Origin of the sequence: Blastococcus capsensis (assembly GCF_030165005.1) — a bacterium.
GTDB lineage: Bacteria > Actinomycetota > Actinomycetes > Mycobacteriales > Geodermatophilaceae > Blastococcus > Blastococcus capsensis.
In genome coordinates, this window is the sequence record NZ_JASNNW010000006.1 from 55,857 (window position 1) to 282,448 (window position 226,592).

220 protein-coding genes, 4 tRNA genes and 1 pseudogene (2 of these 225 cut by a window edge) are annotated in these 226,592 nt (G+C 72.5%); 53 read left to right on the forward strand and 172 right to left on the reverse strand.

Going from position 1 to position 226,592, the window contains the following annotated elements:
- The 3 genes from QOZ86_RS06320 to QOZ86_RS06330 all read right to left on the reverse strand — a co-directional run.
- On the reverse strand, window positions 1-126 hold the 5' portion of the coding sequence (locus QOZ86_RS06320) for a Trm112 family protein (protein ID WP_284491119.1). Its footprint begins 87 nt before the window's first position; only the first 126 of its 213 coding nucleotides appear in the window; its start codon is at window positions 124-126; its stop codon lies off the left edge, out of view.
- Window positions 123-1,499, reverse strand: coding sequence for a phosphomannomutase/phosphoglucomutase (locus QOZ86_RS06325; RefSeq protein WP_284491120.1), 1,377 nt, complete (start codon window positions 1,497-1,499; stop codon window positions 123-125). The genes QOZ86_RS06320 and QOZ86_RS06325 overlap by 4 nt, the downstream gene beginning before the upstream one ends.
- 78 nt (window positions 1,500-1,577) lie before the next feature.
- The gene (locus QOZ86_RS06330) at window positions 1,578-1,928 is read right to left on the reverse strand and encodes a DUF3499 domain-containing protein (RefSeq protein WP_284491121.1); all 351 of its coding nucleotides are present in this window, start codon (window positions 1,926-1,928) and stop codon (window positions 1,578-1,580) included.
- A gap of 219 nt (window positions 1,929-2,147) precedes the next feature.
- Between QOZ86_RS06330 and QOZ86_RS06335 the strand changes: the two genes are divergently transcribed.
- Together QOZ86_RS06335 and QOZ86_RS06340 are read left to right on the forward strand one after the other, a co-directional pair.
- A complete protein-coding gene (locus QOZ86_RS06335; RefSeq protein ID WP_284491122.1) occupies window positions 2,148-2,615 on the forward strand; it encodes a metallopeptidase family protein in 468 nt (155 codons plus the stop codon).
- 27 nt (window positions 2,616-2,642) lie between these two features.
- On the forward strand, window positions 2,643-3,560 hold the full coding sequence (locus tag QOZ86_RS06340) for a hypothetical protein (RefSeq protein ID WP_284491123.1): 918 nt from the start codon (window positions 2,643-2,645) through the stop codon (window positions 3,558-3,560).
- Between the two features lie 32 nt (window positions 3,561-3,592).
- Here the strand turns inward: QOZ86_RS06340 and QOZ86_RS06345 are convergent, their stop codons facing one another.
- The 4 genes from QOZ86_RS06345 to QOZ86_RS06360 form a co-directional block, all read right to left on the reverse strand.
- On the reverse strand, window positions 3,593-4,438 hold the full coding sequence (locus QOZ86_RS06345) for an SDR family oxidoreductase (RefSeq protein ID WP_284491124.1): 846 nt from the start codon (window positions 4,436-4,438) through the stop codon (window positions 3,593-3,595).
- On the reverse strand, window positions 4,435-5,430 hold the full coding sequence (gene rfbB, locus QOZ86_RS06350) for a dTDP-glucose 4,6-dehydratase (RefSeq protein ID WP_284491125.1): 996 nt from the start codon (window positions 5,428-5,430) through the stop codon (window positions 4,435-4,437). The genes QOZ86_RS06345 and rfbB overlap by 4 nt, the downstream gene beginning before the upstream one ends.
- Window positions 5,431-5,608: 178 nt before the next feature.
- On the reverse strand, window positions 5,609-6,064 hold the full coding sequence (locus tag QOZ86_RS06355; RefSeq protein ID WP_284491126.1) for a hypothetical protein: 456 nt from the start codon (window positions 6,062-6,064) through the stop codon (window positions 5,609-5,611).
- 54 nt (window positions 6,065-6,118) lie between these two features.
- Window positions 6,119-6,409, reverse strand: a complete 291-nt coding sequence (locus tag QOZ86_RS06360; protein ID WP_284491334.1) for a WhiB family transcriptional regulator — start codon at window positions 6,407-6,409, stop codon at window positions 6,119-6,121.
- A gap of 325 nt (window positions 6,410-6,734) precedes the next feature.
- Here QOZ86_RS06360 and cofD point away from each other — a divergent pair, with 325 nt between their 5' ends.
- The 3 genes from cofD to QOZ86_RS06375 are packed head-to-tail and all read left to right on the forward strand — an operon-like array spanning window position 6,735 to window position 9,383.
- Window positions 6,735-7,682 carry a 2-phospho-L-lactate transferase gene (gene cofD / locus QOZ86_RS06365; protein ID WP_284491127.1) on the forward strand — a complete coding sequence of 316 codons (948 nt, stop codon included), beginning with the start codon at window positions 6,735-6,737 and terminating at the stop codon, window positions 7,680-7,682.
- Entirely contained in the window at window positions 7,675-8,733 is a 1,059-nt protein-coding gene (locus tag QOZ86_RS06370; protein WP_284491128.1) for a coenzyme F420-0:L-glutamate ligase, read from the forward strand. Before cofD ends, QOZ86_RS06370 begins: the two co-directional genes overlap by 8 nt.
- Window positions 8,734-8,777: 44 nt before the next feature.
- Window positions 8,778-9,383: a dTDP-4-dehydrorhamnose 3,5-epimerase family protein gene (locus QOZ86_RS06375; RefSeq protein ID WP_284491129.1), complete on the forward strand. Its 606-nt coding sequence runs from the start codon at window positions 8,778-8,780 to the stop codon at window positions 9,381-9,383.
- Window positions 9,384-9,387: 4 nt separating this feature from the next.
- On the opposite strand, the gene QOZ86_RS06380 is transcribed toward QOZ86_RS06375, so the two are convergent.
- The 6 genes and pseudogenes from QOZ86_RS06380 to QOZ86_RS06405 form a co-directional block, all read right to left on the reverse strand.
- Entirely contained in the window at window positions 9,388-10,275 is an 888-nt protein-coding gene (locus tag QOZ86_RS06380; RefSeq protein ID WP_284491130.1) for a DNA-3-methyladenine glycosylase family protein, read from the reverse strand.
- A gap of 76 nt (window positions 10,276-10,351) precedes the next feature.
- A complete protein-coding gene (locus QOZ86_RS06385; protein WP_284491131.1) occupies window positions 10,352-11,122 on the reverse strand; it encodes an SDR family NAD(P)-dependent oxidoreductase in 771 nt (256 codons plus the stop codon).
- 9 nt (window positions 11,123-11,131) lie between these two features.
- Window positions 11,132-12,432, reverse strand: a pseudogene (locus QOZ86_RS06390) (acyltransferase family protein).
- A gap of 84 nt (window positions 12,433-12,516) precedes the next feature.
- Window positions 12,517-13,617, reverse strand: a complete 1,101-nt coding sequence (locus tag QOZ86_RS06395; RefSeq protein WP_284491132.1) for a mannose-1-phosphate guanylyltransferase — start codon at window positions 13,615-13,617, stop codon at window positions 12,517-12,519.
- 1 nt (window position 13,618) lies between these two features.
- Window positions 13,619-14,554 (reverse strand): glycosyltransferase family 2 protein, encoded by a 936-nt coding sequence (locus QOZ86_RS06400; protein ID WP_284491133.1) that lies wholly within the window; start codon window positions 14,552-14,554, stop codon window positions 13,619-13,621.
- 61 nt (window positions 14,555-14,615) lie between these two features.
- Window positions 14,616-15,731 carry a glycosyltransferase family 4 protein gene (locus tag QOZ86_RS06405; protein ID WP_284491134.1) on the reverse strand — a complete coding sequence of 372 codons (1,116 nt, stop codon included), beginning with the start codon at window positions 15,729-15,731 and terminating at the stop codon, window positions 14,616-14,618.
- A gap of 301 nt (window positions 15,732-16,032) precedes the next feature.
- On the opposite strand from QOZ86_RS06405, the gene QOZ86_RS06410 reads away from it, so the two are divergent.
- A complete protein-coding gene (locus tag QOZ86_RS06410) occupies window positions 16,033-17,655 on the forward strand; it encodes a DUF2142 domain-containing protein (protein WP_284491135.1) in 1,623 nt (540 codons plus the stop codon).
- Here the strand turns inward: QOZ86_RS06410 and QOZ86_RS06415 are convergent.
- Both QOZ86_RS06415 and QOZ86_RS06420 read right to left on the reverse strand, forming a co-directional pair.
- Window positions 17,583-17,990 (reverse strand): DUF2304 domain-containing protein, encoded by a 408-nt coding sequence (locus QOZ86_RS06415; RefSeq protein WP_284491136.1) that lies wholly within the window; start codon window positions 17,988-17,990, stop codon window positions 17,583-17,585. The two genes, QOZ86_RS06410 and QOZ86_RS06415, sit on opposite strands and share 73 nt — an antisense overlap.
- Window positions 17,987-18,727: a glycosyltransferase family 2 protein gene (locus QOZ86_RS06420; protein WP_284491137.1), complete on the reverse strand. Its 741-nt coding sequence runs from the start codon at window positions 18,725-18,727 to the stop codon at window positions 17,987-17,989. The genes QOZ86_RS06415 and QOZ86_RS06420 overlap by 4 nt, the downstream gene beginning before the upstream one ends.
- 103 nt (window positions 18,728-18,830) lie before the next feature.
- Between QOZ86_RS06420 and rfbA the strand changes: the two genes are divergently transcribed.
- The gene (rfbA, locus tag QOZ86_RS06425) at window positions 18,831-19,709 is read left to right on the forward strand and encodes a glucose-1-phosphate thymidylyltransferase RfbA (RefSeq protein ID WP_284491138.1); all 879 of its coding nucleotides are present in this window, start codon (window positions 18,831-18,833) and stop codon (window positions 19,707-19,709) included.
- 3 nt (window positions 19,710-19,712) lie between these two features.
- Here rfbA and QOZ86_RS06430 read toward each other — a convergent pair whose 3' ends face one another.
- The 4 genes from QOZ86_RS06430 to QOZ86_RS06445 form a co-directional block, all read right to left on the reverse strand.
- Window positions 19,713-20,843, reverse strand: coding sequence for a glycosyltransferase family 4 protein (locus QOZ86_RS06430; RefSeq protein WP_284491139.1), 1,131 nt, complete (start codon window positions 20,841-20,843; stop codon window positions 19,713-19,715).
- A gap of 1 nt (window position 20,844) precedes the next feature.
- Complete coding sequence (locus QOZ86_RS06435; RefSeq protein ID WP_284491140.1) at window positions 20,845-21,759, reverse strand: lysylphosphatidylglycerol synthase domain-containing protein; 915 nt, start codon at window positions 21,757-21,759, stop codon at window positions 20,845-20,847.
- A gap of 65 nt (window positions 21,760-21,824) precedes the next feature.
- Window positions 21,825-22,370 carry a class I SAM-dependent methyltransferase gene (locus tag QOZ86_RS06440; RefSeq protein WP_284491141.1) on the reverse strand — a complete coding sequence of 182 codons (546 nt, stop codon included), beginning with the start codon at window positions 22,368-22,370 and terminating at the stop codon, window positions 21,825-21,827.
- Window positions 22,370-23,611 carry a glycosyltransferase family 4 protein gene (locus tag QOZ86_RS06445; protein ID WP_284491142.1) on the reverse strand — a complete coding sequence of 414 codons (1,242 nt, stop codon included), beginning with the start codon at window positions 23,609-23,611 and terminating at the stop codon, window positions 22,370-22,372. Before QOZ86_RS06445 ends, QOZ86_RS06440 begins: the two co-directional genes overlap by 1 nt.
- A 16-nt stretch (window positions 23,612-23,627) precedes the next feature.
- Here QOZ86_RS06445 and QOZ86_RS06450 point away from each other — a divergent pair, with 16 nt between their 5' ends.
- A complete protein-coding gene (locus QOZ86_RS06450) occupies window positions 23,628-24,554 on the forward strand; it encodes an NAD-dependent epimerase/dehydratase family protein (RefSeq protein ID WP_284491143.1) in 927 nt (308 codons plus the stop codon).
- 26 nt (window positions 24,555-24,580) lie between these two features.
- Here QOZ86_RS06450 and QOZ86_RS06455 read toward each other — a convergent pair whose 3' ends face one another.
- Window positions 24,581-25,528: a glycosyltransferase family 2 protein gene (locus QOZ86_RS06455; protein ID WP_284491144.1), complete on the reverse strand. Its 948-nt coding sequence runs from the start codon at window positions 25,526-25,528 to the stop codon at window positions 24,581-24,583.
- Between the two features lie 465 nt (window positions 25,529-25,993).
- Between QOZ86_RS06455 and QOZ86_RS06460 the strand changes: the two genes are divergently transcribed.
- Both QOZ86_RS06460 and QOZ86_RS06465 read left to right on the forward strand, forming a co-directional pair.
- Window positions 25,994-28,798 carry a YfhO family protein gene (locus QOZ86_RS06460; protein ID WP_284491145.1) on the forward strand — a complete coding sequence of 935 codons (2,805 nt, stop codon included), beginning with the start codon at window positions 25,994-25,996 and terminating at the stop codon, window positions 28,796-28,798.
- On the forward strand, window positions 28,795-29,730 hold the full coding sequence (locus QOZ86_RS06465; RefSeq protein ID WP_284491146.1) for a glycosyltransferase family 2 protein: 936 nt from the start codon (window positions 28,795-28,797) through the stop codon (window positions 29,728-29,730). Before QOZ86_RS06460 ends, QOZ86_RS06465 begins: the two co-directional genes overlap by 4 nt.
- Window positions 29,731-29,736: 6 nt before the next feature.
- Here the strand turns inward: QOZ86_RS06465 and QOZ86_RS06470 are convergent, their stop codons facing one another.
- The 5 genes from QOZ86_RS06470 to QOZ86_RS06490 form a co-directional block, all read right to left on the reverse strand.
- On the reverse strand, window positions 29,737-31,341 hold the full coding sequence (locus tag QOZ86_RS06470) for a glycosyltransferase family 2 protein (protein WP_284491147.1): 1,605 nt from the start codon (window positions 31,339-31,341) through the stop codon (window positions 29,737-29,739).
- A complete protein-coding gene (locus tag QOZ86_RS06475; protein WP_284491148.1) occupies window positions 31,338-32,576 on the reverse strand; it encodes a class I SAM-dependent methyltransferase in 1,239 nt (412 codons plus the stop codon). Before QOZ86_RS06475 ends, QOZ86_RS06470 begins: the two co-directional genes overlap by 4 nt.
- 3 nt (window positions 32,577-32,579) lie before the next feature.
- Window positions 32,580-35,081: a glycosyltransferase gene (locus QOZ86_RS06480; RefSeq protein WP_284491149.1), complete on the reverse strand. Its 2,502-nt coding sequence runs from the start codon at window positions 35,079-35,081 to the stop codon at window positions 32,580-32,582.
- A gap of 121 nt (window positions 35,082-35,202) precedes the next feature.
- On the reverse strand, window positions 35,203-36,426 hold the full coding sequence (locus QOZ86_RS06485; RefSeq protein ID WP_284491150.1) for an ABC transporter ATP-binding protein: 1,224 nt from the start codon (window positions 36,424-36,426) through the stop codon (window positions 35,203-35,205).
- Window positions 36,427-36,438: 12 nt separating this feature from the next.
- Window positions 36,439-37,266 carry an ABC transporter permease gene (locus QOZ86_RS06490; protein WP_348637953.1) on the reverse strand — a complete coding sequence of 276 codons (828 nt, stop codon included), beginning with the start codon at window positions 37,264-37,266 and terminating at the stop codon, window positions 36,439-36,441.
- A 97-nt stretch (window positions 37,267-37,363) separates the two neighbouring features.
- Between QOZ86_RS06490 and QOZ86_RS06495 the strand changes: the two genes are divergently transcribed.
- The gene (locus QOZ86_RS06495) at window positions 37,364-38,479 is read left to right on the forward strand and encodes a glycosyltransferase family 4 protein (protein ID WP_284491151.1); all 1,116 of its coding nucleotides are present in this window, start codon (window positions 37,364-37,366) and stop codon (window positions 38,477-38,479) included.
- A gap of 62 nt (window positions 38,480-38,541) precedes the next feature.
- Here QOZ86_RS06495 and QOZ86_RS06500 read toward each other — a convergent pair whose 3' ends face one another.
- Both QOZ86_RS06500 and QOZ86_RS06505 read right to left on the reverse strand, forming a co-directional pair.
- Window positions 38,542-41,094 (reverse strand): SpoIID/LytB domain-containing protein, encoded by a 2,553-nt coding sequence (locus QOZ86_RS06500; protein WP_284491152.1) that lies wholly within the window; start codon window positions 41,092-41,094, stop codon window positions 38,542-38,544.
- Window positions 41,094-43,895: a peptidoglycan recognition protein family protein gene (locus QOZ86_RS06505; protein WP_284491153.1), complete on the reverse strand. Its 2,802-nt coding sequence runs from the start codon at window positions 43,893-43,895 to the stop codon at window positions 41,094-41,096. Before QOZ86_RS06505 ends, QOZ86_RS06500 begins: the two co-directional genes overlap by 1 nt.
- 396 nt (window positions 43,896-44,291) lie before the next feature.
- Here QOZ86_RS06505 and QOZ86_RS06510 point away from each other — a divergent pair, with 396 nt between their 5' ends.
- Window positions 44,292-45,845, forward strand: coding sequence for an LCP family protein (locus QOZ86_RS06510; RefSeq protein WP_284491154.1), 1,554 nt, complete (start codon window positions 44,292-44,294; stop codon window positions 45,843-45,845).
- Window positions 45,845-46,642 carry a TIGR03089 family protein gene (locus QOZ86_RS06515; RefSeq protein WP_284491155.1) on the forward strand — a complete coding sequence of 266 codons (798 nt, stop codon included), beginning with the start codon at window positions 45,845-45,847 and terminating at the stop codon, window positions 46,640-46,642. The genes QOZ86_RS06510 and QOZ86_RS06515 overlap by 1 nt, the downstream gene beginning before the upstream one ends.
- A 66-nt stretch (window positions 46,643-46,708) precedes the next feature.
- Here QOZ86_RS06515 and QOZ86_RS06520 read toward each other — a convergent pair whose 3' ends face one another.
- From QOZ86_RS06520 to QOZ86_RS06535, 4 genes are all read right to left on the reverse strand, one after another.
- Entirely contained in the window at window positions 46,709-47,110 is a 402-nt protein-coding gene (locus QOZ86_RS06520; protein ID WP_284491156.1) for a GtrA family protein, read from the reverse strand.
- Window positions 47,111-47,274: 164 nt separating this feature from the next.
- Window positions 47,275-48,429 (reverse strand): acyl-CoA dehydrogenase family protein, encoded by a 1,155-nt coding sequence (locus tag QOZ86_RS06525; RefSeq protein WP_284491157.1) that lies wholly within the window; start codon window positions 48,427-48,429, stop codon window positions 47,275-47,277.
- A gap of 23 nt (window positions 48,430-48,452) precedes the next feature.
- Window positions 48,453-48,968 (reverse strand): 5-(carboxyamino)imidazole ribonucleotide mutase, encoded by a 516-nt coding sequence (gene purE, locus QOZ86_RS06530; protein ID WP_284491158.1) that lies wholly within the window; start codon window positions 48,966-48,968, stop codon window positions 48,453-48,455.
- 10 nt (window positions 48,969-48,978) lie between these two features.
- A complete protein-coding gene (locus tag QOZ86_RS06535; protein ID WP_284491159.1) occupies window positions 48,979-50,184 on the reverse strand; it encodes a 5-(carboxyamino)imidazole ribonucleotide synthase in 1,206 nt (401 codons plus the stop codon).
- Between the two features lie 74 nt (window positions 50,185-50,258).
- Between QOZ86_RS06535 and QOZ86_RS06540 the strand changes: the two genes are divergently transcribed.
- On the forward strand, window positions 50,259-50,765 hold the full coding sequence (locus QOZ86_RS06540; RefSeq protein ID WP_284491160.1) for a GtrA family protein: 507 nt from the start codon (window positions 50,259-50,261) through the stop codon (window positions 50,763-50,765).
- A 37-nt stretch (window positions 50,766-50,802) separates the two neighbouring features.
- Here the strand turns inward: QOZ86_RS06540 and QOZ86_RS06545 are convergent, their stop codons facing one another.
- The 4 genes from QOZ86_RS06545 to QOZ86_RS06560 all read right to left on the reverse strand — a co-directional run bounded on the left by QOZ86_RS06545 (window position 50,803) and on the right by QOZ86_RS06560 (window position 56,446).
- Window positions 50,803-53,763, reverse strand: coding sequence for an AAA family ATPase (locus QOZ86_RS06545; RefSeq protein ID WP_284491161.1), 2,961 nt, complete (start codon window positions 53,761-53,763; stop codon window positions 50,803-50,805).
- On the reverse strand, window positions 53,760-54,908 hold the full coding sequence (locus QOZ86_RS06550) for an exonuclease SbcCD subunit D (protein ID WP_284491162.1): 1,149 nt from the start codon (window positions 54,906-54,908) through the stop codon (window positions 53,760-53,762). Before QOZ86_RS06550 ends, QOZ86_RS06545 begins: the two co-directional genes overlap by 4 nt.
- 79 nt (window positions 54,909-54,987) lie before the next feature.
- Window positions 54,988-55,563: a PH domain-containing protein gene (locus QOZ86_RS06555; protein WP_284491163.1), complete on the reverse strand. Its 576-nt coding sequence runs from the start codon at window positions 55,561-55,563 to the stop codon at window positions 54,988-54,990.
- 31 nt (window positions 55,564-55,594) lie between these two features.
- The gene (locus tag QOZ86_RS06560; RefSeq protein ID WP_284491164.1) at window positions 55,595-56,446 is read right to left on the reverse strand and encodes a biotin--[acetyl-CoA-carboxylase] ligase; all 852 of its coding nucleotides are present in this window, start codon (window positions 56,444-56,446) and stop codon (window positions 55,595-55,597) included.
- A 150-nt stretch (window positions 56,447-56,596) separates the two neighbouring features.
- On the opposite strand from QOZ86_RS06560, the gene QOZ86_RS06565 reads away from it, so the two are divergent.
- From QOZ86_RS06565 to QOZ86_RS06580, 4 genes are all read left to right on the forward strand, one after another.
- Window positions 56,597-58,225 (forward strand): acyl-CoA carboxylase subunit beta, encoded by a 1,629-nt coding sequence (locus QOZ86_RS06565; RefSeq protein WP_284491165.1) that lies wholly within the window; start codon window positions 56,597-56,599, stop codon window positions 58,223-58,225.
- A complete protein-coding gene (locus QOZ86_RS06570; RefSeq protein WP_284491166.1) occupies window positions 58,222-58,542 on the forward strand; it encodes an acyl-CoA carboxylase subunit epsilon in 321 nt (106 codons plus the stop codon). Before QOZ86_RS06565 ends, QOZ86_RS06570 begins: the two co-directional genes overlap by 4 nt.
- A complete protein-coding gene (locus tag QOZ86_RS06575; protein WP_284491167.1) occupies window positions 58,539-59,147 on the forward strand; it encodes a Maf family protein in 609 nt (202 codons plus the stop codon). The genes QOZ86_RS06570 and QOZ86_RS06575 overlap by 4 nt, the downstream gene beginning before the upstream one ends.
- Window positions 59,148-59,229: 82 nt before the next feature.
- A complete protein-coding gene (locus QOZ86_RS06580; RefSeq protein WP_284491168.1) occupies window positions 59,230-60,990 on the forward strand; it encodes an acetyl/propionyl/methylcrotonyl-CoA carboxylase subunit alpha in 1,761 nt (586 codons plus the stop codon).
- Window positions 60,991-61,073: 83 nt separating this feature from the next.
- Here QOZ86_RS06580 and QOZ86_RS06585 read toward each other — a convergent pair whose 3' ends face one another.
- From QOZ86_RS06585 to QOZ86_RS06595, 3 genes are all read right to left on the reverse strand, one after another.
- The gene (locus tag QOZ86_RS06585; protein ID WP_284491169.1) at window positions 61,074-63,455 is read right to left on the reverse strand and encodes a reprolysin-like metallopeptidase; all 2,382 of its coding nucleotides are present in this window, start codon (window positions 63,453-63,455) and stop codon (window positions 61,074-61,076) included.
- Complete coding sequence (locus QOZ86_RS06590) at window positions 63,442-65,286, reverse strand: reprolysin-like metallopeptidase (RefSeq protein WP_284491170.1); 1,845 nt, start codon at window positions 65,284-65,286, stop codon at window positions 63,442-63,444. The genes QOZ86_RS06585 and QOZ86_RS06590 overlap by 14 nt, the downstream gene beginning before the upstream one ends.
- Before the next feature lie 95 nt (window positions 65,287-65,381).
- Window positions 65,382-66,785, reverse strand: coding sequence for an NAD(P)H-quinone dehydrogenase (locus QOZ86_RS06595; protein ID WP_284491171.1), 1,404 nt, complete (start codon window positions 66,783-66,785; stop codon window positions 65,382-65,384).
- 113 nt (window positions 66,786-66,898) lie between these two features.
- Here QOZ86_RS06595 and QOZ86_RS06600 point away from each other — a divergent pair, with 113 nt between their 5' ends.
- Window positions 66,899-67,369, forward strand: coding sequence for a gamma-glutamylcyclotransferase family protein (locus QOZ86_RS06600; protein WP_284491172.1), 471 nt, complete (start codon window positions 66,899-66,901; stop codon window positions 67,367-67,369).
- Window positions 67,370-67,380: 11 nt separating this feature from the next.
- On the opposite strand, the gene QOZ86_RS06605 is transcribed toward QOZ86_RS06600, so the two are convergent.
- The 7 genes from QOZ86_RS06605 to QOZ86_RS06635 all read right to left on the reverse strand — a co-directional run bounded on the left by QOZ86_RS06605 (window position 67,381) and on the right by QOZ86_RS06635 (window position 77,147).
- Window positions 67,381-68,343, reverse strand: a complete 963-nt coding sequence (locus QOZ86_RS06605; protein WP_284491173.1) for a type IV toxin-antitoxin system AbiEi family antitoxin — start codon at window positions 68,341-68,343, stop codon at window positions 67,381-67,383.
- A 146-nt stretch (window positions 68,344-68,489) separates the two neighbouring features.
- Window positions 68,490-69,482 (reverse strand): methylmalonyl Co-A mutase-associated GTPase MeaB, encoded by a 993-nt coding sequence (gene meaB / locus QOZ86_RS06610; RefSeq protein WP_284491174.1) that lies wholly within the window; start codon window positions 69,480-69,482, stop codon window positions 68,490-68,492.
- Window positions 69,483-69,562: 80 nt separating this feature from the next.
- The gene (gene scpA, locus QOZ86_RS06615) at window positions 69,563-71,770 is read right to left on the reverse strand and encodes a methylmalonyl-CoA mutase (RefSeq protein ID WP_284491175.1); all 2,208 of its coding nucleotides are present in this window, start codon (window positions 71,768-71,770) and stop codon (window positions 69,563-69,565) included.
- The gene (locus tag QOZ86_RS06620) at window positions 71,767-73,788 is read right to left on the reverse strand and encodes a methylmalonyl-CoA mutase subunit beta (RefSeq protein ID WP_284491176.1); all 2,022 of its coding nucleotides are present in this window, start codon (window positions 73,786-73,788) and stop codon (window positions 71,767-71,769) included. Before QOZ86_RS06620 ends, scpA begins: the two co-directional genes overlap by 4 nt.
- Window positions 73,742-75,094 (reverse strand): amidohydrolase, encoded by a 1,353-nt coding sequence (locus tag QOZ86_RS06625; protein WP_284491177.1) that lies wholly within the window; start codon window positions 75,092-75,094, stop codon window positions 73,742-73,744. Before QOZ86_RS06625 ends, QOZ86_RS06620 begins: the two co-directional genes overlap by 47 nt.
- Window positions 75,091-76,296, reverse strand: coding sequence for a glutamate--cysteine ligase (locus tag QOZ86_RS06630; RefSeq protein WP_284491178.1), 1,206 nt, complete (start codon window positions 76,294-76,296; stop codon window positions 75,091-75,093). Before QOZ86_RS06630 ends, QOZ86_RS06625 begins: the two co-directional genes overlap by 4 nt.
- A 290-nt stretch (window positions 76,297-76,586) precedes the next feature.
- Window positions 76,587-77,147, reverse strand: coding sequence for a GNAT family N-acetyltransferase (locus QOZ86_RS06635; protein WP_284491179.1), 561 nt, complete (start codon window positions 77,145-77,147; stop codon window positions 76,587-76,589).
- A gap of 70 nt (window positions 77,148-77,217) precedes the next feature.
- Here QOZ86_RS06635 and QOZ86_RS06640 point away from each other — a divergent pair, with 70 nt between their 5' ends.
- The 3 genes from QOZ86_RS06640 to QOZ86_RS06650 are packed head-to-tail and all read left to right on the forward strand — an operon-like array spanning window position 77,218 to window position 80,470.
- A complete protein-coding gene (locus tag QOZ86_RS06640) occupies window positions 77,218-78,027 on the forward strand; it encodes a purine-nucleoside phosphorylase (RefSeq protein WP_284491180.1) in 810 nt (269 codons plus the stop codon).
- Complete coding sequence (locus QOZ86_RS06645) at window positions 78,024-78,842, forward strand: NAD-dependent epimerase/dehydratase family protein (protein WP_284491181.1); 819 nt, start codon at window positions 78,024-78,026, stop codon at window positions 78,840-78,842. Before QOZ86_RS06640 ends, QOZ86_RS06645 begins: the two co-directional genes overlap by 4 nt.
- The gene (locus QOZ86_RS06650) at window positions 78,839-80,470 is read left to right on the forward strand and encodes a phospho-sugar mutase (protein WP_284491182.1); all 1,632 of its coding nucleotides are present in this window, start codon (window positions 78,839-78,841) and stop codon (window positions 80,468-80,470) included. Before QOZ86_RS06645 ends, QOZ86_RS06650 begins: the two co-directional genes overlap by 4 nt.
- 36 nt (window positions 80,471-80,506) lie before the next feature.
- Here QOZ86_RS06650 and QOZ86_RS06655 read toward each other — a convergent pair whose 3' ends face one another.
- From QOZ86_RS06655 to upp, 3 genes are all read right to left on the reverse strand, one after another.
- The gene (locus QOZ86_RS06655) at window positions 80,507-80,917 is read right to left on the reverse strand and encodes a DUF805 domain-containing protein (RefSeq protein ID WP_284491183.1); all 411 of its coding nucleotides are present in this window, start codon (window positions 80,915-80,917) and stop codon (window positions 80,507-80,509) included.
- A gap of 183 nt (window positions 80,918-81,100) precedes the next feature.
- Entirely contained in the window at window positions 81,101-81,991 is an 891-nt protein-coding gene (locus tag QOZ86_RS06660) for a Gfo/Idh/MocA family protein (RefSeq protein ID WP_284491184.1), read from the reverse strand.
- Between the two features lie 2 nt (window positions 81,992-81,993).
- On the reverse strand, window positions 81,994-82,617 hold the full coding sequence (upp, locus tag QOZ86_RS06665) for a uracil phosphoribosyltransferase (RefSeq protein WP_284491185.1): 624 nt from the start codon (window positions 82,615-82,617) through the stop codon (window positions 81,994-81,996).
- Between the two features lie 313 nt (window positions 82,618-82,930).
- On the opposite strand from upp, the gene deoC reads away from it, so the two are divergent.
- The 4 genes from deoC to QOZ86_RS06685 all read left to right on the forward strand — a co-directional run bounded on the left by deoC (window position 82,931) and on the right by QOZ86_RS06685 (window position 87,772).
- Complete coding sequence (deoC, locus tag QOZ86_RS06670) at window positions 82,931-83,944, forward strand: deoxyribose-phosphate aldolase (protein ID WP_284491186.1); 1,014 nt, start codon at window positions 82,931-82,933, stop codon at window positions 83,942-83,944.
- Window positions 83,945-83,950: 6 nt separating this feature from the next.
- Entirely contained in the window at window positions 83,951-85,429 is a 1,479-nt protein-coding gene (locus QOZ86_RS06675) for an aldehyde dehydrogenase family protein (RefSeq protein WP_284491187.1), read from the forward strand.
- Window positions 85,426-86,295 carry an aldehyde dehydrogenase family protein gene (locus tag QOZ86_RS06680; protein ID WP_284491188.1) on the forward strand — a complete coding sequence of 290 codons (870 nt, stop codon included), beginning with the start codon at window positions 85,426-85,428 and terminating at the stop codon, window positions 86,293-86,295. Before QOZ86_RS06675 ends, QOZ86_RS06680 begins: the two co-directional genes overlap by 4 nt.
- Before the next feature lie 127 nt (window positions 86,296-86,422).
- Entirely contained in the window at window positions 86,423-87,772 is a 1,350-nt protein-coding gene (locus QOZ86_RS06685; RefSeq protein WP_284491189.1) for a hypothetical protein, read from the forward strand.
- A 124-nt stretch (window positions 87,773-87,896) separates the two neighbouring features.
- Here QOZ86_RS06685 and QOZ86_RS06690 read toward each other — a convergent pair whose 3' ends face one another.
- The 13 genes from QOZ86_RS06690 to QOZ86_RS06745 form a co-directional block, all read right to left on the reverse strand.
- Window positions 87,897-89,444 (reverse strand): DEAD/DEAH box helicase, encoded by a 1,548-nt coding sequence (locus tag QOZ86_RS06690; RefSeq protein ID WP_284491190.1) that lies wholly within the window; start codon window positions 89,442-89,444, stop codon window positions 87,897-87,899.
- A gap of 242 nt (window positions 89,445-89,686) precedes the next feature.
- The gene (locus QOZ86_RS06695; protein ID WP_284491191.1) at window positions 89,687-90,760 is read right to left on the reverse strand and encodes an adenosine deaminase; all 1,074 of its coding nucleotides are present in this window, start codon (window positions 90,758-90,760) and stop codon (window positions 89,687-89,689) included.
- A gap of 166 nt (window positions 90,761-90,926) precedes the next feature.
- The gene (locus QOZ86_RS21140) at window positions 90,927-91,340 is read right to left on the reverse strand and encodes a DUF6941 family protein (RefSeq protein WP_431521199.1); all 414 of its coding nucleotides are present in this window, start codon (window positions 91,338-91,340) and stop codon (window positions 90,927-90,929) included.
- Window positions 91,337-91,750 (reverse strand): hypothetical protein, encoded by a 414-nt coding sequence (locus tag QOZ86_RS06700; protein WP_284491192.1) that lies wholly within the window; start codon window positions 91,748-91,750, stop codon window positions 91,337-91,339. Before QOZ86_RS06700 ends, QOZ86_RS21140 begins: the two co-directional genes overlap by 4 nt.
- Window positions 91,747-92,145, reverse strand: coding sequence for a hypothetical protein (locus QOZ86_RS06705; RefSeq protein WP_284491193.1), 399 nt, complete (start codon window positions 92,143-92,145; stop codon window positions 91,747-91,749). The genes QOZ86_RS06700 and QOZ86_RS06705 overlap by 4 nt, the downstream gene beginning before the upstream one ends.
- 75 nt (window positions 92,146-92,220) lie before the next feature.
- The gene (locus QOZ86_RS06710; protein ID WP_284491194.1) at window positions 92,221-93,030 is read right to left on the reverse strand and encodes an ABC transporter permease; all 810 of its coding nucleotides are present in this window, start codon (window positions 93,028-93,030) and stop codon (window positions 92,221-92,223) included.
- Window positions 93,027-93,929 (reverse strand): ABC transporter ATP-binding protein, encoded by a 903-nt coding sequence (locus QOZ86_RS06715; RefSeq protein ID WP_284491195.1) that lies wholly within the window; start codon window positions 93,927-93,929, stop codon window positions 93,027-93,029. Before QOZ86_RS06715 ends, QOZ86_RS06710 begins: the two co-directional genes overlap by 4 nt.
- Before the next feature lie 131 nt (window positions 93,930-94,060).
- The gene (locus QOZ86_RS06720) at window positions 94,061-95,332 is read right to left on the reverse strand and encodes a thymidine phosphorylase (RefSeq protein WP_284491196.1); all 1,272 of its coding nucleotides are present in this window, start codon (window positions 95,330-95,332) and stop codon (window positions 94,061-94,063) included.
- Window positions 95,332-95,772, reverse strand: coding sequence for a cytidine deaminase (locus QOZ86_RS06725; protein ID WP_284491197.1), 441 nt, complete (start codon window positions 95,770-95,772; stop codon window positions 95,332-95,334). Before QOZ86_RS06725 ends, QOZ86_RS06720 begins: the two co-directional genes overlap by 1 nt.
- A complete protein-coding gene (locus QOZ86_RS06730; RefSeq protein ID WP_284491198.1) occupies window positions 95,772-97,061 on the reverse strand; it encodes an ABC transporter permease in 1,290 nt (429 codons plus the stop codon). The genes QOZ86_RS06725 and QOZ86_RS06730 overlap by 1 nt, the downstream gene beginning before the upstream one ends.
- On the reverse strand, window positions 97,058-98,284 hold the full coding sequence (locus QOZ86_RS06735; RefSeq protein WP_284491199.1) for an ABC transporter permease: 1,227 nt from the start codon (window positions 98,282-98,284) through the stop codon (window positions 97,058-97,060). Before QOZ86_RS06735 ends, QOZ86_RS06730 begins: the two co-directional genes overlap by 4 nt.
- Window positions 98,281-99,864 (reverse strand): ABC transporter ATP-binding protein, encoded by a 1,584-nt coding sequence (locus tag QOZ86_RS06740; protein ID WP_284491200.1) that lies wholly within the window; start codon window positions 99,862-99,864, stop codon window positions 98,281-98,283. Before QOZ86_RS06740 ends, QOZ86_RS06735 begins: the two co-directional genes overlap by 4 nt.
- Window positions 99,865-100,138: 274 nt before the next feature.
- Window positions 100,139-101,188, reverse strand: a complete 1,050-nt coding sequence (locus QOZ86_RS06745) for a BMP family lipoprotein (protein WP_284491201.1) — start codon at window positions 101,186-101,188, stop codon at window positions 100,139-100,141.
- 261 nt (window positions 101,189-101,449) lie between these two features.
- Here QOZ86_RS06745 and QOZ86_RS06750 point away from each other — a divergent pair, with 261 nt between their 5' ends.
- On the forward strand, window positions 101,450-102,763 hold the full coding sequence (locus QOZ86_RS06750; protein ID WP_284491202.1) for a D-alanyl-D-alanine carboxypeptidase family protein: 1,314 nt from the start codon (window positions 101,450-101,452) through the stop codon (window positions 102,761-102,763).
- Here QOZ86_RS06750 and QOZ86_RS06755 read toward each other — a convergent pair.
- From QOZ86_RS06755 to hisC, 4 genes are all read right to left on the reverse strand, one after another.
- Window positions 102,657-103,646, reverse strand: a complete 990-nt coding sequence (locus QOZ86_RS06755) for a YihY/virulence factor BrkB family protein (protein ID WP_284491203.1) — start codon at window positions 103,644-103,646, stop codon at window positions 102,657-102,659. The genes QOZ86_RS06750 and QOZ86_RS06755 overlap by 107 nt on opposite strands.
- A gap of 99 nt (window positions 103,647-103,745) precedes the next feature.
- Window positions 103,746-104,312 carry a 2'-5' RNA ligase family protein gene (locus QOZ86_RS06760; RefSeq protein WP_284491204.1) on the reverse strand — a complete coding sequence of 189 codons (567 nt, stop codon included), beginning with the start codon at window positions 104,310-104,312 and terminating at the stop codon, window positions 103,746-103,748.
- The gene (trpS, locus tag QOZ86_RS06765) at window positions 104,309-105,331 is read right to left on the reverse strand and encodes a tryptophan--tRNA ligase (protein ID WP_284491205.1); all 1,023 of its coding nucleotides are present in this window, start codon (window positions 105,329-105,331) and stop codon (window positions 104,309-104,311) included. The genes QOZ86_RS06760 and trpS overlap by 4 nt, the downstream gene beginning before the upstream one ends.
- 83 nt (window positions 105,332-105,414) lie before the next feature.
- Window positions 105,415-106,524: a histidinol-phosphate transaminase gene (hisC, locus tag QOZ86_RS06770; RefSeq protein ID WP_284491206.1), complete on the reverse strand. Its 1,110-nt coding sequence runs from the start codon at window positions 106,522-106,524 to the stop codon at window positions 105,415-105,417.
- 41 nt (window positions 106,525-106,565) lie between these two features.
- Between hisC and galE the strand changes: the two genes are divergently transcribed.
- Window positions 106,566-107,513, forward strand: coding sequence for a UDP-glucose 4-epimerase GalE (galE, locus tag QOZ86_RS06775; protein WP_284491207.1), 948 nt, complete (start codon window positions 106,566-106,568; stop codon window positions 107,511-107,513).
- Window positions 107,514-107,577: 64 nt separating this feature from the next.
- Here galE and QOZ86_RS06780 read toward each other — a convergent pair whose 3' ends face one another.
- The gene (locus tag QOZ86_RS06780) at window positions 107,578-108,906 is read right to left on the reverse strand and encodes a hemolysin family protein (RefSeq protein ID WP_284491208.1); all 1,329 of its coding nucleotides are present in this window, start codon (window positions 108,904-108,906) and stop codon (window positions 107,578-107,580) included.
- A 197-nt stretch (window positions 108,907-109,103) separates the two neighbouring features.
- On the opposite strand from QOZ86_RS06780, the gene QOZ86_RS06785 reads away from it, so the two are divergent.
- Window positions 109,104-110,048, forward strand: coding sequence for a CAP domain-containing protein (locus QOZ86_RS06785; RefSeq protein WP_284491209.1), 945 nt, complete (start codon window positions 109,104-109,106; stop codon window positions 110,046-110,048).
- 158 nt (window positions 110,049-110,206) lie between these two features.
- Here the strand turns inward: QOZ86_RS06785 and QOZ86_RS06790 are convergent, their stop codons facing one another.
- The 4 genes from QOZ86_RS06790 to QOZ86_RS06805 form a co-directional block, all read right to left on the reverse strand.
- The gene (locus tag QOZ86_RS06790; RefSeq protein WP_284491210.1) at window positions 110,207-111,421 is read right to left on the reverse strand and encodes an NADP-dependent isocitrate dehydrogenase; all 1,215 of its coding nucleotides are present in this window, start codon (window positions 111,419-111,421) and stop codon (window positions 110,207-110,209) included.
- A 113-nt stretch (window positions 111,422-111,534) separates the two neighbouring features.
- Window positions 111,535-112,488, reverse strand: coding sequence for a malate dehydrogenase (mdh, locus tag QOZ86_RS06795; protein WP_284491211.1), 954 nt, complete (start codon window positions 112,486-112,488; stop codon window positions 111,535-111,537).
- A gap of 48 nt (window positions 112,489-112,536) precedes the next feature.
- On the reverse strand, window positions 112,537-112,836 hold the full coding sequence (locus QOZ86_RS06800; protein ID WP_284491212.1) for a DUF3017 domain-containing protein: 300 nt from the start codon (window positions 112,834-112,836) through the stop codon (window positions 112,537-112,539).
- Between the two features lie 2 nt (window positions 112,837-112,838).
- Window positions 112,839-113,708 carry a bifunctional methylenetetrahydrofolate dehydrogenase/methenyltetrahydrofolate cyclohydrolase gene (locus tag QOZ86_RS06805; protein WP_284491213.1) on the reverse strand — a complete coding sequence of 290 codons (870 nt, stop codon included), beginning with the start codon at window positions 113,706-113,708 and terminating at the stop codon, window positions 112,839-112,841.
- A gap of 122 nt (window positions 113,709-113,830) precedes the next feature.
- Between QOZ86_RS06805 and QOZ86_RS06810 the strand changes: the two genes are divergently transcribed.
- Window positions 113,831-114,118, forward strand: coding sequence for a hypothetical protein (locus tag QOZ86_RS06810; protein WP_284491214.1), 288 nt, complete (start codon window positions 113,831-113,833; stop codon window positions 114,116-114,118).
- A gap of 121 nt (window positions 114,119-114,239) precedes the next feature.
- Here the strand turns inward: QOZ86_RS06810 and QOZ86_RS06815 are convergent, their stop codons facing one another.
- The 7 genes from QOZ86_RS06815 to sucC form a co-directional block, all read right to left on the reverse strand.
- The gene (locus QOZ86_RS06815; RefSeq protein ID WP_284491215.1) at window positions 114,240-114,968 is read right to left on the reverse strand and encodes a pentapeptide repeat-containing protein; all 729 of its coding nucleotides are present in this window, start codon (window positions 114,966-114,968) and stop codon (window positions 114,240-114,242) included.
- Window positions 114,965-116,515, reverse strand: coding sequence for a bifunctional phosphoribosylaminoimidazolecarboxamide formyltransferase/IMP cyclohydrolase (purH, locus tag QOZ86_RS06820; RefSeq protein ID WP_284491216.1), 1,551 nt, complete (start codon window positions 116,513-116,515; stop codon window positions 114,965-114,967). The genes QOZ86_RS06815 and purH overlap by 4 nt, the downstream gene beginning before the upstream one ends.
- Entirely contained in the window at window positions 116,515-117,150 is a 636-nt protein-coding gene (gene purN, locus QOZ86_RS06825) for a phosphoribosylglycinamide formyltransferase (protein ID WP_284491217.1), read from the reverse strand. Before purN ends, purH begins: the two co-directional genes overlap by 1 nt.
- A gap of 92 nt (window positions 117,151-117,242) precedes the next feature.
- On the reverse strand, window positions 117,243-118,439 hold the full coding sequence (locus QOZ86_RS06830; RefSeq protein WP_284491218.1) for a cell division protein PerM: 1,197 nt from the start codon (window positions 118,437-118,439) through the stop codon (window positions 117,243-117,245).
- 83 nt (window positions 118,440-118,522) lie between these two features.
- Window positions 118,523-119,788 carry a hypothetical protein gene (locus tag QOZ86_RS06835; protein ID WP_284491219.1) on the reverse strand — a complete coding sequence of 422 codons (1,266 nt, stop codon included), beginning with the start codon at window positions 119,786-119,788 and terminating at the stop codon, window positions 118,523-118,525.
- 268 nt (window positions 119,789-120,056) lie between these two features.
- The gene (sucD, locus tag QOZ86_RS06840) at window positions 120,057-120,935 is read right to left on the reverse strand and encodes a succinate--CoA ligase subunit alpha (RefSeq protein WP_284491220.1); all 879 of its coding nucleotides are present in this window, start codon (window positions 120,933-120,935) and stop codon (window positions 120,057-120,059) included.
- 92 nt (window positions 120,936-121,027) lie between these two features.
- Window positions 121,028-122,188, reverse strand: a complete 1,161-nt coding sequence (gene sucC, locus QOZ86_RS06845) for an ADP-forming succinate--CoA ligase subunit beta (RefSeq protein WP_284491221.1) — start codon at window positions 122,186-122,188, stop codon at window positions 121,028-121,030.
- Window positions 122,189-122,336: 148 nt separating this feature from the next.
- Between sucC and QOZ86_RS06850 the strand changes: the two genes are divergently transcribed.
- Complete coding sequence (locus QOZ86_RS06850; RefSeq protein WP_284491222.1) at window positions 122,337-124,190, forward strand: CocE/NonD family hydrolase; 1,854 nt, start codon at window positions 122,337-122,339, stop codon at window positions 124,188-124,190.
- Window positions 124,191-124,263: 73 nt separating this feature from the next.
- On the opposite strand, the gene icmB is transcribed toward QOZ86_RS06850, so the two are convergent.
- Together icmB and QOZ86_RS06860 are read right to left on the reverse strand one after the other, a co-directional pair.
- Window positions 124,264-124,674: a coenzyme B12-dependent isobutyryl CoA mutase small subunit gene (icmB, locus tag QOZ86_RS06855; protein WP_284491223.1), complete on the reverse strand. Its 411-nt coding sequence runs from the start codon at window positions 124,672-124,674 to the stop codon at window positions 124,264-124,266.
- Between the two features lie 10 nt (window positions 124,675-124,684).
- On the reverse strand, window positions 124,685-125,743 hold the full coding sequence (locus QOZ86_RS06860) for a hypothetical protein (protein ID WP_284491224.1): 1,059 nt from the start codon (window positions 125,741-125,743) through the stop codon (window positions 124,685-124,687).
- Between the two features lie 186 nt (window positions 125,744-125,929).
- On the opposite strand from QOZ86_RS06860, the gene QOZ86_RS06865 reads away from it, so the two are divergent.
- On the forward strand, window positions 125,930-126,820 hold the full coding sequence (locus tag QOZ86_RS06865) for an esterase/lipase family protein (RefSeq protein WP_284491225.1): 891 nt from the start codon (window positions 125,930-125,932) through the stop codon (window positions 126,818-126,820).
- 241 nt (window positions 126,821-127,061) lie between these two features.
- Entirely contained in the window at window positions 127,062-127,862 is an 801-nt protein-coding gene (locus QOZ86_RS06870; RefSeq protein ID WP_284491226.1) for a M23 family metallopeptidase, read from the forward strand.
- A gap of 253 nt (window positions 127,863-128,115) precedes the next feature.
- On the opposite strand, the gene pcrA is transcribed toward QOZ86_RS06870, so the two are convergent.
- Window positions 128,116-130,413 (reverse strand): DNA helicase PcrA, encoded by a 2,298-nt coding sequence (gene pcrA, locus QOZ86_RS06875; RefSeq protein ID WP_284491227.1) that lies wholly within the window; start codon window positions 130,411-130,413, stop codon window positions 128,116-128,118.
- Window positions 130,414-130,830: 417 nt separating this feature from the next.
- Here pcrA and QOZ86_RS06880 point away from each other — a divergent pair, with 417 nt between their 5' ends.
- The gene (locus QOZ86_RS06880) at window positions 130,831-131,124 is read left to right on the forward strand and encodes a chorismate mutase (RefSeq protein ID WP_284491228.1); all 294 of its coding nucleotides are present in this window, start codon (window positions 130,831-130,833) and stop codon (window positions 131,122-131,124) included.
- A gap of 60 nt (window positions 131,125-131,184) precedes the next feature.
- Here the strand turns inward: QOZ86_RS06880 and QOZ86_RS06885 are convergent, their stop codons facing one another.
- Window positions 131,185-131,478 (reverse strand): hypothetical protein, encoded by a 294-nt coding sequence (locus QOZ86_RS06885; protein WP_284491229.1) that lies wholly within the window; start codon window positions 131,476-131,478, stop codon window positions 131,185-131,187.
- Between the two features lie 99 nt (window positions 131,479-131,577).
- On the opposite strand from QOZ86_RS06885, the gene QOZ86_RS06890 reads away from it, so the two are divergent.
- Window positions 131,578-132,318, forward strand: a complete 741-nt coding sequence (locus QOZ86_RS06890; RefSeq protein ID WP_284491230.1) for a PIG-L deacetylase family protein — start codon at window positions 131,578-131,580, stop codon at window positions 132,316-132,318.
- Window positions 132,319-132,403: 85 nt separating this feature from the next.
- On the opposite strand, the gene QOZ86_RS06895 is transcribed toward QOZ86_RS06890, so the two are convergent.
- Window positions 132,404-132,817: a response regulator transcription factor gene (locus QOZ86_RS06895; protein WP_284491231.1), complete on the reverse strand. Its 414-nt coding sequence runs from the start codon at window positions 132,815-132,817 to the stop codon at window positions 132,404-132,406.
- Between the two features lie 33 nt (window positions 132,818-132,850).
- Between QOZ86_RS06895 and QOZ86_RS06900 the strand changes: the two genes are divergently transcribed.
- Both QOZ86_RS06900 and QOZ86_RS06905 read left to right on the forward strand, forming a co-directional pair.
- Complete coding sequence (locus tag QOZ86_RS06900) at window positions 132,851-133,780, forward strand: PspC domain-containing protein (RefSeq protein WP_284491232.1); 930 nt, start codon at window positions 132,851-132,853, stop codon at window positions 133,778-133,780.
- A complete protein-coding gene (locus QOZ86_RS06905) occupies window positions 133,773-134,069 on the forward strand; it encodes a hypothetical protein (RefSeq protein ID WP_284491233.1) in 297 nt (98 codons plus the stop codon). The genes QOZ86_RS06900 and QOZ86_RS06905 overlap by 8 nt, the downstream gene beginning before the upstream one ends.
- A gap of 54 nt (window positions 134,070-134,123) precedes the next feature.
- Here QOZ86_RS06905 and QOZ86_RS06910 read toward each other — a convergent pair whose 3' ends face one another.
- On the reverse strand, window positions 134,124-135,212 hold the full coding sequence (locus tag QOZ86_RS06910; protein WP_284491234.1) for a sodium:calcium antiporter: 1,089 nt from the start codon (window positions 135,210-135,212) through the stop codon (window positions 134,124-134,126).
- A gap of 174 nt (window positions 135,213-135,386) precedes the next feature.
- Here QOZ86_RS06910 and QOZ86_RS06915 point away from each other — a divergent pair, with 174 nt between their 5' ends.
- Window positions 135,387-136,535, forward strand: a complete 1,149-nt coding sequence (locus tag QOZ86_RS06915; protein WP_284491235.1) for an META domain-containing protein — start codon at window positions 135,387-135,389, stop codon at window positions 136,533-136,535.
- 53 nt (window positions 136,536-136,588) lie between these two features.
- On the opposite strand, the gene guaA is transcribed toward QOZ86_RS06915, so the two are convergent.
- The 3 genes from guaA to guaB are packed head-to-tail and all read right to left on the reverse strand — an operon-like array spanning window position 136,589 to window position 140,806.
- Complete coding sequence (guaA, locus tag QOZ86_RS06920) at window positions 136,589-138,151, reverse strand: glutamine-hydrolyzing GMP synthase (RefSeq protein ID WP_284491236.1); 1,563 nt, start codon at window positions 138,149-138,151, stop codon at window positions 136,589-136,591.
- On the reverse strand, window positions 138,151-139,287 hold the full coding sequence (locus QOZ86_RS06925; protein ID WP_284491237.1) for a GuaB3 family IMP dehydrogenase-related protein: 1,137 nt from the start codon (window positions 139,285-139,287) through the stop codon (window positions 138,151-138,153). Before QOZ86_RS06925 ends, guaA begins: the two co-directional genes overlap by 1 nt.
- A 4-nt stretch (window positions 139,288-139,291) precedes the next feature.
- Window positions 139,292-140,806, reverse strand: coding sequence for an IMP dehydrogenase (gene guaB, locus QOZ86_RS06930; protein ID WP_284491238.1), 1,515 nt, complete (start codon window positions 140,804-140,806; stop codon window positions 139,292-139,294).
- Window positions 140,807-140,942: 136 nt separating this feature from the next.
- On the opposite strand from guaB, the gene QOZ86_RS06935 reads away from it, so the two are divergent.
- Window positions 140,943-141,341 (forward strand): DUF5319 family protein, encoded by a 399-nt coding sequence (locus QOZ86_RS06935; protein WP_284491239.1) that lies wholly within the window; start codon window positions 140,943-140,945, stop codon window positions 141,339-141,341.
- A gap of 326 nt (window positions 141,342-141,667) precedes the next feature.
- On the opposite strand, the gene QOZ86_RS06940 is transcribed toward QOZ86_RS06935, so the two are convergent.
- Window positions 141,668-142,375, reverse strand: a complete 708-nt coding sequence (locus QOZ86_RS06940; RefSeq protein ID WP_284491240.1) for a response regulator transcription factor — start codon at window positions 142,373-142,375, stop codon at window positions 141,668-141,670.
- A gap of 357 nt (window positions 142,376-142,732) precedes the next feature.
- Between QOZ86_RS06940 and QOZ86_RS06945 the strand changes: the two genes are divergently transcribed.
- Window positions 142,733-143,032, forward strand: coding sequence for a WhiB family transcriptional regulator (locus QOZ86_RS06945; protein WP_014377936.1), 300 nt, complete (start codon window positions 142,733-142,735; stop codon window positions 143,030-143,032).
- Window positions 143,033-143,251: 219 nt separating this feature from the next.
- On the opposite strand, the gene groL is transcribed toward QOZ86_RS06945, so the two are convergent.
- Window positions 143,252-144,898, reverse strand: a complete 1,647-nt coding sequence (gene groL / locus QOZ86_RS06950; RefSeq protein WP_284491241.1) for a chaperonin GroEL — start codon at window positions 144,896-144,898, stop codon at window positions 143,252-143,254.
- 154 nt (window positions 144,899-145,052) lie between these two features.
- Window positions 145,053-145,361 carry a co-chaperone GroES gene (gene groES / locus QOZ86_RS06955; RefSeq protein ID WP_092194970.1) on the reverse strand — a complete coding sequence of 103 codons (309 nt, stop codon included), beginning with the start codon at window positions 145,359-145,361 and terminating at the stop codon, window positions 145,053-145,055.
- A 199-nt stretch (window positions 145,362-145,560) separates the two neighbouring features.
- Between groES and QOZ86_RS06960 the strand changes: the two genes are divergently transcribed.
- Window positions 145,561-146,817 carry a class I SAM-dependent methyltransferase gene (locus QOZ86_RS06960; protein WP_284491242.1) on the forward strand — a complete coding sequence of 419 codons (1,257 nt, stop codon included), beginning with the start codon at window positions 145,561-145,563 and terminating at the stop codon, window positions 146,815-146,817.
- Here QOZ86_RS06960 and tsaD read toward each other — a convergent pair.
- The 3 genes from tsaD to tsaB all read right to left on the reverse strand — a co-directional run bounded on the left by tsaD (window position 146,794) and on the right by tsaB (window position 149,095).
- Window positions 146,794-147,867, reverse strand: a complete 1,074-nt coding sequence (gene tsaD / locus QOZ86_RS06965) for a tRNA (adenosine(37)-N6)-threonylcarbamoyltransferase complex transferase subunit TsaD (RefSeq protein ID WP_284491243.1) — start codon at window positions 147,865-147,867, stop codon at window positions 146,794-146,796. The genes QOZ86_RS06960 and tsaD overlap by 24 nt on opposite strands.
- A gap of 146 nt (window positions 147,868-148,013) precedes the next feature.
- Complete coding sequence (rimI, locus tag QOZ86_RS06970) at window positions 148,014-148,463, reverse strand: ribosomal protein S18-alanine N-acetyltransferase (protein WP_284491244.1); 450 nt, start codon at window positions 148,461-148,463, stop codon at window positions 148,014-148,016.
- Window positions 148,460-149,095: a tRNA (adenosine(37)-N6)-threonylcarbamoyltransferase complex dimerization subunit type 1 TsaB gene (gene tsaB / locus QOZ86_RS06975; protein WP_284491245.1), complete on the reverse strand. Its 636-nt coding sequence runs from the start codon at window positions 149,093-149,095 to the stop codon at window positions 148,460-148,462. Before tsaB ends, rimI begins: the two co-directional genes overlap by 4 nt.
- A gap of 77 nt (window positions 149,096-149,172) precedes the next feature.
- On the opposite strand from tsaB, the gene QOZ86_RS06980 reads away from it, so the two are divergent.
- Entirely contained in the window at window positions 149,173-149,394 is a 222-nt protein-coding gene (locus QOZ86_RS06980; RefSeq protein WP_284491246.1) for an antitoxin, read from the forward strand.
- Window positions 149,395-149,400: 6 nt separating this feature from the next.
- Window positions 149,401-149,817, forward strand: coding sequence for a TA system VapC family ribonuclease toxin (locus QOZ86_RS06985; RefSeq protein ID WP_284491247.1), 417 nt, complete (start codon window positions 149,401-149,403; stop codon window positions 149,815-149,817).
- 26 nt (window positions 149,818-149,843) lie between these two features.
- Here QOZ86_RS06985 and tsaE read toward each other — a convergent pair whose 3' ends face one another.
- The 6 genes from tsaE to QOZ86_RS07015 all read right to left on the reverse strand — a co-directional run bounded on the left by tsaE (window position 149,844) and on the right by QOZ86_RS07015 (window position 155,202).
- Entirely contained in the window at window positions 149,844-150,293 is a 450-nt protein-coding gene (gene tsaE / locus QOZ86_RS06990; protein ID WP_284491248.1) for a tRNA (adenosine(37)-N6)-threonylcarbamoyltransferase complex ATPase subunit type 1 TsaE, read from the reverse strand.
- A complete protein-coding gene (locus QOZ86_RS06995; protein ID WP_284491249.1) occupies window positions 150,290-150,937 on the reverse strand; it encodes a uracil-DNA glycosylase in 648 nt (215 codons plus the stop codon). Before QOZ86_RS06995 ends, tsaE begins: the two co-directional genes overlap by 4 nt.
- A 9-nt stretch (window positions 150,938-150,946) precedes the next feature.
- Complete coding sequence (locus tag QOZ86_RS07000; RefSeq protein ID WP_284491250.1) at window positions 150,947-152,140, reverse strand: alpha/beta fold hydrolase; 1,194 nt, start codon at window positions 152,138-152,140, stop codon at window positions 150,947-150,949.
- Window positions 152,140-153,276 carry an alanine racemase gene (gene alr / locus QOZ86_RS07005; RefSeq protein WP_284491251.1) on the reverse strand — a complete coding sequence of 379 codons (1,137 nt, stop codon included), beginning with the start codon at window positions 153,274-153,276 and terminating at the stop codon, window positions 152,140-152,142. The genes QOZ86_RS07000 and alr overlap by 1 nt, the downstream gene beginning before the upstream one ends.
- The gene (locus QOZ86_RS07010; protein ID WP_284491252.1) at window positions 153,273-154,739 is read right to left on the reverse strand and encodes an NAD(P)H-hydrate dehydratase; all 1,467 of its coding nucleotides are present in this window, start codon (window positions 154,737-154,739) and stop codon (window positions 153,273-153,275) included. Before QOZ86_RS07010 ends, alr begins: the two co-directional genes overlap by 4 nt.
- Window positions 154,740-154,815: 76 nt before the next feature.
- Window positions 154,816-155,202, reverse strand: coding sequence for a holo-ACP synthase (locus tag QOZ86_RS07015; protein ID WP_284491253.1), 387 nt, complete (start codon window positions 155,200-155,202; stop codon window positions 154,816-154,818).
- 146 nt (window positions 155,203-155,348) lie between these two features.
- On the opposite strand from QOZ86_RS07015, the gene QOZ86_RS07020 reads away from it, so the two are divergent.
- Entirely contained in the window at window positions 155,349-157,178 is a 1,830-nt protein-coding gene (locus tag QOZ86_RS07020; RefSeq protein WP_284491254.1) for a GAF domain-containing SpoIIE family protein phosphatase, read from the forward strand.
- 184 nt (window positions 157,179-157,362) lie between these two features.
- Here QOZ86_RS07020 and glmS read toward each other — a convergent pair whose 3' ends face one another.
- From glmS to QOZ86_RS07050, 6 genes are all read right to left on the reverse strand, one after another.
- Window positions 157,363-159,240 (reverse strand): glutamine--fructose-6-phosphate transaminase (isomerizing), encoded by a 1,878-nt coding sequence (gene glmS / locus QOZ86_RS07025; protein ID WP_284491255.1) that lies wholly within the window; start codon window positions 159,238-159,240, stop codon window positions 157,363-157,365.
- Between the two features lie 140 nt (window positions 159,241-159,380).
- Window positions 159,381-160,724: a phosphoglucosamine mutase gene (glmM, locus tag QOZ86_RS07030; protein WP_284491256.1), complete on the reverse strand. Its 1,344-nt coding sequence runs from the start codon at window positions 160,722-160,724 to the stop codon at window positions 159,381-159,383.
- An 11-nt stretch (window positions 160,725-160,735) separates the two neighbouring features.
- Complete coding sequence (gene rpsI, locus QOZ86_RS07035) at window positions 160,736-161,155, reverse strand: 30S ribosomal protein S9 (protein WP_348637950.1); 420 nt, start codon at window positions 161,153-161,155, stop codon at window positions 160,736-160,738.
- A 73-nt stretch (window positions 161,156-161,228) separates the two neighbouring features.
- On the reverse strand, window positions 161,229-161,672 hold the full coding sequence (gene rplM, locus QOZ86_RS07040) for a 50S ribosomal protein L13 (RefSeq protein ID WP_014377954.1): 444 nt from the start codon (window positions 161,670-161,672) through the stop codon (window positions 161,229-161,231).
- A gap of 183 nt (window positions 161,673-161,855) precedes the next feature.
- Entirely contained in the window at window positions 161,856-162,350 is a 495-nt protein-coding gene (locus QOZ86_RS07045; protein WP_284491257.1) for a beta-class carbonic anhydrase, read from the reverse strand.
- Between the two features lie 20 nt (window positions 162,351-162,370).
- Complete coding sequence (locus QOZ86_RS07050) at window positions 162,371-163,348, reverse strand: PfkB family carbohydrate kinase (RefSeq protein ID WP_284491258.1); 978 nt, start codon at window positions 163,346-163,348, stop codon at window positions 162,371-162,373.
- Between the two features lie 51 nt (window positions 163,349-163,399).
- Between QOZ86_RS07050 and moeA the strand changes: the two genes are divergently transcribed.
- From moeA to QOZ86_RS07065, 3 genes are all read left to right on the forward strand, one after another.
- A complete protein-coding gene (moeA, locus tag QOZ86_RS07055; protein ID WP_284491259.1) occupies window positions 163,400-164,611 on the forward strand; it encodes a molybdopterin molybdotransferase MoeA in 1,212 nt (403 codons plus the stop codon).
- Between the two features lie 157 nt (window positions 164,612-164,768).
- On the forward strand, window positions 164,769-165,242 hold the full coding sequence (gene moaC / locus QOZ86_RS07060) for a cyclic pyranopterin monophosphate synthase MoaC (RefSeq protein WP_284491260.1): 474 nt from the start codon (window positions 164,769-164,771) through the stop codon (window positions 165,240-165,242).
- Entirely contained in the window at window positions 165,239-165,736 is a 498-nt protein-coding gene (locus QOZ86_RS07065; protein WP_284491261.1) for a MogA/MoaB family molybdenum cofactor biosynthesis protein, read from the forward strand. The genes moaC and QOZ86_RS07065 overlap by 4 nt, the downstream gene beginning before the upstream one ends.
- Before the next feature lie 322 nt (window positions 165,737-166,058).
- Here the strand turns inward: QOZ86_RS07065 and fdhD are convergent, their stop codons facing one another.
- Window positions 166,059-166,892 carry a formate dehydrogenase accessory sulfurtransferase FdhD gene (gene fdhD / locus QOZ86_RS07070; protein ID WP_284491262.1) on the reverse strand — a complete coding sequence of 278 codons (834 nt, stop codon included), beginning with the start codon at window positions 166,890-166,892 and terminating at the stop codon, window positions 166,059-166,061.
- A 41-nt stretch (window positions 166,893-166,933) separates the two neighbouring features.
- On the opposite strand from fdhD, the gene mobA reads away from it, so the two are divergent.
- Both mobA and QOZ86_RS07080 read left to right on the forward strand, forming a co-directional pair.
- Complete coding sequence (gene mobA, locus QOZ86_RS07075; protein ID WP_284491263.1) at window positions 166,934-167,524, forward strand: molybdenum cofactor guanylyltransferase; 591 nt, start codon at window positions 166,934-166,936, stop codon at window positions 167,522-167,524.
- Between the two features lie 9 nt (window positions 167,525-167,533).
- Entirely contained in the window at window positions 167,534-168,199 is a 666-nt protein-coding gene (locus QOZ86_RS07080; protein ID WP_284491264.1) for an SDR family oxidoreductase, read from the forward strand.
- A 45-nt stretch (window positions 168,200-168,244) separates the two neighbouring features.
- On the opposite strand, the gene truA is transcribed toward QOZ86_RS07080, so the two are convergent.
- The 37 genes from truA to rpsL all read right to left on the reverse strand — a co-directional run bounded on the left by truA (window position 168,245) and on the right by rpsL (window position 191,442).
- Entirely contained in the window at window positions 168,245-169,090 is an 846-nt protein-coding gene (gene truA, locus QOZ86_RS07085; protein ID WP_284491265.1) for a tRNA pseudouridine(38-40) synthase TruA, read from the reverse strand.
- Window positions 169,091-169,130: 40 nt separating this feature from the next.
- The gene (locus QOZ86_RS07090; RefSeq protein ID WP_284491266.1) at window positions 169,131-169,520 is read right to left on the reverse strand and encodes a hypothetical protein; all 390 of its coding nucleotides are present in this window, start codon (window positions 169,518-169,520) and stop codon (window positions 169,131-169,133) included.
- Complete coding sequence (gene rplQ, locus QOZ86_RS07095) at window positions 169,517-170,158, reverse strand: 50S ribosomal protein L17 (RefSeq protein ID WP_284491267.1); 642 nt, start codon at window positions 170,156-170,158, stop codon at window positions 169,517-169,519. Before rplQ ends, QOZ86_RS07090 begins: the two co-directional genes overlap by 4 nt.
- A 155-nt stretch (window positions 170,159-170,313) precedes the next feature.
- A complete protein-coding gene (locus QOZ86_RS07100; protein ID WP_284491268.1) occupies window positions 170,314-171,390 on the reverse strand; it encodes a DNA-directed RNA polymerase subunit alpha in 1,077 nt (358 codons plus the stop codon).
- A 106-nt stretch (window positions 171,391-171,496) separates the two neighbouring features.
- Entirely contained in the window at window positions 171,497-172,123 is a 627-nt protein-coding gene (gene rpsD, locus QOZ86_RS07105) for a 30S ribosomal protein S4 (RefSeq protein WP_284491269.1), read from the reverse strand.
- Window positions 172,124-172,158: 35 nt separating this feature from the next.
- Window positions 172,159-172,566, reverse strand: a complete 408-nt coding sequence (gene rpsK, locus QOZ86_RS07110; protein WP_026857037.1) for a 30S ribosomal protein S11 — start codon at window positions 172,564-172,566, stop codon at window positions 172,159-172,161.
- Window positions 172,567-172,683: 117 nt separating this feature from the next.
- Complete coding sequence (gene rpsM, locus QOZ86_RS07115) at window positions 172,684-173,058, reverse strand: 30S ribosomal protein S13 (RefSeq protein ID WP_284491270.1); 375 nt, start codon at window positions 173,056-173,058, stop codon at window positions 172,684-172,686.
- A gap of 14 nt (window positions 173,059-173,072) precedes the next feature.
- Window positions 173,073-173,186, reverse strand: coding sequence for a 50S ribosomal protein L36 (gene rpmJ, locus QOZ86_RS07120; protein ID WP_104527728.1), 114 nt, complete (start codon window positions 173,184-173,186; stop codon window positions 173,073-173,075).
- 65 nt (window positions 173,187-173,251) lie between these two features.
- On the reverse strand, window positions 173,252-173,473 hold the full coding sequence (gene infA / locus QOZ86_RS07125; RefSeq protein ID WP_012950459.1) for a translation initiation factor IF-1: 222 nt from the start codon (window positions 173,471-173,473) through the stop codon (window positions 173,252-173,254).
- 245 nt (window positions 173,474-173,718) lie between these two features.
- Window positions 173,719-174,576 (reverse strand): type I methionyl aminopeptidase, encoded by an 858-nt coding sequence (gene map, locus QOZ86_RS07130; RefSeq protein ID WP_284491271.1) that lies wholly within the window; start codon window positions 174,574-174,576, stop codon window positions 173,719-173,721.
- Between the two features lie 38 nt (window positions 174,577-174,614).
- Entirely contained in the window at window positions 174,615-175,229 is a 615-nt protein-coding gene (locus QOZ86_RS07135; RefSeq protein ID WP_284491272.1) for an adenylate kinase, read from the reverse strand.
- Window positions 175,229-176,539 carry a preprotein translocase subunit SecY gene (secY, locus tag QOZ86_RS07140; protein ID WP_284491273.1) on the reverse strand — a complete coding sequence of 437 codons (1,311 nt, stop codon included), beginning with the start codon at window positions 176,537-176,539 and terminating at the stop codon, window positions 175,229-175,231. Before secY ends, QOZ86_RS07135 begins: the two co-directional genes overlap by 1 nt.
- 162 nt (window positions 176,540-176,701) lie before the next feature.
- Entirely contained in the window at window positions 176,702-177,145 is a 444-nt protein-coding gene (gene rplO / locus QOZ86_RS07145) for a 50S ribosomal protein L15 (protein ID WP_284491274.1), read from the reverse strand.
- A 13-nt stretch (window positions 177,146-177,158) separates the two neighbouring features.
- Window positions 177,159-177,338 (reverse strand): 50S ribosomal protein L30, encoded by a 180-nt coding sequence (gene rpmD, locus QOZ86_RS07150; RefSeq protein ID WP_284491275.1) that lies wholly within the window; start codon window positions 177,336-177,338, stop codon window positions 177,159-177,161.
- 1 nt (window position 177,339) lies between these two features.
- Window positions 177,340-177,954, reverse strand: coding sequence for a 30S ribosomal protein S5 (gene rpsE, locus QOZ86_RS07155; RefSeq protein ID WP_284491276.1), 615 nt, complete (start codon window positions 177,952-177,954; stop codon window positions 177,340-177,342).
- 49 nt (window positions 177,955-178,003) lie between these two features.
- Window positions 178,004-178,426, reverse strand: coding sequence for a 50S ribosomal protein L18 (gene rplR, locus QOZ86_RS07160; protein ID WP_284491277.1), 423 nt, complete (start codon window positions 178,424-178,426; stop codon window positions 178,004-178,006).
- Entirely contained in the window at window positions 178,426-178,965 is a 540-nt protein-coding gene (rplF, locus tag QOZ86_RS07165; RefSeq protein WP_284491278.1) for a 50S ribosomal protein L6, read from the reverse strand. The genes rplR and rplF overlap by 1 nt, the downstream gene beginning before the upstream one ends.
- Window positions 178,966-178,980: 15 nt before the next feature.
- Window positions 178,981-179,385: a 30S ribosomal protein S8 gene (gene rpsH / locus QOZ86_RS07170; protein ID WP_431521200.1), complete on the reverse strand. Its 405-nt coding sequence runs from the start codon at window positions 179,383-179,385 to the stop codon at window positions 178,981-178,983.
- A gap of 216 nt (window positions 179,386-179,601) precedes the next feature.
- Entirely contained in the window at window positions 179,602-179,787 is a 186-nt protein-coding gene (locus QOZ86_RS07175) for a type Z 30S ribosomal protein S14 (protein WP_014377980.1), read from the reverse strand.
- A gap of 17 nt (window positions 179,788-179,804) precedes the next feature.
- On the reverse strand, window positions 179,805-180,389 hold the full coding sequence (rplE, locus tag QOZ86_RS07180) for a 50S ribosomal protein L5 (RefSeq protein WP_431521201.1): 585 nt from the start codon (window positions 180,387-180,389) through the stop codon (window positions 179,805-179,807).
- Window positions 180,390-180,394: 5 nt separating this feature from the next.
- Window positions 180,395-180,745: a 50S ribosomal protein L24 gene (gene rplX, locus QOZ86_RS07185; protein WP_431521202.1), complete on the reverse strand. Its 351-nt coding sequence runs from the start codon at window positions 180,743-180,745 to the stop codon at window positions 180,395-180,397.
- A gap of 2 nt (window positions 180,746-180,747) precedes the next feature.
- A complete protein-coding gene (rplN, locus tag QOZ86_RS07190) occupies window positions 180,748-181,116 on the reverse strand; it encodes a 50S ribosomal protein L14 (protein ID WP_091929103.1) in 369 nt (122 codons plus the stop codon).
- A 210-nt stretch (window positions 181,117-181,326) separates the two neighbouring features.
- A complete protein-coding gene (gene rpsQ, locus QOZ86_RS07195; protein ID WP_284491280.1) occupies window positions 181,327-181,620 on the reverse strand; it encodes a 30S ribosomal protein S17 in 294 nt (97 codons plus the stop codon).
- Entirely contained in the window at window positions 181,617-181,850 is a 234-nt protein-coding gene (rpmC, locus tag QOZ86_RS07200) for a 50S ribosomal protein L29 (protein WP_014377985.1), read from the reverse strand. Before rpmC ends, rpsQ begins: the two co-directional genes overlap by 4 nt.
- Complete coding sequence (gene rplP, locus QOZ86_RS07205) at window positions 181,850-182,266, reverse strand: 50S ribosomal protein L16 (RefSeq protein ID WP_040338546.1); 417 nt, start codon at window positions 182,264-182,266, stop codon at window positions 181,850-181,852. Before rplP ends, rpmC begins: the two co-directional genes overlap by 1 nt.
- A gap of 2 nt (window positions 182,267-182,268) precedes the next feature.
- Window positions 182,269-183,213, reverse strand: a complete 945-nt coding sequence (rpsC, locus tag QOZ86_RS07210; RefSeq protein ID WP_348637951.1) for a 30S ribosomal protein S3 — start codon at window positions 183,211-183,213, stop codon at window positions 182,269-182,271.
- The gene (rplV, locus tag QOZ86_RS07215) at window positions 183,213-183,677 is read right to left on the reverse strand and encodes a 50S ribosomal protein L22 (protein ID WP_431521203.1); all 465 of its coding nucleotides are present in this window, start codon (window positions 183,675-183,677) and stop codon (window positions 183,213-183,215) included. Before rplV ends, rpsC begins: the two co-directional genes overlap by 1 nt.
- Before the next feature lie 20 nt (window positions 183,678-183,697).
- Window positions 183,698-183,979, reverse strand: coding sequence for a 30S ribosomal protein S19 (gene rpsS / locus QOZ86_RS07220; protein WP_029340037.1), 282 nt, complete (start codon window positions 183,977-183,979; stop codon window positions 183,698-183,700).
- A gap of 23 nt (window positions 183,980-184,002) precedes the next feature.
- Complete coding sequence (rplB, locus tag QOZ86_RS07225; protein ID WP_284491281.1) at window positions 184,003-184,836, reverse strand: 50S ribosomal protein L2; 834 nt, start codon at window positions 184,834-184,836, stop codon at window positions 184,003-184,005.
- 73 nt (window positions 184,837-184,909) lie between these two features.
- Complete coding sequence (rplW, locus tag QOZ86_RS07230; protein ID WP_284491282.1) at window positions 184,910-185,212, reverse strand: 50S ribosomal protein L23; 303 nt, start codon at window positions 185,210-185,212, stop codon at window positions 184,910-184,912.
- Entirely contained in the window at window positions 185,209-186,000 is a 792-nt protein-coding gene (rplD, locus tag QOZ86_RS07235) for a 50S ribosomal protein L4 (protein WP_284491283.1), read from the reverse strand. The genes rplW and rplD overlap by 4 nt, the downstream gene beginning before the upstream one ends.
- Window positions 185,997-186,662: a 50S ribosomal protein L3 gene (gene rplC / locus QOZ86_RS07240; RefSeq protein ID WP_284491284.1), complete on the reverse strand. Its 666-nt coding sequence runs from the start codon at window positions 186,660-186,662 to the stop codon at window positions 185,997-185,999. The genes rplD and rplC overlap by 4 nt, the downstream gene beginning before the upstream one ends.
- 15 nt (window positions 186,663-186,677) lie before the next feature.
- The gene (gene rpsJ / locus QOZ86_RS07245) at window positions 186,678-186,983 is read right to left on the reverse strand and encodes a 30S ribosomal protein S10 (protein WP_014377994.1); all 306 of its coding nucleotides are present in this window, start codon (window positions 186,981-186,983) and stop codon (window positions 186,678-186,680) included.
- Window positions 186,984-187,118: 135 nt separating this feature from the next.
- Window positions 187,119-188,312, reverse strand: coding sequence for an elongation factor Tu (gene tuf / locus QOZ86_RS07250; RefSeq protein WP_089336459.1), 1,194 nt, complete (start codon window positions 188,310-188,312; stop codon window positions 187,119-187,121).
- Between the two features lie 100 nt (window positions 188,313-188,412).
- Window positions 188,413-190,512, reverse strand: coding sequence for an elongation factor G (gene fusA / locus QOZ86_RS07255; protein WP_284491285.1), 2,100 nt, complete (start codon window positions 190,510-190,512; stop codon window positions 188,413-188,415).
- An 85-nt stretch (window positions 190,513-190,597) separates the two neighbouring features.
- Window positions 190,598-191,068 (reverse strand): 30S ribosomal protein S7, encoded by a 471-nt coding sequence (gene rpsG / locus QOZ86_RS07260; protein WP_284491286.1) that lies wholly within the window; start codon window positions 191,066-191,068, stop codon window positions 190,598-190,600.
- Window positions 191,068-191,442 carry a 30S ribosomal protein S12 gene (rpsL, locus tag QOZ86_RS07265; protein WP_012950487.1) on the reverse strand — a complete coding sequence of 125 codons (375 nt, stop codon included), beginning with the start codon at window positions 191,440-191,442 and terminating at the stop codon, window positions 191,068-191,070. Before rpsL ends, rpsG begins: the two co-directional genes overlap by 1 nt.
- 536 nt (window positions 191,443-191,978) lie before the next feature.
- On the opposite strand from rpsL, the gene QOZ86_RS07270 reads away from it, so the two are divergent.
- Entirely contained in the window at window positions 191,979-193,019 is a 1,041-nt protein-coding gene (locus QOZ86_RS07270) for an LLM class F420-dependent oxidoreductase (protein WP_284491287.1), read from the forward strand.
- Between the two features lie 206 nt (window positions 193,020-193,225).
- Here the strand turns inward: QOZ86_RS07270 and QOZ86_RS07275 are convergent, their stop codons facing one another.
- From QOZ86_RS07275 to QOZ86_RS07370, 20 genes are all read right to left on the reverse strand, one after another.
- On the reverse strand, window positions 193,226-197,131 hold the full coding sequence (locus QOZ86_RS07275) for a DNA-directed RNA polymerase subunit beta' (RefSeq protein ID WP_284491288.1): 3,906 nt from the start codon (window positions 197,129-197,131) through the stop codon (window positions 193,226-193,228).
- 117 nt (window positions 197,132-197,248) lie between these two features.
- The gene (gene rpoB, locus QOZ86_RS07280) at window positions 197,249-200,758 is read right to left on the reverse strand and encodes a DNA-directed RNA polymerase subunit beta (RefSeq protein ID WP_284491289.1); all 3,510 of its coding nucleotides are present in this window, start codon (window positions 200,756-200,758) and stop codon (window positions 197,249-197,251) included.
- Window positions 200,759-201,226: 468 nt separating this feature from the next.
- Window positions 201,227-201,766, reverse strand: coding sequence for a hypothetical protein (locus tag QOZ86_RS07285; RefSeq protein ID WP_284491290.1), 540 nt, complete (start codon window positions 201,764-201,766; stop codon window positions 201,227-201,229).
- 343 nt (window positions 201,767-202,109) lie between these two features.
- Entirely contained in the window at window positions 202,110-202,739 is a 630-nt protein-coding gene (locus QOZ86_RS07290) for a hypothetical protein (protein WP_284491291.1), read from the reverse strand.
- A 52-nt stretch (window positions 202,740-202,791) separates the two neighbouring features.
- Window positions 202,792-204,066 (reverse strand): MlaD family protein, encoded by a 1,275-nt coding sequence (locus QOZ86_RS07295; protein ID WP_284491292.1) that lies wholly within the window; start codon window positions 204,064-204,066, stop codon window positions 202,792-202,794.
- On the reverse strand, window positions 204,063-205,340 hold the full coding sequence (locus tag QOZ86_RS07300) for an MCE family protein (RefSeq protein ID WP_284491293.1): 1,278 nt from the start codon (window positions 205,338-205,340) through the stop codon (window positions 204,063-204,065). The genes QOZ86_RS07295 and QOZ86_RS07300 overlap by 4 nt, the downstream gene beginning before the upstream one ends.
- Entirely contained in the window at window positions 205,337-206,584 is a 1,248-nt protein-coding gene (locus QOZ86_RS07305) for an MCE family protein (RefSeq protein WP_284491294.1), read from the reverse strand. Before QOZ86_RS07305 ends, QOZ86_RS07300 begins: the two co-directional genes overlap by 4 nt.
- Window positions 206,581-207,609 carry an MCE family protein gene (locus QOZ86_RS07310; protein ID WP_284491295.1) on the reverse strand — a complete coding sequence of 343 codons (1,029 nt, stop codon included), beginning with the start codon at window positions 207,607-207,609 and terminating at the stop codon, window positions 206,581-206,583. The genes QOZ86_RS07305 and QOZ86_RS07310 overlap by 4 nt, the downstream gene beginning before the upstream one ends.
- Window positions 207,609-208,673, reverse strand: a complete 1,065-nt coding sequence (locus QOZ86_RS07315) for an MCE family protein (protein ID WP_284491296.1) — start codon at window positions 208,671-208,673, stop codon at window positions 207,609-207,611. Before QOZ86_RS07315 ends, QOZ86_RS07310 begins: the two co-directional genes overlap by 1 nt.
- Window positions 208,670-210,034, reverse strand: coding sequence for an MCE family protein (locus QOZ86_RS07320; RefSeq protein ID WP_284491297.1), 1,365 nt, complete (start codon window positions 210,032-210,034; stop codon window positions 208,670-208,672). The genes QOZ86_RS07315 and QOZ86_RS07320 overlap by 4 nt, the downstream gene beginning before the upstream one ends.
- 7 nt (window positions 210,035-210,041) lie before the next feature.
- Window positions 210,042-210,911, reverse strand: a complete 870-nt coding sequence (locus QOZ86_RS07325) for an MlaE family ABC transporter permease (protein ID WP_284491298.1) — start codon at window positions 210,909-210,911, stop codon at window positions 210,042-210,044.
- The gene (locus QOZ86_RS07330; RefSeq protein ID WP_284491299.1) at window positions 210,911-211,726 is read right to left on the reverse strand and encodes an MlaE family ABC transporter permease; all 816 of its coding nucleotides are present in this window, start codon (window positions 211,724-211,726) and stop codon (window positions 210,911-210,913) included. Before QOZ86_RS07330 ends, QOZ86_RS07325 begins: the two co-directional genes overlap by 1 nt.
- Window positions 211,723-212,859: an ABC transporter ATP-binding protein gene (locus tag QOZ86_RS07335; RefSeq protein ID WP_284491300.1), complete on the reverse strand. Its 1,137-nt coding sequence runs from the start codon at window positions 212,857-212,859 to the stop codon at window positions 211,723-211,725. The genes QOZ86_RS07330 and QOZ86_RS07335 overlap by 4 nt, the downstream gene beginning before the upstream one ends.
- A gap of 294 nt (window positions 212,860-213,153) precedes the next feature.
- Entirely contained in the window at window positions 213,154-213,546 is a 393-nt protein-coding gene (gene rplL, locus QOZ86_RS07340) for a 50S ribosomal protein L7/L12 (protein WP_284491301.1), read from the reverse strand.
- Window positions 213,547-213,563: 17 nt separating this feature from the next.
- A complete protein-coding gene (gene rplJ, locus QOZ86_RS07345) occupies window positions 213,564-214,193 on the reverse strand; it encodes a 50S ribosomal protein L10 (protein WP_284491302.1) in 630 nt (209 codons plus the stop codon).
- A gap of 364 nt (window positions 214,194-214,557) precedes the next feature.
- Window positions 214,558-215,277 carry a 50S ribosomal protein L1 gene (rplA, locus tag QOZ86_RS07350; RefSeq protein ID WP_284491303.1) on the reverse strand — a complete coding sequence of 240 codons (720 nt, stop codon included), beginning with the start codon at window positions 215,275-215,277 and terminating at the stop codon, window positions 214,558-214,560.
- A 140-nt stretch (window positions 215,278-215,417) separates the two neighbouring features.
- Complete coding sequence (gene rplK / locus QOZ86_RS07355) at window positions 215,418-215,846, reverse strand: 50S ribosomal protein L11 (RefSeq protein ID WP_284491304.1); 429 nt, start codon at window positions 215,844-215,846, stop codon at window positions 215,418-215,420.
- 101 nt (window positions 215,847-215,947) lie between these two features.
- Window positions 215,948-216,856, reverse strand: coding sequence for a transcription termination/antitermination protein NusG (gene nusG / locus QOZ86_RS07360; protein ID WP_284491305.1), 909 nt, complete (start codon window positions 216,854-216,856; stop codon window positions 215,948-215,950).
- 47 nt (window positions 216,857-216,903) lie between these two features.
- Window positions 216,904-217,443, reverse strand: coding sequence for a preprotein translocase subunit SecE (secE, locus tag QOZ86_RS07365; RefSeq protein WP_284491306.1), 540 nt, complete (start codon window positions 217,441-217,443; stop codon window positions 216,904-216,906).
- Between the two features lie 69 nt (window positions 217,444-217,512).
- A tRNA-Trp gene (locus QOZ86_RS07370) sits at window positions 217,513-217,588 on the reverse strand.
- 263 nt (window positions 217,589-217,851) lie between these two features.
- Here QOZ86_RS07370 and QOZ86_RS07375 point away from each other — a divergent pair.
- Window positions 217,852-219,123, forward strand: coding sequence for a pyridoxal phosphate-dependent aminotransferase (locus QOZ86_RS07375; protein ID WP_284491307.1), 1,272 nt, complete (start codon window positions 217,852-217,854; stop codon window positions 219,121-219,123).
- Here the strand turns inward: QOZ86_RS07375 and QOZ86_RS07380 are convergent.
- The 8 genes from QOZ86_RS07380 to QOZ86_RS07415 form a co-directional block, all read right to left on the reverse strand.
- Complete coding sequence (locus QOZ86_RS07380) at window positions 219,086-219,571, reverse strand: gluzincin family metallopeptidase (protein ID WP_284491308.1); 486 nt, start codon at window positions 219,569-219,571, stop codon at window positions 219,086-219,088. The two genes, QOZ86_RS07375 and QOZ86_RS07380, sit on opposite strands and share 38 nt — an antisense overlap.
- The gene (locus QOZ86_RS07385) at window positions 219,546-219,923 is read right to left on the reverse strand and encodes a hypothetical protein (protein ID WP_284491309.1); all 378 of its coding nucleotides are present in this window, start codon (window positions 219,921-219,923) and stop codon (window positions 219,546-219,548) included. Before QOZ86_RS07385 ends, QOZ86_RS07380 begins: the two co-directional genes overlap by 26 nt.
- Entirely contained in the window at window positions 219,920-220,342 is a 423-nt protein-coding gene (locus QOZ86_RS07390; protein ID WP_284491310.1) for a MaoC family dehydratase, read from the reverse strand. The genes QOZ86_RS07385 and QOZ86_RS07390 overlap by 4 nt, the downstream gene beginning before the upstream one ends.
- The gene (locus tag QOZ86_RS07395) at window positions 220,339-220,797 is read right to left on the reverse strand and encodes an FAS1-like dehydratase domain-containing protein (RefSeq protein ID WP_284491311.1); all 459 of its coding nucleotides are present in this window, start codon (window positions 220,795-220,797) and stop codon (window positions 220,339-220,341) included. Before QOZ86_RS07395 ends, QOZ86_RS07390 begins: the two co-directional genes overlap by 4 nt.
- 31 nt (window positions 220,798-220,828) lie before the next feature.
- Window positions 220,829-220,993 carry a 50S ribosomal protein L33 gene (gene rpmG, locus QOZ86_RS07400; protein WP_284491312.1) on the reverse strand — a complete coding sequence of 55 codons (165 nt, stop codon included), beginning with the start codon at window positions 220,991-220,993 and terminating at the stop codon, window positions 220,829-220,831.
- 106 nt (window positions 220,994-221,099) lie between these two features.
- Window positions 221,100-221,173 (reverse strand) — tRNA-Met (locus QOZ86_RS07405).
- A 56-nt stretch (window positions 221,174-221,229) separates the two neighbouring features.
- A tRNA-Thr gene (locus tag QOZ86_RS07410) sits at window positions 221,230-221,302 on the reverse strand.
- 194 nt (window positions 221,303-221,496) lie between these two features.
- Window positions 221,497-223,998 carry a putative bifunctional diguanylate cyclase/phosphodiesterase gene (locus QOZ86_RS07415; RefSeq protein ID WP_284491313.1) on the reverse strand — a complete coding sequence of 834 codons (2,502 nt, stop codon included), beginning with the start codon at window positions 223,996-223,998 and terminating at the stop codon, window positions 221,497-221,499.
- Between the two features lie 720 nt (window positions 223,999-224,718).
- On the opposite strand from QOZ86_RS07415, the gene QOZ86_RS07420 reads away from it, so the two are divergent.
- Window positions 224,719-225,150 carry a pilus assembly protein TadG-related protein gene (locus tag QOZ86_RS07420; RefSeq protein WP_284491314.1) on the forward strand — a complete coding sequence of 144 codons (432 nt, stop codon included), beginning with the start codon at window positions 224,719-224,721 and terminating at the stop codon, window positions 225,148-225,150.
- 57 nt (window positions 225,151-225,207) lie between these two features.
- On the opposite strand, the gene QOZ86_RS07425 is transcribed toward QOZ86_RS07420, so the two are convergent.
- Window positions 225,208-225,289 (reverse strand) — tRNA-Tyr (locus tag QOZ86_RS07425).
- 104 nt (window positions 225,290-225,393) lie between these two features.
- Here QOZ86_RS07425 and QOZ86_RS07430 point away from each other — a divergent pair.
- Window positions 225,394-225,885, forward strand: coding sequence for a YajQ family cyclic di-GMP-binding protein (locus QOZ86_RS07430; protein WP_284491315.1), 492 nt, complete (start codon window positions 225,394-225,396; stop codon window positions 225,883-225,885).
- 30 nt (window positions 225,886-225,915) lie between these two features.
- Here QOZ86_RS07430 and QOZ86_RS07435 read toward each other — a convergent pair whose 3' ends face one another.
- Window positions 225,916-226,592, reverse strand: partial view of a tyrosine-type recombinase/integrase gene (locus QOZ86_RS07435; RefSeq protein WP_284491316.1) — the 3' portion only. The gene runs 487 nt beyond the window's last position; only the last 677 of its 1,164 coding nucleotides appear in the window; its start codon lies off the right edge, out of view — the gene reads right to left on this strand; it ends in the stop codon at window positions 225,916-225,918.

A 226,592-nucleotide genomic window follows, 5' to 3' on the forward strand; every position in this document is an offset into this window, starting at 1 on the left:
CAGCTCGCCGGCCGCCTCGTCCACCGTGAGCGGGGTGTGGTGGGTGTCCGGGCAGGCGAGGATGGACAGCAGGTCCGGGTCCAGCCCCAGTGGACCGCCGGCGGACGTGCCCTGGGTTCCGGTCATCTCTGCTCCTGTTCCGTGCGCACCGTCGTCAGTACCCGGTCGCGCAGCTCGATCATCCGCGCCTCGTCCGGCGCCTCCACGTTCAGCCGCAGCAGCGGCTCGGTGTTGCTGGCGCGCAGGTTGAACCACGCGCCGTCGGGGAGCTCGACCGTGAGCCCGTCGAGCTCGTCCACCGTCGCGCCTTCCTCCTCGAAGATCTCGCGCACCCCGGCCACCCGGCCAGGCGCGTCGGCCACCGTGGAGTTGATCTCACCCGACGCCGCGTACCGCGAGTACGCCGCGGTCAGCTCGGACAGCGGCCGACCCTGCTCACCGAGCGCGGCGAGGACGTGCATGGCTGCGAGCATGCCCGTGTCGGCCCGCCAGAAATCGCGGAAGTAGTAGTGCGCCGAGTGCTCGCCGCCGAACACCGCGTCGGTACGGGCCATCTCTGCCTTGATGAAGGAGTGGCCCACCCGCGTGCGCACCGGCTGCCCGCCGTGCTCGCGGACGATCTCCGGGACGGCGCGGGAGGTGATCAGGTTGTGGATGATCGTCGTCCCGCGGCCCTTGGCCAGCTCCCGGACCGCGACCAGCCCGGTGATCGCCGACGGGCTGACGGGCTCGCCGCGCTCGTCCACCACGAAGACCCGGTCGGCGTCGCCGTCGAACGCCAGACCGATGTCGGCACCGTGGGCCACGACCGCCCGCTGCAGGTCGACCAGGTTGGCCGGATCCAGCGGGTTCGCCTCGTGGTTCGGGAAGGAGCCGTCCAGCTCGAAGTACAGCGGCACGATCTCCAGCGGCAGCCCGGCGAGGACCACGGGCACGGTGTGCCCGCCCATGCCGTTGCCGGCGTCGACCACCACCTTCAGCGGGCGGATCGTCGTCAGGTCGACCAGCGAGCGCAGGTGCGCGGCGTACCCGGCCAGCACGTCCCGTGCGCTGACGGTGCCCACGCGGTCCGGGACCCGCTCGTAGGAGTCGCGCTCGGCCCACTCCCGGATGGTGACCAGGCCGGAGTCCTGCCCGATCGGGGCGGCCCCGGCACGGCACAGCTTGATGCCGTTGTACCGGGCCGGGTTGTGGCTCGCGGTGAACATCGCGCCCGGGACGCCGAGCGAGCCGGCCGCGAAGTAGAGCAGGTCGGTGGAGCCGAGGCCGGCCTCCACCACGTCGACGCCACGGGCGATGACACCCTCGGCGAAGGCGCGGGAGAGCGGGACGGAGGACTCCCGCATGTCGTGGGCGGTCACCACGGTGGTCCTCCCGCCGTCGGCGAGGACGAACTCCGCGAACGCCGCACCGATGGCCCGTGCGACGTCCTCGTCCCACTGGTCGGGGACGACACCGCGGACGTCGTAGGCCTTGATCAGCGAGGACAGGTCGCGCATGCGGACGACCCTATAAGGACCCGTCCTCCTCACGCCTCGCACGCTCGGCGAGCCTCTGGACGCGGCCGGGCAGTGCAGCTAGGGGAGGTCGGGCAGCACCCGGAGGTGGCCGCGGCGGATCCCGCTGCCGTCGTCGGCCGGGGCCCGCGGCGGCTCGGGGCGGGCCGCCTCGCGGACGGCGTCGGCCAGGGCCAGCAGGTCGTCGCCGGTCGGCCCGGCGTCGTCCAGGTCGATCTCGTGGCGGACGACCTCCCAGCCGCGCGGCACGGTCAGCCGCTCGGCGTGGAACTCGCACAGGTCGTAGCTGTGCGGCTCCGAGGACGTCGCCAACGGGCCGACAACGGCCGTCGACTCCGCGTACACGTAGGTCAAAGTCGCCGCTGCCGGTTGCGCGCAGCCGCTGCGCGAACAGCGACGTGACTGCCTCACCACCGGATCCTCACGCAAGGCACAGTAATCCGGCCCGGCGGTACGCGACAGCAGGCACACCGGAAATCCCACCCCGACGCACCATCCTGCACGATGACCCCGTGGGCATCGTCACCGGTCGACCGGACATGCGGACCGTCGCGGCGTGGCGCCGGACATGACCCGGCGAGCCGCTCGGGAGCCCGGCGTGTCGTACCTCGCCGTACTCTTCGACGGGTCATGAGCACCTTTTCCCGCCGCCGCACCCGCTCCCGCCGCGACCGCCACGGCCGCGGCCTGCGGGGACCCCTCGTGCCCGTGCAGGTGCCTCTCTCGCGCAGCCGTGCCGAACAGTTCGACGACCTGGTCCTGGACGCCGTCGAGGACCTGGAGAGTCGCTGGGAGCGGGAGCTGGCCGGCGTCGAGTTCGCCGTCGAGGACGTGCCGTGGGTGGAGCACACGGACGAGGAGGAGGCGGAACTGGACTCCGACGTCCTCGACGACGCGGGCGTCCCGCTGGCCCGTCTGATGCCGGCCCGGCGGGAGCAGGGCCAGGACGTACCGCCCCGGATCATCGTCTACCGCCGGCCGCTGGAGTTGCGCGCTCACGACCGGGAGGACCTCGCCGACCTGGTGCGCGACGTGGTCGTCGACCAGGTGGCCACCCTGCTGGGGCGCGACCCGGAGGAGATCGACCCGACGGGGTGACCCGGCCCGGCTGGGATGCTGGGCGGGATGGACGTCCCCCCTGCCGCCGCCTGGCTCGTTCTCGGCGTGGTGCTCGGCGTCCTGGCGGCGGGCGCCGTGGTGATCGGGGTGGTGGCTCTCCTCCGCCGGCCCGGCCGCACCGGCCACCGGCCACCGGCCACGCCCATCCGAGCCGCGCCCGCCCCGGTGGACGACCTGGCCGACTTCCTCGAGCACCCGCCGGGTTCCCGGCCCGGGGAGCCGGAACCCACCGGGTGGGCGACGCTGGCCCTGCCGCCACCCCCGCCGCCACCGCCGGCCCCGGCGTCCGGACGTGGCCCCGGACGGGTACTGCTGCCGCTGGCTGCGATGTGCTTCGCTGCCCTGACCGTGGTCGGGACCACCGCCGCCGTCGTAGCCGGCACCCGCACCACTGACCGCGTGCCGCCCCGCATCGCCGAGGCCCCCGACGAGGTCCCGACCCGGGGCGACGGGGAGGGCTCGACCGTGGTCGGGGACCTGGTGATCGACGGGTTGGTGCTCGAGCCACGGGCGGTGGGGATCACCGCCACCTATCCAGAGGTGCGGCTCCGGTCCGAGGGCGGCAGGGCCGGCCTGGAGCTTCGCCTGCCCACGTACAACTGCCTGACGGCCACACCCCCGCCCGACCCGGTGGCCGCGGGGTGTGCGGCCGCGTTGGTCGAGCACGCCACGCTGGGGCAGTCGGACCTCCGGGTGGAGCGGCGCGGCGACCGGCTCACGGTGCGTGGGCAGGTGGCCACCGTCACCCGCCTGGCCGGCTCACCACCCGAGCCGACGGGGCGGGTCTACGAGCTGGAGCTGACCGTCGCCCCCCGCGGAGAGCCAACGGGAGACGGCACGCGGCAGGCCGTCGGCGAGCTGCGGATCGGCACGGGCACCGCGCCGGTCGTGACCGGCCGCAGCACGCTCCGCCCGGCGGACTGATCCGTACCTGCGTCTGTGGGGGCGCCGCCGGGTCAGCTGTGATCGCCGAGATACGCCGCGAGGGCCTTCCGCCAGTCGCGCGGCCCGAATCCGGCCGCCCGGATGCGGGTCAGGTCGAGGACGCTGTTGAGCGGCCGGGGTGCGATACCGGTCTTCCCGGCGAAGTACTCGGCCGTGCTCACCGAGGTCACGTCGGCGGCGGCACGGCCACGGGCGGTGAAGACCAGCTCGGCGACGTCGGCCCAGGAGCCGGCCTCGCCGTCGCCGGTGAGGTTGTAGGTGCCGTAGGGCGCCCCGGTCTCCACGAGATGCCGGATGCCGGCGGCGAGGTCTGCGGTAAGGGTGAGCCGGCCGATCTGGTCGTCGACCACCGAGGGGCTGATCCCACGGTCGGCCAGGGACGCCATGGTGCGCACGAAGTTGCCGCCCTCGCCCACCACCCAGGTGGTGCGCACCAGCCAGTGCCGCTCGATCGCGGTGGCACGGGCGTCGCCGTCGGCCTTGCTGCGCCCGTAGACGCTCAACGGCGACGGCGGCACGTTCTCCGGGATCGCGCCGTCGTGCCGCCCGTCGAAGACGTACTCGCTGGAGATGTGCACGAGGGCCGCGCCGTGAGCGTCCGCCGCGGCGGCCAGGTGGCCGACAGCGTCGACATTGGCGGCGCGGACGGCCGCCAGGTTGGCCGGGTCCTCGGCCGCGTCCACGGCGGTCCAGGCGGCGGCGTTGAGGACGACGTCCACCCCGGACCAGTCGTACGCGCGGACGGCGGCGGCGTCGGTGACGTCGAGCGCGGCCCGGTCGAGGGCGACCGCGCCGGGGAACTCCTTCTGCAGGGCCCGGCCGAGCTGCCCGCCCGCGCCGAGGATGACGGCGTTCACTGCCCGCAGGCGGCGTAGGCGGCCTCGACCTCTTCCTTCTGCGGCCGCCACCAGCCCTCGTTCTCGCGGTACCAGTCGATGGTGGCGGCCAGGCCGTCGCGGAAGTCGGTGTACTTCGGCGTCCAGCCGAGCTCGGTGCGCAGCTTGGTGGCGTCGATGGCGTAGCGCAGGTCGTGCCCGGCCCGGTCTGTGACCGGGTCGAAGGCATCCGCCGGCCGGCCGGTGAGCTCGAGGATCAGCTCGAGCACCTCGCGGTTGTTCTTCTCGCCGTCCGCGCCGATCAGGTAGGTCTCGCCGGAGCGGCCGCGGTCGAGGATGGCGTACACGGCGGAGTTGTGGTCGTCGACGTGGATCCAGTCGCGCACGTTCTCCCCCTTGCCGTAGAGCTTGGGGCGCAGCCCGGAGAGCACGTTGGTGATCTGCCGCGGGATGAACTTCTCGACGTGCTGGTAGGGCCCGTAGTTGTTCGAGCAGTTGGAGATGGTGGCGTGGATGCCGAAGGAGCGCACCCACGCGCGCACCAGCAGGTCCGAGCCCGCCTTGGTCGAGGAGTAGGGGCTGGACGGGTTGTACGGCGTCTCGGGGGTGAACTTCGCCGGGTCGTCGAGCTCCAGGTCGCCGTACACCTCGTCGGTGGAGATGTGGTGGTAGCGGACGCCGTGCGCGCGCACCGCCTCCAGCAGCGTGAACGTGCCGACGATGTTGGTTGTGAGGAACGGCGACGGGTCCCGCAACGAGTTGTCGTTGTGGCTCTCCGCGGCGAAGTGGACGACGACGTCGCAGCCACTGACCAGCCGGTCGACCAGCTCGGCGTCGGCCACCGAGCCGTGCACGAATTCGATGCGGTCGCGCACCGGCGCCAGCGACGCCTCGTTGCCCGCGTACGTCAGCGCGTCGAGCACGGTGATCTGGTGCTCGGGGTGTTTCCGAACCGTGTAGTGCACGAAGTTGGCGCCGATGAAGCCCGCGCCCCCGGTGACGAGCATGCGCATCGTCTGCTGACCTCTCCGTCGTCGCATCCCCCCGAGGCGACGCCCCGAGCGGCACCCGCCGTCCCGCGGATGTCCTGTGTGGCTCGACGGTAACCGAACGCGATCGACCATTCGACGCGACCGCCGCCGCCGGGAGGCACCGGGAGCCCCCGGCGCAGACTCCCGGGCCAGGGACCGGTCAGCGCGGCCACCCACGCGCCGGCGCGGTGAGCGCGAGGAGGTCGGGCAGCCGCAGCGACCGGAGACCGCGCAGGGAGTTCAGCGGGTCGAGCATCCCGGTGGCCAGCTGCCCGGCGGCCGCGTCGTCCTGCGCGAGGAGCCGGGCGGTGGGCCGGCCACCCGGGAGGGGTCGGGAGTGCTGGCCGAGGAGTGCGACGACGACCGGTCCCCGGCGGCGCAGCGCCAGGAAGGCCGCCGCCCGCGGCGGGCCGCCGGGCTCCCCGTCCACCACGACGGCAGCGGGACGGGTGAGCGAGCGGCGTGCCGCGTCGTCGTCCAGGACGGCGGTGAGCCACCGGGCGCGCGCGGTGACCGGCGCACCGAGGGCGGCAGCCAGCGGATCGGCCGCCCGCACCTCGCGGACCACCCGGGCGCGGCCGAGGACGACACGGACGGCGGCGGCACGAGCGGGCACAGCCCCGAACAGAATCAGCTGCTGGATCGACCCCCGGCAGGCGGGGGTCGGTCGTCAGATGGCGCGACGGCGCAGCCGGCGGCGCTCACGCTCGGACAGGCCGCCCCAGATCCCGAAGCGCTCGTCGTTGGCCAGCGCGTACTCCAGGCACTCGGCCTTGACCTCGCACCCGGTGCAGATCTTCTTCGCCTCGCGGGTCGAGCCGCCCTTCTCGGGGAAGAACGCCTCGGGGTCGGTCTCCGCGCACAGCGCCCGCTCCTGCCACGACTGGGTCTCGGCCTCGGGGCCGAAGCCCAGGAAGCCGACGAACGGCTGACCCGTGCCCTGGCCCACGGCCTGCCCCATGCCGTGGCCGGTGACGGCCCCCAGACGGTCCGCGGACCGCTCGGACCCGTTCACGTAATCGCTCAACCACGACACCTCGGCCATGACGGTGCGTCCCCTCTCGCTCTCGTCCCGGTGCTCGGCCGGCAGGAGGTTCCCGGGCCGTTCAGCACTCGTTGACACCGCGGGAATTACACGCGTGTCGTTGCCCGCCCGTCAACTTTGCCCGGTGTAAGCGACACGCCACACCAGCCCCATGCGCACCAGGGCCTTCGTCACATCTCGTGGCCGCCCTCGACACGCCCGGCGAACAGTCGACAACTGCTCATCGGGCACCATTCGTTTCGTGCAGATCGTCGTGCTCGCAGGTGGGACCGGAGGGGCTCGATTCCTGCGCGGGGTGCGCGCGGCGTCCCCCGAGGCGGAGATCACGGCCGTGGTCAACACCGGTGACGACGTGACGCTGCACGGGCTGCGGATCTGCCCGGACCTCGACACGGTCGTCTACACCCTCGGCGGCGGCATCGACGAGGAGCGCGGCTGGGGCCGGGCCGGGGAGAGCTGGACGGTCAAGGACGAGCTGGCCGCCTACGGCGCCGACCCCTCGTGGTTCGGCCTGGGCGACCGCGACCTGGCCACGCACCTGGTCCGCACCCGGATGCTCGACGCCGGCTACCCCCTCTCCGCCGTCACCGCCGCGCTGGCCGACCGGTGGCAGCCGGGGATCACCGTGCTGCCGATGAGCGACGAGCGTGTCGAGACCCACGTGGTCGTCACCGATCCCGAGGACGGCCGCCGGCGCGCCATCCACTTCCAGGAGTGGTGGGTGCGGCACCGCGCCGGGCTCGACCCCTCGGCCTTCGTGCAGGTCGGCGTGGAGCAGGCCCGCCCCGCTCCCGGCGTTACCGAGGCGTTCGCGGCGGCCGACGCCGTCCTGCTGGCACCGTCGAACCCGGTGGTGTCCATCGGGACGATCCTGGGCGTGCCCGGGCTGCGGGACGCGCTGCTCGCCTCCCCCGCCCGGATCGTGGGCGTCTCCCCCATCGTCGGCGGCGCGGTCGTGCGCGGCATGGCCGACCGGTGCCTGCCCGTGCTCGGCATCGAGGTCAGCGCCGAGGGCGTCGGCCGGCACTACGGCCCCCGCGCCGAGGGCGGGCTGCTCGACGCCTGGCTGGTGGCCGAGGACGACGCGGCGGACGTCCCGGGGGTGGACGTGCAACGGGTGCCGCTGCTCATGTCCTCCCCCGAGGCCACCACCGCGATGGCCCGCACCGCGCTCGACGCCTGTGCCTGAGCTCCCGGCCGGGATCAGCGTCCTGCCCGTCACCGGGCTGCCCGAGTTCGGTCCCGGTGACGACCTGGCCGCGGCCGTGGCGTCCACCGCGTCCTGGCTGGCCGACGGCGACGTCGTCGTCGTCACCTCGAAGGTGGTCTCCAAGGTCGAGGGCCGCCTGGTGCGGATCGAGCCCGGCACCGACCGGGAGGTCGCCCGCCAGCGGGCGATCGACGGCGAGACGGTGCGCACGGTGGCCCGCCGGGGCCCGCTGAAGATCGTGCAGACCCCGCAGGGTTGGGTGGTGGCCGCGGCCGGCATCGACGCCTCCAACGTCGCCTCCGACTCCCTCGTCCTCCTCCCCGAGGACGGCGACGCCTCCGCCCGCCGGCTGCGCGCCCGGCTGCGGGAGCTGGCCGGCGTGGACGTCGCCGTGGTCGTCAGCGACACGTTCGGGCGCACCTGGCGGGAGGGCCTCACCGACGTCGCGGTCGGCTCCGCGGGGATCACGGCCTTGGACGACCACCGCGGCGCGGTGGACGCGCACGGCAACCGGCTGGAGACCACCCGGGTGGCGGTGGTCGACGAGCTGGCGTCGGCGGCCGACCTGGTCAAGGGCAAGCTGGCCGGCGTCCCGGTGGCGGTCGTGCGCGGCCTGCCGCTGCAGCGCCCCGACGGCGACGCCGACGAGGGCACCCGTCCGCTGGTGCGCCTGCCCGCCGACGACCTCTTCCCCTACGGGACCCGCGACCTCGTGGGCTCCCGGGCGCCCGCCGCCGACCTCGCCCCCCGCGCGGGCGGCGCGGCGGCCGCCGCGGCGGCGTTCCGGGTGGCCAGCGCCGCCCTGCCGGAGTTCCCGGTGGTGCTCCGCCACGGCGGCGAGGACGACGACGTCGTCGACGTGCACCTCCCCGACGCGGTGACCACCACGAGCGCCCTCAACCTCGGGGCCCTGGTCGGCGTCGCCCTGGTCCAGCTGCACGCCGAGGGCTGGGCCACCCGCTGGGAGCCGGTGGCCACCGCCGGTGGCACCTCACTCGTCGGGCGGCTCTGGGTGGGCACGTCCCACTGAGCCTCGTCGGGCACCCGGAAGAGCCTTCTCGGTAGGTTCCAGGCATGGAGATCCGCGAACTCGCCGTCCCGGACAGCTACGCGCTCGACCTCGTGCCGCACGGTGACTCGCGGGGGCGTTTCACCGAGTGGTACCGCGCCGACGTGCTCGCCGGAGCCACCGGTTTCGGCCTCACCCTCGCCCAGGCCAACCACAGCGTCTCCGCCCGCGGCGTGCTGCGGGGCGTCCACTTCGCGCTCGTACCGCCGGGTCAGGCCAAGTACGTGTACTGCCCGGCCGGCAAGGTGCTCGACGTGGTCGTCGACATCCGCGTCGGTTCTCCCACCTTCGGGGTGCACGACTCCGTCCTGCTCGACAGCGAGCAGCCGCGGGCCGTCTACCTCGCCGAGGGCCTCGGCCACGCGTTCGTGTCCCTCGCCGACCACAGTTCGGTCACCTACCTGGTGTCCTCCGGCTACTCGCCCGGCCGCGAGTTCGGGATCAACCCGATGGACCCCGACCTCGGGCTGCCGTGGCCGAGCGACATGGACTTCGAGTTCTCGGCGAAGGACCAGGCGGCACCGACTCTCGCCGAGGCCCGCGAGCAGGGACTGCTGCCCACGATGGAGCAGTGCGCCGCGCGGTACGCGCAGCTGCGCGCCGGCGGATGAGCGGTCAGATCGCGCGGTAGTCGGTCGGGGCGAACCGCGGCCCTCGCCGGGGGCGGCGCGACCCGCCGGCCAGGATCAGCCGGACCACCCGCTGGCGGTGGCCCCGCCATGGCTCGAGCAGTGCCAGCATGCCGGCGTCGTCGGTGGTCCGGCGGCCGGTCAGCGCGAAGCCGACGATGTTCTTGAGGTGGTAGTCCCCCACGCTGACCGCGTCGGGATCTCCGTAGACCCGCTGCACCACCTCGGCCGCCGTCCAGACCCCGATGCCGGGGATGGAGCACAGCCGGCGCTGCAGCGTCGCCGAGTCGATGCCCTCGTCGGGCTCCAGTCGGTGCGCCACGGTCGCCGCCGCGCGCAGGGCGCGGCGACGGGCGCCGTCCAGACCGCACCGGTGCCACTCCCAGTCGGTCACCTCCAGGACGCGCTGCGCCGACGGCACCACCCGCATGCCTTCGGGCGCGGGGCCGGGGGCGGGCTCGCCCGCCAGCCGCAGCAGCTGCCGCCACACGCGGTATGCCTCGGCGACGGTCACCTTCTGCTCCAGGACGGCGGGCACGAGCGCGTCCCAGGTGCGGCCGGTGCCGCCCAGCCGCAGCCAGCGGCTGCTGCGGTGCAGTTCCGCGATCACCGGATGATCGCCGGGGTCGAAGCCGTCGGGACGGTCGTCCGCCCCGAGAGCTCGGGGGACGGCGGCCCCGGCCCACTCGGCCCCCGGGCCCCAGGCGGAGATCTGCACGCGGCCCCCCGACACGGTGATCCGCACCGTGGCCGGGCCGTCAGGGGTGCTGGTCGTCCGCCAGACGCCGTCGGGGGCGGTCTGCATCGCGGGGTCGCCGGCGCCGCGCCAGTGCGGGGCGAGCGACCGGCCCAGGTCCAGCGGCCAGTCGGGCACCCAGGCCGTCGCGTAGTCGGCGACGGCCAGGGTGCCCGGTGTGGTGGTGCTGTTCAGGAGGTGCTCCGGGAAGAGATCAGCGGGGGGCCATGCGCAGCGCGCCGTCCATCCGGATGACCTCGCCGTTGAGGTAGCCGTGCTCGACGATGGCGAGGGCCAGCTGGGCGAAATCGTCGGGACGTCCGAGCCGTTTGGGGAAGGGTATGCCCAGCGACAGCGCCTCCCGCGCTTCCTCGGGGAGCGAGCCCAGCAGCGGCGTGTCCACCAGGCCCGGGGCGATGGTGCAGACGCGGACCCCGACGGTGGAGAGGTCGCGGGCCGCCGGCAGCGTCATGCCGACGATGCCGCCCTTGGACGCCGAGTAGGCGACCTGGCCGATCTGCCCGTCGTAGGCGGCGATCGAGGCGGTGTTGACCACCACGCCACGCTCGCCGTCCTCCTCGGGCTCGGTCGCCGCCATCGCCGCGGCCGCGAGGCGCAGCACGTTGAAGGTGCCGACCAGGTTGACGGTGACGGTGCGGGTGAAGGCGCCCAGGTCGTGCGGCTCCCCGTTCCGGCCGACCGTGCGCTGCGCCCAGCCGATGCCGGCGCAGTTGATCGCGATCCGCAGCGGGCGGTCCTTGGCGGTGGCCTCGGCGACCGCGGCCTGCACCGAGGCGTCGTCGGTCACGTCGGTGCGGACGAAGGTGGTGTGCCCGCCGAGCTCGGCGGCCAGCGCCTGCCCGCGGTCCTCCTGCAGATCGAGGATGGTCACGGCCGCGCCCCGAGCGGCCAGCGCGCGGGTGGTGGCCTCCCCGAGCCCGGAGGCCCCTCCGGTGACAACGGCGGCGACGTCGAAGCTCTTCACCGCCGCAGGTTAACGGCTGGGGAGCAGGCTGCCGTGGTCGACCGCCGGACGGGGGCGCCGGTCCACGAGGGTGATCTCGAGGTCTTCCCGCACCGCCGGCCGCGGCGCGGGAACCGGCACCCCGTCCCGGACGACGCGGCGGTCGACGGACCGGCCGCAGCGTCGCGAGAAGCGCTGGCAGGGCCCCTCGACGAACTCGTGGAAGAGAACCGCCAGCAGCACGCTCAGCGCACCGCCGACCAGCACGGTCACGGCGACACCGGCCACGCTCGGACCGACGACGGCCGACACCGAGACCACGACTGGCTCGTGCACGAGGTACAGCGAGAACGAGATGCGACCGGCCCACTGCAGGAACCGGCCGGAGAAGACACCGCTGACGCCGGGACAGCCCAGGACGACGAAGCAGAGCAGAGCGCCGCCCAGGGACACCATCGGTGGGGCGATCACCAGCCATGTCGCAGGAGACACGGCGAGGCCACGGAACACCCACTCCGCGAGCAGCAGGCCCGCGGCGACCACGGTCAGGAAGGACCAGACCAACGTGGGGTGAGCCGATCGTCGGACGCGCTGGCCCAGACGGTGCAACTCGGCACGGGACACGGCGAGCGCCGTGCCGACCAGGAAGATCGGGAGCCAGCGAGCCGGCGGGGAGTCGCTGAACTGGCCGACGAGGACCAGCGCCAGTGCGCCGGGAACCGTGACGATCAGGCGCGGCGGTACCCGACGTGCGACGAGCACGACGATCGGCAGCAGGATCGAGAACAGCACCTCGAAGCGCAGTGACCACAGGACGCTGTTGATCCATCCGGTGCCGTCCACGAGCAGGGCGTCGTGCGCCAGGTCCCACCCGGTCACCGGCACGTCGTGCATCCCGAACCACCAACTCGTGTCCGGGCCGGGTGTCCGAGGAACGGCTGCGACGATCAGGCCGGAGAGAACGACGGCCACGGCCACCGGCGGATACAACCGGAGGCGCGTCGCACGAAATAGCCGGCCCAGCTGCCCTTCCGCCGGCCGGACAGGTACGGCAGGACCAGCACCATCCCGCTGAGGACGAAGAACACGACCACGGCCTCCGAACCGGCCCACGCCAGGTGGAGGGGCGAGAAGGTCAGCAGCCAGGTCTTCGAGGTGAAGGTCGGGTCGTTGTACTGGTTGGCCAGAGCCGGCCACGTCAGCATGCCGTGGTGCACCACGACGACGACGGCGGCGATGCCCCGGAGTCCGTCGAGAGCGGCCAGCCGCGGCGGGACGCCGGCGGCGACGTCCTCCCCGGATCGTCGGCTGGCACCCAACCCGTTGGTCATGGGGCCATGCTGCGGCGGCCGCCGGCCGCGGACGAGGATCGTCGGGTCGACACGTGCCCAGCCGACGCGCCCGCCCCACGCGGCTCAGGAGTAGCGGGATCCGTGGATCTCCTCGGTCGCGGCGAGCAACTGCTTGACGCGCTCCGCGTCGCGGACCGGGCAGACCATGGTCACGTCGCGGGTGTGCACGACGACGCTGTCACGGACCCCTACCAGGGCCACCAGGTGCTCGGGGTCGTCGCTGAAGACGATGTTGCCCGATCCGTCGACCACGACCGCGAGGCCGCGGACGGTGTTGCCCGAGCCGTCGCGCTCGAGGGTGTGGGCGAGGGCGGGCCAGGAGCCCACGTCGAGCCAGTCGACGTCGAGGTCGGCCACCAGCACCCGACCGGGCTCGGCGGCGGCCGGCTCCAGGACGGCGTAGTCGACGCTGATCTTCGGCAAGGTCGGGAACACCTCGGCGAGGATCCGGTCACGGTCCGGTCCGGCCGGGGCGGCGACGACGCGGCCCAGGCCCACGGCGGACTCGGGGAGGTGATCGGCGAGGGCGTCGAGGACCGTCCGCGCCCGCCAGACGAACATGCCGGAGTTCCAGAGGTACTCACCGGACGCCACGTACGCCTCGGCGGTGGCGCGGTCGGGCTTCTCGCGGAAGGAGGCGGCCTCGGCGACGCCGGCCACCTCGGTGGGGGCGCCGCGCTGGACGTAGCCGAAGCCGGTGGCCGGCGAGGTGGGCGTGATGCCGAGGGTCACCAGCGAGCGGGGCCGCGCGGCGAGGGCGTCGTAGGCGGTCCCGAGGACGGCGGCGAACCGTTCCACGGGCCGGATCACGTGGTCGGCGCTGACGACGGCCAGCTCCGCGTCGGGGTCGACGTCGGCCACCAGCGCCGCGGTGAGCCCGACGGCGTTGGCGGTGTCCCGCGCAACCGGTTCCAGGATCAGGCGGTCGGCTCCCAGCTCCGGCAGGGCGGCGCGGACCTGCTCGCCGTACCGAGCAGCGGTGCAGACCCAGATCCGCTCGGTCGGCAGCACCGCCCGGAGCCGGGTGAAGGCCTCCGCCAGCAGGCTGTGCGCTCCAGCGGCGCCGTCGTCCACCACGTCGAGGAGCTGCTTGGGGCGGCCGGCACGGGAGACCGGCCACAGCCGCGTTCCGGAGCCGCCGGCCATGATCACCGCGTGACGCATGTCAGCCCTTCGGATCGTCGGGGTGCGCACCCGTGCCGAGCACGTCCGTCCGGGCCCGGGGCGCGGCACCCGCGGCGACGCGGGCGCTGACGTAGGCGCCCAGCATCCGGGCGCCCAGTCCCGCGCGCAGCGCCGCCCGCAGCGGGGCGTTCCGGCGGCCGGGGTACTGCCGCGACAGGTAGCGCAACGCACTCGTGTGGTGGGCCCGCTGCATCCGATGGGCGTCCCTGCGGGTGGCGTGACCACCCTCGTGGACGATGACGGCCGACGGGGCGTACACCTGCAACCAGCCGGCCCGCCCGAGGCGCGCGGCGAGGTCGACGTCCTCGAAGTACATGAAGTACCCGGGATCGAAGCCGCCGACGGACCAGAACGCCTCCAGGTCGACCAGGAAGCAGGAGCCGGACAGCCATCCGGCCGGCCGCTCCCGTGCGACCTCCCGCTCCCGCCGGTACCGGCCGGTCCAGGGGTTGCCCGGCCATGCCCAGCCGAGCAGGGCATGACCGACGCCGGTGGACAGCTGCGGCAGGTCACGGGCCGACGGGTAGAGCCGTCCCTCCGGCGTACGGATCGCCGGTCCCACGGTCGCCGCCCGGGGCCAGCGGGCCGCCACACGCAGCAGTTCGTCGACCGAGCCGGGATCGAACCGCACGTCGGGGTTGGCCACCAGCGCGTAGCCGGACGTCAGACCGGCCAGCCCCGCGTTCGCCGCCGCGCCGTAGCCGATGTTCCCGCCGGTGCGCAGCAGCCGGACGTGCCGGTACCGGGCGACGGCTCGTTCCGGCACCCCGTCGGTCGACCCGTTGTCGGCGAGGACGATCTCGACCGGCCGCGTCGTCGCCGCGGCGAGCGATTCGATGAAGCCGAACAGTGCGTTCCCGGGCGAGTAGGTCACCGCCACGACCCTGAGCGGCGCATCGGTACCGGCACTCTGCACGCCGCCGACCCTACGTCCCGCGCCGACCGACCTCCCCCCGCGGCAGGCGGGAGCGCCGGGTTCAGGACGAGAGCGCGTGGGCGTAGGTGCGCAGGTGCTGCTCGGCGCAGGCAGCCCAGGTGAACCGGGCGGCCCGGCGCAGTGCAGCGGCCGACAGCTCGGCCCGGCGCGCCGGCCGGTCGAGCAGGCCGCCCACTGTGCCGGCGATCCCCTCGACGGTGGGCTGCGTGTACTCGACCGCATCCCCGCCGATCTCCGGCAAGGCGAGCGACGTGGTCGTCACCACCGGCGCGCCGCAGGCCATCGCCTCCAGGACCGGCAGTCCGAAACCTTCGGCCGTGCTCGGGTAGGCCACCAGCTCCGCACCGCCCAGGAAGCCGGCGAGCTGGTCCAGTGGCAGGTAGCCGGGGAGCCGCACCTCCAGGTGGTCGGGCACCGCCGCGACGGCACGGTCGACCGTCGTGTCCCAGCCCCGGGCACCGGCGATGACCAGCGCAGGCGGGTCGGCCCGGTCCGACACCGCCCGGCACCACCCGGCAACGAGGGCCGGCACGTTCTTCCGCGGCTCGATCGTCCCGAGGAATGCCAGATAGCTGCCGGCCCGCAGGCCGAGCTCCTCCCGTGCCCGCCGGACGTCGGCCTCGGCGGGCAGGTGGAAGGTGGCGGGGTCCACGCCGTGATGGGCGACGTCGACCTGACCGGGCACGGCCCCTGCGACCCGGACCAGCTCCTCGAGCGTCGCCCGGGAGGGCACGATGCAACGCGCTGCGGCACGCAGGGACACCTTGGTCCACGACCGGAAGAACGTCCGCTTGACCGGCTGGTGGAGGTCGGGATGGGTGAAGAAGGTCGCGTCGTGCAAGGTGGTCACCACAGGGAGCGCGGTCCTCAGCGGCATCGTGTAGTGCGGCGAATGGATGAGGCGCGCACCGACACGGTCGGCGAGCCCGGCCAGACCGACCTGCTCCCAGGCAAGCCGCGCCGGACGCCGGGCGGCGGCGGCCGGAGCGGCGACCACCTGCGCCGAGGGCAGCAGCGTGCCGTAGTGGGCGACGTCGCTGTTCTGGCAGGCCACCGCCAGGTCGGCTCCCAGCTCGTGCAGGGCGGCCAGCAGTTGGTCGACGTAGCGACCGACCCCGCCGCGGTTGGCGGGGACGGCGGTGGCGTCGACCAGCACCCTGGCTCCTGCGCTCGCCCTCACGGGGCCACGACCGTCATGCGGCAACGATACGGAGCACCGGTCGGGGCCACTCGTCGCCGGACCGCCTGCGGCCGCGGCCCTGGGCGTCGTCCCGGCGCCGATCGGTCAAGGCTCCCGCCCCGCCACGGCGCCGCCGACGCCCCTGCCTGTCACCTCGACCCGCACCCCGCACGCTCTAGTCTGATGCGCGAGCATCGGCGCGACCCGGCCCGTCGCGCAGCGTCCCGAGCCTGATCGCCGTGTTCCCCGACCGCCCCCTCCCTTCGAGGAGTCCACCGTGCCTGCCCGCTCCCCGGCCACTCCCGAGTTCCGCCGATGGCTGGTGGCCTGGCTGTTCTTCACCGCTGTGGGGAGCCTCTGGGCGCTCGCGACACCCGTGATGGGAGTTCCCGACGAACCCGCGCACACGCTGTACGCGGCCGGGGCCGTGCGCGGCGAGGTGTGGGAGGAGACGTCGGGGCCCCAGACGCAGGTGACCGTGCCGGCCGGCTGGGCCAACGTCGACGAGGTACCGGCGTGCTACGCCTTCCAGCCGAACGTGACGCCGGCGTGCTCACCGGCGCTGACCGGCGCACCGGGATCGGCGGAGGTCTCGACCACCGCGGGGAGATATCCACCGGCGTACTACTTCTACGCCGGGCTGCCGACCCTGGTGACCGACGGCGCCCAGGCGGTCTACCTCATGCGCGGCCTCACGGCCGCCCTCGTGGGGGCCCTGCTGGCCTCGGGGTTCTGCAGCGTGCTGAGCCTGCCGCGCCGGCTGCTCCCGGTGCTCGGGTTCACCCTCGCCACGACCCCGATGCTGTTCTTCTTCGCCGGCGCGGTGAACCCTCAGGCCCCGGAGATCGCAGCGGCCATCTGCCTCTGGGCGTCCGGAGGTGTGCTGCTCCGCCGGCTCGCGGAGCATCCCGGCGAGGACCTGACCTGGGCCAACCCCCATCTGCGCCGCGTCATCGCGGCTGTCGCGACGCTCACGGTGATCCGCCCGCTGTCCCTGCTGTGGCTGGCCCTCATCGTGGGAACGCTGCTGGTCGTCTTCTCCCCCCGTACGACGGTGCCCCGCCTGCTGCGGTCGCGGGCGATCCTGACGGCTCTTCCCGTGCTCGTGCTCACCACCGGCTCCACGCTGGCCTGGATCCTGCTGCGGGACGCCCTGGGACAGCAGGACGTCACCACGTTCGCCGATCTCTCGGCACCGCAGGCGCTGGCCCGGTCGGTGGCCAAGCTCGACGACGAGTTCGCGCAGATGGTCGGGCACTTCGGCTGGCTCGACAGCCCGGCGCCGGGCTGGGCCGTCGTCGTCTGGACACTGGCGCTGGGGGCGCTGGCCGCGCTCGCGCTGCCGTTCCTGGGGCGGCTGCAGCGAATGGCGCTGGTCGCGGTCGCGGTGGCCGTCCTGGTGCTGCCCGTCGTGCTGGAGGTGACGAGCTACCGGGAGAGCGCCTTCGCGTGGCAGGGGCGCTACACCCTTCCCATCGCCGTCGGCGTGCCCATCCTGCTCGGCCTGATCCCGGGCGCGCACCACGGCAACCGGGAGGTGCGGGCAGCCCCGCCGGCCGGGACGGGGCACGCGACCGCCGTCATCGCCGGGGTGGTGAGCGTGCACGTCGTCTCGTTCGTCGGTGCGCTCAACCGCAACGTGCACGGCATCGACGGCTTTTGGGGGATCACCCCGGCGAGCTGGCAGCCGCCGTCGACGGCGTGGGTGCTCATCCCTGTCTTCGTGGCGGTCATCGGGGCGGGCGGCTGGTACGTCTGGCGGCTGGCGACGGCGGGTCCGGCCGTGTCCGCGGGGATCGGGTCCGGGCCGGACGGGGAGCGCCGCTCTCAGATGTCCCGGTCCACCGCGGCGGGGTCGACCGCCACCGGCGCGGCCGTGCCGGCGAAGCCGGTCTCCTGATCGTGCAACCGGCGGGCGGCGTCGGACATCGCCAGCGCCCTGGACAGCAGGACGACCTTGGCTTCGTGCTCACGGAACCGCACGCTCACACTGCCGACCAGGTAGATGATCACGAGGGCCAGGCCGTAGAGGATCAGGTCCGCGCCGCGGGCGATCCCGACGAAGTCGGCGATCACCTGCAGGATGTCGGGCTGCACCACGGCCACGACTCCCCCGACGAGGGTCAGGACAGCGACGATCTTGCGCCGCGCCTGGCCACGCAGGGAGTTCCGCGAGCGCAGCGCGAGGAGCACTGCGACGATGATCGCCGGGATCAGCAGCCACTGGATGATCACCTGCGACTCCACTGGCTGATGCGGTGGGCCGCGACCTCCGCGAGGATGTTGACGCTGTTGAGCAGCGGCTGGCCCTTCGACTGCGAGTACTCCGTGTACAGGATCGTCACCGGGAACTCGGTGACCCGGTAGTCGGAGCCGGTCAGGGCGCGCTCCAGCTGAGAGGCGTAGGCCATGCCCGAGTAGGTCAGTCGGATCTCCCTCGCCACGGACCGCTTGATGATCCGCAGTCCGTTGTGCGCGTCGGTGAGGCGAGTCTCCCCGCGCCGGTTCATCAGCGAGGTGGCGGCCTTCAGCAACCAGCGCCGCAGCCAGGGGATCTGGGTGTCCCCGCCCTCCAGGAACCGGGAGCCGATGACGACGTCGTAGCCCTGGCGGATGACCTCGACCATGCCCATCAGGTCCTTGACCTGGTGCTGGCCGTCTGCGTCGAAGCACCCGATGAACTCGGCGCCGGTGAAGGTCAGCGCCGCCTCGAGCCCGGTCTGCAGGGCGCCCCCGGCGCCGAGGTTGGCGGGATGGCTCACCCGGAAGGCCCCTGCGGCGTCGATCTCGGCCGCCGACGCATCCGTGCTGGCGTCGTCCACGGCGATCACGGCGAACCCCGCGTCGCGCAGCTCGCGGATGACCGACCCGACGACGGTCGCCTCGTTGAACACCCGCACGATGACGACGACATCGGCCAGCGCCGGGTCGCTGTCCAGGCCGGTCCCCGCACGTGCCGAGCGCATGTTCATCGCCGGCGATCCTAGCCGCCGGCCGGGCGCGCTCTGGCGCTCGTGGGACAGCTGCGCACCCCGGTGACCGTGGCACCATTGGGTCCGTCGGTAGCCTCCCGGTATGCGCGGCATCATCCTTGCGGGCGGAAGTGGCACCCGGCTCTATCCGATCACCAAGGCGATCAGCAAGCAGCTGATGCCGATCTACGACAAACCGATGATCTACTACCCGCTCTCCTTGCTGATGAATGCGGGTATCCGGGAGATCCTGATCATCACCACTCCCGAGGACCAGGCCGGTTTCCAGCGGCTCCTCGATGACGGTTCGGACCTGGGCATCGAGATCAGCTACGCCGTCCAGCCACGACCGGAGGGGCTCGCGCAGGCATTCGTCATCGGCGCGGAGTTCATCGGCGACCAGCCCGTCGCGCTGGTGCTCGGCGACAACATCTTCTACGGCACCGGCCTCGGCGAGAGCTTGCGGACGAACACCCGGCCGAGCGGTGGCCGCGTCTTCGCCTACCACGTGGCCAACCCGAGCGACTACGGCGTCGTGGAGTTCGACGACGCGGGCCGGGTGATCTCCATCGAGGAGAAGCCGGCGCAGCCGAAGAGTTCCTACGCCGTGCCGGGCCTCTACTTCTACGACAACCAGGTCGTCGACATCGCCGCCAAGATCCAGCCGAGTGCGCGCGGGGAGCTGGAGATCACGGCGGTCAACGACGAGTACCTCCGTCGGGGCCAGCTCACGGTCACGGTGCTCGAGCGCGGAACTGCCTGGCTGGACACCGGGACCCACGTCTCGATGATGCAGGCGGCGGAGTTCGTGCAGGTGGTCGAGGAGAGGCAGGGCTGGAAGATCGGCTGCATCGAGGAGATCGCCTGGCGCCGCGGGTTCATCACCGACGCCCAGCTGCGAGAGCTCGCCCAGCCGTTGCAGAAGAGCGGGTACGGCGCCTACCTCCTCGGCCTGCTCGACGAGGTCACCCCCGTGCCGTGAGCGTCACCGCAACGAGCTGTACAGCTCCCACAACCGCCGAGCGGTGTCGGCCCAGCTGAAGTCGGCCGCGCGGCGCCGTCCTGCCGCCGACGCCTCGGCGCGGAGGGTCGGGGAGCCCAGCACCTCGCTCAGCGCGTCGGCCAGTGCGGCACTGTCGCCGACCGGAACGGTCACCGTGGCACCACCGCCCACTTCCACGAGCGCCGGCGCGTCCGAGCTGACCACCGGAACCCCGGCGGCCATCGCCTCCAGCACCGGCAGTCCGAAGCCCTCCGCGCGGCTGGGTGCGGCGAGGACTGCCGCCCGACCGAGGACCACCGCGAGGTCCTCGTCGGGTAGCCGGCCCAGGAGCCGGACACGCGAAGCGATGCCCAACTCCTCGGCGACGGCTCCGACGTCGACCGATCCCCATCCTGCCTGGCCCACCACGAGGAGGGGCACGTCTGGTGCGCTCTCCGCCGCCAGTGCCTGCAGCAGCACGTCGAGCCCCTTGCGCGGCTCGACCGTCGCGAGCGTCACCACGTAGTCCCCGTCGGGCAGGCCGAGGGCAGCGGCGCGCCGCTCGGCGTCCGCGGGGGGCACGAGGCCCGCGCTGACCCCCTCGCCGACGACCACCGGCGGACGCCGCAGCGGCACGTACCGTGCCAGCTCCCCGGCAACCGTCCGGGTGGGGACGACCACGGCATCCGCGGTGCGGGCAGCCCGCTCGATCATCGCCCGGTGCCAGCGGACGCCCCTCGGGGTCAGCGTCTCGGGATGGGTCCACGGCACGGCGTCGTGGACGGTGACCACGAGAGGCCGTCCCCGGCGGGGCGGGAACAGCGGCGTCGGCGCATGCACCACGTCCGCACGACGGGGAGCCGGCCCCACTCCCCGCTCCCATGCCGCCACCATGGGGCGACGGGGCAGCGGCAACCGACGCGGTCCCGGTACGCCGCGGAGGGCCGCCGCGCTCACGTCGGCGTGCCACGCGGACCACGTTCCGACCTCCCCGGTGGGTGGCGCCTCCTGGACCAGTGCCCGCGCGACCTCGGCGGCGTAACGACCGGTACCACCGGGCACCGGTGCCAGGCACTGCTCGAGCAGCACCGCCACCCGGAGGGCGCTTCCCGAGCCGGTCGTCACCCCGCGCATCTCAGGACTGCCCACGGCGGTGCATGGCGTCCGGAGCGGTCCGGGTGGCCCGCGCCGCGAGGCCGACCACTGCCGCGAGCACGATGTCGGCCAGGATCAGCAGCACGCGGGACAGCACGGCCACGACGAGAACCGCGCCCGCCGGCAGGACCGCCGCGAAACCGAGCACGAGCGCAGCTTCCCGCACTCCCGCCCCCGCCGGCGCGACGACGACCAGAAAACCTGCGACCCAGGCGAGCGCGAAGACGCCGATGGCCAGCAACCGGACATGTTCTGCCGCGCCCCCGTTCTCCGCCGCGGCGACGTGCCGCACGAGGACGGCGAGATGCAGTCCCAGCAACAGCCACGAGAGCACCAGGAGGGCGCACGACCTGAGGAGCACGGCCCAGGACAGGCGGACGGCGGCCCCGGGCCGCCGGAGCAACCGGAAGGCCGCCGCACTCCACCAGGCGACAGCACGCGGATGGAGCAGCAGCAGCAGGGCGGGGGCCAGCAGGAACACCCACACGTAGGCCGCCAGCAGCCCGGGGAGAGCGAACGGCAGGGTGATCACTGCCAGGACCAGAGCCGACACGATGCTGAGCGCGATGGTGAGGAAGGTCGCCACCGCCGCCTGTCGCGCCGGGATCCTCATGTCCCGCGCGAGGCTCACCTGCGCCACGAGCGACCAGACGCCGCCGGGGAGGTACTTGCCGAGTTGCGCCAGGAAGAAGGCGCGCAGCCCCTCGAGTGCCCGGGTGGGATGCCCCTGATCGATCAGCAGCCCTCGCCAGACCAACCCGGGCAGCGCGGCACCGACGATGCCGAGGAGCAGGCTGACGGCGACGGAGAGCGGCGGGATCGCGGCCAGCGAAGAGGCCACCACCGTGCGCTGCTGCCAGAGCAGCACACCGATGGCCACGACCACCGCGACCACGAAAGCTGAACGGAGGATCGTTCGTCCGCGGGATCGCTCCCTCGCGGCCCCCTCTGCGACGTCACTCACCTGGTGGCGACTACCAGCAGTGCCTTGGGCCACCGTCGAATGCCCTTGCGTGTGACCTCGACGGAGGAGAACGCCGAGCAGAGCTGCCGGAGGGAATGCTCCGTGAATCGCCAGAAGTCGATCGGCTCGTCGTGGTACGGGTAGAGGTGCGGCACGGCGACCACCAGCCGCCCCCCGGGACGCAGGGCGCGACGCATGCTCTCCACTGCGGCACCCACGTCGAAGACGTGCTCGAGGACGTACATGCAGAGGATGAGGTCGAACTCCTGGTCGATGTCCATGTCCGTGACGTCGATGACCCGGTGCCCGAAGGCCGGGTTGACGTCCGACTGCACGAACTCGTCCGATCCCCCGAACAGGCGGCGCAGCGAGTAGGCCTCGTGCCCCATGTCCTGCCGGCCGCTCCCGATCTCGAGGACTTTCATGCCGGTGCTGGAACGGGCGATGCCTTCCACCACCGCATCCGACCACGGCCGCGTCCCGACCAGCCGATGGGCGACCAGCCGCCCCACGCGATCGGTCAGCTGCGACTTCTTGCTCATCAGTTGCTCCCCCTGGCTCCGGAGGACGGCGCTGCCGCGGCCGCCCGGAGCAATTCGATGTACCGCCTACCGATCGCATCAACGGAGTACGCCTCCGCTCGGGCGGCCGCCGCCCGCCCGATACGTCCGGACAGGCCGTCCTCGGTGATCACGCGCTCGAGGGCCGTTGCCAGCGCGGAGACGCTTCCCGGCTCGACGAGGATCCCGGCGGGTTCCCGACCGGCCACCGCCTCGGACAGGCCGGGGAGGTCGCTGGCGACGACGGCGGTTCCCGCGGCCATCGCTTCCAGCATCGCCACCGGCAGACCGTCCTGATCACCGGAACGCGCCCGGACGGAAGGGAAGACCGCCACCTGCGCGTGGGCGAGCATGCGCCCCAGCTCCGCCGCGGACTGCTGCCCGTGGAAGACGACCCGGTCACCGAAGGATCCCGCGGTCTCCTCCAGCTCCCCGCGGAGCGGTCCGTCCCCGACGAGGTCCAGTGACCACGGGACCGATGCGGGGAGGCGGCGCAGAGCCGCGAGGAGGACGTCCGCGCCCTTCTTCTCGACGAGCCGGCCCACGAAGACCAGCCGCCCTGGTGCTCGCTCCGCCGCGGCAGGCCGCCCGGCCACGCGAGTGAAGTCCACCCCCATGGGCAGGACGCTCACGCGCGACGGGGCGACGCCGAGCCCGACGACCAGGTCGCGCATCTCCTCGTTCATGACCGTGACCGCCGATGCCCGTCGCAGCACGCGCCGCTTGAGGGCGCGCGCCGGCCGGGAGGTCAGGGCGTAGAGGTCGCCGCCGAGCGTGGTCACCAGCCATGGCACGCGCCGAGCCGCCAGCAGCGCCATGAGCCCCTGTGGGATGATCCAGTGCACATGGATGACGTCGGGCGCGGCCGTGCGGACAGCGCGCCGGACGGCCAGTGCCCCCGCCGCGAAGAAGAACGGCACCTGCAGCCACCGGCTGGGCCGAGCTCGCAGGTTCTCCAGGATCGCCCCGTCCGCCAGGTCCTCCCAACGGCGGAGGAAGAAGCGGAACCGGTGCACGTCGTAGCCGTCCTGACGATCGCGCGGACGGCCGCCGGGTACGAGCGGGGCTACCACGAGAGTGTCGAAGGCGGTGGCCTCCACGCGGGCCAGTGAAGCGACGAACTCCGGGGTGCCGTCACCGGGCCGCGCCGGGAGGGTCGACGCGAGGACGAGCAGCCGCGGCCGGCCGGTCGCGGGCTCCGCAGTACCAGGAACCGTGTTCACCGGAAGGGATACTGCCATGCCGAACGATGAGGTCGACGCGACCGGCGAGTCGGCGGTGGCGATCCTGGGGGCCGGCGGCTTCATCGGGCGAGCGGTCGTCGCCGCGCTCGAGGCACGAGGTCTCCGAACCGTACGCAGAGGCAGCGTGGATCCCGCGGTCCGTCACGGCCGCCTCGATCCGGAGGTCGCGCGCGCGACCACCGTCGTGGTCGTCAGCGGGCGCAGCAACCCGGCGCTCGCGGAGAACGATGCGACGACGGTGAGCCAGGAGATCGCCGAGAGCCGGGAGCTCTTCCACCTGCTGGGCGAGGCACGTCGCGCACTCCCGGGCCGGCAGCGGATCCTGCTGGCGAGCTCCGGAGGAGCGGTGTACGACACGCGCGAGCAGCCGCCGTACGTGGAGCAGTCCCCCACCGCACGGTCCGGGGCCTATGCCGCCCTGAAGCTCGACGTCGAGGAGTCCTTCCTGGCGGGGGCCTCACCCACCTCGGAGCGGACCGTGCTGCGCCTGTCGAACGTGTACGGGCCGGGTCAGCGCCTCGGTACCGGCCAGGGAGTGGTCGGCCACTGGCTGCAGGCACTGCTGACCGGGCAGACCGTACGACTGTTCGGCGATCCCGCGACCGTCCGGGACTACGTCTACGTGGAGGACGTCGGCTCGGCCTTTCTGGCGGCCCACCGTTCGACGACCCCCCTGCCCCCGGTGCTCAACGTGGGGTCCGGGCGACCGACGACGCTCCAGGAACTGCTCGACCGGGTGCTGTCCGCCGCGGGCCGACCGGAGCATCCGGTGGCACTGACCGGGGACCGGCCGTTCGACCGTCGGCACACCTGGCTGGACGTCACGGCAGCACGGCGGTTGCTCGGCTGGGCTCCGGCCACCACCCTCGAGGCGGGGCTCGCGCGGACCTGGCAGGCCGTCGCCACGGCGTCGCTCCGCTGACTCCGCCCGACAGAGCCGCCGGAAGCCTACGTCTCGCCGCGCGACCTCACGATGAGGTCCGCCAGGAGGGCCAGCGTGAAGATGAGCAGGCCGCTGATGAACAGCAGCACGGCGTTCGTGGTGATGCCGAAGTTGTAGCGGATGACGTCGATGACGCCCTTCACGAACGACAGGCCGAGCAGCGTGAGCGCGATCGGCATCAGCACCTTGATCGGGTTGAAGTACATCACCATCCGCAGCACCTGCAGGATGTAGCGGTAGGCGTCCTTGGTGAAGTGGAACTTCGACGTCCCGGACCGCTTCGCGTACTGGATGGGCAGGTAGTCCACCGGATGCTGGTTGGACAGGAACGACATCGTGATCGTCGTGACGCAACTGAATCCCGGCGGCAGCAGCCGTAGGTAGGGCAGGGAAACATCCCGCCGGAAGGCGCGCAGTCCCGAGTTGAGGTCCGGGATCTTGGTGGCCGCCAGTTTCTCGGCCACCTTCCGGATCACCCACTTGGCCGGCACGCGCAGGATCTTGTGCGTCCCCTCCTCGCTGGTCCGGGCGCCCACGACCTGGTCCGCGCCGGCGTTCTCGTGCAGGTACCGGACGAACTCGGGGATCCGCTCGTTCGGATAGGTCATGTCGGCGTCGGTCCACACGACGATGCGGCCGAAGGCCTCGCGCGTCCCGATCCGACGGGCGGTGCCCGACCCACCGTTGGTCCTGAACGGCATGAGACGCATGTGCGGGAAGGTCGGCAGCGCCGCCTCCAGGACCGCCAGCGTCCCGTCGGTGGACTTGTCGTCGATGACGAGCAGCTCGTAGGTGTAGCCGCTGGCGTCCATGGCCGTGGTGATGCGCTTGATCTCGTCGAGGACGTGGTCCTCCTCGTTGTAGCAAGGCAGGACGATCGTGACCTCGAGGGCGTTCTCGCCCGTCGGCTGGGTCGGCGAAGTGACGGAAAGATGCTTGGCTGCCGCAGTCACGTGCTCAGACGCTACCGCTCCGGCGAGCGGCCCGGCGCGGGATCGCACCACGTGCCCCACTCGCGACAGGAAGCTCCTCGGTCACGTCCTCCGCCGCTCCCGCCCGCCGTCGTTCGAGTCGACGGGGGTCCTCGTCGATCCTGCGGACGGGGTGTCCGGCGGGCACGACCGTCCTCGACGAACGCACGCCTCCCGAGCGAGCACGGCAACCCGCGGGACGAGGCGCAGCACCTGCCCCTCACCCCTCCGGGCCCCCGCCCGACGGGCGTGGAACCTCCGGACGTCGCGCGTGACGATCCGACGATCCTGACGACATGCGGCAGCCCGAGCGGCTCCCGACCGACGACACCCCCGGGCTCGGCGCCGCGACCACGGAGAAACCGTCGATTACCGTGACACCGCTACCGGCGAGCGCACCGGTCACCTTCCCCGCAGTCCACGACAGCCGGCGCCCCCGAGGAGAGCATGAGCAGCGCGCCACCGACCCGCGACATCGCCGCCGTCGACGCACACGGGCACCCCAGGGGTCCCGGACTGCTCGCCGCCCGCGGCCTGACCGCGGTCATGGTGCTCACCGCCGTCGTCTTCGTGGCCGTGACCCTGGGCACCTCTCTGATCGGCCGCACATCCTTCTACGGCGGCGGCCTGCTGCTCAACAACGCCCCGTGGAGCGCCGACCACTTCGAGCCCGTGCTCCCGGAGAACATCTACGTCGGGGACACGGTCGACGTCGTCATCCCCAGCCGGGCCGAGATGGTCGAGCGGGTCCGCGCGGGTGACCTTCCGGGCTGGTCATCGCTCCAGGGCGGCGGCAGCGAACTCGGCAGCGTGCCGAACTTCGGACTCCTGGCCCCGACGGCAGTGGCCTGGTGGGTGCTGCCGACCGATCTGGCCCCCGGCTGGGAGCGGCTCACCGTCCTCGTCGTCGCCGCAGCGGGAACGGCCATGTTCCTCCGCCGCGTGGGGCTCGGACGCCATGCATCCTGGCTGGCCGGCATGGTCTACGCCTCGTCGGGATTCATGGTCGCGTGGACCAACTGGCCGCACGCAGCCGTCGCGGCCATGTTGCCCTGGCTGTTCTGGGCAGTGGAACGATCACTGCAGCTGCGCACTCTGCGCAGCGTCGTCCCCGTCGCCCTGGCCGTCGCCGCCCTTCTTCTCGGCGGCTTCCCCGCCGTCACCGGGTGGGGCTTCTACGTGGCGGGCGGCTACGCCGTGCTCCGTGTCCTTCTCCACCGCCGTTCCGAGACCTCGTGGGGCCCGGCACTCGCCCAGCTGGGCCGGCTCTCCCTCGGTCTCGTCCTCGGCATCGGGTTGGCGGCCTTCCAGCTCGTGGTGTTCCTCGGGCAGTTCCTGGACCTGGACACCTCCTATCGAGAGGGTGGGTTCACACATCTGCTGCCGGCTCGCATGGCGCTGACGATCCTCTTCCCCCATACCTGGGGCATCAACGGGGGCCCGTACTTCAGCGAGACCAACCCGATCGAGTCCAACGCCTACTTCGGGGCCGCCGCGGCGGTGCTCTGCGTCCTCGCGGTGACTGCCCGTCTCGGTCCCCACGTCGTGCGGGGTGTGCGCGGCTACTTCGCCTCGGTCGCCGCCGTCTCCTTCCTGCTCGTCTACGTCCAGGTCCCACCGTTCACCGACGTGATCGGCCGACTGCCGGTCTTCTCGAACAATCCGATCGGCCGCCTCGTCGCGATCATGCTCCTCGCCGGTGCGGTGCTCGCCGGATTCGGGGCCGAAGCACTGCTGCGACCACACCCCCTGAATCAGGAACGACGACGCCGGTTGGTCATCACCACCTCGGTCAGCGGATTCGGGCTCGTCGTCCTCCTCCTGGCGATCTGGATCCGTCGGGAGACCGGCCCGTGGCGGGACGTGCCACCGCTCGCCGCCGTCCCGATCGAATCCTGGCTCGTCGTCGCCATGGTCTGCGTCGCTGCCGTGACCGCCCTCGTGCTCGTCGGGCAATGGTGGCCGAGGCTGGCCGCGGCCGGATTCGTCATCGTCCCCGCGCTCGTGGCCGCACAGGGCCTCGTCGCCGCTGCGCCGGCGTGGGCGCAGGTGGAGGCGGATCGCTTCTACCCCGTCACCGACATGCACGGCGACGTGCTGGACCGGGTCGGCCACGACCGGGTGCTCACGTCAGGAGTGACGATGGGTGGAGGAGCGACCGCCTACTACGGGATACGGATCGTCAACGGCCACGTCTTCTTCCCCGAGCCGTTCTCCGATCTCATCGACCGCATCGATCCCACGGGTCGGCTGAGCCCGACCTACTGGGGGCCGCGCTCGGGGCTCAACCTGCCGCTCTGGCAGTCACCGGGCCTGGACCGCATGGCGGTCAGGTACGTGGTCGCGGATGCCGACACCCCGATACCCGGCCGGGACGACCCGATACGGAGCGGTGAGGTCGCCGCGCCGCTCCTCCGCCAGCCCGTCGAGATACCGCTGCCGCCGGGAGGGATCCGGGGGGTCACCCTCGAATTCCCCGACGGTGCGGCGCCGGCATCGACCGGATACCTGATCGCAGAGGTGCTGAACGACGAGGGGGACTCCCTCGCCCGATCGGAGCGACTGGTCCTGCTCCCACGCCCGTCCCCCGCGATATCCGTCCCGATCGCCGGCGAGGACCTCGGCGGTCGTGGGCCGCTCTCCTTGCGCCTCACGTGGCAGGGCCTCGACGCGGCGCCTGCGATGGACGCCGCCGGCGTACCGGCCGTCACGGTCATCCGGCCGGAGGACGACGGCCTCCGGCTCGTGTCCGACGCCGACGGAGCCGTCTGGGAGCGGACCACGGGGCTGCCCCGGATCCGCTGGGCCAGCGCGATGGAGGTCATCGCGGACGCCGATGCCCGCGCGGACGCAGTCGCCTGGGAGACGATCGCTCCTGACACGGTCGTGCTCTCCTCGACCGGCGAAGAAGTGGCCGGCCGGCCGGCGCAGCTGGACGTGGTCGAGGACTCGGGGGACACCGTCGCGGTCACGGTCGACGCACAGGGCGCTGGATACCTCGTGCTGGCCGACTCCATCCAGAACGACTGGTCCGTGACCGTCGACGGCCGGGAGGCGACGATAGTGGCCGCCGACCACGCGTTCGGGGCGGTGCACGTGGCCGCCGGGAGGCACGAGGTCGTGTTCACCTACACGCCCCGCGGTCAGTCCATCGGCTTCGGTGTCAGCATCGCGTCACTGGTGGCGCTTCTCGCCCTCGCTCTACCGACCGGCCACCTCGGGCGGGGATCGCGGCGCGGAGACGCCGCGTGACCGACGGCCCCCGGGAGGCGACCTGCCGGGTGACGGTGTTGGTGGTCACGTGGCAGGGGCGCGACCTCCTGCCCCCCTGCCTGGACTCCCTCGCCCGGCAGACCGTTCCGCACCGGGTCGTCGTCGTGGACAACGCCTCGACCGACGGCACCGCCGAGCTCCTGGCCGACCGGTACCCGCACGTCCGAGTCGTGCGGAACCCCGAGAACCGCGGCTTCGCCGGTGGTGTCGCAGCCGGCCTGGCGGTGGTCGACACGCCGCTGGTCGCGCTGCTCAACAATGACGCCGTGGCCGAGCCCGACTGGCTCGCCCACCTGGTCGCCTCGCTCGACACCCATCCGGAGGCCGCCGCGGTGACGTCGCGGCTGCTCCTGGCCGACGTGCGGCCGCCGACCCTCAACAACGCGGGAGTGGTGCTGCTCGACGACGGCTACGGCGCCGACCGCGGACTCGGGGCGCCGGCCGACCAGTTCCCGGAACCGGACGAGGTGTTCGGCTTCAGCGGGGGCGCGGCGTTGCTGCGCCTGGATGCCGTCCGCGGCGTCGGAGGCTTTCCTGAACCGTTCTTCCTGTACTACGAGGACACCGACACGTCTTGGCGACTGCGGCAGGCGGGTTGGTCGGTCCGCTACGAGCCCAGCGCCGTCGTGCACCACCGGCACTCCGCAACCGCCGACCAGACGTCGGCCGACTTCGCCTACTGGAACGAGCGCAACCGGTTGCTCATGCACGTCCGGTGCGCCCCTGCCACGGCCGCGATGGCGGTGTGGGCACGATTCCTGCTCACCACGATCTCGCTGCTGGGACGTCGACTGACCGGTGCGCCCCGCCCCGCCGCCCACCAGCAGCGCCTCCGGCTGCGGCTGCGAACGCTCGGGGGCGCGGTGCGCCTGCTGCCGTGGGCGCTGCGCAGCCGCCGGCGGACCGGCTGACCGGCCTCAACCCTCGGCGGGAAGGCCCGGGGTGTCGTGTCGCCAGAACCGGTCCCGGCTGAGCTCCGCGGCCCAGCGAGCGCGCAGGCTGAGCACCTCTCCGGACGTGACCTCTCGGGTGCGCGAGCGGGACTCGAAGTGGTGCAGCACCGCATGCGGGGTGACCAGGACCCGATAGCCCTGCTGGGCGATCTTGATGCTGAAGTCCACGTCGTTGAAGTTGACGGGCAGCATCCGGCTCAGGCCACCCACGGCGTCGAAGACCGCGCGGGGGAACAGCGCGCAGGCCCCGGTCACGCCGGACACCTCGCGGTCCACCAGGTAGTCGCCCACCGGCCCCGGGGCGTCGGCCGGTTCGCCCTCGCCGACGTGCACGACGTGCCCTCGCCCGAAGCGCATGCCGACGTGTTGCATCGCGCCGTCCTCGTAGAGGAGCTTCGCCCCCACCAGCCCGACGTCCGCAGCGAGCAGCCCCACCATGGTCTCGAGCCAGTCCGGGGTGAGCACCTCGGTGTCGTCGTTCAACGAGAGCAGCAGGTCACCACGAGCATGGTGAACACCGACGTTGATCTTCGCGGAGTAGTCGAAGACGCCGCGGTACTCCACCATCCGCACGCGGGTCGGTGCCAGGTCGACCAGTTGCCGGCGGACCTCGGCCGGAGTCACCGTGTCGGCCACGACGACGATCTCGTAGTGCGGATAGGTCGACCGGTCCACCACCGAGCGGACCGCCTCCACCACGAGACAGCGCTCGCGTCCCTGCACCACGGAGCGGGAGCCGCGCGTCGGCACGATGATGCTCACGAACGGTGCCTTCCGGAGCACGCGTCGGATCCGGTAGACCCCGACCGGGTGCACCTGCTCCACCGTTCCCTCGATCCCCACCCGGGCCAGGTGCTCCGTGAGGGCGCGCCGGGCCGCTGCGAAGACGGCGCTGTTGTCGCTGCGCTGCGAGACCGAGCGTTCGTGGATCCGCCAGTGGTAGAGCACCTCCGGGATGTGCACCACCTCCCGGGCCCGCTCGGTGGCCCGGAGTGCGAGGTCGTAGTCCTGGCTGCCGTCGAAGCCGTCCCGGAAGCCGCCCACCTCGGTGAGGAGGCTGCGCCGGTAGGTCACCAGATGCCCCAGGTACATCTGTCCCCGGAGTCGCTCGGGAGAGAAGTCCGGCTTCCGGAAGACGTTGTGCAGGTGCCCGTCGTCGTGCAACTGGTCCTCGTCGCTGTAGAAGACGTCGGCGACCGGGTGGGCCGCTGCGGCTCGGCCGACCACCTCCAGCGCGTCCGGGACCAGCAGGTCGTCGTGGTCCAGAAGTGCGACGAACGTCCCGCGGGCCACGGCCAGGCCGCGTGCGCTCGCCGCGACGATGCCCGAGTTGGTCGCCAGCACCTCGGTCCGCACCCGCGCGTCCCGCGCTGCATGCTCGGCCAGCGCCGCGGTGAGCTCCGCGTCCCCCGAGCCGTCGTCGACGAGCACGAGTTCCCACGACGGCTCCGTCTGGACCAGCACCGACTCCACCATGGCGCGCAGGTGCTCCGGCTGCGTCCGGTAGACCGGCACGAGGACGGTGAACAGCGGCGGGTCGCCCGACCCGGAGGCGCAGGCCTTCGTCATCGGGGCCGGCGAACCCTGCGGGCGAGGACGACGGGAGTCAGCAGTGCGCGGCCGGCCTTCCAGGTACTGCTCTGCCGGATCAGCTCCAGCTCTCTCTGGTGGGCGCGGACGGTCTCGTCGAGCTCGGCGCGCAAGCGCTGTTCCTGCAGACGGCTGTGGTGCAGGTCGGCGTGGACGGCGACGAGGTCCTCGCGCACCTTCGCCACCTCCACCTGCTCGGCGGCTTGCGCCTCGGCCTGCACCTGGGCCCGCGCCTCGGCCAGCGCCTCGGCCTGCGCCTGGGTCCGCGCGTTCTCGGCGAGGATCCGGGCCTGGGCGAGCTGGGCCCGCAGCCCGATCAGCTCATCGACCAGCGCCAGCCTCGCCAGGGAGTCGCGCTCGTCGCCTCCCTCGCGCACGCGGGACACCGCGTCGATCAGCCGGTCGCGGTCGGCGGCGACGTCCTCCCGCTCCTGAACGGCCCGGTCCCTCAGCCGGGTGAGCTCGTCGACCTGTTGCCGCAGCACCGTGCGCTCGGTGTCGGTGCCGCTCCGCAGGGCATCCAGTTCACGTTGCGCAGCCAGCAGAGCCTCGCGCTTGGCGAGCACTTCCCGCCACAGTGGCGCGAGGACCGACTCGTAACCGCCGGCCACCTGGGGAGCAGTCAGCGGCTGCCGCTGGAAGAGGACCGCCCACGGCGAGAGGAACGATGCGTCGACGTCCGTCCGGCGGAAGAACCCGTGGCGGGCGAAGTCCTGCGCCCACGAGGCGGCGGACCGGACGTTGACGTGGGTGGGCTGGGCGAAGTCGTCGGGGGTCGAGGAGAACAGCACGGTGTCCGTCGCGGCACAGATGTTGGCGATCGCCTGTGCGGCGTCCACCGGCGACATGTGCTCGAGCACCTCGATGCAGCAGACGAGGTCGTAGCGCTGGGACAGGGGCTGGGCCAGGTCGTGGACCTCCAGCCGCTCCCGGAGACCCTCGGGGGCTCCGGCCACCGCGAACTCGGAGATGTCCCCGCCCCGTGCGTCCACGCCCCGCTCGGCCAGCGCGCGGACGAGCAGGCCGATCCCACATCCGGCGTCGTAGACGCTGGACGGCGCGAGGGTGGCCACCACCGCATCGGCCACTCCCCCGAAGAACGTCCGCCAATGCGGCTGCTCATAGGTGTAGGGCGGCCCCGAATGCCCGTCGTAGTAGGACGCCGCGTAGTCCGAGGAGAGAGTTCGCGGCGAGTCAGGCGTGCACTCCCTCACCGATCACCGCCGGCGGCGGAGCTGGCCGCGCGCCACCCGGACGGCTCGGGCACCGACCTTCTGCGCCAGCAACCGCGGCCCGCCCTCCTTCAGGTAGTTGCGGATCAGGGCCAGGTCGCCGTGCACCCCCTTCCACGGCGGTGGCACCACGCGCACGCCGGAGGTGAGCTCCAGCCGCCCGGAGGCGTCCAGGAGGTCGTCGGCGCGGCGGGGGTCGCGGCAGAACGAGATCAGCGGCTCCAGCACGCGGGACCACTGGTACTCGGGAACGATGCCGGACAGATTGGCCCGGTAGCGAGCACTGAGCGCCTCGTCGGTCAACAGGCTCACGAGGACGTCGGCCAACCGGTCGACGTCGCCCGGCGGCACCGTCTGCCCGAGGTCGCGCTGCTCGATGAGAGCGGCGAGCGAGTCCCCCTGGGTGCACACCACCGGCAGGGAGGTCCACATGTAGTCGAGGATGCGGGTGCGGAAGGAGAACGCGGTCTCCACGTGGTCGAGATGGGTGCTCACCCCGATGTCGCTCTCCAGCAGGAAGTTCTGCCGCTGTTCGTACGGCACCCACTCGTGGTTGAAGATCACCACGCTGCCGAGCAGCCCCAGTTCCTCCGCCAGTCCCTGGGCCTGGACCGCCATCCGCATCTCCGGCACGGCCGGGTTCGGGTGCTTCACGCCCATGAAGAGCAGCCGGGCCTGTGGCACGCGCTCCTTGACCAGGGCCATGGCGCGGATGAGCGTGAGCGGATCGAACCAGTTGTAGATCCCCCCACCCCACAGGACGACCTTGGCGTCCTCCTCGATCCCCGGGATGACGCCCTTCACCGCGCGCCCCGTGGACACCGGGGGCTCGTTCTCCACGCCGAAGGGCACGATGGAGATCAACGACTCGAGCGTCTCGTCGCGGTCGTAGACCGCGGGGTTGACCCGGCCGATCGCGGCCATCTGCCCCAGCCAGAAGTCCCGCTGCTTGTCGGAGGCACAGAGGAAGAAGTCACCCCGGGCGATCTGCTCGTTGAGCACGGCGGTGGCCGATTGGACGACCTCGCGGCGGCGCTCCTCGCCCAGGTCCTTCGCCTGCTCCAACTGCTCGAGGTGGAAGGGGTCGTACATGTCGACGACGATCGGCTTGGTGCTGGACCGGAGCACCGGGTACTCGTGCATCAGGTAGCCCTGGAAGACGATGACGTCCGCCCAGCGCTCCAGCTCCGCCATGACCTGCTGACCGGGTATGTGGCGGGTCTCGAACTCCGACCGGACGAGGTCGCAACCGGCCGTGGTGGCGAGCACCACGTCATGCTCGCCGGACAGAGCCTTCGCGATGTGGAACGCACGGATCGCCGGCCCGGCCATCCGGCTGGCCAGCGTGTCGCCGGTCAGCACGAGCACGCGGCGGCGATTCCGGAACGGGACGTCGACGGCGAAGGCATCGCTGATCGTCTGGAAGTCGCCGACGAACTCCGGATTCGGGATGTTGGGCACCAGCGGCTGACCGAACAACCGCACGATCTCACCGTCGCTGCGCTGACGCCGCGCCTGGATCTCCTCCCGGCTGCGGCGCAGGGAGGCCAGCTCCCGGACGAAGCCGTCCACGGCGTACGCCGAGGCCAGCAGGGTCCGCGACACCTCCTCCGTCGCCGACTCGTCCGTCGCCGGCGGGGTGACTGCCAGGTCGAGGGACGAGCTGTCGGCGCCGCCGAGAACGACTCCGCGCCGTACCGCGAGCGCCAGAGCCGGAGCGAGGAAGCGCGCCAGGTTGTCGTCGTCGTAGTTCTTGTAGATCGTGAAGAGCGCGTTGCGCTCCAGCAGGAACTGCTCCCGCCAGGCGCCGAGCTTGGACATCGAGGCATGGTGCTTGTGCAGCACGCGGGCACGCGGGGCGTAACGCACCCGGTATCCGGCCAGCCAGAGCCGCCAGCCGAGATCGACGTCCTCGAAGAACATGAAGTAGCGCTCGTCGAAGCCACCGATCTCCTCGAAGGCCGAGCGCCGGACGACGAGCGCCGATCCGGTGCCGAAGAGGACGTCGCGTGCTTCGTCGTAGCTGCCGTCGTCCGGGGCGCCGACGTGGATCTTGAACGCCTGGCCGTACCAGGACAGCGCACTTCCGACGAAGTCCACCTTCTCGCCCGACCAGTCCACGACCTTCGCCGCCACGGCGCCCACCCCGCGGTCGGCCAAGGCCGCCGTGGCCTCCCGGAGGAACTGCCGATCCGGGCGGGCGTCGTTGTTCACGAAGGCGAGGTGCTCACCCTGGCTCTGTCGGGCACCGAGGTTGCAGCCACCGGCGAACCCGAGGTTCTGCTTGGACTCGACCAGCTCCACCCAGGGAGCGGCGGCGCGGATGCGCGCGACGTCGTCGCCACCGCTGGCGTTGTCGACGACGACGACGTCGAGCGCCTCCACTGGCCAGTCCAGGCCGCGAATACCCTCGAGGCATGCGATCGTGTCGTCCGCTCCGCGGTAGTTGACGACGACGATCGTCACGGTCGGTGCGTCGATGCTCATGTTCTCCTCTTGCCGGTCGGGAACTGTGCGCCGCGGAGGGCGGCCCGTCGGGGGGCGGCCCGTCGGGGCGGCCGGACCCGGAGCAGCGGCACGGACACCGCGGACCGGACCGGTCGTGCGATCACGTGACGGGAGCCCGGTCCACTGCCACGTCCCATGACCCGCCGAGGGAGACGACCCCGTAGCGGTCGCGGGGATGCCCCGCCGTGACGTCGAACCGGAACATGCGGTCCCGGTGGTCGAAGGCGTGGGTACCGGTGGAATCCAGGACCGCGGCAGTGACCTGGTAGGTACCGGGGGTGAGCATCAGCGTGGGCACGTGGACGTCGACGTGACCCGATCCGTGCACGGTGCCGGTCGACAGACCGACGTCCTGGCTGTTGGGACCGGTCACGTGCACCCCCTCCAGGCTGTAGATGGCCATCCCGAACACCGGCTCCGCGACCGGTTCGGGTGCCGTCCAGCGCAACCGGAAGGTGACATCCGCCCCGGTGGAGACCTGGCTGGTCACGCGACCGTCGCACAGCAGCTCGGCGCCGTCCAAGGTGATCTCCTGCGAACCCCAGCGCGAGCCACCCGAGGACGTCGAATCCCCGGGAGCCTGCGTGCGGTCCTCGTGGGAGGCGCCGACGTATTCGTCGACGAGGTCGGAGGGGCGACCGACGCCCTGCAGCTTGCCGTGGTCCAGCCACGCCACCTCGTCGCACATCGAGCGCATCGTGCCCAGGGCGTGGCTGACGATGATCACCGTCCGGCCCTGCGCCCGGAAGTCGGCGAACTTCTCCATGCACTTGCGCTGGAAGGACTCGTCCCCCACGGCGAGCACCTCGTCGACCATGAGGATCTCGGGGTCGACGTTGATCGCCACGGAGAAGCCGAGACGGACGTACATGCCGGAGGAGTAGTTCTTGACCGGTGTGTCGATGAAGGTCTCGAGCCCGGCGAAGTCGACGATCTCGTCGAACTGCCGGTCGATCTGCTTCCTGGACATGCCGAGGATGGAGCCGTTCAGGTACACGTTGTCCCGGCCCGAGAGCTCGGGATGGAAGCCTGCCCCCAGCTCCAGGAGAGCCGAGACCCGGCCGTGCACGCCGATGCTGCCCCGGTCGGGCACGAGGATGCCGGCCAGGCACTTGAGCAGCGTGCTCTTCCCCGAGCCGTTGTGACCGATCAGGCCGAACGTCTTGCCCGCCGGGATCTGCAGATCGATGTCCTGGAGCGCCCAGAACTCCTCGAACTTGGCCCGTCGACCACGCATGAAGGCGGCCTTCAGCGACTGGTTGCGCTCGTGGTAGAGCCGGAACCTCTTGGAGACCCCGGAGGTCTCCACGGCGATGTCACCCATGCCTGATCACGTTCACAGTTCTTCGGCGAGACGGCCGGAGAAGCGGTTGAAGACTGCCAGGCCGAGCCAGAGCGAGGCGATCGCGCACCCCACCACGACGGCGATCGTGGTCAGGCTCGGGACCGCCTGCTCGTAGAGCAGGTCCCGGAAGGCTTCCACGTAGTGCACCAACGGGTTGGCGAAGTACAGGGAATCGATGTGGAACCGCGCCACGAGCGAATCCGGTGAGACGTCCTGCACCAGAGTGATCGGGTAGATCACCGGGGTCGCGTAGAAGAGCACCTGCAGCCCGATGGCGACGAAATGGGCCGAGTCACGGAAGTAGACGTTGGCGACGGCGAAGACGAGCCCGAGCCCGGTCGCGAACACCGCCAACAGCACCATCAGGACGAGCGTCGGCACGATCCACAGCAGGGGATTCACCCCGAAGACCACCAGGGCGAGCAGGAGCACCGCCATCTCGATGGTGAAGGTCACGAAGAGGGCCGCGGATGCGGCGAGGACCAGGTGCTGGCGCGGGAACGCGGTCTTCTTGATGAGGTTGGCGTTGCCCGTGAGCGCCCCCATCCCGCCGTTCACCACGCCGCTGAAGTAGTTCCACGGCAGCAGCGCGCACAGCAGGAACAGCGTGTAGTTCTGCAGCCCGTCCACCCCGACCGTGGGCGTGATCCGCAGGATCGCGCCGAAGACGACGGTGAAGATGAGCGTCGCGGCCAGCGGATTGAGCAGGGACCAGAACCAGCCGAGTGCTGTCCCCTTGTACTTGCCCCGCAGCTCTCGCAGAACCAGGTTGCCCAGGAGCTCGCGGTTGCCGAAGGCAGCAACGAACTGAGAAATCAGATCCTCCCGGGCCCGAACATCCCGTCACCCGGACGGGCGACGTACAGATGGTACTAGGCGGGGGGGCCGACCCGTCGCATCGCGTAGCTTCGGCGGCGTGAGAATCGGCCTGGACGCCACGCCTCTCCTCGGGCGCCGGACCGGTATCGGTCGCTATGTCCTGCAGCTGGCCGCGGAATTATCCGCCCGCACGCCAGGCGACGAACTGATCGCCACCGCTTTCACGCTCCGCGGATCCGGCGACCTGGCGGACGCCGTGCCGCCCGGTGTGCCGGCTCGGTCGCGACCCGTGCCGGCGCGCATGCTGCGCGAGCTCTGGCGACGGGCCGAGTGGCCGCCGGTCGAGCTGCTGTGCGGCCGGATCGATCTGTTCCACGGCACGAACTTCGTCCTCCCACCGAGCCGGGCAGCCGGCGTCGTGACCGTGCACGATCTGGCCTATCTCAGGTACCGCGACACGGTCTCGGCCGACTCCGCGCGTCTGCGCGAACTGGTGCCCCGAAGCCTGGCTCGGGCGCGGATGGTGTGCGTTCCCAGCCCGTCGGTGGCCGAGGACCTCCAGGAGGAGTACCGGCTTTCGCCCGATCGGGTGCAGGTCACGCCGCTCGGCGTCGACCCGGCCTGGTCGGCAGCGGTCCCCCTCGCAGGGCACCGCCGTCAGGAACTGGGCCTCGATCGCCCGTATCTCCTCTTCGTGGGCACCCTCGAGCCGAGGAAGAACCTCGATTTCCTGCTGCGGGCGTTCACGATCGCCGCTGCCGAGGACCCGGACGGGCCGGTGCTCGCGCTCGCCGGGCCGGTGGGATGGGGCCCGGACGTCCGGATCCCGGAGGCGCTCACCGGTCGCGTGCTGCGGCTGGGCTACCTCGACGACGCCGACCTCCGGTCCGTCGTGGCCGGAGCGGAGGCCATGGTGTTCCCGTCGCGCTACGAGGGCTTCGGTCTGCCGCCCCTGGAGGCGTTCGCGGCCGGCGTGCCGGTCGTGGCCAGCGACATCCCCACGACCCGGGAGATCGTCGGCACCGACCCCGACCTCGCCCGGCTCGTCCCTCTCTCCGACGTGACTGCGCTGGCCGAGGCGCTCGCACAGCGCTGGACCGGGACGGAGGAGCCGGAACGGCGCCGCAGACGCCAGGCGGTGACGGCGGGCTACACCTGGACCGCGACAGCCGAACTGACCCGCCGCGCGTACGAGCGGGCCCGTGCCGGCTGAACGGGCCATGAGGCCTCCGCGGTTCCGGGGCGTCCTGCCGATCGGCTCGACGCCCCGCCCGATCAGCTCACCGTGACCGTCCGGCAACCCAACCGGGGATTGCCGGAGCCCGCTCCCTGGTTGATCGCGTACACGCACACCTGGTGGGCACCGGGAGACAGCGTTCCCGACCAGGTGAAGCCGTGCGAACCGCCAGCGGCCGGGTACGCCTGCCCGACGTCCGGTCGCCGACCGTCGGCCACGAGCTCGGCGATTCCGCGCCCGTCCACGTAGACGTGTGCGAGCAGCGGGGCCGACGGCACGTCCGGGTCGAACGTCCAACCCCAGGCGGTCAGCGTCGATCCCGACACCGTCACCGCGTCCAATGCCCCCACGGGATTGCTCTTCGACTGGTCGTCGACCGAGACCGAGCGGCAGCCCAGCAGCGAGTTCGCCGTCCCCGCGCCCTCGTTGATCGCGTAGGCGCACACCCGGTGCGAGCCGGCCGACAGGGTGCCCGACCAGGTGAATCCACGTGCGCTGCCCGCCTCCGGGTACACCCGGCCGACGTCGGGTCGCGACCCGTTCGCCACGACCCCGCCGACCCCGCGACCGTCCACGTACACGTGCACCTTCAGTGCAGTCGCCAGCACGTCCGGGTCGAAGGCCCAACCACCGGCAGTCACGGTGGCTCCCGAGGCCGTCACCGCGTCGAGCCTGCCGACCGGATCGGGCTGGGCGATGGTGACCGTGCGACAGCCCAGAGCAGGATTGCCCGTCCCGGCGGCCTGATTGAGGGCGTAGGCGCAGATCCGGTGCGAGCCGGGCGACAGGGTGCCCGACCAGCTGAATCCGTGCGCGCCGCCCGCCTCCGGGTAGGCGCTGCCGACGTCCGGTCGTGACCGGTCCGCCACCAGTCCGGCCGTGGCCCGACCGTCCACGTAGACGTGCACGTCGACCGGCGCCGTCGGCGCGTCCGGATCGAAGGACCAGCCGCGGACGGTCACGGTCGACCACCGCACGCTCGCCGAATCCAGGTTCCCCTTGGGGTTGTGGACGGCTGGGTCCTCGATGTCGACCACGCGACAGGCGAGCGTCGTGTTGCCACCGGGCCCCACGTTGATGGCGTAGACGCACAACTCGTGGCGACCGGGCTCGAGGGTCAGCCGGGCCGAGAAGCCGTGCGCGGGGCCCGCATCCGGGAAGGCGGCCCCGACGTCGGGCCGGCTCTCCCCGGCATGCAGGACCGCCGCGCCCACCCCGTCGACGTAGACGTGCGCCTGCAGAACGGTCGTCGGCTGGTTCGGGTCGTACGTCCAGCCGGCCACGGCCACCGTCTGCTGATCGACGGTGACCGAGTCGACGTACCCGACCGGGGCGTTGCCGTCCCGGGGTTGCCACCAGGTGGACTTGAGGTTCAATCGGGCGCCGACCTTGACGGTCGCCGAGCTGCCGACCAGCTCCATGGAGGTGATCCGGCCCCCCCACTCCCCCAGGCCCTCCCGGGAGAGAACGCGGATGCCCCGCAGGGTCCCGACGGCCGGGTAGCGCTCCTGCAGGTAGGCCGCCGACAGCGTGGTGCTCCACCGGTGGTTGGTGTTGCGGCCGTCGACACCGTCGTACGGGTCGGCGAACCGGCCCAGGTAGGGCTGGCTCCCGGCGGAGGACGCTCCTCCGTTCGAGGCGCTGAACTGGGTGAACGCCGGACTGCCGTTGTAGTAGAGGGCGGTGCCGGCGGTGGCCGCCACCGCGGCGTTCGTGCGCTCGTACTCCAGCACCTGCCACGTCGCCTCCGGGCCGGACCGGTAACTGCGCCCGCCGTAGACCTGGCAGGCCGTCGTGTCGCAGATGTCCCAGGCCGCGGCGCTGGGCGTCTGCGCGTCCCAGTGCGAGTAGCTCCGGGCGGCGATGGCCTGGGCCTCGAGCGCCGCGGGCTCGAACCAGGACGGGGACTCCCTCGGGACGACGCCCTTGAGGTACTCCTCCATCGACACGTGGTTCACCGCCGTGCTGGAGTCGGCGGCGGTCCGGACCACCTTGACGAGACCGCGGTAGTTCCGTGCCGTCCCGTTCGGCGCGAAGACGGTGACACCGTCGGCCGTGCGGAACGCGATGGGCCCGTCGTAGGCTCCCGAGCCGCCCAGCGAATACCCGGTCCACGTGGAGCCGGTGAGCACCTGCAGGGTCTGCTTGCTCCCGCTGGTGAGGACGCGGTAATCGGCGGCCGCGACGGTCTTCGACAGGCCGCTGGCCTCATCGGTGACGGTCAGATCCAGCGCACCGGTCGGCTCGATCCGGACCGCCGAGGACGCGGTGGCGGTCAGCCGCACCCTGAGCACCGGGTTGCCGATCGCGGTCGGCGTCGTCCCCGGGTAGTAGAACCGCACGATGTCGGCGTGCGGCAGGCCGGACAGCGCCGCACCCTGCGCACCCCACTGGGACATCCCGTGGCCGTGGCCGTAACCGCGGCCGTCGATGGTCCACGACCCGCTGCTGGGCACCGGGTAGTACTCCCCGGCCGCCTGCGCCGGGGACGACCAGGCCAGGGCGACCGAGGCGCCGAGCACCAGGGCCAGCGCGGTGAGCACGGCGGCGCACCGCGCCCGCCGTGAGGAGGGATGGATCGCCGGGATCATCAGACGGTCACCTTCCGGCAGCCGAGGGTCGTGTTGTCCGTGCCGGTCCCGACGTTGATGGCATAGGCGCAGACCGTGTGACTGCCGGGCTCAAGGGCGACGGACAAGCGGTAACCGTGGTAAGCGCCCACGTCCTTGTTGGCCAGCGCCACGTCGAGACGCTCCTCGTCGGCCCGCACGGCCTGGCCGACCCCGTCCACGTAGACGTGCGCGTCGATCGACGAGGTCGGTACGTCGGGATCGTAGGTCCAGCCGTGCACCGTGAGGACGCCGTCGGTCACGGTGGCGTCGTCCAGCGTGCCCTCCGGGTTGTAGGCGGACTCCGCCACGGTGAACGTCGTGCAGCCCAGCAGCGGGTTGCCGGTGCCCTGGTCGACGTTGATCCCGTAGGCGCAGACAGAGTTCGTGCCGGCCGGTGCCGTGATCCTGGTCAGGAAGCCGTGGCTGTCCCCTGCGCCGGGGTGCGACGCCGCCGCGTCGGCGTGCGGTTCCGCCGCCAGCAGACCCTTGAGACCCTCGCCGTTCAGGTACAGGTGGACGCCGATCGGGTATGGCACCCGGTCGAAGTCCAGCGCCCAACCCCGGACGTCCACGTAGCGGCGGTCGACGACCGCGCCGTCGACGCCGCCGACGGGGTTCCAGGCCGACGCGGCGACCGTCACGTCACGGCACCCCAGCAGCCTGTTGCTCCCCGTAGCGACGTTGATGCCGTAGGCGCAGATGCGGTGCCGGCCCGCGTCGACCGCCAGAGCGGTCCGGTAACCGGAGGCGGTACCGACGCCGAACGGTGCGTACCCGGCGGCGCTGGCGGCGGCCACGGAAGTGCCCGCCGCCACGGTGCTCGCACCGCGGCCGTCGACGTAGACGTGCACCTCCGTCGCGTTCGTCCGGGCATCCGGGTCCACGGACCAGCCGTCCAGCGTCACCATGCGGCCGGCGACCGTCGCACCCGACAGCGTCCCCACCGGACTGTGCGAGGCGGTGCCCACGGTCACCGTCCGGCAGCCCAGCTGCGGGTTCTCGGAGCCGGCACCGACGTTGATCGCGTAGGCACAGACCTGGTTGCTGCCGGAACCGAGCTGGAGGACGGCGCTGAAGCCGCGCGCCGGGCTCGCCCCTGGGAAGGCCCCGGCCACGTCGGGCCTTGCTGCGCCGGCCGTGACGGCTCCCGCACCCCTTCCGTTGACGTAGAGGTGGACGGCGAGCGCGGTCGTGGGCTGGTTGTCGTCCAGCGCCCAGCCGCGGACCAGGACCTCGCTGCCGAACACCGTCGCCGAGTCGAGCGATCCTCTGGGGGCCGCCTGCGCGCCGCGGACGGCGATGGTGCGGCAGCCCAGATTCTGATGCGTGCCGATCCCCTGGTTGATACCGAATGCGCACACCTGGCGGTTTCCTGCAGGGACCGGTACCACGAGCCGGAAGCCGTGCAGCGACCCGGCGACCGGGAAGGCAGCACCGACGTCGGGGCGCCACTCACCGGCGGTCAGGCCCCGTACCGGCCGGCCGTCGACGTGCACGTGGACCACCAGCGCGGTCTCGGGGACGTTGGGGTCGAACGCCCATCCGGAGAGCGATACGGCCTCGCTGCCCACCGCCACGCTGTCGAGGTGACCTCGCGGATTGCTGTAGGCGGGAAGCTTGGCCGCCACGAGGTTCCGGACCGTGTCCATCTTGGCGTACCCGTAGAGGCCCGGGCAGCTGGTCTTGCTCACGTCACGGTGCCCGAAGATCGTCGGCAGACTGACCGAGGTGCCGGCTGTGTACCGTGTGCTGCCCGCCGAGGTCAGGGTGGTGGTACCGCCCGGATCGATCCGGTAGAGGGAGAACTTCCACGCGATGGTCTCGGCGACCGCGTCGAGCATGGCCGAGGTTGGCTCGACCTTGTCGTAGTTGCCGAGCATGGAGACGCCGAACGTGTAGGTGTTGAAGCCTCCGGCGTGCGCGCCGATGACGGTGCTGGCCAGTCCGCCGTGCCGGCCCTCCCAGATGCGGCCGTACCGGTCGACCAGGACGTTGTATCCGATGTCGCCCCAGCCCCGGGTCACCGTGTGGTAGCTGTAGATGCCGCGGAGGATGCGCGGTACGTCCTCCTGCGCATAGTCGTTGCTGCCGGCCGTGTGGTGCACCGTGGCGGCTTTCACCGTGGCGGGGTACTCGGGGTCCCAGGTGCGGATGGTCTCGTCCGCCCCCCACTGTGCCCGCGAGTACACCGGCGGCATCGTCCCGGCGGCCTGCGCGGTGTCGGTGATGTCCGGGCTGACCTGGACCGCGTCGGCCGCGCTGGTCCCCGGATCGACCAGGGTGAGCTCGACGTCCGTGGGCTGCGCGCCGGATCGGGTGACGAGTTCGGCCTCGACCGCCGTGCTCGGGCCGGTCCACAACGGCTCCGTGCCGCCCCGCACGGTCGTCCCCGAGTCGGTGCCCGCGTCCTGGCCGCCGACCTCGGGCTCCACCTCGGTCCACTCGCCCCACGTGCCGGAGTCGTCCTTGGCCCGGATCTGCACCACCGTGTCGGTGACCGCGGGATCGTGCGCCCAGGTGACACCGACGAGGGAGAACCGGGTGCCGCTCTCGGACACGGCCAAGGTCGGCGCGGTGTCCGGGACGCCGCTCACCGTCTCGGTCGTGCCCGCCTGCACCTCCGCCGAGGGAGCCGGGTCCGTCACGGAGCCCATGGCAACCACGTCTGAGGACGTCGCGACCGGCTCGGCGCTCGGGGCCGGTGCTGCGTAGACCGGCAGCACGAGGACGGTCCCCGTCATGGCGAAGAAGGCGATGGAGCCGGCGATGAGACGGCGCACGAACAGTTCCTCCGATGTGCTTGGCGTCGATCGACAGTGGCGGCTCGGCCACGGCCGTCCCCCACGTCATCGGTAGGGACGGCGCCAGGCTTGAGGCGGGGCGGCAAACTCGCGCGAATCCGACCGAGTCACACCTGGGTCGAGTCCACTGACGCTGCGGGGAAGCTCCGCGACCGGCGGTTGTCGGTCAGGCCGTGCCGCCACGGGTGGCGGGTACGCGTGGGACGGAAGTCGCGAGGGTGACCAGCCAGGAGCTGAGCGACGACGGGTGTGACAGAAACACGCCATCGTTCCCCCGCGGCCCTCCGAACGGGACGTATCGTTCCGGCACGATCAGGCCGTCGGACGAGGTCGCGACACCTGGTGCCGAGGCCGGCCCCGACGTGAGGAACACACGTGACCAGCTCAGACGAGCGCCCCGCCGGCGCGCCCAGCCCGCTGCCGGCGCGACTGGATCCCCGAGCCGGCCGCTCCCCCCGCCACGACTCGGGGACGAAGGGGCACGCGCCCAGGTCGGGTGGTATCCCCCCCGGGAGCGGCACCCCGTTCTGGCGGCTCGCGGTCGCCACCCGAGCCGTTGCCGCCGTGCTGTCCGTCACCCTTCTCGGGGTCGGCGGCTGGGGCTGGTACCTCGGCAGGGTCGCCGACGCCAGTGTCAGCCGCACGAACGCCATCCCGACCAGCGGCAACGAGGGGACCGGCCGCGCGGGCGAGGCCATGAACCTGCTCCTGGTCGGCAACGACAGCCGAGCCAGCGCCACGGAGGAACAGCTGGACGCGCTGAACACCGAGGCGAGCAAGGGCGTCAACACCGACACGATGATCCTGGCGCACGTGCCGGCGGACGGTTCCGGCGCGTCGTTCGTCTCCTTCCCCCGCGACTCGTACGTGAAGATCCCCGGCTACGGGTGGGACAAGCTGAACGCGGCCTACGCCTACGGCTACACCCAGGAGGCTCCCGAGGGCGCGACCGAGAAGCAGAAGCAGGCAGCCGGCGCACAGCTGCTCATCCGGACGATCAGCCAGCTCACCGGCTTGCAGATCGATCACTACGCCGAGGTCGATCTCCTGGGCTTCTTCAACCTGTCCAGTGTCGTGGGCGGCGTCGAGGTCAACCTGTGCGAACCCGCCCAGGACGAGTTCTCCGGGGTCGACCTGGAGGCGGGCGTGCAGACGATCAGCGGCGAACAGGCGCTCGCCTTCGTCCGCCAACGGCACGGCCTGCCACGTGGCGACTTCGACCGGATCGTCCGCCAGCAGACCTTCATCGGCGGGATGATCCGCAAGATGCTCTCCGACAACGTCCTGTTCGACCTGGGCAAGCAGCGGGAGCTCGTCGGTGCGGCCGCCGACTCGCTGACCGTCGACCAGTCCCTGGACCTCTTCGAGCTGGCCGGGCAGATGCAGTCCGTCACCGCCGGCAACGTCCAGTTCCAGACCGTGCCCAATGTCGGGACGGACCAGGAGGACGGCAAGTCGATCGTCCGACTGGAGGACGAGGACTCGCTGCACGACTTCTTCGCCCAGCTCTCCGCCGAGCCCGAGGAGGTGGCCGCACCCTCGCCCGAGGCCCCGGCCACCGTCGACCCGTCCACCGTGGAGGTCGACGTCTACAACGGCTCCGGGATCTCCGGGCTGGCCGGGAAGGCGGCCGACGCGCTCACGGCGAGCGGCTTCTCCGTGGGAACGACCGGCAACGCCTCCTCGATGGACCACGAGCAGACCGAGGTCCGTCATGCCGCCGGGGACGAGGCCCTCGCCCGGACCGTGGCCGCCGCCATCCCTGGCGCGGTCATCAAGGAGAGCGACGACGCCGCCACCGGTACCGTCCATCTGGTGCTGGGCAGCGACTTCAACGGCGTCGGTGAGGCGGTGACCGCGGCCCCGGCCGCGCCCGCGGTGGAGACCGAGGACGCCCGCACGGCGGCGGACACCACCTGCATCAACTGATGGCCACGCCCACGACCCCGGCCGATCTCCTGGCGCAGGCGCTGCGCCGCTCGCCTGCCGCTCCCCTGGTGACGTACTACGACGACGCCGGTGGAGAGCGCGTGGAGCTCTCCACGACCACGCTGGCCAACTGGGTCGCCAAGACGGCGAACCTCCTCCAGGAGGAGTTCGACGTCGGACCCGGCAGCCGCGTGGCGCTGGCCCTGCCCGTGCACTGGCAGACCGCCGCGGTCCTGCTCGCGGTGTGGAGCTGCGGAGCGACGGTGCTCGACACGGCCACCGAGGACGACGGCCGGCTCGACGACGCCGACGTGGTACTGGCCGCCCAGGACCGCCTCCCACCGCTCGAGGAGCGGGGCGTCGAGGAGCTGCTGGGGCTGTCGCTGCACCCCTTGGGCATGGGCATGACCGGCTACGCGGGCGCCGCCCGCGACTTCGCCCTCGAGGTGCGGGCACACGGCGACACCTTCGTACCCTGGACCCCGCCCAGGGCCGACGGCCCCGGGCTGGTGGCCGGCGGGCTGGAGCTCTCCCTGGGTGGGCTGGTCGAGGCCGCTGGCGCGCTGGCGGGACGTCTGGGCATCATCGGCGGCGACCGGCTGCTGATCGACGTTCGCGTGGCCGCTGAGGCCGGGCCGGTCGCATGGTTGCTGGCTCCGCTGGCGGCCGGGGCGTCGATGGTCCTGGTCAGCTCGGCCGATGTGTCCGGGCTGGCCCGCCGGGCGGCGAGCGAACACGTGACGGCCACGTTCGGGGAACGTGTCGCCGGGATCCGCGAGCTCGGTGACAACGCCTGACGGAACCGCCGTCGCGGGACAGGCCGCGCACTGGTCGGCACGATCCGAGAGCTCCCGGCGAGGCGGTCAGCCCCGGAACACCCAGTGCTTGTAGGCGAGGAAGTTGACGACCCACAGCAGCCCGACGGCGATGACCTTGGCGACGACCGCGGGCACGGAAAGAGCCACGAGTCCCGTGACGATCGCGAGGTTGGCGAGGTAGTTCAGGACCACGAGGATCCCGTACCGGCGGAGCTGTGAACCCGCCCCGGTACGGATCTCGAAGGTGAAGTACTTGTTGGCCAGGAAGTTGGCCGCGAAGGCGAGCCAGAACCCTGCGGTCGTGGCCAGCCACAGCGGCTGGTCCGCCACGTCGTACAGCAGCCACAGCGTTCCGGCGTCGACGCCGAGACTCGACAGACCGACCGCGAAGTAGCGGATGAAGGTACCGCTGAACCGCGACCGGAGCACGACCCAAGCGGCAGTCACAACGCGCCCACGATAGTGCACCCGGGGCAGGCTGCCGACGACATCGGCGCACCGGCCCGACCACCCCGCCGGGAAGGCAGCCACGCCGACCTGCCGCACCGGGGGCTCGGCGCGAGCGCAGCGGCACCACCGGCTTCACCGCTGCAGTGACGCTGGTCGGGCGGCTACCGCAGCAGCGAGCGGGCGATCACCATGCGCTGGACCTGGTTGGTGCCCTCGTAGATCTGGGTGATCTTGGCGTCGCGCATCATCCGCTCCACGGGGAAGTCCTGCGTGTAGCCGGCGCCGCCGAAGAGCTGGACGGCGTCGGTGGTCACCTGCATCGCGACGTCGGAGGCGAAGGCCTTCGCCGAGGCGGAGACGCGGGTGACGTCGGGCCGGCCCTGCTCCCCCGCCGCCGCGGCGACGTAGACCAGGTGCCGGGCGGCCTCGATCTTCATCTCCATGTCGGCGAGCATGAACTGCACGCCCTGGAACGAGCCGATGCTCGTCCCGAACTGGCGGCGCTCCTTGACGTAGGCCACCGCGGCGTCCAGCGCGCCCTGGGCGACGCCGACAGCCTGGGCGCCGATGGTCGGGCGGGTGAAGTCGAGGGTGCGGAGCGCCGTCTTGAAGCCGGTCCCGGGGGCACCGACGATCCGGTCGGCCGGGATGGTGCAGTCGGTGAAGTAGAGCTCGCAGGTGGGCGAGCCCTTGACGCCCATCTTCCGTTCCTTGGGGCCGACGGCGAAGCCCGGGTCGTCGCGGTGGACGGCGAAGGCCGAGATGCCGTTCGCGCCCTTCCCGGGGTCGGTGACGGCCATGACCGTGTACCACTCGGAGATGCCGGCGTTGGTGATCCAGGCCTTGGTGCCGTTCAGCACCCAGCTGTCGCCCTCCAGGCGGGCGCGGGTCTTCATCGCCGCGGCGTCGGAACCGGCCTCCCGCTCGGAGAGCCCGTAGCTGATCATCGCGTCACCGGCGGCGATCGACGGCAGCACCTTCTGCTTCACGTCTTCCGACCCCGACAGGATGATCGGCATCGAGCCCAGCTTGTTCACCGCCGGGATCAGCGAGGCGCTGACGTCGACCCGCGCGACCTCCTCGATGACGATGCAGGTCGCGATCGCGTCGGCGCCCTCGCCGCCGTAGGCCTCGGGGATGTGGGTGGCGTGGAACCCCGCGGCGGTCAGCGCCTTCTGCGCCTCGGCCGGGTAGCGCGACTCGGCGTCCACCTCCGCGGCGTGGGGCGCGATCTCCCGCTCGGCGATGTCCCGCACCGCCGCCCGGATCGCCTCGTGCTCCTCGGCCAACGCGTACAGCCCGCTGTTCGTACCCACGTCCGCGATCGTAGGACGTCCGGTTACCCGTCGGTAGCCAGGCGCTCCTGCAGGGTGAGGTCCCGGGCGACGACGCTCTCGGCAAGGTCAGCCTGGAACCGTTCGACCCGGACGCGCAGCTCCGCGTCACCCGCCGCCAGGATCCGCACCGCCAGCAGGCCGGCGTTGCGGCCGCCGCCGATGCTCACCGTCGCCACCGGCACGCCCGCCGGCATCTGCACGATCGAGAGCAGGCTGTCCAGCCCGTCGAGCCGTTCGAGCGACCGGGGGACGCCGATGACCGGCAGCGGGGTCGCCGCGGCGACCATGCCGGGCAGGTGCGCCGCTCCCCCGGCTCCGGCGATGATCACCCGCAGCCCGCGCGCCGCGGCGCTCTCGGCGTAGTCGAGCATCCGGCGCGGGGTGCGGTGGGCGGAGACGACGTGGGCCTCGTAGCCGATGCCGAACTCCGTGAGCGCCTGAGCGGCCGGCTCCATCGTCGGCCAGTCGGAGTCGCTGCCCATGACGATGCCGACGACCGGCGGCTCGGGGCGGGTCATGCCGTCCTCCTCAGTGCTCGGAGTCGAAGCTGAACGCCGGGTCGACGACACCGTCGGCGAGGTAGCGGGCGGCCGCGACCGCCCGAGCGCGCACCTCGCCGAGGTCGGTCCCCAGCGCCGTGACGTGACCGAGCTTGCGGCCGCGCCGCTGGGTCTTGCCGTACCAGTGCAGCTTCACGTCCGGCCAGTGCGCCATCAGGTGGTGGACCCGCTCGTCGAGGGCCGGGCCCGACCAGCCAGGCTCCGCCGCTGCCCCGCCGAGCACGTTGGCCATCACGACCACCGGGGCGGTCATCGCCGTCGAGCCCAGCGGATAGTCGAGGACGGCCCGCAGGTGCTGCTCGAACTGGCTGGTGCGCGCACCCTCGATGGTCCAGTGCCCGGAGTTGTGCGGTCGCATCGCCAGCTCGTTGACCAGCACGCCGCGCTCCGTCTCGAACAGTTCGACGGCGAGCATGCCGACCACGCCGAGCCGGTCAGCGATCCGGACCGCGAGCTCCTGGGCCGCGGTGGCCAGCTCGTCGGCCAGCCCCGGAGCCGGGGCGAGGACCTCGGCGCAGATCCCGTCGCGCTGCACCGTCTCCACGACCGGCCACACCGCGACCTGGCCGAACGGCGACCGCGCGACCTGCGCCGAGAGCTCCCGCACCATCGCGACGCGCTCCTCGGCCAGCAGCGCCCCGTGCTGCTCGACCAGCGCGCCGGCCTCCTCGACGTCCCGGACGACGAAGACGCCCTTCCCGTCGTACCCGCCGCGAGGGGTCTTGAGCACGACCGGCCAGCCGTGGACGCCGGCGAACTCGGCCACGGCAGCAGCGGATCGCACCTCCGCCCACGCCGGCTGCGGCTCACCGGCATCGGCCAGCGCGCGCCGGAGCACCAGTTTGTCCTGGGCGTGCACCAGCGCGTGCGGACCGGGGGCGACCCGGTGGCCGGCGTCGACCAGCGCGCGCAGGTGCTCGGGAGGCACGTGCTCGTGGTCGAAGGTCACCACCGTGGCGCCCTGCGCCAGCCGCCGCAGGTCGGCCAGTTCCCGGTGGTCGCCGAACTCCACCTCGGCACCGACGAGCGCGGCCGACTCCTGCGGGCCGGTGGCCAGGATGCGCAGCGACTGCCCCAGCGCGATGGCGGCCTGGTGCGTCATGCGGGCGAGCTGGCCGCCACCGACCATGGCGACCACGGGCAGGCCGGTGTGCGCGTGCAGGGAGGCAGACATGGTGCCCCGAAGGCTAGCCCGAAGGCTCCGGGCAGCGGACCGGCACCGCAAGGACTGCTCCGTACACTGCGGGCGTGGGCTTTCCCGCGCGGATGCGCCGGCTGCTGAGCACGCGTCCGGGCCGCCTGGTGCGCGAGCTGGGCGCGTTCGGCGTCGTGGGCGGGGTGTGCTTCCTCGTCGACATCGCGCTGTTCCAGCTGCTGTACGCCCACGTCGGCGTGGGCGCGGTGACCTCGAAGCTGCTGTCGACCCTGGTGTCGATGACCTTCGCATTCCTGGGGCATCGATTCTGGTCGTTCGCCGGCCGGGCCCGCACGGGTCTGCGGCGCGAGTACTCGCTGTTCGCCGTGGTGAACGGCAGCACCCTGCTCCTGGGGCTGGCGATCGTAGCCTTCGTCCGCTATCCGCTGGGCCAGGAGGGCGCGCTGGTGCTCCAACTGGCGAACGTGGGCTCGATCGCCGTGGGCACGGTGATCCGCTTCCTCGCCTACCGCCGCTGGGTCTTCCCCGCTCCGGCGGCCGATGCGGCCGACACGCCGGTCCGGGATGCGGAGTCGTCCCGGCCGATGCAGCCGAGCTGAGCCGCCCGGGCGCGTCGTCCGGCCGCGCGACGCACCATCAGCCGGCCAGGCGAGAGCCGTTCCGGCCGGCGACCACCTCGAGCCGGGTGGGGATGCGGGTACGCAGCTCCTCCAAGTGGCTGATCACCCCGACGGTGCGGCCGCCCCTGCGCAGCTCGTCGAGCACGCTCATCACCGCGTCCAGCGCCTGGGCGTCGAGCGTGCCGAAGCCCTCGTCCACGAAGAGCGTGTCGATGCGCACCCCACCGGTCTCCGCGGTGACCACGTCGGCGAGCCCCAGGGCCAGGGCCAGGGACGCCATGAAGCTCTCCCCGCCCGACAGCGTCTTCGTCGGCCGCCGGATCCCGGTGTACTCGTCGAAGACGTCCAGACCCAGACCGCCACGGGCGCCGTGCCGTCCCTGCGCGTCGCTGTGCAGGAAGGTGTAGCGACCGCCGGACATGTCCAGCAGCCGGCGGCTGGCGACCTCGGCCACCTGTTCCAGGCGCGCGGCGAGGACGAACGACTGCAGGCGCATCTTCCGGGTGTTGGCCCCCCGGCCGTGCGCAAGGTCGGCGAGCGCGGTGACCTGGTCGGCCCAATCCCGCAGCTGGGCGAGCTCGAGCTCGGCGGCGGTGACCCGGCCGACGAGGTCGGCCAGGGACGCCGTGCAGCGCCGGGCCTGCTCCAGCTCGGTCACCGCCTCCTCGCGCCGGCGGGTTCCCCCGGCGCAGCGGTCCTCCAGCGATTCCAGGTCGGGCCGGTGCGGCAGGTCGGCGAGCTCCGGGTCGGCCAGCCGGTCGCGCAGCACCGCCAGCCGCTGGTCGTGCTGGTCCAGCTCGCGGTCCAGGTGGGTCAGCCGGCCGGGCTCGAGCAGCGCACCGGCGGCGGCGAGCACGTCGTCGAACCCGGCGGCCGCGGCCCGTTCCTCGGCGACCCGGCGGGCGGAACCAGCGAGCCCGCGGGCGCGCAGCTCCTCCGCCTGGGCCGTGACGACCGCCTCGCAGGCGTCGGCGGCCGAGGCCAGCCTGGCCACCCGGGCACCGAGGCCGGCGTCCTCGCCGCGGGCAGCGGCCAACCGCTCGACGAGCTCGGCCAGCCCGGCGGCCAGCGCCTCCCGCTCCGCTGTGCGGGCACCCAGCTCCTCGCGGTCCGCACCGAGCCGGGCGGCGGCCGCGTCCCGCTCCCCGGCCAGGCGCTGCAGCCGCGCCTCGGCGGCCGCCAGCCCCCCGGCCAGCTCCACCCGGGCGTGGACCCCGGCCGCCAGCTGCGCGGCCCGTTCCGCCTGCTCGGCGACGGACAGGTCGCCGGCGCGGGCTCGCAGCGCGGCCTGCTCGCGTTCCGCGGTGTCGCGGTCGGTGGTGGCCGCGGAGAGCGCCGCCTCACCGGCCTCGGCGATCGCCCGTGCGGCGTCCTCGTCGGCGGCAGTGACGCGCTCCGTCTCGTGCCGGGCCGGCCGGGGGTGCTCGGTGGCGCCGCACACGGGGCAGTCGGCCCCGTCCGCGAGCCCGGCCGCGAGCTCGGCGGCCATGCCGTCGAGCCGCCGGCCGCGCAGGTCCAGCCAGCGCTCGCGGGCGTCGGCCCACGCCTCCCGCCGGGTCCGGACCTCCTCGCGCAGGCCGGCCAGCTCCTGCTCCCGCGTGTCGGCCGCGCGACCCGCCGCGAGCGCCGCCTCCGCCGTCTCCAGCGACGCGGTGAGGGCGGGCAGCTCGGCAGCGGCCACCCGTGCCCGGGTGACGCGCTGCTCCTCCTCGGCGAACCGGGCGGGGAAGCCGGCCACCGCCTGCTCCCCTCCGGCACACCGCTCCACCAGCTCGGCGACGGCGCGGTCCAGTCCGGCCACCGTGCGCTCCAGCGCTGCGGCGCGGTCGACCTCCGGCAGGAGCGCCCGCGCCTCGGCGGCACGGTCGCGCAGCTCCCGCGCGACCGTCGGCGTCGCCTCCCGCCCGTCGGAGACCGACACCCAGGCGGCGGCCGCGTGCGTCAGCGCATCGGCGGCCCGCTCGGCGACGAGGGCGGCGGCGCCGGCGGCCTGCAGCACGTCGCGCAGTGGTTCGGCCCGGCGCCCGGCGTCGCGCTCGGTGCGCAGCGGGGTCAGGTCGGGCCCCCGCGCCTCGAGCGCCGCGAACTCACCGGCGGCCTGGTCCCGGCGCGCGTGCCGCTCCAGCAGTGTCCGTGCGGCGGCCAGCTCGGCGTCGATCACGGCCATGTCCGCGGCAGCGGCATCGGCCCGGATGGCCGCTCCGGCGAGCCGCTCGTTCGCCGTGGCCCGGACCTTGTCCACCCACGGCAGGACCCGCGACCCCGGACCGGCCCCGACCAGCTCCGGGACGAGCTCCTCCGGCACGTCGACGTCGGCGATTTGCGCCACCCGCGCCAGCAACGTGCTCAGCTCCGCCCGGTGGCCGGCCATCCGCTCGCGGGCAGCCGTGCGCTCCTCGGCCAGCCATTCCTCGGCGCGCGCGTACCGGTCGACGTCGAACAGGGTGCGCAGCAGCTCGGCCCGGTGCTCGGGCTCCGCGCGCAGGAAACGGGCGAAGTCGCCCTGCGGGAGCAGCACCACCTGGCAGAACTGGTGGACGTCGAGCCCCAGCCTGCTGCGCAGGTGCTCGGACCCCTCGTCGATTCGGGTGCTCACCGGCTCCCAGCCGCCGTCGGTGAGCCGCGAGACCACGAGCTTGGCCTGCTCGGTGGCCCAGCCCTCGCCGCGCTTCTTCGGGCGCTGCTGCTCGGGCCGGCGGACCACGCGCAGCCGCTCGTCGCCCAGGGTGAGCTCGCAGCTGACCTCGGTGCGGGTGACGGCGTCGGCGTGGTCGCTGCGCAGCCGCTTCTCCTCACCGCGCGCGCCGGGCACCCGGCCGTAGAGGGCGAACACCACGGCGTCGAGCAGGGTCGTCTTGCCGGCGCCCGTCGGGCCCCACAGCAGGAACAGGCCGTCCCGGCCCACCTCGTCGAGATCGACGTCCACCGTGCCGGCGAAGGGCCCGAACGCGGTGACCGAGAGCGAGTGCAGCCTCATCGCGCCGCATCCGCGCGGTCGGCGGCACCCAGGGCACGGGCGAGCAGCTCCCGCTCGGCGGCGCTGGCCGGCACGCCGCGGACGTGGCTGACGAACTCGCCGGCGACGTCCAGGGCACTGCGGCCCCGCATCCGCTCCTGGTAGCTGCCTCCCTCGGTCGGGGCGCCGGCACCGGTCCAGTCGAGGTGCACGCAGAACGGGAACCGGCTCTGCAGCCGCCGCATGGGATCGGCCGGCCGGGCCGGGTCGGTCAGCCGGGCGGAGACGAAGTGCTCCTCGGCGGCGGTGTGCGCCGGGTCGGCCAGCAGCTCGTCCAGCGTGCCGGTGAGCACGGTGAGCGGCCGCGGGGTCGGCAGCGGCACCGCGCGCACCTCGGCCAGCCCGGTGGCGTCGAGATCGACCAGCCAGGCCTGCTTCTGCTGCCCCGCCTCGCCGAAGGAGTAGGCGAGCGGGGACCCGCTGTAACGGAGGCGCGGCGACAGGGTCTGCGGCCGGTGCAGGTGCCCGAGGGCGACGTAGTCGACGCCGTCGAACACCTCGGCGGGTACCAGGTCCACCCCGCCGACGCAGATGTCGCGCTCGCTCTCGCTGGCCATCCCACCGCCGACGAAGGCGTGCGCGAGCACCACCGACCGGGCACCGGGGCGCAGGAGGAGATCGGCCCGCACCCGGTCCATCGCCTCCCGCAGCACCGCCTCGTGGCCGCGGGCACCCGGCACGCCCAGCTCGTGGCGGGCCACTTCCGGCTCGAGGTACGGGATGCCGTAGACGGCGACCTCGCCGTGCTCGTCGGCGAGCAGCACCGGCTCGTCCAACCGTGGGGTGGCCGCGTGGACGTGCAGACCGGCCGCGCTGAGCAGGCCGGAGAAGGTGCCCAGCCGTCGCGCGGAGTCGTGGTTGCCGGGGGTGAGGACCACCCGGGCGCCGGTGGCCAGCAACCGGCCGATCACCCGGTCCAGCACCCCGGTGGCATCGGCGGAGGGCACCGCCCGGTCGTAGACGTCCCCGGCCACGACGACGACGTCGGCCTGCTCCTCGGCGACCACCGCGGCCAGCCCACCGAGCACGGCCTCCTGCTCGGCGAGCAGGTCGGTGCCGTGCAGGGTGCGGCCGATGTGCCAGTCCGAGGTGTGCAGCAGCCGCATGCCGCAGAAGGTAGGGAGAGGGTCTGACAGAACCGCTCAGGCGCGCCGGGACGGGCCCGCCACAGCCGGTGGGAGCCGGTCAGAGGACCGCTGTGGAGTGCCAGCCGTCGGCCGGCGGCCAGCCGTCGTCGCCCCGGAGGTATCCGGCGTTCTCCTGCGCCCGCCGGTCGGCGTCCTCCTCGACCATGTACGCGAGCAGTTGCTGCACGTCGTCGCTGCCGGGGATGTGCCGCAGCACGGTGGCGCCGCCGTCGCCGGCCGTCTCGATGCTCAGCGTGCCGGACCTGATGACCCGCTCCCACAGCGTCTGGGTGTAGGAGACGTCGGTGATCCGGGACAGCGGGAGGTCGCGGCCACGCCGGGCGAGGATCCCCTCGCGGAACAGCAGCCGATGGGTGGTCACCACGTAGTGCGTCGTCCGCCAGCGCAGCAGCGGGACGACGACCAGGAAGAGCAGGACCAGCGCCGCCAGCACGACGATGCCCAGCCGGAACATCCCCTGCTGCGGCCCCGGAGGGATCAGCGCGGCACCGAAGGAGACCGCGCCGACGACGAGCAGGAAGAACACGACCGGCCAGAAGACCGTCAGCCAGTGCGGGTGCAGGTGGCGCACGACCTCTTCGTCGTCGGTGAGCAGCTTGTCTGGGTACGGCACCCGGCCAGGATGACGCAGGGGTCGCCCGGGGTCATGCCTCCGCGGCCCGTGTCCGGACGTGTCGGACGTCGCCGCTGGCCAGTTCCACGGTGCCGTCGGCGGTGTCGACGACCAACCGGCCGTCCCAGTCGATGGCCCGTGCGGTCCCGACCAGCACGGAGCCGTCGGGCAGGGCCACCTCCACGGTGCTGCCGATCGTCGACGACCACGCCAGGTAGTCCCGCGCGAGGCCGGAGAGCACCGGATCGCCGAGAACCTCCACCCAACCGCGGTAGCGACGCTCGACCGCGCGCAGGAACGCCAGCAGCAGCGGACCACGGTCGACCGTCCCTCCGGTGACGACCGACAGCGACGTCCCGGTGGCGGGCAGCTCGGCCGCCGACGTCGAGACGTTGAGACCCACCCCGACGACGACGCCCGGGTGGGCGGGCGACGTCACCGCCTCGGCGAGGATGCCCGCCAGCTTGCGCCCGTCAGCGGCCAGCAGGTCGTTGGGCCACTTCACCGAGGACAGCACCCCGCTGACCTCGCGGACGGACTCGGCCAGCGCGACTCCGGTCAGCAACGACAGCCACCCTCGCCGGGCCGCCGGCACGTCGGGTCGCAGCAGGAAGGAGACGGTGATCCCGGCCCGCGGCGGCGAGGTCCAGACCCGGTCGAGCCGGCCGCGTCCGCTGACCTGGTGCTCGGCCACCAGGACCGTCCCCTCCGGAGCGCCCTCCCCGGCGGTCGCGGCGAGGGCGGCGTTGGTCGACCCGATCTCCTCCACCACCTCGACGGACCGCCACAGCGAGCTGTCGCGGGTGAGCGCCGACTCCAGGGCGGCGGCATCCAGCCCCGGCCGTGTGAGATCCGACCATCGGGATGAGGGCGTGTCGGGCACTCCCTTACGCTACGGCCCGTGATCGAGCTCGCGAGGTCGCAGATGGGCACAGCAGTGCCAGCGAGGAGAACACGTGACCGAGCTCGCGAGGTCACAGATGGGCACAGCAGTGCCACGAACGTGGCCGACGAGCGCCAGCGAGGAGAACACGTGAGTGCCGCCGAACTCGAGAGCGCCGGGGAGCACGTCCCCGACGACATCGACATCCACACGACCGCCGGGAAGCTCGCCGACTTCGAGCGGCGCGTACAGGAGGCCCAGCACGCCGGCTCCGAGCGGGCGGTCGAGAAGCAGCACGCCGCGGGGAAGATGACCGCGCGCGAGCGGATCGAGGCGCTGCTGGACCCGGGCTCGTTCACCGAGTTCGACGAGTTCGCCCGGCACCGGTCGACGAACTTCGGCATGGCCGACAAGCGTCCGTTCGGCGACGGCGTCGTCACCGGGTACGGCACGGTCGACGGCCGGCCGGTGGCGATCTTCTCGCAGGACGTCACGGTGTTCGGCGGCAGCCTCGGTGAGGTCTACGGCGAGAAGATCGTGAAGGTCCAGGACTTCGCGATCACGAACGGCTGCCCGGTCATCGGGATCAACGAGGGTGGTGGCGCCCGGATCCAGGAAGGCGTGGTCTCCCTCGGCCTCTACGGCGAGATCTTCCAGCGGAACGTGCACGCCTCCGGCGTCATCCCGCAGATCTCCCTGGTCATGGGTCCGGCCGCCGGTGGGCACGTCTACTCCCCTGCGCTCACCGACTTCATCGTCATGGTCGACAAGACCAGCCAGATGTTCATCACCGGCCCCGACGTCGTGAAGACCGTCACCGGCGAGGACGTCACGCTCGAGGAGCTCGGCGGCGCCCGTACCCACAACACGAAGTCCGGCGTCGCGCACTACCTGGCCGAGGACGAGAACGACGCCCTCGACTACGTGAAGGCGCTGCTGTCCTACCTGCCGAGCAACAACCTCGACCCGCTGCCGGCCGTCGAGGTGGCGCCGGTCGACACCGTGCTGCCCGACGCGCTGACCGACGAGGACCTCGAGCTCGACACCTTCATCCCCGACTCGGCCAACACCCCCTACGACATGCACACCGTCCTGGAGCACGTCCTCGACGACGGCGAGTTCCTCGAGGTGCAGCCGCTGTTCGCGCCGAACATCCTCATCGGGTTCGGCCGCGTCGAGGGCCGGCCGGTCGGGATCGTGGCCAACCAGCCGACCCAGTTCGCGGGCACGCTCGACATCGACGCCAGCGAGAAGGCCGCGCGGTTCGTGCGCACCTGCGACGCCTTCAACATCCCGGTGCTCACCTTCGTCGACGTCCCCGGCTTCCTGCCGGGGACCTCGCAGGAGTGGGAGGGCATCATCCGCCGCGGGGCCAAGCTGATCTACGCCTACGCCGAGGCCACGGTCCCCAAGGTCACCGTCATCACCCGCAAGGCCTACGGCGGCGCCTACGACGTCATGGGCTCCAAGCACCTGGGCGCCGACGTGAACCTCGCCTGGCCGACCGCGCAGATCGCCGTGGTCGGGGCGCAGGGTGCGGTGGGGATCCTGTACCGCAAGGAACTGGCCGCGGCCGAGGACCCCGACGCCCGCCGTGCCGAGCTCATCGCCGAGTACGAGGACACCCTCGCCAACCCCTACATCGCCGCCGACCGCGGCTACGTCGACGCGGTCATCCCGCCGTCGCACACGCGGGTGCAGGTGACCAAGGCCCTGCGGGTGCTGGCCAACAAGCGGCAGACCCTGCCGCCCAGGAAGCACGGGAACATCCCGCTATGACATTGCCGTCCTCCGGACGGCACCGCGACCAGGTGCCGTCCCCGACCGACGCGGAGCCCATCCGTCGCGCCTGCGCGGACCCCTCCGGGGCCCACTCGGCGCGACCGGACAACGCCCTCCCGCTGTTGCGCGTCGTGCGCGGGGAGCCGTCCGCCGAGGAGCTGGCCGCGCTCACCGTCGTCGTCGCCGCGATGTCGCAGCGCCGCACCCGGCGCCGCCCCACCCCGGTCGGGGCGTGGGCCTCCTACGCCGGCGGTCACCGTCGTCCCGCGCAGGCGGGCCACGGCGGCTGGCGAGCAGCGGGACGGTTCGCGTGAGCGTCGACCGCAGGCTGGTGCTGGCGTCGGCCTCCCCGGCACGGCTGTCGCTGCTCCGCCAGGCGGGGCTCGCGCCGGACGTCGTGGTGAGCGAGGTCGACGAGTCGGCGCACTCCGCCCCGCGGGTCGCCGAGACGGTGGCCCTGCTGGCCGCGGCCAAGGCGGCCGCCGTCGCCAAGCGGGAGACCGACGCCCTGGTGATCGGCGCGGACTCGCTCCTGGAGTTCGGTGGCAAGCCGCAGGGCAAGCCGGCCGACGCCGCCGAGGCGCGGGACCGGTGGCGCCGCATGGCCGGCCGCTCCGGCGTCCTGCACACCGGGCAGGCGCTCTTCGACGTCCGCGACGGCGCGGTCGTCAGCCGGGACGTCGCGGTGGCCTCGACCGTCGTCTACTTCGCCGACCCGACACCGCCGGAGGTCGAGGCCTACCTGGCCACCGGCGAGCCGCTGGCCGTGGCCGGCGCGTTCACGCTCGACGGGCTCGGTGCGCCGTTCGTGCGCCGGGTCGAGGGCGACCCGGCGGCGGTGGTCGGCCTGTCGCTGACCGTCCTGCGCACGCAGCTGGCCAAGCGTGGCCTGGCCATCACCGACCTCTGGCAGCGCTGAGCGCTTCCCGGGGCCCGACCCACCGCGCCCCGCGCGGCACTGACAAGAGTTCGACCGGTTCCACAGAAGAGGGAGAGCACCGGTGCAGAAGGTCCTGATCGCCAACCGTGGCGAGATCGCCGTTCGTGTGGCTCGCGCGTGCAAGGACGCGGGTCTGACCAGCGTGGCAGTCTACGCCGAGCCGGACCGCGACGCGCTGCACGTGCGCGTCGCCGACGAGGCCTTCGCGCTGGGCGGCACGACGCCGGGCGACTCCTACCTGGTGATCGACAAGATCCTCGACGCGGCGAAGCAGTCCGGCGCCGACGCGGTCCACCCCGGCTACGGCTTCCTGTCGGAGAACGCCGGCTTCGCCCAGGCGGTCATCGACGCCGGGCTGACCTGGATCGGCCCGTCGCCCCAGGCGATCATCGACCTGGGTGACAAGGTGGCCGCCCGGCACATCGCCACCCGTGCGGGCGCTCCCCTCGTCCCGGGCACCAAGGACCCGGTCGGCGGCGCCGACGAGGTCGTCGCCTTCGCGGAGGAGCACGGTCTCCCCGTCGCGATCAAGGCGGCGTTCGGCGGCGGCGGACGCGGGCTCAAGGTGGCCCGCACCATCGAGGAGATCCCCGAGCTGTTCGACTCGGCGGTCCGTGAAGCGGTCTCCGCCTTCGGCCGCGGCGAGTGCTTCGTCGAGCGGTTCCTCGACAAGCCCCGGCACGTCGAGGCCCAGGTCCTGGCCGACACGCACGGCAACGTGATCGTCGTGGGCACCCGCGACTGCTCGCTGCAGCGCCGCAACCAGAAGCTGGTCGAGGAGGCGCCCGCGCCGTTCCTGACCGACGAGCAGCGGGAGCGCATCCACTCCTCCGCCAAGGCCATCTGCGCGGAGGCCGGCTACCACGGTGCCGGCACCGTCGAGTACCTCGTGGGCGTCGACGGCTCGATCTCCTTCCTCGAGGTGAACACCCGCCTGCAGGTGGAGCACCCGGTCTCGGAGGAGACCTCGGGCATCGACCTGGTGCGCCAGCAGTTCCGCATCGCCCAGGGTCTTCCCCTGGAGATCACCGAGGACCCGGCCCCCCGCGGGCACAGCATCGAGTTCCGGATCAACGCCGAGGACGCCGGCCGCAACTTCATGCCGGCCCCCGGCCCGGTGGACCGGCTGGAGGTCCCGCAGGGACCCGGCGTGCGCTGGGACTCCGGCGTGGAGACCGGCGGCGAGGTCGCCGGCGCGTTCGACTCGATGCTGGCCAAGCTGATCGTCACCGGCGCCACCCGCGAAGAGGCGCTGCAGCGGGCCCGCCGCGCCCTGGACGAGCTGGTGGTCGAGGGCATGCCCACCGTCATCCCGTTCCACCGCGCCGTCGTCCGCGACGAGGCCTTCACGACCGAGCCGTTCACCGTGCACACCCGCTGGATCGAGACCGAGTGGGACAACCAGGTCCCGCCCTACGACGCCGCCCCGGCCGGCCAGGAGGAGGACGCCCCCCGGCAGACGGTCGTCGTCGAGGTCGGTGGCCGCCGGCTCGAGGTGTCCCTGCCGGCCGGCCTCGCGGCCGGAGGTGGCGGCGCGGCGCCCGGTGCGGCCGCCAAGCCGCGCAAGCGCGGCGGCGGCGGTGGCGGCGCTGCCGCGTCCGGGGACTCCCTCACCTCGCCGATGCAGGGCACGATCGTCAAGGTCGCCGTCGAGGACGGCGCCACGGTCGAGGCCGGCGACCTGGTCGTCGTCCTCGAGGCGATGAAGATGGAGCAGCCGATCACCGCACACAAGGCGGGCACGATCTCCGGCCTGGCGGCCGAGGTGGGCGCCACCGTGACCAGCGGTGCGGTCCTCTGCACGATCGCCGACGCCGGGTAGTCCGCACCCGGATACGCGAAGAAGCCCGTGACCGGTGCTCGGTCACGGGCTTCTTCGCGTGCCGTGTCACGCTCGACGGGAGGTCAGACGCCGACGTCCCGGCAGCCGAAGGACGTGTTCGCCGAGGGCACCTCCCGGTCGATGGCGTACACGCACACCCGGTGCATGCCGGGCGCCAGCGAACCCGACCAGCTGAAGCCGTGCGCGGGGCCGGCGTGCGGGAAGGCCCTCCCCACGTCCGGCCGGTCGCCATCGGCACGCAGCCCGACCGCGGCGCCGTCGACGTACACGTGCACCGCGCCCGCCGCCGTCGGCGAGTCCGGATCGAACGCCCAACCCGACAACGACACCGTCGTCCCCGACGCCGACAGCGAGTCCCAGCTCCCCGTCGGCCGGGTCACTCCGACCGCCACCTGACGGCAGCCGAAGGCCGTGTTCGCCGAGGGCACCTCCCGGTCGATGGCGTACACGCACACCCGGTGCATGCCGGGCGCCAGCGAACCCGACCAGCTGAAGCCGTGCGCGGGGCCGGCGTGCGGGAAGGCCCTTCCCACGTCCGGCCGGTCGCCATCGGCACGCAGCCCGACCGCGGCGCCGTCGACGTACACGTGCACCGCGCCCGCCGCCGTCGGCGAGTCCGGATCGAACGCCCAACCCGACAACGACGCCGTCGTCCCCGAGGCCGACAGCGAGTCCCAGCTCCCCGTCGGCCGGGTCACTCCGACCTCCACGTCGCGGCAGCCGAAGGCCGTGTTCGCCGAGGGCACTTCCCGGTCGATCGCGTACACGCACACCCGGTGCATGCCGGGCGCCAGCGAACCCGACCAGCTGAAGCCGTGCGCGGGGCCGGCGTGCGGGAAGGCCCTCCCGACGTCCGGCCGGTGACCGTCGGCGCGCAGCGCCACCCCGGCACCGTTCACGTAGACGTGCACCACCGACGACGGATCCGGGGTGTTGGGGTCGAAGGCCCAGCCCCGCACCGACAGGGTGGTCCCCGACGCGGAGACGGCGTCCAGCGAGCCGATCGGCTTCGTGGCCAGGGTGGGCACGGTGGGGTCGGCCGCGGTCGCCACCCGAACGGTCGCCTCCGTGGCCGAGGCGGCCACGACGGTCACGGTCAGGTCGGTACCGGAGATCGGCACGGCCCGGGCGAACGGCAGGGAGACCTGCAGATCCGTCTTCCACCCGGACATGCTCGACGGCGTGGCATCCAGCAGGAGCGACGTGGCGCCGTACTTCGTGATGTCCTCCTTCGTCCCGACACGGCGCAGAACGACACCGCTCTGCAGCCCTATGCGGTTGGCGTCCGTCCCCAACCACGCGTCCTGGAGATCGGGCGTGCGGTACTCGAGCCAGTAGACAGCCCCGTTGGAAGCGGTGAGCCGGACGGCACGGGTTCCGGTACGTCCCGAGATCGGGGACAAGGTGTACCGCGTGCTGGACGAGGACGCCGAGATGGACTTCATCTGCTCGGCCGGCAGTACCCCGAGCCGGGCAGCATGCGGGGCGCTGAGCGAACCCACCTGCTCCCAGGAGACACCCATGACGTCGTACCAGTCGTTGTAGGGGGTGATCGCGCAGGTGCCACCCTCGACCGTCCCGTCGCACTGATCGCTCGAGGAGTGCCCGAGGCCGAAGTTGTGCCCGAGCTCGTGGGCGACGAGGGAGGTGCTGGTGGCACGCGCGTAGAGCCGCCCGCCGGCACCGGGGCCGGTACCGACCGAGGCGATCCCGTGGGGGCAGCCAGCAGCGTCGGCGGACCCGTTGCTCACGTAGAGAAGGAGATGCTTCCCGGCACCGGCGGTGAAGTTGACCGCCTTGACCGCCTCGTCCCAGAGGCCGAACCAATCCGAGCACTTCGCGGTCGTGGTGATCCAGTCGTGCGATGCGGAGACACCGAGGGCGATGGCCCCCTGGCTCTCGTTCGCCCAGAACTGCGCCACCGGACCGTTCACCGCATCGACGACCTGCGCCAGGGTCGTACCGTCGGTCGTCCCACCTCCGGCGACCACCATGACCACGGTCACCTGGTTGGTCAGCGTCGTCGCGGCCTCTGCGGTCGTCGGTTCCTCAGCGGGCGCCGGCTCCACCACCTCGGCGGCGAGGACCTCGCGAGCGGGCTCGATGGCTCCCTCGGCCGCCGCGACATCGGTCACCTCCCCGCCGACCGTCACCTCGACGGTGGTGCCGGCCGGGATGTCCTGGACGTCGTCGGTCGGGATCCTGACCGCTTCGCCGGTGTCCGGCTCGATCCAGGTCAGTGGCTGAGCGAAGAGTTCCTCCCCGGCCGCCTGGTGGTCCTCGGGCTCTGCCCAGACCTGCACCAGCTCCCCGACGACCGTCTCGGTCGCGGGGGCTTCCTCCGCCTGTGCTGAGGGCACACCGGCGAGAACCGGCAGGAGCAGTCCGGCGGAGAGCAGCAGCGGGAGCGCTCGGCGACGAGGGCGTTGGCTAACGGGGGACACGGATCAACTCCTGGGTGCGCGTGGTCGCACTCCTCATCGGCATCCCGGAGCCCTGGCCGCACCCTCGCACCTCCATCGGGTGAACGGCCGGGGCTCGACGACGGCGGCGGGCCATCCCCCGGCGCACAGCCGGCACCAGCAGGATGGTCGTGCCGGCGAGCGCCGCCGCCGCCAGCAACGCCGGTGGACCATTGCCCTCGGGGGCCCCGCCGCCGCTGTCGGCGGCCGGCTCGAGCGAGGGCTGCGAGAAGTCGGACGCCACGGCCGTAGGCACCGACGGCGCCGTCGGGCCCTGGACGACCGCAGGGATCCCGCCGGCCGACGCCGCACTCACCGTCGCCCGGTCGCCGGGGAGCGTCGCTGCCCGGACGTCCCCGCCCGCGCTGGGCACGGACACTTCCTGTGGGCGGGAGGCGGACGGCAGGACGTGCACGATGGCCTCGGCGGCGGAGATGCTCTCCACGGTGACGGTGAAGTCCCCGCCGGAGAGCGGGACTGCCACGCCGACCGGGAGGGCGGCCTGCAGGTCGGCGTCCCAGCCGGCGGCCGGGCCGGGGGTGCCGTCCAGCAGCAGCGAGGTGTCGGGGAACTGACCGGCCCGGCGCAGCAGCACCCCGGCGTCCAGGCGGTAGACGTTGTCGCGGGTGGCCAGCCAGGCGTCCCGTCCGCTGGCCGAGCGGAGTTCGAGCCAGTAGGCCACGCCCTCGGCGTCGACCAGCCGCAGTGCCCGGAGCCCACCGGTCCCGGCCAGCGGAGCGAGGGTGACCGAGGTGGGGCCGTCCCCGACGGAAACGGTCCGCTGCGCATCGCCGGGCAGCACCTGCAGCGCCGAGGCCTGCGCGGCGTTGAGCGAGCCGAGCTGCGCCCAGGACGCCCCCATGACGTCGTAGTAGTCGCGGTAGCCCGAGACCCGGCAGGAACCGGACTCCACGGCGCCGTCGCACTGCTCCGCCGAGGAGTGGCCCAGCCCGAAGTTGTGCCCGAGCTCGTGGGCGATGACCGAGGCCAGGGTGTCCCGGACGTACAGCCGCCCGCCGGACCCCGGGGCGGTGCCTACTTGCGCGAGCGCGTAGGAGCACGCCGGCTGGGTGGCGGTCTGGCCGCTCAACCGCAGCAGCAGGTGCTCCCCCGGCCCGGGGACGAAGCCGACCGCCGCCGCCACCTCGTTCCACAACGCCTCGGGGTCGTCGCAGCCGGCGGAGGTGCTCAGCCAGTCGCGGGAGCCGGTGACCCCGACGCTGATCGCGCCGCCGGTCTGCTCGGACCAGAACCGGGCGACCGGGCCGTCCACCGTGGCGACGACGTCGCGCAGCCGGGTGCTGTCGGGGGTGGTGCCCGCCGGGGCCACCAGGACGACGGTGACCTCGTTGGTCAGCCCGTCGCGCGGTGAGGGAGCGGTCTCCGGTGCCGTCGACGGCGGGACCGCGAGCACGTCGGTCTCCAGCACCTCCCGCGCCGGGTCGTAGCCGTCGTCGCTGGCCTCGTCCTCGACCGTCCCGCCGACGGTCAGCTCGACCGTGGCGCCACTCGGCACGGTGGCGACCTGGTCCGCGGGCACGCGCACGGAGCCGTCGTCGGTCTCCAGCCAGCTCAGCTGCGTCCCGGGGTCGTGGCCGTCGTCGTGACCGTGGTCGGCACCGGCGGGGCCGGGCTCGCCCTCGGCCCAGACGCGCACGAGCTCGCCGACGACGGTGGTGCCCTCATCGGCGACGGCGATCGACGGCACCGTGACCGTTCCGAGGAACGTCGCGCTCAGCGCACCCGCCAGCGCGGCGGCGCGCAGCGTCCGGCGGGTGCCACGGGGACGGCGAGAGGCATCATCAGCAGACATCGACTCCTGAATCGGCGGCCGCTCCGCCCATCGGCACCGTCGCGCCGATGTTGAGCCGAACTCCCGTCACATCCGCCGCATGTACCCCGGCTCTCTCACGCCAGGTCGTCGGCGCCCATCAGCCGGCGCCCGGCCTCGGTGATCGAGCCGGACAGCGACGGGTAGATCGCGAACGTCTGCGCCAGGTCGTCGACCGTCAGCCCCTTCGTCACGGCCAGGGCGATCGGCAGCACCAGCTCCGAGGCCCCCGGCGAGACGACGACACCACCCACGACCACGCCGGTCGAGCGTCGCGCGAAGAGCTTGACGAAGCCGGCGTGCAGGTCGCTCATCTTGGCCCGCGCGTTGGTCGCCAGCGGCACCCGCACGACCTCGACGTCGGCGTTCTCGGCCAGCGACTTCTCCTGGAGGCCGACGGTGGCGATCTCGGGGTGCGTGAAGACGTTCGCGGCCACGGTCTTGAGCTTGATGGGCGCCACCGCCTCGCCGAGGGCGTGCCACATCGCGATCCGGCCCTGCATGGCCGCGACGGAAGCCAGCTGGAAGACGCCGGTGACGTCGCCGGCCGCGTAGATGCCCGGCACCGAGGTGCGGGACACGCGGTCGACGACGACGTGGCCGGACCCGGTCACCTCGACGCCGTGCTGCGCCAGGTTGAGCCCGGCGGTGTTCGGGACGGTGCCGACGGTCATCAGCGCGTGCGACCCGTCGACGGTGCGCCCGTCGGTGAGCTCGACCGAGATCCCCTTCTCGGTGCGCCGGGCTCCGGCCGCCCGGCCACGCTCGAGCCGGCCGCCGCGGGACTGGAAGACCTGCTCGAGCACCTCGGCGGCGTCGGAGTCCTCGCCGGGCAGCACCCGGTCGCGCGAGGAGACGAGCGTGACGGGGACGCCGGCCTCGAGGTAGCCCGAGGCGAACTCGGCGCCGGTGACGCCGGACCCGACGACCACCAGGTGCTCGGGCGGCTCCTCCAGGTCGTAGACGTCGCGCCAGTCCAGGATCCGCTCGCCGTCCGGCTCCGCCCCGGGGAGCACCCGGGGGTCGGCGCCGGTGGCGATGAGGACGACGTCGCCCTCGATCTCGTCCACGACGGCACCGTCGTCGTCCAGGATCTCCACCTCGTGCGCGGCCAGCCCCGGTGCGTCGTCGGCGAGCCGGCCCTGGCCGGCGACGATCCGCACGCCCTCGGTCTCCAGCCGCGCGTGGATGTCCGCCGACTGCGCCATGGCCAGGTTCCGCACCCGCTGGTTGGCCGCGGGGAGGTCGAGGCTGACGGTGGCCAGCTCCGCGCCGTGCACGCCGAGGATGGCGGAGTCACGCACCGCCGTCGTCGCGCCGGCGGCAGCGATCAGGGTCTTCGAGGGGACGCAGTCGCTGAGCACGCTGGCCCCGCCGATGCCGTCGCGCTCGATCACGGTCACCTGCGCACCGAGCTGTGCGGCGACCAGGGCGGCTTCGTAGCCGGCCGGGCCACCACCGATGATGACGATGCGGGTCATGGCTCCATCTCTCGTTGCCGATCGGTCTGTCGCTGCCATTGTCCCGCCTGCCGGGGCGGATTCGCGCCACCGTCCGTCCCGGCCCGCCGGGCTCGCTCGTTAGTCTCGCCCCGATGGGCCTCTACGCCGCCTACGGGTCGAACATGGATCCCGCGCAGATGCTGCGCCGCTGTCCGTCCTCGCCGCACACCGGGACCGGCTGGATCCGCGGTTGGCGACTGACGTTCGGCGGTGAGGAGCTGGGCTGGGAGGGTGCGCTCGCCACCCTGGTCCCCGCCGAGGACGACGGGTCGGGCCGGGAGACGGTCGGGGTATTCGTCGCGCTCTACGACCTGACCGAGGTCGACCAGCGCGCCCTGGACGCGTGGGAGGGCGCCGACTCCGGCCTCTACCGCCGGGTGAACCTGCGCGTGCACACCCTCGGCGGCGACGTCGTCGCCTACGTCTACGTGCTCGACGCCTTCGAGGGCGGGCTGCCCTCGGCCCGGCACCTCGGCGCGATCGCCGACGCGGCCGAGGCCGCCGGCGCCCCCGACGACCACGTCCGCGAACTCCGCACCCGCGACTGCCGCTCCGCCTTCTGACCCCTCCGTGATCATGAAGTTCGGGAGACGCCCCGCCGCGAGGCCCCGGCGCGCTGCTTCCCGAACTTCATGATCACGTCGCGAGGAGGAAATCCCAGAGCGCGCGCCGCCCGGCCGACCATCGCCGCCGGCCGGCGGTAGACGTCCACCGCCGTGAAGTGCAGCAGCGTCCATCGGTGCTCGGTGATCCAGTCGTGCCGGTCCCGGTCGTCGGCCAGCTGGTCCCGGGTCATGTGCGCCTCCAGACCGTCGAACTCGGCGCCGACCTGCTGGTCCGGCCACCCGGTGTCGAGGAAGTGGGTGCGGCCGGAGTCGGTCAGCTGCACCTGCACGGCGGGCGCCGGAAGACCGCCGTCGATGAACCGCCAGCGCATCCGCGACTCCATCGGTGACTCCGCTCCGTCCACCGCGTGAGGCACGAGCTCCCGGACGCGGACCACCTCTCGGAGCCCACGCATGGCCTCGCCGGCGGCAGCGAGCTGCGTCTGCGTGCAGGTCCTTGACCGCAGCGCCGCGTCAAGCGTCGCCAGGCCGTCGATCGGCGCGGTGTGCCGGACGACATCGCACGCGGTTCGCGCCGGCGGCGTGCACCACGTCCCCTCCACCTGCACGGCGTCGTCGCACCCGAGGCTCGAGGGATGTACCTGGATCCCCGGCAGGCGCCTGTTCACCAGGCCGGGCGGTCCCAGGAAGTGCAGTGTCTCCGTCCCCAGGACGTCGAACCCCCACAGGGCGGCTGCGGTCGAGTGGCACGCCACCAGGTCGGCACCGACGGCGAGGGCGGCGGCGCGCACCTGCAGCGCGGGTGAGTCGGGCAACTCGCCGTCGATGAGGACGCCGCGCCAGCGACTGCGACGCCACCGCCCGGAGCGCACCAGAGCCCGCAGCTCGCCGTCACCGAAATGGCTGAGCGCCTGTGCCGTCGTGAAGACCCCGTGCTGGGCGCTGACCATCCGGTAGAACGCGAAGTCCATGCCGGGAGGGTCGACATCCGCGCGGAGTGCCGACAGCTCCCCGACCGATCTGTGGACATGTCTATCTGGTGTGGATCCGCGCGATCATGAAGTGTGGGACGCGACGCGCCGGAAGCCAACGGCGTGCCGCTTCCCGGACTTCATGATCACGGAGAGGTTGTCAGGAAGGCGTCCAGGATCTGCTGCGCGGCCAGGGCGGGAGTCAGCTCCCCGGCGAGCACCTGCTTCTCCAGGTCGGGAACGGCGGTCCGGACGCCGGGGTGACCTCGGAGCGCGTGCTCCAGCCCGTCGCGGACCAGCTGCCAGGTCCAGCGCACCTGCTGGGTGCGGCGGCGCTCGCCGAACGCCCCGGACAGCTTGGCCCGCTCCTGGTGCTCCACCAGCTTGTCCCAGACCTCGTCCAGGCCTTCCCCGGTGAGCCCGGCGCAGGTGAGCACCGGCACGTCCCAGGGCTCCCCGCGGCCGCGCAGCATCCGGATCGCCGAGGACAGCTCCCGCGCGGCCTTCCGGGCGTCGGCGGCGGCCGGGCCGTCGGCCTTGTTCACGGCGATGACGTCGGCGATCTCGAGGATGCCGCGCTTGATGCCCTGCAGCTGGTCGCCGGTGCGGGCGATGGTCAGGAACAGGAACGAGTCGACCATCTCGGCGACGGTGATCTCCGACTGGCCGACGCCGACGGTCTCCACCAGGACGACGTCGTAGCCGGCGGCCTCCACGACGACCATCGACTCGCGGGTCGCCTGCGCCACCCCACCGAGCGTGCCCGACGTCGGCGAGGGCCGGATGAACGCGTTCTCATCGACGGCCAGCCGCGCCATGCGGGTCTTGTCCCCGAGGATCGAGCCGCCGGAGCGGGCCGACGACGGGTCGACGGCGAGCACCGCGACCTTCGACCCCGCTGCGGTCAGGTCCACGCCCAGCTGGTCGATGAAGGTCGACTTGCCCACCCCGGGGACCCCGCTGATCCCCACGCGGCGCGCTCCGCCGGCGTGCGGCAGCAGCTCGACGAGCAGCTCCTGCGCCTTCTCCCGGTGGTCGGCGCGGCGCGACTCGACCAGCGTGATGGCCCGCGCCATCACCCGCCGGTCCCCGGCAAGCACGCCTTCGGCGAGGGCCGGTACGGCGATCTCCCGCGGCATTACTCCCTCGCTCCCGCGGGTCGCTCCGCTCCTCGCTCGCTGGCGCTCGCTGCGATGCTCACTCCCCTGTCCGCTCGGCCTCAGTGACCGAGGCGCTGCGACAGCGTCCGCAGCAGCTCCTGCGCCGCCTCTGCGATGACCGTGCCGGGCGGGAAGACCGCCGCGGCGCCCATCTCCTCGAGGGTCGGGACGTCGTCGGGCGGGATGACCCCGCCGACGACGATCAGCACGTCGTCGGCGCCGAGCCCGGCCAGCGCATCGCGCAGCGCCGGGACCAGAGTGAGGTGACCGGCGGCGAGCGACGAGACGCCGACGACGTGCACGTCGGCCTCCACCGCCTGCCGGGCGACCTCGTCGGGGGTCTGGAACAGCGGGCCCACGTCGACGTCGAAGCCGAGGTCGGCGAACGCGGTGGCGATGACCTTCTGCCCGCGGTCGTGCCCGTCCTGGCCCATCTTGGCCACCAGGATGCGGGGGCGGCGGCCCTCGGCGTCGGCGAACTGCTCGGCCAGCCGGCGGGTCTCCTCCATCGGCCCGGATGCTCCTGCCTCGTCGCGGTAGACGCCGGAGATGGTGCGGACCTGGCCGGCGTGCCGGCCGTAGACCGCCTCCAGCGCGTCGGAGATCTCCCCGACGGTGGCCTTGGCCCGCGCGGCGTCCACCGCGAGCTTCAGCAGGTTGCTGTCGAGGTCGTTCCCCCGGCGCCCCTCGGCGGCGGCGCGGGCGGCGTCGGTGAGCCGACCGAGCGCCTCGGTCACCGCGCGGCCGTCGCGGTCGGCGCGCAACTGCTCGAGCTTGGCCTTCTGCTGGGCCAGCACGTCGGCGTTGTCGACCTTGAGCACCTCGATCGCCTCGTCGGCGTCGACCCGGTACTTGTTCACTCCGATGACCGGCTGGCGGCCGGAGTCGATGCGGGCCTGGGTGCGGGCCGCGGCCTCCTCGATGCGCAGCTTCGGGATGCCGTCGTCGATGGCCTGCGCCATGCCGCCGTGCTCGGCGACCTCCTGGATGTGCGCCCAGGCGCGGCGGGCCAGGTCGTAGGTCAGCTTCTCGACGTACGCCGAGCCGCCCCACGGGTCGATGACCCGCGTCGTCCCCGACTCCTGCTGCAGCAGCAGCTGGGTGTTGCGGGCGATGCGGGCGGAGAAGTCGGTGGGCAGGGCCAGGGCCTCGTCCAGGGCGTTGGTGTGCAGCGACTGGGTGTGCCCCTGGGTGGCGGCCATGGCCTCCAGGCAGGTGCGGACGACGTTGTTGTAGACGTCCTGCGCGGTCAGCGACCAGCCGGAGGTCTGCGAGTGGGTGCGCAGCGACAGCGACTTCGGGTTCTGCGCGCCGGCCTCCTTCACCAGCTTGGCCCACAGCAGCCGCCCGGCCCGCAGCTTCGCGACCTCCATGAAGAAGTTCATGCCGATGGCCCAGAAGAAGCTCAGTCGCGGCGCGAACGCGTCGACGTCGAGACCGGCCCCCTTGCCCGCCTCCAGGTACTCGACGCCGTCGGCCAGCGTGTACGCCAACTCCAGGTCGGCCGTCGCCCCGGCCTCCTGGATGTGGTAGCCGGAGATCGAGATGGAGTTGAACTTCGGCATCTCCCGCGAGGTGAACGAGAAGATGTCGCTGATGATCTGCATCGAGGGCTTGGGCGGATAGATGTAGGTGTTCCGCACCATGAACTCTTTGAGGATGTCGTTCTGGATGGTCCCGGTCAGCTGCTCCGGGGCCACCCCCTGCTCCTCGGCCGCGACGATGTAGAGCGCGAGCACCGGCAGCACGGCGCCGTTCATGGTCATCGACACGCTCATCTTGTCCAGCGGGATGCCGTCGAACAGCTGCCGCATGTCCAAGATCGAGTCGATCGCCACGCCGGCCATGCCGACGTCGCCGGGCACGCGCGGGTGGTCGGAGTCGTAGCCGCGGTGGGTCGGCAGGTCGAAGGCGATCGACAGGCCCTTCTGCCCGGCGGCGAGGTTGCGCCGGTAGAACGCGTTGGACTCCGCGGCGGTGGAGAAGCCCGCGTACTGGCGGACCGTCCACGGCTGCGTGGTGTACATCGTCGGGTAGGGGCCGCGCAGGAACGGCGGCAGACCGGGCAGGGTCTCGAGGAAGTCCAGGCCCTCGAGGTCGGCCGGCGTGTACAGCGGCGGGACGGCGATCCCCTCGGGGGTTTCCCAGGTCGCCTCCGCCACGCCGCGGCCGGTCGCCTCCTCGAAGGCCTTGGCCCAGTCGTCACCGGTCGCGCCGGCCGCGGGACGGCCGAGCTCGACGGAACCGAAGTCGGGGATCGCGCTCACGACTCCTCCTCGCTGGCGCTCGTCGGCCTCGTTCCCGCGAGGGCGACTCTGCTCGTCTGTTCGCTCGCAAGCTCGCTCACTGCCTGAACTCCTTCGAGACCCAGCTCGGAGTGCACGGTCCGCAGGGCCGCGAGGGTGTCGCAGCCGGCGAACACGTACCCGTCGACGCCGTCGACGGCGAGGTCCGGCTTGCCGGCCAGCCACACCTGCGCGGCGCCGGCCGCCTTCAGTTCCTCGGCCAGCGCGGCAGCGGCGGACGCGTAGTCCTTGTCCGTGCCGCAGATGCAGGCCACCGTCGTCCCGGCCTCGGCGAAGCCGGAGGCGCCGTCGCCGGACGGCGTCGCCAGCCCGCCGGCCTGGAACAGGTTCGCCGCGAACGTGGCCCGGGCGGTGTGCTTGGCGATCGGACCGATCGTGGCGAGGTAGACGCCCGGCCGCCCCGCCGCCGCGTCGGCGGCGTCGCGCAGCTGCTCGAACTCCTGCGCGGCGCGTACCCGGGGCAGCCCGCCGGTGGCCGGCAGGATCTCCGCGGCCGGCTGCCGGTCGGGGAGCTTCTCGGCCAGGTTGGGGAACTCGCTGACACCGGTGATCGCGTCGGCGCGGGTGGCCAGCCGCTTGGCGCGGGCGTCCCAGGCGGTGGCGATGCGGTCCCGCACCAGACCGGAGGCCAGGGCGGCGGAGAGCCCGCCGGCCCGCTCGATCTCGGTGAACCAGTTCCAGGCCGCGCTGGCCAGGTCGTCGGTGAGCGACTCGACGTACCAGGAGCCGCCCGCCGGATCGAGGACCCGGGCCAGGTGCCCCTCCTCCACCAGCAGGCTCTGGGTGTTGCGGGCGATCCGGCGGGAGAAGGAGTCGGGCAGCCCGAGGGCGGCGTCGAACGGCTGCACCGTGACGGCGTCGGCGCCGCCCACGCCCGCGGCGAAGCAGGCCACCGTGGTGCGCAACATGTTCACCCACGGGTCGCGCTTCGTCGTCATCACCGACGAGGTGACCGCGTGCTGGCGCTGGCCGCGCGCCTCGGGCGACGCCCCGCTGACCTCGCCGACCCGGTCCCACAGCCGGCGGGCGGCGCGCAGCGCGGCGATCGTCGTGAACTGGTCGGCGGCGGCCGAGTAGCGGAACTCCAGCTGGGCGATCGCCTCGTCCACCGCCAGGCCGCCCTCGGTGAGGGCACGCAGGTAGGCGACGCCGGCGGCGAGCGAGCAGCCGAGCTCCTCGACCACCGAGGCGCCGGCGTCGGAGAACACCGTGCCGTCGACGACGACGGTGCGCAGACCGGGGTGGGCCGCCGCGCGGCGGGCGACGTCGGCGAGGCCGGAGAGATCCTGCTCCAGCCCCGAGACCGCCTGGACGCCGAGCGGGTCCAGCCCGAGCGAACCGCCGGACGCCAGATCGGTGCGCCCTTCGACCAGGTCGAGGAACGCCTCGGCCGCCCGCATCCCGCCCTGCACGCTCACCGGCGCCAGGTCCAGGTAGACGTCGGAGAGCACTTCGCCGAGGGAGTCGACGGGGATCGCGCCCTCGCCGAGCACCAGCCACAGCGAGGTGACGCCGTTCTCCAGGTCGGCCGCGATGGCCTCCTTGGTCACGGCGACGTCGGGGTGCGCGTGCCGCTGCCGGATGTCCCACCCGCCGGACGCGCCGCCCTCGGCGCCGCCGGACGCGGTCACCTGGGCCGAGCCGGCCGGCCCACCGGCGGGGCGGGCACCGCGCACGAACGGCGGGAGGCCGGGCACGCCGACGCCCGCGGGGAGGTCGCCGGCGTCCTCGGCGGTGTAGAAGGGGGCCACCGTCACGCCCGGGGCCACCGGCCGGCGCAGCGCGTTCTCGACCGGGTCGGGGAGGTCCTGCCGACCGCCCTTGCGCAGCACGCCCGCGACCAGGTCGCGCCACTGGTCGCGGGTGACCGCGTCGAACTCGCCCGCGAGCGCGAGGTCCTCGGGGACCGCGTGCTCGGCCGGCACGTCGGCGTCAGCCGCCGCCGGCCCCTGGCCGGTCGTCTCGTCGGTCGTGCTCATCCTGGGATTCCCGCCTCTCGTCGACGGCTCGTCGGGCAGAAGTGTCTCCGGGGGCCGGTCTCCGCGTGCGAGGGGGTGCCCCTGAGCTGCCCGGAGACGGTTCGGCGTCGGCCTCCAGCGCGAGCAGCGCGGTGCGGGCCAGCAGGCGCACGCCGACGCCGATGGCGCGCTCGTCGACGTCGAAGGTGCCCCGGTGCAGGTCGAGGGGGGCGCCCCCGCCGTGGGTGCCCAGCCGGGCCAGCGCGATCGGCATGACGTCGGCGAACCAGCCGAAGTCCTCCCCGCCCATGCTCTGTGCGGAGAGGACCACGTTCTCCCCGCCGACGGTGCCGATGGCGGCCGAGCGCAGCAGGGCCACCGCGCGCGGGTCGTTGACCACCGGTGGCACGCCGCGGATGTAGTCGACGCCCACCTCGGCGCCGGTGGTGGCCGCGACCCGCTCGACCAGCGAGCGGAGCAGGTCCTCCGCACCCTTCCAGGCCTCCCGGTCGAGCACTCGCACGGTGCCGCGCAACGTCCCGCGCTGCGGGATGGCGTTGGCGGCCACCCCGGCGTTCACCGCCCCCCAGACCAGGCTCATGCCGGCACGGGGATCCACCTGGCGGGACAGGAGCGAGGGCAGGTCGGTGATCAGCCGGCCGAGGGCGTCCACCAGGTCGACGGTGAGCTGCGGCCGCGCGGTGTGCCCGCCGGGCCCGGTGAGGGTGACGTCCATGCGGTCGCAGGCGGCGGTGATCGCTCCCGTGCGCAGCCCGACCTTCCCCGCGGGCACCGCCGGGTCGCAGTGCAGCGCGAAGGCCCGGGACGCGCCGTCGAGCACGCCGGAGGCGACCACCTCGGTGGCACCGCCGGGCACCGTCTCCTCCGCCGGCTGGAACACGCAGCGGACCCGGCCGGGCATGCCGTCCAGCTCGGCGAGGGCCAGGGCCACCCCGAGGATGACCGTGGTGTGCACGTCGTGGCCGCAGGCGTGGCAGAGGCCCTCCCGCGTGGACGCGTACGGGACGTCCTTGAGGTCGGCCAGCGGGAGGGCGTCGATGTCGGCGCGCAGCACCACTACCGGTCCCCCACCCGCCCCGCCGTCGCCGCTGCCCACCTCGCAGACCAGCCCGGTGCCGGTGGGCAGCCGGCGGGGCTCGAGCCCTGCGGCGCGCAGCCGCTGCTCGATGAACGACGTCGTCTCGAACTCGGCGAAGGCGAGCTCGGGATGGGCGTGCAGGTGCCGCCGGATCGACACCAGGTCGGCGTGGTGGCCGGCGACCCACTCGTCGACGGCCGCCCCCAGCTTGTCGGCGATCGGGGTCATGCGGCGTGCCCGCCCGCGCACTGCGCCGGTCCGGGCACCGGACCGGCGGGTCCGGTGCCCGGCCCATGCTCCGGCAGGCCGTCCCGAAGCTCGGCCAGCAGGCTGTCGACGACGCAGCGCAGCTCGCCGTCGTGCTGCAGTGCGGCCGCCCGCTGGCGCTGGTAGGAGGCGCCCACCTCGAGGATCCGCAGCACGTCGCGCAGCTCGGCCTCGCAGTCCAGCCGCTTCGCCGTCGGCACCAGCTCCTCGACCAGCTCGGTGATCGCCTCGCGCACCGGGCGGACCGCGCCGTGCTCGTCCACGACGATCTCGGCGTCCAGGCCGTAGCGGGCCGCCCGCCACTTGTTCTCCCGCACCACCCACTCGGCCGGGCTGGGCAGGGTGTAGCCGCGGTCCAGCTGGGTGTCGAACTGCTCGACCAGGCACTGCGCCAGCGCGGCGACCGCGCCGACCTCCTCGAGGGTGGGCAGGCCGTCGCAGATGCGCAGCTCCACGGTGCCGAAGTCGGGGTGCGGGCGGATGTCCCACCACACCTCCCGCACGCTCTCGATGGCGCCGGCGTCGATGAGCGTCTCCATGTAGTCCTCGAACGCGCCCCAGCCGGCGAGCCGGAACGGCAGCCCCGCGGTGGGCATGCCCTCGAAGATCTTGGTCCGGGACGACGCCAGGCCGGTGTCGCAGCCGACCCAGAACGGGGAGGACGACGACAGCGCCAGGAAGTGCGGCACGTACTGGCACAGCGCGTTGACCACCGGGATCACCTTCTCCGGCGCCCGGACGCCGACGTGCACGTGGACGCCGAAGATCTGCATCCGGCGGGCCAGCCACTGCATGCGCTCCACCAGCTGGCGGTAGCGCTCCTTGGGCGAGATCTCCTGGGTCTGCCAGTCGGTGAACGGGTGGGTGCCGGCGCACAGCACCCCGAGCCCGCGCTCGTCGGCGGCGGCGACGACCTCGGCGAGGGTCCCGGCGAGGTCTGCCTTGGCCTCGCGCACGGTGGTGCAGACGCCGGTGATGATCTCGACGGTCGACTGCAGCAGCTCGTGCTTGGCCTTGGGGTGCTCCTCGGCGCCCTCGGGCCGGAGCCCCTCGAGGATCTCGACGGCGCCGGGCGACAGCTCCCGGGTCGCCCGGTCGACGAGCTGCAGCTCCCACTCCACACCGAGGCTGGCGCGCTCCGAGCTACGGAAGGGGATCTCCACCTCCCGGAGTCTAGGGACGCCGGCCCGCCGCCACCCGGCGGCGGGACGAGATCACCTGCCCGGCCGACCCACGATCACCGCGGGTCCGCGGTCGTCGCCCACACCGGTCCGGCAGCCATCAGCGCGTGGTGGTCACCGCGCTGACGTCGACAGCAACCAGGCCGCAACCGTCGCGGGAATCCGGCCGCAACCCTCGAGCGGTCCGAGGACCGCGATCCGCATGTCGCCACGACAGGGCTCGGACGGCTTCCGGAAGGGATTCCCGGCCCGCCGTCCGAAACCGTTCCGGTTCAGGCGCCGGGGCGGAGATCCGTCGCGAGCCGGGCGTACAGGACGACGTCGCTCGGCTGCCCCCGGTGCAGGAAGCGCTGCCGGATCGTCCCCTCGGCGAGGAAGCCGGCGCGCTCGGCCACCCGGCGCGACCCGGTGTTGGCCGGATCGACCAGCAGCTCCACCCGGTGGACGCCGACGACGTCGAGGGCCCAGTCCGTGAGGACGCGGAGCGCGTCGGCCGTGCAGCCGCGACCACGCCGCCCGGGCGCGGTCCAGTAGCCGGCCTCGCCCACCCCGTCCTGCGGGGGGAACAGGCCCATGCTGCCCACCAGGGCCGCACCGCCGAGCGGCTCCACGGCGAACAGCGCGCCGCCCTCGTCCCAGATCTGCGGCGCGATGCCTGCGACGAACCCTTCCGCGTGCTCCTTCGTGTAGGGCACCGGCACCTGGGTCCACCGCTGGATCTCCGGGTCCTGGCAGGCCTCCAGCACCGCGGCTGCGTCATCCGGGCGCCAGGGCCGCAGGCGCACCCGCCGGCCGGTCAGGGTCGGCTGCCGCCCACGTTCCGTCGTCGTCACGGCGTCGATCCTCCCGATCGCGGCCGGCAGAGGCCCACCGCTTCTCCACCGCTGCGTTAGCGTCGCCGCCGTGAGCGAGCTCCCCGGAACCGACCCCACCACCATGGCCGCGCAGGCCGCCGAGGCCCTGACCACCGCGCTCGGTGGCGAGCACGACGTCGCCGTCGTCATGGGCTCGGGTTGGGCCCCCGCGGCCGACGCCTTCGGCGAGGCGGCCGCCGCCGTGGCGATCGGCGACCTACCGGGGTTCGCCGCCCCCACCGCGGTCGGGCACGGCGGCCAGGTCCGCTCGGTGCGCGTGGGCGACCGCAAGGTCCTGCTCTTCCTCGGCCGCACCCACTTCTACGAGGGCCGCGGCGTCGAGCCGGTCGTCCACGGCGTGCGCACCGCGGCCGCCGCCGGCGTGCAGACGGTCATCCTCACCAACGCCGCCGGCGGGCTGGCCCCGGAGCACCGGGTCGGCCAGGCGGTCGTCATCTCCGACCACCTGAACCTCACCGCGCGGTCGCCGCTGACGGGCGCGCACTTCGTCGACCTCACCGACCTCTACTCCGCGCGGCTGCGCACGCTGGCCCGCGAGCTCGACCCGGGCCTGACCGAGGGCGTCTACGCCGCGCTGCCCGGCCCGCACTACGAGACCCCGGCCGAGATCCGGATGCTGCGCACGCTCGGCGCCGACCTGGTCGGCATGTCCACCGCGCTGGAGGCGATCGCCGCGCACGCCGCCGGCCTGGAGGTCTTCGGCCTCTCGCTGGTCACCAATGCCGCCGCGGGGGTCACCGGCGAGAAGCTGGACGCCGACGAGGTCATCACCGCCGGCCGGGCGGCCGCGGGCCGGCTCGGGGAGTTCCTGGTGGAGCTCGTCGGGCGGCTGCCGTGAGTGGTCCCGTCCTCGTCACCGGCGGGGCCGGGCGGATCGGGACGGTGCTGCGCGCCGGGCTGCCCGGGCGCGGCTGGGCCGTGCGCTCGCTCGACGTCGTACCGGTGCCGGAGCCGCGCCCGGGCGAGGAGCACCTCGTCGCCGACGTCACCGACCTGGCGGCGATGACCGAGGCCGCCCGGGGCGCCTCGGCGGTCGTCCACCTGGCCGGCATCGCCGGCGAGTCGACGTGGGCGGCGATCTCGCACGCCAACATCGAGGGCACGTACTGCGCGCTCGAGGCCGCCCGGCAGGCCGGCGTCCCCCGCGTGGTCCTGGCCAGCAGCAACCACGCCTCCGGCTACACGGAGCGGCCCGCGGACGGGCTGCTGCGCGAGGCCGACGCGCCGCCGCGGCCGGACACGTACTACGGCGTCTCGAAGGTGGCGATGGAGGCGCTGGGGTCGCTGTACGTCGACCGCTACGGCCTCGACGTCGTCTGCCTGCGGATCGGCAGCGCCTTCGCCGAGCCGACGACGACGCGGCAGCTGTCCACCTGGCTCGCCCCCGCCGACACGGTGTCGCTCGTCGACGCGGCCCTGACCGCCCCGTCGCCGGGCTTCTCCGTCGTGTGGGGGGTTTCGGACAACACCCGCCGCTGGTGGGACCTCTCCGCCGCCGAGGCGCTGGGCTACCGCTCCACCGACGACGCCGAGCGTTACGCCGCGGCGCTGGTCGAGGCGCACGGCGAGCCCGACCTCTCCGGTCCGGTGCACCGCCGCGTGGGTGGCGAGTACACGACGCCTGCGTTCGACGCGGAGAACTTCCCGGCATGACCGACGACCTGCTGGCCACCGCCCGCGCCTGGGCCGACGCCGATCCGCACGACGGCGACCGAGACGAAATCCTGGGGCTGATCGACGTGGGCGACACCACGGAGCTGGGCCGCCGCTTCGCGGGCCCGCTGACCTTCGGGACGGCGGGGCTGCGCGGCCCGCTGCGGGCGGGCCCGGCCGGGATGAACGCCGCCGTGGTGCTGCGCGCGGCGGCCGGGATGGGCCGCCACCTGCTGGACACCGGGCACGGCGGCGGGACGGTCGCGATCGGCTTCGACGCCCGGCGGCGGTCGGACGAGTTCGCCTCCCTCTCGGCCCAGGTGTTCTCGGCGCTGGGCTTCCAGGTGCAGCTGATGCCGCGGCCGCTGCCCACCCCGGTGCTGGCCTTCGCCGTCCGCCACCTCGGCGCGGTGGCCGGCGTGATGGTCACCGCCAGCCACAACCCGCCCGAGGACAACGGCTACAAGCTCTACCTGGCGGGCGGCGCCCAGCTGGTGCCGCCGGCCGACCGGGAGATCGAGGCCGCCATCGCCGCCGTCGGCCCGGCGCGGGAGATCCCGCTGGCCGGCGGGCACGGGGTCCTGGGCGATGACGTGCTCACCGAGTACGTGGCCGCCGTCGTGCGAGCGCTGGACCCGGAGCGGGTGCCGGCTGCCGACCGGGCGGCGCTGCGCGTCGCCTACACCGCCATGCACGGGGTGGGTGCGTCGACGACCCGGCTGGTGTTCGCCGCGGCGGGCTTCGCGGAGCCGGCCGGCGTGCCCGAGCAGGACAGCCCCGACCCGGCGTTCCCGACGGTCGCCTTCCCGAACCCGGAGGAGCCCGGAGCGGTGGACCTGCTCACCGCGCTGGCCGAGCGGTCCGGTGCCGACGTCGCGATCGCGCAGGACCCCGACGCCGACCGCTGCTCGGTGGTCGTCGGTGGCCGGCAGCTGACCGGCGACGAGGTGGGAGCGCTGCTCGCCGACTGGCTGCTGCGCCGCGGGGTGCGCGGGACGTATGCGTCATCGCTGGTGAGCGGCTCGCTGATGCACGTCGTCGCCGAGTCGCACGGGGTGCCGTCGGAGGAGACCCCGACCGGGTTCAAGTGGATCATGCGGGCCGGCTCGGACGCCGCACCCCTGGTGTACGGCTACGAGGAGGCGCTGGGCTACTCGGTGGCGCCGTCGGTGGTGCGGGACAAGGACGGCATCTCCGCCGCGCTCGCCGTCGCGCTGCTGGCCGCGGAGCTCGAGGCCGGGGGCCGCACGCTGCTCGACCGGCTGGACGAGCTGGCCCGGGAGCACGGGCTGTTCGTCACCGGCCAGCTGTCGGTGCGGGTGGAGGACCTCTCGGTCATCTCCGGGGCGATGGCGCGGTTGCGCTCGGCCCCGCCGGCCACCCTGCTCGGCCGGCCGGTGGAGTCCGCCGACCTCGCACTCGCGACGCCGCCGGTGGATGCCGTGCGGCTGCTGGGCGACGGCGTGCGGGTGATCGTCCGGCCCAGCGGCACCGAGCCCAAGCTCAAGGCGTACCTGGAGACGGTCGTCCCGGTGCACGACGACGCCGGCCTGATCGCCGCCCGCGGGCGCGGTGCCGACGAGCTGGACCAGCTGCGTGCCGAGATGTCGGCGGCGCTGGGGCTGTAGGCCGGCCGCCCGTGCCTGCTACCGGAGGGGTTCGGGTCAGGCGGACACCGGGCCGGAGACCGGCACGTCGGGCTCGGGCCCGTACTGGTTCGGGCCCTCATCACCGGGCAGCGCGGCCTGGACCAGCAGCACGATCGTCCCGACGAGCGGCAGCAGGTAGAAGAGCAGCCACCAGGCGGAGTGCCCTCGGTCGTGCAGTCGCGCCACCATGGACGTGGTCTGCGGCACGAGAGTCAGCAGCAACACGGCCCCGCTGAAGATGCTCGAGCTCACCCGGAAGCTGCCGCCGTTCGCGTTCGCCACGGCCTCGTCCACCTGCGAGAGCACCACTGCTGCATCAGCGGCCAGAGCCAGCGCCACGAGGCCGGCGAGCGGCAGGAAGTAGTGCAGCCAGAAGGTGCGCGGCGCGATCCGGCCGGTCCGCACGTACCAGTTGGTGAAATTCACCGGGTCTCCGTCCGGTCGAGGTCGAGAGGGCGAGCTCGATCCCGACTCTGGTGGAGGAGGTCACATGACGCTGAGCAGCGCATACGGATCACCCGGTCGGGTGAAACAGCAGCACGCTATCCGGTCGCACGGGTGGATCCGGTCGGGCGTGCTGTCCGCGCCGAACGACTCCGCCCCGGCCGATCAGCGGGCGACCGGCTCCCGGCAACCCGACTCCAGCGCCTGGGCGGCAGTCGCGAGCACGGCGACGACATCGCGGCCGAACGCGACGTCGCAGGGGTGCGCCCCGCCGGTCAGGGCCGCCGCACCGAGTTCGTCGACCGCCACCTGGAACGCCTCGACCGGGGCCTCGACGTCGGGCAGCAGCACCAACCGCCCGGCGTCCCCGTGCACGAAGAACTCGATGCCGGACGACATCGGCGCCACCGTGTGCGACAGCGACACGGTCGAGGCGATCCCCGACTCGTGGGTGAGCACCAGGTGCACGGTGTCCCGCAGCCCGGCGCCGGCCTGCACCGCGACGACGGGCCCCAACGCGGGGACGAGCACCGACAGCGCGTGCGGGCCGATGTCCCAGAGCGCCCCACGCTCCTGGCGCCACGGCGAGGCCGCGAACGGCGTCCCGGCCAGCGAGCCCAGCCACGAGCCGGCGCCCCCCGCGAGCTCCGTCCGCGCCGCCTGGGTCAGCCACGTGGAGGTCTGCGACTGGAAGCGGAAGGTGAAGAAGACGACCGAGGCGACGCCGGCGTCCCGGACGGCGGAGACCACGCGGTCGGCGGCGGGGACGTCCAGGGCGATCGGTTTCTCCAGCAGGAGGTGCTTGCCGGCTGCGGCGGCACGCTCGGCCAGGGGTGCCTGCACGTCCGGCGGCAGGGCGAGCGTGACGGCGTCGACCTGCGACAGCAGCTCGTCGACGTCACCGAACCCCGGCACCTCGAACTCCGCTCCCAGCGCCTCGGCCCGCTCGGCGTCCCGGCCCCACACCCCGACCAGCTCGGCCGCCGGGTGGGCGGCCAGCGCGGTCGCGTGCACCGCCTTCGCCCAGTGGCCGGTGCCGAGGACCCCGAAGCGCACGGTCAGACCGCGCCGAACTGGCGGTCGCCGGCGTCGCCGAGGCCCGGGACGATGTAGGCCTTGTCGTTGAGCCCCTCGTCGATGCTGGCGGTGAACACCCGCAGCGGCAGGCCGCTCTCCTCCAGCCGGCGGATGCCGTCGGGAGCGGCGAGCGCGCACAGCACGGTGATCGAGGTGGTGCCGCGCGCCGTCAGCAGCTCGCAGCAGTGCACCAGCGAGCCGCCGGTGGCGAGCATCGGGTCGAGCACGAAGACGTCCCGGCCCACGAGCGACTCCGGCAGCGAGGCCATGTAGGCCTCGGGCTGGAAGGTCTCCTCGTTGCGGGCGAGGCCGACGAAGCCCATCTGCGACTCGGGCAGCATGCCGTGCGCCGTGTCGGCCATGCCCAGGCCCGCCCGCAGCACCGGAACGATCAGCGGCGGAGCCGCGAGCCGGTACCCCGTCGTCGTGGTGACCGGGGTGGTGATCTGCTCCTCCGCCACGATCAGGTCGCGGGTCGCCTCGTAGACCAGCATCTGCGTGAGCTCGCGCAGGGCGGCCCGGAACATGGCGTTGTCCGTCCGCTCGTCCCGCATCCGGGAGAGGCGGGCACGGGCCAGCGGGTGGTCGACGACGGTGAGCTGCACGGGCAGAACCGTAGCGAGCTGACCGGACCGGCAGACACCCCCGCCCGTGCACCGCCCCCAGCTCCGCTCACCCCGGGAGCGATCATGGAGTTGCCGGGGCGACGCGCCGTCTCGGACCGGCCGCGGGCCCCCACAGGGGCCAGAGAGGAGGGGGGGAAACCCCCCGGGCTGGGATTCTGGGGGGGCGGGGCGGCCCCCCCCCCCCCCCCCCCCCCCCCCCCCACTGCAGGTCCATGATCGTCGGGGCTCATCAGCGGCCCCGGTCGGATGAGCAGGTTCGGGAAATGTCCGGCCGCAGGGGAGAATGGCCGCCATGACCCACGTGCTCGACCCCGGCGCGCTGTCCGGGGCGATCCCCACGGTGCGCGCGCCGCTGGCTCCGTACGACGACGTCACCCGGACCGCGGCCGCCTTCCGCGCCTTCCTGCACGGGCTGCCCGGCGTGGATCAGGTCGGCGCCGAGGCCCGCGTCGCCACCCTGGGCACCCGGTCGATCAAGACGACGTCGAAGGCGTGGGCGATCGACACCGCCATCTCGATGGTCGACCTCACCACCCTCGAGGGCGCCGACACCCCCGGCAGGGTCCGCAGCCTCGCCGCGAAGGCCAGGCAGCCCGACCCGTCCGACCCGACGACCCCGCAGGTCGCGGCGGTCTGCGTCTACGGCGACCTGGCCGGCGTCGCCCGCGAGGCGCTCGGCGACAGCGGCATCCACGTCGCCGCCGTCGCCACCGCCTTCCCGAGCGGCCGCGCCAGCCGGGCCGTGAAGATCGCCGACGTGCAGGACGCCGTGGCGAACGGCGCCGACGAGATCGACATGGTCATCGACCGGGGCGCCTTCCTCGGCGGCCGCTACCTCGACGTGTACGAGGAGGTGGTCGCGGTGAAGGAGGCCTGTTCCCGGCCTGACGGAGGCGCCCCCGCCCACCTCAAGGTCATCCTCGAGACCGGCGAGCTGGTCACCCTCGACAACGTCCGCCGCGCCAGCTGGATCGCGATGCTCGCCGGTGGCGACTTCATCAAGACCTCCACCGGCAAGGTGAACCCGGCCGCCACCCTCCCGGTGAGCCTGGTGATGCTGGAGGCGGTCCGCGACTTCCGCGCCGCGACCGGCCGCCAGGTCGGCTTCAAGCCCGCCGGCGGCATCCGGACCACGAAGGACGCGATCAAACACCTCGTCCTGATCAACGAGACCGTCGGCGCCGACTGGCTGGACCCCGACTGGTTCCGGTTCGGCGCCTCCGGCCTGCTGGGCGACCTCCTGCTGCAGCGGCAGAAGCTGCGCACCGGCCACTACTCCGGCCCCGACTACGTCACGGTGGACTGACCGACGATGACTTCTTCTCCGCCCAGCCCGGCCCAGCCCGCGACCAGCATGTTCGAGTACGCCCCCGCGCCCGAGTCGCGGTCCATCGTCGACATCGCGCCGTCCTACGGCCTGTTCGTCGACGGCGAGTTCGTCGACGGCACCGGGGAGTCGTTCAAGACGGTCAACCCGGCCACGGAGGAGGTCCTCACCGAGGTCTCCGCCGCGAGCGCGGCCGACGTCGACCGCGCGGTCCGCGCCGCCCGGCGGGCGTTCGAGAAGACCTGGGGCCCGATGCGTCCGGCCGACCGCAGCAAGTACCTGTTCCGGATCGCCCGGCTGCTGCAGGAGCGGGCGCGGGAGTTCGCCGTCCTGGAGTCGCTGGACAACGGGAAGCCGATCCGGGAATCACGGGACATCGACGTCCCCCTGGCCGCCGCGCACTTCTTCTACCACGCGGGCTGGGCCGACAAGCTCGAGCACGCGGGGCTCGGGTCGAACCCACGCCCGCTGGGTGTGGCCGGTCAGGTCATCCCGTGGAACTTCCCGCTGCTGATGCTGGCGTGGAAGGTCGCGCCCGCGCTGGCCACCGGCAACACCGTCGTCCTCAAGCCGGCCGAGACCACCCCGCTCACGGCGCTGCTGTTCGCCGAGGTCTGCCGGCAGGCCGACCTGCCGCCGGGCGTGGTGAACATCGTCACCGGCGCCGGGGAGACCGGCCGTGCGGTCGTCGAGCACGACGACGTGGACAAGGTGGCGTTCACCGGTTCGACCGAAGTGGGCCGGTCGATCGCCCGCTCCGTGGCCGGCACGGTCAAGTTGCTGACCCTCGAGCTGGGCGGCAAGGCGGCCAACATCGTCTTCGACGACGCCCCGATCGACCAGGCCGTCGAGGGCATCGTGCAGGGCATCTTCTTCAACCAGGGCCACGTGTGCTGCGCGGGCAGCCGGCTGCTGGTGCAGGAGTCGATCCACGACGAGGTCATCGCGAGCCTGCAGCGCCGCATCGGCACGCTGCGCGTGGGCGACCCGCTGGACAAGAACACCGACATCGGGGCGATCAACAGCGCCGAGCAGCTCGCCCGCATCCGAGAGCTCTCCGACATCGGCGAGGCCGAGGGCGCCCAGCGCTGGCAGCCCGCCTGCGACCTGCCCGAGCGCGGCTACTGGTTCCCGCCGACCGTCTTCACCGGCGTCTCCCCCGCCCACCGCATCGCCCGCGACGAGGTGTTCGGCCCCGTCCTGTCCGTGCTCACCTTCCGCACCCCCGACGAGGCGGTGGCGAAGGCGAACAACACCACCTACGGGCTGTCGGCCGGCATCTGGAGCGAGAAGGGATCGCGGATCCTGAAGATCGCCGACCAGCTACGCGCCGGCGTCGTGTGGGCCAACACCTTCAACAAGTTCGACCCGACGTCGCCCTTCGGCGGCTACAAGCAGTCCGGCTACGGCCGCGAGGGCGGCCGGCACGGTCTGGCCGCGTACCTGAAGGGTGCTGACCAGTGAGTTCCGACCGGCTGGCCGTCCGCAAGACCTACAAGCTGTACGTGAACGGCGCTTTCCCGCGCTCGGAGAGCGGCCGCACCTACGAGGTGACGGACACGAAGGGCCACTTCCAGGCCAACGTGGCGCGGGCGAGCCGCAAGGACGCCCGCGACGCCGTCGTCGCCGCCCGGGCCGCCTTCCCCAAGTGGTCGACGTCCACCGCCTACAACCGCGGCCAGGTGCTCTACCGGGTGGCCGAGGTGATGGAGGGGCGACACGTCCAGTTCTGCGACGAGGTCGCCGCCGGCGAGGGCCTGTCGGCGTCCAAGGCGCGGGCCGCCGTGGACGCCGCCATCGACCGCTGGGTCTGGTACGCCGGCTGGACCGACAAGCTGGCCGCCGTCCTCGGCAGCGCGAACCCCGTGGCGGGGCCCTACTTCGACTTCTCGCTTCCCGAGCCCAGCGGCGTCGTCGCCGTCCTGGCGCCGCAGCAGTCCTCGCTGCTCGGCCTGGTCAGCGTGCTGGCACCCGTGCTGGCCACCGGCAGCACCGCCGTCGTCGTCACCTCCAGGGACCGGCCGATCCCGGCCGTCACCCTCGCGGAGGTGCTGGCCACCAGCGACGTCCCCGGCGGAGTGGTCAACCTCCTCACCGGCGACGCCGCAGAGCTGGGTCCGTGGCTGGCCGAGCACGCCGACGTCGACGGCATCGACCTGACCGGCGCCCCGGCGACGCGGGCCATGGAGTTCGAGCGGGAGGCCGCCGGCACCATCAAGCGCGTCGTCCGCCCCCCGGCGACCGAGCCCGACTGGACCGCCGACCCGGGGCTGTCGCGCATGACGCCTTTCCTGGAGACCAAGACGGTCTGGCATCCCATCGGGTTGTGAGCGGCCCCGTCCCGAGCGTGCGAGGGGTGGGGAGGACGGGGTCCTTCTCCTGGCACCCCATCGGCGTGTGCGGCCCGCTGGCCCGGCCCCGGGATGCGCGCCAGGGCCGACAGGGCAGGATGGGCGGGTGGCCAGGCCCAGCATCGTCCCCATCGCACTGACCCTCGACGACCGCACGGGATACACGCTGTGGGCCCCCCCGTGGGAGGAGGACGGCGAGGAGTGGCAGGCCTTCCTCGGGACCACCGAGGGGAACACCGCCACCCTGCACCTCTTCCCCACGCCGGCGAAGCTCGCCGCCTTCTGCCGCACCCGTACCGAGCACGACCTCGCCGACCACCCGGTGTGGCCGGTCGTCGCCGGGCTCGGCGCGGCCGACCTGACCCCGGACGACGACCACCGGTACGACCTCGACGGTGTCTACGACATGGCGGCCGAAGACCCCGACCGGTGGGCCGTGGAGGAGCTGGCGGCGACGGTCGACATCGTCAGCCGGCTCGCCGAGTGCCTGGACACCACCGACGAGGACGACGACGACGACGAGTTCGAGGCCGTCGCCGAGCTCGCCGGCAAGCCGGAGATCGGCTCCCTCGGCCTGGGCGTCGAGGCCTTCGCCGGCCGCTCCGGCGAGGACGCCTGGATCGGGGTCGGCACCGTCCTCGACGACCTGTGGGAGGACGTCGTCGAGGAGCTGTCGGAGCACTTCGACTGGACCGGCGGCGGCACCGCCACCCTCGACGAGTACCCGTCGGCCTCCGAAGCAGGCGACCACGTCGCCGGCGGCTCGGACGACGAGGCCCCGCTGCCCGCGCGCGCCGGCACCGCACCGGCCGGCGCCACCGCCGCATCGGCGGCTCCCCGGGCCGGTGTGCGCACGATCGCGCGCGGCAGCCGGGTCACCGCGTCGGCGCCCGCCGTCGCCGCGGCCGCCGAGTTCTGGGAGGCCGTCGGCATCCTGCCGGTCGAGCTCGTCGTCCCCGAGGGCGCCGGGGTCACCCTGCGCTGCTACGTCGAGGACGTCGCCCGGTTCCTCGGCCGCGACGGGGAGGTCTTCCTGTTCGGCAGCCCCACCGAGCTCGCGCGGTTCTCCGCGGGCAAGGAGCGGCACGACCTGACCGAGATCGCGTCCTGGCCGGAGGTGGCCGACACCGACACCCCCCCGCTCCCGGCCGAGCAGGACCGCTACGACCTCACCGAGGTGTCCGAGGCCCTCACCGAGGTGGCCGACGGCGCCGCCGGCCTCGTCCCGCTGCGGGCACTGCTGCAGCCGGTGGAGGGCGTGCGCGACCTGGCCGAGTACGCCGGGCTCACCCGGGTGGAGGAGCTGCTCGCCCCCACCGCACCGCTGGGCCGGGCGCTGGCCCGCGCCGAGCGCGAGCCGGAGGCCGTCCTCGGTGCCGCCGAGGCCGCCCAGCTCCACCCGGTGTGGGACGAGATCGTGGCGGAGATCTGCGGGGCGCTGGTCTTCCGCGACTGAACCGCCCGGACGACGGACGTGGCCGGCCCCGGGAGATCCCGGGACCGGCCACGTCTGTCTTTCCGGTCCCCTTCCAGGGGCCCGCCCCGAGCTGGCGAGGGGTGGGGAGGAAGGGGATCCTCTTTCAGCTGCCGTAGCGCGACGGACGGCTGGGCCGCCCGCCGGAGCGACCGCGATCACCGTAGGACCGCTCGCCGGACGAGGACCGCTCGCCGTAGGAGCGCTCCCCGCCGGACCGCTCACCGGCCGGCCGGGGCCGGTCGCCGAAGGAGCGACGCGGGCCCCCGCGGGAGCCACCGGTGGGACGGTCACCGTCACGACGCGGACGCCCACCGGGGCCGCCACCACCGCGGCGCATGTCGCGCTGGGTGCGCTCCTTGGGCTCCACCGGGATGCCCTTGGCGACGAGGTCGTTGATGGGCGCGTCGCCCGGACGGGTCCGGTCGATCGGCGGGTCCACCTTGGCCGTGCGGAACCGGCGCTTGGCCTGGCCCACCTGGTCGGGCAGCAGCAGGGAGACGACGACACCGGCGGCACCGGCGCGGGCGGTGCGGCCCGAACGGTGCAGGTAGGTCTTGGCGTCCGTCGGCGGGTCGTAGTGCAGGACCAGCGAGACGTCGTCGACGTGGATGCCGCGGGCGGCGACGTCGGTGGCGACGAGCACCGGCGAGCGGGCGTCGGTGAACTCCTCCAGCGCACGCTTGCGCGCCGCCTGGGGCAGCCCGCCGTGGATCGCCTCGGCCTTGATGCCGGCGGCCTTGAGGTTCTCGGCCAGCCGGTCCACACCCAGCTGCGTGCGGGCGAAGATGATCGTGCGGCCGGGGCGACCGGCGAGCTCGGTGGCCACCTGCAGCTTGTCGCGGAAGGCGAGGGTGAAGGCCAGGTGCTCGGCCGGCGGGGCCTCGCCGCCGGGGCGGACGACCTCGTGACGAGCCGGGTCCTTGAGGTAGCGGCGGACCAGGGAGTCGACCTCGCCGTCCAGGGTGGCGGAGAACAGCAGCCGCTGGGCGTTGCGGTCGGTCTGGTCGAGCAGCTCCTTGACGACCGGGAGGAAGCCCAGGTCGGCCATGAAGTCGGCCTCGTCCAGGACGGTGACGACGACGTCGGCCAGGGTGCACTCGCCCTGGCTGATCAGGTCCTGCAGCCGGCCGGGGGTGGCGATGACGACGTCGACCCCGCGCCGCAGCTGCTGGATCTGGCGGTACATGGGGGCGCCGCCGTAGACGGTCGCCAGCACGACGCCGGTGGCCTGGCCCAGCGGCGCCAGGTTGTCGTGCACCTGCTGCGCCAGCTCACGGGTGGGCACGAGGACCAGGCCGCGCGGGGCGCGGCGGCCGCTCTTCACCTCGGCGCCGATGCGGGCCAGCAGCGGCAGCCCGAAAGCGAGCGTCTTGCCCGAGCCAGTGGCGGCCTTGCCCAGCACGTCGCGCCCGGCGAGGGCGTCCGGCAGGGCCGAGGTCTGGATGGCGAACGGGCGGTGGATACCGCGCCGCTCCAGCGCCGTCACCAGCTGCTGGGGCAGGCCCAGCTGGCCGAAGGTGGGGCCGGCCTCGGTGGTGCCGGTCTCGACGGCGTCGTCCGCCGCGGTGTTCTCGACAGGGTTCTCAGTGGTGTTCTGAACGGCGTTCTCGGCCTTGGTGGACTCGAACGCGACAGGGTGGACCAAAGTCATGCGGGGTGGGGCTCCGATACTGCTCGGAGCGCGTCCCGTGAAAGAGGAGGAGCACCGTCAGGTACCGGCGTCCTCACTTGGCGATCGTCTGCGCCCAGGGATGGAACGCGGGATCTGCACGGATGCGCTCATGCCCGGACAAACCGTCCGGGAGGATGACCGGCCTTGTGCCGGTACGCCCAGGTTAGCAGCGAAGATCGCGGATCGATTCCCGAGCGGGGGGTGGCTGCCGTCACCCCGGGTCAGGACTGGAGAGCGGCGTACCCGGGGCGGACGACCTCGTCGAGCAGCCGGGCACGCTCGTCGTCGGCCAGGAAGGCGCCCGCCAGCGCCCGCTCGGTGATCGTCCGCACGTCGTCCCACGTCCAGCCGAACGTCGTCGCGACGTCGGTGACCTCGCTCGTGGCCGAGACGCCGCTCATCAACCGGTTGTCGGTGTTCAGGGTGACCGCGAAGCCGAGGCGGTGCAGCCGGTCCACCGGGTGCGCGGCCAGCGACGGGTAGGCCCCGGTCTGCACGTTCGACGACGGCGCGACCTCCAGGGGAACCTGCTCGTCCCGCACCCGCTGGGCCACGGGGCCGAGCGCGCCGTCCTCGCCCACCTCGTCGGCGATCCGGACACCGTGGCCCAGCCGCTCGGCGCCGGCGCCGTCCAGGGCGGCCACGATGCTGTCGATGCCGGCTGCCTCCCCCGCGTGGATGGTGCGGTGGCCGTGCCCGCGGTCGAGGACGGCGAGGGCGGACGGGATGCGGTCCGGGGGGAAGCCGATCTCCGGGCCGGCCAGGTCGAAGCCCACCACCCCCGCATCGCGGTAGCGCACCACCAGTTCGGCGACCTCGTCCCAGCGGTCGTCCTGCCGCATGGCGCACAGCAGGGTGCCGATGCGGATCGGCGTGCCCGTTCCCGCGGCGTCACGGCTGCCCTGCGCGTAGCCGTCGAGCATGGCCTCCACGGCCACCTCGAGCGGCATGCCCGGCGTGAGCAGCTCGGGAGCCATGCGGACCTCGGCGTACACGACGCCGTCCGCGGCGAGGTCCACGGCGCACTCCCGCGCCACCCGGTGGACCGCCTCGGGGCTCTGCATCACGCCGACGGTGTGCGCGAACGTCTCCAGGTACCGGACCAGCGACCCGGAGTCGGCCGACTGCCGGAACCACCGGCCGAGCGCATCGGCGTCGGACGCCGGCAGGGCGCGGTACCCCGCCGCGTCGGCCAGCTCCAGCACGGTCTGCGGCCGCAGCCCGCCGTCCAGGTGGTCGTGCAGGAGGACCTTCGGGGCGCGGCGGACGTTCTCGGCGTCGAGCGGAGCAGGCACCGCTCCATTATCACTTTGCGGCCTTACGGGACGACAGCTGGGCAGGAAGGGCCACAAGCCGGACAAGGGCTCCATGCGCTCATGCGCAGCGGACGGATACGACGCAAGTCGGCACCGGAAACTCGATCCGGACAGGGCAGGCGCGGCGACTCGACGCGAGCGCCGATTACGAGGAACTCGAGTCCACCATCCGCAGCCACAGCGTCCGATCTTGTCGCTCATCCAAGGAGACGACGATCCTATAAAGCCCAGGGCGGTCTACAGGATGGAGCGACATCGGGACAGTCAGCGGGAAGTTGACGGTAGGGACGAGAGGCTTCATCCCCTCGTCAGTCACCGGGCGACGCAGCTCCCCCGCCAACCTGAAGACCTGCTGACCCTGCTCGTCGAATGCCGTCACAGCGACGCTATGACTCAAATCAGGCTCGTCTGAATCCAACTCGAGCAGGAGGGCCATGTCGACACCAAAAGGTGCAGGAAAAGCAGAACTCGCGACGACGGTTACCCCACCACCGAGCACATGCAAGAGACTCTCGCGAACGGTGGCCGAATCACAAAGAAGCGCAGCCGTCAGTCTCACGAGAGTGACGACCCAGCAAAGGAGAGATGCTCATTTCGCGTTACCACTCTACGATCAAACGGGTGCTCATGCAGCTCGCTTCCATAGTCACCAAGCAGCGGGGAGCGACTCGGCGTATTCCATGACACAACCCACCCTTGGTTAACGACTCCGAGCCCATGCGGCTTGGCAACCGCCGCGAAGTCCATGGCGACCTCATCCGAGGATTGGCGCGTACGCCAGTGCATCAAAAGGTAGACTTCGTCGTCCTCGATGGCCCCGACGGTGGCACCGAAGGTCAAGCCTTCAGCATCATCTACCGCAACAACCTCGTCACCGACAGCGATCTCGCCGTCGACTTGGTCGAGGTAGCCGAGCACTTGACCCCCACGAACCAGATCATTGAAGTCGACGTGGATTGTCGCCGTCATGTCGGCTCCTTCCCCTTAGCCGGGTTGGGTGCGGGCTCCTCGAAGCTCGCAACGAAGTCCACCGCCCTTGATTCTGTCACTTCTCCGTCGAAGGCGACGTTGTAGTGCACGTCCCCTTGCCCGTTCGAGGGATCATGCTCCAGCGCGAAGCCAGCCGCCTCCAGGCGCCCTGCGGTAGACCGCTGCACCTGCCCGTGCGGGACGCCCGATTCGGCACAGACCCGCACGAACGCGGCCTCCTCCGTCTCCCCTTCGCCCCTGTTGGCGGCGAACACAGAGATCAGCGGCCGGCGGCCGCGATCCTCCAACCCTTGGAGCTTGCGTAGGACCACCTGCGGATCGCGGACCTGGCCGCCGCGGATGACCACTGCCGTCCCGGTCAGATCCACAGACACAGACAGGAACTTAGCCGTCTCGCCCGCCAAGCTGCGAAGCCAGGCGGATGGCCGGACTGCGCAAGGACGTCCCCGTCACCGACTTCCGCGATCCTGCCAGCGGAAGGTGGCGACGCAGAGGAACAGGCCGACGACGCACCAGGTGCCCAGCACGATCGCGACGGTCCCGAGCTCCCACGACCCGGCCGGCTCCCGGGCGGCGAGGGAGTCGGGCAGGAAGACCGCGCGCAGCCCCTGCGCCAGCCACTTGACCGGGAAGACCGCGGCGACGTCCTGCAGCCAGCCGGGAACCTGGTCGAAGGGCATGAACACGCCGGAGATGAACTCCAGCACCAGGGCGATCGGCGTGACCGTGGCCGACGCCGACCGCGAGTTGCGGGCCAGCGACGACACGGCGATGCCCAGGAGCGTGCAGGCCGCCGCGCCGAGCAGCGTCACCCAGGCGAAGGTCAGCCAGTCGGCGCCCGACGGGAGGTCGATCCCGAACACGAGCACGCCGACGAGCAGCAGGATCCCGATGGTGGCGAGCGTCACCGCCACCACCTGCGCCACCTTGCCGACGAAGTAGGCGGTCTTGGGCATCGGGCTGCCGGCCAGCGCCTTGAGCGTTCCGTCGGAGCGCTCGCCGGCGATGTGGATGGCCAGATTCTGCAGGCTGGCGCCGACGATGCCGGCGGCGATCACCCCGGCCATGAAGTACTGCGGGAAGTCGACGCCGGAGCCGAGGTCGTAGTCCAGGACCGCACCGAGGCCCAGCAGCAGGATCACCGGGAACAGCAGGGTGAAGACCACCGACTCCCGCTGCCGGAAGAACTCCTTGAGCTCCACCCCGGCCCGGGTCCGGGAGACCCGCGCCAGCGAGGGCAGCGCGGTGGACGTCGTCACGAGCGGTCCCCGATCATCGTCAGGTAGACGTCCTCGAGCGTGGGCCGGCGCACCGCGAGGTCGGGGACCTCACCGGGGAAGCGGGCCGCCAGCTCGGCGACGAACGCGGTGGGCCGGGCGGTCTCGACGGTGCGCCGGGCGCCGCCCTCGGTCCAGCTGACGACGGCCGGTGCGGTGCCGCGGCCGCCCAGCGCGGTGGGGACGGCGACCTCCGCCAGCTGGCCGCGGGCGATGACCCCGACCCGGTCGGCCAGCTCCTCGGCCTCGTCCAGGTAGTGGGTGGTCAGCAGCATCGTCGTGCCGAGCTCGCGCAGCGAGCGGATCAGGGCCCAGAACTGGCGCCGCGCCTCGGGGTCGAACCCGGTGGTCGGCTCGTCCAGGAACAGCAGCGTGGGCCGGCCGACGATGCCCAGAGCCACGTCGAGCCGGCGGCGCTGCCCGCCGGACAGGGTGCGGCCACGGGCGCCGGCCTTGTCCGTGAGGCCGACCAGCTCGAGCACCTCGTCGGCGTCGCGCGGATCGGCGAAGTAGGAGGCCTGCGCCGTCAGCAGCTCCCGGACCGACAGCTGGCTGTCACCGGCGCCGGACTGCAGCACGATGCCCAGGTCGGCCTTCCAGCGGCGGCCGCCCCTGGCCGGGTCCACACCGAGCACGCGGACCTCCCCGCCGTCCCGGTCGCGGTAGCCCTCGCAGATCTCGACGGTGGTCGTCTTGCCGGCGCCGTTGGGTCCGAGCAGGGCGAAGATCTCCCCGCGGCGGATGTCGAGGTCCAGCCCGTCGACGACGGCGCGGTCGCCGTACCGCTTGACCAGACCGCGGATGGAGATGGCCGCATCGGGGTCCAGCGGGGCACCGAGGGCCGTCGGCCGCACGCCGGGAGCCGCGGGAGTCCGTGTCACGAGCGACCAGTGTCCTCCTCGTTCTGGACACTTCACCGAGCCCCCCGACGATCATGAGCTCCGGGAGGCGACACACCGCCGCTCACCGGCATGTCACGTCCGGAACTTCATGATCACGGGGGAATGGGCGCTCACGCGGTGATTCGGTCGACGACCAGGGGCAGCGGCGAGTCACCGGTGTCGATGCCGATGGCGTCCTCGAGCGCCTCCAGCGCCCGCGGGATGCGCGACGCGTCGTCGGTCTGCAGCTCCAGCAGCGGCTGACCGGCGGTCACCCGCTCCCCCACCCCGGCGGTCCAGACGACGCCGGCCGCTGCCGACACCGGATCCTCCTTGCGGGCACGCCCGGCACCGAGCCGCCAGGCGGCGACGCCGAGCGAGAACGCGTCCAGCCGGGTCAGCGTGCCGGTCGCCGGCGCCGCCACCACGTGGGTCTCGGCGGGCTCCGGCAGCGGGGCGCCGGGGTCCCCGCCCTGGGCGGCGATCATGCGCCGCCACACGTCCATCGCCCGGCCGTCGGCCAGCGCGTCGGCGGGATCGACGTCGTCCCGGCCGGCGCCGGCGAGCATCTCGCGCGCCAGCGCCAGGGTCAGCTCGACGACGTCGGCGGGACCACCGCCGGCGAGGACCTGCACCGACTCGGCGACCTCGACGGCGTTGCCGGCGGCCCGGCCCAGCGGCCGGTCCATGGCGGTCACCAGCGCGACGGTGCGCACCCCGGCTGCCTCGCCCAGGCCCACCATCGTGCGGGCCAGCTCGCGCGAGGCCTCGGGGTCCTTCATGAACGCACCCGAGCCGGTCTTCACGTCCAGGACCAGGGCGTCGGCACCCTCGGCGATCTTCTTGCTCATGATCGAGCTGGCGATCAGCGGGATCGACTCGACGGTGCCGGTGACGTCGCGCAGCGCGTAGAGCAGCTTGTCCGCCGGAGCGAGATCGTTGCCCGCCGCGCAGATCACCGCACCGACGTCCCGCAGCTGGCGGAGGTAGGCGTCCTCGTGGACGTCGGCCCGCCAGCCGGGGATCGACTCCAGCTTGTCCAGCGTGCCGCCGGTGTGCCCGAGCCCCCGCCCCGACAGCTGCGGCACAGCAACGCCGCAGGCGGCGACCAGCGGCGCCAGCGGCAGGGTGATCTTGTCGCCGACGCCGCCGGTCGAGTGCTTGTCGGCGGTCGGCCGCCCGAGCGAGGAGAGGTCCTTGCGCTCCCCGGAGTCGATCATCGCCTGCGTCCACGCGGCCAGTTCATCGGCGACCATGCCGCGGAAGAACACCGCCATGAGCAGCGCGCTCATCTGCTCGTCGGGCACGCTGCCGCCGGTGTAGGCGCCGATGACCCAGCGGATCTGCTCGGCCGTCAGCGTGGCGCCGTCCCGTTTGGCGCGGATGACGTCGATCGCGTCCATCAGGCCCCTCGCGCCGCGGCCGCGACGAGGTCGTCCGGCCCGAAGGCATCGGGCAGCACCTCGCGCATGGGCACGATCCGGGTCTGGGTGGGCGAGGACTTGGAGACGGTCTCGATGAGCATGTCCGCGCCGCCGTGCTCCCACAGCAGCTGACGGCAGCGCCCGCACGGCATGAGCGGCTGCCCGTCCCCGCCCACGCAGGCCACCGCCACCAGTCGGCCGCCGCCGGTCCGGGCGAGGTCGCTGACCATGCCGCACTCGGCGCACAGGGCCAGGCCGTAGGAAGCGTTCTCGACGTTGCACCCGGTGACCACCCGGCCGTCGTCCACCAGGCCCGCGACGCCCACCGGGAACTTCGAGTACGGCGCGTAGGCATGCGTCATCGCCTCGCGCGCCGCGAGCCGCAGCGCATCCCAGTCCACGGCGCTCTCGCCGCCCACTAGTGCTCCCCTCGTCGGTACACCAGTCCGTCGGCCTTCGGCATCCGCAACCGCTGGGAGGCCAGTGACAGCACCAGCAGGGTGGTGAGGTGCGGGGTGAAGAAGACGATCCCGTCGGGCAGTTCCTCGACGGTGACGAAGCCGATCAGCGCCGCCGCCGCGACCACCCCGGCGAACCCGGCCGGGGTCCAGCGGCGACGCGCCGCCTGGTAGACGGCCACCCCGGCCAGCAGCAGCGCGACCAGGAGCAGCAGCGCGACGACCGCCGTCCGGCTGCGCAGCTGCAGGGCGTCCGCGAAGCCGAACAGACCGGCGCCCGCGGCCAGGCCACCCGGCCGCCAGTTACCGAAGATGAGTGCGGCCAGCCCGATGAAGCCACGGCCACCGGTCTGCCCCTCGCGGTAGATACCGGCGACGAAGACGAGGAAGACACCACCGAGGCCGGCCAGCGCGCCGGAGATGATCACCGCGATGTACTTCATCCGGTAGACCGGCACGCCCAGCGAGTCGGCGGCCGCCGGATTCTCCCCGCAGGACCGCAACCGCAGCCCGAACGCCGTCCGCCACAGGACCAGGTAGGAGATCGGGATCAGCAGCAGCGCGACCAGCGTCACCACGCCGAGCCCAGCGGTGAGCCCACGGAGCACCCCGGCCAGGTCGCTGAGCAGGAACCAGCCGGTCTTCTCGAGGTCGCCGAGCAGGTCCGGGCCGGAGGACAGCACCGGGACGGAGATCTCCGGAGGGTCCCCCCGGAGGGACGGCGACTGGGTCGGCCCGCCCCCGGTCCCCTCGACGTAGACCAGTTCCGAGAGGAAGCGCACGAGGCCGGCGGCCAGGATGTTGATCGCCACACCGGAGATGACGTGGTCGACACCGAAGGTCACCGTCGCGATGGCGTGCAGCAGACCGCCCACCGCACCGAGCAGGAGGCCGCCGACGATGGCGCCCCCCCAGCCCCAGTGCCAGCCGGCCCACCCGGCACCCCAGGTGCCGAGGATGAGCATCCCCTCGAGGCCGATGTTCACGATCCCGGCCCGCTCGGAGTAGAGGCCGCCGAGCGCGGCGAGCCCGATGGGCACCGCGAGGAGCAGCGCCGCGCGCAGCGTCGAGGACGACGTCAGCGCCTCCTCCCCGGAGACCGCCCGGGTGAAGGAGAAGACGAACAGCAGCCCGAGGACCAGCCACAGGATCCGTCGGCCCCGGCCACCGCCGGTCAGCAGATCGGTGAGCGGGCCGCGGCTGGGCCGGGTCGCGGTGCCCTCCCCGGTCGTGGAAGCGGTGCTTCTCATGCGCGCGCCCCCTCGGGCGTGCCGGGGACGCCGGTGCGGACGCGGTGGCCGCCGTCCGGTCCGCTGTCGGGGCCTGGGCCGCCGCCCGGGCCGCCACCGTCCGCACCCGGGTCCGGGGGCGCGCCGGTCGCCGCGGCACCGGCCCGCTCGGCCGAGCGCAGGGTCAGCCGGCGGACGACCTCGTTGGCGACCACGACGGCGAGCACGATCGTGCCCTGGATGATCGTGACGACCGAGGCGGGGATGTCGGCGAACTGCAGCGGCAGGGCCGCCCGGTCGAGGAACGCGAACAGCAGCGCGGCCAGGGCGACCCCCAGCACGTTGTTGCGGCCGAGCAGGGCCACCGCGATGCCCAGGAAGCCGAGGCCGGCGGTGAACTCGGTCCCGAAGGAGTGTGCGTCCCCCAGCAGGTCCGGCAGGCCGACCAGGCCGGCGACCGCGCCGGAGAGCAGCATGGTCGTGACGACCATCCGGCGGGCGTCGACGCCGCTGGCGGTGGCGGCGGACGCCGACATGCCGGTCGCCCGCAGGTCGAAGCCGAACCGGGTCCGCTGGACGAGCACCGAGATCACGACGCCGATGACGACCGCGACGACGAGGAACCCGAACAGCTCGGTGCGCGGCTCGGCCAGGCCGAAGGCGCCCAGCACCCCGTTCAGCCCCGGGAACCAGGCCGACTCGGGCAGCGGCGCCGTCGTGATGATCGACGCCCCCTCCGCACTGCCCCGCAGCGGGCCGGTGAGCAGGAAGGACGCCAACCCCAGCGCGATGAAGTTGAGCATGATCGAGCTGATGACCTCGCTGACGCCGCGGGTCACCTTGAGCACACCGACGATGCCGGCCCAGAAGGCGCCGACCACCATCGCGACGACGATCACCAGCAGGACGTGCAGCGGGCCCGGAAGCACGACGGCGGCACCCACCGCGGCGCTGACGACGGTCGCCATCCGGTACTGGCCCTCGACGCCGATGTTGAACAGGCCCATCCGGAAGGCGATCGACACGGCCAGCCCGGCGAGGAACAGCGGGACGGCGCGGTTGAGGATCACCACGATCGACTGGACCTGCTGGGACGGCGCGTCGCCGAGGTCCACCATCACCTGCAACGCCCGCAGCGGGTCCTGGCCGATCAGCGCGATCACCAGGCCGGAGATGACCAGGGCCACGAGGACGGCGAGCACCGGGCCGAGCAGCGCCAGGCCGGTGCGGCGCAGGCGGTTCATGCCGCACCCGCCGCGGTCCGGGCGCCGGTCATGTACCCGCCCAGTTCCTCGGGGGTGACCTGGCGGGGGTCCACGGTGGCGACGAGGCGGCCACGGAGCATGACGTGCAGGGTGTCGGAGAGCCCGATCAGCTCGTCCAGGTCGGCGGAGATCAGCACGATGCCCATCCCTTCGGCGCGCGCGTCCTTGAGCAGCTCCCAGATGACCGCCTGGGCTCCGACGTCGACGCCGCGGGTCGGGTGGGCGGCGACCAGCAACCGCGGGGCGGCGCTCATCTCCCGGCCGATGATCAGCTTCTGCTGGTTCCCACCGGAGAGCGCGACGGCGAGCGAGTCCGGCCCGGGGGCCCGGACGTCGTACTCGCGCATGATCCGCGCCGTGTCGGTGCGGGCGCGGCCGCGGTCGATGAACGGTCCGCGGGCGGCCGGTGGCCGGGTCTGGTGCCCGAGGATCCGGTTCTCCCACAGCGGCGCGTCCAGCAGCATCCCCTGGCGGTGGCGATCCTCGGGGATGAAGCCCATGCCGGCCTCCCGGCGGGCCCGCGTGCTCCACCCGGTGATGTCCGCCTCCCGCAGCCGGACGGCGCCGGACGCGAGCGGGCGCAGACCCATGACGGCGTCGACGAGTTCGGCCTGCCCGTTGCCCTCCACGCCCGCGATGCCGACCACCTCGCCCTCGCGGACGGTCAGGTCCACCGCGTCGACCAGCGGCCGGCCGGCCCCGGAGTCGACCGTGACCCCGGCCAACCGCAGGACCGGGACCTGGCGCACGGTCGAGCTGCGCGTCTCGGGGGTGGGCAGCTCCGAGCCGACCATCATCTGGGCCAGCTCCTTCGCCGTGGTCGTCCGCGGATCGGCCTCGCCGACCGTCGTCCCGCGGCGGATCACGGTGATCGAGTCCGCCACCCGGCGGACCTCGTCGAGCTTGTGCGAGATGAAGATGACCGCCAGGCCCTCGCGCTTGAGCTCGGCGAGGTTGCCGAACAGCTCGTCGACCTCCTGGGGAACGAGGACGGCGGTCGGCTCGTCCAGGATCAGGGTGCGGGCCCCGCGGTAGAGGACCTTGGCGATCTCGACCCGTTGCCGGTCACCGACGCCCAGGCCCTCGACCAGCACGTCGGGGTCCAGCCCCAGCCGGTAGCGCTCGGAGATCGCGGCGATCCGCCGCCGGGCCTCCGCCCGGTCCAGCCGACCGCCCTTGGTCGGCTCGCTGCCGAGCACGACGTTCTCCAGCACCGTGAAGTTGTCGGCGAGCATGAAGTGCTGGTGCACCATGCCGATGCCGGCGGCGATGGCGTCCGCGGGGCTGCGGAAGTGGACCTCGCGCCCCTCGAGCAGGATCTGCCCCTCGTCCGGCCGGTGCATCCCGTAGAGAGTCTTCATCAGGGTGGACTTGCCGGCCCCGTTCTCGCCGACGATGGCGTGCACCTCCCCCCGGCGGACCCGGAGCTCGATGTCCTTGTTCGCCACGACGCCGGGGAAGCGCTTGGTGATCCTGCGCAGCTCCACCGCGAACGGGACGCCGCCGGCTGCTCCGTCCCCGACCGGCGGGGTACCGCCGACCGCTCCTGCTGCGGCCATGGGGCCCCTCTCTCGCGGTCGGCCGCGGATGGCGGCGCACGTCCACTCGTCTGCCCGGCGGGGCGGGATCCCCGCCCCGCCGGGTCCTACCGGGTGCGGCCTTCGGCGCACCCGGGCACGGGCATGATGCCGCACCGCCTCGCCGTCGGTCGGGCCGCCCCGGGTGGGCCGGCGGCCACGATGACGACGGCGGGCCCGAGCGCATGCGCCCGGGCCCGCCGTGGATCGAACCGAGGGACGCGGGCCCGCCCCGGGGGCGGGCCCGCGCTCCGGGTCACGGTGTGCTCGGGACCTCGATCTCGCCGTCGATGATCTGCTGGCGGTACTCCTCGATCTGGCCCTGGATGTCGTCGATCTGGCCGCCGGAGGTGGCCAGGCCGACGCCGTCGCTCGCCAGGTCGTTGGTGATGTCGACGCCACCCTGGACGTTGCCCTCGGAGTAGTCGGTGATGAACGCCTCCACGGCGTTGTCGACCCGCTTGAGCATCGAGGTCATGATCACGGCCTGGAGCTCCGGGTCGTCGACCGTCTGGTACTGGTCGGAGTCGACGCCGATCGCGCGGTTGCCGGTCTCGGCCGCCGCCTGGAAGACACCGGTGCCCGAGCCGCCTGCCGCGTGGTAGACGATGTCGGCGCCGGCGTCGTACATGCTGCGGGCCAGGATCTGCCCGCGCGCCGGGTCGCCGAAGCCGGAGAAGTCACCGGCCGGCGAGATGTACTCGACGTCGACCTGGATGTCGGGGTTGACCGCTTTGGCGCCGGCCACGTACCCCGCCTCGAACTTCTGGATCAGCGGCATCTCGACGCCACCGATGAAACCGATGTGGTCGGTCTCGCTCTTCAGCGCCGCAGCAGCGCCGGCGAGGAAGGACCCCTGCTCCTCGGCGAACAGCAGACCGGTCACGTTCTCGACCCCGAGCTCGGCGACCGACGAGTCGACGATCGCGAAGGTGGTGTCGGGGAACTCCTCGGCGACCTCGGCGATCGACTCGCCGTACGCGAAGCCGACGGCGATGACCGGGTCGAAGCCCTCCTGGGCCAGGTTGGCCAGGCCCTCGACGCGGTCGGAGCCGTCCTCGTTCGGGCTGAACTCCTGGACGTCACCGCCGAGCGCCTCGACGGCGGCCTCCGCGCCGGCGTAGGCCGAGTCGTTGAACGACTGGTCGCCGCGGCCACCCACGTCGTACGCGAGGCCGACCTGGAGGTCCTCCGCGGTCGCGCCGGTGTTCCCGCCCGCCTCGGGCTCCTCGTCGCTCGCGCAGGCCGCCAGGGCCAGGCTGCCGGCCAGCAGCAGCGCCACGCCGCGCGCGCTGGCCTTCGTCATCCGCGCTCCGCGCAAGACGATCTCCTTCGCTGGGGGGAGGCGCCCGCCGCACGGCGGCGTCTCCCGGGGGTGTGGATGTGCACGTGTCCGGCGGCCCGCGTGCGGCGGGTCGTGCGTCACGCCCCGGACGCTAATCGCGCCGACGGAGGGGGCTGCCACCCTCGGCACGGACTGAGACCCGATCGTTGCGAAGGCTCATTCGTTCGGGCACTGCGCCTCCCGGACGCCGTGGCGCACGTCACCTGCGCATAGCCTCCGGACATGGGACGACGGTGGCGGGCGGCGGCAGCGGCCGCCCTGGTCGCCCTGCTGGCGCCCGTCGGTGCGGCGCAGGCCGGGCCGGCCCGCGAGACCACGGCTCCGTCCTCGTGGCCCGCCGTCGACCACGCCGCCCCGACCCCGACCGCGCCCCGCACCGGGTTACCGCCGCGGGGCAGCGCGCCCGACGGCGGCACCGTGGGCGGTGACCGGCTGCGCACCCGTGGGGTGGTGGTGGCCGCCGGCGCTCCCCCGTTGCCCGCCGGCATCGCGGCGTCCGGCTGGCTGGTCGCCGACGCAGGCACCGGGGCGGTGCTGGGTGCGCGGGATCCGCACGGCCGCTACTACCCCGCGAGCACGCTGAAGACGCTGACCTTCCTGACCCTGGCCCACCGGCTGGACCCGGCCGAGGTCGTGGTGGGCACGGTGGCCGACGAACAGGTGGAGGGCAGCCGGGTCGGGCTGGTCGCCGGCGGGCGGTACCCGGTGTCGCTGCTGTTCACCGCGCTGGTGCTGCAGTCGGGCAACGACGCGGCGAACGCGCTGGCCCGCGCAGCCGGCGGCGAGGCCGCCACCCTTGCCGCGATGAACCGGACCGCCCGGGACCTCGGTGCCTTCGACACCGTCGCCGGCACCTCGTCGGGCCTCGACGTCGTCGGGCAGTCCTCCTCCGCCTACGACCTGGCGCTGTTCTTCCGCGCCCTCCTGGAAGATCCCGCCACCGCCGCCGTGCTGCGTGTCCCGACCGCCGACATGCCGGCGGTCGAGGGCCGGTTCCCCGGCTTCCAGATCCAGAACCAGAACCCGCTGCTCGGCACCTATCCGGGCAACCTGGGCGCCAAGACCGGGTTCACCGACGCCGCCCGGCACACGTTCGTCACCGCGGCCGAGCGCGACGGCCGGCGGCTGGTGGTCAGCGTGCTGGACACCGAGAGCGTGCCGCTGCGGGCGGCCGACCAGGCCGCACTGCTGCTCGACTGGGGCTTCGCCGTCCCGGCCGGCACCGCTGGGGTCGGTCGGCTCGTCCGCCCCGCCGACCTCGTGGCGACGCCGACGCCGGCTCCGATGGCGGCTCCGACGGCACCCGCGGTGGACACCTCGCCGGTCTCCCGGCCGGACCCGTCCCCGGCCACCGCACCCGTCGCGGAGGACTCCCTGCCCTGGATCGCGGTGGCCCTGACCGTCGCGGCGATCGGCGGGGTCGCTGCGGTCAGCGTGCGGACGTCCGGTCGCCGTCGGGGGCGTCGGTCCTCGTCGGCCCCGCTGCCGGGGCGGCGTCCGCCACCGCCGGGAGGCTGGCCGTCCAGGCCGCGGTGAAGAACGCGAACCGGAAGACGATGTTGATCCAGACCAGGATCCCGACCGCGCCGCCGAAGGCCGACGCGGTCACGCTGCCGGAGATGACCGACAGGTAGAGGTTGCCGATCAGCTTCAGCGCCTCGAACCCGGCGGCACCGAACAGCGCCCCCGGCAGCAGCCGGCGCAGGGGGTGCCTGGTCGAGGGCACCACCTTCAGCAGCCACAGGAAGACGACGGTGTCGCCGGCGAAGGCCAGTGCGAGGCTGATGACCGCGGTCAGGATGAACAGACCCGGCGCGTCCTGGAGGCCGAGCACCTCGAGCAGCCAGCCGGTGGCCCAGGTGGCCACCCCGGTCAGCCCCAAGCTGAGGATCCCGAGAGCGCCCAGCAGGATGAGCGCCAGGATGTCCTGGACGTTGTCGCGCAGGAACTCCGGTTCCTCCGGGTGCCCCTTCCAGATGCGCTCCATGCCGATGCGCAGCTTGTCCATGGCGCGCAGGCCCGCGTAGAGGAAGCCGACCAGGCCGATGAGCCCGACCACGCCGGCGGAGCCGACGGCGGCCTGGAGGTTGGTGACGATCTCCTGGCCGGTGGAGCCGGGGAAGGTGTCGCGGATGGCGCCGTACAGCTCCCGCTGGAGCAGCTCGTTGCCCGAGAGCACCAGCCCGATGATCGAGGCGATCAGCATCAGCACCGGGAAGAGCCCCAGGAACGCGAAGTAGGTGACGCCGGCGGCCATCAGGTCGCCCTGCGTCCGCTGGTACCGGCCACCGGCGCGGGCGAGGTGGTCCAGCCACGGGGAACGCCGGCGGGCGGCCTCGCCGGTGGACTCGATGCGGTCCCACATCCGGGCGGGCCAGGCCTTGCGGGCCGGGTCGTCACCGGTGCGGGAGGAACTCACCGCCCGAGTCTCGGCGATCGGCTTCCGCGCCGCGCCCCGGCGGCCGCTTGCGGGGTCCCGCCGCAAGCCTGCGAGCGGCGGGGGGCGAGGGATCCTTCTTCAGTGCGCGGGACCGGTGAGCGGGTACTCGCCGGCGACCGCCCAGCCGCCGTCAGCGGTCTGCTCGAACTCGCTGAAGTGCTGGACGCGGAACTCCGCGGACAGCTCCTGCAGCCCGCTGTAGGCGAACTCCAGCATGTCGGCCGGGACGTCGTGGGCCACCGTCACGTGCGGGTGGTACGGGAACGACAACGCGCGGGCCAGCGGCACCTGGCGGATGTCGTTGGCCAGCAGCTCGCAGTTGCCGATGCCGCGGGCTACGGCCACGAACACGACGTCGCTGACCGGCGTGAAGGTGCCGGTCCCCGACAGGTGCATGTCGAAGGGCGGGTGGCCGGCGGCGACGTCGGCGAGGTGCGCACGGATGGCGGAGCGGTCGGCCACCGGCACCTCGGTCGGAGGCAGCAGGGTCACGTGCGGCGGGACGACCCTCGCCTGCGGGTCGCCGACCTTGGTCCGCCAGTCGACGAGCAGCTGCGCCCACGGTTCGGGGATCGGCAGGATCACGCCCAGCACGGCCGTCTCCGGAGGCCGCGGGCGCCGGACGACGAAGGTGTCGTCGTTCATGCCGGGAACCCGGCCGCCGGCAGGAAGCCCACCCGGTCGTAGACGCTCGCCAACGTCCTCGCCGCGACCTCGCGCGCCCGCCCCGCGCCGGCGGCGAGCAGCCGCTCGAGCTCGGCGGGATCGGCCAGCAGCGAGGCCGTGCGCTGCTGCACCGGAGCGAGCGCGTCGGTGACCACCTCCGCGAGCTCCTTCTTCAGGTCGCCGTAGCCGCGGCCGGCGAAGTGCTCCTCCAGCTGGGCGATGCTCTGCCCGGAGAGCGCCGAGTGGATGGTGAGCAGATTGGTGACACCCGGCTTGGCGACCGGGTCGGCCACGACCTCGCGGCCGGTGTCGGTGACCGCCGAGCGGATCTTCTTGGCGGACACCTTCGGGTCGTCGAGCAGCGAGAGACAGCCGGCACCGGGCAGGCTCTTGCTCATCTGCTTCTCCGGCGTCTGCAGATCCAGCACCTTGGCCGTCCCCTGGGGGATGAACGCCTCCGGCACGGTGAACGTGGGGCCGAACCTGTTGTTGAACCGGCTCGCGATGTCCCGGGTCAGCTCCAGGTGCTGCCGCTGGTCCTCACCCACCGGTACCCGGGCGGCCTGGTAGAGCAGGATGTCGGCGGCCTGCAGGATCGGGTAGGTGAAGAGCCCGACCGTGGTGCTGGCTGCGCCTTGACGCTGGCTCTTGTCCTTGAACTGGGTCATCCGGCTGGCCTCGCCGAAACCGGTGAGGCACTGCAGCACCCAGCCCAGCTGGGCGTGCTCGGGCACGTGGCTCTGCACGAACAGGGTGCTGCGGTCGGGGTCCACTCCCAGCGCCAGGAGCTGGGCGGCCGACACCAGCGTGCGCCGGCGGAGGACCGCGGGGTCCTGCTCGACGGTGATCGCGTGCAGGTCGACGACGCAGTAGAAGGCCTCGTGGTCGTCCTGCAGGGCGACCCACTGCCGCAGCGCACCCAGGAGGTTGCCGAGGTGGAAGGAGTCCGCCGTCGGCTGGATGCCGGACAGCACTCGGGGAAGAGCCACGTCGGTCATCAAACCAGCCCCGAGGGCCACCTGTTCCGGCCTCCCCCGTTCCGTCGCGCCGCCGGCCGACGCGGCCGCGGGCCCGGGGCAGGTCACGCCGCCGTGGCGGCCAGTGCATCGTCCAGCGCGGCGAGGAAGACGTCGTCCTCCTCGGGCGTGCCGACCGTGACCCGGATGCCCTCGCCGGCGAAGGGTCGGGTGATGACCGCCCGGGCCTCCAGGGCGCCGGCCAGCTCCGCCGTCCGCTCCCCCAGCGGCAACCAGACGAAGTTCGCCTGGCTGTCCGCCACCTCGAGCCCGCGCCGCCGCAGCGCACCGGTCAGCCGGTCGCGTTCGGCGACGACGGCGGCGCACCGGGCGCGCACCTCCTCCTCGCTGGCCAGCGCCGCCACCGCGGCCGCCTGCGCGACCATGCCGACGCTGAACGGCAGGTGCGTCTTGCGCACCGCCTCGGCGACCGCGGGATCCTCGGCCAGCAGGTAGCCCACCCGCAGGCCGGCCAGCCCCCACGCCTTCGAGAACGTGCGGAGGACGGCGACGTTCGGCCGCCCGCGCATCAGCTCGACGCCGTCCGGCACGTCGGGGTCGGTGACGAACTCCCGGTAGGCCTCGTCGAGGACGACCAGTGTCTCGGCCGGCACCGCGCCGAGGAAGCGCTCCAGCTCCGTGCGGCGCACGGCCGTCCCGGTGGGGTTGTTGGGATTGCAGACGAAGACCAGGCGGGTGGTGCCGTCGAGCGCCGCGGCGAGCGAATCCAGGTCGTGGGTGTCCGGCGTTCCGCCGTCCCGCCCGTGCATCAGCGGGACCTGCACGGCGCGGGCGCCGGCCACCCGGGCCAGTAGCGGGTACATCTCGAAGGAGCGCCAGGCGAACGCGATGCCGGTGCCCGGGTCGTTGTAGGCCTGGGCCAGCTCCTGGCAGATGGCGACCGCGCCGCAGCCGGTGGCCACCTGCGCCGGGTCGACGCCGTACCGCTCGGCCAGCGCCCGGGTGAGGACCACCGCGCCGTTGTCGGGGTAACGATTGGTCTCGGTGACCGCCGCGGTCACGGCCTGGACCACAGCGGGCAGCGGCGGGAAGGCGACCTCGTTGCTGGCCAGCTTCACCGCCCGCTCGACGCCGATCTCCCGGGCCAGGTCGGCCGGGTTGCGGCCGGGCTTGTAAGCGGGGAGCGACTGAACCGCCGGTCGGGCACTGACCACGAGATCCTCCACCTCCACGGCCGCCCTCATAGGGTGGGCCGATGCGCGTACTCGTCGCCGGCGGAGCCGGCTACATCGGCAGCGTAGTGACGGCGGCCCTGCTGGCCGACGGGCACGAGGTCACCGTCCTCGACGACCTCTCGACCGGTCACGCGGACGCCGTGCCCTCCGGGACCACGTTCGCCGAGGTGTCGTTGCACGACTCGGCGCCGGTGCTGGCCGACGTCCGCCCGGACGCGGTGCTGCACTTCGCCGCGAAGAGCCTGGTCGGGGTGTCCCAGCAGCGCCCCGAGGACTACTGGGACACCAACGTCGGCGGCACCTTCGCCCTGCTCGAGGCGATGCGGGCGGCCGACTGCCGCCGGATCGTCTTCTCCTCGACCGCGGCCACCTACGGCGAGCCCGACCAGGTGCCCATCCGCGAGGACGCACCCACCCGGCCGACCAACACCTACGGCGCCTCCAAGCTCGCCGTCGACCACATGCTGACCTCCTACGCCGTCGCGCACGGCTTCGCGGCGGTGAGCCTGCGGTACTTCAACGTCGCGGGGGCGGCCTACGGCCTGGGTGAGCGGCACACCACGGAGACCCACCTCATCCCCATCGCCCTCCAGGTGGCGGCCGGGCAGCGCGAGTCGCTCACCGTCTACGGCCAGGACTACCCGACGCCCGACGGGACCTGCATCCGCGACTACGTGCACGTCGAGGACCTCTCCGACGCCCACCTGCTGGCGCTGCCGGCGCCGGCGGCCGGCGAGCACCGGATCTACAACCTGGGCAACGGCACCGGGTTCTCGGTGCAGGAGGTGGTCGAGGCCGCCCGCGAGGTGACCGGTCACCCGATCCCGGTGACCGTCGGCGAGCGGCGGGCCGGCGACCCCGCCCAGCTGGTCGCGTCCAGCGACCGGATCCGCACCGAACTGGGCTGGACGCCGAAGCACACCGACCTGGTCGGCATCGTCCGGGACGCCTGGGACGTCGCCCGGTAGAAGGACCCCTCTGCCCCCCCACCGCTCGCAGGCTCGCGTCGGGACCCTGCAGAGGGGCCGACCGTCAGCCGGCGGAGGCCTCGCTGCGGTCCTCCTCGTCGGGCGCCGGCGCCGGCGGCGGGCTGACCACCAGCCGGGCGATCCGCCGTCCGTCGAGCTCGAGGACCGTGATCGTCCGGCCTTCGAGCTCGACGCTGTCGCCGACCTGGGGTAGCCGGCCGAGCACCGCGAGCACGTAGCCGGCCGCCGTCTCGTACGGCCCCTCGGGCAGCTGGAGGCCGGTGGACTCGGCGAAGTCGTCCAGGTTGAGCAGGCCGTCGACCTCGCGGGGCGCGTCAGGTGACTGCTTCGCCTCCGGGGTGACCTCCTCGTCGTACTCGTCGTAGATCTCCCCGATGACCTCCTCGATCAGGTCCTCCAGGGTGACGATCCCGTCGGTGCCGCCGTACTCGTCGACGACGATCGCCAGGTGCTGGTTCTCCCGGCGCATCTCGCTGAGCACGGTCAGGACGCCGGCGGTACCCGGCAGCCGGGTGACGTCGCGGGCGAGGTCGCCGACGGTGGCGGCGCGGCCGGCCGGATGGTTGGGCAGGAAGAGGTCGCGCACGTGGACGAAGCCGGTGACGTCGTCCTGGTCCCGCCCGACGACCGGGAACCGTGACCAGTTCGACTCGGCGACGAGCCTGGCCGCGCGGCTGGCGGTCATGGACGCATCGAGGAACTGCACCTCGGTGCGCGGGGTCATGACCTCGCGCACCTCGCGCTCGCCGGCCCGGAAGACCTCGTCGATCAGCCGGCGCTCGTCGCTGCTGAGCGACTCGTGCGCCGCCACGAGGTCGCGCAGCTCCTCCTGGCTGATGGACTCGCCGCTGATCTTCGGGTCGCCGCCCAGGAGCCGGACCAGGACGTTGGTCGACTTCGACAGCAGCCAGATCACCGGCCGGGAGAGCTTGGCCAGCAGGTTCAGGGGGGCCGCGACGAGGAGCGCGAATCCCTCCGCGCGCTGCAGCGCCAGCCGCTTGGGGGTCAGCTCGCCGACCACGAGCGACAGGTAGCTGATCGCGATGGTGACCAGGACGAGGGCCAGTGTCCCGGCCAGCCCCTCACCGATGCCGCGGCTCACCAGCCAGTCGGCGAACGGCTGGGACAGCGTGCTGGCACCGAAAGCTGCGGAGAAGAACCCGGCGAAGGTCACACCGACCTGGACCGCCGCGAGGAACCGGTTGGGGTCGCTGAGCAGCTTCTGCACGGCCTGGCCGCGGCGGCCCTGCTCGGCCAGGGAGCGCACCTGCCCCTCGCGGAGGGAGACGAGCGCGATCTCGGCGCCGGAGAACACGCCGCCGATCAGGACGAAGACGATGACCATGACGATGCTGAGCCAGACGTCGCTCACCGGCGGCGTGCTCCTCGGGGTTGGTGGTGCGGGCGGACGTGCCCATGGTGCCGGTCCTTGCTGGCCGACGGAGTCGCGGGCACAACCGGAGCCCCCGGTTCGACCGGTGAGCCCGCCCACTGCGCGGGACTACCGCTGCGGACACAGCACGGTTAGTCTCCAGTCGATAACGGATCGTGATCAACCTGAGGACCTCGATGCGCCACCGGCCTTCCGCTCCCCCGCGGCCGCACCGACCGAGCGTTCGCACCCCGCGGCCGGGGCGCTCCCGATCCGGCCGGCTCTACTCCCTCGCGGGCCGGCTGTCCCGGGTCCTCGTCGCGACGGCGGCGGTCACCGCGACGCTGCTGGTGGTACCGGTCCTGCCCGGCCCTGCCGAATCGCCGACCGTGGGGCTCGACGCGAGCTCCCGGTCGGGGGCCGCCGGGTCGCAGGAGTCCTCCACCTCGGCGTTCCCCGGCACCTCCCCCGCGCCGGTCGCCACCGGCGGCGCCCCGGCCGGCCCAGCCGTCGCGGCGCCGTCCCCGCCGCCCATCGACACCCTGCCGGCCGCGCCCCCGTCCACCGCGCCCCCGTCCACCGCGACCCCGACGACCGGGACCCCGACGGCCGACGTCGCGGCCGAGACCCCGACGGCCGACGTCGCGGCCGAGACCCCGACGGCCGACGTCGCGGCCGGCGCCCCGGTGCCCGTCCCGGCCCCGACGCCTCCCCCTGCACCCCCCGCTGGCGCGGCGCCGAGGGCGACCGTCGCGGCCGCCCAACCGGCCGGCTCCCCCGGCGAGGCGCAGGTGCTGGCGCTGGTGAATGCCGAGCGCGGACGTGCGGGGTGCGGACCGCTCACCGCCGACCCAGGGCTGGCCGCGGTGGCCCGGGCGCACAGCACCGACATGCGCGACCGCGGGTTCTTCGACCACGTGAACCTCGACGGGCTGGACCCCTTCGACCGCGCGGACAGGGCCGGCGTCGCCGCGCGGGCGGAGAACATCGCCCGGGGCCAGGCCGACGCCGCCGCCGTCATGACCTCGTGGATGAACAGCCCGGGGCACCGGCAGAACATCCTCGACTGCAGCCTGACCCGGCTCGGGGTCGGCATCGCCGCGGGCCCCGGCGGCCCCTGGTGGACCCAGCTCTTCGGCTGACCCCACCCCCACCCCAGCACGCTCATGCGCATGGATGCGGTTCTGCGCCCCGGATGACCGCATCCATGCGCATACCGGCGCCATGGCGCCGCCCCCGGACGCGCAACGGCCCCCTCACCCGCAGGGTGAGGGGGCCGCCGGCGGTCAGCTCAGGGCGCTCAGGCCATGGCCTTCTGCAGGTTGGTGTCGATGGCCGCCAGGAAGTCCTGGGTGGTCAGCCACGGCTGGTCCTTGGAGATCAGCAGCGCGAGGTCCTTGGTCATCTGGCCGCTCTCGACGGTGTCGATGCAGACCTTCTCCAGCGTCTCGGCGAAGCGGGTCACCTCCGGGGTGTTGTCCAGCTTGCCGCGGTGGGCCAGACCCCGGGTCCAGGCGAAGATGGAGGCGATCGGGTTCGTCGACGTCTCCTTGCCCTGCTGGTGCTGCCGGAAGTGGCGGGTCACCGTCCCGTGGGCGGCCTCGGCCTCGACCGTGCGGCCGTCGGGGCTCATCAGCACCGAGGTCATGAGGCCGAGCGAGCCGAAGCCCTGGGCGACGGTGTCGGACTGCACGTCACCGTCGTAGTTCTTGCAGGCCCACACGTAGCCGCCCTCCCATTTGAGGGACGCGGCGACCATGTCGTCGATGAGCCGGTGCTCGTAGGTGATGCCGGCGGACTCGAACTTGTCCTTGAACTCGGCCTGGAAGACCTCCTCGAACAGGTCCTTGAAGCGGCCGTCGTAGGCCTTGAGGATCGTGTTCTTGGTCGACAGGTAGACGGGGTAGTTGCGCTGCAAGCCGTAGTTCATCGAGGCCCGCGCGAAGTCGCGGATCGAGTCGTCGAGGTTGTACATCGCCATCGCGACGCCGCCGCCCGGCGACTGGAAGACCTCGTGCTCGATCGGCGCGGAGCCGTCGGCAGGCTGGAAGCTGATCGTCAGCGTGCCCTCGCCGGGGAACTTGAAATCGGTGGCGCGGTACTGGTCGCCGAAGGCGTGGCGGCCGACGACGATCGGCTTGGTCCAGCCCGGCACCAGCCGCGGCACGTTCTCCATGATGATCGGCTCGCGGAAGATGACGCCGCCGAGGATGTTGCGGATCGTCCCGTTGGGCGAGCGGTACATCCGCTTCAGACCGAACTCCTCGACCCGCGCCTCGTCCGGCGTGATCGTCGCACACTTGACGCCGACGCCGTGCTTCTTGATGGCGTTCGCGGAGTCGACGGTGATCTGGTCGTCGGTCGCGTCCCGGGCCTCGATGCCCAGGTCGTAGTACTCGAGGTTCACATCGAGGTACGGCAGGATCAGCTGGTCCTTGATGAACTGCCAGATGATCCGGGTCATCTCGTCGCCGTCGAGTTCGACGACGGTGCCCTCGACCTTGATCTTGCTCACTTGCTCTCCTCGCTGGCGCTCGTCGGCTGCGTTCGCAGCCGCTGCTCTGTCATCGGTGCGCTCGCAAGCTCGCGCACTCAGGTGTTCCCTCTCTGCGGCTCTGAGCGTGCGGCTCAGAGGTCGGCTACGTCAGCCTGCTTGGCGCGTACGGCCTCGGCCGCCTCGCGCAGCCCGGTCAGTTCGCTCTCGGCCAGGTCGCTCTCGACGACCCGCCGCACACCGTTCCGGCCGATCTCGGCCTCGACGCCCAGGTAGACGCCGTTGATCCCGTATTCGCCGTCGACCCAGGCGCAGACCGGCATGACGGCACCGGAATCCTCCATGACCGCCTTGGCCATCCGGGCGGCGGCGGCCGACGGCGCGTAGTACGCCGAGCCCGTCTTCAGCAGCGCCACGACCTCTGCGCCACCGTTGCGGGTGCGGTCGACCAGGTGCGCGATCCGGTCCGCGGCCATCACCTCGGACAGCGGCTTGCCGTCCACCGTGCAGCGCGAGGGCACCGGCACCATCGTGTCGCCGTGCGAGCCCAGGGTGAGGGTCTGCACGGAGCCGACCGGGACGCCGAGCTCCTCGGCGACGTTGTTGGTGAAGCGGGCCGTGTCGAGCATGCCCGCCTGGCCCATGACCCGGTGCCTCGGGAAACCGGTGGCCAGCTGTGCCAGCGCCGTCATCTCGTCCAGCGGGTTGGACACGACGATGACCACGGCGTCCGGCGAGGTCTGCGCGATGTTCTCCGAGACCTGGCGGACGATGCCGGCATTGGTCTCGATCAGGTCCATCCGGCTCATGCCGGGCTTGCGCGGCAGACCCGCGGTGATCACGACGACGTCGGAGCCCTCGGTGCCCTCGTAGGACCCGCCGCCGACGCCGACGACCGTGGTCTCGAAGCCCTCGATCGGCCGGGACTGGTTCATGTCGAGGGCCAGTCCCTCGGGCTTGCCCTCCACGATGTCGGTGAGCACGACGGTTTCGAAGATGCCGTACTCCGCGAGGCGCAGAGCGGTGGTGGAGCCGTAGAAACCGGCACCGACCACGGTGACCTTCCCGTTCCCGGGCTGCTTCGCCATGGCGGTCAACCTATCGCTGGTCGCCGTCCCGCGCTGCCGGGGGTCCGTTCACGTACCGGGAATCGACAGCGCGGCGACGGCGAGGGCGAGGCCGACCCCGGCCATGAGCACGACGTCGACCGCCCGGCTGCGCACGGCGAGGAAGCCGACCCGGCGCACCGGCAGCAGCAACCGCAGCACCGCGGCGCCCACCAGGGCCAGTGCCACGACGACCAGGCCCCAGCGCCAGTGCTCGAAGGTGACCAGGACCAGTCCGGCGCCGACCACGAGCAGCACCGCCAGCAGCGGCAGCTGCCGCACGAGCCCGGCCAGGAAAGGCCGGCGGACGTAGAGCGGCGGGCGGCTCACCGTCAGGCCGGGAGAGCCCCGGGTGCGGCCGCCTGCTCCGCGGCGAGCACCACGTTCTGCAGCAGCATGGCCCGGGTCATCGGGCCCACTCCCCCGGGGTTGGGGGCCACGTGGCCGGCGACGTCGGCGACGTCGAGCGCGACGTCACCGGCGATCTTCCCGTCGACCCGGCTCACGCCCACGTCGAGCACGGCGGCCCCCGGCCGCACCATGTCCGCGGTGATCAGCCCGGGCACCCCGGCGGCGGCGACCACGATGTCGGCGGAACGGACGTGCCCGGCGACGTCGCGGGTGCCGGTGTGGCACAGGGTCACCGTGGCGTTCTCCGACCGGCGGGTGAGGAGCAGGCCGAGCGGGCGGCCCACCGTGATGCCGCGACCGATGACGACGACCTCCGCTCCGGCGATCGGCACGTCGTGGCGGCGCAGCAGCTCGACGATGCCGACCGGGGTGCAGGGCAGCGGGCCGGACACGTTCAGGACCAGGCGGCCCAGGTTGACCGGATGCAGCCCGTCCGCATCCTTGACGGGATCCATCGCCTCCAGGACGGCGCTCTCCTCGATGCCCTCCGGCAGCGGGAGCTGGACGATGTAGCCGGTGCAGGTGGGGTCGGCGTTCAGCTCCTCCACCACGGCGAGCACGTCGGCCTGGCTGGCTGTGGCGGGGAGTTCCCGCTGGATGCTCGCGATGCCGACCTGGGCGCAGTCGGAGTGCTTCGCGTTCACGTACCAGCGGCTGCCGGGATCGTCGCCGACGAGCAGCGTGCCCAGCCCCGGCCGGCGACCGGCCGCGGTGAGGGCTGCCACCCGTTCGGTGAGCTCCTCGCGGATCGTCGCCGCGGTGGCCTTGCCGTCCAGGATCGTCGCGGGCACGCCGACAGTCTGCCGGAGAGGGTCCCGCCGACGCCGATCCGGCCCTGGCCTCGCCGTGCGGGTCGTCCGGCCCGGCGACATGCGGAGGTGCGCGATGACCGAGCGCGACCGGAGCAGGACCGGTGCGACCGCGTCCCACGGCGCCGGTCTACTCCGACCGGCCGGTGGCCTTTCGCGGCCCCGAGAGCCTCGGCGGCCAGCTGCTCTGGCTCCCCGCCCGCACCCACCGGTTCCTCGGGTCCGTGGCACTCCTGGTCAGCGCCGTCGTCACCGCGGCCGTCGTCGTCCCGCTCGCGGACGTCGACTGGGAGGTCGGCGCCTTCGGTCCCGGCTTCTGGTGCGCGATCGCCGTCGCCGTCCTCGGCCTGCTCGGGTCGCTGAAGGCGCTGCTGACCGGCCCGAGGTACTGAGCACATCGTCATCCTCCGGATGACGACGCGGCCAACGGCCGTCCCCAGCTGCGCGGCGCCGCTGAGTCACGCCTGCGCGGACCCTCCGGGCCCACTCGGCGTGACCGTGCGATCGGTGTGATCAGTCCACGACGACGGCGCCGTGGGCGCGGGCGAACTGCACCGCCTGCACGAGGTCGAGGCGGACGCCGGTGAGCTCGAAGGCGTGCCAGTTGATCTCGTCGGTGGAGGCGCCGCGCAGGTCGGTGCCGCGGAGCTTGGCGCCCTGGAGCCTGGCGCGGCCCAGGTCAGCGCCGGTCAGATCGCACTCGCGCAGGTCGGCGTCGGTGAGGTCGGCCTCCCGGAACCGCTGGCCGGAGAGATCCAACCCGGAGAGGTCGGCGCCGCGCAGCGCCGCGTAGCTCCAGTCGCACTCGGTCGCCGTCATCGGTCGCAGGCGCGCGCCCGGGAACTGGGAGCCGGTGAGCTTGCACCCGTCCCAGGTGGCGTCGATGAGCGTCGCGCGGTCGAACCGGCAGGACAGGAACGCCGACCCCAGGTGCCGCGCGCCGGCCATGCGCACCCCGGTGAGGATGCACTGGTCGAACACGCACCGCCGGGTGACCAGCTCCTCCAGCCCGGCGTCGTCGAAACGGCAGCGGAGGAACGTGACGCCGTCCAGCTCGGCGCCCCACCAGTCGACCCGGGCGAAGTCCTCCGCCTCGACGACGGCGCCTGCCTCCGGCGGGCCGACGTGCGGTTTCGGCCCCGTGCGGGGGCCCGACGCGAGCCTGCGAGCGGTGGGGGGACGAAGGACCCCGTTCCCCTCACCCTTCGCAGGCTCAGGGTGAGCCTCTGGACGGGGCCTCAATGCGCGAAGTGACGGGTGCCGGTCAGGTACAGCGCCACGCCCGCGGCGGCCGCCGCGGCGACGACCTCGTCGTCGCGCACCGACCCGCCGGGCTGGACCACCGCGCGCACGCCCGCGTCCAGCAGCACCTGCAGGCCGTCGGCGAACGGGAAGAACGCGTCGGAGGCGGCGACCGAACCGGTGGCCCGCTCCCCCGCCCGCGCAACCGCGAGGCGCGCGGAGTCGACCCGGTTGACCTGGCCCATGCCCACGCCGACGGTCGCCCGGTCGTGCGCCAGCAGGATCGCGTTGCTCTTGACCGCGCGCACCGCCCGCCAGGCGAAGACGAGGTCATCGAGGCCGGCGGCGTCCAGCGGCTCGCCGGTGGCCAGCGTCCAGGTCGTCGGGTCGTCGCCCGCGGCGTCGATGCGGTCGCGGCCCTGCAGCAGCAGCCCGCCGCTGATCGGGCGCAGCTCGATCCCGCTCTCGGGCAGGTGCGGCAGCCGCAGCAGCCGCACGTTCTTCTTGCCGGTCAGCACCGCCACCGCGTCGTCGGTGAACGACGGGGCGACGACCACCTCGGTGAAGACCTCCGCCACCTGCTCGGCCATCGTGAGGTCTACCTCGCGGTTGGCGGCGATCACGCCGCCGAACGCCGACACCGGGTCGCAGGCGTGCGCCTTGCGGTGCGCGGCGGCGATGTCTGCGCCCACGGCGATCCCGCACGGGTTGGCGTGCTTGATGATCGCCACGCACGGCTCGTCGTGGTCGTGCGCGGCGCGCCAGGCGGCGTCGGTGTCGACGTAGTTGTTGTAGGACATCTGCTTGCCGTGCAGCTGCTCGGCGTGCGCGAGCCCGGGCCGGTCGGAGCGGTACAGCGCGGCGCGCTGGTGCGGGTTCTCCCCGTAGCGCAGCACGTCGGTGCGCGCCCAGTTCGCGCCGACCCAGCCGGGGAAGCCGCTGTCGTCGTCGGGCGCGAGCACGTTGCCCATCCAGGAGGCGACGGCGATGTCGTAGCTCGCCGTGTGCCGGAACGCGGCCGCGGCCAGCTGCTGGCGCTCGGCCAGGCTGAACCCGCCGGCGCCGACCGCGGCGAGGACGTCGCCGTAGCGCGCCGGGTCGACGACGACGGCGACCGACGGGTGGTTCTTGGCCGCGGCGCGGACCATGGCCGGGCCCCCGATGTCGATCTGCTCGACGCACTCGTCGGGGCTCGCCCCGGAGGCGACCGTCTCGGTGAACGGGTACAGGTTGACCACCACGAGGTCGAACGCCACGATCCCCAGGTCCGCGAGCTGGGTCACGTGCGCGTCCTTGCGCCGGTCGGCCAGGATGCCGGCGTGCACGGCGGGGTGCAGGGTCTTCACCCGGCCGTCCAGGCACTCGGGGAAGCCGGTGACCTGCTCGACCGGCGTCACGGGCACCCCCGCACCGGCGATCCGCCGCGCAGTGGCACCGGTGCTGACCAGTTCCACACCGGCCGCGGCCAGGCCGCGGGCGAGATCCTCGATCCCGGTTTTGTCGTAGACGCCCAGCAGGGCGCGGCGGATCGGCGTGCGGTCGCTCATCAGGGGCTCTTCCTCGTCGGGGGCGGGCTGGTCGGGGGTGGAGTGACGAACTCCGCCACCGTCTCCACCAGGAGCTCGCGCTCCACGTCCTTGATCCGCTCGTGCAGCCGCGCCTCGTCGTCGCCCGGCAGCACCAGCACCTCGCGCTGGGCCAGCACCGGCCCCGTGTCGACGCCGGCGTCCACCAGGTGCACGGTCGCGCCCGTGACCGGGACCCCCGCCGCGAGCGCGTCGCGCACGGCGGAGGCGCCGGGGAAGGCCGGCAGCAGCGCCGGGTGGGTGTTGAGGAACCGTTCCCCGAACGCGCCCAGGACCGCCGGCCCGACGATCTTCATGAAGCCGGCGGAGACGACCAGGTCGGGAGCGAAGCCGGCGATCCGGCCGGCCAGTGCCTCGTCCCAGGCAGCGCGGTCGGGATGGTCACCGACGGCGCAGACGAAGGTGGGCAGCCCGCGCCGGCGGGCGTGCTCCAGGCCGGGGGCGTCGCGGTCGGCCCCGACCGCGACGACGACGGCGGGATAGCCGGGATCGTCGGTCGCCGCCAGCAGGGCCGCGCACAGCGACCCGGTGCCCGAGAGCAGGACCACGAGCCGCGCCCGGTGCGGAGGCTCGGCCGATGCCCCTGTCTCACCCACGCCCACGGGCTCGACCCTATAAGGACACCCACGAGGACCCCGTCCCCCTCGCCACTCGCAGGCTCGCGACGAGCCTCCGGACGGGGCCACGTTCAGCCGAACGCCCGCCACCGGGTCACCGCGCCGGCCACCGCCGCCGCGATCCCGGCCTGCGCGGCGACCGCGATACCGGTGGCCACCGGCGGCGCCCCGATCACCGCCAGCGCCCCGTCCCCCAGCGAGCCGCCGGCCACCCAGGCGAGGACGCCGGCGACCACCCCGAGCAGGACGCCGGTCAGCAGCCCGGCCAGCCCGGCGACGACGGAGCCGCTCCGGGAGCCGCTGGACCATCGCGCGAGCGTCGCGCCGGCCACCAGCCCCGCCACGGCCGGGATCACCTGGGAGACGAAGGCGACCAGCGGAACCGCCTGGGTGTCCGGCAGCCCCGCCAGCAACGGCAGGGCGGGCACCGCCCCCAGCGTCACGCCGTGCACCGAGACGAGCGTGCCGCTGCCGACGTAGAACCCCGGCCCGGCGGCGAGGCCGAGGACGGCGACCCCCGCGTTGGGCAGGAGGAGGACCCCCAGCCCCAGCAGTCCGGCGGCCCCTGCGCCGGCGCCGCCGAGAGAGCCGGACACGGCCGCGTACCCCGCAGCATCGCTGCCCAGCGCCACGGCCACGACCACCAGGCCCAGCGCGAGGGCGGTGAGGGTTCCGGCCAGCACCCCCCGGAGCACGGGTCGCACCATCCCGGGCAGCCGGTCGAGCGCGGCGTCGATCGAACCGGACTCCCGGCCGGCACCCCAGCCGACGGCGCTCACCGCCAGAGCGGCCGGGGCCAGCAGGGTCCGCAGCCAGCCGATGCCCGCGGTCCCGTCGTCGACGACCAGAGCCAGCAGCCCGGTCAGCACCAGGTGGAGGGCCACCACCGAGCCGGCGGCCCGGGCGACGTCCCGCCCGCTCGAGCCGTCGTCGAGGAGCCGGACGGCCACCCGACCGGCCCAGGACAGCCCCCTGGCCACCAGGAGGGTCAGCAGCAGCGGCGCCAGGACCAGCGGCCCCGAGGGGAGCAGCAGTTCCCCGCCCTGCGCGAGCAGCCACAGTCGCGCGGCGAGGGCGGCCGACGCTCCGAGCGGCATGCCGCCGGTCGGGTCCAGCGCCTGGACGACGACCAGTGCGAGGACCAGCCCGGCGAGGCCGGCGACGGTGACGGCCACGGTCGCGGCGGCGGTGAGGACGACGGAGGCAGCCGACCGTGCGGCCGTCCCGGCGTCCCGCCGAGAGGGCCGGCGTGCGAGCAGGGTGACCACCTCTCCACTCTCGCAAGCTCCCCCGGCGGATGCGGAGCACTCGCCGGAGCCGGGTGGTGCGTGTCGGCGGCGCCGGAGCGGGATCAGGTGTCCGTGCGGGGACTCTCGCTCTCCGTGACGCCCGGGCCCTCACCGGCAGCGGTCGACCCACCCGCTCCGGCGGCGTCACCGGGCCGGTGACGTTCCTCCTCCGGGGGGCGGGGCTGGGTCTGCCACGGCGGGGGCGTCGGTGCGTACCCGTGCTGGCCGGCCGCGGGGCCGGGCTGCCCGGGGTAGGCCTGTGGTGGGAGCGGCCCGGGACCAGGCGCGTAGGACGGACCGGGCTGCTGGGCGGCGTAGGGGTAGGGCTGCCCGGGGGCGCCGGCCCCCGGCCAGTAGCCGCCGGGCTGTGGAGCGCTCGGCCGGGCCGGACGGTCACGCATCTCGCGGCGCAGTGCCAGCGCCGGGACCACCGTGATGACGACCGCCGTCAGGAAGGCGAGCAGCGCCCAGAACGAGAAGGCGTAGCGCAGTGTGTCCAGCCAGGCGAACAAGGTCAGCACCAGTCCCAGCCCGGCCAGCGCCACGGTCACCGAGGACCGCGGGAACGTCAGCGACGTCCGGACGAACCCGGGCAGCAGCGCCCACCCGGCCGCGAGCAGGAACAGCACGAACGCCGAGACCACCATGCCGTTGTCGAAGCCGCTGAAGGTGACGCCGAACGTGGCGTCACCGAAGCGCCACCACGGCAGCAGGCCGAACAGCAGGAACAGCACCGTCCCCCCGGCCACGGCGTAGTCGCCGCGCGTGAGCCGCTTGAGGTCGACGGAGAACTCGGCACCGCCACCGGATACCCGGGTACCCGGGTATCCGGGCGGACCGTAGGGGGCCTGCCCGTACGGCGGCGGCCCGTAGGGCGGCTGGCCGTACGGGGGCGGCCCGTAGGGCGGCTGGCCGTACGGGGGCGGCTGGCCGTACGGGGGCGGCTGGCCGTACGGGGGCGGCCCGTAGGGCGGCTGGCCGTACGGGGGCGGCCCGTAGGGCGGCTGGCCGTACGGGGGCGGCCCGGAGGGCGGCTGTCCGTAGCCCGGCTGGGGAGAAGGTTGCTGGCCGTAGTGCGGCTGGCCGTATGCCGGCGGCCCGTACGGCTGCTGCCCGTAGCCCGGCTGCCCGGCCGCCTGGCCGTAGCCGGGCGGCTGACCGTACGCGGGTTGCCCGTACGGGGGCCGGCCGGGCGAGGGCTCGCCGTGCTCCTGCCCCGGTGCGGGCCGGTCGCGCGCGGAAGGCTGCTGCCCCTGCCCGAGCGGCTGCTGTGCCCCGGGGTGCGGCTGCGCGTCCTCGGGCGGCTGCGGGGGCTGGCTGGCGGTCACTGGGCACTCCTCGCGGAACGGGACAGGTGCTCGTCGATCGTGGCGGTCGCGGGCACCGGGCCGCAACGGCGGGTCCCCGACCGGAGCCGCCTCCCCGAGGAGCGGCGCTGCCCGGCGACCGCGGGCAGCGGTCGCCGGGCAGCGTCGTGACGGGCTGGATCGGGCCCCCTGCAGGGTCCCGCCCTGAGCCTGGTGACGTGCTGGAACAGGCCCCCCTGCAGGGTCCCGCCCTGAGCCTGCGAAGGGCGGGGGGCAGGGGGGTCCTTTATCAGGCGCCGACGATCTCCCGCATGAGCTTCGCCGTCTCCGACGGGGTCTTGCCCACGCGCACGCCGGCGGCCTCGAGGGCCTCCTTCTTCGCCTGGGCGGTACCGGCCGAGCCGGAGACGATGGCACCGGCGTGGCCCATCGTCTTGCCCTCGGGGGCGGTGAAGCCGGCGACGTAGCCGACGACCGGCTTGGTCACGTTGGCCTTGATGAAATCCGCGGCCCGCTCCTCGGCGTCGCCACCGATCTCACCGATCATCACGATGGCCTCGGTCTCCGGGTCTTCCTGGAAGGCCTGGAGGCAGTCGATGTGGGTGGTGCCGATGACCGGGTCGCCACCGATGCCGACCGCGGTGGAGAAACCGATGTCGCGCAGCTCGTACATCATCTGGTAGGTCAGCGTGCCGGATTTGCTGACCAGGCCGATCTTCCCCTGCTTGGTGATGTTGGCCGGGATGATGCCGGCGTTGCTGCGCCCGGGGCTGATCAGGCCGGGGCAGTTCGGGCCGATGATCCGGGTGGAGCCACCCTGGGCGTGGGCCCAGACATAGGTCGAGTCGTGCACCGGGATGCCCTCGGTGATGACGACGGCGAGCCCGATCTGCGCGTCGACGGCCTCGATGACGGCCGCCTTGGCGAACGGGGGCGGCACGAAGATGACGCTGACATCGGCGCCGGTCTCCTTCATCGCATCGGCGACACTGCCGAAGACCGGGACGCTGGTGCCGTCGAAGTCGACGCTGGTGCCGGCCTTGCGCGGGTTGACGCCACCGACGATGGCGGTGCCGGAGGCGAGCATGCGCGACGTGTGCTTGCTGCCCTCGGAACCGGTCATGCCCTGGACGATGACCTTGCTGTTCTCGTTGAGGAAGATCGACATCTCTACTGAATCCTGTCTCGGAATTGGGGCCGCGGCGGCCCCGTCCAGAGGCTCGTCCCGAGCCTGCGAGGGATGAGGGGGACGGGGTCCTTCTAGGCGGCGAGCTCGGCGGCCCGGCGAGCGGCGCCGTCCATCGTGTCGACCAGGGTGACCAGCGGGTGGTTGGCCTCGGCGAGGATCCGCCGGCCCTCCTCCACGTTGTTGCCGTCGAGGCGGACCACCAGCGGCTTGGTGGCCTGGTCGCCCAGCTGCTGCAGGGCGGCGACGATGCCGTTGGCGACGGCGTCGCAGGCGGTGATCCCGCCGAAGACGTTGACGAACACGCTCTTCACGGCCGGGTCGGAGAGGATGATCCCCAGGCCGTTGGCCATCACCTCGGCCGAGGCGCCGCCACCGATGTCGAGGAAGTTGGCCGGGCGGACCCCGCCGAAGTCCTCGCCCGCGTAGGCGACGACGTCCAGCGTGCTCATGACCAGGCCGGCACCGTTGCCGATGATCCCGACCTCGCCCTCGAGCTTGACGTAGTTGAGGTCCTTCTCCTTCGCCGCGGCCTCGAGCGGATCGGCGGCGGCAGCGTCCTCGAGAGCCGCGTGCTCGGCGTGCCGGAAGCCGGCGTTCTCGTCGAGGGTGACTTTGGCGTCGAGCGCCAGCACGGTGCCGTCGGGAGCCTTGGCCAGCGGGTTGACCTCGACCAGGGTGGCGTCCTCCTTGGCGAAGACGTCCCACAGCTGGACGGCGATGGCGATGACCTGGTCGCGCACCTCGGGGGCGAACCCGGCGGCGTCCACGATCTCGGCCGCCTTGGCGGTGTCCACGCCGACGGAGGCGTCGATCGGGATGCGGGCCAGCGCCTCGGGGCGCTCGACGGCGAGCTGCTCGATCTCCATGCCGCCCTCGACGCTGGCCATGGCCAGGAAGGTGCGGTTGGAGCGGTCGAGCAGGTAGGAGAAGTAGTACTCCTCGGCGATGTCGCTGGCCTGGGCGACCATCACGCGGTGCGTGATGTGCCCCTTGATGTCGAGGCCGAGGATGTCCTGGGCGCGCGCCTTGGCGTCCTCGGGGTTGTCGGCGAGCTTCACGCCGCCGGCCTTGCCGCGGCCGCCGGTCTTCACCTGCGCCTTCACGACGACGGTCTGCCCGATCTCGCGGGCGATCGCCTCCGCCTGCTCGGGCGTCTCGGCGACGCCACCGGGGAGCACGGGGACACCGTGCGAGGCCAACAGGTCACGGGCCTGGTACTCGAAGAGATCCACGAACAGGCACCGTAGACCGCCCGTAACCACAGCGCTGCCCCGGGCGTTACCTCGGTGGGCCCGTCGTGGGGTGCATCACACGACGGCTCACTCGTTCGCAGCACCGAACCTGCTGGCCGACCGCGTGTCCCCGACCCGAGGAGCCTCCGTGCGCCGAGCCGCGACCGCCCTGCTGTCCACCGCGCTGACCGCCGGCGGGCTGACCGCCCTCGCCCCGCCGGCTGCCGCGGCGGAGATCCTTCCCCGGGACCTCACCATCACCGTCACCGGCCTGGGCCCCGAGGAGCGCACCTGCGCGATCGACGCCGACCTCTACGTGCCGGCCGGCGTCACCAGCCGGAAGCCCGCACCGGCGCTGCTGGCCACGAACGGGTTCGGGGGCACCAAGGCCGACCAGGCCGACCTCGCCCAGGGCTTCGGCGAGCACGGCTACGTGACCCTCTCGTACACCGGCCTCGGCTTCGTCGACGGCGACCGCTGCCCGATCACCCTCGACGACGTCGAGCACGACGGCGCGGCGGCCAGCCAGCTGCTGCGGTTCCTGGGCGGCGACCCGTCGATCCACGCGGTCGACGACGCGACGGGGGACCGCGTGGTGCTCGACCAGGTCGCCCGCGAGGACCGCGGCCGCACGATGACCCACGACCCGCAGGTCGGCATGCTGGGCGGCTCGTACGGTGGCCAGATCCAGTTCGCGACCGCGGCCGCGGAGCGCCGGGCCGGCACCGACCGGCTGGACGCCATCGTACCGATGATCACCTGGAACGACCTGTCCTACTCGCTGGCCCCCGACAACAGCGCCCTTCCCGGCGGCACGGCCCGCTCGGGCTCGGTGAGCTCGGCGGCGACCGGTGTCTTCAAGCACCAGTGGGCCGCGCTGTTCACCGCCCTGGGCGCGGTCAACGGCGTGCAGGACGGGCAGGCACTGGCCATCCCGGCCCCGTCCGGCGGGTTCATCCGGGAGAACTGCGTCAACTTCGAGCCCCAGGTCTGCCAGGCCCTGGCCGAGGTGGCCGCCCAAGGCCATCCCAGCCAGGCGTCGATCGACTACCTGCGCTCCAACTCCGTGGCCGGCTACACGGGCCAGGTGCGGGTGCCGACCCTGATCACCCAGGGCCAGGCCGACACGCTGTTCAACCTGCAGGAGTCGGTAGCCACCTACACCGCCTTGCGCCGGCAGGGGACGCCGGTCTCGCTGGTGTGGCAGTCGTGGGGACACAGCGCCTCGGAGCCGGCGCCCGGCGAGCTCGACCTGCGCGACCCGGAGAACAGCTACCAGGGCAGGCAGGTCCTGGCCTGGTTCGACCACTACGTCCGCGGCCAGGGGAAGGCGCCGGCTCCGTCGTTCTCCTACTACCGCGGGTGGGAGCAGGCCGCCGGCTCCTCGATCGAGCAGGCCTACGCCGTGGCACCGAGCTATCCGGTCGGTCGCGAACGCACCTTCCACCTGTCCGCCTCCGGCCCGGCCGGCGGCACGCTGGTGCCCGACCGGACGCAGGTCCGGCCCGGCGCCAGTGGCTACAGCAGCGTGGCACCGGTCGGCCCGAACTACACCGAGACGTCGTTCCTCGACCAGTCCCGTCCGGTCACCGATCCGCCGGGGACGGCGATCCGCTTCTCCACCGCCCCGCTCGCCCAGGCCATGGACGTCGTCGGCTCGCCCCGGCTGACCGTGCAGCTGAGCTCGCCGGCTGTCGCCGCCACCCAGCTCGGCGGGCCGGCGGGTCAGTTGGTCGTCTACGCGAAGCTCTACGACGTGGGGCCCGGCGGCGCGGTGGAGCTGCCGCACCGGCTGATCTCCCCGGTGCGGATACCCGACGTGACCAGGCCGGTCACCATCGAGCTGCCGGGGATCGTGCACCGCTTCGAGAAGGGGCACCAGCTGGCGATCGTGCTGGCCGGCGGCGACTTCGCCTACCGCGGCGCCACGCTCCCCCAGCCGGTCACCCTCACCACCGGCACGGGCGTGCAGCACACGCTGACGCTGCCCGTCGTCGGCTGATGCAGGCATAGGAGGCTATGCCTATGTCTGCGGCGCTCGAGACGTATGCATAGCCTCCTATGCCCGGGGACGGTCAGGCGCCGGCCGGCTCCCCCACGTGGGTGCGCACCCACTCGACGATGTCGGTCGTCGTGGCACCCGGCGTGAAGATCCCGGTGACGCCGATCCGCTCCAGCTCCGGCACGTCCTCCTCGGGGATGATCCCGCCGCCGAACACGACGACGTCGTCGACCCCCCGCTCGCGCAGCAGCTCCGTGAGCCGGGCGAACAGCGTCATGTGGGCGCCGGAGAGCACGGAGAGCCCCACGGCGTCCGCGTCCTCCTGCACCACCGTCTCCACGATCTGCTCGGGCGTCTGGTGCAGGCCGGTGTAGACGACCTCCATGCCGGCGTCGCGCAGTGCCCGCGCCACCACCTTGGCGCCACGGTCGTGCCCGTCGAGTCCCGGCTTGGCGATGACCACCCGGATGCGTTCGTCCACCACGGCAGGCAGCTTAGGAGCTTGCCGCCCGCGGAGTGGCACCGGTCACGTCCGGCGACCGGCGGGTGCGCCAGGCGAACAGGGTGAGACCGAGCATCGCCAGCCCGGTGACGATCAGCCCGGCGCCGGGGACCGTCCAGACCAGCTCGTCCGACGCCACCGCGTCCCGCAGCCCCACGAGCCCGGCGGAGAGCACCGCGACGGCCACTGCCAGCAGACCGCCCACGGCGCCGAGACGGGGCCGCAGCGACGGCGCGACGACCGAGCAGAGCAACAGCGCACCGGCCAGCAGCAGCCCGCCGAGCAGCGCCAGGCCCGGCCGCTCGAGCAGAGCCTGCGGTCCCTCCCGGCTGACGACGGTCTCCAGGCCCGTCGCCGGATCGGTCTGCAGCTCGTCCGGGACGTCGGCAGCGGGGAGCGCGAGGCACAGGACGGCGGTCACGCCGAGCAGCAGGGCGGTACCGGCCAGGAGCGAGCGGACCGGATCGAGCGCACCGCCGTCGTCCATGACCGTGCGACCCCAGGCGGCCATGGCCACGACGCCGGCAGCCACGGTGAGCGCGAGCGCGGCGACACCCAGCACCCAGCCGGCGCCCCGCTGGACGCCGCTGGTGAGCACCAGCTCCCCGGCCACCACCTCCACCCCCGGGCGCGTCGTGGAACTGCTGCCCCGGTAGATCTCGATGAGCAGCTGCCCGACCGCGAGGGCGCCGGCCACGGCGGCGTAGGCCAGCCCCAGCTTGGGGACGGCGCGGCGGGCCAGGCTCGCGCCCATCGCCACGTGGACGGCCGGGACCAGGAGGGCCACCAGCGCGCCGCCGACACCGCGCACCTCGCGCAGCTCCTCACCGCCGACGACGAGATACGTCGGGAAGGCGGCCGCGACACCGGCGAGACCGGCCAGGACGAGGAGCACACCACAGAGGACGACCGTCGGTGGCACGGCGCCCATGACGACCCTGTCCCCCGTCGCCGTCGACGGCGCGAGGGTCACCCGTCCCGCTCCCCGGCGGGCGGTGGGTCGGGCACGGACGGTCCCGGTGCGGGCGTCGCGGGCGTCGCGGGCGGGCACGGTTCCCCCTTCGGCGGCAGGTGACGAACAGGACTCGATCGACGGCGCGACGGTGACGATCATGTGACGTGCGGCACATGTCGGCTTTACCGTCAGGTGAACGGAGCACACACCGGAGCACGCACCGCCGGCGCCACGACCCGAACCCGAGGTCCCGCCGGCCGGCGCCAGACGGGGAGAACGGCCATGCGCCCATCGAGCGACCTGGACTCGCGTCCAGGGTGGCACACCGAGGCGGACGCCGAGGTGACGCCACGAGGCCTGCGCGCGCTCTGCTCCCCCACCACCCTGACCGGCGGACTGACCGAGCTGGCTTGGGTGGGCGCGCACGTCCTCATGTACCCGCTGGGTACGCGCATGGAGGCCCTGCGCGCCGACCCGCACAAGCGGGCCGGCGCGCAGCCCGCCGCCGTCCGGGCCCTCTTCGCCGCCGACCCGCTCGCCGCCCGCGTCCCCGTCCTCCTCGTGCACGGGCTGGTCGACAACCGATCGGTCTTCGCCGTCATGCGCCGCAGCCTGCGCAAGCGGGGCTTCACCTCGGTCTGCTCGTGGAACTACAGCCCGTTCCTCACCGATATCGACCAGGGCGCCACCGACCTCGGCCGGCACATCGAGCGGCTCTGCCGGCAGACCGGGCACGACCGCGTGCACGTCGTCGGCCACAGCCTGGGTGGGCTGATCGCCCGTCACCACGTGCAGCGGCAGGGCGGCGACCGACGGATCGACTGCCTGGTGACCCTGGGCACGCCGCACCGGGGCTCCGTCCTGGCCCACCTGCTGCCCACGCCGCTGATCCGCCAGCTCCGCCCGGGGTCGCCACTGCTGCGTGAGCTCGACGAGCCGGCCCCGGAGTGCCGGACCCGGATCACCGCCGTGTACAGCGACCTCGACCAGATGGTCCTGCCCACGCAATCGGGGCGCTGCGACCATCCCGACCTCGCTGCCCGCAACGTCCTCGTCCGGGGCGTCGGGCACATGTCCCTCCCCATCCACCGGGGAGTTCTCGACGAGGTCGCCTCGACCCTGGCCGGCGTCCGGCAGGACTCCGACACCCGGCCACTGGCCGCCGTCGCCTGACCCGTTCCGCGCGTCGGCGTCCACGCCGGCGGCCGGCCGAGTCGACTCGGCCACCAGTCGATGTGCCTCCATCGCGACACGCAGCGCACGGTGCTTGGTCGCGTCCTGACGCATCGTTACGGTTCGATCACGGCGCCGGTATCCACCGGCGGACGCCGACGAACCGGCGCCCACGCCGTCGCCGCTCCCCCGGCGAACGCCTTCCGGCGCTCGCCGGCCAGGTCGTCCGGGAAGGTTCGCCGTGTCTCTCAGCAGTGCACAGGTGCTGGAGAAGCAGGCTCCCCAGGTACTGCGCCTACCGAGGCCCCGGACCCCGTTGGAGACCATCGCGCCGGCGCCGGCGAACGAGCCTGCGACCGCCCCCGCACCCGTTCCCCGCGCGTCCCGCCGCCGCCTGCCACACCCGCCTGGCCGACGGGCGCCCCTGTGGTTCGCCGCCCTCGTGGCCGGCGCCGTCGTCGCCGGGGTGCCCGCCATCGGCGGCGAGCAGCGGGAGGTCTCGGCCAGCGCGTCCGACTACGGGCTGGGCGTCAGCACCGAGGTGAGCTTCGCCGGCGGCCTGGAGGACGCGGGCGCGCGACGGGGCATCACCGAGGCCGAGGCCCAGGCCCGGCTGAGTGAACTCGCCGCCTCGCGCGCCGCCCGTCAGCCCGAGACGGTGCTCCCCACCGAGGGCACGCTCACCACCTGCTTCTGCCGGCGCTGGGGCACGATGCACTACGGCCTCGACATCGCCGCACCGCTGGGCACGCCCATCCGCGCGGCCACCGACGGCGTCGTCGTGCGGGCCGGCCGGGCCTCGGGCTACGGCAACGCGGTCTACGTCCAGGACCCCGACGGGAACGTGCACATCTACGGGCACATGCGCTACTACACCGTCTCCGAGGGCGATCTCGTCACCGCCGGCGACCAGATCGCCAAGGTCGGCAACGAGGGTCAGTCCACCGGTCCGCACCTGCACTACGAGATCCACCGCGGCGGCATGGACGGGCGCCCGATCGATCCGCGGGCCTGGCTGGCCGAGCGCGGGGTGGGTGTTTGATCGTGCTGCCTGTCGGCCTCCGGCCGACACCGCGACCATACCTTTGGTCGGCCTCCGGCCGACACCGCTTCCAGGTGCCGTCCCCCTGCTGCGTCGAGCGCAGCCCTGACCTTCGTCGGGGACCCTCCGGGCCCCGCTCCTCAGGTCGCCTCGCGGGGCGGCTCGCCTTCCGTACCGCCACTCGCTGGCCACCCACCTGATTGCCGCGGCTCCGTGACCTCGGATCAGGGACCCTCCGGGCCCCTTCCCGAGGTCACAGCTTGACGAGCGGGGCGTAGCGGAGGACGAGGCGCTTGGCGCCACCGGAGCCGAAGTCGACCGTGGCTTGGGCCTTGTCGCCCACGCCGGTCACCTCCACGACCGTGCCCAGCCCGAAGGCGTCGTGGCTGACCCGGTCGCCGACCTCCACCGAGATCACCTGGCGGTTGCCGGCTCCTCCCCGCAGACCGCCCGTCGCCAGCCCGGTCGCCGCCACCCGCGTCTGCGCCGAGCGGTAACCGGTCGACGGCGCCGGGGCCGGGTCGGTGCGGGCCCAGTGCACGGTCTCGCCCGGGAGCTCGTCGAGGAACCGCGACGGCGGGTTGTAGGCCGGCTGCCCCCAGCTGGTGCGCACCGTCGCCCGCGAGATGAGCAGCCGCTGCCGCGCCCGGGTGATCCCCACGTAGGCCAGCCGGCGCTCCTCCTCCAGCTCCCGCGGGTCGCCGAGTGCCCGCAGGTGCGGGAACACGCCGTCCTCCATCCCGGTCAGGAACACGACCGGGAACTCCAGCCCCTTCGCGGTGTGCAGGGTCATGAGCGTGACCACCCCCGCGTCGTCGCCGGAGACGGGGATCTGGTCGGCGTCGGCCACCAGCGAGACCTGCTCGAGGAAGTCGGTGACCGACCCGCCCGGGTTGGCCGCCTCGAACTCCGCGGCCACCGAGATCAGCTCGTTGAGGTTGTCTACCCGCCCCTCGTCCTGCGGATCGGAACTGGCCTGCAGCTCGGCCAGGTAACCGGTGCGGTCGAGGATGCTCTCCAGGAGCGCGGCCGGGCCCGAGCCGGTCTCCACCAGCTGCTCGAACTCCTCGAGCATCGCGACGAACTCCTGCAGCGCCTTCAGCGAGCGGGTCGCGAGCTCACCGATCTCGGTGCACCGCCGCAGCGCGGTCCCGAACGCGATCCGCTCGCGGTCGGCGAACCTCTCGATGCAGGACTCGGCCTTGTCACCGATGCCGCGCTTGGGCACGTTGATGATGCGGCGCAGGCTGACCACGTCGGCCGGGTTGGCCACCAGCTTCAGGTAGGCCAGCGCGTCGCGGACCTCCTTGCGCTCGTAGAAACGGACACCGCCGACGACCTTGTACGGCATGCCGACGCGGATGAAGACCTCTTCGAACACGCGGGAGGCATTGTTCGTGCGGTAGAAGACCGCGATGTCGGCAGGCCTGGCCGTGCCCTCGTCGACCAGGGCGTCGATCTGCTCGGCGACCCAGGCGGCCTCGTCGTGCTCGTTGTCGGCGACGTAGCCCTCGATCAGCTCGCCGTCGCCCGAGTCGGTCCACAGGCTCTTCGGGCGGCGGCCGGTGTTCTTCGAGATGACCTGGTTCGCGGCCTTGAGGATCCGCTGGGTGGAGCGGTAGTTCTGCTCCAGCAGGATCGTGGTGGCCTGCGGGTAGTCGCGCTCGAACTCGTCGATGTTGCGGATCGTCGCGCCGCGGAAGGCGTAGATCGACTGGTCGGCGTCACCGACGACGCACAGCTCGGCCTGCGGCACCGGGTCCCCGCCGGTGCCCGTGAGTTCCCGCACCAGCATGTACTGGGCGTGGTTGGTGTCCTGGTACTCGTCGACGAGGACGTGGCGGAACCGGCGCCGGTAGTGCTCCGCGACGTCGGGGAACGCCTGCAGCAGGTGGACCGTCGTCATGATCAGGTCGTCGAAGTCCATGGCGTGCGCCTCGCGCAGCCGCCGCTGGTAGAGCGTGTACGCGTCCTTGAGCACCCGCTCCGGCGGGGTCTGCGGGGTGAACGCGTCCTCGTCGACCAGCTCGTTCTTCAGGTTCGACACCTGGTTGGCGAGGCTGCGCCCCGGGAAGCGCTTGGCGTCCAGGTCGAGGTCGCGGGCGACCATCGTCATCAGCCGGATCGAGTCGCCCTGGTCGTAGATGGTGAACAACGACTTCATACCCAGCTTGGCGGCCTCGGCCCGCAGGATGCGCACGCACATCGAGTGGAACGTCGACACCCACATCGACCGCGCACGCGGCCCGACGAGAGCCGCCACCCGCTCCTTCATCTCACCGGCGGCCTTGTTGGTGAAGGTGATCGCCAGGATCTCGCCCGGTTGCACGCCGCGGGCACCCAGCAGGTAGGCGATCCGGTGCGTCAGCACCCGGGTCTTGCCCGACCCGGCACCCGCGACGATGAGCAGCGGGCTGCCCTCGTGGACGACGGCGTCCCGCTGGGGGCCGTTGAGGCCGGCGAGCATCCGGTCCAGCTCCCGCCCCAGCGAGCCCGGTGCGGAGCGCTGCAGGGCGGCGGTGCCGGGGAGGGACTGCTGGAGGCTGCTCATGCCGCGGCCCCCCGCGGAAACGTGGAGCGCCAGCGGAGCGTTCTCGTGGGGTCGGTTCATGGACGCAGCTCCGCGACGCAGCTCCGCTGGGGATCAGGACACCTACGGCGCACTCCCGCTGGGGAACCGGAAGTCTGCGACGCCTTCACCCCGCCACTGTAAGCCGGGCGGGTGACGGTCCCGGCGGCCGCTGGACCGCTCGCACCACCTGCCTCACCGGTGCGGCCGTGGCGTCGGCGTCCGGCCGTGTGCCACACTCGTCCCGTGCTCGCCACGGTCAGCTTTTTCTACGGTCACCGGGATCCGGTGTCCGTCACCGCTGGCTGAGCACACGCCGCAACAGACGCCCCGGGCCCGAGGAGCCCGGGGCGTTTCTCGTTCTCGGGGCCCGGGTCCACGACCTCCCGAGGACCACCGATGAGCACCCTCACCACCTCCCCCGCCGCCGGCCCCACCGCCCCCGAGGACCCGGTCGAGCGGATCGGCGAGCTGCGCGGCGCGATCGACGCCTGCGACGCCGAGATCATCGAGCTGGTGCGCCGCCGCCTGGAGATCTCCCAGGAGATCGGCGCGCTGCGCTCGGCCTCCGGCGGCACCCGCCTCTCCCTCGCCCGCGAGCAGCAGGTGCTGTCCCGCTTCCGGGCCGAGCTGGGACCGGACGGCGCGGCACTGGGGATGATGCTGCTCCGACAGGGCCGCGGCCGGCTCTGAGAGAGGACCTCGCTGCCCCCCACCGCTCGCGAGCTCGCGGCGGGACCCTGCAGCGAGGCCTTACGGGCCGCTGCGCCAGACCTGGGAGTCGTCGTCGCCCATCGCGGCCACCTCGAACACCCGGCCCGGGCAGGCCTCGTCGGCCTCGTCCGCCAGGTCCTTGCCGAGATCCAGCGCCGCATCGAGGTCGGCCGCCTCGCACTCGGTCACCACGCGCAGCACCGCCCGGTCCGGCTCGCGCCAGAGCCGCAGCTCCGGGTCGTCGGGCCGGAGCACGGTGCGGAGGGCGTCGATCGCGGCGTCGTCCAGCGGCGCGGAGGAGCGCAACGCGACGGACAGGGTGAACGCAGGCACGTCCCGAGTCTGCGCGATCACCGTCGTGCCGCCGCTCCCGCCCCCGGTGTTCCCTCACGACCCCGACGGGTTCGCCGGGCCCTCCGTAGGCTCCGCCGGGTGAGTTCCCCGTTCCAGCCCCCGTCCGGTCCCGCCGCGCACGTCGAGCGCGTGCTGTGCGTCCTGGCCCACCCCGACGACGTCGACTTCGGCAGCGCGGGGACCGTCGCCACGTGGACCGCGGCGGGCACCGAGGTCACCTACCTGATCGTCACCGACGGCGACGCCGGCGGATTCGACGACACCCCCCGCGAGCAGATGGGGCCGCTGCGGCAGGCCGAGCAACGGGCGGCCGCCGCCGCGGTCGGGGTGACCGACGTGCGGTTCCTCGGCTACCCCGACGGCCGGCTCGAGCTCACCCTGGACCTGCGCCGCGACATCAGCCGGGTGATCCGGCAGGTGCGCCCGCAGCGGGTGCTCACCAGCTCGCCCGAGCGGTTCTGGGACCGGATCGGCGCCAGCCATCCCGACCACATGACCGTCGGCGAGTCGACCCTGCGGGCGGTCTACCCCGACGCCCGCAACCCGTTCGCCTTCCCCGAGCTGCTGGCCGACGAGGGGCTGGAGGCCTGGACCGTCGCGGAGGTGTGGCTGGGCGCCAGCCCGCGCCCCGACCACGCCGTCGACGTCACCGACGTGGTCGACCGCAAGCTCGCGGCGCTGCGCTGCCACGTCACCCAGGTGAGCCACATGGAGAACCTGGACGAGTTCCTCACCGCCTGGATGCGGCAGACCGCCGAGCGGCTGGGGCTCCCCGCCGGCCGGCTGGCCGAGGCGTTCCACGTCGTCCACACGGCATGATCCGTCGTCCTCCGGACGACCCCGCGGCCACGCGCCGGCCCGACCGACGTCGAGCCGCGGAGCCACCCCTGCGCGACAGGGCGTTCTACAACAGCCTGTTCGTCGCCGCCCAGCGGGTGAGCTCGTTGCGGTTGGACAGCTGCAGCTTCCGCAGCACGTTCGAGGCGTGGGACTCCACCGTCTTCACCGAGATGAACAGCCGGGAGCCGATCTCGCGGTAGGTGTAGCCGCGGGCCATCAGCTGCATCACCTCGCGCTCGCGGGCGCTGAGCAGGTCGAGCCCCGGGTCGGTGGCCTCCTCGGCCGGTGCGGGCGCGGCGCCCGGACCGGCGGAGAACGCGTCGAGGACGAAGCCGGCCAACCGCGGGCTGAACACGACGTCGCCGTCGGCCACCCGGCGGACGGCGTCGAGCAGGTCCGGGCCCGAGATCGTCTTGGTCACGTAACCACGCGCGCCGGCCCGGATGACGGCGATGACGTCCTCGGCGGCGTCGGACACCGACAGGCCCCGGCGGTCGGCAGGCTCCCTGGCATGACATCCGCTCCTCCTCCTGCGCCACCCACGCTGGAACCGCCCGGCTGGCAGCCGCCGCCGGTCCGTCCGCAGCTGCGCCGCAGCCGCACCGACAAGGTCATCGGCGGGGTGAACGGCGGCCTGGCCGACTACACCGGCATCGATGCACTGCTGTGGCGGGTGGGCTTCGTCGCCCTCGCGGTCGCCGGCGGCACCGGCGTCCTGGTCTACCTCCTGCTGTGGCTGCTGGTGCCGGCGGGCGCGGGCGGCCCCGCGCCGGGGCAAGCCCCATGGCAGCCGGCCGGCGCTGTGCGCCGGCGCGACCCCGCCGGTCCCCGGTCACCCGTTCCCGGACTCACGGTCGCCGGCCTGCTGATCGTCGTGGGCGTCCTCGTGCTGATCAGCCGGCTGACCGGCTGGGAGATCGACGCGGTCGGTTGTCTCGGGAGCGCCCCGGTCGTGGTCGGCGCCGGACTCGTCGCGGCCGCGTTCAGCGGGGGCCGCACCGCCCGCGGCGGTCTGATCGCCCTGGGCGTGGTGCTGGCCCTGGCCCTGGCCATCGCCGCCGCGGCGCCGTCGATCGACGGCGGGGTGGGCGATCGCACGTTCCGGCCGCAGACCGTCAGCGACGTGCGCGAGGTCTACGCCGGCGGCGTCGGCGACCTCACCGTCGACCTCTCCGACGTCCCGATGGCCGATCTCGCCGACGCCCTCGACATCGAGGTGCAGCACGGCCTCGGGGACGTCGAGGTGGTCCTGCCGCGCTCCGCCGATGCCCGCATCCGGGTCCACCAGGGGCTCGGCGAGGCGGATGTCCTCGACTCCGACGAGGTCGGCGGCGACTTCTTCCCCGGCAGCGGAACGGCGGACTGGACCGACGACGGCGAGGCGGAGATCGTGCTCGAGATCGACACCGGTATCGGACAGGTGGAGGTGTCCCGTGGCTGACTACAGCGAGTTCCCGACCACCCCGACCGCGTGGCAGGAACAGCAGTGGCAGATGGTCGCCCCCCTGGAGACCGAGGACCGGCCGCAGCCGCAGCAGCGGCGGCGGAAACTCGACCTGCTGGCGCTCGTGGCGGGCCTGTTCTTCATCGTCCTGGCGGTCTCGACGATGACCGGTCTGGACTTCCCGCTGGGCCTGCTCGACGACGGCGGCCTGCTGTGGGTGCTCCTCATCGGCGCGGGGATCGCGCTGCTGGTGAAGGAGCTGCGCGAGGCACGCACCCGCGGCTGACCGGCCAGGAGGCTTGGCGGGCGGGGCCCGGGAGCGGTTCGCTCCCGGGCGTGGTCACGCCACGAGGGCGAGGACGACGGTGCCCACGTAGATCAGCGGGATGGAGACGCCCTCGAAGCCGATCCACTTCCGGTCGCGCATGAGCAGTCCGGCGGCCAGGACCGCCGTCATGACCAGCGTGCCGCCGAGGAGCACCAGGCTGGTCGGCCCGGCGTCCCGGTAGATCGGCCCGTCCAGGTAGCCGATGTCGGCCACGGAGATCATCAGGATGTCGTAGACGTTGCCGCCGACGATGTTGCCGACGCCGAGGGTGAGCTGGCCCATCCGCACGGCGGTCAGCAGGACCACGAGCTCGGGCAGCGAGCTGATCGCCGTGGTCAGGGTGAAGCCCACGACCCCGCTGTCGAGCCCGGCCCGCGCGATCACGCTCAGCCCGGCCCTGCCCACCAGCCAGCCGGCCACCCCGGTGACCAGCCCCATCACCGCGAGCAGGCCCCACAACCGGGCGGTCGAGCGATGGTCCCCACCGTCCGCGCCGTCGCCCGGACTGTCGGCGTCGCCCTTGCCGTTGCCGTTGCCGTCGTCGGCCGCGTCCTCGCCGTTGCCGTCGTCGTCGGCCGTCTGATCGGTGTGGACCGGCTGCCACATCGGCTCGTGCTGCATCCGCCGCAGCAGCGTCAAGCCGTAGGCGTAGAGGGCGGGGATCAGCAGCGTCATGGGGTGGATCCAGCCCAGCCGGAGATCGGGCGTGGCGTAGGCGACGACCGGGATCGCGAGCATCGCGATGAGCAGCACCGACTGGAGCACGTTCTGCAGGGACGCCGCCGCGTGCTCCAGGTTGACGCGGCGGTAGAGCAGGTCCGCGATCGCCAGCCAGACGGTCTGGAGGGCGATGCCGCCGATCGGGTTGGCCAGGGCGAAGCCGGCGTCGCCCTCCAGAGCGCCGGTGAGCACCGTGACGTTCCCCGGAAGCGAGGTCACCGCCCCGAGCAGCAGGGCACCGCCGATGGCGTCACCGAGCCCGGTGCGCTCGGCGAGGGTGTCGGCGACGCGGGTCAGCCGGACCCCCGCGATCACGATGACGACGGCCATCGCGGCGAGGACGCCCAGGCTCGGGAGAAGAGGCCACGGCGAGGAGCTCACTCATTCCTCCGGGGTCCTCGACGGTGTGGCCGGCGACGAGCCCATCACAACCGGCGGCATCTGGCGCGCCGAGCCCCAGGTGGACGCCCACGGGAACCGGAGGGGGCCGGTGACGCGTCCTGTGGGTATGTGCCTGGTCGCCGTCCTGCTGCCGGCCGTCGCACTGCTCACCGCGTGCGGCGGCGGCACCGGCGGGCCCGACGTGGGGGCGAGTGGGAGCTGGCGGAAGGGACCGTCGACGGAGCCACTCTCCCCCGGCACGGCGGCACGGCGGCACGGCGGCAGTTCGACGCCGCGGTCGGCCGCACCGAGATGGGCTGCGCGCCCGACGTCATGGCCGCGGAGACCGCCTTCCTGGACGCCCTCGGCCGCGCCGCCACGGTGACGCGGCGGCACGAGCAGCTCGTGCTCACCGGCGCCGCTGGGCCGCGGGGCGGTCGAGGATCCGGGGACCCCTGCGCACCCGGCCGCTGTTCGGTAACGGTGGGCACGGGTCGGTTGTGCCGCGCGGCGGGGCTCACCACATTGAGCGCCATGGCGGCACAGATGGCGCGGGCATCGATCGCCTTGGCTGCCGCCCTCCTTCCCACCGCCTGCGCGGGAGTCCGTTCCGACGAGGTGACTGCCGGCCGGTCCGAGCTGCTCGGCGCCTGGGAGCTGACCGAGCTCAGGACCGGCGGGGCCCACGTCCCCCTACCCGACGGTGGCCGCGGAACGCTGGTCTTCGAAGAGGACCAGCTGAGCGGGACCGCGTTCTGCAATGGCTTCGGAGCGGGCCACCAGGTCACGGGCGGCGCCCTCGTCATCGACGGTCTGGCCAGCACGGAGATGGCTTGCGCCCCCGAGCTGATGTCGGCGGAGACCGCCTACCTGGCGGCCATCGACGCGGCGGACGACGGGCTGCAGGTCGAGGCCGGGGTTCTCGTGCTCACCGGCGACGGCGTCCTGCTCCGGTTCCGGCCGTTGCCGCCGGTCCCGGTGAGCGACCTCATCACCACCCGGTGGGTGCTCGAGACCGTCGTCGATGGGGAGTCCGCAGCCACCCCGGTCGGCGTCGCCGCCGTCCTGCAGCTCGCCGAGGGTGGCACTTTCACCGGCTCAACCGGCTGCCGGGCGCTGTCCGGGACGTGGTCTGTCCACGGGGACACGGTGCACTTCCCGGAGATGGAGGCCGAGGGGCTCTGCCCGGACGAGCTGCGCGATCAGGACGCACACGTCATCACGGTTCTCGGTGACGGCTTCTCGGTCGAAATCGAAGGCGACCAGCTCATCGTCACCGATCCCGGTGGGGACGGTTTGATCTACCGGAACTCCCCCACCTGACCAGGAGCGCTGCCGACCGAGGCCGCACGGGAGCCCCCGGGCGCCGTCGGACGCTACTCCCACTCGATGGTGCCCGGCGGCTTGCTGGTCACGTCCAGCGTCACCCGGTTGACCTCTTCCACCTCGTTGGTGATCCGGGTGGAGATCTTCGCCAGCACGTCGTAGGGCAGCCGGGTCCAGTCGGCGGTCATGGCGTCCTCGCTGGACACCGGCCGCAGCACGATCGGGTGCCCGTACGTGCGCCCGTCGCCCTGCACCCCCACCGAGCGGACGTCGGCCAGGAGCACCACCGGGCACTGCCAGATCTCGCGGTCCAGCCCTGCGGCCGACAGCTCCGCCCGCACGATCGCGTCGGCCTTGCGCAGGATGTCCAGGCGCTCCTGGGTCACCTCGCCGACGATGCGGATGCCCAGGCCCGGGCCCGGGAACGGCTGTCGCCACACCAGAGTCTCCGGCAGGCCCAGCTGCAGGCCGACCTCCCGGACCTCGTCCTTGAACAGGGTGCGCAGCGGCTCGACGAGGGTGAAGGTGAGGTCCTCGGGAAGCCCGCCGACGTTGTGGTGGCTCTTGATGTTCGCCGTCCCGCTGCCGCCGCCGGACTCGACGACGTCGGGGTAGAGCGTGCCCTGCACCAGGAAGTCGACGGTCTCGCCGTGGCTCACGGCATCGGAGACGACGTCGAGCGCGGCCTGCTCGAACACCCGGATGAACTCCCGGCCGATGACCTTCCGCTTCTCCTCGGGGTCGCTGACCCCGGCCAGCGCGGTGAGGAACTGCTCGCGGGCGTCGACGACCCGCAGGTCAGCACCGGTGACGGCGACGAAGTCGCGCTCGATCTGCTCGGTCTCGCCTTCTCGCATCAGCCCGTGGTCGACGTAGACGCAGGTGAGCCGGTCACCGATCGCGCGCTGGACCAGCGCCGCGGCGACGGCGGAGTCGACGCCGCCCGACAGCGCGCACAGCGCCCGGCGGTCCCCCACCTGGGCGCGGATCCGCTCGACCTGCTCCTCGACGACGTTGGCCATGGTCCAGGTGGGCTCCAGGCCCGCGATGTCGAACAGGAAGTGCTCGAGCACGCTCTGGCCGTGGGCGGTGTGCCGCACCTCCGGGTGGAACTGCACCCCGGCCAGCCGCCGGTCGACGTCCTCGAACGCCGCGACCGGCGCGCCGGTGGAGGTGGCGGTGACGGTGAACCCGGGCGGGGCCTGCGACACCGCGTCGCCGTGGCTCATCCAGACGTTCTGCTCGAACGGCAGGTCGCCGAACAGCCGGGCCCGGGTCGTGACGGTCAGCGGCGTCCCGCCGTACTCGCGGTCGCCGGTGCGCGCCACCGTTCCGCCGAGCGAGGCGGCCATCGCCTGGAAGCCGTAGCAGATGCCGAAAGCGGGCACGCCCGCCTCGAACAGCGTCGGGTCGACCGTGGGGGCCTCGGGTGCGTAGACGCTCGACGGCCCACCGGAGAGCACGATCGCGGCCGGTTTGCGGGCGAGGACCTCCTCGGCCGGCACCTCCGACGGGACGATCTCCGAGTAGACCCCGGCCTCGCGGATCCGCCGGGCGATCAGCTGGGCGTACTGGGCGCCGAAGTCGACGACGAGGACGGTCGGGAACTCCATCAGTCGCCGGACCCACCGATGACGAGATCGACCCGCTGGAACTCCTTGAGGTCGCGGTACCCGGTCTTGGCCATGGTGCGGGCCAGGGCGCCGAACAGGTTGGTGCGCCCGTCGGCGGACTCCGCCGGGCCGAGCAGCACCTGCTCCAGCGAGCCGGCCGGCTCGACCGGCGCGGAGGCGGCGCCGCGCGGCAGCCGCGGGTGTGCGGCCACCGAGTCCCACCACACGCCCCCGGCGGGCGCCTCCGCGGCGACCCGCAGCGGCTCGCCCAGCTGGACGGCGTCCGCACCGCAGGCCAGCGCGCGGGCGATGGCGCCACTGGTCTCGATCCGGCCGTTGGCGATGACGTGCACGTACCGGCCACCGGTCTCGTCGAGGTAGTCGCGGCGGGCCGCGGCGGCGTCGGCGATCGCACTGGCCAGCGGCACCCGGATGCCCATGACCGCGTCGGTCGTGGAGTAGGCGTCGGCCCCGACGCCGACGATGACGCCCGCCGCGCCGGTGCGCATGAGGTGCAGCGCGGTGGTGTAGTTCGCGGCACCGCCCACGATCACCGGGACGTCGAGGTCGGCGATGAACTCCTTGAGGTTGAGCGCGTCACCCTGGCTCGTGACGTGCTCGGCCGAGACGATCGTGCCCTGGATGACCAGCAGGTCGACCCCGGCCGAGAGGGCCGCGGGCGCCAGCTGCTCGGTGTGCTGCGGGGAGATCCGGATCGCCGTGGTGACGCCGGCCTCGCGCATCTCCTTGATCCGCGCGGTGATCAGGTCGGTCTTCACCGGCTCGGCGTAGACCTCCTGCAGCAGGGCCACGGGAGGGGCCCCGGCGGCAGCTGCCTCGGCGATGCGGCGGTACATCGGCGCCGGGTCGTCGTAACGGGTCCACAGGCCCTCGCCGTTCAGCACGCCGAGGCCACCGGCCTGGCCGACGGCGATCGCCGTCGCCGGGCTGACGACGGCGTCGCTCGGGCTGGTGACCAGCGGGAGGTCGAACCGGAAGGCGTCGATCTGCCAGGCGGTCGAGACGTCGTCGACGTCGCGGGTGCGCCGGGAGGGGACGATCGAGACCTCGTCCAGGTCGTACCCCCGGCGGGCGAAGCGGTTGAGACCGATCTCGACGGTGTCACGCACGTTCATCGGTTCAGCGACCTCGGTAGTTGGGAGCTTCGACGGTCATCTGGATATCGTGCGGGTGGCTCTCCACCAGCCCCGCCGAGGTGATGCGGGTCAGCTGACCGCGCTCCTTCAGGTCGGTGATCGTGGCCGCACCGGCGTAGCCCATCGAGGCGCGCAGGCCCCCGACCAGCTGGTGCGCCACGCCCGATAGCGCGCCGCGGTAGGGCACCTGGCCCTCGATGCCCTCGGGGACGAGCTTGTCGTCGGAGAGCACGTCGTCGGCGAAGTACCGGTCGCGGCTGAACGACTGGTTGCCGCGCTTCTGCATGGCACCGAGCGAACCCATGCCGCGGTAGGTCTTGTACTGCTTGCCGTTCATGAAGACCAGCTCGCCCGGGGCCTCCTCGACCCCGGCGAACAGCCCGCCGATCATCACGGTGTCGGCCCCGGCGACCATCGCCTTGGCGATGTCGCCGGAGTACTGCAGGCCGCCGTCGGCGATGACCGGGACGCCGGCCGGACCGGCGGCCAGCCACGCCTCGTAGATCGCGCTGATCTGCGGGACCCCGACGCCGGCGACCACCCGGGTGGTGCAGATCGAGCCGGGCCCGACGCCCACCTTCACCGCGTCCACCCCGGCGTCTACGAGCGCCTGCGCACCGGCGCGGGTGGCGACGTTGCCGCCGACGACCTCCACGCCGGCATCGCCGCCGAACTCCTTCTTCACCCGCGCCACCATCTCGAGCACCGCCCGCTGGTGGCCGTGCGCGGTGTCGACGACGAGCACGTCGACACCGGCGTCGACCAGCAGCCCGGCCCGCTTGTAGGCGTCCTCGCCGACGCCGAGGGCGGCACCGACCACGAGCCGGCCGTCGGCGTCCTTGGTGGAGAGCGGGAACTGGTCGCGCTTGACGAAGTCCTTGACGGTGATCAGCCCGCGCAGCCGGCCGCCGTCGTCGACCAGCGGCAGCTTCTCGACCTTGTGCTTGGACAGCAGGCCGAGTGCGGTGTCGGCGTCGACGCCCACCGGTGCGGTGATCAGCGGCATCGGCGTCATGACGTCGCGCACGAGCCGGTTCTGGTCGGTCTCGAACCGCATGTCGCGGTTGGTCACGATGCCCAGGAGGACGCCGTCCGCGTCGACCACCGGGGCGCCGGAGATCCGGTAGCGCGCCGAGAGGGCGTCGACCTCGGCCAGCGTGCTGTCCGGCGAGCAGGTGACCGGATTGGTGACCATGCCGGCCTCCGACCGCTTGACCAGGTCGGCCTGGCCGGCTTGCTCCTCGGCGGAGAGGTTGCGGTGCAGCACGCCCATGCCACCGACGCGGGCCATGGCGATCGCCATCCGGGCCTCGGTGACGGTGTCCATCGCGCTGGAGAGCAGCGGCACGGCCAGGACGATCCGCCGCGTCACCCGGCTGCTGGTGTCCACCTCGGCCGGGACGACGTCGGACGCGCCGGGGACGAGCAGGACGTCGTCGTAGGTCAGCCCGAGGCGGGCGAACTTCGCCGGCAGCTCGGGCACGGAGTCGGGCTGCATGTGCGCGGCCACCCTTCGGGGCAGATCGGGTCGGACACCGGTCGGCACCCCTCACGGGCGCACGGGACCTGCCCCGATCGTAGGCGGCGGCAGATCCGTGCGGTGTTCCGCCTGCGGGGCGGCTACCGTGGGAGCCGTGTCTCCGTTCGACGACGCCCTCGGCCCGGACTTCGGCTCGGCCGATCAGCCCGGCCCCCCACCGCTGACGATGGAGGAGCGCGCCGGGGTCCTCGACGATCTCGCCGAGCTCGAGGTGTTCCGCACGCTGCTCGAGCCGACCGGCATCAAGGGCATCGTCGTCGACTGCCCCGACTGCGAGGAGGAGCACCACGTCGACTGGGCGCTGATGCAGGCCAACCTGCGGCAACTGCTCGACGAGGGGCAGACCGGGCGCCACGAGCCGCCGTTCGAGCCCGACCCCGACGACTACGTCAGCTGGGACTACGCCAGCGGCTACGCCGACGGGGTCGCGGCCCTCGCCGAGCGCGACGAGCCCGACGGCCAGCGCAGCGGCCGCCACGCCCGCGAGGAGTAGAGAAGCGCCGAGATACGCCTGGGGGCGGTCACCCCGACTGGGATGACCGCCCTCAGGCGTATCTCGGTCCTCGCGCAGGGCATGACCCAGCGGCTCACCTCAGCTCGGGAGGAACGCGGGCTCGGTCAGGCCGAGTGGGGCCCGGAGGGTCCCGCGCAGGCATGACGGACGCGCTGAGCGCCGCCGGGGAACGGCCAGTGGCCGGTGAGCCGATGTGCCTGGTCGCGCCGAGTGGGGCCCGGAGGGTCCCGCGCAGGCATGACGGACGCGCTGAGCGCAGCTGGGGAACGGCACCTGGCCGCGGTGCGATCCGGAGGATCGCAATGTCATTGCATGATGCCGCGGCGGAAGCCCGTCGCGACCGCCTCGGCGCGGTCCTTCGCTCCCAGCTTGCGGAACAGCCGCCGGGCGTGGGTCTTGATCGTGTCCTCGGACAGGTAGAGCTCGCGGCCGATCTGCGCGTTGCTCTTCCCCTGGCTCATGCCGGTGAGCACCTGCATCTCGCGCATGGACAGCGCCACGGTCGGGGCGGCGTCGCGGACGGTCGAGCGCACCGTGGTGGGCGCCGAGCCGGCCAGCGGGGCGGCACCGCTCCACGCCGGCGTGGACGCCTGCTGCACCGGGATGCGGCCGTCGGCACGCAGGCCCACGCGGGAGAGGCCCAGGCCCATCTCGATGGCGGTGGCGTCCCAGCGCAGGTAGCCCCGGGCGCCGAAGGCGACGGCGGCCCGGACGCTGTCGGCGTCGTCGGGCGCACCGAGGACGAGGACCGGCAGGCCGGGGTGCGTCCGCAGCGCCTGCGTCGCGGCCGACAGGCCGGTGTCGACGGCCCGCTGGGTGCCGACGACGAGGACGTCGGGCGTCCGGGTCGCGAGGCGCGACGCCAGCGACTGCGCGTCGCCGACGACCTCGACCCGACCGACGAAGGGAAGCGCGACCAGCCGTGAGGCGACGTCGTCACGGACCCGCCGTCGCTCGTCGTAGACCCACACGATCGCGCCCTGCACCGGGGCACGCATCCTGTCCTCGATCACGCCTGCTCCTCGCTCCTCCCGGCTCGTGGCCGGGTCCCCCACCGGCCGGGATGAGCCCGGCCGCGTGTCGCTCGGGTGGAGGGCCCCGCCCGGGGCCCTCCACCTCTGCGCAGGTCCTGCGACGCGTCCGGGTGTCTCCCCCTCCCGGACGTCGGCGCGGCCTGGAGCAACCTTGATCGAGTTGCGGACGCTCCGACAGACGCTCTCACCCCCGGGGGTGAGCGGCCCGAAACGGTGGTGACGGACTGCACGCCGGCGAAAAGTTGCGAATCGGCGGTGTTTGGCGGTCGGACGGCGAGGGCACCGGCCCTTGCAGCCGGACAGCCCCCTCCGGCTCGATCGAGTCCTGGAGGAGACATGGCCGACATCCGCAGACTCCCGACGCCCGTCGCCGAGGTCTGGGACTGGCAGCTCCACGGCGCGTGCCGTGGCGAGAACACGTCCCTCTTCTTCCACCCCGACGGCGAGCGCGGGCCGGCCCGGGCGCGGCGGCAGACCGCGGCCAAGGCCGTGTGCGCGCGGTGCCCGGTCGTCGATGCGTGCCTCAAGCACGCCCTCGCCGTCCGTGAGCCGTACGGCGTCTGGGGCGGGATGAGCGAGGAGGAGCGGGCCCGGCTGATCGCGGCCGAACCCGCTGCCGTCGCCGCCGGGGTGTAGTACCACCCCACGAACGCCGAGAGGGCCCGGTCCAGGAATCCTGGACCGGGCCCTCTCGTGTGCGCGGTACGCGGTGGCGTCCTCCCCCACCGTGACGCGTCCTCCCTCGCCGTGGACGGTCAGGGAGGACGCGCCATGCCCTGACCCCCAGCTCAGTCAGGGTGTTGCGACCACCCCCTGAGCCCGAGTCACCTGATCATGGCGATGCGGCGGGTCAGCTCAGTGGCTGTGGCCGTGCCCGCCGTGCGAGTGGCCGTGCGTGTGGTGCCCGCCGCCCGCGTGGTCGTCCTCCTCCTCGGGCTTCTCCACCACCGCGGAGTCGGTGGTGAGCACCATCGCGGCGATGGAGACGGCGTTGCCCAGCGCGGCCTTGGTGACCTTGACGGGGTCGATGACGCCCTGCTCGGCGAGGTCGCCGTACTCACCGGTCGCGGCGTTGAAGCCCTGACCGGCGCCCAGCTCGCGCACCTTGCTGACCACGACGCGGCCCTCGAACCCGGCGTTCTCGGCGATCTGCACCGCCGGGGCGTCCAGGGCCGTGCGGACGGCGCGGGCACCGGTGAGCTCGTCGCCCTCCAGCGACAGCGCGTCGACCGCCGCGGCGGCGTGCACGAGCGCGGAGCCACCGCCGGGGATGACGCCCTCCTCCACCGCGGCACGGGTGGCGGCGATGGCGTCCTCGATGCGGTGCTTGCGCTCCTTGAGCTCGACCTCGGTGGCCGCACCGACCCGGATGACACCGATGCCGCCGGCGAGCTTGGCCAGCCGCTCCTGGAGCTTCTCGCGGTCCCAGTCGGAGTCGGTGGCCTCGATCTCCCGGCGTATCTGCGCCACGCGGTCGCCGATGGCCTCCGAGGTGCCGCCGCCGTCGACGATCGTGGTGGCGTCCTTGGTGACGGTGACCCGGCGGGCGGTGCCCAGCACCTCGAGGCCGACCTGGTCGAGCTTGAGACCGACGTCCTCGCTGACCACCTGGCCGCCGGTGACGACGGCGAGGTCGGTCATGAACGCCTTACGGCGGTCACCGAAGAAGGGCGACTTCACCGCGGCGACCTTGACCGTCTTGCGGATGGAGTTCACGACGAGGGTGGACAGCGCCTCGCCCTCCACGTCCTCGGCGACGATCAGCAGCGGGCGGCCGCCGGTCGACAGCACCTTCTCCAGCAGCGGGAGGAGATCGGCCAGCGCACCGACCTTGCCGCTGACCAGCAGCACGAGGGCGTCGTCCAGGACGGCTTCCATGGCCTCCTGGTCGGTGACGAAGTACGGCGAGAGGTAGCCCTTGTCGAACTGGACGCCCTCGGTGACGTCGAGATCGGTGTGCAGGGTGTTGCTCTCCTCGACGGTGATGACGCCGTCCTTGCCGACGCGCTCCATCGCCTCGCCGATCAGCTCGCCGACCTCGGCGTCCTGGGCGGAGATGGTGGCGACGCCCGCGATGGCCTCGCGCTTCTCCACCGGGATGGCGGCGGCGTCGAGCGCGGCGTGCACCGCGTCGAGGGCGGCCCGCATGCCCCGGCCCAGCGCCACCGGGCTGGCGCCGGCGGCGACGTTGCGCATGCCTTCGTGCACCAGCGCCTGGGCGAGCACGGTGGCGGTGGTGGTGCCGTCACCGGCGACGTCGTTGGTCTTCGTCGCGACACTCTTGGCCAGCTGGGCGCCGAGGTTCTCGTACGGGTCCTCGAGGTCGACCTCGCGGGCGATGGTGACGCCGTCGTTGGTGATCGTCGGTGCACCGAACTTCTTGTCGATGACGACGTTGCGGCCACGCGGGCCGATCGTCACGCGCACCGCGTCGGCGAGCTTGTCGACACCGCGCTCGAGGGCTCGGCGGGCGTCCTCGTTGAACTTGATGATCTTGGCCATGAGGGACCTTCCGGTCAGGTGGTGCAGGACGAAGACGACCGCCCCGGGACCCGAGGAATCGGGTCGCCCGGGGCGGTCAGGTGACGCAATGGAACGGCCCCGTCGCAGGGCCCCGCGGCGAGCGGAGCGAGCGGTGGGGGGCGACGGGGTCCTTCTACTTCTCCACGACGGCGAGCAGGTCGCGGGCGGAGAGCACCAGGTACTCCTCGCCGGAGTACTTGACCTCGGTGCCGCCGTACTTGGAGTAGATGACCACGTCGCCGACGTTCACGTCGAGCGGAACGCGGTTGCCGTTGTCGTCGATGCGGCCGGGGCCGACGGCGACGACGGTGCCCTCCTGGGGCTTCTCCTTGGCGGTGTCCGGGATGACCAGACCGGAGGCGGTGGTGGTCTCGGCCTCGTTGGCCTGGACCACGACGCGGTCTTCCAGCGGCTTGATGCTGACCTTGGTAGCGGTCGTCACGTCGGTGACGCCCCCTTCGGTGTAGGACGGCAGGGATTCTTCGATGCTGTGGCACGGGAACCGGGCACCCGCCGTCGCGGGGGTCGGGCGCCTGCCCGTGTCGCTTTGGCACTCTACCCAGGAGAGTGCCAGCCGCTCAACCTGGTCCCCCGGGGTGGGTGACGTCGGGGCGGCCCGGCCCGTGCGCCACGCTTGGCCGGTGGCCCCCGACTTCCCGGAGAACGTCCTCCTGCCCCGGCTCGCCTGGCTGCTGGGTCCCGAGGGGGCGGCTGCGGTCGCGCTGGCGGCGCGGCTGCAGGGCGACGGGACCGACCTGCTCCCCGGCCTGGGCCGGCTGCGCGCCGAGGTGGGGGCGGACAACGCCGGTGCGGCGTGGGAGCTGGCCCGGCTCCGGGCGCGGGCGCGGCCGGTGTTCGGCGCGGACGCCGACGTCCTGTTCTTCACCGCCGACACCCTCGAGCAGGCCGGGCGCCCCCGGCTCGCCGAGCGCCGGGCCGCCCGGCTGCTGGCCGGGGGCGCGGACTCGGTGGCCGATCTGGGCTGCGCCTCGGGCACCGACACCGTGGCCCTCGCCCGGGCCGGGGCCCGCGTGCTGGCCGTCGACGTCGACCCGGTCGCTCGCGAGCTGACCGCCGCCAACGCCGAGGCCCTCGGCGTCGCCGACGACGTCTGGGTGGTCGCCGGGGACGCCGTCGAGCTGGTCGCCGCCGCCCGGGGGGGCGAGGTGGCCGGATGCGGCGCCGCCGTCCTCGACCCCGCCCGCCGCGCCGGCGGACGCCGCCAGCTGGACCCCGACCGCTGGTCACCCCCGTGGTCGACGGTCGCCCTGCTGCTGGACCGGATGCCGACCTGCGTGGTGAAGGTGGCCCCCGGGCTCGACCACGACCGGGTGCCCGACGGCGTCGAGGCCGAATGGGTCTCGGTCGGCGGCTCGATCGTCGAGGCACTGCTGTGGGGCCGCGCGGTCTCCTCGACCTGGCGGCGGGCCACCCTGGTGCACGACGGCGAGGTGCACGAGATGACCGCGGATGCCGATCCCGGACCGGCGACGGCGGGACCGGTGCGCAGCTGGCTGCACGAGCCGGACCCGGCGGTCATCCGTTCCGGGCTGGTGTCACTGGTGGCCGCGGACCTCGACGCGACGCTGGTCGATCCCACGATCGCCTACCTGACCTCCGACGCCCGCGCGGGCACACCCTGGGTCAGCTCCTACCGCGTCGACGAGGTGCTGCCGTTCAACCTCAAGAAGCTCAAGGCGCTGCTGCGCGAGCGCGGGGTCGGCCGGGTGGTGGTGAAGAAGCGCGGCTCGGCCATCGAGCCGGAGACGTTGGCCCGCCGGCTCCGCGGCGACGGCGCGCGGACGGCCACCGTCGTCGTCACCCGCGTCGCCGGCGCCCCGACCGCGCTGGTCTGTTCGGCCCCGTCCGGAGGCTCACCCCGAGCTGGCGAGGGATGAGGGGGACGGGGTCCTTCTACTGATGACGTCGATCGGCAGGGAGCTGTCCGCGCCCAGGTCGGGCCCCGACGGCGCGACGCCGGCGGCGACCAGCCGCGAGCCGAGCGCGGCGACCATCGCCCCGTTGTCGGTGCACAACCGCGGGCTGGGCACCCGCAGCACGATGCCGGCCTCGGCGCACCGCTCCTCGGCCAGCGCCCGCAGCCGCGAGTTGGCCGCCACTCCCCCACCGAGCACCAGGTGGTCGACGCCGCGGTCCTTGCAGGCGCGCACCGCCTTGGCGGTGAGGACGTCGGCGACGGCCTCCTGGAACGAGGCAGCGACGTCGGCGACCGGGACCGGCTCGCCGGAGCGCTCGCGGGCTTCCACCCAGCGCGCGACGGCGGTCTTCAGCCCGGAGAAGGAGAAGTCGTAGGCCGGGTCGCGGGGGCCGGTGAGGCCGCGTGGGAAGGCGATCGCCGACGGGTCGCCGTCGCGCGCGGCCCGGTCGATCGGCGGGCCGCCGGGGAAGGGCAGCCCCAGCACGCGGGCGACCTTGTCGAAGGCCTCCCCCGCGGCGTCGTCGATCGTGCGTCCGAGGGACTGCACCTCCTGCGCCAGGTCGGGCACCAGCAGCAGCGAGCTGTGCCCGCCGGACACCAGCATCGCGATGGAGGGCTCGGCCAGCGGGCCGTGCTGCAGCTCGTCGACGGCGACGTGCGCGGCCAGGTGGTTGACCCCGTACAGCGGCTTGCCCAGCGCCAGCGCGTAGGCCTTGGCCGCCGCCACCCCCACCAGCAGTGCGCCGGTGAGGCCCGGACCGGAGGTGACGGCGACGGCGTCGACGTCGGAGGCGGCGATCCCGGCGTCGGCGAGCGCCCGGTGCACCGTCGGCACCATCGCCTCCAGGTGTGCGCGGGAGGCGATCTCGGGGACGACTCCGCCGAAGCGCTCGTGCTCGGCCACCGAGGTCGCCAGCGCGTCGGCGAGCAGCGTGTGGCCCTGGACGATGCCCACGCCGGTCTCGTCGCACGAGGTCTCGAAGCCCAGGACGATCGGTTGGTCAGGCATGTGTCCGTTCCCTGCTGTCGGTCGCTCCCGCGGGGCGCTCCGCTCCTCGCTCGTTCCTCGCTGCGATGCTCACGCCCCTGTCCGCTCCCTGCTGTCGGTCGCTCCCGCGGGGCGCTCCGCTCCTCGCTCGTTCCTCGCTGCGATGCTCACGCCCCTGTCCGCTCCCGTCTCATCACGACCGCGTCGGTACCGCTCGGCTGGTAGTAGCCGCGCCGGCGGCCGACCTCGGCGAAGCCGCGCCGCCGGTAGAGGCCCTGCGCCGTCTCGTTGTCCGCCCGCACCTCCAGCAGCACCACCGGCGAGCGGCGGTCGGCCTCGGCCAGCAGCGCGTCCAGCAGCAAGGCCCCGATCCCCTCGCCCTGCCGGGCGGCCGCGACCCCGATCGTGGCCACGTGCGCCTCGTCGTCGTAGGCGATCAGGCCGGCGTAGCCCACGACGGCCTCGTCGTCCTCGGCCACGAGGTAGTGCCGGGTGCCGGTCTGCGAGAGCTCGTCGCGGTACATCGCCGCGGTCCAGGTGTCGGGCGCGAAGAGCTCCTCCTCGAGCTCCATCACCCGCGGCAGGTCGGCGAGCGCCATCGGCCGCAGCCGGGTCACCGCGTCACCGGCTTGATCGACGTCGGCGGCACGGCGTCGGGACGCCGCAGGTACAGCGGCACCAGCGGTGCCGCCGACCCTGGATCGGCCAGCTGCGGGGCCGCGGCGCGCAGCAGCCCCGTGGTGGTGACGTCGGCCGGGGTCACCGGCGCGCCGAGCCGCTCGGCGAAGGCCGGGTCGCCGCTGAACGGACCGGGCAGCCGGAGCTCCTCGGGCCGGACGACCGAGGGCCCGTCGGTGCGCATCCCGTCGGCGTCGTAGGTGGCCCAGTAGACCTCCTTGCGCCGGGCATCGGTGATGACTGTGCGGGCAGCGGAGCCGACGGCATCGAGCGAGCAGACCCCGACGACGGGGATCCCCCGGGCGTCGGCGAGAGCGGCCGCGGTGACGACGCCGACCCGCAGCCCGGTGAACGGTCCGGGGCCGAGGCCGGTGACGACCGCCTCCACCGCACCGAGCGCGACGCCGGCGTCGGCGAGCACGCCCTCGATGGCCGGCGCCAGCAGCTCGGCGTGCCTCGTCCCCGACGGGACGGCGCGCTCGGCGAGCACCGAGGTGCCGCCGTCGGCCGACCAGCGCGCCAGCCCGGCGACGAGCCTCGGGGTGGCGGTGTCGAGCGCGAGGACCAGCACGGACGCTCAGGGTAGTGGGACACGGTTGGCCGTGGACGGCGACGTCGATTGATGCGCTGATGCGTTAACATCACGCGGTGCGCACCACCCTGGATATCGATGACGACGTCGTCGCTGCGGCTCGGGAGCTCGCCGCTGGTGAGCGCCGCTCTCTCGGTGCGGTCATCTCCGAGCTCGCCCGCCGAGGGCTGACGCCGGCCCGGGTGGAGAGCGAGGACGGGCTACCGGTGATCCGCGTGCCGAACGGGACTCCCCCCATCACCCCGGGGATGGTGGCCCGGGCCCTCGAGGAGGCCTGACCGACCGTGGGACTCCTCGACGTCAACGCGCTGGTCGCGCTGGCGTGGGACTCGCACGTCCACCATGTCGCGATCCGGAACTGGTTCGCCGCCCACCGATCGTCGGGCTGGGCCACCTGCCCGATCACCGAGAGCGGCTTCGTGCGGATCTCCTCCAACCCCACGGTGCTGCCCAGCCCGCTGGCTCCTGCTGCCGCTCGAAACGTCCTTGCCGGACTGCGCAGCGCAGGCGACCACCGGTTCCTGGTCGACGACGTATCGATCGTCGATACCGACGTGCCGGCGACGAGCGGGCACCGCCAGGTGACCGATGCGCATCTGCTGACGCTCGCCCGCCGCCGAGGCGTCCGGCTGGTCACCTTCGACGCGGGGCTCGCCTCGCTGGCCGGCAATCGGGACGTCGAGCTGCTCACCGTTCTGTAGCGCCGTCTGCCCGAGCCGGTGCCACCTCAGCCGTCGATCCGCTGCTCCCAGCCCGGACCGGAGGGCACGAGCAGCGCCGTCCGGACGTCGTCGTCGCGCCGGTCCAGCCGCACCTCGAGGTGTTCGTCGGCCAGCTGCTCCACGAGCCCCCGCCCCCACTCCACCACGGTGAGCGACTCGTCGGTGGAGGCGTCGAGATCCAGGTCGTCGACGTCGGCGTGCCCGCCGAGCCGGTAGGCGTCGACGTGCACGAGCGGGATGCGCCCGTCGCGGTGCACCCGGGCGATGACGAAGGTCGGCGAGGTGACCGGCTCGCGGACGCCGAGCCCGGCCCCGATCCCCTGGGTGAGGGCGGTCTTGCCCGCACCCAGCGGCCCGACGAGCACCAGCAGGTCCCCCGGCCGCGCCAGCGCGGCCAGCGCGCGGCCCAGGGCGTGGGTGTCGGCGAGCGTCGGCAGCACGTGCTCCCGCTTCACCGCGCCTCCCGGGCGCCGACCAGGTACGCGACCTGGCGCAGGTCAGCGGCCAGCGCGGCCCGTGGGGCGCCGTTCGGACCGAACCGGATGGCCGCCGACGGGTGGTAGGTCACGTACAGGCCGCGTCCCTCCCAGGGCACGGGCCCCTGCTCCCGCGCGCGGGCGAGCACCGTGCGCGGGCCGAGGAACCACTTCGCGGCCGAGAGCCCGAGCGCGATCACCGCCGGCGGATCGAGCAGCTGCAGCTGACGGCGCAGCCATCCGCTGCAGCGGGCCACCTCGTCGGCCTTCGGCGTCCGGTTGCCCGGCGGACGGCACTTCACCACGTTGAGGACGGCGGCCTGCCCACGGTCCAGTCCGGCCTCGGCCAGCAGCTGGTCCAGCAGCGCGCCGCTCCGGCCGACGAACGGCCGGCCGGTCTCGTCCTCCGTGGCCCCGGGAGCCTCTCCGACGATCGCCACGAGCGGCCTCCCCGACACGGGCACGTCGCCGACGACGACGTGCCGGCGCGTCGCCGCCAGCTCCGGGCAGGCCAGGCACCCGCTCGCGGACCGGGCGAGGGACGGCCAGTCCGGGGCGGCCGCGGCCGTCCGCGCGACCTCTTCGGCGGCGGCGTCGAACCGGGGCGGACGGGGTGCGGCCACCACCGCACCCTAACCGCGTGCGCTCGCCGTCCGACCGGCCACGACCCGGCGGAGCAGCCGGGTCAGCGCGCTGCTGACCTCGTCCGGCGCCTCGAGCAGCACCATGTGGCCGGCGCCGGGGACGACGACGTGCTCGACGGCGTTCTCGCCGGAGTGCGCCAGGCGCTCGACGATCAGCTCGCTGTGCTCCTTGGGGATCATCGTGTCCCGGTCGCCGGTGAGCACGAGCGTGGGCACCTGACCCAGCGGCTCCAGGCGGCCGGTCTCGTCCAGGCCGGCCAGGGCCGGGTAGAACTCCGCGATGACGTCGACCGGCGTACCGGCGATCATCGCGTCGACGTAGCGGACCAGCGCCGGGTCGACGTCGGCCGAGCCGAAGGACAACGCCTTGGTCGCGGCCGACACCAGGTCGGCGGCGATCCGCCGGGTGCGCTCGGCGATCGTCGGCCGGTGCCGCATCGTCCAGGCGGCGACGGGGAGGACCGCGGCGCGCAGCCGGGTGAGCATCTCCGGCAGCCCGAACCTCAGCTCGGCGAGGTTGCCGCTGGAGGTGGACAGCAGGGCGGACCCGACGACGCGGGTACCGAACAGCTCGGGACGTGCGGCGGCCAGCCCCATGATGGTCATGCCGCCCATGGAGTGGCCGACCAGCACGACCGGTCCCCGCGGCGCGCGGGCGTCCAGGACCGTCTCGAGGTCGGCGGCCAGCTGCTCGATCGTGGAGCGCGCGGCGGCGCCCCGGCCCGAGGAGCCGTGTCCCCGCTGGTCGTAGAACACCAGCCGCGCCTGCGGCCGGTGCCCGTTCTCGGTCGCCAGCTCCGCGGCCAGCGTGCGTCGCTGGAAGGTCCAGGAGGCCATCGACAGCGTGTAGCCGTGCACGAAGACGACCGTCAGGGGGGCGTCCCGCGGTCCGATCTCCTCCACCGAGAGGAGCACCCCGTCGTCGGCCTCGACCAGGGCGGTGCGGTCGGCGGGACGGGCCTCGGCGCCGAGCGGGTCGACCTGGCGCAACCGCCCCTCGGACGGACCGGACGGCAGCTCGGCGGCCGGCCCCAGCTCCGCGGCACGCACCCGCCGTGCGGCGATCCGGCTCACGGCCACCCCCGCGGCGGTACCGGCAGCGGCCAGCCCGACGACCGCACCGACGAGGCCGGCGGTGACCCCGCGGGGATGCCTGGTCGGCGGCGGCTGCTTCCGCGCCATCAGACCGCCCCCGCGGAGCCGACGTACCGCCGGGTGAACCGGCCGCCGATCCGGGTGACCAGCTCGTAGTGGATGGTGTCGACCGCATCGGCCCAGTCCTGGGCGGTCGGCTCCCCCCGGTCGCCCGGGCCCCACAGGACCACCTCGTCCCCGGGCGCCACCGGGTCGTCCCCGACGTCCAGGACGAACTGGTCCATGCAGACCCGCCCGGCGATCGTCCGCCGGGCGCCGGCGGCGAGGACCGGCGCCCGGTTGCCACCGGCCCGAGGCACGCCGTCGGCGTAGCCGACCGGCACCAGCGCCAGCGTGGTGCCGGCGGCCGTCGAGTACGTGTGCCCGTAGGACACGCCGGCCCCGGCCGGCACGCGCTTGGCCAGCGCGACGGCGGCCCGCACCGTCATCGCCGGCCGGAGGCCGGAGGCGGCGGCGTCCCCGCCGAGTGGGTCCAGCCCGTAGACGGCGATGCCCGGGCGCACCATGTCGTACCAGGTCTCCGGCAGCGCCACGGTGGCCGCGGAGTTGGCCAGGTGCCGGCGGGCGCCGGTGAGGCCGGCGGCGCGCGCGACCGCGACCGCCTCCTCGAACACCCGCACCTGCGCGCCGATGGTGGGGTGCGTCGGGGAGTCGGCGTAGGCCATGTGGCTCCACAGCCCGGCGACCTCGACGTCGCCGTCGGCCTGGGCCCGCGCCGCCGCGGCGACCAGTTGCGGCCACTCGGCGACGGTCGCGCCTTCGCGGGAGAGCCCGGTGTCGACGCACAGGTGCAGCCGGGCGGTGCGGCCGGTGGCCCGGGCGGCGGCGACCACCTCGGCCAGCCCCCACGCCGCGTTGACCGACACCTCGACGTCCGCGGCGAGCGCGGCGGTGAAGTCGGCGCCGGGGCCGTGCAGCCAGGCCAGCACCGGCGCCGTCACCCCGGCGGCGCGCAGCGCCAGCGCCTCGTGCAGCACGGCGACGCCGAGCTGGTCGGCTCCCCCGGCCAGCGCCGCGCGCGCGGCCGGCACCAGGCCGTGGCCGTAGCCGTCGGCCTTCACCACCGCCATCAGCGGGCGGGCGACCCGTTCGCGCAGCACCGCGGTGTTCGCCGCGATCGCGTCGAGGTCGACCACCACCTCGGCCCCGGTCCCGTTGGTCACGGCCCCGAGTCTGGCAGGCCGTCCGGCCGGGCCCCGCGCACCCGGCTGATCGCCTCGGGGAGGTGGCGCACCACGTCGCCGGCCACGAAGGGGCCCCGCGCCGCGGCGACCTGGCCGGCCCGGCCGTGCACGTGCGCGGCCACGGCCGCCGCCTCCACGGCCGGCAGCCCCGTGGCCAGCAGGGCGCCGGTGATCCCCGACAGGACGTCACCGGTGCCGGCCGTTGCGAGCCACGGCGTGCCGGTGGCGTTGACGAAGGCGGCGCCACCGGGGTCGGCGACGACGGTCGCCTCGCCCTTGAGCAGGACGACGGCGCCCAGGTCGGCCGCCAGCCGGCGGGCGGCACCGAGGCGGTCGGGGCCCACCTCGTATCCGAACCGCGCGAACTCCCGGTCGTGCGGGGTCAGCACGGTCGGCCCGGAACGGCCGCGGAGGAGATCCGGTTCGCGGGCCAGCATCGTCAGCGCGTCGGCGTCCACGAGCACCGGCAGATCGGTGGCCAGGACCTCGGCCAGCACGCTGCGGGCGTCGTCATCGGTGCCCATGCCCGGGCCCACCACCCACGCCTGCACCCGGCCGGCATCGCCGGGCCGGCCGTCGGTGACGATCGCCTCGGGCCACGCGGCGCGCACCCCGTCGGCGGCCGTCCCGGCGTAGCGCACCAGCCCGGGGCGGGTGCGCAGCGCGGCTCCGGTGCACAGCACGCCGGCGCCGGGATAGGTGGCCGATCCGGCGACGATCCCGACCACGCCCTGGGTGTACTTGTCGTCGTCGGCGTCCGGGCTCGGCAGCCGGGCCGCGGCGTCCGCGTCGGCGAGCTGCCACGCGGAGGGGGCCGGCAGGTGCTCGTCCAGGCCGATGTCGATGAGGTGCACCTCGCCGGCGGAGCCGCGCCCCTCCCCTACGACCAGTCCCGCCTTGACCGCCCCGAAGGTCACGGTGTGCGTGGCGGGGAAGGCTGCCCCGTCGACCGCGCCCGTGTCGGCGTCCACCCCGCTGGGCACGTCCACGGCCACCATCAGCGCCGGTCCCGCGGCAGCCCGGTCCACCAGCGCGGCGGCGTCCGGCCGCAGCCTGCCGGAGCCACCGATCCCGACGACCCCGTCGAGCACGAGGTCGGTGCGGTCGAGGACGGGCCCGGCCGCCTCGAGGGCGACCGTGCGGCCACCGGCCCGCCGGAACGCCGTCAGCCCCGCCTCGTGAGCCCGCGCGGGAGCCAGCAGGACGGCGGTGACGTGCGTGCCGCGGGCGGCCAGTCGCGCTCCGGCGAACAGTGCGTCACCGCCGTTGGCGCCCGAGCCCACCAGGGCGGTGACGCGGGCGCCGTAGGAGCGGCCGAGCAGGCGCAGGCAGACGGTGGCCAGCCCGGTCGCCGCGCGCTGCATCAGGGCGCCGTCCGGCAGCGCTGCCAGCAGCGGGGCCTCCGCCGCGCGGATCTCCGCCGCCGTGAACAGCCCGATCACGTCTCCTCCTCGCCGGCGCTCGTCAGATCCGTGATCGGTCGCGGTGCTCTGCGCCTGCACGACCTCGCAGGCTCGGTCATGTGGTCTCCCGGCCCAGGCCCTCGGCGACGACGACGGCGGAGGCGATGCCCCCGTCGTGGCTGAGGGAGACGTGCCAGGACGTGACGCCCAGCTGAGCCGCCCGCCCGGCCACGGAGCCCCGTACCTCCAGGTGCGGGCGGCCGCGCTCGCCGACGGTGACCTCGGCGTCGTGCCAGCGCAGGTCGCCCGGCGCACCGAGCGCCTTGGCCAGTGCTTCCTTCGCCGCGAACCGGGCGGCCAGCGACTCACCGGTGCGCGGACCACCCGACGGCGTGCACTGCTCGGCCGCGGTGAACAGCCGGTCCCGCAGCCCCGGTGTGCGGGTGAGCGACCGCGCGAAGCGCTCGACCGGCACGACGTCGATCCCGACCCCGATGATCACGCTGGCCAGTCTGCCCCGCCGCCGCCCGGCCCGCCGTCCCGGCTCGGCCGCCGGCGGGCCACGGCGCCGGAGGGACGCTGTGCCGTTCCCGACGGACGTGCGAGAGTGGGCGGCGGCCTGGGCGGGCTCGGATCGGAGGACGACAGGTGTACGAGTACGTGCGCGCGCCGGCCCGCCTGGCCGCCGTCGAGGCCGCCGGCCTGCTCGACGCCGAGAGCGAGGAGGCGTTCGACCGACTGGCCGCCCTCGCCCGGCAGCTGCTCCGTGCGCCGTTCGCGTTCCTGACGGTCGTGGACGACCGGCGGTCGTTCTGGATGGCCTGCCTGGGCATCGCCGAGGGCGGCCCCCGGCAGAACGCCCTGGAGGAGTCCTTCTGCCAGTACGTGGTCGAGACCCGCGAGCCGCTGGTGCTCCCCGACGTCCGGGTGGACGAGCGGACCAGGGACAACCCGTCGATCGTCTCCATGGGCGTCGTCGCGTGGGCCGGCTACCCGGTCCACGACCCGGACGGCCACGTCCTCGGCACGTTGTGCGTGGTGGACACCGTCGTCCGGCACTGGACCGACGACGAGGTCCAGATCCTGGCGAGCCTGGCGGCGATCGCGACCCGCGAGGTGGCGCTGCGCGCCGCCGCCACCACGGCGGCCGAGGCCGCGCGCATGGCCGAGGAGGCGACGGCGCAGGCCGAGCAGGACCGTGCCCGCGCCGAACTCCTCGCCTGCATCGGTGAACTGCTCGTCGCGGGGCTCGACCTGGACGCCATCTGGCAGGCGGTGGTCCACCTCGCCGTTCCCACGCTCGGTCAGTACGCCTTCATCTACTCGATCCCCGGCGACGGCTCGATCACCCCTCAGGCCGTCCTCCACGGCGACCCGGCCGAGCAGGAACGGCTGGAGGAGTACGTGCGCGTACGGGAGCGCCGGGTGGGCGAGACCCACGGGCCGGGTCGTGTCGCCGCCACCGGCCGGACAGAGGTCCTGACGGACCTGACCACCTCCACCACGGGGCTGATCGCCGCGCAGCAGGACGGGGTCCGCGCCCTCCGGGCGGTGCACAGCGTCACCGTTCCGCTGCGGGCCCGCAACCAGCTGATCGCCGTGCTGAGCGTCGTCCGGGTGGCCGGTTCCCCGGCCTACGAGGACGGCGACGTGGAGCTCATCGAGGCGATCGCGGACCGCGCCGCCCTGGCCATCGACAACGCGCTGGCCTACGACCAGGAGCGCACCCTGTCGCTACGTCTCCAGCAGTCCCTGCTGCCGGGGCTGCTGCCCCGGCCCCCTCACCTGCACGTCGCCTCCCGCTACCAGCCCGCCGCCAGCGCGCAGCTGGTCGGAGGCGACTGGTACGACGCCTACATCGACGCGCACGGCACCACCGCCGTCGTCATCGGCGACGTCGCCGGGCACGACATCGACGCCGCCGCAGCCATGGGGCAGCTGCGCACGATGCTCCGGATGGCCGGGCACGGCGGTGGCCAGCCCCCGTCCGGCGTGCTCGCGACGGTCGACGCCGCCACGCGCACCCTCGGGGTGTCGGTGTTCGCCACCGCGCTCCTCGCGCAGGTAGCGCCGTTCGACGCCTCCCGACCCGACGGGAGCCGACGGGTGGCCTGGGCCTCGGCCGGGCATCCGCCGCCCGTGCTCGTGTCTGCCGACGGCGTCGTCACGCTGCTGGACAGCCGGCCCGGCCGGGCTCTGGGGCTGGACCTCGATGCACCGGACGACGACCGGCCCCGCACCGACCACCAGCTCGACCTGGCACCAGGTGACACGCTGCTGCTCTACACCGACGGGCTCGTGGAGCGGCGTGACGAGGACCTCGACACCGGGCTCAGCCGCCTCCGGGACACGGTCACGGCACTGCGGCGCCTGCCGCTGGAGGCTCTCTGCGACGCGGTCCTCGCCTGGATGACGCCCGACGGCCGCGATGACATCGCGCTCATCGCCGTCCGGGCGACCGACGACGACGGGGCATGACCCCGGCCCGCGCCGCGGCCCTACTCGACGGTGCCCCTGCGTCGGTTCCGGCCTCGCTCCAATCCTCGCTCGCTGGCGCTCGCTGCGATGCTCACGAGGCCGTGACTCGACGGTGCCCCTGCGTCGGTTCCGGCCTCGCTCCGCTCCTCGCTCGCTGGCGCTCGCTGCGATGCTCACGAGGCCGTCACTCGACGGTGACGCTCTTGGCCAGGTTCCGCGGCTGGTCGACGTCGTAGCCACGCGTGTCGGCGATCTCGCAGGCCAGGATCTGCAGCGGCACGGTGGTGACCACCGGCGCGAGCAAGGTCGGCGTGCGCGGCACCCGGATGAGGTGGTCGGCGTAGGGGACGACGTCGTCGTCGCCCTCCTCGGCGATCACGATCGTGCGCGCCCCGCGGGCCCGCACCTCCTGGATGTTCGAGACGACCTTGCCGTGCACCGAGTTGCGGCTGCGCGGCGACGGCACGACGACGACCACCGGGGTGCCCTGGTCGATGACCGCGATCGGCCCGTGCTTGAGCTCGCCGGCCGCGAACCCCTCGGCGTGGATGTAGGCCAGCTCCTTGAGCTTCAGCGCGCCCTCCAGGGCGACCGGGAAACCGACGTGCCGGCCGAGGAAGAGGATCGTGTTCGCGTCGGCCAGCGACCGGGCGAGCTCACGCACCGGCTCCATGTTCTCCAGCACCCGCGCCACGGCGTCGGGCAGCTGCCGGAGGTCGTCGACGATCGCAGCGATCTCGTCCTCGTACTTCACCCCGCGCACCTGTGCCAGGAAGAGGCCCACCAGGTAGCAGGCCACGATCTGGGCGAGGAACGCCTTGGTCGACGCGACCGCGATCTCCGGGCCCGCGTGGGTGTAGAGGACGGCGTCGGACTCCCGCGGGATGGTGGATCCGTTGGCGTTGCAGATCGCCAGGACCCGGGCCTTCTGGTCCTTGGCGTGCCGCAGCGCCATGAGGGTGTCCATGGTCTCGCCGGACTGGCTGATGACGACCACCAGCGTCGAGCGGTCCAGGACGGGATCGCGGTAGCGGAACTCGCTGGCGACCTCGACCTCGACGGGGATGCGGGTCCAGTGCTCGATGGCGTACTTCGCGATCAGCCCGGCGTGGTAGGAGGTGCCGCAGGAGACGACGAAGATCTTGTCGATGTCGCGCAGTTCCTGGTCCGACAGCCGGACCTCGTCGAGGACCAGCTCGCCGTCCTCACCCAGCCGGCCCAGCAGCGTGTCGGCGATCGCCTGGGGCTGCTCGGCGATCTCCTTGAGCATGAACCAGTCGTAGCCACCCTTCTCGGCGGCGGCGGCGTCCCAGTCGACCGTGTAGGCGGTGGGCTCGGCCGGCGTGCCATCGAAGCCGGTGACTGCCAGGCCGCGGGTGCGGTCGATCTCGACGACCTGGTCCTGCCCGAGCTCGCGGGCCTCGCGGGTGTGCCCGATGAAAGCGGCGACGTCGGAGCCGAGAAAATACTCAGCAGTACCGTCGGCCGTCTCTCCGATGCCCACCACGAGCGGGCTGCTGCGACGGGCGGCGACGAGGGTGTCGGGCTCGGCGACGTGCGTGGCGACGAGGGTGAACGCGCCCTCCAGCCGCTGGCAGACACCCCGCATGGTCTCGGCCAGCCGGCCCTCGCCCTCGGGGGTGGACTCGTACACCGCGGCCAGCAGGTGGGCGACCACCTCGGTGTCGGTCTCGGAGGTGAACTCCACGCCGGCCGTCTCGCACTCGGCACGCAGGGAGGCGAAGTTCTCGATGATCCCGTTGTGGATCACCGCCACCGAGCCGTCCGCGGACAGGTGCGGGTGCGCGTTCCGGTCGGTCGGACCGCCGTGGGTGGCCCACCGGGTGTGCCCGATGCCGACCGTCGCCTCGGGCAGCGGCTCCTCGGCCAGGACCTTCTCCAGGTTGGCCAGCTTGCCGGCCTTCTTGGCCGAGCTCAGCTCACCGTCGGCGACGACGGCGATGCCAGCCGAGTCGTAGCCCCGGTACTCCAGTCGACGCAGACCTGCCAGGACGACGTCCCGGGCGTCCTGCGGGCCCACGTATCCCACGATGCCGCACATTTGACTCAGGCTACCGGCAGTGGCGGACCGATCCGTCTACAACACGGTCCTCATCCGCAGGGCACCGTCACCACTGGCCGCCCGCTGTCACGTGGGAACCAGCAGTCCCACCTCGCGGTACGGCCATCCGCCCGTCGGGGTCAGCGGACGTTCGCGACCACCGTCGCCAGACCCTGGGCCATCGCGTCGGCCTGCTCCTGGGTGGGCGCCTCGATCATGACCCGCACCAGCTGCTCGGTGCCCGAGGGGCGCAGCAGGACCCGGCCGGAGTCGCCCAGCTCGGCCGCCACCGCGTTGACGGCGGCGGCGACGTCGTCGCTCGCGGCCACTGCGAGCCGGTCGTGGACCGGCACGTTGATCAGCACCTGCGGAAGCCGCTGGACGACGGAGGCCAGCTCGGCCAGCGAGGTGCCGGTCGCGGCCATCCGCGACAGCAGGGCCAGCCCGGTGAGCAGGCCGTCCCCGGTGGTGGCGTGCTCCAGGAACACCAGGTGCCCGCTCTGCTCGCCGCCCAGGCTGAAATCCTGGGCCCGCAGGGCTTCCAGCACGTACCGGTCGCCGACGGCGGTCGTGTGCACGGAGATCCCCGCGTCGCGCATGGTGTGGTGGAAGCCCAGGTTGCTCATCACCGTCGCCACGACAGCGTCGGACTTCAGCGCGCCCCGCTCGTGCAGCGCGAGCGCGCAGACCGCGAGGATGGCGTCGCCGTCGACGACCTCACCCGTGGCGGTCACGGCCAGGCAGCGGTCGGCGTCGCCGTCGTGCGCGATGCCGATGTCGGCGCCCCGTTCCCGGACCGCCTCGATGAGCGGGCCCAGGTGCGTGGAGCCGATCCCGTCGTTGATGTTCCAGCCGTCGGGGGCGCAGCCGATGGCGTGCACCGTGGCCCCGGCGCGGCGGTACACCTCCGGTGCCGCGGTGGCGGCCGCGCCGTGGGCCGCGTCGACGACCACGGTCAGGCCGTTCAGGGGCCGGTCGACGGTGGTCAGCAGGTGCTCGACGTAGGCGTCGGTGCCGTCGACGAGGGCCCGGACCCGGCCGATCCCGGCCCCGGTGGGACGGTGCGCGTCGGAGGAGCCGGAGGTCACGGTCTGCTCGACGGCGGCCTCGACGGCGTCGGGCAGCTTGTGCCCGCCCCGGCTGAACAACTTGATGCCGTTGTCGGGCATCGGGTTGTGGCTGGCCGAGATCATGATGCCGAGATCGGCGCCGCTCCGGGCGGTGAGATAGGCAAGTGCCGGCGTGGGGACCACCCCGGCCAGGAGCACCTCGGCGCCGGCGCTCGTGAGGCCCGCGATGACCGCGGCCTCCAGCATCTCCCCGCTGGCACGGGGATCGCGGCCGACGACCGCGACGGGACGCGAGGTCCCGTCGCGGTCGGCGAGCACGCTGGCGGCGGCACGTGCCACCGTGAGGGCCAGCTCCGGCGTGAGGTCGGAGTTGGCCCGACCCCGGACGCCGTCGGTCCCGAAGAGGCGACCCACGGACGTGCCGGTCAGCGCTTGGAGTACTGAGGCGCCTTGCGGGCCTTCTTGAGCCCGTACTTCTTGCGCTCCTTGACCCGCGCGTCACGGGTGAGGAAGCCGGCCTTCTTGAGGGCCGGGCGGTCCTCGGCCTCGACCTCGATGAGGGCGCGGGCGATGGCCAGGCGCAGCGCGCCGGCCTGGCCGGTCACGCCGCCGCCCTTGAGCAGGCCGACGACGTCGTACTGCTCGGCCTTCTCCAGGGTCACGAACGGCTCACGGATGAGCTGCTGGTGCACCTTGTTCGGGAAGTACTGCTCCAGGGTGCGGCCGTTCAGGGTGAACTGGCCGGTGCCGGGCAGCAGCCGCACGCGGACGACGGCCTCCTTGCGCCGGCCGACGGTCTGCACCGGACGCCCCTCGGCGTCGGTCACGGTCAGTGCGCTGGTCACTTGCTCTCCTCGCTGGCGCTCGTCGGCGTCGTGACCGACGGTGCTGTGCTCATCGGTGACTTCGCAAGCTCAGTCACTGAGCCACCTGCTTGATCTCGTAGGTCTGGGGCTGCTGCGCAGCGTGCGGGTGCTCCGGGCCGGCGTAGACCTTGAGCTTCTTGAGCATCTGCCGCCCGAGGGTGTTGTGCGGCAGCATCCCCTTGATCGCGCGCTCGATGACGCGGTCGGGGTGCGTGCGCAACTGGTCGCCCACGTTGATGGTCTTGAGACCACCCGGGTGACCGGAGTGCCGGTAGGCGACCTTGTCGTCCCGCTTGGAACCGGTCAGGGCGACCTTGCCTGCGTTGACGATGACGACGAAGTCGCCGACGTCCACGTGCGGGGCGTACTGGGGCTTGTGCTTGCCGCGCAGGAGCTGCGCGGTCTGGCTGGCCAGTCGACCGAGCACCACGTCAGTGGCGTCGATGACGTGCCACGCCCGGGCTACCTCGCCGGGCTTGGGGGTGTACGTGCGCACGGCGCTCGTGTCCTCCGTCGTCGTCGGGATGGCTGGTGGGATCGCCTCACCGAGCACGGGAGACAGCAACGACGCGCGGGCACCAGCCGGCTTGCGCGCGCCAGCCGGTCACGATACCAGCAGGCGGCACACCGCATCCCGGGCGCGGGACGGGCCAGGGAGCCCTCCCACCTCCGCGGACCGCTACGCGTCCTCGCGCACCTCGCGCAGCCGCCCGGTATCCACGTCGTACACGGCACCGCGGACATCGTGGGACAGCAGGTACGGGCACGCCCGCAGCACCCGGATCGACTCGCGGACGTCCTCGTCGACGTCGGCGAACGCCTGCACCGGCCAGGTCGGCCGGGCCCCGGTGGCCTGCTCGACGCGCGCCAGGAAGGCGGCCTCGTCAGCGCCCTGCATGCCGCAGCGGGTGTGGTGGACGAGCACCACCTCACGGGTGCCGAGCAGGTGCTGGGAGATGGTCAGCGACCGGAGGGTGTCGTCGGTGACCACCCCTCCGGCGTTGCGGAGGACGTGGGCATCGCCGGGCTGAAGTCCGAGAAGGCGGTAGACGTCCATTCGCGCGTCCATGCAGGTCACGACGGCGACCGCCCGGAGGGGGCGCGCCTGGAGCCCCTGCGGGGCCTCCTGCGCCCACTGCTGGTTCGCCTCGAGCATCCGGTCGATCTCAGCCACGACCGGACCATAACCGGACCTCACCCCGGCCGATGCCTCCGGACCTCCTCCCCCAGTGCCGCGGGGTCCAGATCGGGGCGCCCGCCGGCGTGGGCGACCGTGGCTGCCGCGGCCGCCGCCGCCACCCAGGCGGCGTCCTCGGGGCCGGCTCCACCCAGGAGGGTCGCGACGAGCGCGGCGACCCACACGTCCCCGGCGCCCGTGGGATCGACCGGCGCATCCCCCAGCAGAGGGACGAGAACCTCGCCGTCGGCCCACCGGGGATCGGCCTCCCACGCCGCGGCGGCTCCGCCCGGCCGCGCGCCCGCCCGCCACGCCACGAGGTCGCCGTCCCCACCCACCGAGAGCGCGACCAGTCGCGGGCCCCGGGTCAGCAGCTCGGCCGCGGCCTCGCGGGCTTCCTCGACGCCCGGCAGGTCCCTGCCGATCAGCTGCGCCGCCTCCGCAGCGTCGGCCCGGATGACGTCGGCGCGTGCCAGCACCGCGGTCCGGGTGCCGGCGTCCGCGGGAGCCCCGTCGGCCACCACGAGCGCCGGGCGCGGCGCCCGCTCCAGCGCGGCACGCACCGCCGCGCCGGGCTGCTGGAGCTGGAGGCTCAGCACCTGGCACGCCGCCAGCTGTGCGTCGGCTGCCGCCACGTCGGCGGCGGTCAGGAGCACGTCGGGCGGCACGTCCTCGACCAGCCGGCGGCGGCCGCCGTCCGCCACGAGGTCCAGCAGCAGGGCGGTCGCAGCACCCCGGCGCACCACCCCGGAGACGTCGATCCCGTCCGCGGCCGCCTGCGCCAGCGCACTGCGGCCGGCGTCGTCGTCCCCCACGACCCCCACCAGGGCCACCGGGACGCCCAGCTGGCTCAGGGCCACGGCCTGGTTGGCACCCTTGCCGCCGAGGATCTCCCGCCGCTCGCCGGCGGCGACCGCGCCCCCGGGGGCGGGCAGCTCCGGCACCCGCAGCACGAGGTCCCGACCGACCTGCCCCAGCACGGTCACGCCGGCCATCGGTGCCCTCCCGGTTCCCGCCGGCGACGCCCCGGCCCCCGATCAGCGAGGATGTGCCCCGTGCGCACGGTCGAGGAACACCAGGCGGTCGTGAACGCCTTGCTGCCCGCATCCCCGGAGGAGACGGTGCCGCTCGCCGCGGCGCACGGGCGGGTGCTCGCCCGCGACGTCGTCGCCCGGGTGCCGCTGCCCGGCTTCGACAACTCGGCGATGGACGGCTACGCCGCCCGCTGGGCCGAGGTGGGCCGCGCCGCGGACTCCCCCGTGCGCTTGCGGGTGGCCGAGGACATCCCCGCCGGGCGGTCCGACGTCGTCCCGCTGGAGCCGGGCACCGTGCACCGCATCATGACCGGCGCACCGCTGCCCCCGGGGGCCGACGTCGTCGTCCCCGTGGAGCTCACCGACGGCGGCACGGACGTCGTGGAACTGCGCGACTGCCCGCCCGCCGGGAGCCATCTGCGTCGCGCCGGTGAGGACATCGCCGCGGGCACCGTCGCACTGGTCGCGGGTGCGCCGCTCGGGGCGTCGCAGCTGGGACTGGCCGCCGCCGTGGGGATCACCCGGCTGCCGGTCCGCCGCCGTCCCCGCGTGCTGGTCCTCTCCACGGGCAGCGAGCTCGTCGCCCCCGGGGAGGAGCTCGCCCCCGGGCAGATCTACGAGTCCAACTCCACCCTGCTGGCCGCGGCCGTCGACGAGGCCGGCGGCATCCCGCGCCGGCTGCACTTCGTGCCCGACGACGTCGACCAGTTCCTCGCCACGGTGCGGGCGGAACTGGCGACGGCCGACCTGCTCGTCACCAGCGGGGGCGTGAGCGCCGGCGCGTACGAGGTGGTGAAGGACGCGTTCCGGACGCTGGGCACCGTCGACTTCGGCAAGGTGGCCATGCAGCCCGGCGGACCGCAGGGGGCCGGGACCGTCGAGGGCGTCCCGGTGGTCACGCTGCCCGGGAACCCGGTGAGCGCGTTCGTGTCTTTCGAGGTCTTCGTCCGCCCGGCCCTGCGCCGCGCCCTCGGGCACGCGTTCCCCGACCGGCTGCGGGTGCCCGCCCGGCTCGCCGGCCCGCTGCGCTCCCCCGCCGGCCGCCGCCAGTTCCTGCGCGGCCGCTACGACGGCGGAGTGGTGTCCCAGGTCGGCGGCCCCGGCTCGCACCTGGTCGCGCACCTGGCGCGCGCGAACTGCTTGGTCGTCGTCCCCGAGGACGTGACCGAACTGCCCGCCGGCGCCGAGGTCGACGTCGTCCTGATCGAGGGAGCGCTCCAGTGAGTCGACGCCTGAGCGACCATCGCAGCGAGCGCCGGAGCCGACAGCGAGTGAGCATCGAGCGAACGCCGGCGAGTGAGGAGCGGAGCGACCGCGGAGGCGACCTGTGACGGGGCGAGCGAGGAGCGCCAGCGATGGCGGAGACGAACCGGAGGACACAGTGACAGACCCCCGGTTCACCCACGTCGACGAGAGCGGCGCCGCGCGGATGGTCGACGTGAGCGCCAAGGAGGTCACCGCACGGGAGGCCACCGCCGGGGGGCGGGTGCTGGTCAGCGCCGAGGTGGTCGACCTGCTGCGCGGGAAGGGCGTGCCCAAGGGCGACGCGGTCGCCGTGGCCCGCATCGCCGGCATCGCCGGGGCCAAGCGGACGCCGGACCTCGTGCCGCTGTGCCACCCGATCGCGCTGCACGGCGTCACCGTCGACATCGAGGTCGCCGACGACGCCGTCGAGATCACCGCCACCGCGCGCACCGCCGACCGGACGGGTGTGGAGATGGAGGCGCTCACCTCGGTCGCGGTGGCCGGGCTGACCCTGATCGACATGGTCAAGGCGGTGGACCCGCGCGCGGCGATCACCGACGTCCGGCTGCTGCGCAAGAGCGGCGGCAAGAACGGGGAGTGGACCCGGTGAGCGCTTCCCTGCCGGACGGCGCACGCGCCGTCGTGGTCACCGCCTCCAACCGTGCCGCAGCGGGCGTCTACGAGGACCGCAGCGGTCAGGCGCTCGCCACCGGGCTGCGGGAGCTCCGGTTCGCCGTCGAGGGTCCGCACGTCCGGCCCGACGACGTCGAGGCGCTGACCGCCGTCCTGCGAGAGGCCGTGGAGTCAGGCGCCGACGTCGTGCTCACCACCGGCGGAACGGGCCTCACTCCCACCGACGTGACCCCCGAGGCGACCCGCGCCGTCCTGGAGAGGGAGGCGCCGGGCATCGCCGAGGCGGTCCGTCGCTACGGCGCCGAGAACGGGGTACCGACAGCGGTGCTCTCCCGTGGTCTGGCCGGGACGGCCGGCCGCACGCTGATCGTCAACCTGCCCGGCTCCACCGGCGGCGTGCAGGACGGCCTCGCCGTCCTCGGTCCGCTGTTCCCCCACGTGGTCAGCCAGCTCCGCGGCGGCGATCACTGAGGTCCCGGAACCCGGAACCAGGAACACGGCCACTGCCCGGCCAGGTCAGGAATCCCTCTTCTTCCGCGCGAACCTGGTGATCAGCGTGTACCTGGCCGCGATCAGGAGCACAACCAGGACGCCCAGTCCGACCACGAGCAGCGTCTCCATCGTGCACCTCCAACGGTTGCGGCCGACTCCTGGGCCTGCGACGCACGCCGTCACGACGTGCGTCGGCGGCGGTCGGGCAACGACCCTTCCGGCAGGGAGCGCTGCGCGCAAGCGGGGGCACGTCGACCAGCCGATCGAGCGGCCCGTCACCGCACCGCACAGGTAGGCAGCGCTACTGCTCGGGCAGGACGAGGCGGTCCTGGTGGGTGTAGACGTTGCAGCCGTCGCCACGGAGGAATCCGATCAGGGTGATGCCGACCTCGCGGGCCAGCTCCACGGCGAGGGACGACGGCGCGGAGACCGCGGCCAGCACCGGGATGCCGGCCATCGCCGCCTTCTGGGTCAGCTCGAAGCTGGCCCGTCCGCTCACCATCAGCACGTGCCCGGCCAGGGGCAGCCGCCCCTGTCGCACGCCGTCCCCGATGACCTTGTCCACGGCGTTGTGCCGGCCGACGTCTTCTCGCAGCGCCACCAGCCGGCCGTCGGACGCGAACAGGCCGGCCGCGTGCAGGCCGCCGGTCTTGGCGAACACCTGCTGCTCCGCCCGCAGCCGCTCCGGCAGCACGAGCAGCACCTCGAGCGGCAGCCGCACGGTGTCGGCGGCGACGTCGAAGGCGGTCTTGGTCCGGATCGCGTCGATGCTCGCCTTTCCGCACACCCCGCACGAGCTGGACGTGTAGAAGTTCCGCTCCAGGCCGGTGTCCGGCACGGGAACGCCGGCGGCGAGGTCGACGTCGACGACGTTGTAGGTGTTCCTGCCCTCGACATCGACCGAGTCGCAGTAGCGCAGCCCCGCCACGTCGCCGGGACCGCCGATCACGCCCTCGGTGGCGAGGAAACCGTGCACCAGGTCGAAGTCGTCCCCCGGCGTGCGCATGGTGACCGCCAGCGACGTGCCGTTCAGCCGGATCTCCAGCGGCTCCTCCGCAGCCACCGCATCCGGCCGGGTGGTGCGCTGCTGACCTCGGATGCGCAGCACCGGGGTGCGGCTGGTGACTCGTCCCACGGCGTGGACGGTACCCAGGTCCGTCGGCCTACGGTGCTGCCATGGAGCAGCTCCCCCCGTACGGGGCCGTGGTACTGGCCGGCGGCCGGGCCGCTCGGCTCGGCGGCCAGCACAAACCGCAGCTCCGGGTCGGGGACCGTACGCTGCTCGCGGCTGCGCTGGCCGCCGTCGCCGACGCCACCTCCCGGGTGGTCGTCGGCCCGCCGCAGGACGTGCCGGCCGGGGTGATCCGCACCCGGGAGGACCCGCCCGGCGGCGGCCCGGTGTCCGCACTCCGGGCCGGGCTGGCCGCCGTGCAGACCGACGTCGTCGCCGTCCTGGCCGGCGACCTGCCGTTCGTCACCGGGTCGCTCATCGGGGAGCTCCGCCGGCGGCTGCACCGGGACGGCGTCCTCGTCGTCGACGACACCGGCCGCGATCAGGTCCTCCTCGGTGTCTGGCGGTCCGCGGCCCTGCGCCGCGCCGTGGGCGACCCGGCCGGCCCAACGGCCCTTTTCCGGGCGCTGTCCGACCTCGCGATCGACCGGTACCAGCCCCCGGTGGCACCGGGCGAGGCGCCGCCGTGGCTCGACTGCGACACCGCCGAGGAGCTCGCCCGGGCCCGGGAGGTAGCCACCCGCACTCCCGGGTAGGGCCGGTCCATGCGCATCGTCCTCGCCGGCGCCCACGGGCAGGTCGCCCGCCGCCTCGGCCGTCTGCTGTCCGACCGCGGCGACACCGTCCTCGGCCTCGTCCGCAATCCCGACCACCGGGCCGATCTGGAAGCCGACGGCGTCACGCCGGTGGTCCTCGACCTGGAGTCCGCCGCGGTCGACCAGGTCGCCGACGTCGCGTCCGGGGCCGACGCCGTGGTGTTCGCCGCGGGCGCGGGGCCGGGCAGCGGCGCCGCCCGCAAGGACACCGTCGACCGCGGCGCGGCCGTCCTGCTCGCCGACGCAGCCGAGCGGGCCGGGGTCCGCAGCTACCTCCTCGTCTCCTCCATGGGCGCCGACCTGGTCGCCGACGGGGCCTCACCCGAGGGCGTCGACGAGGTCTTCACCGCCTACCTGCGGGCGAAGCTGGCCGCGGAGCAGGACCTGCTGGCCCGTCCGGGCCTCGCGGTGACGGTGCTGCGGCCGGGCGGCCTCACCGACGATGAGGGGACCGGGCGGGTCACGCTCGACCGGCACGTCGAGCGCGGCGAGATCCCCCGCGACGACGTGGCCGCGGTGCTGCTCGCGTTCCTGGACTCGCCGCGGGAGGGCGCCGTCGTCGAACTCGTCGCCGGGAAGACGCCCGTGGCCGAGGCGGTCGCGTCCGTGCCGTGAGCGGGATGCCCGGTCTGCTGGACCGGCTGTTCGACGGCCGGCCCGTCAGGCCCGCCGGGCGCGGGTGACCTCGGTGCGGGCGGCGAGATCGGCGTCGGGGGGATAGTCCACCGCGACCAGGGTCAGGCCGTGCGCCGGCGCAACCGGCACCTCGCTGGACCGCTCGGTGCGGGAGAGCAGGCTCGCCGGCCAGTCCAGCGGCCGACGTCCTTCTCCGACGGCGATCAGCCCGCCGACGAGGCTGCGCACCATCGAATGGCAGAACGCGTCCGCCGACGCATCGATCCGAACCGTCTGCGAGCCGTCGTCCTCCAGGTGCCGTGCCGCCGTCAGCCGCAGCAGCGTCCGGATCGTCGTCGCGCCTTCCCGCCGCCGGCAGTAGGCCGCGAAGTCGTTCTGACCGAGCAGCAGCGCGGCCGCGAGGTCCATGGCGGCTGCGTCGAGGCGCCGGGGCCAGGCGGCCGTGTCGGCCCGGCGCAGCGGGGATGGACCCGCTGGGTCGTCGGTGAGCCGGTAGACGTAGTGGCGGGCCAGCGCGCCGAACCGCGCGTCGAACGCCGGGTGGGCCTCCGTCACGGCCCGGACGGCGATGTCGGGCGGCAGCACCCCGCGGAGCCGGCGGAGGAGCTTGGGGCCCTGCTCCGCCCAGACCATGGCGGGCACGTCCACGTGCACCACCTGGCCGGTCGCGTGCACGCCGGCGTCGGTGCGGCCGGCGACGGTCAGCTCCACGTCGCCGCGCAGCACGGTCGACAGGCCTTGCTCGAGCGCGGCCTGCACGGTGCGCACCGCCGGCTGACGGGCCCAGCCGTGGAAGCCCGTGCCGTTGTACTGCACGTCCATGCGAAGACGGATGAGCCCGCCACCGGTGTCGGTGGCGGGCTCATCCATGTCGCGCTCGGCGGTCAGCGGGCGATCGCGTTCTCGAGTGTCACTGCGGGTCGGGCGCGGCGTCGCCGCCCTGGTACTGCCGGCCGGCGGTCGCGGCGTCACCGAGCTCGGCGGCCTCGACCTCGGCCGCTGCGGCGCTCGCGAGCTCCGGCGACAGCGCGGGGTCCTCGACGATCGCGGCGTTCTGCCGCTCCGGCTGAGGGGTGACCTCGCCGTCGTCCTGACGGTCGCCGTCGGGGTTGAAGAGGTCGGTCACGACCTCCTGCGCCTCGTCGGTGACGCTCGGGTGGGTGGGCGACGACTCGACCACGGCCGGCGAGGTGTCCCCGCCAGGCCCGGTGACCTCACCCTCGAACGTGGCTCCCTGGTCGCCGCCACCGGCGGACACGCCGGCCGCGCCCGCACCGGCGACGTTCTCGGGGTTGCTCATCGTGCGTCCGTGCCCTCGTCGTCGGCGGCCGGCGCCTCGGCGACGACCTCGTCCGGGGTGTCCGCGGAGTCAGCGCTGTCCGAGTCGGCACTGTCGACCGAGTCGGCACTGTCGACCGAGTCGGCACTGTCGACCGAGTCGGCGGAGTCGCTCGGCTCGACGGTGGCCGGCTCGGCGGTGTCGGCGGCGACCTCACCGGCGGCGGAGGCGGCACCAGCCCCCGCGGCGAACTTCGTGCCGCGCGCTCGCTCGGCCTCGCCGACGGCCTGCTGCCCGACGGTCAGGGCCTCGACGAGCTCGATGACCGCCATGGGGGCGTTGTCGCCCTTGCGGGGGCCCACCTTGGTGATCCGGGTGTAGCCACCGGGACGGTTCTCGTAGCGAGGACCGATCTCGGCGAAGAGGGTGTGGACGACGTCCTTGTCACGGATGGTCGTCATGACCTGACGACGAGCGTGGAGGTCACCGCGCTTGGCGAACGTCACCAGCTTCTCGGCCAGGGGACGCAGGCGCTTCGCCTTGGTCTCGGTGGTGGTGATCCGCCCGTGCTCGAACAGCGAGGTGGCCAGGTTCGCCAGCATCAACCGCTCGTGCGCGGGGGACCCGCCGAGACGGGGGCCCTTGGTGGGGGTGGGCATGTCGGTCCTTCCTCAGGCGGCCGGGCGCTCTCTGCCGGCTGCATCCGTGATGCTGCTGTCGTCCGTACTGCGGTGGTGCTGCACTGCTCGTGGCGCCAGTGTGGCGCGCCCCGGGGCCGGGCCGGACGGCGGGGTGGCCGCCCGGCCCGCGCCGCTCAGAGCTGCTCGGTCTCCTGGTAGGAGCCCTCGTCGTACTGCGCCTGGTCGTAGCCGGCGGCGTACTCGCCGGTGCCCTGGTACGCGTCGGTCTCGTAGCCCTCGTCGTAGCTCTCGATCGACGTGGGGATGAACCCGGGCGGGCTGTCCTTGAGGGCCAGGCCCATGGCCGCCAGCTTCATCTTGACCTCGTCGATGGACTTGGCCCCGAAGTTCCGGATGTCCAGCAGGTCGGCCTCGGAACGGGTGACGAGCTCACCGACGGTGTGCACGCCCTCGCGCTTGAGGCAGTTGTAGGACCGGACGGTGAGGTCCATGTCCTCGATCGGCATCGAGAAGTTGGCGATGTCGGCGGCCTCGGCCGGGCTCGGCCCGACCTCGATGCCCTCGGCCTCGATGTTGAGCTCGCGCAGCAGGCCGAACAGCTCGACCAGGGTCGACCCCGCCGAGGCGATGGCGTCCCGCGGGGCGATCGACGGCTTGCTCTCGACGTCGACGACCAGACGGTCGAAGTCGGTGCGCTGCTCGACGCGGGTCGCCTCGACGGCGTAGGTGACCTTCAGGACCGGCGAGTAGATCGAGTCCACGGGAATCCGGCCGATCTCCTGGCCGGGCTGCTTGTTCTGCGGCGCGGGCACGTAGCCCCGGCCCCGCTCGACGACGAGCTCGATCTCGAGCCGGCCCTTCCCGTTCAGCGTGGCGATGTGCAGCTCCGGGTTGTGCACCTCGACACCGGCCGGCGGAGCGATGTCCGCGGCGGTCACCTCACCGGGGCCCTGCTTGCGCAGGTACATGGTCACCGGCTCGTCGGAGTCGGAGCTGACCACGAGACCCTTGAGGTTGAGGATGATCTCGGTGACGTCCTCCTTCACCCCCGGCACGGTGGTGAACTCGTGCAGGGTGCCCTCGATGCGGATGCTGGTGACCGCGGCACCCGGGATGGAGGACAGCAGGGTCCGCCGCAGGGAGTTGCCGAGGGTGTAGCCGAAACCCGGCTCGAGCGGCTCGATGATGAACCGCGAGCGCTGCTCCGAGATGGTCTCCTCGGTCAGCGTCGGGCGCTGTGCGATGAGCATTGCTTCTCCTTCAGGTCCTCCGGCACCCGCCATATGACGCCGTGAGGGATGGTGCTGGCTCCGGCGGGCATCTGTCCGCCCGCCGGAGCCGGTGGTGCTGTGGGGCCTACTTCGAGTACAGCTCGACGATCAGCTGTTCCTGGACCGGGGTGTCGATCACCTGACGGGCCGGGATGGTGTGCACGAGCACGCGCAGCTGGCTGCTGATGACCTCCAGCCACGGCGGCACGGGGCGCTCGCCGGCGCGGGCCTGGGCGATCTCGAACGGCAGCATGGTGCGCGACTTCTCCGCGACCTCGACGATGTCGTTCTCGCCCACCCGGTAGGACGGGATGTCGACCTTGCGGCCGTTCACCCGGATGTGGCCGTGGCGCACCAGCTGGCGGGCCATGTCGCGGGATTCGGCGAAGCCGGCCCGGTAGACCACGTTGTCCAGCCGCGACTCCAGGATCTGGAGCAGGACCTCGCCGGTCTTGCCGGTCTTGCGGTTGGCCTCTTCGTAGTACCCGCGGAACTGCTTCTCCAGCACGCCGTAGATGCGGCGGGCCTTCTGCTTCTCGCGCAGCTGGAGCAGGTACTCGCTGTCCTTGGTGCGGCCGCGGCCGTGCTCGCCCGGCGGGTAGGGCCGGATCTCGATCGGGCACTTCGCGGACTCGCACTTGCTGCCCTTGAGGAACAGCTTCATCTTCTCGCGCCTGCAGAGGCGGCAATCGGCTCCGGTGTAACGGGCCACGTCAAATACTCCTGTTTCGTCTCGTCAGTGACCGGTCAGACCCGGCGGCGCTTCTTGGGCCGGCAGCCGTTGTGCGGCTGCGGCGTCACGTCCTGGATCTGCCCGACCTCGAGGCCGGTGGCCTGCAGGGAGCGGATGGCCGTCTCGCGACCGGAACCAGGGCCCTTCACGAAGACGTCGACCTTGCGCATGCCGTGCTCCTGCGCCTTGCGCGCGGCGTTCTCGGCAGCCATCTGCGCCGCGAACGGCGTGGACTTGCGCGAGCCCTTGAAGCCGACGTGGCCGGCGGAAGCCCAGCTGATCACGTTCCCGTTCGGATCGGTGATCGACACGATCGTGTTGTTGAACGTGCTCTTGATGTGCGCGGCGCCGTGGGCGACGTTCTTCTTCTCCTTGCGGCGGACCTTCTTGGCACCTGCCGCGGTGCGAGCCCTGGGAGGCATGTCTCTCCGGTTTCCTTCAGTTGCTGTGGCCTGGGGGTGCTGCTGAAGAGCAGCACACGTCTCGCACCGTCACTCCCGCCCTCACGGGTCGCTGTGACAGCACGTCGACGTGCTGGGTCAGCGAGCCTTCTTCTTGCCCGCGATGGTCTTGCGCGGGCCCTTGCTCGAGCGCGCGTTGGTCTTGGTGCGCTGACCGTGCACCGGGAGACCGCGGCGGTGCCGCAGGCCCTGGTAGCAACCGATCTCGATCTTCCGGCGGATGTCGCCGGCGACCTCGCGACGGAGGTCACCTTCGACGCGGAAGTGCTCGTCGATGTAGTCACGCAGCTTCAGCAGGTCCTCGTCACTGAGGTCCTTGGCTCGCAGGTCCGGGCTGACGCCCGTCGCGGCCAGGGTCTCCTTGGCGTGGTGCTTGCCGATGCCGTAGATGTAGGTGAGCGCGATCTCCATCCGCTTCTCGCGGGGCAGGTCGACGCCGGCCAGTCGTGCCATGTTCCGGTACTCCCTCAGCCCTGGCGCTGCTTGTGCCGGGCGTTGTCGCAGATGACCATGACCCGGCCGTGCCGGCGGATCACCTTGCACTTGTCGCAGATTGTCTTCACCGACGGCTGGACCTTCACCGGTGCCGCCCCTCATTCCTCAGATCGATGTGCCGGGATCCGGGCGTGCTGCCCGGACCGGACGGTCACTTGTAGCGGTAGACGATGCGACCGCGCGTCAGGTCGTAGGGCGAGAGCTCCACGACCACGCGGTCCTCGGGCAGGATGCGGATGTAGTGCTGCCGCATCTTGCCGCTGATGTGGGCGAGCACCCGGTGCCCGTTCTGCAGCTCGACCCGGAACATCGCATTGGGCAGCGGCTCGACGACGCGACCCTCGACCTCGATGGCCCCGTCCTTCTTCGCCATGCCCTACACGCGCTCCCTGACTCGGTGGTACTGGATCCTCGTGCGCCCACGCCGGTACCCGGCTGGATGCACGCGGAGATTGCAGAACAGGTGGTGCTGACGCTCTCGCAGAGGGCGTTCCCGGTCATGCGGCCACAGCACGACGGAGGAACGGCGCTAGCGCCACAGAAGATCGTACCCCGCTGCCCCACGCGTCACCAACCCGCCCCCGATGAGGGCTGGGCCACGCTCGGCGCGTGAGCGCCCTAGGTGCGCGGGGTGATGCCGAACGGAGCGAGCCCCGCCACGCCACCGTCCTCGGCCGTGAGGACCCACGGGCCCTCCGGCGTGATCGCCACCGAGTGCTCGAAGTGCGCGGCCCGGGATCCGTCCTTCGTGACCACGGTCCACCCGTCCTCGAGCTCGACGGTCGCGGGGTCGCCGACCGTCACCATCGGCTCGATGGCCAGCACAAGCCCGGGGACCAGCTTCGGGCCCCTGCCTGGCCGCCCGTAGTTCAGGACGTGCGGGTCCTGGTGCATCTCCGTGCCGATGCCGTGGCCGCCGTAGTTGTCGACGATCCCGTACCTGTGCGACTCCGCGGTGATGATCTCCTCGACGGCGTGGCTGATGTCGGTCAGCCGGCCGCCCGCGACGGCCCGGGCCAGCCCGGCCCACATCGAGCGCTCGGTCACCTCCAGCAGCGCGGCGTCCCCGGCCGAGGGCTCCCCCACCGTGACGGTGACGGCGGAGTCGCTGTGCCAGCCGTCGAGGATCGCGCCGCAGTCGATCGAGATGTTGTCGCCCGCTGCCAGCCGGCGCTCCGGGTTCGGGATGCCGTGGACGATCTCCTCGTTGATCGACGCGCAGATCGTCCCGGTGAAGCCGTGGTAACCCAGGAAGTTGGGCACGGCGCCGCGCGAGCGGATGTAGTCCTCCGCCACGGCGTCGAGCTCACCGGTGCTGACCCCGGGCGCGACGGCGGCCTTGACGGCCTTGAGCGCCCCGGCCGTGATCAGCCCCGAGGCACGCATGAGCTCGATCTCGTGCGCGGTCTTGATCTGGATCATGCGTCCACTCCACTTCGCCAGCAGCGGGATGCGACCGAGGATTCCTGTCGTCATCTGCCGCGCTGCTCCTTCACCGGGCCCGGAGGCCGGCGTCAGTCGGTGGCCGGCTGCCCGGCCTCGCCGTCCCCGTCGACACCCAGCGCGCGCAGCGCGCGGGCAGTGACCTCCTCGACCGCACCGATCGCGTCGATCCGGGCCAGCAGGCCATCCTCCTCGTAGAAGCTGGAGAGCGGGGCCGTCTGTTCCCGGTACACCGCGAGCCGGTGCCGGACGGTCTCGGGCTTGTCGTCGTCGCGCTGCACCTCCTGGCCGTCGACGATCATCCGCCGCCCGGAGAGCCGGCGGACCAGCTCCTCCTCGTCGACGACGAGCTCGAGGACCCGGTCCAGCGCGTGCCCGAGCTCGCCGAGCGACTCCCGGAGCTGTTCGGCCTGCGGAATGCTGCGCGGGAAGCCGTCCAGCAGGAACCCTGCCTTGGCGTCCGGTTCGGCCAGCCGGTCCTTGACCATCGCGACGGTGATCTCGTCGGGGACGAGGTTGCCGGCATCCAGGTAGGTCTTTACCTGCTTGCCGAGCTCGGTCTGGCCGCTCACGTTCGCCCGGAAGATGTCTCCCGTCGAGATCGCGGGCACGCCCAGCTCGCCGGCGATGATCTGCGCCTGGGTGCCCTTGCCCGCTCCGGGAGGGCCCAGGAGGACGACGCGCACTACTTCAGGAACCCTTCGTAGTTGCGCTGGTTGAGCTGCGTCTCGATCTGCTTCACCGTCTCCAACCCCACTCCGACCATGATCAGGACTGCGACCCCGCCGAAGGGGAAGTTCTGGTTCTGCCCCGGCTGCGTCACGGCCAGGAAGAAGTTCGGCAGGACGGCGACCAGGCCCAGGTAGATCGACCCGGGCAGGGTGATCCGCGACAGCACGTACTGCAGGTACTCCGCGGTCGGCCGCCCGGGCCGGATGCCCGGGATGAAACCGCCGTACCGCTTCATGTCGTCGGCCCGCTCCTCGGGGTTGAACGTGATCGACACGTAGAAGTACGTGAAGAACACGATCAGACCGAAGAACACCGCGATGTGGACCGGGCTGCTCTGGTCGATGATGTAGCTCTCGAAGAACTGGCGGACTCCGCCGGTCTCGCTGCCCTGCAGCTGGATGATCAGCTGCGGCAGGTACAGCAGCGACGACGCGAAGATGACCGGGATGACACCGGCCTGGTTCACCTTCAGCGGCAGGTAGGTGGAGGTACCGCCGTACATCCGGCGGCCGACCATGCGCTTGGCGTACTGGACGGGGATCCGGCGCTGCGCCTGCTCCACGTACACGACCGTGCCGATGATCACGACGGCGAAGGCGCAGACGACGGCGAAGACGATGCCGCCGCGGGTCTGCAGGATCGAGCCGCCCTCGGCGGGGATGCGGGCCGCGATCGAGGTGAAGATCAGCACGGACATGCCGTTGCCGATCCCCTTCTCGGTGAGCAGCTCACCGAGCCACATGATCAGCGCGGTGCCGGCGGTCAGCGCGACCACCAGGACCACCGTCGTCCAGACCGACTGCGAGGGGATGATCGACGCGCTGCAGTTCGGGAACAGCTGACCGCTGCGCGCCAGGGCGATGATGCCGGTGCTCTGCAGGACGGCGAGCGCGATGGTGAGGTACCGGGTGTACTGGGTCAGCTTGGCCTGACCCGACTGCCCTTCCTTCTTCAGCTGCTCGAACCGTGGGATGACCACCACCAGCAGCTGCACGATGATGCTCGCCGTGATGTACGGCATGATCCCCAGCGCGAACACGCTCAACCGCAGCAGCGCGCCGCCGGAGAACAGGTTCACCAGCGAGTAGATGTCGCGCTGGTCGGACGCCTGTGCCTGCTCGAGGCAGCTGTTGATCGCCTCCACCGAGACGCCAGGCCCCGGGACGGCGGCACCCAGCCGGTAGACGGCGATGATCGCCAGGGAGAACAGCAGCTTGCGCCGGAGGTCTGGCGTCCGGAACGCCGCGGCGAACGCCTGCAGCACGTGCCCTCCCCTGATCGGTCGAGTGAGGTTAGCAATGAAGAAGGACCCCCCTGCTCCCCGCCACTCGCAAGCTCGCGGCGAGGCCCTGCAGGCGGGCCATGGCGGCACCGGGCAGCAGACGACCCCCGCGGGCGCGATGCGCGCCCGCGGGGGTCGCCGGCGTCAGACGCGGGTCGTGCTGCCTCCGGCCGCGGTGATCTTCTCGGCCGCGGACGCGGAGAAGGCGTGCGCGTGGACGTCGACCTTGACGCCGCCCAGCTCACCGGTGCCGAGCACCTTGACCGGCTGACCGCGCCGCACGGCGCCGGCCTCGGCCAGGGTGTCCGGGTTGACCGGTCCGCCCTGCGGGAACAGGGACGCGATCCGGTCGAGGTTGACGACCTGGAAGACGACCTTGTTGTTGTTCTTGAAGCCCGAGAGCTTGGGCAGCCGCATGTTCAGCGGGGTCTGCCCACCCTCGAACCGCGCGGAGACGGTGCCCCGCGCGCCGGTGCCCTTGGTGCCGCGCCCGGCGGTCTTGCCCTTCGAACCCTCACCGCGACCCACACGGGTCTTGCGGGTGTGGGCACCGGGGGCCGGACGCAGGTGGTGAACCTTCAGAGTCATAGCGAGTCTTTCCTCAGACTTCTTCGACGCGCACGAGATGCGGCACCGTCGCGACCATCCCGCGGATCTCGGGACGGTCCTCCTGAACGACCGAGTCGTTGATCTTCTTCAGGCCCAGCGAGCGCAGCGTCTGGCGCTGGTTGGGCTTGGTGCCGATCGCGGACTTGACCTGGGTGACCTTCAGCTGCGCCATCTCAGATCCCCTGACCCGCACGGGCACGGAGCATGGCGGCCGGGGCGACGTCCTCGAGGGGCAGGCCGCGGCGGGCCGCGATCTCCTCGGGGCGGACGAGGTCCTCCAGCGCCTGCATCGTGGCGTGCACGATGTTGATCGGGTTCGACGAGCCGAGGCTCTTGGAGAGCACGTCGTGGATCCCGGCGCACTCCAGCACGGCACGGACCGGGCCACCGGCGATGACACCGGTACCGGGGCTGGCCGGCTTCAGCAGCACGACACCGGCGGCCGCCTCACCCTGCACCGGGTGCGGGATGGTGCTGGCGATGCGCGGCACCTTGTAGAAGCGCTTCTTGGCCTCCTCGACGCCCTTGGCGATGGCCGCGGGCACCTCCTTGGCCTTGCCGTAACCGACGCCCACGGTGCCGTCGCCGTCGCCCACGATCACCAGGGCGGTGAAGCTGAAGCGCCGACCGCCCTTGACGACCTTGGACACGCGGTTGATGGCCACCACGCGCTCGATGTAGTTGCTCTTCTCGGCGGGAGCGCCTCCGGGGCCCCGCCCGCCGTCACGGCGGTCACGGCGGTCGTTACCGCCGCCGGCGCCGCCGCCGCGTCGCTGTGGTCCTGGCATCAGACGTCCCTCTCGATCTGCTCGCTGCTGCTGGTGGGGTGGGAGATCATCAGAAGTCCAGCCCACCCTCGCGGGCACCGTCGGCCAGGGCGGCGATCCGCCCGGCGTAACGGTTGCCACCGCGGTCGAAGACGACCGACGTGATGCCGGCGGCTTTTGCGCGTTCGGCCACCAGCGCACCCACCTGACGGGCCAGGGCGGACTTGTCGCCCTCGGCGCCGCGCAGGCCGGCGTCCATGGTGGACGCGTTCACCACGGTGCGGCCGACGGTGTCGTCGACCACCTGCACGTGGATGTGCCGCGAGCTGCGCTTGACCACCAGGCGCGGACGCTCCGGCGTGCCGGAGACCCGCTTGCGCAGCCGGTTGTGACGGCGGAGCCGCGAAACGCGCCGCGCCGTGCTGATGTCGGTGCCGACGGGCTTGTGTCCGCCGGCGGTCTTCCCGTTCGTGGGAGTTGCTGCCTGAGCCATCACTTACCCGTCTTCCCGACCTTGCGCTTGACGACCTCGCCCTGGTACCGCACGCCCTTGCCCTTGTACGGGTCCGGCTTGCGGATCTTGCGGATCTTGGCCGCCACCTCGCCGACCAGCTGCTTGTCGATGCCGCTGACCCGCAGGCGGGTGGGCGACTCGACCGCGAAGGCGATCCCCTCGGGGGCCTTCACCGGAACGGGGTGGCTGAAGCCCAGGGCGAACTCGAGGTCCGAGCCGCGCGCCTGGACGCGGTAACCGACACCGACGATCTCGAGGGTCTTGGTGTATCCCTCGGTCACGCCGGTGATCATGTTGGCGATCAGAGTCCGCGAGAGCCCGTGCAGGGCGCGGTTCTGACGCTCGTCGTTGGGGCGCTGCACCCGCAGCGTGCCGTCCTCGTCGCGCTCGACGGTGATCGGTGCCGCGACGGTGTGGCTCAAGGAACCCTTGGGTCCCTTCACGCTGACCATCTGGCCGTCGATCGTGACGTCCACACCACTGGGCACGGCGATCGGGAGTCGTCCGATCCGTGACATCTTCGCTCGCTCCTCTTACCAGACGTAGGCGAGGACTTCCCCGCCCACGCCCTTCTTGTTCGCCTGCTTGTCGGTCAGCAGCCCGGTCGAGGTCGAGATGATCGCCACGCCGAGACCGCCGAGCACCTTGGGCAGTGCGGTGGACTTCGCGTACACCCGCAGGCCGGGCTTGGAGACCCGGCGCACCCCAGCGATGCTCCGCTCGCGGTTGGGGCCGTACTTCAGGTCGATGACCAGCTGCTTGAACGGGTTGCCGTCCTTGTCGGTGTCGTCGACGCGCCAGCCGGCGATGTAGCCCTCCTGCTGGAGGATCTCGGCGATGTGCGTCTTGAGCTTCGACGACGGCATAACCGCGGAGTCGTGGTACGCCTGGTTGGCGTTCCGCAGACGCGTGAGCATGTCTGCGATCGGGTCGGTCATGGTCATGGCGTAGTGGTGCCTCTCTCGCCGCGGTTCCTCATGCGTCGGGTCATCCCGGACTTGGCGCGTGGGCCTCTCGGCGATCGGTGGTGCGTTGGTGAGGGGATGGAGCGGCTGGTGACTTGATGGACCGGCCCGGCTGCAGGCCACTCCGTGGCCCCGTCCCGGGTCCCGCCCTGAGTGTGCGAAGGGTGGGGAGGACGGGGTCCTCTTACTTCACCAGCTGGACTTGCGGACGCCGGGGAGCTCCCCGGCGTGGGCCATCTCCCGGAGGCAGATCCGGCACAGGCCGAACTTGCGGAAGACAGCGTGCGGGCGGCCGCACCGCTGGCAGCGGGTGTAGCCACGGACCGCGAACTTCGGCTTGCGGGCCGCCTTGTTGATCAGAGCCTTCTTGGCCATGGTTGTCTCCTACCGGCTCAGCGGATGGTGGTCACGACGGGCTGGCCGGCGAAAGGGAAGCCGAGCTGGCGGAGCAGCTCGCGGCCCTCGTCGTCGTTCGTGGCGGTGGTGACCAGCGTGATGTCCATGCCGCGCTGCCGGTCGATCTTGTCGACGTCGATCTCGCGGAACATCGACTGCTCGTTCAGGCCGAACGTGTAGTTGCCGTGGCCGTCGAACTGCTTGGGGTTCAGGCCCCGGAAGTCGCGGATACGGGGCAGGGCCAGCGACAGCAGCCGGTCCAGGAACTCCCACATCCGGTCGCCGCGGAGGGTGACCTTCGCGCCGATCGGCATGCCCTCGCGCAGCTTGAACTGGGCGATGGACTTGCGGGCCCGGACGACGGCCGGCTTCTGACCGGTGATGGCGGTGAGGTCGCGGACCGCGCCGTCCATCAGCTTCGCGTCACGGGTCGCCTCGCCGACGCCCATGTTGACGACGATCTTGGTCAGCCGCGGGATCTGCATGACGTTCTCGTAGCCGAACTCGCGCTGCAGCGCCGGCGCGATCGTCTCGCGGTAGTTGGCGAGCATGCGGGGCAGCTCACGGGTGGGTGCGCTCATGAGGGTCAGAGGTCCTTACCGGTGCGCCGCGAAACCCGGATGTTGCGGCCTTCCTCGTCCTTGCGGTAGCCGACCCGGGTCGGCTTGTCCTCGGAGTCGATCACCATCACGTTGCTCACGTGGATGGGCGCCTCCTGCGTGACGATCCCGCCCTGCTGGGCGCCGCGCTGCGTCGAGCTGATGCGGGTGTGCTTCTTCACCCGTCCGACGCCCTCCACGAGCACCTTCTGGAGCTTGGGGTAGGCGGCGATGACACGGCCCTTCGCGCCCTTGTCCTTACCGGAGAGCACGAGGACGGTGTCGCCCTTCTTGACCTTCATCGACGGGGTCTTCCCGCTCTGCGCACTGGCAGCCATGATCACAACACCTCCGGGGCGAGCGAGATGATCCGCATGAAGCGCTTGTCGCGGAGCTCCCGGCCGACCGGCCCGAAGATGCGCGTGCCGCGCGGGTCACCGCTGTCACGGATGATCACCGCGGCGTTCTCGTCGAAGCGGATGTAGGAACCGTCGGGACGACGGCGCTCCTTCACCGTGCGGACGACGACGGCCTTGACCACGTCGCCCTTCTTGACGCCGGCACCCGGCAGCGCGTCCTTGACGGTGCCGACGATGACGTCGCCGATGCCCGCGTAGCGTCGCCCGGAACCGCCGAGCACCCGGATGCAGAGGATCTCCTTCGCACCGGTGTTGTCGGCGACTCGCAGCCGCGACTCCTGCTGGATCACGTCCTACTCCCAAATCTTGTGGTGACAGCCGGGCCGGAACGGTGAACCGGCTGTCCGGAACCCGCGTGCCGACGCACCGGCGGCGGAAGCCGCCGGTGCGTCGGACTGCGGAGACCGGGATGTGGCGCGCGCCCAGGGTGCGCGCCAGTCGTTCAGGGTACTCCTACCCGCCGCAGCCCCGGAGAGCCGGGGGCGGGCACGAGGCCTTCGCTACTTCGCCTTCTCCAGGACCTCGACCAGCCGCCACCGCTTGGTGGCGGACGTCGGCCGGGTCTCCATGATCTGCACGCGGTCACCGATCCCGGCGACCCCCTGCTCGTCGTGGGCCTTCAGCTTGCTCGTCCGGCGGATGACCTTGCCGTAGAGACCGTGCTTCACGCGGTCCTCGACCTCGACGACGATGGTCTTCTCCATCTTGTCGCTGACGACCAGGCCCTCGCGGACCTTCCGGTAGCCCCGGCCGACCAGGCCGGGGCCGGTGGCCGACGTCTGGGTCTCGCTCATGCCACACCCTCACTCGGGGCGACCGAGAGACCCAGCTCGCGCTCGCGCATGATCGTGTAGATCCGGGCGATGTCGCGGCGGACGGTCTGCAGTCGCCGGTTGTTGTCCAGCTGGCCGGTGGCCACCTGGAACCGCAGGTTGAACAGTTCTTCCTTCGACTCGCGCAGCCGCGAGGCGAGCTCGTCAGCAGAGAGCTCGCGCAGCTCGGGAGCGGTCAGACCAGCGGCCATCACACTTCTCCTTCACGCGTGATGAAGCGGCACTTCATCGGCAGCTTGTGGATTGCACGGCGCATGGCCTCGCGGGCCACGGGCTCGGCGACACCGGACAGCTCGAACAGCACGCGGCCGGGCTTGACGTTGGCCACCCACCACTCGGGGGAACCCTTACCGGAACCCATGCGGGTCTCGGCCGGCTTCTTGGTCAGCGGACGGTCGGGGTAGATGGAGATCCACACCTTTCCGCCACGCTTGATGTGCCGGGTCATGGCGATACGCGCGGACTCGATCTGCCGGTTGGTGACGTACGCCGGCTCGAGCGCCTGGATGGCGTACTCGCCGAAGTTGATCTCGGTCCCGCCCTTGGCCCGGCCGGACCGGCTCGGGTGGTGCTGCTTGCGGTGCTTGACGCGCCTGGGAATCAGCACGGTCAGCTCCCCTGCTCGTTCGTGGTGGCGTTCTGGACGGGCGGGTTCGAAGCCACGGTCTCCGCGGCCGCGGTGGCCCGGGGGCCCACGGCCTCGGCGACGGTCTGCTCGGGCGCAACCTCGCCGGAGGTCTGCGCCACGGTGCTCTCGGCGGCCGCGGTGCCGGCGACCGGCCCGGTCGTGGACTGGGCAGCGCGACCGGCCTCGGTCCCGCCGGCGGTGGTGCCGGAGGAGCCCGAACGGCGCTGCGGACGCTGGGCCCGCTCACGACGCTGCTGGCGGTCGGCGAGAGCCTCGAGGGCCGCACGCTCGGCGCGCGAGCCGCTGACGTCACCCTTGTAGATCCACACCTTGACGCCGATGCGGCCGAAGGTCGTGCGAGCCTCGTAGATGCCGTAGTCGATGTTCGCGCGAAGCGTGTGCAGCGGCACACGGCCCTCGCGGTAGAACTCCGACCGGCTCATCTCCGTGCCACCCAGGCGACCCGAGCACTGCACCCGGATGCCCTTGACCTGCGGACTCCGCTGGGCCGACTGCATCGCCTTGCGCATGGCACGACGGAAGCTGACGCGGCTGGACAGCTGCTCCGCGACGCCCTGGGCGACCAGTTGCGCATCGGACTCGGGGTTCTTGACCTCGAGGATGTTCAGCTGCACCTGCTTGCCGGTGAGCTTCTCCAGCTCCCCGCGGATGCGGTCGGCCTCGGCACCGCGACGGCCGATGACGATACCCGGCCGGGCGGTGTGGATGTCGACGCGGACCCGGTCACGGGTGCGCTCGATCTCCACCTTGGAGATGCCGGCCCGCTCCATGCCCTTGGACATGAGCTTGCGGATCGCGACGTCTTCCTTGACGTAGTCCTTGTACAGCTTGTCCGCGTACCACCGGGACTTGTAGTCGGTGGTGATCCCGAGTCGGAACCCGTGCGGGTTGACCTTCTGACCCACTAGCGGGTCCCTCCCCTCGTGTTGTTCGTCTGCTGGGTGGCCGGGCCGGACTGGCCGGTGTCCCGACGCGCCTTCCGCGACTTCTGCGCGAGCTCGGCGCTGCTGGCGACCTCGCTCACCTCGACGGTGATGTGGCTGGTCCGCTTGTTGATGCGGAACGCCCGGCCCTGGGCCCGCGGACGGATCCGCTTGAGCGTGGGGCCCTCGTCGACGTAGGCCGCGCTGACCACCAGTGCAGCCGGGTCCAGCTGCAGGTTGTGCTCGGCGTTGGCCACCGCGCTGGCGACGACCTTGGCGACCGGCTCGCTGGCCGACTGCGGAGCGAACCGCAGCAGCGCCAGGGCCTCGTCGGTCGGCAGGTAGCGGATGAGATCCACCACCCGGCGGGCCTTCATGGGGGTCACGCGGACGAAGCGGGCCGTAGCCCGAGCGACCGGCGCCTCCTGTCCCAACTGGGAAGTCATCTGAATCTCTCTCTACCTGGTCAGCCCCGCCGCGAGCGGCGGTCGTCCTTGATGTGCCCGCGGAAGGTGCGCGTGGGCGCGAACTCCCCGAGCTTGTGCCCGACCATCGCCTCGGTGACGAACACCGGGACGTGCTTGCGGCCGTCGTGCACCGCGAGGGTGTGACCCAGCATGTCCGGGATGATCGTCGAGCGGCGTGACCAGGTACGGATCACGTTCTTGGTGCCCTTTTCGTTCTGAGCGTCCACCTTCTTGAGCAGGTGGTCGTCGACGAACGGGCCCTTCTTCAGGCTGCGTGGCATGTCTGTCGGACTCCTCTACCCGCTCAGCGCTTCTTGTTGGTGCGCCGGCGGCGCACGATCAGGGCGTCACTGGCCTTCCGCTTGCGCGTCCGGCCCTCCGGCTTGCCCTTCGGGTTCACCGGGTGGCGACCACCGGAGGTCTTGCCCTCACCACCACCGTGCGGGTGGTCGACCGGGTTCATCGCGACACCGCGGACGGTCGGGCGCTTGCCCTTCCACCGCATACGGCCGGCCTTCCCCCAGTTGATGTTCGACTGCTCGGCGTTGCCCACCTCGCCGACCGTGGCGCGGCAGCGCACGTCGACGTTGCGGATCTCGCCCGACGGCATGCGCAGCTGGGCGAACCGGCCCTCACGGGCGACGAGCTGGACGCTCGTGCCCGCGGAGCGGGCGATCTTCGCGCCGCCACCTGGACGGAGCTCGATGGCGTGAACGACCGTACCGACGGGGATGTTCCGCAGCGGCAGGTTGTTGCCCGGCTTGATGTCGGCCGCGGGGCCGCACTCGACCGTGTCGCCCTGCTTGAGCCGGGCCGGCGCGATGATGTAGCGCTTCTCGCCGTCGGCGTAGTGCAGGAGCGCGATCCGCGACGTGCGGTTGGGGTCGTACTCGATGTGCGCGACCTTGGCCGGCACGCCGTCCTTGTCGGCGCGACGGAAGTCGATCACCCGGTACGCGCGCTTGTGACCACCGCCCTGGTGACGAGCGGTGACCTTTCCGTGCACGTTGCGCCCGCCACGACCGTGCAGCGGCCGGACCAGCGACTTCTCGGGGTGGTCGCGGGTGACCTCGGCGAAGTCGGCGACGCTGGAGCCGCGTCGGCCCGGCGTCGTCGGCTTGTACTTGCGGATAGCCATTGCTGACTCAGTCCCTGTCTTCTATCTCTGGTCCGTGGATCCGGGTGGAGGGGTGGGCCGGCTGCCCAGCCGCTCAGGCGCCCGGGCCCCCGAAGATCTCGATGCGGTCGCCGGCAGCCACGGAGACGATGGCGCGCTTGGTGTCCTTGCGCTTGCCCATCTGCGTGCCGCGGCTGCGCTTGCGCTTCCCCTGGCGGTTGATCGTGTTCACGCCGAGGACCTTCACGTTGAAGATCTGCTCGACCGCGATCTTGATCTGCGTCTTGTTGGCATCCGGCCGCACGATGAACGTGTACTGGTTGCCGTCGAGCAGGCCGTAGCTCTTCTCGGAGATCACCGGGGCGAGCAGGACGTCCCGGGGGTCGCGGACGCTCATGCCTTCTCCTCGGTGGTCTCTTCGACGGTGCCCTCACCGGCGGCGGGGGCGATGGACGGGACGCCACCGGCGATCTCGTGGGTGGCGAGGTCCGGCAGGTCGGTGCCCGAGCGCTTGCCCTTGACCGGCCCGGCCACGAACTCGGCCAGCGCGGCCTCGGTGAAGATGACCTCGTCGGACACCAGCACGTCGTAGGTGTTGAGCTGGCCGGCCTCGATGAGGTGGACCTCGGGCACGTTGCGCAGGCTGACCCAGTTGAGCACGTCGTCCCGGTCGAGGACGATCAGGACCCGCTTGGCCTGCGTCACCGCGTTCAGCGTGGCGAGGGCGGCCTTGGTCTTCGGGGCATCGCCGTCCACGAACGCCGAGACCACGTGCACCCGACCCTCGCGAGCCCGGTCGGACAGGGCACCGCGTAGCGCGGCGGCCTTCATCTTCTTCGGGGTCCGCTGGGTGTAGTCCCGCGGCTGCGGGCCGTGCACGGTGCCACCGCCGGTGAACTGCGGCGCGCGGATCGAGCCCTGACGGGCCCGCCCGGTGCCCTTCTGCCGGTACGGCTTCACGCCACCACCGCGGACCTGGGCCCGCGTCTTGGTCGCGTGCGTGCCCTGGCGGGCCGCGGCCAGCTGGGCCACGACGACCTGGTGCATGAGCGAGACGTTGGCGTTGGCGTCGAAGAGCTCACCGGGGAGCGTGACGCTGCCGGAGGTCTCCCCCGCCGGGGTGCGCACGTCGACCTGGCGGTCGGTACGCGTCTCGGTGGACCCTGCACTCGTAGAAGCTGTCACTTGTCGTCACTCCCCACGGGCCCACCCTTGACGGCCGAACGGACCAGCACGAGGCCGCCCTTCGGGCCGGGGATGGCGCCCTTGATCAGCAGCAGGCCCCGCTCGGCGTCCACCTTGTGGACGTTGAGCGAGAGGGTCGTGGTCTTGACCGCGCCCATGCGGCCGGCCATGCGGAGGCCCTTGAACACCCGGCCGGGCGTGGACGCGCCACCGATGGAGCCGGGGGCACGGTGCTTGCGGTGGGTGCCGTGGCCGGCGCCCAGCCCCTTGAAGCCGTGACGCTTCATGACACCCGCGGTGCCCTTGCCCTTGCTGGTGCCGATGACGTCGACCTTGGCCACGCCGTCGAAGACCTCGGTGGTCAGCTCCTGGCCGACCGTGTAGTTGCCGGCGTCCTCGGTGCGCAGTTCCACCAGGTGCCGCCGCGGCGTCACGCCCGCCTTGGTGAAGTGCCCGCCCTCGGGACGGTTCACCTTGCGCGGGTCGATCTCACCGAAACCGAGCTGGACGGCGGAGTAGCCGTCGACTTCGGGGGTGCGCACCTGGGTCACCACACACGGGCCCGCCTTGACGACGGTCACCGGCACGAGACGGTTGTTCTCGTCGAAAACCTGGGTCATCCCCAGCTTCTCGCCGAGGAGACCGCGAAATGTGCTCGCCATGTCTGCTGACTGCCCTTACTGAATGTTGACGTCGACCGAGGCCGGCAGGTCGATGCGCATGAGCGCGTCGACCGTCTTCGGCGTCGGGTCGAGGATGTCGATGAGCCGCTTGTGGGTCCGCATCTCGAAGTGCTCGAAAGAGTCCTTGTACTTGTGCGGAGACCGGATCACGGCATAGACGTTCTTCTCGGTCGGCAGCGGCACCGGGCCGACGACGCGCGCTCCGGTCTTCGTCACCGTCTCCACGATGCGCCGCGCCGAGGCGTCGATGGCCTCGTGGTCATAGGCCTTCAGCCGGATGCGGATCTTCTGTCCCGCCATCGCCTGTTCTCGCTCCTGCCGATCGGTTGTAAAAGTTCACGAGGGTCTGCTGACCCGTGGGCGCGGCTCCGGGCGGGTGGGCCCGGGCACCGCAGACGAGCGGCGGCCGGTCCCCGGCCGCCGCCCGTCAGGGTGTTACTTGAGGATCTTCGTGACGCGCCCGGCGCCGACGGTACGGCCACCCTCACGGATGGCGAAGCGCAGGCCCTCCTCCATGGCGATGGGCTGGATGAGCTCCACCGTCATCTCGGTGTTGTCGCCCGGCATGACCATCTCGGTGCCGGCCGGCAGGGTCACGACGCCGGTCACGTCCGTCGTCCGGAAGTAGAACTGGGGACGGTAGTTGTTGAAGAACGGCGTGTGACGGCCACCCTCGTCCTTCGAGAGGATGTAGACCGAACCCTCGAAGTTGGTGTGCGGGGTGATCGAACCGGGCTTCACGACGACCTGGCCGCGCTCCACGTCCTCGCGCTTGATCCCGCGGAGGAGCAGACCCACGTTGTCGCCGGCCTGACCCTGATCGAGCAGCTTGCGGAACATCTCGACGCCGGTGACGGTCGTCTTCGTCGACCCCTCGCGGATGCCGACGATCTCGATCTCCTCGGAGACCTTGACGATGCCGCGCTCGACGCGACCCGTGACGACGGTGCCACGACCGGTGATCGTGAAGACGTCCTCGACGGGCATGAGGAACGGCTTGTCGATCTCGCGCTCCGGCTCGGGGATGGCCGAGTCGACGGCGTCCATGAGCTCCATGAGCTTGTTGCCCCACTCGGCGTCGCCCTCGAGCGCCTTCAGCGCCGACACTCGGACCACGGGGACGTCGTCACCCGGGAACTCGTACTCGGAGAGCAGCTCGCGGACCTCGAGCTCGACGAGCTCCAGGATCTCCTCGTCGTCGACCATGTCGGCCTTGTTCAGCGCCACGACGATGTAGGGGACGCCGACCTGGCGGGCCAGGAGGACGTGCTCCTTGGTCTGCGGCATCGGGCCGTCGGTGGCGGCCACGACGAGGATGGCGCCGTCCATCTGGGCCGCACCGGTGATCATGTTCTTGATGTAGTCGGCGTGCCCGGGGCAGTCGACGTGCGCGTAGTGCCGGTTCTCGGTCTGGTACTCGACGTGTGCGATCGAGATCGTGATGCCGCGAGCCTTCTCCTCGGGCGCCTTGTCGATCTGGTCGAACGCCGAGGCCTCGTTGAGGTTCGGGTACTTGTCGTGCAGGACCTTGGTAATCGCCGCGGTCAGCGTCGTCTTGCCGTGGTCGATGTGCCCGATGGTGCCGATGTTGACGTGCGGCTTGGTCCGCTCGAACTTGGCCTTGGCCACTGGGTTCCTCTCCTCGTGGTTACGCAGGTGGTGCGTGCTCTGGGGTGGGGCTCTGCTCGTGGAACGCGGACGGTGGGCCCGCATTCCGGTTCTTCGACTGCTACTCGCCCGTCACCTTCGCGATGATCTCCTTGGCGACGTTGGCCGGGACCTCGGCGTACGAGTCGAAGACCATCGAGTAGCTCGCCCGTCCCTGGGTGCGGCTGCGCAGGTCGCCCACGTAGCCGAACATCTCCGACAGCGGCACCAGGGCTCGGACGACGCGGGCGCCGGAGCGCTCCTCCATCGCCTGGATGATCCCGCGGCGGGAGTTCAGGTCGCCGATGACGTCGCCCATGTTGTCCTCGGGCGTCGTGACCTCGACCGCCATGAGCGGCTCGAGCAGGGCCGGGCTGGCCTTGCGCGCCGCCTCCTTGAAGGCGATCGAACCGGCGATCTTGAAGGCCATCTCCGAGGAGTCGACCTCGTGGTACTGGCCGTCGAGCAGGCTCGCCTTGACGCCCACCATGGGGTAGCCGGCCAGCACGCCGTACTGCATGGCGTCCTGCATGCCCTGGTCGACCGAAGGGATGTACTCCTTCGGGATGCGGCCGCCGGTGACCTTGTTCTCGAACTCGTAGGTCGCCGAGTCGGCACTCATCTCGAGCGGCTCGATCGCGATCTGGACCTTCGCGAACTGCCCGGAGCCACCCGTCTGCTTCTTGTGCGTGTAGTCGTACCGCTCGACGGCCTTGCGGATCGTCTCGCGGTAGGCCACCTGCGGCTTGCCGACGTTGGCCTCGACGTTGAACTCGCGGCGCATGCGGTCCACCAGGATCTCCAGGTGGAGCTCACCCATGCCGGAGATGACGGTCTGCCCGGTCTCCTCGTCCAGCTTTACCTGGAAGGTCGGGTCCTCCTCGGCGAGCTTCTGGATCGCGGTGCCGAGCTTCTCCTGGTCGCTCTTGGTCTTCGGCTCGATGGCGACCGAGATGACCGGAGCGGGGAAGGTCATCGACTCGAGGATCACCGGCTTCTGCGGGTCGCAGAGCGTGTCACCCGTCGTCGTCTGCTTGAGCCCGTTGACCGCCACGATCTGACCGGCGCCCACGCCCGCGCGCTCTTCGCGCTTGTTCGCGTGCATCTGGTAGATCTTGCCGATCCGCTCCTTGCGGTCCTTGGTGCTGTTGAGCACCGCGGACCCGGCGTCGAGCCGGCCGGAGTAGACGCGGACGTAGGTGAGCTTGCCCAGGTGCTGGTCGGTCTGGATCTTGAAGGCCAGCGCCGAGAAGGGCTCGTCCTCGTCGGCGTGCCGCAGGACCTCGGTCTCGCCGTCCAGGGCGGTGCCGACGATCGCCTCGATGTCCAGCGGGCTGGGCAGGTAGTCGACGACAGCGTCGAGCAAGGGCTGCACGCCCTTGTTCTTGAACGCGGTGCCGGTGAGGACCGGGTTGACCTGACCGCCGATGGTGGCCTTGCGGATGGCTGCCTTCAGCCGGTCGACCGCGATCTCCTCGCCACCGAGGTAGTCCTCCATCAGCGAGTCGTCGAAGTCCGCGATGTTCTCGAGCAGCTTCTCGCGGTACTCCGCGGCCTGGTCGGCCAGCTCGGCCGGGATCTCCTCGACCGCGTAGTCCTCGCCCATCTTCGTCTCGCCGCGCCACGTGAGGGCACGCATCTGGACCAGGTCGACGACACCGATGAAGTCGGCCTCGGCGCCGATCGGCAGCTGGAGCACCAGCGGGTTGGCTGCCAGCCGCTCCACCATCATGTCGACGCAGCGGAAGAAGTCGGCACCCGTGCGGTCGAGCTTGTTGACGAAGCACATGCGCGGAACGCCGTACTTCTCGGCCTGACGCCACACCTGCTCGGTCTGCGGCTCGACGCCGGCGACACCGTCGTAGACCGCGACCGCACCATCGAGCACCCGTAGGGACCGCTCCACCTCGACGGTGAAGTCGACGTGACCGGGGGTGTCGATGATGTTGATGTCGTGGTCGTTCCACGAGCACTTCGTCGCGGCCGACGTGATGGTGATGCCGCGCTCCTGCTCCTGCTCCATCCAGTCCATCGTGGCCGCGCCGTCGTGGACCTCACCGATCTTGTACGTGATACCGGTGTAGAAGAGGATGCGCTCGGTCGTGGTGGTCTTGCCGGCGTCGATGTGCGCCATGATCCCGATGTTCCGGGTCCTACGCAGCTGGGCCTCGTTGCTGGCCATTACTTCTCCTCTTTGTTCTGGTCCGCGAGCGGGTTCCGGGGATGGCCCGGACTTCCCGCCGGCCGCGGGTGCTGGTGGACGGACGTCACCAGCGGTAGTGCGCGAAGGCCTTGTTCGACTCGGCCATCTTGTGCGTGTCCTCGCGCCGCTTGACGGCGGCACCCAGACCGTTGCTCGCGTCGAGCAGCTCGTTCATCAGGCGCTCGGTCATCGTCTTCTCGCGCCGTCCCCGGCTGTACTGGATCAGCCAGCGCAGGCCCAGCGTGGTGCTGCGCGAGGCACGGACCTCGACGGGAACCTGGTAGGTCGCACCACCGACGCGGCGGCTGCGGACCTCGAGGGCCGGCTTCACGTTGTCCAGCGCGCGCTTGAGCGTGACGACCGGGTCGGTGTCGCTCTTCGCGCGGCAGCCCTCGAGGGCGCCGTAGACGATCGCCTCGGCGACCGACCGCTTGCCGTCGACCAGCACCTTGTTCACCAGCTGGGTGACCAGCGGCGACTGGTAGACCGGGTCGGCGACGAGCGGACGCTTCGGGGCAGGGCCCTTGCGCGGCATTAGCTCTTCTCCTTCTTCGCGCCGTAGCGGCTGCGAGCCTGCTTGCGGTTGCGGACACCCTGGGTGTCCAGCGAGCCGCGGATGATCTTGTAGCGCACGCCGGGCAGGTCCTTCACGCGGCCGCCGCGCACGAGCACCATCGAGTGCTCCTGCAGGTTGTGGCCGACGCCCGGGATGTACGCGGTCACCTCGATGCCACTGGTGAGGCGGACGCGAGCGACCTTGCGCAGCGCGGAGTTCGGCTTCTTCGGCGTCGTCGTGTACACGCGCGTGCAGACTCCGCGACGCTGGGGCGAACCCTTCAGCGCCGGGGTCTTGGTCTTCTCGACCTTGTCCTCGCGGCCCTTGCGGACCAGCTGGTTGATCGTGGGCATGGGTGGCCTGGATCTCCTACCTGCGCTGGGGTGGTGCTGCCTGTGGGTCCTGCTGACTGTGCTGCTCTGCTGTGGTGCTCGGGTGCCGGCTCCTGGCGGAACCTTGCCGAACGCGGCCGTGTTCCGCCGTCCGGCCCCCGCGGTCGGGCGTGTCGCCCTTCCCGGGACCGGCCCGGTGTCGGACCGAACTCGGTTGCCCCTCGCGACTCGGCGCCGCCACCCTCCGGCCGGGCCGGATGGACGGTCCCCGGCGGCCAGGAGGACGAGTCCTCCGGCCACCCAGGCGCACCGCGAACGGGAGCAGGCCCAGGGCACCCTGGGCACGGCTGACCACGATACCCGCGCCTTCGGAACGGGTCAAAGCCGGGTCCCTCACACCTGCGTCGACACGTCGACCGCTGGAGGGCAGCAGGCGTCCGAGATCCCGGACGCTACCGCCCGCGACCGCTGCACGACAGCTCGGCGGCTCCCCCGCGCGCCGCCCGATACCGTGCGGGCGGCGCCAACGGTGGTGCCGCGAGAACAGAGGAGTGCACGTGCGCATCGGCATCCAGGCCAGCTACAGCGGGGGCTTCCAGGAGACCGCGGCAGAGATCCGCGACCTGGAGGCCGCGGGTCTCGACCTCGCCATGGTGGCGGAGGTGTACACCTTCGACGCGGTGAGCCAGCTGGGGTACCTGGCGGCGGTGACGGAGCGGGTGGAGCTCCTCAGCGGCATCCTGCCCATCTACAGCCGCACCCCCGCCCTCACCGCGATGACGGCGGCCGGCCTGGACTTCGTCTCCGGCGGACGCTTCACCCTGGGCCTGGGCGCCTCCGGCCCGCAGGTGATCGAGGGCTGGCACGGGCTCCCCTACGACGCCCCGCTGCAGCGAACCCGGGAGATCGTGGAGATCTGCCGCCAGGTGTGGCGCCGGGAGCGCCTGGACCACGCCGGCAAGAAGTACACCGTTCCCCTGCCGGCCGACCAGGGAACCGGCCTCGGCAAGCCGCTGAAGCTGATCAACACGCCCGTGCGCGAACGCATCCCCGTCATGCTGGCCGCGCTGGGCCCGAAGAACGTCGAGCTGGCCGGGGAGATCGCCGAGGCCTGGGAGCCGATCTTCTTCGTGCCCGAGAAGGCGGGCTCCGTGTGGGGCGACTCCCTCGCCGCCGGCAAGGCCAAGCGCGACCCCGCACTGGGTGATCTGCAGGTCATCACCGGTGTGCCCGTGGCCATCGGGGAGGACGTCGAGCCGCTGCTGGACTTGGTCCGGCCGACGCTGGCGCTGTACATCGGGGGCATGGGCGCCCGGGGGAAGAACTTCTACAACGACCTCGCCGTGCGCTACGGCTACGAGGCCGAGGCCGAGCAGATCCAGGACCTGTACCTCGACGGCAAGAAGGACGAGGCGGCCGCCGCGGTCCCCGAGGAATTGGTGCGGGCAGCGTCGCTCATCGGTCCGGAGGGCCACGTCGCCGAGCGCATCGCCGCCTTCGCCGAGGCCGGCGTGACGACGCTGGTGCTCCAGCCCCTCGACGGCACCCGCGAGGGCCGCCTGAAGACCGTGGAGACCATGAAGCGCCTCGGGGGGTGAGCTGAGCGGTACACCCCTCCCCGGGTGCGGTAGGCCGCCAGGGTGGAATGGTCGCGGGGCCCGGAGGGTCCCCGACCGGGACACGGGCAGCGGCTCAGCCGGGCAGGGGGACGGCAACTGGCCGCGGTGTCGTCCGGAGGACGACAGACGAAAGGGCCCCCAGGTCATCGCAACCTGGGGGCCCTGTCGTCACTGCTTACCGGGGCTCAGCCTCGCCAGTCGTACTCCTCGAGACGCACGGCCTCACCGGTGCCCTGACCGAAGACCTCCGGGCTGTAATACTGCCCGTCCTCGTAGCCGGCCATGGTGTAGACGGCGGCACGCGCCTCCTCGGTCGGCTCGACCGCGATGTTCCGGTAGCGGCTGATGCCGGTACCTGCCGGGATCAGCTTTCCGATGATCACGTTCTCCTTGAGCCCGAGCAGGCTGTCGCTCTTGCCCTGGATCGCCGCGTCGGTGAGCACCTTGGTCGTCTCCTGGAAGGAGGCTGCCGACAGCCACGACTCGGTCGCGAGCGAGGCCTTGGTGATGCCCATGAGCACCGGACGGGCCGAGGCCGGCTCGGCGCCCTCGGCGACGACCCGACGGTTCTCGGTCTCGAACAGCGTCCGCTCGACCAGCGCACCCGGCAGGAACTCCGTGGCGCCCGAGTCGATGATGGTCACCCGCTTCAGCATCTGGCGGATGATCACCTCGATGTGCTTGTCGTGGATCGACACGCCCTGGCTGCGGTAGACCTCCTGGACTTCGCGGACGAGGTGCAGCTGCACCTCGCGCGGGCCCATGATCCGCAGCACCTCGTGCGGGTCCACCGCGCCCTCGGTGAGCTGCTCGCCGACCTCGACGTGCGCGCCGTCCTCGACCCGCAGCCGCGAGCGACGCGACAGCTTGTCGTAGACGACCTCGTCGGAGCCGTCGTCCGGGGTGATCGTGAGCTTGCGGAACTGCTCGCCGTCCTCGATGCGGACGGAGCCGGCCAGCTCGGCGATCGGTGCCTTGCCCTTGGGCACGCGGGCCTCGAAGAGCTCCACCACACGCGGCAGACCGTGGGTGATGTCCTCACCCGCGACACCACCGGTGTGGAAGGTGCGCATCGTCAGCTGGGTGCCGGGCTCACCGATCGACTGGGCGGCGATGATGCCGACCGCCTCGCCGACGTCCACGAGCTTGCCGGTCGCCAGCGACCGGCCGTAGCAGGTGGCGCATGTACCCAGCAGCGACTCGCAGGTCAGGACGCAGCGGACCTTGACTTCGGACACCTGGGCGTCGATCAGCGTCTGGATCAGCACGTCACCGAGGTCGGAGTTCGCCTGGGCGATGACCGTCCCGTCCTCGGCCACCACGTCGGCGGCCAGGGCGCGGGCGTAGACGCTGGTCTCCACGTGCGCATCGCGCGTGACCCTGCCGTCGACGACGGTGCCGATAGGCATGAGGACGCCGCGGTCGGTGCCGCAGTCCTCCTCGCGGATGATGACGTCCTGCGAGACGTCCACCAGACGGCGGGTGAGGTACCCGGAGTCGGCGGTCCGCAGCGCGGTGTCGGCCAGGCCCTTGCGGGCGCCGTGCGTGGAGATGAAGTACTCCAGCACGGTCAGACCCTCCCGGAAGTTGGCCTTGATCGGCCGCGGGATGATCTCACCCTTGGGGTTGGCGACCAGACCGCGCATACCGGCGATCTGGCTGATCTGCATCATGTTGCCTCGGGCGCCCGAGTTGACCATGACCCAGACCGGGTTGGTGGTCGGGAAGTTGTCCACCATCGCCTGGCTGACCTCGGCCCGCGCTCGGGTCCAGATCTCGATGAGCTCCCCACGACGCTCGGCGTCGGTGATGACGCCGCGCTCGTACTGCTTCTCGATCTTCAGCGCCTCGGCCTCGTGCCGCTCCAGGATCTCCTGCTTGGCCGGCGGGGTCACCACGTCGTCGATGGCGATCGTGATGCCGGCGCGGGTGGCCCAGTGGAAACCGGCCGACTTCAGGGCGTCCAGCGTCGCCGCGACCTGCACCTTGGGGTAACGCTCGGCGAGGTCGTTGACGATCGCCCCGAGCTCCTTCTTCGGCACCTGGTAGTTGACGAAGCGGTAGTCCTCGGGCAGGGCCTCGTTGAACAGCACCCGCCCCAGGCTGGTGAGCACGCGCACGGGGGCACCCGGCGTCCAGTCCTCCGGCTGCTCCCACGGCTCGTTGACCGTGCCGTTGTCGACGCCGTAGACCTCGTCGAGACGGATCCAGGCCCGCTCCTGCAGACCGAGGTCGCCCAGGTCGTAGGCCATGACCGCCTCGGCGGCCGACGAGAACGAGCGCGGAGAACCGCCGTCGGCCTCCAGCGGCGAGGCCACCAGGGTCGTGAGGTGGTACAGGCCCAGCACCATGTCCTGGGTCGGCGCGGTGATCGGGCGACCATCGGCCGGGCTCAGGATGTTGTTGCTCGACAGCATCAGGATGCGCGCCTCGGCCTGCGCCTCGGCCGACAGCGGCAGGTGCACCGCCATCTGGTCACCGTCGAAGTCCGCGTTGAACGCGGTGCAGACGAGCGGGTGGATCTGGATGGCCTTGCCCTCGACCAGCTGCGGCTCGAAGGCCTGGATGCCCAGGCGGTGCAGCGTGGGAGCACGGTTGAGCAGCACCGGGTGCTCGGTGATGACCTCTTCCAGCACGTCCCACACGACCGGGCGCGCACGCTCGACCATCCGCTTGGCGGACTTGATGTTCTGCGCGTGGTTGAGGTCGACCAGCCGCTTCATGACGAATGGCTTGAACAGCTCCAGCGCCATCTGCTTGGGCAGGCCGCACTGGTGCAGCTTCAGCTGCGGCCCGACGACGATGACCGAACGGCCGGAGTAGTCGACGCGCTTGCCCAGCAGGTTCTGGCGGAACCGGCCCTGCTTGCCCTTGAGCAGGTCGCTCAGGGACTTCAGCGGACGGTTGCCCGGGCCGGTGACCGGCCGGCCGCGACGGCCGTTGTCGAACAGCGCGTCCACGGACTCCTGGAGCATCCGCTTCTCGTTGTTGACGATGATCTCGGGAGCCCCGAGGTCGAGCAGCCGCTTGAGCCGGTTGTTGCGGTTGATCACCCGGCGGTACAGGTCGTTCATGTCGCTGGTGGCGAAGCGGCCACCGTCGAGCTGCACCATGGGGCGCAGGTCCGGCGGGATGACCGGCACGCAGTCCAGCACCATGCCCATGGGCGAGTTGCGAGTCTGCTGGAATGCCGCGACGACCTTCAGCCGCTTGAGGGCCCGCAGCTTGCGCTGCCCCTTGCCGCTGCGGATGGTCTCGCGCAGCGAGACGGCCTCGGCGTCGAGGTCGAAGCCGGCGAGCAGCTTCTGCAGCGCCGCGGCGCCCATGCCGCCCTCGAAGTACTCACCGAAGCGGTCGCGCAGCTCCCGGTAGAGGCCCTCGTCGGCGATGAGCTGCTTGACCTCGAGCTTGCGGAAGGTGTCCATCACCTCGTCGAGGCGGTCGATCTCCCGCTGGGAGCGGTCGCGCAGCTGGCGCATCTCGCGCTCGCCACCCTCGCGCACCTTGCGGCGGACGTCGGACTTGGCGCCCTCGGCCTCCAGCTCGGCAAGGTCGGCCTCGAGCTTCTGCTGGCGCGCCTCGACGTTCGCGTCGCGCTGGCCCTCGAGGTTGGACTTCTCCGCGCTGATCTCGGCCTCGACGGTCGGGAGGTCGCGGTGCCGCGCCTCGTCGTCGACCGAGGTGATCATGTAGGCCGCGAAGTAGATGATCTTCTCGAGGTCCTTGGGTGCCAGGTCGAGCAGGTAGCCCAGGCGTGAGGGAACGCCCTTGAAGAACCAGATGTGCGTGACCGGCGCGGCCAGCTCGATGTGGCCCATCCGCTCACGGCGCACCTTGGCCCGGGTCACCTCGACGCCGCAGCGCTCGCAGATGATGCCCTTGAACCGGACTCGCTTGTACTTGCCGCAGTAGCACTCCCAGTCCCGGGTGGGACCGAAGATCTTCTCGCAGAACAGACCATCCTTCTCCGGACGCAGGGTCCGGTAGTTGATGGTCTCGGGCTTCTTCACCTCACCGTGGCTCCACTGGCGGATGTCGTCGCCGGTGGCCAGCCCGATGCGGAGCTCGTCGAAGAAGTTGACGTCGAGCAAGGTGTGACCCCTTTCAGGGGATCGTTACTGCACATTCTGGATATGTCATGGCTGGAAGGCCCCCGTGCAGGGTCCCGCCGCGAGCTTGCGAGTGGCGGGGGGCACGGGGGTCCTTTCTCAGACGTCTTCGACGGACGACGGCTCGCGGCGGGACAGGTCGATCCCCAGCTCCTCCGCGGCCCGGAAGACCTCGTCGTCGGTGTCGCGCAGCTCGATCGCCTGCCCGTCGCCGGACAGCACCTCGACGTTGAGGCAGAGCGACTGCAGCTCCTTGAGCAACACCTTGAACGACTCCGGGATGCCCGGCTCCGGGATGTTCTCGCCCTTGACGATCGCCTCGTAGACCTTGACGCGGCCGAGGATGTCGTCGGACTTGATGGTGAGCAGCTCCTGCAACGCGTAGGCCGCGCCGTAGGCCTGCATCGCCCAGCACTCCATCTCGCCGAAGCGCTGGCCACCGAACTGCGCCTTACCACCCAGCGGCTGCTGCGTGATCATCGAGTAGGGGCCGGTCGACCGGGCGTGGATCTTGTCGTCGACCAGGTGCAGCAGCTTCAGGATGTAGACGTAGCCCACCGAGATCGGCTCGGGGAAGGGCTCCCCCGAGCGGCCGTCGAACAGCCGCGCCTTGCCGGTCGGCTGCACCATCCGGTTGCCGTCGCGGTTCGGGGTCGTGGAGCTGAGCAGCCCGACGATCTCCTCCTCGCGCGCACCGTCGAACACCGGCGTCGCCGTACGCGTGCCCGGGCCCGCCGACTTCGCGGCCTCGGGCAGGTTCTTCGCCCACTCCGGTGAGCCCTCGACCTGCCAGCCCTGCTTGGCGACCCATCCGAGGTGGGTCTCCAGGACCTGGCCGACGTTCATCCGGCCCGGCACGCCGAGCGGGTTGAGGACGATGTCGACCGGGGTGCCGTCCTCGAGGAAGGGCATGTCCTCCTGCGGCAGGATCTTCGAGATGACGCCCTTGTTGCCGTGGCGCCCGGCGAGCTTGTCGCCGTCGGAGATCTTGCGCATCTGGGCGACGTAGACCCGGATCAGCTCGTTGACGCCGGCGGGCAGCTCGTCGCCGTCCTCGCGCGAGAACACGCGGACGCCGATGACCTTGCCGGACTCACCGTGCTTCACCTTGAGGCTGGTGTCACGCACCTCGCGGGCCTTCTCGCCGAAGATCGCCCGCAGCAGCCGCTCCTCGGGGGTCAGCTCGGTCTCGCCCTTGGGCGTGACCTTGCCGACGAGGATGTCGCCGGGGACGACCTCGGCACCGATGCGGATGATGCCGCGCTCGTCCAGGTCGGCGAGCACGTCCTCGGAGACGTTCGGGATGTCCCGGGTGATCTCCTCGGCACCGAGCTTGGTGTCGCGGGCATCGACCTCGAACTCCTCGATGTGGATCGAGGACAGGACGTCGTCCTGCACGAGGCGCTGCGACAGGATGATCGCGTCCTCGTAGTTGTGGCCCTCCCACGGCATGAAGGCGACGAGCAGGTTCTTGCCCAGCGCCATCTCGCCCTTGTCGGTGCACGGCCCGTCGGCGATGACCTGGCCGACCTCGACCCGCTGGCCCTCGTCCACGACGGGGCTCTGGTTGATCGAGGTGCCCTGGTTGGAACGACGGAACTTCAGCAGCCGGTAGGTCTGCCGGGTGCCGTCGTCGGCCATGACGGTGACGTAGTCAGCGGTGGAGTCCTCGACCACACCGGCCTTCTCCGCCACCACGACGTCGCCTGCATCGACGGCGGCACGCAGCTCCATGCCGGTACCGACCAGCGGGGCCTCGCTGCGCAGCAGCGGCACCGCCTGACGCTGCATGTTGGCGCCCATGAGCGCGCGGTTGGCGTCGTCGTGCTCGAGGAACGGGATCATCGCCGTCGCGACCGAGGTCATCTGCCGCGGCGAGACGTCCATGTAGTCCACGTTCTCGGGGGCGAGGTAGTCGACCTCACCGCCCTTGGTGCGGACCAGGACGCGCTCCTCGGCGAGGCGGCCCTGCGCGTCGAGCGGGCTGTTGGCCTGCGCGACGACGAAGCGGTCCTCCTCGTCGGCGGTCAGGTAGTCGATCTGGGTGGTGACGGTGCCGTTCTCGACCTTGCGGTACGGCGTCTCGATGAAGCCGAACGGGTTGACCCGGCCGAACGAGGACAGCGAGCCGATCAGGCCGATGTTCGGACCTTCCGGCGTCTCGATCGGGCACATCCGGCCGTAGTGGCTGGGGTGCACGTCGCGCACCTCCATGCCGGCCCGCTCACGGGACAGACCGCCGGGGCCCAGCGCCGAGAGGCGGCGCTTGTGGGTCAGGCCCGCGAGCGGGTTGGTCTGGTCCATGAACTGGGACAGCTGGCTGGTGCCGAAGAACTCCTTGATGGAGGCGACGACCGGCCGGATGTTGATCAGGGTCTGCGGCGTGATCGCCTCGACGTCCTGGGTCGTCATCCGCTCGCGGACGACGCGCTCCATGCGCGACAGACCGACCCGGATCTGGTTCTGGATCAGCTCGCCGACGGTGCGCAGCCGACGGTTGCCGAAGTGGTCGATGTCGTCGACGCCGTGGTCGGGCTCGCCGGCGTGGAGACGCACGACGTACTCGATGGTCGCGACGATGTCGTCCTCGGTGAGCGTGGAGGTGCTCTGCGGGACGTCGACACCGAGCTTCTTGTTGACCTTGTACCGGCCGACCTTGGCCAGGTCGTAGCGCTTCGGGTTGAAGAACAGGTTCTCCAGCAGCGCCTGCGCCGACTCACGCGTCGGCGGCTCGCCCGGCCGCAGCTTGCGGTAGATGTCGAGCAGGGCCTCGTCCTGCCCGGCGACGTGGTCCTTCTCCAGGGTGGCCAGGACCGTGGGCGACCACTGGAAGTGCTCGCGGATGCGGTCCTCGCCCCAGCCGAGGGCCTTGAGCAGGACGGTGACGGGCTGGCGGCGCTTGCGGTCGATGCGCACGCCGACGGTGTCGCGCTTGTCGACGTCGAACTCCAGCCACGCACCGCGGCTGGGGATGACCTTGGCGCTGAAGACGTCCTTGTCCGACGTCTTGTCCAGGGTCTTGTCGAAGTAGACACCCGGGCTGCGGACGAGCTGGGAGACGACGACGCGCTCGGTCCCGTTGATGACGAACGTGCCCTTGTTCGTCATGATCGGGAAGTCGCCCATGAAGACCGTCTGGCTCTTGATCTCGCCGGTGGTGTTGTTCATGAACTCGGCGGTGACGAACAGCGGCGCCGCGTAGGTCATGTCCTTGTCCTTGCACTCCTCGAGGGACGCCTTGACGTCCTCGAAGCGCGGGTTGGAGAAGGACAGCGACATCGAGCCGCTGAAGTCCTCGATCGGGGAGATCTCCTCGAGGATCTCGGCGAGGCCGCCGACGGCGTCGGCCTGCTCCTCGGGCGAGAGGGTAACCCGCCACTCGGGGCTGCCGACCAGCCAGTCGAACGACGCGGTCTGCAGCGCCAGCAGGTCGGGGACCTCGAGCGGCTCGGAGATCTTGGCGAAGGACACGCGGAGCGGGGCGCCAGGGATCTTCGCCTGGTCGGCCTCGCCGGTGCGGGGACCCGACACGGGGGACTGGTTCTGCTGGCCGAAGGGGCCGGATTCGGTGCTGCTGGGGTTGATGCTGGTGGGGCGAGAGCCTGCCAAGATGCGTCCTTCCAAGGACCTCACGACGTGCGACTGGAAAGGGTCGGGTTCGGCTGGGTCAACTCCGGGGGGCCGACGGTCGGTGATGGCGAGGCTGTCCGCGACGGCCGGGATCACCCGCTACGACGGTCAGCGAGGGCAGTGCCCGGAGGATTCCCGGGCATCCGTCGTGACCCGTTTCGGCGGGCAGGCAGTCAGAGGGCAGCGCAACAGGAGACCCTACGCCTGGTGTTGCGCTGTGTCCACGCGGGGGGTACCGGTGCGACCGGTACCACATCCCGGGACGCGCGGACCCGGAAACGGGCCGGCGGGGCGGGCGCCGGCACCCATGATGCCAGCCGGCCCCCGTGCACGGGACCGCCACGCCGCAGCCTGGCACGCACGGACGACGGCACAGGAAGCTCTGCCTATGGATCCGGCCCGGAAACCGTAGGCAGAGCCTCCTATGCCTGCGCTGGGCGGCGGGCGTCAGCTCGTGGTGAGGAGCGTCAGCTCGCTGACCTTCCACTCGCCGTCGGTCTGCACCAGGCCGACCTGCACCGTCTGCACGCAGGACTGCGCGCCCTCGGGGGTGACCTGGCACTCCGAGCCCTCGGGAGCCGGCTGGGTGCCGCTGTTCACCGACTCGACGACGTACTGGCCGAACACCACGAGGGTCGCGGTGTCCTGGGCCTCGCCGACCTGCTGCAGCCCGATGTCGAGCACCTCGTACCGGGTGGTCGCCGAGACCTGCTCGTAGGTGTCGATGATCCCGCCCTGGGTGAGGTCCCGCTCGTACTGGTCGCGCAGGTCGCCGGTGAGCGCGTCGAGCTTGCCCTGGACGCTGCCCTCGGAGTCCTCGTAGTCGTAGGCGTAGATCGCCTCGATCCCGCTGCGGGCGGCGACGAAGATCGCCGGGTCCACGTGTGCCGGGTTCAGCCGCTGCCACAGCAGCACCCCGGCACCAGCGGCGGCGGGCACGCACAGCAGCGCCAGGACCAGCACGGCCGCCGGGAGACGCCGTCCCACCGTGCCGGCCGGGGCCGGGTCCGCACCCCGGGCGGAGTCCCTCGCCGACCGGCTCGGCCGGGCACGAGCCGTCACACGGGGGCGATCGGTGCGCCCTGCGGGCGCCGGTTCCGCCGCGGACGGCGCGACCACCGGGGGCTGCGCCACGCCCAGCGGCTCGGATCCGGTCACCGGATCCGGACATGCCTCCGGGGCCACCGGTGGCCGGCCCGGCTCTGCCGTCTCGTCGCGGTCGCGGCGGCTGCCCGCGACACGGGGCCGCGGACCGGGGCGGGCGCCGGTCCGCGGACGGGCTCGCGGCGTCGGCCGGGACCGGTCGTCCGGCATGCGGCCCTCGGGGAGGTCAGTCATCGCCGCCGGCTCCCGTTCCCGTGATCCCGGACAGGAGCCAGCGCCCGTCCTCCTTCGCCAGTTCCACCTGGATGCGGTAGCGCGAAATCTGCGCCTGCGGGCTCGCCGTGCTCTCCTGCGCCGACTGGATGACCATCAGGACGGTGGCGTCATCGCCGCCGGCACGGGTGACACCGGCCCCCACGACCTCGGTGTTCACCACGGCCTGCAGGTCGGTGATCTGCTGACGACGGCTGTCGAGCTCGGCCACCGACTCCTCGCGGAGATCCCCGGTGGCGACCCGCCTGATCTGCTCGATGTCGTCGTCGAGGGTCAGGTGGTCGAAGGAGGTCAGGTCGACGACGCCCGACCGCGCCGCCTGCAGCGCCTCGGCGTAGTCGCCGGTGCGGACGGCGGACTCCCCCGGCCGGGTGGTCCACAGGAATGCGGCGGCGGCGAGGAGCAGGACCAGCAGCGCGACCAGGATCGGGACGAGGGGCAGGGACAGCCGGCCGCGCGACCGGTTCCCCGCCGGGCCGCCGACGTCACGCGGCGCCGTCCCGTCGGCGCGCTCGTCACCGGGAGACGAGGAGGCCACGGATTCCGCCTCGTCCCGAGCACGTGCCTGCGTTTCGCTCGTCACCCGGGCGATTCTCCTCGTCCTTGACCGGTGTGGGCCTGCGGCGAGCCGCAAGTCAGCCCGTAAGGGTGGCGATCGGCGTGGCCTGGAGCAGTTCGCTGACCAGGTCGGGAAGCGCCGTGGTCGGCAGTGGACCGCCCGCTCCCGCCTCTTCCTGCGGGGTGGTCGTGCCGCGGCCGCCGTCCCGCCCGATGTTCTGCGCGCCGCGGATGTTCGAGCCGTTCTCGTCGTAGCCGTCGTCCGGCTGCGGGTCGACGCCGTTGGCCACCTGGCAGCGGATGGCGTCGGTGTCCACGTTCTCGACCGCGCCGCGGGTGGGCGTGCTGCTGCTGGGGACGTAGCCGGACGTGCACGCGTGCGGCTCCCCGGCGTTGAGCACGAAGCCGAAGTGCGAACGCAGCACGCCGTCCTCGTCGCGGCGGACGACGGTGAAGCCGCCGGTGACGGCATCGGGATAGGTGACGAGCATCTGCCGGACGCCGTCCAGCCGAGGGATCTGCACCTCGTTGAGGACGTCCAGGTTCCGGACGAGGGATCCCAGGCCCGGGCCGGCCTCCTCCACTAGGTCCTGCAGCGACTGGCCCGCGTCGGGCGCGTTCACCAGGAGGGTGCGCAGATCCGGGTCCATCTCCGCCAGCGTGTCGGTGAACAGCCGCAGGTCCGACGCCCACTGGCGGATCGCGGTGCGGCTCTCCCGCTGGGTGTCGAGGACGGTCTGACCGTCCCGGATGAGCTGGAGGCTCTCCGGCAGCGACTCCTGAGCCCGGGCCAGGAGCAGGTCGCCGTTGTCGATCAGCCGCCCGAGGTCTTCCCCCGCCCCCTCGAAGGCCCGCCCGAGCTCCTCGATCACGATCCGCAGGTTCTCGGGGTCGATCGACCCGACGAACTGGTCCAGGTTCAGCAGCATCTGCTCCACCGGCACGGGGATGCTGGTGCGCTGCTCCGGGATGACCGACCCGTCCTCCAGGTAGGGCTCGCCTGCGCTGGTGGGCCGCAGGATGACGTACTGCTCCCCCACCGCGCTGCGGGTCGCGACCGCCGCCTCGGTGTAGGCCGGGATGGGTGCGGCGCCGGGATCGATCCGGAGAACCACGCGCACGCCGTCCTCGATGACCTGCATGTCGGTGACCCGGCCGACCGCGACACCCCGGTAGGTGACCTCGGCGTTGACGAAGATCCCCCCGGAATCGCGGAAGTCGGCCGCCACCTCGTACCCGCCGCCCAGCAGGACCCGGTCCAGCCCCACGTACTTGAACCCCAGGTAGGCCATGCCCATGACGGCCAGGGTGGCGAAGGCCAGCAGCTTCAGCCTGGTGCTGCGGGTGATCACGGCCCCACCTCCGTCACGGGCGGCAGGCCGAGGCGGCCCACCGGCTGGTCGACGCCGGAAACCTGCTCCAGGATCCGGCCCGCGATGCCGCCGAGCCCGGACGGCCCCTCACCCGACGAGGTCGGCGTCGTCGGAGGAGAACCGCCGGGGCCGCCGCCGGCCTGGCCGCCGCCGCCTTCGACGCCGCACCTGCCCTGCGTGAGCGCCTCCTCCAGCGGCAGTTCCTGCAGCGCGCCGTTCTGGTCGACGACGTACCGGCACAGCAGGTGCGTCAGGTCCAGGTCCACCGTTGCGGTCATGTTGGTGAACAGGGCCGTGCCGCCGGACTGGGCCTGCCGGTAGTTCAGCGCCGAGAGGGAGCTGTCCGGGAACGGATAGGTCAGCAGCAGTTCCAGCGAGTTGGCGAGATCCGGCCCCGCCGCGGCCAGCTGGCTGAGGATCGGCTGCAGCAGTTCCAGGTCCTCGACCGTGTTGGCTGCCGACTGGTTGATGATCCGCGTCCCGACGTCGCCCAGCCGGGCCAGGCCCTCGAGCATCGACACGAGCAGGTCGCGCTGCTCGTTGATGACGTCGAGGCCCGGTCCGATGGTGTCCAGGGCGTTCTCGATCGTCGCGGTGCGGTCGGCCAGCGTGGCCGACAGCTCGTCGGCACGGTCGAGCGCCCGGTTGATCTCGGCCTTCTGGGCGTCGAGGCCACCGATGAAGGTGTCGAGCTGGTCGAGGGTGTCCTTGATCTCGGCCTCCCGCCCCTCCAGCGCGTTCCCGAGCTCGCGGTTGATCGTCTGGAGCTGGGTCAGCCCGCCGCCGTTGAGCACGAGCGACAGCGCACCGAGCAGCTCCTCCACCTCGACGTTCCGGTTCGTGCGCTCGAGCGGGATCCGGGGCTCCTCCCGCAGGCTGCCCTCCGGTTCCTGGTTGCCGGGGGGAGCCAGCTCCACGTACTTCTCGCCGAGCAGCGACGACTGCTGGATCGCCGCGACCGCGTTGGCCGGCAGGTCGACGTTGCCGTTGACCTCGACCGTCACGACCGCGGTCCAGTTCTCCTCGTCCAGCTCGATGGAGCCCACCTGGCCGACCGGCACGTCGGCGACCCGCACGCCGGACTGCGGCACGAGGTCGAGGACGTCGAGGAACTCGATCTCGACCGTGTAGGGGTCGTCGCCGGTGTCGGCCCCTCCGGGCAGGTCGAACGAGTAGGCCCCCCGGAAGCCGCAGCCGCCCAGCAGCACGGTCGCGGCCGCCAGTGCGACCGCGCGGTGCAGCCGCCGGCTCATCGGGCACCCACCGGGGAGACCGGCACCAGGCCCGGCAGCAGGCTGCCCCCACCACCGCCACCACCCGCGGCGCCCAGGAGGGCCCGCCGGAGCTCCTCGTAGTCGGGCTGCCCGTTGCCGTTCAGGTCGTCGAGGCTGCCGTCGGCGTTCGCGTCCCCGGAGAGCAGCCGCGCGCAGATCTGCTGGGTCGCATCGCGCAGCGGCGCGGTGGGGTCGACCGGCAGCGGCAGGTCGGCCGTCAGGTCCACCCGGCCCACCTGGGCGAGGACGCCGCAGACGACCACCTCGGCGTTGAGCGAGCCCAGCCCGTTGTCCCGCGTGTCGAGGGTGCCGTAGTCGGGGTTGTAGGCCCGCGCCAGGTTGCCCAGCGCGGCCGGAGCCACGTCGAGCACCTCGGCGAGCTTGGCCCGCTGCTGCACCAGGACCAGGGTCACGTCGGCCAGCCGGTCGACGTTCGTGGTGAGCAGCGTGGTGTTGTCCCGCACGAACCCGGCGACGTTCCCCAGGGCGTCGGTGAGCAGCGCGACGGCCTCCTGCAGGTCCTGCCGCTCGCTGGCCAGCAGATCGGCCACCGCAGCCATGTTCGCGTTGAACTGGCCGACCTGCGCGTCGATCGTGGCCAGCGCCGAGGTGAAGGTCTGCAGGTTCTCCAACGAGCCGAACAGGTCGTCGCGGTTCTCCGCGAGGGTCTCCACGGCCTGGGAGAACCCGGTGAGGGTGCGGTTCAGCGCCGCACCGTTGCCCTCCAGGTTGGCCGCCCCGACGTCGACGAGGTCCGACAACGCGCCGTTCCGGTTGGCCCCGTCGGGCCCCAGCGCGGCGGACAGTTCGTCCAGGGCGCCGTAGACGGCGTCGAGCTCCACCGGGATGGCGGTGCGGTCCAGCGGGATCTCCGCGCCGTCGCCCATGGTGGGGCCGCCGTCGTAGACCGGCGCCAGCTGCACGTACCGGTCGGACACCAGGGACGGCGCCAGGACGATCGCGTCGGCCTCGGCGGGAACGTCGTAGTCGTCGTCGATGCTCATCTCCACCCGGACCTTGTCGCCCAGCGGCTCGATGTCGTCGACGGTGCCGATCGGGATGCCGAGCACCCGGACGTCCGACCCGGGGTAGAGGCCGACAGTCTCGGTGAACCAGGCGGTCACCCGGTACTGGCCGGCCGGGCGCAGGACCGTCCAGCCGAGCGCGACCAGGAGCACCAGGGCCGCAGCCAGCGCGACACCGCGCTGCAGGGCGCCGCTCATTCCTGTCCTCCCGGGGTGCAGCCGGTCACGGACGTGCCGGCCGCCGTGCAGGCGGCCGTGCCCACGATGGTGGGCAGCAGGTCGTTGACGAAGCTGTCGAACCAGCGCCCGTTGCCGAGCGTGTTGGTGAAGACCCGGACGAAGGGCGCCAGCTCTTTCACCGTCTGGGCCAGCGCGGCCCGGTTGCGCGACAGGATGTCGGTGACCCGGGACAGCTGCTGCAGCGCCGGCGTCAGCGCCTCGCGGTTGTCGTCGACCAGCCCGGAGAGCTGACGGGCGAGCTCCTGGGTGCTGGTCAGGATCGAGTCGATCAGCTCGCGCCGCTCCTGCACCTCGGCGAGCAGGGTGTTGGAGTCGAGGATCAGCTGGGTGAACTCCCCGTTGCGGTCGGCGAGCACCTGGGTCACCTGACGGGTCGCCCCCAGCAGCTCCCGCAGCTGCGCGTCGCGGGAGGCGATGGTGTCCGACAGCCTGGCCAGCCCCTGGAGCGAGGTCCGCACCTCCTCCGGGGTCTCGGCGAAGGTCTCCGCCAGCACCTCGAAGCTGGCGGCGAGCTGTGCGGTGTCGACCTCCTGAACCGTGGAGGAGAGATCGGCGAAGGCCTCGACGACGTCGTACGGCGACGCCGTCCGCTCCAGCGGGATGCGCTCCTCGGGATCGAGTGCCTGGGAACCCCGCGGGACCAGCGCCACGTACTTGGCACCGAGCACCGTCTCGATCTTGATCGCCGCCTCCGAGCGGTCCCCGACGAAGGCGTCCTTCACCCGGAACTCGACGGTCACGGCACCGTCCTCAAGGGCGAGGCTCTCGACCGTGCCGACCTTGACCCCCGCGACCCGCACCGGGTCGTCGGCCTGGAGGCCGGCGGCCTCGGAGAACTGCGCCCGGTAGACGGTGCCGCCCCCGATCAGCGGCAGGGACTGCGCGTTGAAGGCCAGGAACACCAGGACGGCGATGAGGCCCAGGCTGACCGCACCGATGGTCACCGGGTTGCGGTCCCGGAAGTTCCTGGACTGGCGGGCCATCAGCTGCACCCCTCTGCGCCGCTCTCGAACTCGAACGCCCGGGCCACCGGCTGCCCGTCCGGGTCGAGCGGGGTGGCGGGCAGGGTGACCGTTCCACCGGCACGGCACATGAAGAAGTTGAACCAGCTGCCGTTGATGGCGGTGCGCGTCGTGAGGTCGAGCTTGGCCGGCGCCGTCTGCAGGAAGCGCTCCACCACGTCGCCGGTGTCGGCCAGGTTCCCGGCCAGGGCATCGAGGGCCTGGATGTCGGCGGTCAGCGGCGCCCGCGCCTCCTGCAGGAAGCCGCTGGTGGCCACCGCGAGCTCGTCGATGGTCTGCAGGGAGTCGAAGATGACCTCCCGGTCACCGGCCAGACCGGTGACGAACTGCTGGAGGCTCACCACCAGGTTCGACAGCTGCTGGTCCCGGGCCGCCAGCGTGCCCATCACGGTCGTGAGGTTGTCGATCACGTTGCCGATCACCTGGTCCCGGTCGGCGAGGCTGCTGGTCAGCGAGCCGACGTGCGCCAGCAGGCTCTCGACGGTCCCGCCCTCGCCCTGGAATACCTGGATGATCTCGAACGAGACCCGGTTCACGTCCGCCGCGGAGAGCGCCTGCAGGAGTGGCTGGAAGCCGCCGAACAGCACCGTGAGGTCCAGGGCGCTCGTCGTCCGGGCCAGCGGGATGACCGCCCCCTCCTCGAGGGTCTCCCCACCCGAGCCCTCCCCCTCGGTGAGCGCGACGTACCGCTGCCCCACCAGGTTGCGGTAGCGGATGGTCGCCTCGACCGCCTTCGGGAGCGGGACGTCGGCACTGACCTCCAGCTCCACCTCGGCCACCGGGCGGTCCGTGCCCTCACCCAGGCCGATGCCGGCCACCTGGCCGACACGCACGCCGGCGATGCGGACCTCGTCGCCCTCCACCAGTCCGGCGACGTCGGTGAACTGCGCCCGGTAGGTCAGCTGCTCGCCGTAGCCGGCGTTGGTGATGGTGGAGATGAGCACGTACGCCGCCATCATGGTGACCACCGCGAACGCCACCAGCTTTCCCAGCGGCCCGCCGAGGCCGCGGAACTGGCCCTTCATCGCAGCATCACGCTCTTCCCGCGCAGGATCGGAGCCAGGGTGGCGGCGCCGAGATCGGAGACGTCCCCGGGGTCGGCACCTGTCTGGTACGCGAGGATGCTGCGCACGAAGTCGAGCTCGGCGGTCGAGCCGGCGAGCACGTCGGGCAGCGACCGCCCCGCCTGGGTGCGCGGCACGTTGTCCGGGTTGCCGCCGTCGTCGGCTCCGCCGCGGTAGCAGGCGGGCTGGGGCCGTTCCGCGCTCTCGGGTGACTGGACGCCGTCGTCGGGCGGGTACGGGCAGTAGTACTCCCCCGCCTGGGCCTGGGCGATCTCGGCGTCGATGTCGTCCAGCCCCAGGCAGTCGGGGGGCGCGGTGTCGGCGTAGACCGGCTGGTCGCCGGGCAGGTACGGGTTCCGCGGTGGGAACGTGAACGCGATGTTCAGGTTCAGTGCCGGGTCGCCGTCGGCCCCGAAGGTCTCGCCGATGCGGGGCACCGAACGGGTCAGGCCCTCCAGGAGGCACGGGTAGATCGGCGAGTACTCGGCGAACAGCCCGAGCACCGGCCGCGACGTCTCCGCCAGCGAGATCAGGTTGCGCTCGTTCCGCTCCAGGAAGTCCGCCGTGACGCCGGCCGAGCTGGTTCCGACCGTGAAGGTGCGGCGCAGCTGCTCGGCCTGGTCCACGACCGTCCGGTTGGTCACGGCCAGGTTGTCGAGCACCGCGAGCAGGTCGTCGGCGGCACCCTCGTACGTCTCGGCGAAGTCCGCCAGACCCGAGATGTCGGCCTGGAGTTCGGGGAGCACGGTGTTGATCTCCCCGAAGTAGTCCCCGGTCGCGGCCAGGTTGGCGCCGAGCGCGTCCCCGCGACCGCGCAGGGCATCGGCCACGGCGCCGAGGGTGAAGGAGAGGTCGTCGGGGTGCACCGCCTGCAGCAGCGGCAGCGTGTCGTCGATGACCCGCTGCAGCTCGATGGCGTTGCTGGTGCGGTCCTGACCGATGACGTCGCCGTCGGCCAGCCGCTCGTCGCCGACGTCCTCGGGCAGCTCGAGCGAGACGTAGCGCTCGCCGAACAGCGTCTTCGGCAGCAGCCGCGCGGTCACGTCGGCCGGGATCTGGTCGAGGTGCTCCGGGTCGATGGCCAGCTCGATGGTGGCCCCCTCGGCGCTGGCCTCCACCTCCCGGACGTCCCCGACGATGACGCCGCGGACCTTGACGTCCGAGGCCTCCTGCAGCTGGTTGCCGGCGGTGTCGGTCTGCAGCGTGACGCGAGCGACCTCGGTGAAGGCCTTGTTGTAGACCGCCACCGACAGCCCCAGCAGGAGCGCCAGGACCACGAGGAAGGCCAGGCCCTGGAGTCGCATCCGGATCTTCGTGCTCATCGTTCGTTCACCCCGCGATCCGGACGGTCGTGGTCGATCCCCAGATGGCCAGGGACAGGAACAGGTCGATGATGTTGATGGCAACGATCGAGAACCGCACCGCGCGGCCGACGGCCAGCCCGACACCCGCCGGGCCACCGCTCGCCCGGTAGCCGTAGTAGCAGTGGGTCAGGATGATCACCACGGCGAAGACGAGGACCTTCAGGAACGACCAGAGGACGTCCTCCGGTGGCAGGAACAGGTTGAAGTAGTGGTCGTAGGTGCCCGTGGACTGCCCGAAGGCCTGGGTCGCGATGGTGCGCGTCGCGAAGTAGCTGGTCAGCAGCCCCAGGACGTACAGCGGGATGACGGCGACGAAGCCGGCGATGATGCGGGTCGTCACGAGGAAGGGCAGCGACGGCACCCCCATGACCTCGAGGGCGTCGATCTCCTCGTTGATCCGCATGGCGCCGATCTGCGCGGTGAAGCCGCAGCCGACCGTCGCCGACAGCGCCAGGCCGGCCACCAGCGGTGCGATCTCCCGGGTGTTGAAGTACGCCGAGAGGAATCCGGTGAACGCCGACGTCCCGAGCTGGTCGAGGGCCGCGTAGCCCTGCAGCCCCACCTCGGTGCCGGTGAAGAAGGAGAGGAAGGCGATGACGCCGACCGTGCCGCCGATGACGGCCAGCGCGCCGGTCCCGAAGGTCACCTCGGCGAGCAGGCGGAACGTCTCCCGCTTGTAGCGCCGCAGCGTCCGCGGCGCCCAGCCGAGCGCCCGGCCGTAGAAGCCGAGCTGGTCACCGAGGTCGTCGAGGGTGTCGAGGGGGCGGCGGTAGACGACCCTCGCGAACCGTCGCGCACCGACCCGGATGCGGTCGACCGGAGAGAGCAGCGCCATCACTGCCCCTTCGGTGGCACGAGCTGGAAGTAGATCGCCGTGATCACGAAGTTCACCGCGAAGAGGAGCAGGAACGTGATGACGACGGCCTGGTTCACCGCGTCGCCCACGCCCTTGGGCCCCCCTCCGGCGCGCAGGCCCTTGTACGAGGCAACGACGGCGGCGATCAACCCGAAGATCAGTGCCTTGATCTCGCCGGACCAGAAGTCCGCGACCTGGGCGAGTGCGCTGAACGACGCCAGATAGGCCCCGGGCGTGCCGCCCTGGAGGATGACGTTGAAGAAATAGCCGCCGGCGACGCCGACCACGCTGACCAGGCCGTTGAGCAGCACGGCCACGAGCATCGAGGCGAGCACCCGCGGGACGACCAGCCGCTGGATCGGGCTGATGCCGAGGACCTCCATCGCGTCGATCTCGTCGCGGATCTTGCGCGCGCCCAGGTCGGCGCAGATGGCCGATCCCCCGGCCCCGGCGATCAGCAGCGCGGTCACGATCGGGCTCGCCTCGCGGAGGACCGCGAGGACGGAGGCGGAACCGGTGAAGGACTGGGCACCGAGCTGCCGGGTCAGGGAGCCGAGCTGGAGGGCGATGACCGCGCCGAAGGGGATCGCGACCAGCGCCGTCGGCAGGATGGTGACACTGGCGACGAACCAGGTCTGCTGGATGAACTCCCGGATCTGGAAGGGCCGCCTGGGCAGCGCCCTGAGCACGTCGAGCGCGAAGGCGAACAGGTTGCCGCTGGCCGCCAGCGGGCGGGTGGGCGAGAACTTCCCGTCGAGCAGGCCGGGGGCCTTCGGCCTCTCGGTGGCGGTCACACCTCACCCCCGGACCGGGGCAGGACGGCCGTGGCGGTCGAGCCGGCCGGCATCGCGTCGAGCTCGGGGGCCCAGTGCCGCCCGCCGGAGCCCCGCGTGGGCGTGTAGGCGCCGGCGTCCACCTGCGCCAGCAGGTCCTCGGGCAGCGAGGCGCGGATCGCCTCGGCGGTCTGCGGGTCGAACTCGTGCAGCATGCGCGCCACCCGCTCCTGCCGCCGGCGGGCTGCCTTGCGCTCTGGCAGGCCCGGCGTGGGCTCGAGCTGCGGCGGTACGGCGTCGCCCCCGGAGGCGCCCTTCGGCCCCACGCCGTTGTGCCGGTCGCCGCCGCGGGCCTCGAGTGCGGCCATCTCGGCCTCCACCTGGGCGACGTCCTTCTCCTCGCTCATCCCGATGGGGCCCTCGCGACGGCCGTTGAGGAACTGCCGGACGACGGGCTCCTGCGAGGTGAGCAGCTGCTCGCGCGGGCCGAACATGACCAGGTTGCGGCGGAAGAGCAGGCCCAGGTTGTCGGGCACGGTGCGGGCGGTGCCGATGTCGTGGGTGACGATGAGGAAGGTGGCGTCGATCTGGGCGTTGAGGTCGACGATCAGCTGGTTGAGGTAGGCCACGCGGACCGGGTCCAGGCCGGAGTCGGGCTCGTCGAACAGGATGATCTCCGGGTCGAGCACCAGGGCGCGGGCCAGGCCGGCGCGCTTGCGCATACCGCCGGAGATCTCCCCCGGGAGCTTTCCCTCGGCCCCCTGCAGACCCACCATGTCCATCTTCTCGAGGACGATGCTGCGGATCTCCGACTCGCTCTTCCTGGTGTGCTCGCGCAGCGGGAAGGCGATGTTGTCGAACAGGTTCATCGAGCCGAACAGGGCGCCGTCCTGGAACAGCACGCCGAAGAGCTTCCGTACCTCGTAGAGCCTGTGCTCGCTGGTGCGGACGATGTCGGTGTCGTTGATGACGATGGAGCCGCGCTCGGGCTTGAGCAGCCCGACGAGCGACTTGAGGAACACCGACTTGCCGGTGCCGGAGGGGCCGAGCAGGACGGAGATCTCCCCCGGCGGCAGGGTGAGCGTGACGTCGCTCCAGATGTTCTGGCTGCCGAACGACTTGGTCAGCCCCGAGACCTCGACTGCGACGCCCACGAGTGTCCTGCCTCCCCGTTCCGATCTCACGTCCGGTCGGTCCCGCCGCCGTGGCGAGCCCCGGAAGTGTGCGGGACCACGATCAACTTCGTAGCCGGAGCGCGGCGACCCCGCTCTCCTACCGGCCAGTAACGAATGGCGGGACAGGAGGTTACGTGTGTCACGTGGTTTCCGTGACCCCGGTCTCGCACCTTTCGGCCGAAACCACCCGGACATGCGACAGGGGCCGCCCTCCTGGATGAGGGCGGCCCCTGTGCGGGGTGGTGCGTTCCCCGGCTCAGGCCGGGGAGGGTGTCACTTGACGGTGACGGTGGCGCCGGCGCCCTCGAGAGCGGCCTTGGCCTTCTCGGCGGCGTCCTTGGCGACCTTCTCCAGGACCGGCTTGGGCGCGTTGTCGACCAGGTCCTTGGCCTCCTTGAGGCCGAGCGAGGTCAGGCCGCGCACCTCCTTGATGACCTGGATCTTCTTGTCGCCGGCAGCCTCGAGGATGACATCGAACTCGTCCTGCTCCTCGGCGGCGGCGGCGTCGCCGCCACCTCCACCGGCGGCCGGGGCCGCCGCGACGGCGACCGGCGCAGCAGCGGTGACGTCGAAGGTCTCCTCGAACTGCTTCACGAAGTCGGACAGCTCGAGGAGGGTCATCTCCTTGAACGCGTCGAGCAGCTCGGCGCTGGAAAGCTTGGCCATGGTGTCTCCTTCTGGGATCAGTCGTCGCTGGCCGCGTCGGCGGCCGGCGAATCGGTGGCCTGGGCGGCCGTGTCGGGGGTGGTGTCAGCAGCAGCGGTGTCGGCGGCAGCGGGAGCCTCGGCAGCCGGTGCGTCGGCGGCCTTCTTCTCCTGCAGCGCGGCGGCCAGGCGGGCGACCTGCGACAGCGGGGCCTGGAACAGCCCGGCGGCCTTGGTCAGGTTGCCCTTCATCGCGCCGGCCAGCTTGGCCAGGAGTACCTCACGGCTCTCGACGTCGGCGAGGCGGGTGACCTCGGCGGCGTCGACCGTGCGGCCCTCAACCACGCCGCCCTTGACGACGAGCAGCGGGTTGGCGCGCGCGAAGTCACGGATGGCCTTGGCGGCGTTCACCGGGTCGCCCTCGATGAAGGCGATCGCGGTGGGGCCGGTGAGCAGCGGGCCGAGGTCGGAGAAGCCGACCGAGTCCGCCGCACGCTTCGTCAGGGTGTTCTTGACGACGGCGTAGCTGCTGCCCTCACCGAGGGAACGGCGCAGCTGGGTCAGCTGCGCCACGGTCAGCCCGCGGTACTCGGTGAGCACCGCTGCACTCGAGTTCTGGAACCGCTCGGTGATCTCGTCGATCACCGCGGCCTTCGCCTGCGTGGGCATGGGCCTCCTCTCGTCTGTCGGGCGACCACCGGCCGTTGCGCGACTGCGGGCGATCAACGACCCCCGGAGACGAGGAACGCCCCGGCGCAGGGCGCACGGGGCGAGGGACGGGGCCCGGTGTGGTGCTACCGACGCCCGTCGATCGAACCGTCCTCCTGCGCGGGTCGCCCGGAACTCCGGGACCTTCGATCGCACGCGGACGTGCGACGACCAACGGTCTTGGGGGGAACGGTGACGAGCGTACGCCATACGACGACGGCCCCGCCGCGCGGGTGCGCAGCGAGGCCGTCCTGGCTCACCTGGCGGGGTCCTGGCTCACTGTCGACGGTGAGCCAGGACCCGGAACGACCAGGTCACCTGATCATCAGCTGCTTGGCTCGTCCACCGTCAGGTTCCGGGTGCGGTTCGGGTCGACCGGGATGCCGGGGCCCATGGTGGTGGAGATGGTGACCTTCTTGAGGTACCGACCCTTGGCCGAGGACGGCTTGGCGCGGAGGACCTCGTCGAGGGCAGCGGCGTAGTTCTCGACCAGTCTGGCCTCGTCGAACGACGCCTTGCCGATGACCAGGTGCAGGTTCGCCTGCTTGTCGACGCGGAAGTTGATCTTCCCGCCCTTGATGTCGTTGACGGCCTTGGTGACGTCGGGGGTCACGGTGCCGGTCTTCGGGTTCGGCATCAGGCCACGGGGGCCGAGGATGCGCGCGATCCGGCCGACCTTGGCCATCTGGTCGGGCGTGGCGATCGCCGCATCGAAGTCCAGGAAGCCGCCCTGTATCCGCTCGATCAGGTCGTCGGAGCCGACGACGTCGGCGCCGGCGGCCTCGGCCTCGGCGGCCTTGTCACCGGTCGCGAAGACGATGACGCGGGCGGTCTTGCCGGTGCCGTGCGGCAGGTTGACCGTGCCACGGACCATCTGGTCGGCCTTGCGCGGGTCGACGCCCAGGCGCATGGCGACCTCGACGGTGGCGTCGTAGGCGGTCGTCGACGTCTCCTTGGCCAGCGAGGCCGCCTGGAGCGGGCTGTACAGGTTGTCGCGGTCGACCTTCCCGGCCGCGGCGCGGAACTTCTTGCCGTGCTTCGCCATGATGCTTCCTCTCCGGAGGCGTGTGCCCCGGTTGCGTGGTGCCCGGGCCGGCGACGGCCCTCCCACTGGTGACGTGCTGGAACGGCCCCTTCGCAGGGCCCCGCCGTGAGCGTGCGGACGGTGGGGGCGAAGGGGTCCCCTTACTGGACGGTGATCCCCATCGACCGGGCGGTGCCGGCGATGATCTTCTCGGCCTGCTCGAGGTCGTTGGCGTTGAGATCGACCATCTTCGTCTGGGCGATCTCGCGGACCTGGTCACGGGTGACCGTGGCGACCTTGGTCTTGTGCGGCTCGCCCGAGCCCTTCTCGACACCGGCGGCCTTGAGCAGCATGCGCGCAGCCGGCGGGGTCTTGGTGACGAACGTGAACGACCGGTCCTCGAAGACCGAGATCTCGACCGGCACGACGTCGCCGCGCTGCGACTCGGTCGCCGCGTTGTAGGCCTTGCAGAACTCCATGATGTTGACGCCGTGCTGGCCGAGCGCCGGACCCACGGGCGGCGCGGGGGTGGCCGCACCGGCCTTGATCTGGAGCTTGATGACCGCGGTCAACCGCTTCCTGGGGGGCATGACTTTCCTTCTGTGTCGTGACGTATGGCTGTGGTCTTGGCTGGAAGGCCCCCTCGCAGGGGCCCGCGCCGAGCGGGCGAGGCGTGGGGGGCGAGGGGGTCCTAGATCTTGCTGACCTGGTTGAACGACAGCTCGACGGGTGTCTCGCGGCCGAAGATGGAGACCAGCACCTGCAGCTTCTGCTGCTCGGCGTTGATCTCGTTGATGGTGGCGGGCAACGTGGCGAACGGCCCGTCCATGACGGTGACCGACTCGCCGACCTCGAAGTCGACGACGGGGGCGGGCGTGGCCACCGCACCGCCACCCGTCGCGGCAGCGGCCTCGGTGGTCCGGGGGGCCTGCGGCGTGGTCGCCGGCACGAGGATCTTGACGACCTCGTCGAGGGTCAGCGGCGAGGGCCGGGAGGTGGCGCCCACGAACCCGGTGACGCCGGGGGTGTTGCGGACCGCACCCCACGACTCGTCGTTGAGCTCCATGCGCACCAGCAGGTAGCCCGGCAGGACCTTGCGGTTGACCTGCGACCGCTTGCCGTTCTTGATCTCGGTGACCTCCTCGGTGGGCACCTCGATCTGGTAGATGTACTCCTCGACGTCCAGGGACTGGATGCGCGCCTCGAGGTTGGTCTTCACCTTGTTCTCGTAGCCGGCGTACGAGTGGACGACGTACCAGTCGCCCGGGGCGATCCGCAGGGCCTTCTTCATCGCCTCTGCGGGGTCCTCGTCCTCCTCCTCCACCGTCAGGTCGGAGTCGGGGGCCGGAGCCGCCAGCGGGTCGGTCACGAGGGTGTCGGGGTTCCCGCTCTCGATCTCCGGAGCGACGTCGGCGGCCTCCCCGTCCTCGACCAGGGCGCCGGCGGCGAGGTCGGCGGTGTCGCTGGACCCCTCGGCGGCGCCGGTCTCACCGGCACCGGTCTCGACGTCGGCGGTGCCGCGCGCTTCGAAGCGGGCGTCGTCCAGATCGATGCCTTCGACCGCACTGTCGGTCTCGAAGGGCTCGCGGGGGTCGGTCACAGAGGGGTCTCTTCCTAGTCAGGGGGCGTTCAGGCGCGACGAGCGGGTCAGCCGAAGACGGCGATCACGCCTCGTGCGAAGATCAGGTCCAGGCCGGCCACGAGCGCGACGATGAACGCCACGAACACGATGACCACGGTGGTGTAGGTGATCAGCTCGCGGCGACCCGGCCAGATCACCTTGCGGAGTTCGGCGACGACCTCGCGCAGGAACCGCATGAGCGACCGTCGCGGCCGCATCTCCTCGGCCCGCGCCCGCTGCGCCGCGGTCCGCGACCGCGTCCCTCCGCCGTCACGGACGGGGCCGGCCACCTGGCGTGCGGCGCGGCGAGTGCCGGCCACCGGCTCGTCGTCCTCGTCGTCGGCGCCGGCGGTGATCCGCCCCCGGCGGCGGCCGTGCTGGTCACCCGTACGGCCCGCGACGACCTTGTCCTCGTCGGACTCGGCCTCGCCGGCCACGTCGTCCTCGGCGGCCTCGAGCGCGGCGGCGTCGTCGACACCCGGCGCCTCAGCGTCGAGCTGCTCGTCGGTGAGGTCGGCGTCGGAGGCGCGGACGTCGTCCTCGCGGTCCGGCTTCTCGTCGCTCACTGGGCCTCGCTCGCCTCGTCGTGGTGGCCTCTCCCGCGAGGGCCGTCGGTCGGTGGTGCCGTGTCCTGCTGGCAGGGGTGACAGGACTTGAACCTGCAGCCTGCGGTTTTGGAGACCGCTGCTCTGCCAATTGAGCTACACCCCTTGAAGGACCCCTTCCTCCCCACCCTTCGCAAGCTCAGGGCGGGACCCGGGACGGGGCCGTCCGGGGCGGCCGGTCCGCCACGGGCGCGCAGGATTCCTCGAGCAGGATCCGGGGCACGCCGGTGGCGGGGTCAGCTGCCCCGGTGCCGCCAGTGTACGGGACCGGCGAGGCGGGCAGCCAACGTCCCGCCGACCGGCTACCTCCACGGTGGCCGAGCAGCGGGCAGACCCCCGCCGGCGCGGGGTCTTTGACACGATGCCCTCATGCCCACCCACCCCATGACCGCCGCCTCCAGCCCGGAGTCCGCCGCCCACCCGACCGAGTCGTCAGTCACCGAGCGGCGGATCTCCCGCCGCGTCGGCGCCATCGCCGAGTCCGCGACGCTCGCGGTGGATGCGAAGGCGAAGGCGCTCAAGGCGGCCGGCAAGCCGGTGATCGGGTTCGGCGCCGGGGAACCGGACTTCCCCACGCCCGACTACATCGTGGAGGCGGCGATCGCCGCCGCCCGTACTCCGGCGATGCACCGGTACACCCCCGCGGGCGGTCTGCCGGCGCTCAAGGAGGCCATCGTCGCCAAGACGGCGCGGGACTCCGGCCTGCAGGTGACGGCCGGGCAGGTCCTGGTGACCAACGGCGGCAAGCAGGCCGTCTACGAGGCACTGGCCACCATGCTCGACCCGGGTGACGAGGTGCTCCTGCCGGCGCCCTACTGGACGACCTACCCCGAGGCGATCCGGCTGGCCGGCGGTGTGCCCGTCCCTGTCGTGGCGGACGAGCAGAGCGGCTACCTGGTCTCGGCGGCCCAGCTCGAGGCGGCACGCACGCCGCGCACCAAGGTGCTGCTCTTCTGCTCGCCGTCGAACCCGACGGGGGCGGTGTACCCCGCCGAGCAGGTCGAGGAGATCGGCCGCTGGGCCGTGGAGCACGGGCTGTGGGTGCTCACCGACGAGATCTACGAGCACCTCACCTACGGCGGGGCCACCGCCCCGTCGATGCCGGTGCTGGTGCCCGAACTGGCCGGTCGGTGCGTGGTGGTGAACGGGGTCGCGAAGACGTACGCGATGACCGGCTGGCGGGTCGGCTGGCTCATCGGCCCGGCCGACGTGGTGAAGGCCGCGACCAACCTCCAGTCACACGCGACGTCGAACGTCGCGAACGTCTCGCAGGCCGCCGCGGTGGCCGCGCTGACCGGTGACCTCGCGGCTGCGGCCACCATGCGCGACGCCTTCGACCGGCGCCGGCAGACCATCGTCTCGATGCTGCGGGAGATCCCCGGGGTGGCGTGCCCCGAGCCGCAGGGGGCGTTCTACGTCTACCCGTCGGTGAAGGGACTGCTCGGCCGCCCCATCGCCGGCCGGACCGCCGGGACCAGCGCCGAGCTGGCCGAGCTGATCCTCGAGGAGGCCGAGGTCGCCGTCGTGCCCGGGGAGGCGTTCGGCACGCCCGGGTACGTGCGGATGTCCTACGCGCTGGGCGACGACGACCTCGTCGAGGGCGTCAGCCGGATGCAGCGACTGCTGGGCCAGGCGGGCTGAACAAGGACCCCGTCCACCGCACGCCTCGCACGCTCGGGGCGAGCCTCGGGACGGGGCCGCGACCGGCTTCTGGACAGTCCGGGAGGTCGTGCTCGTCCAACGCTCCCGCCCGGACGAGCACGTCGGCCGCCGCGGGCAGGTCCGCCAGGGTCGCCCCCACGTCCTCCGGTGTCGCGATGCTCCACGCCGACGCGTCGACGTAGCAGCGCAGGGCCTCGTCGAAGGCGTCGGCGGCCTCCCGCGCGGCGAGCAGGGTGGCCCCGCCCCTGCCGTACACCCGGGCGGCGTGCTGCTGGGTGCGGAACTCGTCCATCGCCGCGCCGACGTCGCCGTGGATACCGCCGGCGAACTCCAGCCCTCGCGCGGACGACGGGTTCGCCACGGCCTCGGCGTAGGTGGCGAACGCCTCGTCCAGCCAGGGGTCACGGAACTGCGAGGTGCCGACCATCCCGTAGCACCACGTGCGCCACCTCGTGCACGAGGACCTCGCGCGAGGAACCGTGCTGGTTGGGCACCAGCCGGAACACCAGCTCGTCGGTCGGGCGGTCCGGGGTGAAGGTGACCGCCTCGGTGCCGGTGACCGTGCGCCGGTCGTCATGGAGCCGCAGGTCCAGCGCGATGCGCGGCCGGTCCGGGTCGGGCTCGGCCCGCTCGTCCGGACACGCCTGCTCCGGGTCCGGCTGCCCGGCCGACGGGGCCGCCGCCCGATCGGCGGCGACGCCGTCGGCGAAGGAGGTGCACCCGGGGAGCAGCACCAGCAGGACGGCGGCCGCGGAGAGCCCGTGCGCCCGTGCGGTCACCGCAGGCGGACGATCGCGCGCGCCAGGGAGAGCACCTTCTCCCCCTCGGTCGTGACGGTCAGGTCCACGCGGACCCGCCCGTCGTCGAGCAGTGCCCCGACCTTGCCGCGGATCGTCACCTCGGCGCCCTGGTCGTCGTCGGGGACGACGACCGGACGGCCGAACCGGACGTGGTACTCGAGCAGGGCTGTCGGGTCGCCGGTCCAGGTGGTGACCGCACGGGCGGCGACGCCCATGGTGAGCATGCCGTGGGCGATGACGCCCGGCAGGCCGACGGAGGCCGCCACCCGGTCGCTCCAGTGGATCGGGTTGAAGTCGCCGGACGCGCCCGCGTAGCGGACGAGGTCCGCGCGGGTGAGCCGGGCGACGAACTCGGGCAGCTCGGTTCCGACGGCGATGTCGGACGGACGCTCGCTCACGCGGCATCCCCCCCGCTGCCGCGGGCGACGAGCATCGACACGGCCGTGCAGACGGCCTCGCCGTCCTCGGTGGCGAGCTCCACCCGGGCGGTCAGCAGGTCGTTGCCGGCGACGCTCCGTGCGGCGTCGATGGTCGTGGTGGCGACCAGCCGGTCGCCGGCCCGGATCGGGCGGTGGTGGGCGAACTTCTGCTCCCCGTGCACCACCCGGCTGTAGTCGAGCCCCACCTCGGGATCGCCGAGCACCACGAACGCCGCTTCCAGGCTCACCACGATGGCGAACGTGGGCGGCGCCACCACGTCGGGGTGGCCCACGGCGCGGGCGGCCTCCGGGTCGCGGTGCACCGGATCGTCGGCGCCCACCGCGGCGGCGAACTCCGCGATCTTGGCGCGACCGACCTCGTAGACGGCAGAGGGCGGGTAGCTGCGCCCGACCAGTTCCCGGTCCAGCGTCATGCTCCCGCCCTCGCTCAGCAGCCGTCGACCGTCAGCGGGTCTCGCGGTGCAGCGTGTGCTTGCGGTCGCGCGGGCAGTACTTCTTCAGCTCGAGCCGGTCGGGGTCGTTCCGCCGGTTCTTGCGGGTGATGTAGTTGCGGTTCTTGCACTCCTGGCAGGCCAGGGTGATCTTCGGACGGACGTCGGTGGCTGCCACAGGAGCGCTCCTAGCCTTGTCGGACAGGCCCCGGAACCGGGACCTGGTGCCGCGCCGGCGAGTGCCGACACGACGACGGACCCGGAAGTGCCGGGTCCGTCGGGAGTAGCGGTGACCGGACTTGAACCGGTGACACAGCGATTATGAGCCGCTTGCTCTACCAGGCTGAGCTACACCGCCGGGACGACCGTGCGGCCCGGTCTCGCGACAGGACCGGCCGGTCAGCTTACTGCCAGAGCCCCTTTACGGAATCGAACCGTAGACCTTCTCCTTACCATGGAGACGCTCTGCCGACTGAGCTAAAGGGGCGTTCTCGAAGAGCCGTTGAGAACTGTACATGACGCCTTCGGCCTCCCTGCAGGGGCCCGCCGCGAGCCCCGCGACGTGCTGGAACGGCCCCGCGTCAGGGCCCCGCCGCCCCGAGCCCCGCGACGTGCTGGAACGGCCCCGCGTCAGGGCCCCGCCGCGAGCTCGCGAGTGGTGGTGGGGCGCGGGGTCCTTCTTCAGGTCCGGACGAACAGCCGGCGGTGGGTGGCTCCCGGCACGGCCGACCGGACGCCCGTGCGCGCCAGCAGCCACTTCTCCAGCCGGTCCTCGGGCAGCGGCCGGCTGATCAGGAAGCCCTGCAGCTTGTCGCAGCCCATGGCCGTCAGCTGGTTGCGCGTCATCTCGTCCTCGACGCCCTCGGCGACCACGCACAGCCCGAGGTTGTGCGCCAGCTCGATGATCGAGCGGGCGATGAAGGACTCCCCCTGGCTGGTGGCCATGGTGAGCACGAAGGACTTGTCGATCTTCACTTCGTCGATCGGCAGCTGCCGCAGCTGGGACAGCGACGAGTAGCCGGTGCCGAAGTCGTCCATCGACAACCGCAGACCTAGGTCGTGGAGGTCGTCCAGGACCGAGCTCTCACGCACCTCGTCGTCGACGACGCTGCTCTCGGTGAGCTCGAGCACGAGCAGCTCGCCCGGGACGCGGTGGCGCTCCAGGGCGGCGCGCACCCGGTCGACCAGGTCCGGCTCGGCCAGCGAGCGGGCCGAGACGTTCACCGCGACCGAGAGCGCGATCCCCTGGTCCAGCCAACGGCGGCAGCGGGCGAGCGCGAGGTCGAGGACGTGGTCGGTGAGCGCCCCGATCCGGCCGATCTGCTCGGCGAGGCCGATGACGTCCTCCGGCGGCACGGCGCCGTACCGCGGATGCGTCCAGCGGACCAGCGTCTCCACCGACACGATGTCGGAGCTCTTGGCGTCGATGACCGGCTGGAAGACCACCTCGATCTGACCGTCCGCCATCGCCTGCTCCAGCTCGGTCCCCAGCTGGAGGCGGCGCAGGCTCTGCTGGTCCATGACCGGGTGGTAGCTGGCCACCCCGCCGGAGGCGCCGGCGGCGAGCAGGGCGACGTCCGCCCGCTGCATGAGCGCACCGACCTGGGTGCCGTGCACCGGCGCGGCGACGACGCCGATGGTGAGCGAGACCTCGAGATCCAGGCCGGCGACCCGGACCCGCGTGGCGGCGGCCTCGCGCAGCCGCCGCGCGGCCCGCTCTGTCTCGGCCAGGGAGAGGTCCGGCAGCAGGACCGCGAACTGCTCGCGCTCCATCCGGGCGAGCAGTGCGCGCGGCGGGGCGTGCTCGCGCAGCAGGCCGGCGGTGACCAGCAGCAGCTCGTCACTGGCCGCGTGACCGAGGGTGTCGGTGACGTCGGCGTAGTTGCCGAGGGAGGCGAGGATGAGCCCGGCGCGGGCACCGGCCGGTACCGCGGAGAGCAGCTGGTCGATCTCGGCGGCGAGTCGCTGCCGGTTCGGCAGGCCGGTGAGCCGGTCGTGGTCGGCGTCGAAGCGGATCCGGGTGAGCAGCTGCTGCTGCCGGATGGCGGCGTTGACGTGGGTGAGCATCGAGTCCAGCGCACCGCGCTCGCTGGTGCCGAAGGTGACCAGGTCGCTGCGGCGGTCGCAGACCTCCAGGTAGCCGGGCTCGCCGGCCGCCGTCGTCACCGGGGCGCCCAGCAGGTCCGAGACGCCGCGGCGGGCCAGCGCCGCGGCCTCGGACCGGTCGGCACGGGCGGCGCAGACCTGGATGACCCCGTCGGTGGAGAGGACCGCCCGGCGGCGCAGCGGGTCGTCGGGATCCCCCGGCCCGTCGTACCAGTGGGCACCGCTCTCCGTGGCGACGACGAGCCGCGGGCCCTCGTCGAGGTAGGGCGGCAGCCACAGCGCCACGCGCTCGGCGTTGAGCAGCTCGCGCACGGCCTGCACGATCTGGCGGGTGCCGGCCTCGTCGGGCCGCACCTCCTCCACCCGGCGGGCGAACTCGTAGACCTGCTGCAGCGAGTTCCCCTCGCGCGTGACCGCGGCGAACCGGCGGTAGAGCAGGACGAGAGCCACGGCGAGCGGGGCGATGATCACCCACGACCACGGGGTCGCGTGCAGGAGGAGCAGGATCGCCAGGCCGATCAGCACGGCGACCGGCGAGACGAGGACGACGGGGACGAACAGACTGGTCCACAGAGCGCGCCCGGAGTAGCCCTGCGTCAGGACGATGGCGCCGGCCACCATCACAGCGGCGACGGCGTTCGCCGCGAACACCGCCACCAGGCACGAGACCCACGTCCACGGTTCCGTCACGTCCCCGACAGGCAGCAGTCCGAGCACGAAGACGGCCACAGCGGTGTCGATGATCGCGACGGCCACGTTGAAGACGAGCTTGGCACGCGAGAACCGCTGGATGCCGAGCACGACGCCGACCGCGGCGGCACGCGTGACCGCGGTCCACACGCCACCGATCTCCAGCAGCGCGATGACGAACGCCAGTTCGCTGGCCGAGTTGACGAAGCTGTGGTGCCGGAACTCGATGTGGACGTTCACCCACTCCGCGACCACCGCGGTCAGGAACACCGCGAGGAGCACCGGCACGTCCACGGAGAGCGGGCCGCGCTCGACGACCGCCACGCCGAGCGGCACCGCGATCGCCAGGGCGATCACGGCGACGCCCCAGGGGCTACGGGTCGTCACCGGTAGACGTGCAGGCTCGCGTACGTCCTGCTCGGGCACCTGCACTGGACTCCCCGGATCGATGGGCGGGCGAAGGCTAACAGCGACCTTGGTCACCACGACCTCTTCGGACCTCGGAGAAAGGACCCGCCCGCCCATGACATCGGCGCGACGAGCCTCTGACACGAGTCGGGGCAGCCACCCCTACGAGTGACTGCCCCGCTGGCTCGACCGTCGTCGAGCGTGGTCAGGAGATGCCGCGGCCCCACTTGACGCCGCGGCCCCACTTCACACCGCGACCCCACTTCACGCCTCGGGCCGACTGCGCGTCTCGCTGCATGCTGCTGTTCATGGCGACTCCCTCTGAGCACGACTGACTGGCTGTAGCGGCAGCCATCCACGCGCGGGGGCAGAGCGTCGTCGAATACGGACCGCGCGGGAGACATTCGTTCCCGTCACGGGTCGCGGCAAGCATTCGCGCGATGACGCGCCGTCACAGTCGCCGAGTCGTGACCAGACGCAACTCTGATCACACCGTCAGTCACCCCGAGCCGTGTCGCGATAACCCGCCGACCTCCGACTCTTGCCGTCCGACGACGGGCCATCGATGCGCGACCGGCGTCGGCGTCGTCCACAGGCTGTGCCCGGCACCGCCGGGTCGGGTGAACCGCTGTCCACACTGTCCACAGATCGTGTCCACAGGTGGTGGACAACCGTCGCCGGGTGCTTACCCTCCCGGGCGTGCACCCCAGTCAGGACGATAGCCAGCGCGGCTCGACGCTGCCGTTCGTGCTGGTCTGCTGGCTCGTGGCCGCCCTCATGGTGTTCGGTGCCATCGCCGCCTCCGATGCGTTCCTGGAGCAGCAGCAGGTGCAGTCGGTCTGCGACAGCGCCGCGCTGGCCGCCGCGAACCAGGCCGACGAGGCAGCCGTCTACTCCCGCGGCGTCGGGGCCGAGCTGCCCCTCACCCGCGCGGCCGCCCAGGCAGCGGTCGCCGACCAGCTCGCCGACGGCGGCACCCGGCTGGACAGCTGGTCGGCGGAGACCGACGGCGCCGAGGTGACCGTGCGCTGCACCCGGCACGTCGAGATCGCGTTCGGCTGGCTGTTCCTGGGCGGGCAGCCGCTGGAGCGCACCGCCGTCTCCAGCGCCCGCGCACCCACGCTGCCCTGATCAGCACCGGAACGGCGACGGCCCCCGACCGCAGGTCGGGGGCCGTCGTACCAGGCGTGGCGGGTGAAGGATTCGAACCTTCGTAGGCTAAGCCGACGGATTTACAGTCCGCTCCCATTGGCCACTCGGGCAACCCGCCGTGTTTGGTACCGGGAGAGAGTAACAAGAGGACGGATACACGGGAGACGGGTCCCCGGCGACGCGACCGATGCGCCGGAACCCGTCCGGCAGGAGAGGACGGACATGGCCGACGCATCCTTCGACGTCGTGAGCAAGGTCGACCGGCAGGAGGTCGACAACGCCCTCAACCAGGCGGCCAAGGAACTTTCGCAGCGCTTCGACTTCCGGGGCACCAACGCCACCATCGCCTGGGCCGGCGAGGAGGGCGTGACCCTCCAGGCCGACACCGAGGAGCGGGTCGCGGCCGCGCTCGAGGTGTTCAAGGAGAAGCTGGTCAAGCGCAGCATCTCGCTCAAGGTCCTGGACGCCGGTGAACCGCAGGCCTCGGGGAAGAGCTACAAGATCGGCGCGACGATCAAGCAGGGCATCGAGTCCGACGTCGCGAAGAAGATCGCCAAGCTGATCCGCGACGAGGGCCCCAAGGGCGTCCAGGCGCAGATCCAGGGCGACCAGCTCCGGGTGAGCGGGAAGAAGCGCGACGACCTGCAGGCGGTGCAGCAGCTGTTGCGCGGCGCGGACCTCGACGTCGCCCTGCAGTTCGACAACTACCGCTAATTACTCGCATCTTTGCAGGTCAGCGACTCGTCAGAGTCCCTCGGTCCGCAGGGAGTCCGCAGAAGCGCCCAGCGCGGCGGCCATGAGGTCGCCCGCTGCGGCGCGCGTGCGGTCCTCGGCTGTGGGCCAGAGGTGGGAGTAGACGCCGAGCGTGATCGTCGCCGAGGAGTGCCCGAGCGCCCGCTGCACGGTCACCACATCGCATCCCGACGCGATGAGCCCGCTCGCGTAGAAGTGCCGCAGGTCGTGAAGCGTGTACCCGCCCAGCCCGGCCGCCTTGCGGACCTCCCGCCACTGGTGGCCTGCCGAGTTCCGGTTCAGCGGCTGCCTGGCATTGGCGATCATCCAGTCACCCTGCTGGACTCCCGCTCGCTGCACGTGCTGGGCCAGCAGATCGACCAGCTCCGCCGGGACGTAGACCACCCGCTCGGAGCCGAACTTGGGCGCCACGACCTCGGTCGTCACGCGGTTCTCGCCCTGCAGCTGCCGACGGACGACGATGGTCCGACGCAGGAAGTCGACGTCCTCCAGCCGCAACCCGGCCGTCTCGCCCAACCGGAGCCCGGCGAAGGCGCAGACGGCGATGAACGGCCGGAACCACACCGGTGCGACGCTGAGTGCGCGCCCGACTTCCTCGATAGCGGGGATCGTCATGGCCGCCGACGCCTTGCGCGCTCGTGGCAGCGGCACGCCAGCCGACGGGTCCG

Coding starts and splice junctions, on each gene's coding strand:
- QOZ86_RS06325 (WP_284491120.1), bottom strand. CDS start 1,499: ATGCGCGACCTGTCCTCGCTGATCAAGGCCTACGACGTCCGCGGTGTC.
- QOZ86_RS06335 (WP_284491122.1), top strand. CDS start 2,148: ATGAGCACCTTTTCCCGCCGCCGCACCCGCTCCCGCCGCGACCGCCAC.
- QOZ86_RS06340 (WP_284491123.1), top strand. CDS start 2,643: ATGGACGTCCCCCCTGCCGCCGCCTGGCTCGTTCTCGGCGTGGTGCTC.
- rfbB (WP_284491125.1), bottom strand. CDS start 5,430: ATGCGCATGCTCGTCACCGGGGGCGCGGGCTTCATCGGCGCCAACTTC.
- QOZ86_RS06360 (WP_284491334.1), bottom strand. CDS start 6,409: ATGGGGCAGGCCGTGGGCCAGGGCACGGGTCAGCCGTTCGTCGGCTTC.
- QOZ86_RS06375 (WP_284491129.1), top strand. CDS start 8,778: ATGGAGATCCGCGAACTCGCCGTCCCGGACAGCTACGCGCTCGACCTC.
- QOZ86_RS06395 (WP_284491132.1), bottom strand. CDS start 13,617: ATGCGTCACGCGGTGATCATGGCCGGCGGCTCCGGAACGCGGCTGTGG.
- QOZ86_RS06420 (WP_284491137.1), bottom strand. CDS start 18,727: ATGAACATGCGCTCGGCACGTGCGGGGACCGGCCTGGACAGCGACCCG.
- rfbA (WP_284491138.1), top strand. CDS start 18,831: ATGCGCGGCATCATCCTTGCGGGCGGAAGTGGCACCCGGCTCTATCCG.
- QOZ86_RS06430 (WP_284491139.1), bottom strand. CDS start 20,843: ATGCGCGGGGTGACGACCGGCTCGGGAAGCGCCCTCCGGGTGGCGGTG.
- QOZ86_RS06440 (WP_284491141.1), bottom strand. CDS start 22,370: ATGAGCAAGAAGTCGCAGCTGACCGATCGCGTGGGGCGGCTGGTCGCC.
- QOZ86_RS06450 (WP_284491143.1), top strand. CDS start 23,628: ATGCCGAACGATGAGGTCGACGCGACCGGCGAGTCGGCGGTGGCGATC.
- QOZ86_RS06460 (WP_284491145.1), top strand. CDS start 25,994: ATGAGCAGCGCGCCACCGACCCGCGACATCGCCGCCGTCGACGCACAC.
- QOZ86_RS06470 (WP_284491147.1), bottom strand. CDS start 31,341: ATGACGAAGGCCTGCGCCTCCGGGTCGGGCGACCCGCCGCTGTTCACC.
- QOZ86_RS06480 (WP_284491149.1), bottom strand. CDS start 35,081: ATGAGCATCGACGCACCGACCGTGACGATCGTCGTCGTCAACTACCGC.
- QOZ86_RS06485 (WP_284491150.1), bottom strand. CDS start 36,426: ATGGGTGACATCGCCGTGGAGACCTCCGGGGTCTCCAAGAGGTTCCGG.
- QOZ86_RS06500 (WP_284491152.1), bottom strand. CDS start 41,094: ATGATCCCGGCGATCCATCCCTCCTCACGGCGGGCGCGGTGCGCCGCC.
- QOZ86_RS06515 (WP_284491155.1), top strand. CDS start 45,845: ATGGCCACGCCCACGACCCCGGCCGATCTCCTGGCGCAGGCGCTGCGC.
- purE (WP_284491158.1), bottom strand. CDS start 48,968: ATGACCCGCCCCGAGCCGCCGGTCGTCGGCATCGTCATGGGCAGCGAC.
- QOZ86_RS06535 (WP_284491159.1), bottom strand. CDS start 50,184: ATGTCTGCCTCCCTGCACGCGCACACCGGCCTGCCCGTGGTCGCCATG.
- QOZ86_RS06545 (WP_284491161.1), bottom strand. CDS start 53,763: ATGAGGCTGCACTCGCTCTCGGTCACCGCGTTCGGGCCCTTCGCCGGC.
- QOZ86_RS06550 (WP_284491162.1), bottom strand. CDS start 54,908: ATGCGGCTGCTGCACACCTCGGACTGGCACATCGGCCGCACCCTGCAC.
- QOZ86_RS06570 (WP_284491166.1), top strand. CDS start 58,222: ATGACATTGCCGTCCTCCGGACGGCACCGCGACCAGGTGCCGTCCCCG.
- QOZ86_RS06590 (WP_284491170.1), bottom strand. CDS start 65,286: ATGTCTGCTGATGATGCCTCTCGCCGTCCCCGTGGCACCCGCCGGACG.
- QOZ86_RS06595 (WP_284491171.1), bottom strand. CDS start 66,785: ATGACCCGCATCGTCATCATCGGTGGTGGCCCGGCCGGCTACGAAGCC.
- QOZ86_RS06600 (WP_284491172.1), top strand. CDS start 66,899: ATGGGCCTCTACGCCGCCTACGGGTCGAACATGGATCCCGCGCAGATG.
- QOZ86_RS06605 (WP_284491173.1), bottom strand. CDS start 68,343: ATGGACTTCGCGTTCTACCGGATGGTCAGCGCCCAGCACGGGGTCTTC.
- meaB (WP_284491174.1), bottom strand. CDS start 69,482: ATGCCGCGGGAGATCGCCGTACCGGCCCTCGCCGAAGGCGTGCTTGCC.
- QOZ86_RS06620 (WP_284491176.1), bottom strand. CDS start 73,788: ATGAGCACGACCGACGAGACGACCGGCCAGGGGCCGGCGGCGGCTGAC.
- QOZ86_RS06625 (WP_284491177.1), bottom strand. CDS start 75,094: ATGACCCCGATCGCCGACAAGCTGGGGGCGGCCGTCGACGAGTGGGTC.
- QOZ86_RS06650 (WP_284491182.1), top strand. CDS start 78,839: ATGACCGACGACCTGCTGGCCACCGCCCGCGCCTGGGCCGACGCCGAT.
- deoC (WP_284491186.1), top strand. CDS start 82,931: ATGACCCACGTGCTCGACCCCGGCGCGCTGTCCGGGGCGATCCCCACG.
- QOZ86_RS06675 (WP_284491187.1), top strand. CDS start 83,951: ATGACTTCTTCTCCGCCCAGCCCGGCCCAGCCCGCGACCAGCATGTTC.
- QOZ86_RS06690 (WP_284491190.1), bottom strand. CDS start 89,444: ATGACTTTGGTCCACCCTGTCGCGTTCGAGTCCACCAAGGCCGAGAAC.
- QOZ86_RS06700 (WP_284491192.1), bottom strand. CDS start 91,750: ATGACGGCGACAATCCACGTCGACTTCAATGATCTGGTTCGTGGGGGT.
- QOZ86_RS06720 (WP_284491196.1), bottom strand. CDS start 95,332: ATGGACGCGATCGACGTCATCCGCGCCAAACGGGACGGCGCCACGCTG.
- QOZ86_RS06730 (WP_284491198.1), bottom strand. CDS start 97,061: ATGAGAAGCACCGCTTCCACGACCGGGGAGGGCACCGCGACCCGGCCC.
- QOZ86_RS06735 (WP_284491199.1), bottom strand. CDS start 98,284: ATGAACCGCCTGCGCCGCACCGGCCTGGCGCTGCTCGGCCCGGTGCTC.
- QOZ86_RS06740 (WP_284491200.1), bottom strand. CDS start 99,864: ATGGCCGCAGCAGGAGCGGTCGGCGGTACCCCGCCGGTCGGGGACGGA.
- QOZ86_RS06745 (WP_284491201.1), bottom strand. CDS start 101,188: ATGACGAAGGCCAGCGCGCGCGGCGTGGCGCTGCTGCTGGCCGGCAGC.
- QOZ86_RS06750 (WP_284491202.1), top strand. CDS start 101,450: ATGGGACGACGGTGGCGGGCGGCGGCAGCGGCCGCCCTGGTCGCCCTG.
- QOZ86_RS06760 (WP_284491204.1), bottom strand. CDS start 104,312: ATGAACGACGACACCTTCGTCGTCCGGCGCCCGCGGCCTCCGGAGACG.
- trpS (WP_284491205.1), bottom strand. CDS start 105,331: ATGACCGACGTGGCTCTTCCCCGAGTGCTGTCCGGCATCCAGCCGACG.
- galE (WP_284491207.1), top strand. CDS start 106,566: ATGCGCGTACTCGTCGCCGGCGGAGCCGGCTACATCGGCAGCGTAGTG.
- QOZ86_RS06785 (WP_284491209.1), top strand. CDS start 109,104: ATGCGCCACCGGCCTTCCGCTCCCCCGCGGCCGCACCGACCGAGCGTT.
- mdh (WP_284491211.1), bottom strand. CDS start 112,488: ATGGCGAAGCAGCCCGGGAACGGGAAGGTCACCGTGGTCGGTGCCGGT.
- purH (WP_284491216.1), bottom strand. CDS start 116,515: ATGAGCGACCGCACGCCGATCCGCCGCGCCCTGCTGGGCGTCTACGAC.
- sucD (WP_284491220.1), bottom strand. CDS start 120,935: ATGTCGATCTTCCTCAACGAGAACAGCAAGGTCATCGTCCAGGGCATG.
- QOZ86_RS06865 (WP_284491225.1), top strand. CDS start 125,930: ATGCGCCCATCGAGCGACCTGGACTCGCGTCCAGGGTGGCACACCGAG.
- pcrA (WP_284491227.1), bottom strand. CDS start 130,413: ATGAGCAGCCTCCAGCAGTCCCTCCCCGGCACCGCCGCCCTGCAGCGC.
- QOZ86_RS06880 (WP_284491228.1), top strand. CDS start 130,831: ATGAGCACCCTCACCACCTCCCCCGCCGCCGGCCCCACCGCCCCCGAG.
- QOZ86_RS06900 (WP_284491232.1), top strand. CDS start 132,851: ATGACATCCGCTCCTCCTCCTGCGCCACCCACGCTGGAACCGCCCGGC.
- guaA (WP_284491236.1), bottom strand. CDS start 138,151: ATGGAGTTCCCGACCGTCCTCGTCGTCGACTTCGGCGCCCAGTACGCC.
- QOZ86_RS06925 (WP_284491237.1), bottom strand. CDS start 139,287: ATGAACGTGCGTGACACCGTCGAGATCGGTCTCAACCGCTTCGCCCGC.
- guaB (WP_284491238.1), bottom strand. CDS start 140,806: ATGCAGCCCGACTCCGTGCCCGAGCTGCCGGCGAAGTTCGCCCGCCTC.
- QOZ86_RS06945 (WP_014377936.1), top strand. CDS start 142,733: ATGGCCGACATCCGCAGACTCCCGACGCCCGTCGCCGAGGTCTGGGAC.
- groL (WP_284491241.1), bottom strand. CDS start 144,898: ATGGCCAAGATCATCAAGTTCAACGAGGACGCCCGCCGAGCCCTCGAG.
- tsaD (WP_284491243.1), bottom strand. CDS start 147,867: ATGCCTGACCAACCGATCGTCCTGGGCTTCGAGACCTCGTGCGACGAG.
- QOZ86_RS07000 (WP_284491250.1), bottom strand. CDS start 152,140: ATGGCGCGGAAGCAGCCGCCGCCGACCAGGCATCCCCGCGGGGTCACC.
- glmS (WP_284491255.1), bottom strand. CDS start 159,240: ATGTGCGGCATCGTGGGATACGTGGGCCCGCAGGACGCCCGGGACGTC.
- QOZ86_RS07050 (WP_284491258.1), bottom strand. CDS start 163,348: ATGGCCGGCGTGACCGTGCTGGGGCAGGTCGGTCGGGACCTCGTGCTG.
- moeA (WP_284491259.1), top strand. CDS start 163,400: ATGTGCCCCGTGCGCACGGTCGAGGAACACCAGGCGGTCGTGAACGCC.
- mobA (WP_284491263.1), top strand. CDS start 166,934: ATGGAGCAGCTCCCCCCGTACGGGGCCGTGGTACTGGCCGGCGGCCGG.
- QOZ86_RS07080 (WP_284491264.1), top strand. CDS start 167,534: ATGCGCATCGTCCTCGCCGGCGCCCACGGGCAGGTCGCCCGCCGCCTC.
- truA (WP_284491265.1), bottom strand. CDS start 169,090: ATGGATGAGCCCGCCACCGACACCGGTGGCGGGCTCATCCGTCTTCGC.
- QOZ86_RS07090 (WP_284491266.1), bottom strand. CDS start 169,520: ATGAGCAACCCCGAGAACGTCGCCGGTGCGGGCGCGGCCGGCGTGTCC.
- rplQ (WP_284491267.1), bottom strand. CDS start 170,158: ATGCCCACCCCCACCAAGGGCCCCCGTCTCGGCGGGTCCCCCGCGCAC.
- QOZ86_RS07100 (WP_284491268.1), bottom strand. CDS start 171,390: ATGCTCATCGCACAGCGCCCGACGCTGACCGAGGAGACCATCTCGGAG.
- rpsK (WP_026857037.1), bottom strand. CDS start 172,566: ATGCCTCCCAGGGCTCGCACCGCGGCAGGTGCCAAGAAGGTCCGCCGC.
- rpsM (WP_284491270.1), bottom strand. CDS start 173,058: ATGGCACGACTGGCCGGCGTCGACCTGCCCCGCGAGAAGCGGATGGAG.
- infA (WP_012950459.1), bottom strand. CDS start 173,473: ATGGCGAAGAAGGACGGGGCCATCGAGGTCGAGGGTCGCGTCGTCGAG.
- map (WP_284491271.1), bottom strand. CDS start 174,576: ATGACGACAGGAATCCTCGGTCGCATCCCGCTGCTGGCGAAGTGGAGT.
- rplO (WP_284491274.1), bottom strand. CDS start 177,145: ATGACTCTGAAGGTTCACCACCTGCGTCCGGCCCCCGGTGCCCACACC.
- rpmD (WP_284491275.1), bottom strand. CDS start 177,338: ATGGCGCAGCTGAAGGTCACCCAGGTCAAGTCCGCGATCGGCACCAAG.
- rpsE (WP_284491276.1), bottom strand. CDS start 177,954: ATGCCAGGACCACAGCGACGCGGCGGCGGCGCCGGCGGCGGTAACGAC.
- rplR (WP_284491277.1), bottom strand. CDS start 178,426: ATGGCTCAGGCAGCAACTCCCACGAACGGGAAGACCGCCGGCGGACAC.
- rplF (WP_284491278.1), bottom strand. CDS start 178,965: ATGTCACGGATCGGACGACTCCCGATCGCCGTGCCCAGTGGTGTGGAC.
- rpsH (WP_431521200.1), bottom strand. CDS start 179,385: ATGACCGACCCGATCGCAGACATGCTCACGCGTCTGCGGAACGCCAAC.
- QOZ86_RS07175 (WP_014377980.1), bottom strand. CDS start 179,787: ATGGCCAAGAAGGCTCTGATCAACAAGGCGGCCCGCAAGCCGAAGTTC.
- rplE (WP_431521201.1), bottom strand. CDS start 180,389: ATGAGCGCACCCACCCGTGAGCTGCCCCGCATGCTCGCCAACTACCGC.
- rplX (WP_431521202.1), bottom strand. CDS start 180,745: ATGGCTGCCAGTGCGCAGAGCGGGAAGACCCCGTCGATGAAGGTCAAG.
- rpsQ (WP_284491280.1), bottom strand. CDS start 181,620: ATGAGCGAGACCCAGACGTCGGCCACCGGCCCCGGCCTGGTCGGCCGG.
- rpmC (WP_014377985.1), bottom strand. CDS start 181,850: ATGGCCGCTGGTCTGACCGCTCCCGAGCTGCGCGAGCTCTCTGCTGAC.
- rplV (WP_431521203.1), bottom strand. CDS start 183,677: ATGACTTCCCAGTTGGGACAGGAGGCGCCGGTCGCTCGGGCTACGGCC.
- rpsS (WP_029340037.1), bottom strand. CDS start 183,979: ATGCCACGCAGCCTGAAGAAGGGCCCGTTCGTCGACGACCACCTGCTC.
- rplB (WP_284491281.1), bottom strand. CDS start 184,836: ATGGCTATCCGCAAGTACAAGCCGACGACGCCGGGCCGACGCGGCTCC.
- rplW (WP_284491282.1), bottom strand. CDS start 185,212: ATGAGCGTCCGCGACCCCCGGGACGTCCTGCTCGCCCCGGTGATCTCC.
- rplC (WP_284491284.1), bottom strand. CDS start 186,662: ATGGCGAGCACATTTCGCGGTCTCCTCGGCGAGAAGCTGGGGATGACC.
- rpsJ (WP_014377994.1), bottom strand. CDS start 186,983: ATGGCGGGACAGAAGATCCGCATCCGGCTGAAGGCCTATGACCACGAG.
- fusA (WP_284491285.1), bottom strand. CDS start 190,512: ATGGCCAGCAACGAGGCCCAGCTGCGTAGGACCCGGAACATCGGGATC.
- rpsG (WP_284491286.1), bottom strand. CDS start 191,068: ATGCCGCGCAAGGGCCCTGCCCCGAAGCGTCCGCTCGTCGCCGACCCG.
- rpsL (WP_012950487.1), bottom strand. CDS start 191,442: ATGCCCACGATCAACCAGCTGGTCCGCAAGGGCCGCGAGGACAAGGTC.
- QOZ86_RS07300 (WP_284491293.1), bottom strand. CDS start 205,340: ATGAGCCGGCGGCTGCACCGCGCGGTCGCACTGGCGGCCGCGACCGTG.
- QOZ86_RS07305 (WP_284491294.1), bottom strand. CDS start 206,584: ATGAGCGGCGCCCTGCAGCGCGGTGTCGCGCTGGCTGCGGCCCTGGTG.
- QOZ86_RS07310 (WP_284491295.1), bottom strand. CDS start 207,609: ATGGCCCGCCAGTCCAGGAACTTCCGGGACCGCAACCCGGTGACCATC.
- QOZ86_RS07315 (WP_284491296.1), bottom strand. CDS start 208,673: ATGAAGGGCCAGTTCCGCGGCCTCGGCGGGCCGCTGGGAAAGCTGGTG.
- QOZ86_RS07320 (WP_284491297.1), bottom strand. CDS start 210,034: ATGAGCACGAAGATCCGGATGCGACTCCAGGGCCTGGCCTTCCTCGTG.
- QOZ86_RS07325 (WP_284491298.1), bottom strand. CDS start 210,911: ATGGCGCTGCTCTCTCCGGTCGACCGCATCCGGGTCGGTGCGCGACGG.
- rplL (WP_284491301.1), bottom strand. CDS start 213,546: ATGGCCAAGCTTTCCAGCGCCGAGCTGCTCGACGCGTTCAAGGAGATG.
- rplJ (WP_284491302.1), bottom strand. CDS start 214,193: ATGCCCACGCAGGCGAAGGCCGCGGTGATCGACGAGATCACCGAGCGG.
- rplA (WP_284491303.1), bottom strand. CDS start 215,277: ATGGCGAAGCACGGCAAGAAGTTCCGCGCCGCGGCCGGGAAGGTCGAC.
- rplK (WP_284491304.1), bottom strand. CDS start 215,846: ATGCCCCCCAGGAAGCGGTTGACCGCGGTCATCAAGCTCCAGATCAAG.
- QOZ86_RS07375 (WP_284491307.1), top strand. CDS start 217,852: ATGCCCACCCACCCCATGACCGCCGCCTCCAGCCCGGAGTCCGCCGCC.
- QOZ86_RS07380 (WP_284491308.1), bottom strand. CDS start 219,571: ATGGTCGGCACCTCGCAGTTCCGTGACCCCTGGCTGGACGAGGCGTTC.
- QOZ86_RS07395 (WP_284491311.1), bottom strand. CDS start 220,797: ATGACGCTGGACCGGGAACTGGTCGGGCGCAGCTACCCGCCCTCTGCC.
- QOZ86_RS07430 (WP_284491315.1), top strand. CDS start 225,394: ATGGCCGACGCATCCTTCGACGTCGTGAGCAAGGTCGACCGGCAGGAG.